Source organism: Mesorhizobium sp. Arg314, from assembly GCF_053714275.1.
The window spans coordinates 1-222,765 of record NZ_JBSKBP010000002.1 but is presented as its reverse complement, the minus strand read 5'-3'; the positions used below and the strand labels follow the sequence as shown (position 1 = coordinate 222,765).

Genomic DNA, 222,765 nt, shown 5'->3' with positions numbered 1-222,765 from the left:
ACCGCGCCCTCGTCCCTGGCATAGATGGTTTGGTAGTCGCTGCGGTCGCGCTCGTCATCATCGCGCTTCGAGGCGATATAGGGCGGCAACGGAATGTGGCCGACGGCGTGCAGCGCCTCGTCGAGGAACGGTCCGGAAACGTCGAAGCCGAGGAGCGCCTCGCCCGCCTCGCCCTTTTCGATCACCGTGGCGTCGAGCTGGCCGAGAAAGCACGAATTGGCGTCATGGCCGAAATGGATGCGGTCACCGGCGGCGATGCGCTTGCCCGGCCGCATGAAGGCCTGCCAGCGGTCCGGCGCCACGCGCATATGAAGCGTCGCCTCGACCTGCGCCATTGCCTCGCCACGCCTGCGGATGCCTTTCAGCTGAGCCGGAATGACCTTGGTGTCGTTGAACACCAGCACGTCGCCTTCGCGCAGCAGCGACGGCAGATCGCTGACGGTGCGGTCCTGTGGCGTTTCGCCCGGTTTGACAACCAGCAGCCTGGCACTGTCGCGCGGCTCCGCCGGGCGAAGCGCGATGCGCTCCTCCGGCAGGTCGAAGTCGAACAGGTCGACGCGCATCAGTAGAGCCGGATGAGCAGCGCCCCGGCTAGCAGCAGCACGGCGCCGGCGACGCGGCCAAGCGATATTTCGCGCACCGCGACGCCAAGGAAACCGGCGCGGTCGATCAGCATGCCGGCGAGCAGTTGCCAGGCGACCAGGAAGGCCATGAGCGCAGCCGCGCCGATGCGCGGCGTGAGGATCGTCGACAGCGTCACGTAAAAACCGCCGAGCATGCCACCGGCGATGAACAGCCAGGGCGCCGGCGCCTTCCAGTCGAGCGCGATGCCTTGCAGCTTCACCACCGCGAAGGCAATGATGCCAAGGACGATGGCGCCCGACAGGAAGGAGAACGCCGCGGCCGCGACCGGAAGGCCGAGGCCGCGCGCCAATTGCGAGTTGATCGGCGCCTGTATGGCGATGAAGGCGCCGGACAGGATGCCAAGCAGGGACCAGACTGCGCCCATCATCCTTTGCCTTTACTTGACGTCGGCCGCGACTTTCAGCGACACGATCTTGTCGGGATCCTGAACCGGCTCGCCGCGCTTGATCTTGTCGACATTCTCCATGCCTTCGATGACCTGGCCCCACACCGTGTACTGACGGTTGAGGAAGGCAGCATCGTCGAAGCAGATGAAGAACTGCGAGTTCGCCGAATTCGGGTTCTGGGCGCGTGCCATCGAGCAGGCGCCGCGGCCGTGATTGGCGTTGGAGAACTCTGCCTTTAGGTCCGGCTTGTCCGAGCCGCCCATGCCCGCGCGGGACGGGGCGAATGTGGGCTTCGAGGAATTGCCGAACTTGACGTCGCCGGTCTGTGCCATGAAGCCGTCGATGACGCGGTGGAACACCACGCCGTCATAAGCGCCTTCACGCGCCAGCTCCTTGATGCGGGCGACGTGGCCGGGCGCCAGCTCGGGATACATTTCGATGACGACCTGGCCCTTGGTCGTTTCCATGATGAGCGCGTTCTCGCGGTCCTTGATGTCAGCCATGTCAGAAATCCTTTTTGAAAACTGAGGAAGTTACTTGCCGTCGGCGGCGATGCGAACCTTGATCATGCGGTCGGGGTCGGTGACCGTGCCGTTGTCGGCCTCGTCGCCCTTCTTGATCTTGTCGACGAGGTCCATGCCGCCGACCACCTTGCCGACGATGGTGTACTGGCCATCGAGGTTCGGCGCCGGCGCGAACATGATGAAGAACTGCGAGTTGGCCGAATTCGGATCCTGCGAACGAGCCATGCCGAGAACGCCGCGGGTGAACTGCTCGCTCTGCGAGAATTCGGCCGGCAGGTCGGGCAGGTCGGAACCGCCGGTGCCGACGGCTTCGGGGTTGAAACCCTTCTTCATGTTGCCGAATTTGACGTCGCCGGTCTGGGCCATGAAGCCGTCGATGACGCGGTGGAAGGCGACATTGTCATAGGCGCCGTCACGCACCAGCTTCTTGATCTGCGCGACATGCTTGGGTGCCAGATCGGGACGCAGCGCGATGGTCACGTCGCCATCCTTCAGCGTGATGATCATGGTGTTTTCCTTGTCGGCGGCAACGGCCGGCATGGATGCCGCGAAAAGGCCGGCAAGCACGACAAGGAACGAAGCGAGCTTCTTCAGCTGCATGGGGATCTCCGGGAAAGGCTATTTGGTGAACTTGGCGGTGAGAGCGCCGGCAACGGCCGCCGGCACGAATGGGCGAATGTCGCCGCCCATTGACGCTATCTGGCGCACAAGTGTGGCGGTAATGGTGCGCACCGAAGGGCTCGCAGGCAGAAATACCGTCTGCAATTCCGGCGCCATCGTCTCATTCATGCCGGCCATCTGCATCTCGTAATCGAGGTCGGTGCCGTCGCGCAGCCCCCGGATCATGATCGAAGCGCCGTGCTTGCGGGCCGCGTCGATGACCAGCCCGTCGAAGGAAACGACCTTGATGCGATCGCCGTCGCGGCCGAACTCGGCCTTGGTCGCCGCGTCGATCAGCTTCACGCGTTCCTCGAAGGAAAACAACGGGTTCTTGCCCGGATGAATGCCGATCGCCGCATAGACGGTGTCGGCCACCGCCAGCGACGCCTTGAGCACGTCGAGATGGCCATTGGTCAGCGGGTCGAAGGAGCCTGCGTAAAGGGCGGTGCGTTCGGTCATGGCAGGCTTCTAGCGAGCCTCTCAAACAAAGGCAAATCCCATCGATTGCCTAGAGCAATTCCAGGAAAAGTGTGAGCGGTTTTCCGTTCGGAATTGCGGCAAAACAAAGAGATAGAGCGGCTCGCCGTTTCCATGAAACGGTGAGCCGCTCTAGCCGTGAACCTTTTCGCGCCGATGAACGACAGATGAATGCGACGATCACGAACGCTTCACGCAGCGTTCACTAGTTTGCCGCTTCAAGGGGTGAAACCAAATCCCCATCTCATCGTTGTAAGATGCAGGAGAACACGCAAATGCTGATCTACATGCTTGCCACCGCAATGACCATCGTGATGCTGATCGCGACTGCATTCGGGTTGCATCAGGAAGCAGCGCGAGTGCGCGTCAAGGCCAACACCAAGCGGCTCGATGGTTTCGCCCGACGCAACGTCTATCGTCGTTACTGACCATGATCGCACCGGCCCAGAGGGCCGGTGAAGCTTAGACTAAATCCTATTCCCCCTCGCCCGCATCGTCGGTGCCAGTCTCGCTCGAAGCGACGTCTTCGGCCTCCTCGTCCGACTGCGGCTCCGAAATCCGCTCCACCGAGACAACCTTCTCGCCTTCTGCCGTGTTGAAGATCGTCACGCCTTTGGTGGCGCGGCTGGCGAAGCGTATGCCGTTGACCGGCACGCGGATGACCGTGCCCCCGTCCGAAACCAGCATGATCTGATCGTCATTGCCGACCGGGAAGGTCGCGACCAGACGGCCGATTTCGGTCACTTTCGACACGTCGGTGGCACGAATGCCCTTGCCGCCGCGCCCCGTCAGGCGGAAATCGTAGGACGACGAGCGCTTGCCGTAGCCATACTCGGTCACCGTCAGCACAAGCTGCTCATGCGCCTTGAGGAATTCATAGCGCTCCTCGGAGAGCTCGGCTTCCTCGCCGACCTCTTCATTGGTCAGCGCGATCTCCTCTTCGTCGCCCGTGGCACCAGCGGCAAGCCGGCGCTCCGCCGCCGCGCGTTTAAGATAAGCAGCGCGCTCGGCGGGTGACGCATCGACATTTTCGATCACCGACATCGAGATGATGCGGTCCGTCTCGGCCATGGTTATGCCGCGCACGCCGACGGAATTGCGGCTCTGGAAGACGCGCACATCACCGACCGAGAAGCGGATGCACTGGCCCGAATTCGCCGTCAGAAGCACGTCGTCATTGTCGGTGCAGGTCTCTACGCCGAGGATCTCGTCGCCCTCTTCCTCCAGCTTCATGGCGATCTTGCCGTTGCGGTTGACCTGGACGAAGTCGGACAGCTTGTTGCGGCGCACCGTGCCGCGCGTAGTGGCGAACATCACGTCGAGCTCGCCCCAGCTTGTCTCGTCCTCGGGCAGCGGCATGATCGTGGTGATGCGCTCGCCCTGCTCGAGCGGGAGCATGTTGATCAGCGCCTTGCCGCGCGACTGCGGGTTGCCGATCGGCAGCCGCCAGACCTTTTCCTTGTAGACGATGCCGCGCGAGGAGAAGAACAGCACCGGCGTATGCGTGTTGGCCACGAACAGCCGGGTGACGAAATCCTCTTCCTTGGTCGACATGCCGGAGCGGCCCTTGCCGCCGCGGCGCTGCGCCCGGTAGAGCGAAAGCGGCACGCGCTTGATGTAGCCGGAGTGACTGACGGTAACGACCATGTCCTCGCGCTGGATCAGGTCCTCGTCTTCCATATCCGAACCGCCGTCGGTCAGCTCCGTGCGGCGCGGTGTGCCGAACTCGTCACGGACCGCGACCAGCTCGTCCTTGACGATCTTCTGGATGCGTGCGCGAGACGATAAAATATCAAGGAAATCAACGATCTCAACGCCGATCTTGTTCAACTCGTCGGCGATCTCGTCGCGGCCGAGCGCGGTCAGGCGCTGCAGGCGCAGTTCAAGGATGGCGCGCGCCTGCTCCTCGGAGAGATTGTAGGTGCCGTCCTCGTTGATGCGGTGGCGCGGATCGTCGATCAACTGGATCAGCGGCGCGACGTCGTGAGACGGCCAGCGCCGTTCCATCAACTGCTCGCGCGCCGTCTGCGGATCGGGCGCGGTGCGGATGAGCTTGATCACTTCGTCGATATTGGCGACGGCAATCGCCAGACCGACCAACACATGCGCCCGCTCGCGCGCCTTGCGCAGCAGATACTTCGTACGACGGCTGACGACCTCCTCGCGAAAGCCGACAAAGGCCCTCAGCATGTCGATCAGCGTCATCACTTCCGGCTTGCCGCCGTTGAGCGCCACCATGTTGGCACCGAACGAGGTCTGCAGCGGCGTGAATCGGTAGAGCTGGTTGAGGACGACATCGGCGACCGCGTCGCGCTTCAGCTCGACGACGACGCGGTAGCCCTGGCGGTCGCTCTCGTCGCGGATGTCGGAAATGCCCTCGATGCGCTTGTCGCGCACAAGTTCGGCCATCTTCTCGATCATCGAGGCCTTGTTCACCTGATAGGGAATCTCGGTGACGATGATCGATTCACGATCGTTGCCGCGCTGTTCGATATTGACGCGGCCGCGCATGACGATCGAGCCGCGGCCGGTCGAATAGGCGTTGTAGATGCCGGAACGGCCAAGCACGATGCCGCCGGTCGGGAAATCCGGGCCGGGCACGATCTCCATCAGCGCCGTCAGGTCGATCGCCGGATTGTCGATGATGGCGATGGCGCCGTTGCAGACTTCGGTGAGATTGTGCGGCGGGATGTTGGTGGCCATGCCGACCGCGATGCCGCCGGAGCCGTTGACCAGAAGGTTCGGGAAGCGGGCCGGCAACACCTTGGGCTCGCTGCCGGACGCGTCGTAAGTATCCTGGAAATCGACGGTTTCCTTGTCGATGTCCTCCAGCAGCTCATGCGCGACCTTGGTGAGCCTGGACTCGGTGTAGCGCATCGCCGCCGGCGGATCGCCGTCGATCGAGCCGAAATTGCCCTGACCGTCGATCAGCGGCACGCGCAGCGACCAGTCCTGCGCCATGCGCACCAGGGCGTCATAGATCGAGGCGTCGCCATGCGGATGGTATTTACCCATCACGTCGGCGACCGGGCGCGCCGACTTCACATATTTGCGGTTCCAATGGTAGCCGCTCTCATGCGAGGCGTAGAGGATGCGACGATGCACGGGCTTCAGGCCATCGCGCACGTCGGGCAGCGCGCGGCTGACGATCACGCTCATGGCGTAATCGAGATAGGAGCGCTGCATCTCCTCGATGATCGAAATCGGCTCGATGCCGGTGGGGCCGCCGTCCGGCCCGCGCGGTGTCTTCTGGTCGGTCAAATCAGGTCACAATCCTGTCGGGAATCACTGCATTCTTATATAGGAAGCCTCGCCGAAACTCCAATGTCGACCGGACTTTTCCAGAGACAATTTTGATGGTAATTTCAAATGGATACCGCTGATTGCGACGATATGGCCACGGTCGTTTTCGCCGTCATGCGGCAAGGTCGGCGATGGATCGGGCAAAAACCGCAAGCGCACTGAAACTGGCCTCATGGCTGCCTTTGCGGGCGCTGAGCGGCTGGGGCGTCAAGGACCTCAACGGCGATCTGGCGGCCGGCATCACGCTCGCGGCGATCGCCATTCCCGAACAGATGGCGACGGCGCGCCTCGGCGGCTTCGCGCCGGAGATCGGTTTCTTCGCCTTTGTCGCCGGATCGGTGGGCTTCGCGCTGTTCGGCGCCAACCGCCACCTGTCGGCCGGCGCGGATTCGACGATCACGCCATTGTTCGCCGGCGGCCTGGCGCTGATCGCCACCTCCAGTTCGCCGCATTATCTGGCGCTGGCGGCAATGCTGGCGCTCATGGTGGGGTTGCTGGTGGCGATCAGCGGCATTTTCCGTCTCGGCTGGATTGCCGATCTTCTCTCGGTCCCGGTCACGACCGGTTTCCTCGCCGGCATTTCCGTCCATATCATCGTCTCGCAATTGCCGGGTCTGCTCGGCCTGCCGCCGGAAGGTGGCGAGACGGTGCGGCGCGTCGGTGAAATCGCCGCGAGTCTCCACCTCACCAATCCGTGGTGCCTGGCGCTCGGGCTTGGCGTGTTCGCCATCGTCTTCGTCTCGGAGCGTATCAGCCCTCGCATCCCGGCGGCGTTGATCGGCATGGTGCTGGCAACGCTTGCGGTCATCGCCTTCGACCTGAAGAACCGGGGCGTCGAGGTGCTCGGCGCCTTGCCGAACGGGTTGCCGGCTCCCGGCATGCCGACCGCCGACTTTCAGGATGCGCAAGCCCTTGTCCCGCTCGCCCTGCTGATCGCCATTGTCGTCATGGTGCAGACGGCGGCTACCAGCCGCTCCTTCGCGCCGCAGGATGGCGAGGCGCCCGATGTCAACCGCGATTTCGTCGGCGTCGGCGCGGGCAGCATCTTAGCCGGACTGTTCGGCGCCTTTGCCGTGAACGCCAGCCCGCCGCGCACGGCCATCGTCGCCCAGACAGGCGGTCGTTCGCAGCTGTCGGGCCTGATCGCCGCGGCCATCGTGCTGGTGCTCGGCACTTTTGGAGGAAGCCTGCTTGCCAACGTGCCGCAGGCCGCCCTTGCCGGTGTGCTGATGTTCGTGGCCCAGCATATCCTGCGCTGGCAGGTATTCGCCAAGGTCTATCGGCAGGCGGCGGTCGAGTTCGCGCTGATCCTGATCACCATGATCGCGATCGTCGTCCTGCCGATCGAAACCGGCGTCGCGATCGGTATCGGCCTGTCGCTGCTCTACGGCATCTGGGGCTCGACGCGCACGGAGACGATCGAGCTGGCGCAGGTGCCGGGCACGTCGGTCTGGTGGCCGCCGAGCAATTCCATCGCAGGCGAGCAGCACCCAGGCGTGCTGGTGGCGGCCTTCCAGGCGCCGCTTTCCTTCGTCAACGCCGACCGTTTCAAGCGCGGCCTCACCGACCTGATCGATGCCAGAAGCGAGGACGTCAAGCTGGTGGTGCTGGAGGCCAGCAACATCGTCGAGATCGACTACACCGCCGCCCAGGCGCTGATCGACACCATCCGCCATTGTCACGACCACGGCGCGGTCTTCGCTATCGCACGCATGGAATCGCTCCGCGCCCAGGCGGCGCTGAAGCGGTTCGGCATCGCTGAAATCGTCGGCACGCAGCGGATATTCCACAGCGTCGACGCGGCGATCAAAACACTTGGCCCGGGGAAACCGCAGCAGCAAGAACAGGATGGCGTGCCATGATCGACCCACGAGAACCCACAGTGACCCCCGTCCGCGTCGAGGAATTGAGGCCGACCCAGATAACGGTCGGCATGCGGGAGGTTGAGCTGAAGCGCCAGATGATCCGGGAGCAGGACGCCAAGAAGAAGACCGGCGCCTTTCTCGGCAGACACATGGTGCCGGTGGTGCTCGGCCCCAAAAACCGCAACTACGTCACCGATCATCATCATCTCGCCCGCGCTCTGCTCGAGGAAGGCGTCAAGGACGTGCTCGTGACGGTGATCAGCGACCTATCCGCGCTCGACAAGGATGCGTTTCTCTTCGTGCTCGACAATCGCGGCTGGATGCACCCGTTCGACGAGAACGGCCGGCGCCGCGATTACTCGGCGATCCCGAAGACAATCGGCGAGCTGGTCGATGACCCCTACCGGAGCGTGGCGGGCGAGCTGCGCCGGCTGGGCGGATACGCCAAGGACACGACGCCGTTCAGCGAATTCATCTGGGCGGATTTCCTGCGCCGGCGCATCGACCGGAACGCGGTTGCGAAGAACTTCGACAAGGCGATGAAGGACGCCTTGGCGCTCGCCAAGAGCAAGGACGCGGACTATCTGCCTGGATGGTGCGGCCCGACATCGGATTGACGGCGTATTCGACTGACAGCGGCGCGTTAGCCAACGCGGCGGGCGCGATAGGCGCCGGGGGCTGCCCCCATCTCGCGCCGGAACCGGCGGTTGAAGGTCGACAGATCGTTGAAGCCGGCATCGAAGGCGATCGTCGAGATCGGGGCATTCGACGCGCGCAGCCGCACCGCGGCGCGGTGCAGCCTCGTCCTCAGCAGGAACTGATAGGGCGTCATGCCGGCAACCTGCCGGAAGGTGCGCAGGAAATGATACGGGCTGGTCGCCGTGCCGTCCGCGAGTTCGGTCAGCGACACTGGCCGTTCGGCATTGAGCTCGATCAGGCGCACCGCCTCGGCGACGCGTTTCTGGTCGCGGCGGCTGGGTGTCAGGGCGGCTCCGAAAGCGCCGGCCGCGGCCGCGACCACCGCGCCGGCAAGGCGCAGGCCGAGTTCCTCAAACGCGTCCCCGTCGCCTGTTTCCCGTGCCGCCTCCGCCTCTGCCAGCAAGGGTGCCAGCGCCGGCAAGGGCGGCAGGCGCGGATCGGCGAAGCCGAGCCGCTTCGCGCCCGGCAATCCAGCCACCACGCGCTCCAGATAGGCCGGGGAAAAATGGAAGGAAAGGCAGCGGTCGCCGGCGCCATGCTCATGCCCGCATTCGTAGCAGGCGCCGGGATTGCCAAGCAGGATGGCGCCCGGCGCCAGCATCGCCGTGCCCTGGCGGGTGCGATAGCGAAACGTGCCGCTGGTCACCGCCGCAACGCAAAAGCCGCGATGCTCCTCCTCGAATGGCTTGTCGCCGGCGGCTGCCGTGCAAACCACATCGGATACCTGCCAGCCATGCCCGGAAGCCAGAGTTTTCTGCGCGGTCGTCATGGCTGAAAGATAGCAATTTTTCCCAAGCGAAGAACCCTACCACGCCCCTATTGCTCGCCCTCTCCTGACAAGCGAGGCAGCAACCATGACCGATCCCTTTACCGAGGCCCTGCACAGCGACGGCCCCAATCCTGGTCTTGCCGAAAAACTGAAGCTCTATGGCCGCTTCATCGGCGCCTGGACATTCGACGCCACACGCATTCTCAAAGATGGAACCAGGCTCACGGGGCGCGGCGAGGTGCATTTCGGCTGGGTTCTCGAAGGCAGGGCCGTGCAGGATGTCTGGATCCTGCCCGCGCGGAACACTGGTGCCCAGACTTCGCTCGGGCCGTGGACCTTCTACGGCACGACATTGCGCGTCTACGATCCCGCCGCGGACGCCTGGCACATTTTCTGGAGCGACCCGCGCAAGCAGTATTACAGCCGGCAGCTCGGCCGCGCCGAGGACGATACGATCGTCCAGATCGGCGCCGACGGCACCGGCTCGTCGGTGCGCTGGAGCTTTTCGCGCATCACCGGGAACTCTTTCCGCTGGCTTGGCGAGCGTTCGCATGACGGCGGCGAGACCTGGCGCATGGAGGTCGAGTTCCTGGCTCGGCGGATGGATGAAAGTTGAACGCATCGCAGAACGCCGCAGCAAAAATGGGAGCGGCCGCGATCCTTCCCACCCCCCTCTGGCCTGCCGGCCATCTCCCCCGCAAGGGGGGAGATCGGATGTTGCCTCGGCTTTCGCCAATCTCCAACGTCGATAAGCCAATCTCCAATCTCGAATGAACAAGATGGCACGGCTGGCGGAACCGCCGATCTCCCCCCTTGCGGGGGAGATGGCCGGCAGGCCAGAGGGGGGTGCTGTCCCGCAAGCATCAAAGGATTCCTGGTGCACGACAAGATCGGCTCACCAGTTTCCACCGCTCCCGCTTTGCTCTACCAATTGCAGAGCCTGGGCTTTGCCCAGCGGAGGGGACCAGCGATGCCGAGTTTCGACAGCCTGTTCAACGCCTTCGTCACCATCCTGGTGACCATCGACCCGCCGGGGCTGGCGCCGCTTTTCCTCGCCGTGACGCGCGGCATGAACCGCGAGGAGCGCCAGCAGGTCTCGGTGCGCGCTTCGGTGATCGGCTTCCTGGTCATGGCGCTGTTTGCGGTTGCCGGCGCCTCGATCCTGTCGGTGTTTGGCATCACGCTGCCGGCCTTCCGCGTCGCCGGCGGCTTCCTGCTGTTCTTCATCGCCTTCGAAATGGTGTTCGAGCGCCGCCAGGACCGCAAGGAAAAGATCGGCGACGTCGCTATCACCAAGGACATGATCCACAACATCGCCGCCTTCCCGCTGGCGATCCCGCTGATCGCCGGCCCCGGCGCGATTTCGGCAACCGTGCTGCTATCGGGCCACTTCGAAGGCTTTGCCGCTCAGGCAGCGCTCGTCGGCATCATCTTCGTCTGCCTGATCATCACCTATCTGGTGTTCGTGCTGTCGGAACGCATCGACCGCATCCTCGGCCAGACGGGGCGCTCGATCCTGACGCGATTGCTCGGCGTGATCCTCGCGGCACTCGCGGTGCAGTTCGTGGCGGACGGCGTCCGGGCGTTGATGGCCGCCTAGTTCATCGGCGGCGAGCAACTCACCCCTACTGCCTACTGCCTACTGCCTACTGCCTACTGCCTACTGCCTACTGCCTACTTCGCCGCCGTATCGACCACTTCGAAGTCGTGCGTGACCGTTGCCGTCTTGGCCATCATCGCGGTGGCCGAGCAGTATTTCTCGATCGACAGGTCGATCGCCCGTTTCACCTTGTCGCGTGACAGCCCACGGCCCTTGACGATGAAATGCATATGGATGCGGGTGAAGACCCGCGGCTCGGTCTCCGCCCGGTCGGCGTCGAGCTCGACCACGCAATCCTCGACCGCCTCGCGGCCTTTCTCGAGGATGTGCACGACGTCATAGGCCGAGCAGCCGCCAGTGCCGATCAACACCAGCTCCATCGGGCTCGGTCCGGGCGTGTGGCCATCCGGCCCATGCGCCGTGCCCAGCACGACCTTGTGGCCGCTGCCGGATTCGCCGACAAAGGTGCGTTCCTCAACCCATTTGACGCGTGCTTTCACGTTGACCTTCCTTACGAGGTTTCCGTCGCCCTATTGGCCGAACACGACGGCGTGCATGATCCGACCGGGCAGCAGCGTGAAGATGCCGGCGCCGACCAGCGCGAACAGATAGAGCTTGATCATGGCACCACGATGCGCGGCCACCTTATGCGTGTGCGCATACCACGCCGCCAGCGGCACGGTGAACAGCACCAGGATCGACAGGAGATGGATCGGGCTGAACGGACCGACGAGCCGGATCTGCTGGATCCAGAAGCTCGATATGGCGATGACCAGCATCAGCGCCACCCAGGTGTAACCCAGCACGCGGTGACGCGTGGTGCCTTTCGGCAGCGCCAGTTGGGCGCCGCCGACGGCGAGCGCGGCGAAGGCCGCGAATGCATGCCATGGAATGGGTGGAGGCGCCGACAGAAGCGGTCCGAGCGACATCGCGCCTTCCCCTCAAACGATCATTGCGAGACGCTTAGAGAGCAATTCCAGGAAAAGTGCGTAGCGGTTAGGCTCGGCGACTTCGCCGTAGCCTTCCGTCCGGAATTGCGCAAAAACTACACTTAGAACGGGATCTCGTCGTCCAGCTCGCGCGACGAGCCGCCGCCACCGCCGCCCTTGGAACCACCGCCGCCGCCGCCACGGCTAAAACCTTCGTTCGGGCCGGACTGGCCGAAATCCGAGCCGCGACTGCTGCCGCCGGAATAATTTCCGACCTGGCCGCCGCCGCCCTCGCCGCGCGCGTCGAGCATCTGCAACTCGCCGCGGAATTTCTGCAGCACAACCTCCGTCGTGTATTTGTCGGCACCGGTCTGGTCCTGCCATTTGCGGGTCTGCAGCTGGCCCTCCACATAGACCTTCATGCCTTTCTTCAAATACTGCTCTGCCACCTTGGCCAGTTGGTCGTTGAAGATGACGACGTTATGCCACTCGGTCTTTTCCTTGCGCTCGCCCGAGTTCTTGTCGCGCCAGCTTTCCGACGTGGCGATGCGAATGTTGACGACCGGATCACCGGAATTCAGGCGGCGGATTTCAGGGTCCGCCCCGAGATTGCCGACCAGAATGACCTTGTTGACGCTACCCGCCATCTTACTTCTCCGCGCTCATCCGAAACAAATTTTAAGTCGCTCACCTTACAGCCTGCGGGTCGCTCATGCCCGCAAAGGCTGGCTTTTCCCACAAGGTTTTTGTTCTCTTTTCGTTCTAATCATAACCGCCCTTCCTGTCAAGGAATGTCAGCAAAGGCAGCGCCTGAACGCCTGTTTCGATATGGCGATCAAATAGCTGCTTGCCAAATCAATAAGTATCGACTTATGCTTTACTCATGATCGAAGCAGAGATTTTCCGCGCCCTGGCCGACCCGACGCGACGCGCCGTTTACGAGCGGCTGACCGCCAGCGAGATGACCGTGACCGAGCTGCGCGCCGGCATGAGCGTTTCCCAGCCGGCAATCTCGCAACACCTTGCCGTGCTGCGCGGCGCCGGCCTTGTGGTCGAGCGGCGTGCCGGCCGCAACGCCTATTATCGCGCCGATCCGCAAGGGCTCGACCCGCTGCTCGGCTGGGTCGAACGCTACCGCGCCTTCTGGCCAGAGCGCATCGAGAAGTTGAAGACGGTTCTGAAGGGAATGGATCAATGACCAAAGCAGAAAACCCGGCAGCGGCCGAGGCGCGGCTCAGCTTCGAATGCGAGCTTGCCGATCCGCCCGAAAAAGTCTGGCGGGCACTGACAGAGCCGGAACTGCTCGCCGCCTGGATGATGCCGAACGACATGAAGGCGCAAGCCGGCGCCCGCTTTACCTTTGCCGGACCGGATACGCCGATCGAATGCGAGGTGATCGAGACCGAGCCCGGCAAGCTGCTGCGCTATTCCTGGCGCGAGCGGCGTGGCGCGAAAGATGCTGGCCGGCTTCCCGCCCCCGACAGCCCCACGTCCGACAGCCCCGCCTTCGACAGCGTCGTCACCTTCACGCTGGCGCGCACCGCCTCCGGCGGCACACATCTGCGAATCGTCCATGGCGGCTTCGTGCCGGTTGCCGAGCCAGTCCTCGCCATTGCCGGCGCCGGCTGCGGTCTGTCGCTTTATTCGCGCAAGAACCCGACCGCCGCCAATGCGCCCATGATGCTGCGCGCGGCCTGATCAATGGAAAACCGAGGAGACCTGCCATGAGCGCCCTGGCCAATCTGGTGCCGATGGTCATCGAACAATCGAGCCGCGGCGAACGCGCCTTCGACATTTTTTCGCGGCTGCTGCGCGAGCGCATCGTCTTCATCAACGGCGAAATCAACGACAGCGTGTCGGCGCTGGTCTGCGCACAGCTTCTGTCGCTGGAATCGGACCATCCCGACAAGGAGATCTCGCTCTACATCAACTCGCCGGGCGGCATGGTGACCAGCGGCTTCGCCATCTACGACACCATGCAGTACATCTCCTGCCCGGTCTCGACGGTGTGCATGGGCTTCGCCGCCTCGATGGCCTCCTTCCTTTTGATGGCCGGCGCGCCGGGGCGGCGGATCGCGCTGCCCAACACAAGGATCGTGCTGCATCAGCCGCTTGGCGGCTTCCAGGGCCAGGCCTCCGACATCCAGCGCCACGCCGAAGACATCGTGCGCACCAAGCAGCATATGACCGAGCTTTACGCCAAACACTGCGGCCGCAGCTACGAGGAGGTCGAGCGCACGCTCGACCGCGACTATTTCATGAGCGCCGCGGAAGCGAAGGAATGGGGCCTCGTCGACCACGTCTACGACACGCGCAAGAAGGCGGCCTGACCTCTTAGGGCCGGACGCGCGGCAATTTGATTGCCGCGCGTATGGCATCGCTGAAGCCGCGCTTCTATAGTTCGCGCATGACCAAGCTGTTGCAGTCCAGACATCTATGCGTTGCCCTCGTCGCGCTGGGCGGGGCGCTGATGGCCGGCACCGCATCTGCCGATGACAGCTCGGTCCAAAAACTGCCCGGCGTCAGCGGCGACTACCGCATCGCCAAGCCGGCGCCGCAGCCGGAACCGGACGACGCGCAGCCGGCCGGCAGCGACGGCACCTTCAAGATCGGCAACACCGATGTCAGGATCGGCGGCAGCATCACCGTCGACATGGGGACGGGTGGCACCCGGATCCCGAACCACTGATTTAGTGGCGATCGACTGAAAGCGCGTATTCGTCATTCCTGGCGAAGCAAGGAGCGAAGCGACGCGCGCAGACCCTGGAATCCATGCCGTGACTTCAACGCGCCGCCACGGTGCAGAATTCTGCTCCGCTGCATTCCTCGGCTGAGGTAACGGCATGGATCCTTGGGTCTTCGCTCCGCTTCGCGTCGCTACGCCCGCCCAAGGATGACGACCTTCGGAGGCTTCTCGCCAATTCCCCACGTTTGTGAACAAAGCAGGATCGCAAAAAATGTAAGCCCCGCCACTGCTTCCGCAGGTGGACGGGGCTTTCATGGATCTGAAATCCAATTTTAGCCGGGAGTGGACTGCCGGCGTTCTGTTTCGGATGCACCGCGGCATTCAGCCGACGATCCGACTACGGTCTCTGATTGTTGGGAATCGGCAAGTCACGGTTTGTCGGGCCGGCGTTTCAAGTCTGCCCTGGCACTTATGCCCGCCGCGGCTCCATCTCGGTGTGGAGCCTCAAGGGACTGTCCGGTGGCGTCATGCTCCGCTCCTGGGTCCGTTGCGACAATGTCGTTCGAAGCGCAAATCGCTATCGCCTGCGGCGTCTCGCAGGCCGCCGGTTGGGCGGCGAGGCCATCGAAAGACGGCCGGCTTCGTTGACGCCTTTGAGACTGCCCCTCTGGGTCCGCGACGTCAACCGTTGAATAGCCGGTTACCGAAAAATGTGATCGCTGCAGGTTACGTGCAGGTAAGTCCAGCGCTTCTGTGGATCAAAGAGGCGGGCATCGATGGCATCTGTCTCACAACGCTTATGGCGATTGCTTCACAACGCCCATAGCGATTGTTTCCACAACGCTTTGTCAGGAGCGTGTTCGGTCTTTGTTCTTTCCGCTTGCCCGCTCGCGCGAAAGACGGTTAAAGGCTTTTGTCGGGAATTGTGGCGTCTCTCGACGTGGCAATGAAAATACCTACATAGGGGATGGCCGGGACAAACCCGCCCAATCCAGCAAATTCCAGATCTGAGGCGGCGACCGGCGATGGCCGACCATAAATACCTTTCCATTCGCGGGGCGCGCGAACACAATCTCAAGAACGTCGATCTCGACCTGCCGCGCGACAGCCTGATCGTGATGACCGGCCTGTCGGGATCCGGCAAGTCGTCGCTCGCCTTCGACACCATCTATGCCGAGGGCCAGCGCCGCTATGTCGAAAGCCTCTCGGCTTATGCCCGCCAGTTTCTCGAGATGATGCAGAAGCCGGACGTCGACCAGATCGACGGCCTGTCGCCCGCTATCTCCATCGAGCAGAAAACCACCTCGAAGAACCCGCGCTCGACGGTCGGCACGGTCACCGAAATCTACGATTACATGCGCCTGCTGTTCGCGCGTGTCGGCATTCCCTATTCGCCGGCCACCGGCCTGCCGATCGAGAGCCAGACAGTCAGCCAGATGGTCGACCGCGTGCTGGCGCTGGAGGAAGGCACGCGTCTCTATCTGCTGGCGCCGATCGTGCGCGGCCGCAAGGGCGAATACCGCAAGGAATTGCTGGAGCTGCAGAAGAAGGGTTTTCAGCGCGTCAAGGTCGACGGCGTCTTCTACGAGATCGCCGACGTGCCGGCGCTCGACAAGAAGTACAAGCACGACATCGACGTGGTCGTCGACCGCATCATCGTGCGCGGCGATCTGGCGACCCGGCTCGCGGACTCGATGGAGACCGCGCTGAAGCTCGCCGAAGGCCTTGCCGTGGCGGAGTTCGCCGACCGGCCGCTCGACGCCAGCCTCACCGGCGAGGATTCCGTCAACAAGTCGAAGAACGAGACGCATGAGCGCATCCTGTTCTCGGAGAAATTCGCCTGCCCGGTGTCCGGCTTCACCATTCCCGAGATCGAACCCAGGCTGTTCTCCTTCAACAACCCGTTCGGCGCCTGCCCGACCTGCGATGGCCTCGGCAGCCAGCGCGCCATCGATCCCAACCTCGTCGTGCCGGACGAGAACGTCTCGCTGCGCGACGGCGCCATCAGCCCGTGGGCGAAGTCGACCTCGCCTTATTACGCGCAGACGCTGGAAGCGCTCGGCAAGGCCTATGGCTTCAAGCTCGGCGACAAGTTCAAGGACCTGGGCGTCGAGGCGCAGAAAGCCGTGCTGCATGGCACCGGCGAGCGCGAGATCACGTTCCAGTATGATGACGGCCTGCGCTCCTACAAGACCACCAAGACGTTTGAGGGCGTCATCCCCAATCTCGACCGGCGCTGGAAGGAAACGGAATCGGCCTGGATGCGCGAGGAGATCGAGCGCTTCATGTCGGCCACCCCCTGCCCCGCCTGCAACGGCTACCGGCTGAAGCCGGAGGCGCTGGCGGTGAAGATCGCCGGAAAACATATCGGCGAAGTCACCGAGCTGTCGATCCGCAAGGCCGACCAGTGGTTCACCGACCTGCCGGCGCAGCTCAACGACAAGCAGAACGAGATCGCGGTTCGCGTGCTCAAGGAAATCCGCGAGCGGCTGCGCTTCCTGAACGATGTCGGCCTCGACTATCTGACACTGTCGCGCAATTCCGGCACGCTGTCCGGCGGCGAAAGCCAGCGCATCCGGCTCGCCTCGCAGATCGGCTCCGGCCTCACCGGCGTGCTCTATGTGCTCGACGAACCATCGATCGGCCTGCACCAGCGGGACAATACGCGCCTGCTCGACACGCTGAAGCACCTGCGCGATATCGGCAACACGGTGATTGTCGTCGAGCACGACGAGGACGCCATCCTGCATGCCGACTATGTCGTCGACATGGGTCCGGCCGCCGGCATCCATGGCGGCGAGATCATCGCCCAAGGCACGCCGCAGCAGGTGATGGCCAATCCCAATTCGATCACCGGCAAATACCTGTCGGGCGAGCTCGAAGTGATGACGCCCGCGGAGCGTCGCGAAGCGAAGAAGAACCGGCGCATCAAGGTCGTCGGCGCGCGCGGCAACAATCTGAAGAACGTGACGGCGGAGATCCCGCTCGGCACCTTCACCGCGGTCACCGGCGTGTCCGGCGGCGGCAAGTCGACCTTCCTGATCGAGACGCTGTTCAAGGCGGCCTCGCGCCGCATCATGGGCTCGCGCGAGCATCCGGCCGAACATGATCGCATCGAGGGACTGGAATTCCTCGACAAGGTCATCGATATCGACCAGTCGCCGATTGGTCGAACCCCGCGCAGCAACCCGGCCACCTATACCGGAGCCTTCACGCCGATCCGCGACTGGTTTGCGGGCCTTCCCGAAGCCAAGGCGCGCGGCTACCAGCCGGGCCGCTTCTCCTTCAACGTCAAGGGTGGCCGCTGCGAGGCGTGCCAGGGCGACGGCGTCATCAAGATCGAGATGCACTTCCTGCCCGACGTCTACGTCACTTGCGACGTCTGCCACGGCAAGCGCTACAACCGCGAGACGCTCGACGTGCTGTTCAAGGGCAAGTCGATCGCCGACGTGCTGGACATGACGGTCGAGGAAGGCGTCGACTTCTTCGCCGCCGTGCCCGGCGTGCGCGACAAGCTGGAGACGCTGAAACAGGTCGGCCTCGGCTACATCCATATCGGCCAGCAGGCGACGACGCTCTCGGGCGGCGAGGCGCAGCGCATCAAGCTTGCCAAGGAACTGTCGCGCAAGGCGACCGGCAAGACGCTCTACATCCTCGACGAGCCGACGACAGGCCTGCACTTCCACGACGTCGCCAAACTCCTGGAAGTGCTGCATGAGCTGGTCGACCAGGGCAACACGGTGGTGGTCATCGAGCACAATCTCGAGGTGATAAAAACCGCCGACTGGGTGCTCGACCTCGGCCCCGAGGGCGGCGATGGCGGCGGCGAGCTGGTCGCCTCCGGCACGCCGGAAGCGATCGTGCGCGAGAAGCGCAGCTATACCGGCCGGTTCCTGAAGGAGCTTCTGGATCGGCGCCCCGGAGGCAAACGCGAAGCGGCCGAGTGATGACGGAAAACGGCCTCGTCTCCGTCGAAAGCCGTTTTGGCGTCGCCGAAACCATTGACCGGCTAGCTCAGACGGTCGTGCGTGCCGGGCTTTGCGTCTTCGCGCGCATCGACCACGCCGCCGGCGCACGCGAGGTCGGTGCTGCGCTAAGGCCAACGGAATTGCTGATCTTCGGTCACCCTAAGGGCGGCACACCGTTGATGCAGGATCGCCAGTTGGCCGGCATCGACCTGCCGATCAAGGCGCTGGCCTGGGAGGATGAGCAAGGCAAGGTCTGGCTGTCCTACAACGACGCGCATTGGCTTGCTCAACGGCATGGGCTTGGCGATGCCAGCCGCGATGCCGTCGCGGCGATTGCGGCAGGCATGAAAAAGGTTGTAGCGGCCGCCGCTGGAGTGGAGCATCCCGCATGAAGTTGGCTTCCACTGAAGACCTCAGCGCCATCATCGCACTCACCACCGAAGCCTACGCGCCCTACACCGCCTTGCTCGACGCACCGCCGATCCCGGTCACCGAGGATTATGCGCCACGCATCGAGCAAGGCGAGGTCTGGCTGCTGGAAGAAGGCGCGGAACTCGCCGGGCTGATCGTTCTCGAACGGCACCCCGGCCACGCCTTGATCTTCAGCGTCGCCGTCGCACCGGCTTTCCAGGGCAGGAAGCTCGGCATCAAGCTGCTCGATTTCGCCAACGAACAGGCGCGGACATGGGGCTTGGCCGAAGTGCGGCTCTACACCAATTCGCTTATGGAGCGGAACATCGCGCTCTATTCGGCTTACGGCTATCGGGAAACGGGTCGCCGTGCCAACCCATACCGGCCAGGGTGGATATTGGTCGATATGGTGAAGCCGGTCGACAAAGCGGCCTGATCGAATTTGAAACGCGGAGGAGGAAGATAATGAGCCAAGGAAAAATCCGCTCCGGCATGGGCGGCTGGACTTTTGAGCCTTGGGATACCTCCTTCTATCCGGACAAGCTCGCCAAGGCCAAGCAGCTGCATTACGCCAGCCGCCAGGTGCCGAGCATCGAGGTCAACGGCACCTACTATTCCAGCTTCAAGGAACCGACCTTCGTGAAGTGGGCCAACGACGCGCCGGATGGCTTCGTCTTCTCGCTCAAGGGCAACCGCTTCGTCACCAACCGCCGCGTGCTCGGCGAGGCAGGCGAATCCCTGGTGCGCTTCCTCGGCTCAGGCGTTGCCGCGCTCGGCGACAAGCTCGGCCCGATTCTTTGGCAGTTCGCGCCGACCAAGAAATTCGATGCCGACGATTTCGAAGCTTTTCTCAAACTTCTGCCAGAGAAGCAGGACGGCGTGCCCTTGCGCCACGCGCTGGAGGTGCGTCACGACAGCTTCATCGTGCCGGAATTCCCCGCTTTGGCGCGCAAGTACAACGCCGCTATCGTCTGTGCCGACCACGCAAAATATCCGGCGATCGCCGACGTCACCGGCGACTTCGTCTATGCGCGGCTGCAGACCGGCAGCGACGACAATCCCGACTGCTACACGCCGAAGGGCCTCGACGAATGGGCGGGACGGGTGAAGACCTGGGCGCAAGGCAAGCAACCAGCCGACCTGCCGCGCGCCAATCCCAAGACCGACGCGCCGGTCAAGCCGCGCGACGTGTTTGCCTACTTCATCACCGAGGGCAAGGTGCGCGCGCCGTTCGGCGCCATGGCGCTGATGAAGCGGGTGACAGCTTAAAGTCCTTGTTTTGATGCATGTCGTTGTCCCAGAACCGCGTACACTTCTGGGCGACATGCATTAGAGCTGCGGACCTCCACAGCGGCCCTTGTTCAAACGCCAGAGCTCTGTTCGGCGCGTCACGCGACGCTAATCGGCCGTCGGCTTGTCGGAACCTGCCGGCCATCTTGACCGTTCTGTCTCAGCCGCCGATCGCGGGAGGCCGCTGCCAAGTCGCACCGGTTGCCGAAGGTCGGAACGGCAAGGCAGCCGCCTCGCGAAACGCTTGCCAAATCCCGCGGCGTTGGAAAGGAGCGAGGAAAGATGACCGTCATCCTCGGTGCGTTGCTTACCGTCGCCGGCGTCGTGTACATGGCAGGCGCCACTCTGAGGCGCGGACGACTGAGTGATCCAGCACCTACAGCGCCGGATCGCCCGGCGCCGAACCTGGCAACACCGGGCCCGACACTGGAGCCGCGGCGGCGCGGACTCGGTTTCCTCGGCCTGTCGCAGAATTGGCCGGGTCTATTGATGATGGGGGTCGGCGTCATACTGCTGTTGTCGATAGCGGTCCTCTGACGCCGCGGAATTATGGTGTCTTCACCGCTATCGTAACGCAACGGCCGCATGCGAATTTTCAATGGTGCGAGATCACGTCATTGAAGGCGTCGAGATCGACGTAGAAAACCTTGGTGATTTCGCCCAGCAGATCATCCTCGTCATAGCCTTGCGACATCAGGATGTTGATCGCGGTCATGATGTCGACGCGCTCCGTGAGGCGCCGCTTCTGATAGTCCTCGACAAAACGTTCCATGGCCGTCCCCTGGCAAGCTTCTTTTGGACGCGTTGACCGACAATCACTGCGGGGAAAGCTAGCCAGACTTGCTTGCGTGGAACTTGCGGCCGAGCCCGCGCCTTCCCCTTCATTCGCGACTGATACGGAAAGCGGCCGACTCACCAAGGCCAAGAAAAGACTAGCACGCGGTATTGAGCGCACCAGAGCGCTCAATAGCTTCGTCATCCTTGGGCGCAGCGACGTGAAGCGGAGCGAAGACCCACGGATCCATGCCAATACTTCGAAGCGTTACTAACGGTGCAGAATCAGGGATATTCGGGCGCGGGCAGAACGGATATATTCTGCACCGCTGCATCATTCGGCAGACGTGACGGCATGGATCCTTGGGTCTGCGCCGCGTCGCTACGCTCCTTGCTTCGCCCAAGGATGACGACGTGAGAGATGTTTGAGAGAGATGTTTGAGCTAATCCCCGGAGTCTACCATTGCCGCCCCAGGAGAGCTACCGTTCACCTGGGTTATACGGTCAGGAATTTCCTCACATCCGCCCGATCGAGATCCCCGGCCGGACCGGTATGCACGATCCGGCCGCGGTCCATGATGTTGACCTCGTCGGCAAGCTCGCGGCAGAAGTCGAGATATTGCTCGACCAGAAGCACGGCGATCCCCGCCTGGTCGCGCAGATAGCGGATGGCGCGGCCGATATCCTTGATGATCGAGGGCTGGATGCCTTCGGTCGGCTCGTCGAGCACCAGGAGCTTCGGCCGCATCACCAGCGCCCGGCCTATGGCGAGCTGCTGCTGCTGGCCGCCGGACAAGTCGCCGCCGCGGCGGCCGAGCATCTGCTTCAAGACCGGAAACAGCTCGAAGACATGGGCTGGAATATTGCGGTCGGCGCGCCGCAGCGGCGCAAAGCCGGATTCCAGGTTTTCGCGCACCGTCAGCAGCGGGAAGACCTCCCTGCCCTGCGGCACGAATGCGATGCCCGACCGGGCGCGGTCATACGCCGCGCTCCGGTCGAGCGCCTTCCCCTCGAAGGCAACGCTTCCGCTCGTCAGCCGGTGATGGCCGACGATCGATCTCATCAAACTGGTTTTGCCGACGCCGTTTCGGCCGAGCACGCAGGTGATCTTGCCAGCACCTGCCTTCAGCGAGACGCCGCGCAATGCCTCGGCGGCGCCGTAGTGAAGCGTGGCATTTGAGACTTCGAGCATGGTCAGCCCCTTCTCCAGCGCTTCAGAAAAGCGAAATCGAAACGGTAAAACGGAACCCGCCAGACCATGCTCACCGCCCCAGATAGACTTCGACGACCCGCTCGTCCGCCGAAACGAAATCCAGCGTGCCCTCCGACAGCACCGAGCCCTCGTGCAGGCAGGTGACCTTGACGCCAAGCTCGCGCACGAAATGCATGTCGTGCTCGACGACCACCACCGAATGGTCACGGGCGATGTCCTTGAGCAGGCGCGCGGTCTCCTCGGTCTCGGCATCGGTCATGCCGGCGACCGGCTCGTCGACGAGCAAAAGCTTCGGGTCCTGGGCGAGCAGCATGCCGATCTCCAGCCACTGCTTCTGGCCATGGCTGAGATTTGCAGCGAGTTCGTCGCGCTTGTCGCCGAGGCGGATGATGCCGAGAATGTCGTCGATGCGCCGCGTCTCGCCGGCGGAGCAGCGGTGAAACAGTGCAGGCCAGATCGAGCGCGGCCCTTTCAGCGCCAGCATGAGATTGTCCTCGACGCTGTGGCTCTCGAACACGGTCGGCTTCTGGAACTTGCGGCCGATGCCCATCATGGCGATCTCGGCCTCGTCGTGGCGGGTGAGGTCCACCTGGCCGTCGAAGAACACTTCGCCCTCGTCCGGCCGGGTCTTGCCGGTGACGATGTCCATCATCGTCGTCTTGCCGGCGCCGTTGGGTCCGATGATGGCGCGCATCTCGCCTTTGTCGAGCACCAGCGACAGGTTGTTGATGGCGCGAAAGCCGTCGAAGGAAACCGACACGCCGTCGAGATAGAGGATGGTGTTCGACTTGCTCATGGTCGCTCACTCCGCCGGCTGCGGCTCGGGGCCGGCGGCCGACCAGGCGCCCGGCGTCCTTGCCGCCGAGCGCACGATCTTCGGCTGCCGCACCTCGGGATCGGCGCCGGCTTCGGCGGCAAGCGAGGCCGCGCGCAGCGCCTTTGCCTTGCCACGCCAGTTGTCCCACATGCCAACGATCCCCTTCGGCAGCAACAGCGTGACGGCGACGAACAGCCCACCCAGCGCGAACAGCCAGAATTCCGGGAGCACGCCGGTGAACCAGGATTTGCCGGCATTGACGAGAAGCGCGCCGAGGATCGGGCCGACGATGGTGCCGCGCCCGCCGACGGCGGTCCAGATCACCACCTCGATCGAATTGGATGGCTCGAACTCGCCGGGATTGATGATGCCGACTTGCGGCACGTAGAGCGCGCCGGCGATGCCGGCCATGATCGCCGAGACGGTGAAGGCGAAGAGTTTGACGTTCTCGGCCCGCCAGCCGAGGAAACGGGTTCGGCTCTCGGCGTCGCGGACAGCCATCAAGAGCTTGCCGTATTTGGAGCGGACGATCGCCGCGGTGAGGTAGACGGCCAGAGCCAACATCACCGCGCTTGCCGAAAACAGCGCCGAGCGCGTCGCATCGGCCTGCACGTTGAAGCCCAGAATATCCTTGAAATCGGTCAGGCCGTTGTTACCGCCGAACCCCATGTCGTTGCGGAAAAAGGCGAGCAGCAGCGCATAGGTCATCGCCTGGGTGATGATCGACAAATAGACACCGGTGACGCGGCTGCGGAAGGCGAACCAGCCGAAGACGAAGGCGAGCAGGCCGGGCACGGCCAGCGCCATCAGCGCCGCGAACCAGAAATGGTCGATGCCGTGCCAGAACCAGGGCAGTTCCTTGTAGTTCAGGAACACCATGAAGTCCGGCAGGATGGGATTGCCGTAGACGCCGCGCGAACCGATCTGGCGCATCAGATACATGCCCATCGCATACCCGCCGAGCGCGAAGAAGGCGCCGTGGCCGAGCGAAAGGATGCCGCAATACCCCCAGACCAAGTCGAGCGCGAGCGCCAGCAGCGCATAGCAGAGATACTTGCCGACCAGCGCCACGATATAGGGCGGGATATAGACGGCGCTCTGCGGCGAGACCGCGAGGTTGAGCATCGGCACGATGATGGCCGCCGCCAGCAGGACGAGAATGGTGATGGCAATGCGCCGATCGGCGCCGAAGAAGCGCTGTGCGATCATGCCTCCACCGCCCTGCCCTTCAGCGCGAACAGGCCGCGCGGGCGCTTCTGGATGAACAGGATGATCAGCACCAGCACGACGATCTTGCCCAGCACGGCGCCCGCATAAGGCTCAAGGAACTTGTTGACGATACCGAGCGAGAAGGCGCCGACCAGCGTGCCCCAGAGGTTGCCGACGCCGCCGAAGACCACGACCATGAAACTGTCGATGATGTAGCCGCGGCCGAGATTGGGCGACACGTTGTCGATCTGGCTGAGCGCAACACCTGCAATCCCGGCAATGCCGGAGCCCAACGCGAAGGTCAGCGCATCCACCCATGGCGTCTTGATGCCCATCGAGGCGGCCATGCGGCGGTTGGCGGTGACGGCGCGCATCTGCAGCCCCCAGGGCGTGCGCTTCATGACGTAGAGCAGCACCGCGAACACGAGGAGTGCGAACACAAGGATCCACAGCCGGTTCCAGGTAACCGCCAACTGGCCGATATCGAAGGAGCCGGACATCCAGGACGGGTTTCCCACCTCCTGGTTGGTCGGTCCGAAGATGCTGCGCACCGCCTGCTGAAGGACCAGCGAGACGCCCCAGGTGGCCAGGAGGGTCTCGAGCGGGCGTCCATAGAGGAAGCGGATGATGCCGCGCTCGATCGCGAGGCCGACCAGCGCCGCGACAAGAAAGGCGAGCGGCAGCGCGATCACCAGCGACCAGTCGAACAAGCCGGGGAAAGAAGTACGGATCACCTGCTGCACGACGAAGGTGGTGTAGGCCCCCAGCATCACCATCTCGCCATGCGCCATGTTGATGACGCCCATGACGCCGAAGGTGATGGCAAGGCCGATCGCAGCCAGCAGCAGCACCGACCCCAGCGAAATACCGTACCAGATGTTCTGGCCGGCATCCCACAAGGCAAGCGTCGAATTGATCTTGCCGATCGCGGCGCTTGCCGCGTCCTTGACCGCGCCCTGCGCATTTGCCTCGACGGATGTCAGCAGCGACAGCGCATCCCGGTCGCCGCGCGCCGCGATGACAGAGACCGCCGCGAGCTTGTCGGCTTCCGGCTTGTCTGAAACGAGGATGGACGCGGCGCGCGCCTGTTCAAACATCGCCTTCACGGACGGCTCGGTCTCGGCGCCGATCGCGGCGCCGAGCGGCTCGATATTCGCCGCGTCGGGCGTCTTGAACATCGTCATCGCCGCGGCGAGGCGCACGTTTGCGTCCTTGGCGCGCAAGGTCAGCGTGCCCAGCGCATCGCGGATGACACGGCGCAGGCCGTTGTTGACCTTGATCTTGGTGAGGTCGGCTTTGTCCGCATCGGCAGCCTTCCCGCCGCTCAACGGATCAAGGAGCTCGATGCGGTCGCCGGCATCCTTGCCGACGAAAACTTGGGAGTCGCTCTTGCGAATGTAGAGATTGCCGTCGGCGAGCGCCGCAAGCGGACGCTCGACCGCCGGATCGCCGCTCGCGGCCAACTCGCGTACGACGGCTTCGGTAGCCGAGAAATTGGTGGCAGTCGCAAACTTGGCAATCGTCGCGCGAAGGTCGGCTTCGGCGGCCTCCGACGGCAACAGGTTTGCCATCGTCAGCAAAAGCATCAGACCAATTGCGCGCAGCAGCAGCATTGTCGTCTTCAAGCAGCTTTCTTGGTTTCGGGGATCTCGCCCGGGCGGATTTAAACCCGCCCGGGCAGCGGTCTCGAATCGTGGGGCCACTCCGCGATCCGACAGACCTGGGAGATCCCGGACCGAGGTCCGGACCGGATCAGTTGGTGCCCTTGCCGCCGCACTTGCCGGTTGCGACGTTAAAGTTGCCGCAGCTGAGCGGAGCTCGCCAGTCGGAGATCAGGTCCTTGGAATCCGGCAGGTAGTCGGACCATTCATCGCCCATCACGAGGCCGGGCGTTTGCGAGACGGTCTCGAACTGGCCATCCGCCTGGATTTCGCCGATCAGCACCGGCTTCGTGATGTGGTGGTTGGGCATCATCGTCGAATAGCCGCCGGTCAGGTTCGGCACCGAAACGCCGACCATGGCATCGATGACCTTGTCCGGGTCGGTGGTGCCGGCTTTCTCGACCGCCTTCACCCACATGTTGAAGCCGATGTAATGGGCCTCCATCGGGTCGTTGGTGGTGCGCTTGTCGTTCTTGATGAACTTGTGCCAGTGGTCGATGAACTTCTTGTTCGCCGGCGTGTCGATGCTTTCAAAGTAGTTCCAGGCGGCGAGGTGGCCGACCAGCGGCGCGGTGTCGAGGCCCGCCAGTTCTTCCTCGCCGACCGAGAAGGCCATGACCGGAATGTCCTCGGCCTTGATGCCCTGGTTGCCGAGTTCCTTATAGAACGGCACGTTGGCGTCGCCGTTGACGGTCGAGACGACCGCCGTCTTCTTGCCGGCGGAGCCGAACTTCTTGATCGCCGAGACCTCGGTCTGCCAGTCGGAGAAGCCGAACGGCGTGTAGTTGACCATGATGTCCTCGGCCGGCACCCCCTTCGCCTTCAGATAGGCTTCGAGGATCTTGTTGGTGGTGCGCGGATAGACGTAATCGGTGCCTTCGAGCACCCAGCGCTTCACCGAGCCGCCGTCAGCACTCATCAGATAGTCGACGGCCGGGATGGCCTGCTGGTTCGGCGCCGCACCCGTGTAGAACACGTTGCGCTCGCTCTCCTCGCCCTCATACTGGACGGGATAGAACAGGATGTTGTCGAGCTCGCTGAAAACCGGCAGCACCGATTTGCGCGACACCGAAGTCCAGCAGCCGAACACCGCCGCCACCTTGTCCTTCGAGATCAGCTCACGCGCCTTTTCAGCGAAAAGCGGCCAGTTGGACGCCGGGTCGACGACCACCGCCTCCAGTTTCTTGCCGAGCAGGCCGCCCTTGGCGTTCTGCTCGTCGATCAGCATCAGCATGACGTCTTTCAGCGTCGTCTCCGAAATCGCCATGGTCCCCGACAGCGAATGGAGGATGCCGACCTTGATCGTGTCGTCGGCCGCCTTGGCGGGAGCCGACATCGACAGCCCGGCAGCGATTACGCCGGCCGAAAACATTTTTGTTATTGTCGAGAAATTACCCCTCATTTTGCACACTCCCAAGCTGGTGTTTTGCATCGCAACATAACGGTGCAAGTGACGTGCCAAACGAGTAGGAGCGGAAGCGGATCGTTAGATAGCGTAGGATTTAGAGATACTTATCCTGTAGCGGTCAAACGGTTCGGATTGCTGCAATGCGCAAAAGTTGAGAAAAGTTTACGCAACGCTGCCTAGATTTTGCCCAAATGGTAAAAATGCCTATGTTTTCACCAACTTCGGATAATGCCTGATCTGCACCGGTTGCGGGCGCGCAGCAAAATGGGGCAAGGTCGCCGCGCAAACGAGAGACATCATGGCCTCACGCATTATCCTGAGTTTCCTGTGGTTCCTGCTTCTCCTGTCCGCCGCCGGCGGCGCGCGAGCCGACTTCACCGACGGCAAGCTGCCCGACGGCACGTATCACTGCGAGGTCTATCTGCTCGGCCTGTTCCTCAATCTGGGCGACATCACCATCAAGGGCAGCCTCTATAGCGGCCCGGTGACCTTCGGCGCCGCGCCGCAGGCCTACGACTACCAGATGAACCCGAACGGCGAGATCAGCTGGCTAGGCCCGCTCGGCGGCTACACCAGCGGCGGTAATTCTATTTCAATGACCCAGGCGACGTTGGATGACCCAAGCGGCCCCTCCTTCGACATCATCATGAAGCAGCAGGACGGCGCCTTCACGGCCTCGACCTGCACCAAAAGATAGCCGTCACGCGGCCCATCGCTCAGCCGCGGGGCCGCCGCCCGAAACAATAGCGCTCTCCATGTCATCGGGATGTTGTCGAAGCGCCTTAGGCAGCGCATGTCGTCAACATCCACCGAGAGGCAGACACGATGGCCAACTCCCCGTCTTCATCCTCCCCTGTTATCCGCGACATCATTGCCGCGCGCGTCTCACGCCGCGAACTCCTCAAGAGCGGCCTCGCTTCCGGCACGTTGATTGCCGGCGGCAGCTTTGTCGGCTCCTTGTTTGCCGGCGAAACACATGCCGCGGCCGCTCAATCCACCCTCGGTTTTCCCGAGCTGAACCGGGTCTACGACAAGACCCATGCCGCCGCCGAGGGTTATGAAACCACCGTCGTCGCGCGTTGGGGCGATCCGCTCGCGGCCGGCCTGGCCGAATTCGACGGCAACAAGGTCGCGGCGGAAGAGCAAGAAAAGCGCTTCGGCTACAATTGCGACTACATCGCCTTCATGCCGCTGCCCAAGGGTTCGGTGAACTCCGACCACGGCCTGCTCTGCGTCAACAACGAATACATCTCGCCGAACGTGATGTTTCCCGGCACGACCGAGACCGACGCCGGCAAGACGATGACCAGGGAACAGGTCGATCTCGGCCTCGCCGCCATGGGCCATTCGATCGTCGAGGTGATGCTGAAGGACGGCAAGTGGCAGACCGTCGAGGACAGCCCGCTCAACCGCCGCATCACCGCCAACACCGAGATGGTTGTCTCCGGCCCAGTCGCCGGCCATGCGCTGATGCAGACCTCGGCCGACGCCAGCGGCCGCAAGATCCTCGGCACCAGCTACAATTGCAGCGGCGGCGTCACGCCCTGGGGCACGGTGCTGACCTGCGAGGAAGGCGTGTCCGACCTTTTCGGCGGCGATCCGAAGAAGGCGCCGACCGCCGATATTCTCGGCCGCTACGGCTTCGACGGCTCCGACATTTATGGCCGCGGCCGCTTCCACGACCGCTTCAACATCGACAAGGAGCCGAACGAGCCGAACCGCTTCGACTGGGTGGTCGAGATCGACCCCTATGATCCGCAGTCGAAGCCGGTCAAGCGCACCGCGCTCGGCCGCATGTCGCACGAAGCCTCCACCGTCGTACGCATCAAGGACGGCCGCATCGTCGTCTATATGGGCGACGACGACTATTTCGAATACATGTACCGCTTCGTCTCGACCAAGCCTTACGACCCGGCCAACCCCGCTTCGGCCAAGGACCTGCTGGACGACGGCGTGCTCTCGGTGGCGCGCTTCGATGCCGACGGCTCGATGAGCTGGCTGCCGCTGGTCCACGGCCAGGGCAAGCTTACCGGCGAGAACGCCTTCGCCGACCAGGCCGAGGTGCTTTTGAAGACCCGCCTTGCCGCCGACGCGGTCGGCGCCACGCCGATGGACCGGCCGGAGGACATCGAGACCAACCCGGTCACCGGTCGCGTCTATGCCGTCATGACCAAGAACAAGAAGCGCGACGAATCCAAGGTCAACCCCGCTAATACGCGGCCGGAAAACCTCTGGGGTCACATCGTCGAGCTGATCCCGCCGGGCGGCCGTGGCGCTGACGCCGACCACACCGCCGACAAATATGCCTGGGACCTGTTCGTGCTCTGCGGCAATCCCAAGGATGCCAAGATCGGCGCCACCTTCCACCCGGACACGTCCGACAATGGCTGGTTCGTCTGCCCCGACAACATCACCTTCGATCCAGCCGGTCGCCTCTGGGTGGCGACCGACGGCGCCAACGACTTCGACCTTCCGGACGGTGTCTATGGCGTCGACACAGAAGGCGCGGCGCGTGGCCTGCCAAAACTGCTCTTCACCTGCCCGCACGGCGCCGAGGCGACCGGCCCCTGCTTTACGCCTGACGGCACGACGCTGTTCCTCTCGGTCCAGCATCCGTCGGAGGATGCCGAGACGCTCGACAAGGCGAAGTCGCTTTGGCCCGATTTCAAGGACGGCCAGCCGCCGCGCCCATCGGTCGTCGCCATCCGCCGCAAGGACGGCCAGCCGGTCGGCGCCTGAGGCGAGCGCGACCGACAAAAAAGGCGCGGAACCCTCTCGGGTCCCGCGCCAGCAGGCAGTCGGGAGGTCAAATGGTTTTTGCCGACATCTGGGCGGCGATGTAGTCGGCCTGGCGGATCGCCAGCGTCACGATGGTCAGTGTCGGGTTCTCTGCGCCGCCGCTGGTGAACTGGCTGCCGTCGGACACGAACAGGTTCTTGATGTCGTGTGACTGGCCATGCTTGTTGACGACGCCGTCCTGCGGTTTCTCGCTCATCCGGTTGGTGCCGAGATTGTGGGTGGACGGATAAGGCGGTGTCGGGAAGGTCCGCGTCGCGCCAACCGCGGCGTAGAGGGCCTGGCCTCGGCTGTAGGCATGGTCGCGCATTGCCTCGTCGTTGGGATGGTCGTCGAAATGGACTTCGGCGATCGGCATGCCGTGCTCGTCCTTTTCGTCCTTGTGCAGCGTGATGCGGTTCTCCTCGCGCGGCATGTCCTCGCCGACGATCCACAGACCCGCCATATGGTCATAATGGTCGAGCGCCGTAGTGAAGGAACGGCCCCAGCCGCCGGGGTTGAGGAAGGCCGCCATGAACGGCAGGCCGAGCGACAGCGTCTCCATCTCGTAGCCGCCGACGAAGCCGCGTGAGGGATCATGGCGCGCCTCGTCGCGGATGATGCCGGCCATCGTGGTGCCGCGATACATGTGCACCGGCTTGTCGAAGATGGCGTAGACCGAGCCGGTGGTGTGTCGCATGTAGTTCTTGCCCACCTGGCCGGACGAGTTGGCAAGCCCGTGCGGGAATTTGGACGACTCCGAATTGAGCAGCAGGCGCGGGCTCTCGATCGAATTGCCGGCCACCGCGACGATGCGGGCCTTCTGCTCCTGCAGCTTGCCGTCCTTGTCGGCATAGACGACGCCGGTCACCTTGCCTGAAGCGTCATGGTTGATCTTGATCGCCATCGAATTCGGCCGGACTTCCAGATGCCCGGTCGCCTCGCCCTTCGGGATCTCGGTGTAGAGCGTCGACCATTTGGCGCCCCATTTGCAGCCCTGGAAGCAGAAGCCGGTCTGCTGGCAGGAATTGCGGTCGTCGCGCTCCACCGAATTGATGGCCATGTTGCCGGTGTGGCATTCCTTGTAGCCGAGCTTGTCGGCGCCGGCCTTGAGCACCTTGAAGTTGTTGTTGCCCGGCAGCCGCGGCCAGTCGTTGGTGCCCGTGACGCCCATCTTGGCTTCGGCCTTGGCGTAATAGGGTTCCATCTCGGCGAGTGTCACCGGCCAGTCGAGAAGGTTCGCGCCCTTGACCTTGCCGTAGGTCGAGGCGGTTTTGAATTCATGCTCCTGGAAGCGCAGCGAGGCGCCCGCCCAGTGTGTCGTCGAGCCGCCGACCGACTTGACGATCCAGGCCGGCAGGTTCGGGAAATCCTTGGCCACACGCCAGTCGCCCGAGGTGGTACGCTTGTCCTTCCAGGCGAGCTGGGCAAAGGAATCCCATTCGTCGTTGATGAAATCCTCATATTCGTGGCGGGCGCCCGCCTCGAGGATGACGACGTCGATGCCTTTCTGCGCCAGTTCATTGCCGAGCGTGCCGCCGCCGGCGCCGGAGCCGATGATGACGACCACGCCGTCGTTCTTGAGATCAAATGATGCTGCCATGGTTTCCTCCCATGAAATCTATCGAAAAGCGGTTCGGGACAGAGCGGCCTACAGCCACTCGATGTCATTGAAGCCGCGCGCGATGTAGCCGCCCTTGGAGTAGGACTCGCCTTCGTAACCGAAGACCGGCCATATCTCCTTCTGGTTGTAGATGCTGACGACGAGCCCGCCGCGCACCGCCTGGAAGAAAGGCGTCTTCTCGATGCCGGTGAGCAGCGCGACCCGCTCCTCTTCCCAGCCAAGCCCGCGATAGCCGCCCTTGCCGGCCTTCTTGTCGAGTTCGGCAATACCCTTCTCGATCAGTTCCTTATGGGCCGGGTCCTTGGCGGCCGTCTCGTCATGGCCCTTGACGGCGATGGCGTAATATTTGTCCGGCACCTGATCGTGCGGATAGATGTCGCGCGCCACCTGGATAAGCGTCGCCATCGTCTCGGGCTTCAGCGCCGAGGTTTCCAGACCCCAGGCATGCTCCGGGCTGATGACGGCGCTGCCTGAGATGATAAGCAGCGCGCCCGCGCCGCCGCGCTTGAGAAGCTCGCGCCGCGAAAGGCCGGGCTTCGTCTCGTAGTCGGGTTTCTTCTCGTAGAGTGTAACCATGATTTCCTCCCTGCTTGCTGTTCGCACCCCGAAGAGTGCCGTTGCTGGCGCCGCGCCGGTCCGCGCGGCCGATATGTTCCCTATTGGAAGCGCCCTGCGCGCTGCAGGACCTCGATCTTGTAGCCGTCGGGATCCTCGATGAAGAAGAAGCGGGCAAGCAGCCGCCCATCGCGGTTGAACTCGACGATCTTCTTCGGATTGAAACCGAGCGCGCCGATCCGGTCGTGCTCGCTGTCGAGATCGGCAACCGAGACAGCGAGATGGCCGTAGCCGTCGCCCAGCGCATAAGGCTCGGTGCGCCCCTTGTTCACGGTCAGCTCCACCTCGAACGGCGAGTCCGCGTTGCTGAGATAGATGAGCGTGAAGCTCTCGAAATCGAGCCGCTGCGCCACGTCGAGGCCGAAGGCCTTGTTGTAGAAATCGACGGACCGTGCCTCGTCGAGAACCCGGATCATGGAATGGATCGCCTTCGCCAAATCGGACTCCGCAGCTTTTGGTGCTTATGGAATCGATTATGCGCGCCGGCGAAAAAAGGTGGTGGCAGCCGATTACCACGCATGCGGCATGAAAATGGATAGTGTCCCGGCGCGTACAGCGATGGGCGCGCCTAGAGCATGATGCCGAAAAGTGTGCAGCGGTTTTCGGGCGACATCATGCTCTATCTCTTTGATTTGGAGCCGGATTCAGATTTCAGGTCGATTCGACCTGAAATCATCCGGCTCTAAGGACGAAAGTCCGATTGCCGCAGCCGGCCACCGGATCGAAGATGACGAGTGCAGGCAGTGTTCAAAAAGGCGCCAGCCGACTTTAATCAGCGCCCAAGATAAACAAGAACGGGAGGTAGCGATGTGCAGAGTCTTTGCCGGGCAGGACCCGGAAGGCTATCGGCAGATCAACCGGTCGATCCGCATCGACGGCCATTCGACCAGCATCCAGCTTGAGGCGACATTCTGGGGTCTCCTTGACGAGATCGCCGACAGCCAGGGACTGACGACGCCGAAATTCATCTCGAAACTCTATGATGAAGCGATCGAGATCAACGGCCAGATCCCGAACTTCGCTTCCATGCTGCGCACGACCTGCGCGCTCTATCTGCTGGGCCATCGCCCCAACGCCGAGGAGCAAGCTGCATTGAAGCGGGAAGCCGCCTAGCTTTCGGCAGCGACTTCGAGCGCCAGCCGGGTCATGTCGGTGAAAAGCGCCTGGCGTTCCGAATAGTCGGTCTGCTCGTCGGTGACGACATGGTCGACGACGGTCAGCAACGACAAGGCGCGCGCGCCGAAATGCGCCGAGATGCGGTAGAGGGCGCTGGTCTCCATATCGACCGCCAGCGCTCCGAGCGCCCTCGGTTCATCGAACCGCGCGCGGCCGTCCGGATGATGGAACACGTCGCTGCAGACCGTTAGTCCCGCGCTGCAGGCGATGCCGAGATCGGCCGCGCATTGCAGCGCCAGCGCATGGAGCGCTGGGTGCGGTCCCGCCGGCTGGTAAAGTCCGAACACCTGTCCGCTGATTGCCCCTTCGGCGCGCACCGAGCTGGAAACAACGACGCTGCGCAGCGCCACATCCTCGGTCAACGCGCCGCATGTGCCGGTACGGATCAGCGTCTTCACGCCATGATAGTCGAGCAGTTCGTGGCAATAGATCAGGAACGACGAAACGCCGATGCCTGTCGCCTGGATACTGACCGGCTTGCCGCGGAACCGGCCGGTGAAACCCAGCGCGCCCCTTCGGCGGTTGACGCAGCGCGACGCCTCGAGAAAGGTTTGCGCCATCCACCGGGCGCGCTCGGGATCGCCCGGCAGCAGCACCGTTTCGGCATAGTCTCCCCTGCCCGCCTCGATATGCGGCGTCACGCGCTACCACCCCGATGACAAACCCATCCGATGATTATCATGGCAGGGTCGCGCCAATGCGCAAGCGGTAGCTGTTTTAGAAGCAATTCCAGGAACAAGTGTAAGTGGTTTCACCGTTTCCGTGAAACGGTGAAACCGCTCTAGGATTCCAGCACATCCTTGACGATCGTCGCCAACTGCTTGAGCGAGAACGGTTTCGGCAGGAAGCCGAAATGGGCGTCGGCCGGCAGGTTCTTCGCAAAAGCGTCCTCGGCGTAGCCCGAAACGAACACGAACTTGATGTCCGGCTGGCGTTTGCGCAGCTCGCCGAGCAAAGTCGGCCCGTCCATCTCCGGCATCACCACGTCGGACACGACGATATCGACCTTGCCGCCGAGCGCCTCGAACACTTCCAGCGCCTCGACGCCGGACGACGCCTCGTGGACGGTATAGCCGCGCGAGATCAGCGCCCTGACGCCGCCCATGCGCACGGCGTCTTCGTCCTCGACGAGAAGCACAGTGGCCGAACCGGACAGGTCTTTGGCGGTGTCGGCGGTCTTTGCCGGAACCGTCGCCGCGGTCGACGGCGCCTCGCCGGGCTCCGCCTGCTTCTTTGCCTCGGCGATGTGGCGCGGCAGGAAGATACGGAACACCGTCCCCTTGCCGACTTCGGAATCGCAGAAGATGAAACCGCCGGTCTGCTTGATGATGCCGTAGACCATCGACAGGCCGAGGCCGGTGCCCTTACCCACTTCCTTGGTCGTGAAGAACGGCTCGAAGATCTTCTTCAAGACGTCGGGCGCGATGCCGCTGCCGGTGTCCTCGACGTCGACGAGCACATAGTCGGCCGGCGTCAGTTCGCGATAGGCGAAGGACTTGCACTCGTCGGCGGTGACGTTGCGGGTGCGCACGGTGAGATCTCCGCCGCTTGGCATGGCGTCGCGCGCATTGACGGCAAGATTGACCACCACCTGCTCGAACTGGCCGATATCGACCTTGACCGGCCAGAGATCACGGCCGTGGTCGATCTTCAGCTTGATGTCGTTGCCGACCAGGCGGGCGAGCAGCATCCTGAGGTCGGCCAGAACATCGGTCAGGTTGAGCACTTCCGGCCGCAGCGTCTGCTTGCGCGAGAAGGCCAGCAATTGCCGCACGAGCGAGGCCGCCCGGTTGGCGTTCTGCTTGATGTTCATGATGTCGGGGAAAGACGGGTCCGACGGCCGGTGGTTGGTCAAGAGAAGGTCGGACGCCATGATTATAGCGGTGAGCACGTTGTTGAAGTCATGCGCGATACCGCCGGCGAGCTGGCCGACCGCCTGCATTTTCTGGCTCTGCGCCATCTGGCCCTCGAGCGCCTTCTGCTCGGTGGTCTCGACCGCGTAGACGATCGCCGATTCCTCGGCGCCTTCGCCACCGGCGCTGTCGGCGACGGCGTTGACGTAGAAGCGGATATGGCGCTCTTCATTGCCGGGCAGCACGGAGTCGATCGGCGCGATATTGGCCTGCCGCTGCCTGGCTTTCTCGAAGGCAGCGCCGAAGGCCGGCCGGTCGCGCTCGTGGACGATCGTTTCGAAGCGCACGCGCCGGTCGACGGCGTCGCGGTCGACCACCGACGAAAACAGCTGCAGGAACGGCGCGTTGGTGCGCAGGATACGCCCGTTCGCATCGACGCCGGCAATCGCCATCGGCGTCGAGTTGAAGAAGCGGGTGAAGCGAACCTCGGAGGCCCGCAATTCCGCGGAAGCGTCCTCGCCCTGGGTGCGGTTGAGCACGATCGTGCGGGTCGGGCCGTTCACGCCTTCGCGGCTTGCCGAAACCCGGTGCATGAAGCGCACCGGCAGCGCCTGGCCGCTCATGGTGGTGAGGTCGAGGTCGATGACCGCGTTGCGGGTGGTGCCCGGGTCGGCCTTGACCGAACGGACCAGCGCCATGCCGTCGCCGGCGATGATTTCCGGCAGCGTGATGGCGCCCGGCGTGAAGGAGGCAAGGTCGATGCCGAGCCACTCGGCGAGCGTGGCGTTGATATAGGTGACGCGGCCTTCCTGATCGGCCGAGAAGAATCCGGCCGGCGCATGGTCGAGATGGTCGATGGCTTTCTGCAGGTCGAGGAAGAAACGCTCCTGCTCCGCCCGTTCCTGCGAGATGTCGGCGAGCTGCCAGGCAAGCATCGGCAGCCGTTGGCCCGGCATGCTGAAGGCGCGGGCACGGGCGCGATACCAACGCGCGCCGGGTTCGGCGCCCGGCTTGATCGACTGGGCCAGCCGGAACTCGCCGTCGCCGGCCTGGCCGTCCCGCAGGCCCGACGCCAGCCGGTAGATCGTCATCGAGGCCTCGGGAACATCCGACAGCAGCCCTTCGACCGTCTTGAGATCGGCGGCGGAGGCAGCTCCCGTCATGTCGGCATAGGCTCGGTTGGCATAGACGACGCGGCCCTTGGTGTCGGTGACCAGCAGGCCCTGCGACATCGAATCGACAAAGGCTTTCGACAATTCGTCGCCGGTCGAACGCGGCGCGATTTGAACGAAGCCTATCGCGGTCGCGAACAGGAAGCCGACGCCGATCATGGCGAGCACGCCGAGCATGCCGAGCAGGAAAGGGTCGCCGAGACGCTCGCGGAAAAGTCCGAAGACGATCGCGGCCCCGGTCAGCACGACGATGAAGACGATGAGCCTGGTAACGGCGCCCGGACGCGTGTTCTGGTCGACGATCGGTACCGGATAGAAATCGCCGCGCGCTTCCTTGGCCATGTTCCCCCTGCTCGTGATTCCGGTGTCCGACGGGCGCGGACGGTCGGTTGAATCACATTCTCCTGTAGCGGAAAAGGCCCCGGCGGCAAATGTCCGATAAAATCAACGATTCATGTTTCAAACTGTTCACGATGGGTGATGTGAACTTGCGGCGGGCCGCCACCGCGGTCTAGTGTCGCTTCACCTCAAAAAAGCGGGTGCACCGATGCTGCAGTGGCTGGATAGCGTGGCGGGTCCGGGTTATGTCGCTGCAATCCTGTGGACGTTCGCGGCGCTCATTTTGCTTGTCGTCGTCCTGCTCGTCATCAAGGTTGTGCGCAACCTGACCTTCGGCACCTTCGTGGCTGGCGGCAGGAACCGCAAGACGCGCCTTGCGGTGATGGACGCCACCGCCGTCGACAGCCATCGCCGGCTGGTGCTGGTGCGTCGCGACGACATCGAGCACCTGATCCTGATCGGCGGACCGACCGACGTCGTGGTCGAGCGCGATATCAGGCTGGCCGCGCCGCGCCGGCCCGCGCTGACCGGCGACAGCGGCCAGCAGCAGGCAGCCGCCGCGGCACGCCCGCGCGCGCCACAACCGGCACCGGCACCCGCGCCCGCCAGGCAGCCACCGCCGCCTGCCGCCCAGCCAGCTGCCGCAACGCGCCCGCCGGCGCCCGCGCCCGCGCCCAAGCCGGTGGCGCCGAGCCAGCCGACGGCAAAGGTCATGCCGCTGCCGAGCTACGGAACGACGAATGGCAGCACCAGATACACACCGCCGCCCTCAAACGATTCCATCGACGACACGCTGATGCACGAACTCGAGACCTCTCTCGACGAAACGCATTCCCAGTCGGCAATCGCCAAGCCGGCAGCCAAGCCTTCGCTCGATGACGAGATGACCAAGCTTCTTGGCGAACTGGGCAGCCACAAGCGCTGACTGGCCTCCACGGACCAGGCTCTCCACCCTTGATTGGCGCTGAAAAACAAAAATGGCCGGAAATCCGGCCATTTTTGATTGCTTATCCAGTTTGCGTCAGTCGTCGCGATAGACCTTCTCGCGGCGCTCGTGGCGCTCCTGCGCCTCGATCGACAGCGTCGCGATCGGGCGCGCGTCAAGCCGCTTCAACGCGATCGGCTCGCCGGTCTCCTCGCAATAGCCGTAGGTGCCTTCGTCGATGCGCTGGAGCGCGGAGTCGATTTTCGAGATGAGCTTGCGTTGGCGATCACGGGCGCGCAATTCAATGGCGCGGTCGGTTTCGGAGGAGGCGCGATCGGCTAGGTCGGGGTGGTTGGCGTTTTCCTGCTGCAGGATTTCGAGGGTTTCGCGCGCTTCGCGGAGAATGTCGCTCTTCCAGGTTATAAGCTTTTGGCGGAAGTACGATTTTTGCCGTTCGTTCATGAACGGCTCGTCTTCGGAGGGTACGTAATCGGCGGTAACGATGTCGTTCATTCGACTCACCCAACAACCCCAAATTTGGCGCCTATATATTCGGGGACACGAGGCTGCACAAGCGCTATCGGTGACAGCCTCACGCAATTGTTAGTCTCGTATCGGCGGCCAGGGCGACGACGTTGTTTCAACGGCACAAAAACGAATTCGCACATGATTCGTTGCAGTTGCTGGCGCCGGCCATTGTGCGCGACATGGTTCTGGTGACTAATCGCGCTTTGCCCGAAAGGCAGCACTATGGGGGACCGGTTGAGCAGACTTTATCTGTTGCGGCATGCCAAAGCCGGCTGGGCGATGCCCGGCGTTCGCGATTTCGACCGCCCGCTCGACGAATCGGGCATGGCCGATGCCGAAGCCATCGGAGAGGCCATGCGGGCCCGCAACTACGTGCCCGACGTCACCCTCTGCTCCAACGCCAAACGTGCCCGGCAGACGCTGGAAGGCCTGGCGGGACGCACCGACACCGGCCGGGTCCTGTTCTTCGACACGCTCTACAGCGAGGATGCTGCCGGCTATCTCGACATTATCCGCAGGAATGGCGGTGCCGACCAGCTTCTGGTGATCGGCCACAACCCCATGACAGAGGATCTGGCCATGGCGGTCTCGGGCGATGGCGAGGAGGCGGCGCGCGGCATGATGAACTACGGCTTTCCAACCTCCGGCCTCGCCGTCGTACGCTTTCCAGGCAACCTTGCCGAAGCGGCGCAGGGCAATGGCTATCTCGAAGCCTTTCTCACGCCCGCCGACCTCTGAGGCCATTTCAAACGCGCGGCCCAAGGCCTATATCGGGCGCTGACGCGCAACCAGAGGCCCGATTTGGCATCATCGCTGACCAGCTTTACCGACGAGGCAAGGATTGCGCTCGACACGTTGTCGGGCCGCGCCGCCGGGCTCTTCTCCCCGTCATTGCGGCTTGGCGTCACCGGCCTTTCCCGCGCCGGCAAGACGGTGTTCATCTCCGCCCTCGTCCACAATCTCATCCATGGCGGCCGCCTGCCGCTGTTCGAGGCGCAGAAATCCGGCCGCATCGCCCGCGCCTTCCTCGAGGAACAGCCGGACGACGCCGTTCCGCGCTTCCAGTATGAGGACCACGTCGCGGCTTTGGTGAACGACCGCGTCTGGCCGGACTCCACGCGCGCGATCTCCGAACTCAGGCTCACCATCGAATATGAGTCGGCTTCCGGCTGGAGCCGGTTGTTTTCAGCCGGAAAACTATCTGTCGATATCGTCGACTATCCCGGCGAATGGCTGCTCGACCTGCCGCTGCTCGGCAAGTCCTTCGCCGATTTTTCGCGTGAGGCGGTTGAACTGGCCGCCCTGCCCGTCCGCTCCGACCTGTCGCGGGGCTGGTGCGAGCTGGCCTCCGCCGTCGATCCCGACGCCGACGCCGACGAGATGACGGCGCGGCGATTGGCCGAAAGCTTTGCTGCCTATCTCGGGGCCTGCAAGCTCGACGAGCGGGCGCTGTCGACGCTGCCGCCCGGCCGGTTCCTGATGCCGGGCGACCTCGAAGGCTCGCCGGCGCTGACCTTCGCACCGCTGATGAGGCTGTCGCCGGGCCGGCCGCGCCCCGGATCGCTGCAGGCGATGATGGAGCGCCGCTACGAGGCCTATAAGACGCATGTCGTAAAACCGTTCTTTCGCGAACACATCGCCCGCCTCGATCGGCAGATCGTGCTGATCGACGCCATGCAGGCGCTCAATGCCGGCCCGGCCGCCATGGCCGATCTGGAGCGTGCCGTCACCGAGATCCTGTCGTGCTTCCGGCCCGGACGCGGCAATTTCCTGACCGACTTCTTCTCGCGCCGCATCGACCGTATTCTTGTGGCCGCGACCAAGGCGGACCATTTGCACCATGAAAGCCATGACCGGCTGCAGGCGATCGTACGCCGGCTCACCGACCGTGCGGTTGCGCGGGCGAATTTCAGCGGCGCCGCCGTTGACGTCGTCGCCATGGCCGCGGTTCGCTCGACGCGCGAGGGCACGGTGAAGCAAAGCCGCGAGACGCTGCCGGTGATCATCGGTACCCCGCTGAAGGGCGAGAAGATCAACGGCGAGACATTCGACGGAAAGACCGAAACCGCCATATTCCCGGGCGATTTGCCGGAAAAGGTCGATGCGGTGTTCGACGTTTCCGGATCGCCGCCAGATCGCAACGAACCGGCAATCCGCTTCGTGCGATTCCGCCCGCCGAAGCTCGAACGCACCGCCGAAGGCGTCACGCTGTCCTTGCCGCATATCCGGCTCGACCGCGCGTTGCAGTTCCTGATCGGAGATCATCTGGCATGACCGCGCCCCGCAAACCGGCGGCCTTCCGCATCGAACCCGACGTGGAGACGAGGCCGCAAGCAACACAGAGTCGCGTCGCCGAGGAACAGCCGGTGCGCCGGCCGCGTGCCGCAAGGGCCGATGTGGCGGTCGTGATCCCCTCGGAAGTCGACATCTTCGACGAGCCGGATATCGAGGCCGCGGTTCCGCCGCCGGCAACGGCGCCGAGAAAGCGTTCGCTGCTCGCCCGGCTGTTCCTGGGCGCTCTCAGCGTGCTCGTCTCGCTGGCGGTCGGCCTGTGGGCGGACCAGCTGATCCGCGACCTGTTTGCGCGCGCCGAGTGGCTTGGCTGGCTGGCGGCCGGCATGGCGGCGATCGCGCTGCTCTCGCTGCTTGTCATCCTCATTCGCGAATTCCTCGCCATTGCCCGCCTTGCCGAAGTCGAAAAGATGCAGAAGCGGGCCCTGGATGCGGTGGCGCGCGACGATCCCAAGGCAGCGCGCGCTTTGGTCGACGAACTCTCGGCCTTTGTCGCCGCAAAACCCGAGACCGCCGCTGGCCGCCGTTCGCTTGCCGGATTGCGCGGCGAGATCATCGACGGCGCCAATCTGGTGCGGCTCGCCGAGACCGAGATCCTGTCGCCTCTTGATGCGCGCGCCAAAATCATGATCCTCGAGGCCGCGAAGCGCGTGTCCCTCATAACGGCTGTCAGCCCCCGTGCGCTGGTCGACATCGCCTATGTCGTGTTCGAGGCCGGGCGGCTGATCCGGCGCCTGTCCGAGCTTTACGGTGGCCGTCCAGGCACGCTCGGCTTCTTCCGGCTGGCGCGTGGCGTGCTTGCGCATCTGGCGGTGACGGGCTCGATCGCCGTGGGCGACAGTTTCGTGCAGCAGATCGTCGGCCACGGCCTTGCCGCGAAACTCTCCGCGAAACTCGGCGAAGGCGTGGTCAACGGCATGATGACGGCGCGCATCGGCATCGCGGCGATGGAAACCGCCCGTCCGTTGCCGTTCATCGCCGTGAAGCGCCCCGGCCTTGGCGATTTCCTCTCGGCGCTGACGTCGTTCGCGGCGCGAAAGAACGGTCAGGCGGAAGAATAGGGTAAACGCCAAAGCCGCCGCCAGAGCCGGATGATTTCAGGTCTGTTCGACCTGAAATCTGACCCCGTCTCTAAGTCAAAGAGACGGAGCATGATGTCGTCCGAAAACCGCTTCACACTTTTCGGCATCATGCTCCAGTGACGAAGCATTAACCAATCTTCTCCATGGTCAGACAGGTCCCAACATCAGACTCTGTCGTGCCGGGTGTCGTCCATGAGAAGCATAATCTTGTCCTGCGTGCTGCCTGCGACGGTCGCGATTGCCGCGCCGCTCGGCCTAGTCGAAAAGGCCTTTGGCGCGGAGCCGGACAAGCAGTTCTTCCATTCGGTCGAAGGCAGATGGGTTGGCCCTGGCGAGATCATCGCCGGCAAGTACAAGGGCACCAAATTCACCTGCGATTTCAACGGCTCGACGCCAGACAGCAAGATCGGCATGACGCTTGACGGCAACTGCCGGGTCGGCGTGTTCACGCAGAAGATGTCGGCGACAGTCGAGCGCAAGGGCCGCGACGGCTACAAGGGCAGCTTCATGGGCGGCTCGACCGGCAACGGGATGGATATTGTCGGCGGCAATGTCGTCGACGCCCAGAAGGTCGTCTTCACCATCAACCGCAAGCAGCTGAACGGCGTCATGCAGGCTCGGGTACCTGACGACAATTCAATGACCGTCACGGTGGCCGTGCGTGTCGACAAACAGCTGGTGCCGGTGATCGGCATGAGCCTGAAGCGGGTCGACTCGGTCGAAGTCGGCGCCATCGCCAAGAACTGAAATCAAATCAGCAAACAAAAGGCGGCGGCTGCCTGGCCACCGCCTTTGCATTTCTCGACTGGTTGAGCTCAACCCTTGATGGTGGCGGTCAGCTCGTCATAGGCCTTGCAGGCTTCGTCAAGCGTCGTCGCGCCCTGATACTTCGTCGTCACGGCCTGCACCTTGGCGGTCAGATCGGCCGCCTTGCTCGGATCCTTGGTAATCGCTGCCTGGAGCGCGGCAGCCATGTCCTGCGCCTTCTTGGCGGCTATCTCCTGCGTGCATTCCGGTCCCTTGGAGCAAGCCGAACCGGCCAGCGCCGCAACACCGACGGCAACAAGCAAAAACTTCTTCATGTCAGTCATCTCCTCAAAAAAGGCAGCCGCCCATCGCCGCTGCCTCCAACGGCCGAAGCCGAACGTGCCATAACCGTTGATTGTGGCGGCACGCAACAACCCGGCCGCGTAAACTTGTGTAACGCAGCTGCAACAGGCGCTTGCCGCTTGGGCCACCGCTTCGCATCCGGCAGCGTGCCGCCTGCTCTTCCAGTCAGTCCTCCCGCCCTTGCCTCCCGCTCCCGGTGCATGCAAGGAGTGCTTCGAGCAAAGGGATGATGACAGGCATGGCAGCTGAAGCGTCGAGCAGCGATCTGGTGCAGGTGGTGGCGCTGCTCGCCGCGGGCGTCGTTGCCGTCCCGATCTTCAAGCGCATGGGGCTGGGCTCGATCCTCGGCTACCTCGCCGCCGGGGTGGTCATCGGCCCGTTCGGCCTGCGCATCTTTTCCGAATCGGAATCGATCCTCCACGTCGCCGAGCTCGGCGTCGTCATGTTCCTGTTCATCATCGGGCTGGAAATGCAGCCGTCGCGGCTCTGGGGTCTGCGTCGCGAGATTTTCGGCCTGGGCGCGATGCAGGTCGGTGTCTGCGCGGTGCTTTTGACCCTGGTCGGACTGGCCGGAAGCTTCCCCATCGCGCAATCCTTCGTCGCCGGCGCCGGCTTCGTGCTGACCTCGACTGCGATCGTCATGCAGCTGCTGGAAGAACGCGGCGAGATCGCCACGCCAAAAGGCCAGCGCATCGTCTCCATCCTGCTGCTCGAAGACCTGATGATCGTGCCGCTCCTGGCGCTGATTGCATTCCTGGCGCCCGGCGGCGCCGAGACCAGCCTTTCGGAGCGCCTGACCGAAGTCGGCATCGGCATCGCCGCGATCGTCGGACTGGTCGTGGCCGGTCGTTACCTGCTCAATCCGCTTTTCCGCATCCTGGCCGACGCCCGTGCGCGGGAAGTCATGACCGCAGCGGCGCTGCTGGTGGTGCTGGGATCGGCCTTGGCCATGCAGCTCTCCGGCCTGTCGATGGCGATGGGTGCCTTCCTTGCCGGCGTGCTTTTGTCGGAATCGACCTTCCGCCACCAGCTCGAAGCCGATATCGAGCCGTTCCGCGGCATCCTGCTCGGCCTGTTCTTCCTCGCCGTCGGCATGTCGCTCGACCTTGGCGTCGTTGCCCATAACTGGCGGCTCGTCGCCATCTACGTCGTCGCCTACATGGTCATGAAAGCGGTCGGCATCTATGTCGTCGCGCGCATTCTGAAGAGCGGCCACCGCGAGGCGCTCGAACGCGCCGTCTTCATGGCGCAGGGCGGCGAGTTCGCCTTCGTGCTTTATTCGTCCGCCGCCGCGGTCGGCATCATCGACGGGCAGGCCAACGCGACGCTCACCGCCATCGTCATCATCTCCATGGTGCTGACGCCCTTGGCGATCTTGGCGCTGCGTTACCTGACCCCGCGCGACGAGCAGTCCCTTGACGGCGTCGACATCGCCGACGGCCTCACCGGCAGCGTGCTGATCATCGGCTTCGGCCGCTTCGGCCAGATCGCCAGCCAGCCGCTTTTGCTGCGCGGGATGGACGTCTCGATCATCGACAATGAGGTGGAGATGATCCAGGCTGCGGCCGATTTCGGCTTCAAGGTCTATTACGGCGACGGCACCCGGCTGGACATCCTGCATGCGGCCGGCGCCGGGCGGGCCCGCGCGGTTCTGATCTGCGTCGACAAGCCGGACGCCGCCGTGCGCATCGCGCAGCTGATCAAGGCCGAATTCCCTCTGGTCACCATCCTGGCGCGCGCCTTTGACCGCGGCACGGCGCTGCAGCTTGTGCGCGCCGGTGTCGACTATCAGCTGCGCGAGACCTTCGAATCGGCGCTGGTCTTCGGCGGATCCGCGCTGGAGGCGCTTGGCGTCGATCCGGAAGAAGTCGCCGAGGTCATGGAGGATGTCCGCCGCCGCGACGAAGCGCGCTTCGAGACGCAATTGGCCGAGGGCGTGCGCGCAGGCCAGCGTTTCCTAAAGGGCAATATCGGCACGCCTATCCCGACGCCGCTCACGCAGCCGCGCCGCGCCGGCCGCGCGCTGAACGAGGAAACCGCCGTCGTGCTGAACAAGGCAGAGACCAAGAACTGAGAGGCAAAGCATGGCAGAGCTCGATCCGCGAGCGCTTTCCGTCACCAAATTCTGGCGCGATGCCGGCGAGGACGCATGGTTCGAGAAGAACGACGCCTTCGACACGGATTTCCGCAGCCGCTTTCTGGAGCTGCATTACGCTGCCGCGCGGCGCGAATGCGATGACTGGAATGCACACGCCGAAGGATCGCTGGCGCTGATGATCCTGCTCGATCAGTTCCCGCGCAACTGCTTCCGCGGCACTGGCCATATGTGCGCGACCGATCCTCTGGCCAGATACTTCGCCGACAAGGCAATCGCCGCCGGCCAGGATCTGGAACTGGACGAGGTCGTTCGGGCCTTTCTCTATTTGCCCTTCGAGCATTCCGAATTGCTCGCAGATCAGGAACGCTCGGTGGAACTCACAACCGCCAAGGCACCCGAATACCTGAAATACGCCGAGGAGCACCTGGAGATCATCCGGCGCTTCGGACGCTTTCCGCATCGCAACCGGATGCTCGGCCGCGCGACCACGACCGAGGAGCTGGCCTTCCTGGACGGCGGCGGCTTTTCCGGCTGATTACGCAATTCCAGGAAATCTCAGCCGAGCCACCATTCCCGACCGGATGGCAGCCGCTCGATGCCCGAAATATCGACGGCGCCAAGGCGTTCCGAGACGCTCCGGCCGCCGACCGAAAGCCCGGGCGCGATCTCGGCCAGGGGTGCCAGCACGAAAGCGCGCTCCAGCATGCGCGGATGCGGCACTTCGAGCCCGGTCTCGTGGATCACCCGGTCGCCGAACACCAGAATGTCTATGTCGATCAGGCGCGGCCCCCAGCGTTCCTCGCGCACGCGTTTCAATCGCCTCTCGACGTCGAGGCAAAGGTCGAGCAGCGCGCGTGGCGAAAGCGCCGTCTCGATCGCGGCGGCGGCATTGAGGAAATCGGGTTGGTCGAGCTTGCCCCAGGGCGGCGTGCGGTAGAGCGACGAGACGGCGGTGACGCGCGTTTGATCGTCGCCATCCAATATGCGCAATGCCGCGCCCATGGAGTTCGCCGGGTCGCCGAGATTGCCGCCGAGACTGAGATAGACGGCGCTATTCTGGCCAGACAACGGTCACCTCGACATAATCGAGCACGCCAGGCACCGGCGCGTTCGGTTTGCGCACGGTGATCTCGGCCTTCCTGATCTGCGAGAACCGTGCCGTGAGCGCCTTCGCAACCTCCAGCGCCAGTGCCTCGATCAGGAAGCGGCGATGTCCCGTCACGATCTTCTCGATGACCGCGAAGGCAACGCCATAATTGACGGTATCCTCGATGGAATCCTCCGTCAGCGGCCGGCTGGGTTCGACGGTCAGCTCGGCATCGACATAGAAACGCTGGCCAAGCGTCTCCTCCTCGTCCAGCACGCCGTGGCGGGCGAAGAAGGCGCAGTTCTTCATGCGGATGACGTACATGATCAGTGTCCGGGAGGAAGCTCGGTTTCGCGCGCCAGCATAGCATCGGTCACCGCCAGCGCGTCCACGTTGATTGCGACATCGTGGACGCGAAACAGGTCGGCTCCTTTCAAGCGCAGGATGACGCTGGTGGCCGCCGTACCGGCTGCCCTTTGGCCAGGCTCGCGCCCGGTGGCGGAGCCGATGAAGCGCTTGCGCGAGGTCCCCGCCATCAACGGATAGCCGAGCGCCTGAAGCTCGGAAAACCGCGCCATCAGGTCGAGGTTTTCCTCCGCCGTTTCCTTGGCGAAGCCGAAGCCGGCATCGAGCACGATCTGGCTGTCGGCGACATTGCCGGCGCGCGCGATCTGCAGGGATTTGCGCAGGAAAAGGAATTGATCCTCGATCACGTCCGGCAGTTTCTGCCGTTCGCGCCCGGTATGCATGATGACGAGCCCGGCGCCTGTCTCGGCCGCGACGCGAGCGATGCCTGGCTCACGCTGCAGCCCCCAGACGTCGTTGACGATATGGGCGCCGGCGTCGACCGCCCGCCGTGCCGTGTCCTCACGATAGGTGTCGACCGAGATCAGCGCCTCGCCGGAAGCGGCGAGCGCCGCGATGACCGGCAGCACGCGCGCCTGCTCTTCTTGCGCCGTGATCGGGGCAAAACCGGGCCGCGTCGATTCTCCGCCGACATCGATGACTGCTGCGCCCTCTTCCGCCATGCGGCGCGCCTGTTCCAGGGCCTTCTCAGGCGCGATGAACAAACCGCCGTCTGAAAAACTGTCGGGCGTCACGTTGAGGATGCCGACGACGACCGCCTTCGGCCCGAGATCGAGATAGCGCCCATGCGCCAACTGCCATCGCCTTGTCGTCATTATCCATCAACCATGCGTGATCCGCCGGAAATCAATTCCGTTGCGCTGGCGACGGCCCTAAAGCAAGGTGCGTGAAGAGGCAATATCATGAACCGATCCCTGCTCTGCGCCCTGACGCTCGTCCTGACCCCCATGCCGGCGGGTGCCGCGAATCTGGTGAAGACCTACAGCTATTTCAGCGTCGGCGGCCGCACGCTCGACGATATCCAAAACCAGCTGTCGAAAAACGGCCCCGAGGTGAAGAGCACCGGGTCGCGACATCCGGGCGCCACGCAGATGGCCTTTACCACCCGCATCAGCTATGCGCAGCGCGCCGGGTCTTGCCGGATCGCCGACGCGGCCGTCACCGTGAAGGTCAAGGTGATCCTCCCCGAATGGCGGCGCCCGCGCAAATCCGATCCCGACGTCAGATTTTTCTGGGACACACTATCGGCGGATATCAAGCGGCATGAGGAGCGCCACGTCGAGATCGCCAAGAACCATGCGCGTTTGCTCGAGGATGCGCTGAAGGCGGTCCCCCCGCAAAAGACTTGCGAGCAGGCAAAGGCCAAGGCCACGGCAATCCAGGCGGCCGAGCTCACCAGGCACGATCAGGACCAGGTGCGCTTCGACCGCGTCGAGAGCGTCAATTTCGAAAGCCGCATCCTCCGGCTTTTGCGCTACCGGATGGAGCGCGTTGAAGCCGGCCAGCTGCCGCCGCCTTGACCTGAGGCGAGCCGCATCCGAGGCCAATTTCGCCCAAGCATGGTGCCAGACCAGGAAAAACTTTCGAACGGCGGTCGAAATCGGCCTATATCGAACGACATAGAGCAGGTTCGAAACACTCGAGCCGCTATCCACGATGAGAAATGACAGGCGCGACTGGCCAGAGCCGTTTTGCCGCCCCAAGCATCAGCTCTTGAAAGAATGACGCATGGACCAGACCGTCGAGAAACAGGCGATGGCGCCGAAAGCCGCGCCGACGATGAGCGAGAGCGAGAAGAATGCCATCATCGGCGGCGTGCTCTTGTCGATGCTGCTGGCGGCTCTTGATCAGACCATCGTCGCCCCCGCCCTGCCGACGATCGCACACGCGCTCGGCCATGCCGAGTATCTGCCGTGGATCGTCACCGGCTATCTTTTGACCGCGACGGCGATGGCGCCGCTCTACGGCAAGATTTCCGATGTCTATGGCCGCCGTCCCGTCATCTACGCCGCCATCCTCGTCTTTCTGCTCGGGTCGCTGGTCAGCGCGCTCGCTCCCAACATGCTGGTGCTGGTCATCGGCCGCGCCATCCAGGGCGCCGGTGGCGGCGGTCTGTTCGCGCTGGCCCAGACCGTCATCGGCGATCTCGTGCCGCCGCGCGAGCGTGCCCGCTACGCGGCCTGGATCTCCGGCACATGGGCGGTCGCCAGCGTCGCCGGCCCGCTGCTCGGCGGCGTATTTGCCGAGCACCTGCACTGGTCGCTGATCTTCTGGATCAACCTGCCGATCGGCTTCCTGGCCATGGCCATCATCAACAACCCGCTGAAGAAGCTGCCGATCGCGGCCAAGAACCATAGCATCGACGGGCTGGGCGCCGTGCTGCTGGTTATCGCCACGTCGCTGCTGCTCCTGGCGCTCAACTGGGGCGGCAGCGCCTATCCGTGGCTGTCACGCGAAATCCTCGGCCTGCTGGCCTGCTCGGCTGTGTTCTGGGCCTTCTTCGCGCTAAGGCTGCTCAAAGCGGCCGAGCCTTTGATATCTCTCGACGTGTTGAGCAACCCGATCGTGCTCGCCGGCACGCTGTCGATGTTCCTGCTGCAGGCAGCAAACATCGGCGCTTCGGTTTACCTGCCGGTCTACCTGCAGTCGGTCGTCGGGCTTTCGGTCAGCGAATCCGGCACCGCCATGCTCGGTCTCCTGCTCGGCACGGTCGCCGGCGCCACCTTCAGCGGTCGCATGATCCCGCGCTTTGTCCATTACAAGCGCATCGCCATGATCGGCGTCAGCCTGGCCATTGTCTGCATTGGCGTGCTCAGTGCCATTGCGGGACAGGCTTCGCTGCCCGAGGTCTTGATCCTGACCACGCTCACGGGCCTGGGCAGCGGAACGACCTTCCCGGTCTCCACGGTCTCAGTCCAGAACGCCGTCGACCGCGCTCACCTGGGCGTAGCGACGGGCGTGCTGACCTTCCTGCGGACGCTGGGCGGCGCGCTCGGCGTGGCAATCCTTGGCGCCGTGGCGCTTGGCTACGGCTTGCCGCTGTCGTCCGAGGGCTCCGCAACGCATATCGAACTGTCGTCGGCGCTACCGTTCGTGATGATTTTCCTCACCACCGGTATCACGCTTGTCCTTGCACTGATCGTGCTGGCACTCATGCCGGAAAAAGCCCTGCGCGGCCGGGACGAGCACGCTGCGCCGGTGCTTGCCGAATGATCCGTCAGTCGTGGACGCCGAGCTTCCTCTGCAGGCTAGTCGACGAAGTCGTGTACTGGAAGACGATGCGCTCGCCGGGGCTGACGATGCGCTTGGCCGCCTGCGCCATCAGCGCCACCTCGTGAAAACCCGACAGGATCAGCTTGAGCTTGCCGGGATACCAGTTGATGTCGCCGACGGCAAATATGCCCGGGACCGACGTCTGAAACTTCTCGGTATCCACCGGGATCAGGTTCTCGTGCAGGTTCAGCCCCCATTCGGCGATCGGCCCGAGCTTCATGGTCAGGCCGAAGAAAGGCAGCATGCGGGTGCACGGTACCTCCACGTCGCCGCCCGGGCCGCCCTTGATGGTCGCCGATGACAGCTGGCCGTCGGCGCCGGCAAGGCCGCCGACCTGACCGACCAGGAATTCCAGCTCCTTCATCTCCTGCATGGCATACATCTTGTTGACGCTGTCGGGCGCGGCCCGGAATTCCGGGCGGCGATGGACCAGCGTCACGCTCTTGGCGATCGGCTGCAGGTTGAGCGTCCAGTCGAGCGCCGAGTCGCCGCCGCCGACGATGACGAGATCGTGGCCGCGGAATTCCTCCATGCGCCGGACGGAATAAAACACGCTCTTGCCTTCATAGGCCTCGATGCCCGGAATGGGCGGGCGCTTCGGCTGGAACGAGCCGCCGCCGGCGGCGATCACCACCACCTTGGCCTCGAACGCCTCGCCTTCGTCGGTGATGACCCGGAAGCTGTCGTCGTCCAATCTTTCAAGGCTCGCGACCATGCGGTTGAAGGTGAACTCCGGCTTGAACGGATGGATCTGCTCCATCAGCTTGTCGACTAGGCCCTGAGCTGAGATCATGGGCCAACCGGGGATGTCGTAGATCGGTTTTTCGGGATAAAGCTCGGCGCACTGGCCGCCGGGGCGGTCGAGAATGTCGATGAGATGGCACTTCATGTCGAGCAGGCCGAGCTCGAACACGGCAAACAGGCCAACCGGCCCTGCCCCGACGATGAGAACGTCCGTCTTGATGGTCTCGGTCATGCGCTGCGCCCCATTGGCAATGGTGCGACACTGCATGAGCTATCGGCTGCTGCCAAGCAACCACGAACAAAGAAATTGGAAAGTCGGCCTTTAGCCCTGGCGTTCAGGCACGCTCACGACGAGGCCGTCCAGCGCGTCGCGCACCTTGATCTGGCAAGAGAGGCGCGAATTCGGCCGGACGTCATAGGCGAAGTCCAGCATGTCCTCTTCCATCGCCTCCGGCTCGCCGACCTCGGCCGTCCATGCCTCGTCGACATAGACATGGCAGGTCGCGCACGCACAGGCACCACCGCATTCGGCTTCGATACCGGGTACCGCGTTGCGGATCGCGTTTTCCATGACCGTCGAGCCGTTTTCGGCTTCCACGTCAAATCGGGTCCCGTCGTGGGCGATGTAAGTCAGCTTGGTCATTAAGTCACCTGAGGAGTCGCAGCCGAGATAATCACTCCACCGGACAAGTCAACTGCGGCGCGAAAGCGCCACGAAATGACGTTTTCAAAAAGGGCGGCGCTGGAGCATGATGCCGAAAAGTGTGAAGCGGTTCTAGGACGACGGATTTCAGGTCGATTCGACCTGAAATCATCCGGTTCTAGCGGCTGATGCCGGCGATGAAATCGCGCACTTCCTCGATCAGCGTGCTGAGCCTCTTGAGCGCCCGGATGTCTTCCGGTTGCTTTTCGATGATCGCAGCGCATTCGGCGACCGCAAAGGCGCCGATGCCGCGCGCCGAGCCCTTCAAGCCATGTGCCAGAAGCACTCTTTGCCTGGCGTCGGCATCCGCGATCTGGTCGCGAACGGACAGCGACTGGTGCACGAACAGCGCCAGCACCTCCCGTTCAAGGTCGCGGTCACCCATTGTCTGACGTGCCAGATGGCCGAGATCCACCGGTCGGGATCCAGCCGTTCCGGAGGCGTCACCCCCCGGCATGGAAAACGCAATACCACTTTCGCCACGCATACGCACTGCAACTCCAACCAAGCGGGCAGACGACCCCAGGAAAATAGGCGATTCCGGTCGCCAACGGGTTAACGATTGCGGGGGAAAAATGTTGTCGCAGAGGCGGCCGGATCACGCTTGCGTTAACCTTATATTTAAAGTTTTACGTATCGCCCGGAATGCATGTTTTCTTTACCCCTGTGTGTCATTACGATACGAAGGTCCATTTTTCAGCCTCCTGCGCGGGATAGACAAGCCAGAATCGGGCCAGAATCAGGCCAAAATCATAAGTCCCGCGGCAGCTAGTACAGGGTAGCGAAGGCATGGCTAAGAAACCTACGACGACGAAGTCTCTCGACAGCGACGTGGCCGCGGAACTGGAAAAGGCGCTCGACCTTGACCTTAACGGCGACGACGGCGGTCTCGACATGGCGGCGTCGATGGAAGATCTCGAAGCGCAGATCTCGGCGGCAGCCGACGAGCTGGCGCGCGAAGGCCGCAGCCAGAGGACCGAGCCGGCAAACACCCCTCAGCTCCCTAAGGCGCCCGCGGCCAAGCCGGCCGAATTGCGCCCTGTAGAATCGCGCAATGCGCAGCAACCGGCCGGCTTTGCGCCCCCCGCCGGCTTCACGCCCGCCAATGACGACCGCCAGAAAGATTACAAAACGCTGCTGCACAGCCTCAACCGCCGTGCGTCGAGCACCGTCTATTGGGTGATCGCCTTTATCTCGCTGGCCTGGATCGCCGGCGCCGGCGGCCTGGCCAACCTGTTGTTTGGCCCGGGCATCTGGAAGATCCGCACCTTCGACCAGTTCTTCGCCCGTCCCGAACTGATCGGCCTGGCGGTTGCCGCGATCGTTCCGGTCATCCTGTTCTGGGCGTTCGCCGCCATGATCCGGCGCGCGCAGGAAATGCGCATCGCCGCGCAATCGATGACCGAGGTCGCCTTCCGCCTGGCGGAGCCCGAAAACCTCGCCCAGGATCGCGTCATGATGATCGGCCAGGCCGTTCGCCGCGAGGTGGCGGCCATGGGCGAAGGCATCGAGCGCACCTTGGCCCGCGCGGTCGAGCTCGAAACGCTCGTCCACGGCGAAGTCAGCCAGATCGAACGCTCCTATTCCGAAAACGAGGCCCGCATCCGTTCGCTGGTCGACGGTCTCGGCAGCGAGCGCGAGGCGGTCGTCACGCATGCCGAGCGCGTGCGCGCCTCCATTGCCAGCGCTCACGAGACGCTGCGCGACGAGATCGGCTCGGCCAGCGACATCATCCGCGACTCCATCCTAAACGCGTCGACCAAGCTGTCGATGACGATCAACAATTCCGGCGACACGCTGATCGATCGCATCAATGAAAGCTCGACGTCTATCTTCGATTCCGTCGAATCGCGCCTGGACAACATCACCGACCGGCTTTCGACCTCCGGCGAGGCCTTTGCCAGCCTGCTCGACACCCGTATCGCCAAGCTGACCGACACCACCGACGGCCTCACCCGCTCGCTGACCGACCTGCTCGACGACCGCACAAATGGCATGGTCTCGCTGCTCGGCGGCGCTGCCCGCACGCTGAACTCCGAATTCGAGGCGAGCCTCAGCGGCATCGAGCGCACGCTGGCCGAACGCGGCCAGGCGCTGATCAGCGAATTCCAGACCCGGGCCGAGGCGCTCGACACCGGCACGCAAAAGCTCAACGCCGCTCTTGAAGCGCGCGCGCGTCAAATCAACGAGACGATGGTGGAGCGCGCGAAGGAAATCGCTCACGCCTTCGCGGAGAGCAAGGACACGCTTTCGTCGATGATCGATCAGGGCAAGACCCAGATCGGCGCCGATATGGCCGACATCATCTCGTCGACCTCCTCCATGCTCGAGGCCCGGGCCACCGACTTCGCCGGTCGCATGGAAGCGGCTCGGCATGTGGTGTCGCGCTCCTTCGACTCCGACATCCAGCGGCTGGCCGATGCCCGCGTCGGCATCGAGGAAGCCGTCGAGAACCATAGCCGCAAGCTTTCGGAAAGCAGCGATCGTATGGCCACCGCCATGCAGGCGGACCTGGCGAAATTCGCCGAGGGCCGCGTCGCAATCGATGCCGCCGTCACCAACCAGGTGCAGAAGCTGGCGGAAGGCCGCGGCCTGATCTCGCGCGCGCTGGAAGAAGATCTGCGCAAGGTCAACGAGTCGCGCGCCGCCATCGATGCTTCGCTGGGCAGCCATCTGGAGCAGCTCGAACAAGGCCGCAACCGCCTGTCCCAGGCCTTGAATGAAGACTCCGGCAGGCTCGTCCAAGCCCGTACAATGATTGATGAAATGGTCGCCGGCCACGTCGGAAAGCTGGCCGAGGGCCGCAACATTCTGGCGCGCGCCCTGGAAGCTGATCTCGGCAAGCTGCAGGACAGCCGCGCCTCGGTCGACGGCCTCGTCGCCGGTCAGGTCGAGAAGATCGCCGAAGGTCGCGCCGTGCTCGCCAAGGCACTCGAGACCGACATCATCGGCATCAGGAACCTGATCGAAACCCACTCGGCCAAGCTCGCCGAGGACCGCGGCGAACTCAGCCGCGCGCTTGAGAGCGATTTGAGCGGCATCCGCGGCCTGATCGACGGCCACGCCGGCAAGCTCGCCGACGACCGCAGCCTGCTGTCGCAGACGTTGGAAGCCGACCTCGCCAAGCTCGCCGAAAGCCGCGCCTCGATCGACGGTCTGGTTGCCGGTCAGGTCGAGAAGCTGGCGGAAGGCCGCGACATCCTCAAGCGCGCGCTTGAAGCCGACCTCAACACCATCAAGGGTGCCATTGCGGGACACTCCAACAAGGTGCTGGAGGATCGCTCGCAGCTTTCGAAAGCGCTCGACGCCGACCTGCAGACGGTCAGCGGCGTCGTCGCCGACCATCAGAACAGGCTCGCGCAGGATCGCTCGGCCTTGTCGAGAGCCCTGCAGGATGACCTCCAAAATGTAAGCGGCGCGATTGCCGACCATCAGAACAGGCTCGTTCAGGACCGTTCGGTGCTGTCGAAGTCGCTGGAAGACGATCTCGCCAAGCTGGCGGAGAGCCGCTCCAGCATCGACGGGCTGGTCGCCGGCCAGGTCGAAAAGCTCGCCGAGGGCCGCGACATCCTCAAGCGCGCGCTGGAAGCTGACCTCAACACGATCCAGGGCGCGATCGTCGATCATTCGCACAAGATCACCGGCCACCGCGCCGAGCTTTCGCGTGCACTTGATGCCGATATGGCCAATGCCAGCGGCCTGATGCAGAGCCATGCCGACCAGCTGTCGCAGAACCGTTTGACGCTGGCCAAGGCGCTCGAGGACGATCTCGCCAAGCTCGCCGAGAGCCGCGCCGGCATCGACGGCATGGTGTCCGGTCAGGTCGAGAAGCTGGCGGAAGGCCGAGACATCCTCAAGCGCGCGCTTGAAGCGGACCTTGCAAAGCTCGCCGAGAGCCGTGCCTCGATCGACGGCCTTGTCGCCGGCCAGGTCGAGAAGCTCGCGGAAGGCCGCGACATCCTCACGCGCGCTCTTGAAGCCGACCTTGCCAAGCTCGCCGAAAGCCGTTCCGGCATCGACGGCCTTGTCTCGGGCCAGGTTGAGAAGCTCGCGGAAGGCCGCGACATCCTCACGCGCGCCCTTGAGGCCGACCTTGCCAAGCTCGCCGAAAGCCGTTCCGGCATCGACGGCCTTGTCTCGGGCCAGGTCGAGAAGCTCGCCGAAGGCCGCGACATCCTCAAGCGCGCCCTCGAAGCGGACCTTCAGAAGCTGACTGAAAGCCGCTCGGAGATCGACGACATCATCGCCGGCCATGTCGGCAAGCTGTCCGAAGGCCGCAACATGCTTGCCAGAGCTCTGGAGGACGATCTCGTCAAGCTCGCCGATGCGCGCAAGGACGTCGATCGTTCGGTTTCCGGGCATATCGACCAGATCGCCGCCAGGAGCACCGACATCTCGGCGGCGATCGCCGCCGACGTCGAGAAGATCGAGCAGGCCTTCAGCCGCCAGACCGGCGTCATCGAGGAGCGCGCCGGCACCATGGAGCGCGCGCTATCGACCGGCGTCGACAATGTGCGCGGCGTGTTGGAGAAGACCGCGGTCTTCGTGGCGGGCGCGCTGCGCGACAAGGTCATGGAAGTCACCAGCACCCTGCATGAGCAGGCCGGCGCTGCTTTCAGCGACGCCGATCGCAAGATCGCCGAACGCGCCGAACAGACATCCGCGGCGCTGCTTTCCAGAGCCGAGGATATCGCGCAGGCCTTCGAGGCGGCGGACCGCCGCCTGCACGAGCGCGCTCAGGATACGTCCAACATGCTGATGGCGCGTGCCGACGATGCGTCGAACTCGCTGATGGCCCGCGCCGAGGAAACCGCCGACAAGCTGGCCACGCGCGCCGGCGAGATCGCCAACACCTTCGACGCAGCCGACCAGAAGCTGGTTGCCCGCGCCGTCGAAACGGCCCAGTCGCTTGCCGCGCGTGCCGGCGACATCCTGCGCAATTTCGAGGGCGCGGACGAGCGGCTCTCGATGCGCATCGGCGAATCGGCCGAGGCGCTGGCCGCCCGCGCCTCGGATCTCGGTCGCATCTTCGACAGCGCCGACCAGCAGCTTGTGGCGCGGATTGCCGAGGGTTCGGAAGCGCTTTCCGCCCGCGCCGGCGAAATCGGCCGCATCTTCGACGACGCCGACAACCGCCTGGTGTCGCGCATCGCCTCGAGCAGCTCGACCATCGGCGAGCATGCCGACACGATCGTCGGCGCCTTCGCCGCCACCGAGCAGCGCGTCGCTGACCGCGCCCGCCAGACCGGCCAGGAGCTCGCCGTGCATGCCCGCGAGATCGAGCAGGCGCTGGCCGGCGCCGACGAGCGGCTTGCCGCGAGCGCCGCCGCCGCCGCCGCCCGCGTCGAGGACCAGGTCGCGAGTGTGGAAAACCGTCTCGCCTACACCGCCGAAACGATGGGCCAGAAGCTCAACGAGCAGGTCTCCAGCGCCGAGGCCCAACTGATCTCGCGTGCCAATGTCATCGCCGAGACCTTCACGGCGGTCGGCCAGCATATCGGCCAGAGCACCAACGAGGCGGCGCGGACCATCGGTTCGAACACCCGCGAGCTCAACACCATGCTGGCCGCGCGTTCGGCCGAAATGGCGAAGATCCTCGACGAGACGGCCAAGCCGCTGGTCGAGCGCTTTGCCCAGGGCGGCTCCGAGCTGCAACGCAGCATGGAAGAGGTTACCGAGCGGGCAACCGAAAAGCTGCGCAGCGAAAACGCGGCCCTCGTCAACGCTCTCGCCGGCCGCACCGCCGAGACGCTTTCCGCCGTCGAAGGCGCACGTTCCTCGCTTGCCGACAGCGTGGCCGATCTCATCGGCCGCATGACGACCTCCAGCGCGCAGCTCGGCCAGCTCATCGAGCAGGCCGCCGTCAACCTCGGCCAGGTCGAGGAGCGGCTTTCCGGCAGCACGCAGAGCTTCGCCACGACCACGGAGAAGGCCGCCCAGACCTTTGCCAGCTCAGCGCGCCTGGTCGATTCCAACACGACGCGGCTCACCGAACTGTCCTCGGCGACGCTGCGCGAGGTGGCCTCGATCGCGACCAAGTTCGACGAGCACAGCCGGCTGCTCTCCAGCGCCTCGAATCTGCTCAGCTCCGCGCAGAGCAATCTCGAGCACACGCTGGAGCGCCAGTCCTCGCTGGAGGACCTCGCCGTCGGCCTGGTCAAGAAGTCGGAAGACCTCGAGAAGGTGATGCGCTCCTTCGAGAACCTCGTCGGCCAGACGATGCAGACCGCGGAGGGCCGGACGATGGAATCGGCGGAAAAGATCCGCACCGCAATCGCCGAGGTCGTCGATTCGGCGACGCGCCGCTTCGCCGACGCGACCGAGGAGATGCGCCGGACCGCGGGCTCCATCAAGAGCGAGCTCGACCTGACCCGCGCCGAGCTGAAGAAGGGCGTCATCGAGATGCCGGAAGAGGCCAAGGAATCGACGTCGGCCATTCGCCGCGCCGTCTCCGAGCAGATCAATGCGCTCAAGGAACTGTCGGATATCGTTGCGAAATCCGGCCGCAGCGGCTCGAGCGAACAAGGCGAGCCCCGTGGTCTGCGCCCTGCTCCGCAGGCGCCGGTCCGCGCCGCCGAACCGCCGCTGCGCCGTCCGCCGGCCCCGCAGCCTCAGCCACAGCCGCAACCGGTGCCTCGCGCTCCGCAGGCGCCGCTTGCCGAGACCACGCTGCGCGGCACGCTCGATCTGGAACGTCCCGCCGAGACGCCGCGCCGCGACCCGAACGGCAAGACCCCGCAGGGCGGCTGGGTGCGCGATCTCCTGACCAACGCCTCGCGCGAGGAAGAGCTGCGGCCGGCGGCACCGGTGGAAGCACTGCGCGCGACACCTGACCAGCGCTCGCCGCTGCATGTCATGGAGTCGCTCAACTCGCTCTCCGTCGACATCGCACGCGCCATCGACCATGACGCCTCGATCGAGCTCTGGAACCGTTATCGCCGCGGCGAGCGCGATGTGTTCACGCGTCGCCTCTACACGCTGAAAGGCCAGCAGACCTTCGACGATATCCGTCGCAAATATCAGGCCGAGGCGGAATTCCGCGCCGCGGTCGACCGCTACTGCGAGGATTTCGAGAAGCTGCTCAAGGATGTCTCGCGCAACGACCGCGACAACATCATGGCGCAGACCTATCTGACGTCCGATACCGGCAAGGTCTACACCATGCTGGCCCACGCCAGCGGCCGGTTGCACTAGGCGGCTGTTAGCGATTGACAAAAAAGGCGGGACAAGCTCCCGCCTTTTTTGTTTGCCCGAACAGCATGCTTGTGACGTGAGCAGCGATAGATATCGCCCGTCAGCGCCGCCCCTCATCCGCCTGCCGGCACCTTCTCCCCGTATAGTGACGGGGAGAAGGGGAATGACCGCAGAGGCAGCGGCTTTCCGTCAACGTTGGCGATTGGCGAAACCGTCGATGGCAGCGTCTTTCTCCCCGTCACTATACGGGGAGAAATGCCCGGCAGGGCAATGAGGGGCAGCGCCGACTCTTAATAGCTTGTCGCCCGGGAGTCGACGGCCTCAGCGACCCGGATGGAGTCGCCTCAGATCACCGAATCCGTCCAGCGCACGATATCCTTGGCGGCCTGGCCGAAGGCGCTGTCCAGCGCGCCGACATAAGCGGCATTGCCGCTGCCGGAGACCGGTGCGTTCGCCGTAAAGTTCTTCGAGGCGCGCACCTCGCCGTTGCGGTCGTTCAGGATGCGCACGAACAGGTCGACATCGGCATGCTCGCCGCCATTGATGCGCACCTCGAAGGAGCGCACCTCGACGATAACCTGGTAGTCGATCGCCAACCCCTCTCCTGGCTTGCCGACGCCGGCAAAGCTGCCGGAGCGCTGGAACGTCTCGGCCAGTCTCGCCTGCACGATCAGCGGCAGCCGGTCCGCCCATTGCGCGCCCTTCAGGAACTGGATCGACTGGTCCGAGGGCCTGATGACGATGTTCTGGCTGTCCAGCGCCTTCAGCGCCGAGGGCTGGGCGATCAGGATCTGGCGGCGGCTGTGTGCACTCACGTCGACCGACGGTGCGGACAATTCGAACGTGTCGAGTGGCGCCGGCTTGCCGGCCAAGACCGCGCAGCCGCCAAGCGTCACCACAAACAGCGCCGCAACCGTCGACCTCACGCCTCGCACCCTACCCGACGTCACGCGCGATCCCCGTTGTCCCCGGACCCTAGAGCAATTCCAGGAAAAGTGTGTAGCGGTTTTCCGTCCGGAATTGCGAAAAAACAAAGAGATGGAGAGGTTCGCCGTTTCGGTGAAACGGTGAACCGCTCTAAGATCGATCCGACCTCGTAGTTCATTTTTCTGGCGGTCGCGGCGGCCGAAGTCAACGCCGCGCCCTTCCATCGAACTGTCGGACCTCGCCTTCGCCGCCAGACAGAATGCGCTGCGGATTGCGGCTGAGGTCCGTCACGGCTTCCTCGATGCGGTTGATCGAGCGGCGGCTGTCCTGCACAAGTGCCTCGACATTCTGCAGGCCCTGGCCGGAGAAGCGCGCCAGATTGTCGGTGATGGTGCCGAGCCGCGCATTCAGCGTGTCGGCCACCTGCTTGAAGGATTTCAGCGTCGCCCTGGCGTCGGCCATCACGCCGTCGGCCTCGCCGGAGCCCAGGATCTTGTCCACCTTGGCCAGGATGCCGTCGACGCGCACCGAGGCATCGTTCAGCCGCTGCGCGAGTTGGCGGGCGTCCTTGATGGTCTCGTTGATGTCGTCGGAACGATTGGCGATCTTGTCGGTGACCTTGGCGATGTCCGAGGCCGCCTTGTCGGCGCTGGCGCTGGCCTTCTGGATGTTGGCCAGAGCGGCCTTGACGTCGGCCGGATCGATGCCGTCGAGCACGCCGTTGACCTTGGCCAATGTCCCTTGCGTCTGCTTGGCGAAATCGTTGATCGAGCCGACCGCCGTGTTGACGTTGTTGATGACGGTATCGAACTGCTTGCTGGTCTCTTTCAGGTTCGACGTCACCGTGTCGACATTGGCCACGATGCTCTTGATCTGGTCCTTGTCGACGGAATTGAGCAGGCCTTCGGCGGCCTTCAGCGTGCTGTCGAGCCTGCCCGATACATTCTTCAGCTGATCCGAAAGCGAGCTCACCGCCGACAGGAACTTGTCGATACCGTCGGAATTCTTGGCGAGCGCGTCCGAGAAGGTCTCTACATTCTTGACCGTCTGCGTCAGCGGACCGCGAACGTCCTTGGTGAAGCCTTCGAGTTCGCCAAGCACCTTGTCGGCGCGGGTAAAGATGTTCTGCGCCGTCTGCAGAAGGTTGGTGACCGCGGACGGATTGGCGACGATCTCGGCGACCTTGCCTTCCTTCTCGGCCTCGTCGAGAAGCCTGGTTTCCTTCGGGTCGGCGCCCTTGAGCTCGATATTGGCCTGGCCGCTGAGGCCAGTAAGTCCGATGTCGGCCTGCGTCGATTTGGTGATCGGCGTCCAGCGCGCGATTTCGGTGTCGGCGATGGCGACGGTCGGATCGTCGCCGTCGATATAGACGTTTTTCACGTCACCCACCCTGACGCCGTTGAACAGCACCAGGCTGCCGCGACTGAGGCCGGAAGCCGAGCCTGGAATGCGCACGCGCAGCATCGCCGTTTCGCCCCTGTTGCCGATGGCGGCCGTCCAATAGACGAAGGCGAAGGCCGCCAGGATCGCGCCCAGCGTGAAGATGCCGACAATTACGTAGTTGGCTCTTGTTTCCATCGCCCCACTTATGGCTATGCGCGCGCCGCAAGATCAAGTTGCCGGGCGCGTTTTCCGCGGAAATAGGATTTCACCCACGGCTCATCGCTCTTCAGCATGTCGTCGATCGTGCCTTCGACCAGCACCTTCTTCTTGCCGAGCACCGCCACGTGGTCGCAAGCGGTGAACAGCGTGTCGAGATCGTGCGTGACCATGTAAACGGTCAGGTCCATCGTATCGCGCAACTTGACGACAAGTTCGTCGAACTCGGCGGCACTGATCGGATCGAGTCCGGAAGTCGGCTCATCGAGAAAGACGATGTCGGGATCGAGCGCCAAAGCGCGCGCCAGCGCCGCGCGCTTGATCATGCCGCCGGAAAGCTCGGAGGGAAATTTCTGCGCGGCGTCGGGCGGGAGCCCGACCAGCTCGATCTTGAGCATGGCGAGTTCGTCCATCAGCGCCTTGGGCAGGTCGAGATATTCGCGCATCGGCACCTGTACGTTCTCCAGCACCGTCAGCGCCGAAAACAGCGCGCCATGCTGGAAAAGGACGCCAAGCCGCATATCGATGCGCAGGCGGTCCGCGTCGCTTGCCTTGTCGACATCGACGCCGAACAGGCTGATCGTCCCCGACTGCTTCGGCATCAGCCCCAGTATGGTGCGCAACAGCACCGATTTGCCGGCGCCCGAGGCGCCGACGAAGCCAAGGATTTCGCCGCGCTTGATGTCAAGCGAAAGCTTGTCGAGGATCAGCTTGTCATCGATGGCGACGGTGACGTCGCGCACCGAAAGCACGATATCGTCGTCGTCCGTGTCCTGCGTAGCCGTCGCGCCGTTGCCGTTCGCCATCTCAGAACCCGATCGCTGCGTAGAACATTGCGAAAAGCCCGTCGAGAATGATGACGACGAAGATCGACTTCACCACCGACGCGGTGACGTGCAGGCCGAGCGATTCGGCGCTGCCGCCGACCTTCATGCCCTCGACCGACGCGATAATACCGATGATCAAGGCCATGAACGGCGCCTTGATCAGGCCGGCAAAAATGGTGCTGAGATCGATGGCGACGCGCAGCCTGTCGATGAACGCAGCCGGCGGAATGTCGGAATAGAGCCAGGCGGCGACGATGCCGCCGCCAAGTGCGGCAAAATTGGCGATGATGGTGAGGCAAGGCAGCCCGATCACCAGCGCGACGAGCCGCGGAAAGACCAGCACGCCGATCGGGTTGAGGCCGATCACCTTCAGCGCGTCGACCTCCTCGCGCATTTTCATCGAGCCTATCTCGGCCGTGATCGCGCTGCCGGAGCGTCCGGCGAGCATGATGGCCGTCATCAGCACGCCGAGCTCGCGCAGGATCAGCACCCCGACGAGGTCGACGACGAAGATGTTGGCCCCGAAATAGCTAAGCTGATAGGCGCCCTGCTGGGCAACGATGGCGCCGACAATGGCCGACATCAGCACCACCACCGGTATCGCGCCGACGCCCATGCGGTCGATCTGGTTGAAGATCGCGGCCGGGTTGACCGCGTGACCGCGGCCGAGCTTCATCTGCGCGCCGCGGATCGTGGCGCCGAGAATGTTCATCGAAGCGACGAAATCGTCGCGCATTTCATAGACCCGCCGGCCCACCAGCTCCAGCGCGCGCATGATGATGTTGGGCGGCCCGGACGGGCCCGGTTCGGGCTCGCGACGGACTGCATCGCCGACCGCGTCGAGCAGGATCGAGGCGATCTCGCTCTGCCCCTGCAAATGAACCTCGACGCCTTTCTTCTCGAAGGCGCTGGCCAGCCGGTCGATCAGCCAGGCGCCGGCAGTGTCCATCTTTTCGATGTGGGAAAGGTCGAGCATCAGCTGTTTCGCGCCGCTTCTCTGCTCGATCTTGCGCATGTCGGCATCGACCGATGCCACGGTGCGCGTCGTCCACACGCCCGAAAACGCGCAGCCCAGCACGCCGCCTTCCTCGCCCACGGCAACGCGTGGCCGGTGCTCGGCGTCCTTGGCGGCCTCGCCGCTTGCGTCGCGTTTGCGGATGGTCAACATGGCGTCCTGTTTAGCGTGACGGGACTGGCGTGTCGATTTGCCGGCAGACTGGTGTCGCACAGCCGGAGAAGAAAATTATGGCGCGTGTCATTTCGGTCGAAATGGAGCGATTCCCGATCGCCGGCACCTTCACCATCTCACGCGGATCCAAAACCGAGGCCGAAGTCATCACCGTAACGATCGCTGAAGCGGGACGTTCCGGGCGCGGCGAGTGTGTGCCTTACAAGCGCTATGGCGAGACGATGGGCGGCGTATTCGCCGCTATCGAGGCGATGCGTGACCAGATCGCCGGCGGCATAAGCAGGATCGCGCTGCTTGACGCCATGCCGGCAGGGGCGGCACGCAATGCCATAGATTGCGCGCTGTGGGACCTGGAAGCAAAGATGACAGGGGTCCCGGTCGCCGACGCGATACTTGCGGTTCCGTTGTGGGGGCTGGAAACGGCCTACACGCTCTCCCTGGGTGAGCCGGAGGCCATGGCGGCGCAGGCGCGCGCCAATGCCGCGCGGCCCTTGCTCAAGGTCAAGATCGGCGGCGACAACGACATGGCGAGAATTCGCGCCGTGACGGAAGCCGCCCCTGAAAGCCGCATCATCCTCGATGCCAATGAGGGCTGGACCGACGAAAATGTCGAGGCGAACCTTGCCTTTGCCGCGCAGCACGGCATCACGCTCGTCGAACAGCCGCTGCCGGCAGGCAAGGACGACATCCTGCGCCGGATCGTGCATCCGGTGCCGATTTGCGCCGACGAAAGCGTGCACGCGGCGAAGGATCTCGATGCGCTGGTCGGTCTCTACGACGCCGTCAACATCAAGCTCGACAAATCCGGCGGCCTGACCGAGGCGTTGAAACTGCGCGACCGCGCGCGCGACCTGGGCTTCGGCATCATGGTGGGCTGCATGGTCGGCACCTCGCTCGCCATGGCCCCGGCGGTGCTGCTTGCCCAGGGCGCCGACTTCGTCGACCTCGATGGACCGCTCCTGCTTGCGCGCGATCGCGAACCCGGCCTTGTCTACCAGGGATCGCTGGTTTCACCCCCTGACAGAGAGCTTTGGGGCTGAGCGGGAAGCGAGCCCGATCAGCGCCATGCCGATGATCGCGATCGGGATCATCGCCCAGAAACCGTCGACGCCCAAACGCTCATAGAGCGGACCGGAAGCAAGCGTGACGGCAGCCATGAAGAAGCCGTTGAAGAAATAGGCAATGCCTTGCGCGGCACCCGTGCGCTCTTCGGAAACCGTCTCGCCGATCATCTTCTGCAGGCCGATCAACACCATCGGGACCGAAACCGAGTGCAGCGACTGGACAAGGAAGAAGCCGGCGACGCCAAGCCCGAGCGGCCAGACCAGCGGAAAGGCGATCCAGCGCACGATCGAGCCGATGCCGGCGATCACCATCACCCTGACCACCGAGACCGAAGAAAAAATGCGATTGAAAAACAGGAACATGCAGACTTCGGACACCACGCCCCAGGCCCATAGCACGCCGACGACGGAATCGCCGATTCCGATCGACTTCCAGTAGATCGACACGAACCCGTAGAGGAAAGCGTGGCTGGCGGTGATGATGCCGACACCGAGCGTGAAATAGAGGAAATAGGCATTGAACAGACTGGGTGCCTTATGCTGGATCTCAGTCGCCGAAAGCGGCGAGGCCTTGCGCGGCCGTCCCAAGCGCGGCGCCGCCAATGCAGCGACCAGGGCCGCGCCGAGCGCAATGAAGATGATGACCGGAACAGCCTGCGGACCCGTCACCGCCAGGATGAATCCGCCCGCGACATTGGCGCACAGATACGAGATCGAGCCCCATTTGCGCATCGCCGTATAGTTCGAGCCGAAGCGCCGCACGCCCGACAGCGCCAGCGAATCGGCCAACGGCGAGTGCGGCGTCCAGACGATGGTGAGCAGCAGCGACACGGCAAGCACGATTGCGTAGGTGGCCGGCAGGAAATAGCCGGCCGAGATGATCATCGAGCCAGCGACCAGCGCGATGTAGACATTGGCACGGTCCTTCGCGCGGTCGGCAAGCGCGGTCAGCATCGGTGTCGTCACCACGCGCAGGAACATCGGCGCCGCCAGGATGACGGCGATCTGCTCGGCATGAAAACCTTTCGCCTGCAGCCAAAGCGGAAAGTAAGGCAGATGCGTGCCTAGCGACACGAACAAGGTCGCGAAGATCAGGCTCATGCGCAATTCGAAATGGCTAGGCTTGACGAGTTGCTCGGGCGACAGGGGCGGCAGCGACATGAATCGATCCAATTACGCTGCATTCGACGGCCTGCAACGCGTCTCGATCCCTAACATGCGGCAAAGCGCGGCGGAACTGTCTGGACTAATCGATCGGCGGCAAAGCTGTTGAAGACAGCGGCCGAGCTTGGGACATCTTGCCTTGATCCCAGGATTTCGGTGAAAATTTCGGACCAGGGAGGTCGAACTGGGTTGGCCAGTCTCTGACGGGCAGGCGCGTTCAGGCCGCCTGCGCCGCCCTGCCCTTGAGGTCTATGATGTCGACCGGCACCAGCACATCCTTGTCGGCCGAGGATTCGGGCAGCACATGTGCCCAGGTCAGGATTTCCATGCGGCCGTCGAAATGCTCGACCACCGCCGTGCAGCTTTCCACCCAGTCGCCGGTGTTGATGTACTGGACCTCGCCATAGTTCTCGATGGCGGCATGATGGATGTGGCCGCAGATCACGCCGTCGACATGCGAACGCCGCGCTTCCTCGGAAAGCACGGTCTGGAACGAGCCGATGAAGTTCACCGCCTTCTTCACCTTGACCTTGGCCCAGGACGAAAACGACCAGTAGGGCAGGCCAAGCAGATGGCGCAGCTTTGTCACCACCCTGTTGACCAGCATCGCCGCGTCATAGGCATAGTCGCCGAGATAGGCGAGCCAGCGCTGGTTGTGCACCACCGTGTCGAACTGGTCGCCATGGATGACCAGCAGGCGCCGTCCGTCGGCGGTCTCGTGGATAGCGCGGTCGGCAACGACGATGCCGCCGAAATGCACACCCTGGAACTGGCGGGCGAATTCGTCGTGATTGCCGGCGATATAGGTGATCGAGGCGCCCTTGCGCGCCTTGCGCAGCAGCTTCTGCACGACGTCGTTGTGGCTCTGCGGCCAGTGCCAGCTGCGCCGCAGCCGCCAGCCGTCGATGATATCGCCGACCAGATAGATGATTTCGGCGTCATGATAGCGCAGGAAGTCGATCAGGAAATCGGCCTTGGCCGCTTTCGAGCCGAGATGTACGTCGGAAATGAACAATGCGCGGAAAGTGCGGGGCTCTGGGTCTGACATCACGAATTTACCCTTTGCTTTCGCGTGCCTATGCCCCGATTCATGCAACAACCGTATGACGGTTGCGGTTGGTCCAGCTCAAGCGCTAGCTTGCGCCGCAATTTACCAGGAGAAATCACCATGGATCTCGGCATTCGCGGCAAGAAGGCGATCGTCTGCGCTTCGAGCAAGGGGTTGGGGCGCGGCTGCGCGATGGCGCTGGCCGAAGCCGGCGTCGATCTCGTCGTCAACGGTCGTAACGCCGAACTCGTGGCCAAGACCGCCAGGGAAATCCGTGACCGGTTCGGGGTCAAGGTGACCGAAATCGTCGGCGACGTGTCGAAGCCCGACGTGCAGAAGGCGATCCTTGCCGCCTGCCCCGATCCGGACATCCTCGTCAACAACAATGGCGGGCCGCCGCTGCGCGATTTCCGCGAGCTCGACCGCGCAAAAATCCTCGAGGGGGTGACGCAGAACATGGTCACGCCGATCGAGCTGATCCAGGCGGTGATCGACGGCATGGCCAAGCGCGGCTTCGGCCGCATCGTCAACATCACCTCGCTGTCGGTCTATGTGCCGATCCCCGGGCTCGACCTGTCGTCCGGCGCGCGAGCCGGCTTGACCTCGTTCCTCGCCGGGGTGGCGCGTACCGTGATGGACCGCAACGTCACCATCAACAGCCTGCTGCCCGGCAAGCTCGACACCGACCGGCTGCGCGGCCCGCATGAGGCCGGCACCCAGGAAGACCCGGCCGCGGCCGCCGCGCGCAAGGCCCGCATCAGCGCCGACGTGCCGGCAAAACGTCTCGGCACGCCAGAGGAATTCGGCCAGATCTGCGCCTTCCTCTGTTCGGTCCATGCCGGCTACCTCACGGGCCAGAATATCCCGGTCGACGGCGGTCTCTATGTCAGCGCCTTCTGACCGCCGCCAATCCAAAGGCTTGAGGCTCACAGGCCAACAGGCTGGAATCGATTGATTATTTTCGCTCCGGCATTGTGAGGGCCAGACCCGGCTATTTGCCGTCGCGAAAACGCTCCGACGCATGCTAAAAGGCTCCAAAGCAGTATCGCAGGGAGGGCCGCAATGGACGGCGAGAGCAAGAAAACGGCCCGGTCGGACCTCGACGAGGCCGCCCTCTTCTTCCATAAGCACCCGACACCGGGAAAGCTCGAAATCCAGGCGACGAAGCCGCTCGGCAATCAGCGCGACCTGGCGCTTGCCTATTCGCCGGGCGTGGCGGCGCCCTGCCTCGAGATCCGTGACGATCCGGCAACCGCCGCCGATTACACCGCGCGCGCCAATCTGGTCGGCGTCGTCTCCAACGGCTCGGCCGTGCTTGGGCTGGGCAATATCGGTCCGCTCGCTTCCAAGCCGGTCATGGAAGGCAAGGCGGTGCTGTTCAAGAAATTCGCCGGCATCGACGTCTTCGACATCGAGATCGACGCACCCGAAATCGAGCGGATGGTCGAAACCGTTGCCGCATTGGAGCCGACCTTCGGCGGTATCAACCTGGAAGACATCAAGGCGCCGGAATGTTTCGAGGTCGAGGAGCGGCTGAAGGCCCGCATGGGCATCCCGGTTTTCCATGACGACCAGCACGGCACGGCCATCATCGTCGCCGCAGCGGTGCTCAACGGACTGGAACTGGCCGGCAAGGCGATTTCCGACATCAAGATCGTCACCTCCGGCGCGGGTGCCGCGGCACTTGCCTGTCTCAACCTTCTGGTCTCGCTCGGCGCCAGGGTCGAAAACATCTGGGTCACCGACCGTTTCGGCGTCGCCCACAAGGGCCGCGTCGAGGAAATGGATCGCTGGAAAGACCCTTATGTGAAGGATACCGAGGCGCGCACGCTGGCCGACGTCATTCCCGGTGCCGACGTCTTCCTCGGCCTTTCCGCCGCCGGCGTGCTGAAGCCGGAACTCCTGCAGCACATGGCGCCGAAACCGCTGATCCTGGCTTTGGCCAACCCCAATCCCGAGATCATGCCGGAAGTGGCAAGGGCGGCGCGTCCGGACGCCATGATCTGCACCGGACGCTCGGATTTTCCCAATCAAGTCAACAACGTACTGTGCTTTCCTTACATCTTCCGCGGCGCGCTCGATTGCGGCGCCAGCGCCATCAACGAGGAGATGAAGATGGCAGCGGTGCGGGCGATCGCCGCCCTTGCCCGCGAGGAGCCGTCAGACGTCGCGGCGCGCGCCTATTCCGGCGAGACGCCGATGTTCGGTCCCGATTTCCTGATCCCCTCGCCCTTCGATCCGCGCCTCATCCTGCGCATCGCGCCGGCGGTCGCGAAGGCTGCTTGCGATTCCGGCGTCGCGACGCGGCCGATTGCCGACTTCGCTGCCTATATCGACAAGCTCAACCGCTTTGTCTTCCGCTCCGGCCTGGTGATGAAGCCGGTGTTCTCCTCTGCCAAGGCCTCCAATGCCAAGCGCGTCATCTATGCCGACGGCGAGGACGAGCGCGTGCTGCGCGCCGCGCAGGTGGTGCTGGAGGAAGGCATCGCCGAACCGACCCTGATCGGCCGCCCGCATGTCATCGAAGTCAGGCTGAAGCGTTACGGGCTGCGCATTCGGCCAGGTGTCGATTTCGCCTTGATCAATCCGGAAGACGATCCGCGCTACCGCCACTATGTCGACCTCCTGATCGAACTTGCCGGCCGGCGCGGCATCACGACGGAAGCCGCCCGCACCATGGTGCGCACCGACAACACGGTGATCGCGGCGCTTGCGCTGAAGCGCGGCGACGCCGACGCCATGGTCTGCGGCCTCGAAGGCCGCTTCGAGCGGCATCTGCGCAACGTGACGCTGATCATCGGCCCCCGCGCCGGCATCCAGGACCGGGACTTGTCGACGCTGTCGATGCTGATCTCGCAGCGCGGCATCATCTTCCTCACCGACACGCACGTCTCGGTCGACCCAACGGCGGAGGAGATCGCCGAGATGACGGTGCTGGCGGCGGAAGAGATCCAGCGCTTCGGCATCGAGCCGAAGGCTGCACTCCTGTCGCATTCGGATTTCGGCTCGCGCGATTCTCCGAGCGCGCTGAAGATGCGCCGCGCGGCCGAAATCCTCGGCCGCATCGCGCCTCAATTGCAGTGCGACGGCGAGATGCATGCCGATACCGCGCTGTCGGAGCATCTGCGCCAGCGCGTCTATCCGCATTCGCGGCTGAAGGGCGAGGCCAATCTGCTGGTCTTTCCGAATCTCGATTCGGCCAACATCACGCTGACGGCGCTGCGCGCCATGATGGATGCGCTGCATGTCGGGCCGATCCTGCTCGGCACCGACAAGCCGGCGCACATATTGACGCCGTCGGTGACCTCGCGCGGCGTCGTCAACATGACCGCGCTTGCCGTCGTCGAGGCGGCGCACAAGGCGCAGGCGCTGGTCGATCTGGGCTGAGGACGACTCTGGCCGAAAACACCGATGGTGCTTCATTGCAAGTTGGTGGCGGCGATCGAATGGGCAGGTACGAGGGTTGAATGAGCTTCGAACTAGCCATGCTCGCGGCAAGTTGCGTGCTCTGTTTCATTCACATAGTTCTCGCTTCGCATTCGGCGAGCTTGCAGCGAGGTTACCGCTGGACGGCCAGCGCCCGAGACGCCGAGGTCCCTCCACTCACAGGGATGGCGGGGCGCCTGGAAAGGGCACTGCGAAACTTCGTCGAGACATTTCCTGTGTTCGTGGCGGCGGTTTTTCTTGTCCACGCGGCTGGGCACGAGACCGCACTCAGCAAGTGGGGAGCCGGACTCTATTTTTCGGCCAGGCTGGTCTATCTTCCGCTCTATGCATTCGGCGTTCCCTTGGTTCGCTCACTCGTTTGGAACGTTGCGTTTGTTGGAATCGCCATGCTTTTGCTGGCATCGGTGTGGCCTTTACTAGGGAACAGTTAACCACGAACGCGGTAGCCTTCCGGCCACGGGCAATCGGGGATTCCAGGCGGATGAAAGGGTTGAAGCTGACGCATCTCACGGCGCTGCTTGCAGCGTTGGCGGCGTCGGCTGGCGCGTTGACCGAATCCCAGGCGGCCTCCCGCATCTGCCGGCAGCTCGAAGCCGAACTCGCCGCAACGCGCGGTGGTGGTGGAGGCCCCGGCCTCGTCCGCAAATATGACGACGCCATCGCTCGCCAGCGCGAGCAGCTTGCCAAGGCCCGCGGCCGGGCGAGCGATGCCAGCTGTGGCTTCACGCTGTTTTCGCGCAATGTCAGCCAATGCGCGGCGATCAATGCCTCGATCCAGCGCATGAACGCCAATCTCGACACCTTGCAGGCCAAACGCGAGCGGCTGGCCGGCGGCGGCACGCGGCGCGACCGCAGCCGCATCCTGGCGGCGCTCGATGCCAATGACTGCCGCGACGACGAGATCGCGCCGCGCCGCGCCCCGCTTCAGGAGGCGGCGCGCGACAATGGCGGCGGCAGTCTTTTCGAGCAGCTTTTCGGCCGCCAGGATCAGCAGCTCGAAACGCCCGACGCCCCCGATATGGCGGACTCGGCGGACGTGCCGCTCGATGATCCTAGCGTGCGCAACTTCCGCCGCATCATCAACCAGCCCGACGGCACGGACCTGCCCCGGTTGGGCGGCGAGTTCCACACGATGTGCGTGCGTACCTGCGACGGTTACTTCTTCCCGATGTCCAACGCCGCTTCCGTCGGCGACTTCGAGCGCGACCAGAAGAATTGCGAATCGAGCTGCCCCGGCACCGAGATGCAGGTCTTCTACACGCGCGGCATGGATGACGACGCCGGCAACATGACGTCCTCCGCCGACGGCCGTCCCTACAGCGAGCTGCCCACCGCCTATCTCTATAAGCAGGCCAATTATTCTCGGCCGCCGAGTTGCGGCTGCAATACGCAGGCCGGCAACTTCACGATCATCGGCGGCAACCCGCCCAATCCCGAACAGTCGCAGCCGGAGAGCGAGGCAGCGCCCTTCATTCCGGTGCCGGCGACCAAGCCCGATCCCGGCGCCGATCCGGAAACACTCGCCAATGCCGAAGGCGGGCTCGACCAGGACGCGATCAAGCGGCTCACCACGAAGGTGCCGGTGTCGCCGGTCTCGGCGCTGCCGCCGGATCAGCGCAAGGTCAGGGTCGTCGGGCCAGCGTTCCTTCCCGACCCATCAGCGGCAATAGATCTGAAAGCTCCGGCCCCGAAGTCCGCCCAGTAAGCGCTAACCGCAGCGGCATGAAAAGCGGCTTGCCCTTGCGTCCGGTGGCTTCCCTGATCTTGCCGGTCCAGTCCTTCCACACCGTGCCGTTCCACGGTTCCTCCGGCAGCAGCTCGAATGCCTGATGGAGGAAGTCGCGGTCCTCGCCGGAAAACTCGGCCGGTTCCTGCGGGCCGTCGCTCAGGATTCGCCACCAGGCGAGCGCGTCCGACAGGCGGTCGAGATTGCCGCGGACGGCAAGCCAGAACGGCTCGGCCTTGTCGCCGGAAATGCCGAGCACCATAAGCCGGTCGCGCGCTTCCTCGAACGACATGTGATGCATCAGCGTGCGGTTGAGCACGAAGAGCTCGTCCGGATCGAACTTGGAGGCGGACTTGGAGGTTGCCGCCGGGTCGAAATGGCCGGCGAGCTCAGTGAGGTCGTGCGCGGCGGTGACATTCTCCGACGTGCCGACGAGCACGGCCAGCGAAGCGACCGCCATCGGCTCGATGCCGTCCTCGCGCAGGCTTTCGATCGACAGCGCGCCGGTGCGCTTCGACAACCCCTCGCCCGAGACGGTGGTGAGCAGATTGTGGTGGCCGAACACCGGCGGCTCGGCCCCGAGCGCCTTGAAGATAGCGATCTGCACGCCGGTATTGGTGACGTGGTCGTCACCGCGAATGACATGGCTGACGCCCATCTCGATGTCGTCGACCACCGAAGGCAGCGTGTAGAGATAGGTGCCGTCCTCGCGCACCAGCACAGGATCCGACAGCGAGGCGAGATCGACCGTCTCCTCGCCGCGCACCAGGTCGTTCCAATGCACTTCGGTGCGCTCCGGCTGCAGCGGATCGCTGGTGAAGTTGGGCAGCAGGAAACGCCAGTGCGGCTTGCGTCCGTCCGACTGGTATTCGGCCACCTGCTCCGGCGTCAGCGTCAGCGCCTCGCGGCCATAGACAGGCGGCAGGCCGCGCGTGCGACGCACCTTGCGGCGCAGATCGAGCTCTTCCGGCGTTTCGTAGCAGGCATAGAGCACCCGCGCCGCCTTAAGCCGCTCGACCGCCGCGTCGTAGATCTCGAAGCGGCGCGACTGGTACTCGGTGACATCCGGGAAGATGCCAAGCCAATGCAGGTCATAAAGAATGGAATCGGCGAATTCCTGCCTCGAGCGGGCAATGTCGGTGTCGTCGAAGCGCTGTATGAAGCGGCCCTTGTTGTTCATGGCGAAAAGCCAGTTGAACAGCGCGGTGCGCGCATTGCCGATGTGGATGCGGCCGGTCGGCGATGGGGCAAAACGTACGGTAACTGTCATGAGCGGGGCGTAACGGATGCTTTTGGTGTTGACAAGGCGCGCCCCCGCGAACGCAACAGATAGTGCAAGCCAGCTAAAATGAAAAGCCGCCGCCCGCCTTGGCTTCGCGGCAGGGCTGACAAACCGCGTCAAGTGCCTGCAGAGCCGGGCTTCGCATGTCCCCGTTATCCACATATGTGACACACAAGATGTTGGGTCACAAAAGCTACGCAAACGAATCCTTGACGGGTCGGAACGAGTCGCTTTTTATAGGCCATGCGCTCCTGTTGCGGGCGCGACCGGAGAGTTCTGAGGCCGGTCTTTTTCCCCGGATTTTGTGCGTTTTGCCCGGATTTCCGCCTGTTCACGAGGCTGGCGGAAGCGTTGGGATCGTTAGGGCTTGGGTGGGCGAAAGGGAGAATTGTCAGCCTGGAAAAAATGATCTGTTAACACTATATTTAGTGTTTGCAGGCAGGCTCGACGCTAGATAGTGTGAACCTCCCTCTACGGAGGGAATCGACAAAAGTTTCAGTTTCGAGGGACCCGCGGGTCGGCCTGCAACCTGGGTAAGCGCCTGGAAAGGCGTTTGCTTGTCTGCATGGCTGCGCCCGCGACGAGGAGAGTGTCGGCGTCGCCTGCGATGCCGGCAAACGGCGGACTGCGCTTTTGGCTCAGCGGGGCAGAAATCCCTGGGTAAAGGCGCTATATATAGACAAAAGGGACCGGACCAATGCGCATCGAGCGTCGCTTCACCAAGCCAGAACAGTCTGCCTATGCGGAGATCGAATTCCGCAAGGCCCTGTCGGAGATCAAGAATCCCGACGGCTCAGTGGTGTTCCGCCTGGACAACATCGATGTGCCGGCGCAGTTCAGCCAGGTCGCGGCCGACATCCTGGCGCAGAAATATTTCCGCAAGGCCGGCGTGCCGGCGCGCCTGAAGAAGGTCGAGGAGAACGACGTCCCCTCCTTCCTGTGGCGCTCCGTCGCCGACGAGGCCGAACTCGCCAAGCTGCCCGAGGCCGAGCGCTACGGTTCGGAAACCGACGCCCGCCAGGTCTTTGACCGGCTTGCCGGCACCTGGACCTATTGGGGATACAAGGGCGGTTACTTCAAGTCCGAGGACGACGCGCGCGCCTTCCGCGACGAGCTCGCCTATATGCTGGCCACCCAGCGCGTCGCGCCGAACTCGCCGCAATGGTTCAACACCGGCCTGCACTGGGCTTATGGCATCGACGGTCCGAGCCAGGGCCATTTCTACGTCGACCCCTTCACCGGCAAGCTTACCAAGTCGAAGTCGTCCTACGAGCACCCGCAGCCGCATGCCTGCTTCATCCAGGGCGTGCAGGACGACCTCGTCAACGAGGGCGGCATCATGGATCTGTGGGTGCGTGAGGCGCGCCTGTTCAAATACGGCTCGGGCACCGGCTCGAACTTCTCGATGCTGCGCGGCGAAGGCGAGAAGCTGTCCGGCGGCGGCCGCTCCTCCGGCCTGATGAGCTTCCTCAAGATCGGCGACCGCGCTGCCGGCGCCATCAAGTCGGGCGGCACGACGCGCCGCGCGGCAAAAATGGTCATCGTCGACGCCGACCACCCGGATATCGAGGACTTCATCGACTGGAAGGTCAATGAAGAGCAGAAGGTCGCCTCGCTGGTGACCGGCTCCAAGATCGTCAAGAAGCACCTCGAGGCGATCATGAAGGCCTGCGTCAATTGCGAAGGCCACGACGACGACTGCTTCGACCCGGCGCTGAACACCGCGCTGAAGCGCGAGATAAAGGCGGCTAAGAAGGACGCCGTGCCGGAGAACTACATCTACCGCGTCATCCAGTTCGCCCGCCAGGGCTACACCTCGATGTCGTTCAAGACCTACGACACCGACTGGGATTCGGACGCCTACCTCACCGTCTCCGGCCAGAACTCCAACAACTCGGTGTCGCTGAAGGACAATTTCCTGCGCGCCGTCGAAACCGATGGCGACTGGCAGCTCACCGCCCGCAAGGACGGCAAGGTGCTGAAGACGTTGAAGGCGCGCGATCTGTGGGAAAAGATCGGCTACGCCGCCTGGGCGTCGGCCGATCCGGGTCTGCACTTCAACACGACGATGAACGACTGGCACACCTGCGCCTCCGCCGGTGCGATCCGGGCCTCCAACCCGTGCTCGGAATACATGTTCCTCGACGACACGGCCTGCAACCTCGCCTCGATCAACCTTCTGCCCTACCGCAACGAAGACGGCACGATCGACATCGCCGCTTACGAGCACACCGTTCGCCTGTGGACCGTCGTGCTCGAAATCTCGGTGATGATGGCGCAGTTCCCGTCGAAGGAGATCGCCAAGCTCTCCTACGACTACCGCACGCTCGGCCTCGGCTACGCCAATATCGGCGGCCTGCTGATGACCTCGGGCATTCCCTACGACTCCGACGAGGGCCGAGCCATCTGCGCCGCGCTCACGGCGATTATGACCGGCATGGCCTACGCCACTTCGGCCGAGATGGCCTCCGAGCTCGGCGCCTTCCCCGACTACGATCGCAATGCGCAGAACATGCTGCGCGTCATGCGCAACCACCGCCGCGCCGCCTATGGCGACAAGGACGGCTACGAAAAACTCGCCGTCAACCCGGTGCCTCTCGTTGCGTCAGACCTCAAGCAGCAGGATTTGGCCACCCACGCCAAGGCCGCCTGGGACCGCGCCATCGAGCTCGGCGAGGAGCATGGCTACCGCAACGCGCAGGCGACCGTGATCGCGCCGACCGGCACGATCGGCCTGGTCATGGATTGCGACACCACCGGCATCGAGCCCGACTTCGCGCTGGTGAAGTTCAAGAAGCTCGCCGGCGGCGGTTACTTCAAGATCATCAACCGCGCCGTGCCGGAAGCGCTCAGGACACTCGGCTACTCCGAAAGCCAGATCGCCGAGATCGAGGCTTACGCGGTCGGCCACGGCAACCTCAACCAGGCGCCCGGCATCAACCCTGGCTCGCTCAAGGCCAAGGGCTTCACCGACGAGAAGATCGCTGCGCTCAATGCGGCGCTGAAGTCGGCCTTCGACATCAAGTTCGTGTTCAACCAGTGGACGCTGGGCGCCGACTGGGTGAAGGAAACGCTCGGCTTCACCGACGAGCAGCTCGGGGACATCTCCTTCGAGATGCTGCCGGCGCTCGGCTTCTCCAAGAAGGACATCGACGCCGCCAACATCCATGTCTGCGGTGCGATGACTTTGGAAGGCGCGCCCTTCCTCAAGGCCGAGCACCTGCCGGTGTTCGACTGCGCCAGCCCGTGCGGCAAGATCGGCAAACGCTCGCTCTCGATCAACAGCCACATCCTGATGATGGCGGCGGCTCAGCCCTTCATCTCGGGCGCCATCTCCAAGACCATCAACATGCCGAACGAGGCGACGGTCGAGGATGCCAAGAACGCCTACATGCTGTCGTGGAAGCTGGCGCTGAAGGCCAACGCGCTCTATCGCGACGGCTCGAAGCTGTCGCAGCCGCTCAATGCCTCGCTGCTCGCCGATGGCGAGGAGGACGAGGACGAGGCGGTCGAGCAGCTGATCGCCGCACCCGTCGCGCAGCGCGCCGTGCAGGTGACCGAAAAGATCGTCGAGCGCGTCATCGAGCGGCTCTACCGCGATCGCGAAAAACTGCCGAACCGCCGCAAGGGCTACACCCAGAAAGCGGTCGTCGGCGGCCACAAGGTGTATCTGCGCACCGGCGAATTCGACGACGGCCGTCTCGGCGAGATCTTCATCGACATGCACAAGGAAGGTGCCGCCTTCCGCGCCATGATGAACAATTTCGCCATCGCCATCTCGCTCGGCCTGCAATACGGCGTGCCGCTCGACGAATATGTCGAGGCCTTCACCTTCACCAAGTTCGAGCCGGCCGGCATGGTGCAGGGCAATGACGCGATCAAGAACGCGACGTCGATCCTCGACTACGTGTTCCGCGAGCTGGCGGTCTCCTATCTCGGCCGCCACGACCTCGCCCATGTCGACCAGTCGGACTTCGACAAGACCGCACTTGGCCGCGGCATCACCGAGGGCAAGGCGACACCCTTTTCCAAGGGTCTCTATCGCGGCGCCTCGCCGGTGAAGCTGGTGTCGGGCGTCGGCAGCGAGCCCAAGGGCTTCGGCGGCCCAGCCCCGACCACGACCCCTGTCCGCGCGGCCCCGACCGCCTTCGCCGGCTCCAACGTGCTGGCGCTGAAGCCGGCAAGCGACGAGGCGCTTGCCTACAAGCGCGACTACGAGGAGCGCGCCAGGGAACTGGCCGAGGATATGGTGGAACAGGAAGCTGAAGCCGCTGGCGGCGCGGAAGCGCTCTTCACCGACGCTGCGGCCAACGAAGCCGCCGAGGCCAAGAAACTCGCCGCGACAAGACGCCAGCAGTCGCTGCTGCAAGGCTATACCGGCAACGAATGCTCGGAATGCCACAACTTCACCATGGTGCGGAACGGCACCTGCGAGAAGTGCGATACGTGTGGTTCGACCAGCGGGTGCAGCTGAGACCCAATGCCTGCGCCTCGCCTCGGCTGACAGTCCGCGAAGCCTGCTTCGTGCTCGATCCCGACGGCTACAATATCGAGGCGATGATCAACGAGGCGGCGAAGGCCTGAGCCTCGACTGGATCAGGCAAGGATATAGCGCAATGCTTTATGCTGTGGTCATCGAAAAAGCCGGAGACAACTTTTCTGCATATGTGCCGGACCTGCCGGGCTGCATTGCAACCGGCGCCAAGACGGCCGATGTGAAGATCGCAATCCGTGAAGCAATACGCTTTCACATCGAAGGCTTGCGCACTGACGGGTTAGAGATACCCGAGCCCGTTGCCGTGGCGAAATATGTTGAGGCGTACGGGTGACGCGCGCCCTCTCCTTCTCCCCTTGTGGGAGAAGGTGGATCGGCGCGCAGCGCCGAGACGGATGAGGGGTGCTCCAGCGAAGTGAGACGCCGGCGATCTTGCGGCGTCCAACGCTGGCAAAGGTCTGCGTCAAGCTGGAGCACCCCTCATCCGGCCGCTTCGCGGCCACCTTCTCCCACAAGGGGCGAAGGGAAAAAAGCACTCAGTCCGCGTCGGCCACCATCTTCCCGCCGCCGAGCCAGGTACGCCATTGCCGCTCATCGCCATGGAACACGTTGAGGTCGATGCGGCCGCTCACGCCATGCGACAGGCCGGAGCCGGAATATTGCCAGAACAGCCACTTGCGGCCCGGATAGACCTTTGACGGGTGCGCGGCCACGGCGCGCAGCCAGAACGGATAGTCGAGGAAGGCGCCGCGCAGGTTGTCGCGATAGAAATCGGGGCTGGTGTAGATGATGGGCCGCTGGCCGTAATGGCGCTCGAGCTTGTCCATGAACACCTGCATCTTCTCCAGCACCTTTTCGCGCGAGGGCCGTCGCTTGCAGGAGGAATCGCCGTTCCACTCGACATCGATGACCGGCGGCAGCGCGCCGTCGACCTTCGGCACGTTGCGGATGAACCAATCTGCCTGCTCGCTGGCGACCCGGCACCAATAGAAGAAATGATAGGCGCCGCGCTTCAGCCCGGCGGCGTCGGCGTTGCGCCAGTTCTTCATGAACATCGGATCGAGATGGTCGCCACCGTCGGTCGCCTTGATATAGGCGAAATTGGCGCCCTGGGCGCGCAGCTTCCGCCAATTGATGTCGCCCTGCCAGCGCGAGACGTCGACGCCGTGCACGGCCAGATGGCGGGGCGAAGAGCGGCCGAAATTGATCGGCTTGGCGTCGCGGAACGCATAGCGGGTGACCGGACCGGCGAGCATGGCGGGTGCCGCGCGCGACAGGCGCTTCGGCGACGAGACGAGCGCTGCCTCCTGCACCGGCGGCTCGGCGCCGTCCGGGAGACCCTGCGCCGGGAAGTTCACCGTCTCCTCCTCGGCCAAGCCGAAAGGGCGCGAGTTCTCGTCGTCAGAGCTCGCGTTACTCTCGTCAAGCAGCGACGCCGGCGGCTTGAAGCGCGAAGCGCCCGACATCGACGCGGTGTCGACGGTTTTTTCCGTCACGGCGGTCCTCACGCCCTTCGACACCGGCGCGCTCGGCCGCACGACCGAGCTCGTCGTCTCGTTGGACGGCATTTGCAAGGCATCGACGCCCGACGTGGACGAGCAGCCGGCAAGGCTAAGCGATGCGAGCACGAAACTGACGACGCCAAAAATCCGCATCTTGACCTGTACGCAAAACAAAACGGACCGAAGGCAGGAACAGCGCCGCCGGAACCCCCATTCCTAATGAGAAATTACCAACAAAGTTTGAATCAAAATTTACTTTTGGCGCGACCGGATGATTCGCGGCCACGCAGAAAGACGCCTCTCGGTCAGCGCCTGAACACGCCGATCATCGGCCCGAGATTCCAGAAATCGTCGTTGCGGCCGATGCCAGGCGCATAGAGGCTCGAAATGGAGCCGTCGAGGAAGAGCGCGTTCGGGCAGCCTAGCTGGTCGCGGAACAGCCGCGCGAATTCATGGAAGGTCACGACGTCGTCCGAGATCGCGAAGACCGCGACGCCGTCGGCGCGCACGCCCACGCCATCGCGAATCTTTCGCGAGGTGCCGTCGTAACGGAATTTCGGATGCAGCTTGCCGTCGATGACCAGCATCGGCCCGGACTGGGTGGCGTAATCCACGCGCGGCGGACGCTTCAGGTAATCCTTGGTCGCGCGAACCCCGGCCCTGCCGGCGCTGAGATAAAAGATGCCGTTCGGCTGCATGGAGAAATTGCCGGTCCCAGATCCGCTCTTCGCCGGCGTGATCTGTTCGCCGCGCTCGACATAGAGGCCGACCGGCGCGAGGTCCGGATGGTACATGCCGGCATTGATGCCGAAGAGCATGGTGCGTCCCGTCGCTTGCTGCGCGCTGCGCAGATTGTGCAGCGATCGGTAGAGGTCGCCATTCTTGTTCTTCCAGAACAGCTCGATGGAAAAATGCTTCGGATCGGTCTCACAGACCAGATAGGCCGCGCTCTCGAACACCTGGTTGCGGCACGGCGGCAGCGCGGCCAGCCATTGACCAAGGCCCATGCCGGCGCCAACGGCGGCAGGCACCGCCGACTTCACCAGCGTGGCCAGCAAGGGCACCGAATTCAGCAATGTCGAAAGATCCATGAGCGTACCAATAGCTGAACGGGGCTATGAGACGAACCGTCATCTCATGCGGCGATTTCCCCCATTCCGGGCAAGATCGTCAGGAGGCCGGAATACCCGGGTCCTGCAGCAGATAGAAGATGCTTTTGGGATTGAAGTCGGTGACGAGGAAATCGAAGGTCGCCTGATGGCGTGTATCCACATGGCCATCGAGAAACCGAAGGCGATCGAAAGGCTCCAACTGGCGGTCATATCGCGCGAAACTGTCGGACGAGATAAAGTCGGACGGGGTATGGGACTGATCGAAAGACAGGCCGTCGCCGAACACACTCGGCTGGTCCAGTATCGACTGGAGCTCAAACAGGAAATCCACCCAGGGGTGTGCGCTGTCGTTGAGCGCACCGACCCGCAGATAGAGAATCCCCTCCGTGAAATTGGCTGTCGGCTGCCGGGCGCGGATCGTCAGAATGACGGGGTCGGCCGACTCCAATTCCTCGCTAAGAACAACCGGATCGGATCTTGTTCCGGTTCCCGAGACGGATCGGATCAGAAAGCCGCCAAGTTCGTCCGAGAAAGAATACTGGCCGGCCTGCCATTGGCGGCCGGGGCTATTGGCGTTGGCCACCGGCATCACAAAGACCAGACAGGAGAAAAACGCTGCGAAGCGGCGCACGCCTCTTGCGCGGGCCGCCGACAGTGCCGGATCTGCTAGGATAGCCATCCTAATGCCAGGCCTAGCAGCAGCACCACGCCAAGCAACCCGCGATAGATCACGAACGGCCAGGCGGAGAAGCGTTCCAGCACGCGCATCAGCCCCCATATGGCGAAGAAGGCCGATATCGATGCAACGATGAGGCCGACCGCCAGGATCGACCAGCCATGCGCGTCGAGATGCACCTTGTGCAGTTCCCAAAGCTCCTTGAGGCCGGCCAGCGCAATGGCGGGCAAGCCAAGCAGGAATGACAGGCGCGCTGCCTCGGGCCGGGCGAAGCCCAGCCCCATCGCCGCCGTCAGCGTCGAGCCCGAGCGCGAGACGCCGGGAATGAGCGCGCCGACCTGGGCGATGCCGACCAGCACCGCGTCGAGGATCGATGCCTGGCGCAGCATGAGCTTATGGCTGGCGAAGATTTCGGCGAGCGCCAAAAGGATCGCCATGGCGATACAGGCCCAGCCGATGACCGCCAGGCTGCGCAATGGCGAATTGCAGGCGTTGAGCACGCCGGAAAGCGCCAGGCCGGCAATGACGATCGGGACGGTGGCAAGCACGATGCTGATCGCAAGACGCAAATGGCGGTCGCTGAAATCGCGGCGCGAGATCGCCGAAAGCGATCCGAACAGCACGTCCCTGACATCGCTCCAGAAATAGCTGACCACCGCCGCCAGCGCCGCCAGTTGCATTGCTGCGGAGAAGGCCGAACCCGGGTCCTGCCAGCCGAGCACGGCCGGCACGATACGCATATGCGCGGTGGACGAGATCGGCAGCAATTCGGTGATGCCTTGCACGATGCCTAGAAATGCCACCTTGGCATAACCCAGGCCGACAAAGCCGGTATCCAACCCTTGAGTGCAGACGTCGGTCATCTCAACCCTTTCCCAGCGCCCCGGTGGCCAGAGGCAAACGGGAATCGTCATTCGAAAAGCCTTCGAGGACAGGCTTAGCCTCACGATAGCGTGATTCCAACTCACGGATTTGTAAGGTGCCACCAATCCCGCTTGACAACCGGCGTCTTCATATTATTCTTCGCTAATCTTACACTGTAAGGCACACTGAGGAGCATCGCCATGTCGACCGCCGCCCTCTCGGAACTGCAGCCAGTCATGCCGCCGGAAACGCATGTTGCGGAAATCGCGATCGAGGACGTCGAGCGTGATGTCGGCCGCGCCATCGAGCGCGCCGAAGTCGCCGCCTGGCTCGACCTTTATGAGGCGGCGCCCGCGGACTTCGCGGCGCAGCAAGGGCTGTCGATCGCCAGGGACGGCGACCTTGTCTGGACCACCTGCACGACGATCCCGTTCATCCATTTCAACTGCGTGAAGAATATCGGCGTCGACAGCCCGGCCTCGGAGGCTCAGCTCGACGCGCTGCTCGCGCATTATCGTGACGCCGGCATCAGGCGGCCGTGGTTCCATACCAATCCACACACCGAGCCGTCGCGGCTGAGATGCTGGCTGGAAGCCCGCGGCCTGCAACACCAGGGCGGCTGGGAGCGCATCCATCGCGACGCGACGCCGCTGCCGGACGAACCGCTTTTCCAGGGTGACCCGCTGATCCCGGTCGACGATCTGGTGGTCGAGGAGGTCACGCCCAGGACAGCTTCGGAGTGGGCTTCCTTTATCGATGCCAAATACAGGCTTCCCACCTCGCCCTGGCTCATGGCGCTTGTCGGCCGCAAGGGCTGGCGTCATTACATGCTGAAACGCAGGGGCGCGGTCGCCGCGGTGCGCTCGCTCTTTATCGGCCCTGACGGCGCCGCCTGGAGCGGCATCGACGCGCCGGTGCCAGGCATCATGGCGCCGAGCTTCGATCTTGATGCCATGCTTGGAGAGAGGCTGGTTCGCGACGGCATCGCCGCCGGCGCGAAACTGTTTGTCGCCGATATCGAGGCGCCGCTCCCCGATCGCGACGGGCCGGCGTATCGCAATTACGACCGGCTCGGCTTCGGGCTCGCCTATTTACGCAATCACTACAGTTACCTGCCCGCGCATTCGAGTTGACCAATTTTCCCTGGAGCTGCCTCAGCGGTACAACCACTGCTTCAAGCAGCTTCTCGCCACCACATGCGCGGGTGGCACCGAAGCCTGGTCGATGCGAGAATCGTCGCCAGTCCTGTCGCGAGCCTTTTCCAGAAGCAGGCGAAGTTCGGCTGGACGCACGCGGTCGCGCGCCATCACGAGCTGGATCATCGGGTCGTTCAAAAGCTCGTCCAGGGTGTTGATGCTCTCGCTCATCCGCGCCTCCTCGGTGCCTGCCCGCATGGCGCTTAGATAGGCAGCCAAAGATGGCCCGCCAATGACGCTTTGCCGGCTATCTCGTGAATCGAAGATGAAATTTTTGTGCAGGCACTCTTCCTTCTCCCACAAGGGGAGAAGGTAGACCTCTACGCCGGCGGCGCGCCTTCATATTGCGGCAGGCCATCGTCAAGCATCACCCAGGGCTGCTTCGAGGCAGTCCAGAAATGCATGTCGGGCTTGAACTGCGATGGGTCGTCGAGCGAGCCCGAGGTGACGCCGAGAATGCCCCTGGAGTCTCGCCGCGAGAACATCGTCGTGCCGCAGACCGGGCAGAAGACGCGCTTGAGGTCCGGCGTGGAATTGATTGTCGCCACCGGCCCTTCGATGGTCACGTCGTCGATGCGGAAGAGCAGGCGGGCGTTGAAGGCCGCGCCGATTGCTCGCTGGCAGATCCGGCAATGGCAGACGCGTTCGTTGATCGGCTCGGCCTCGGCCCTGTAACGCACCGTACCGCACAGGCACCCGCCCTCATATTTCGTCATCGCCGACACCTGTTTCGAGGAAATGCCGGCACGTTAGTGGCCGGCATGACAGGGTCAATCAAAAAACATTGATGGGATGCGATCGCTTGGGGTGATGCCGCGGCCCGGGCGAAGAGATCAGTGGCGCTTGGCCTGAACGAGATAGGCGTCGATCTCGGTCTCGCCGAGCCATTTGGCGGCTTCGAGCCGGTGCAGCCCTTCAACCAGGATGTGGCGCTTGCCGTCATGGCGCACCTGGATCGGCGTCTTCATGCCGTTCTCGAGAATGTCCTCGGCGAGATGGCGCACGGTTTCGGGATGCAGCGTCTTGCGCCGCGCCGTCGGCACGTAGATGTCGTCGACCTTGACCTTTTGTACCCGCAGCATGTCGGCTCCCCCAGTGCGAAAATCTTGCTCTGTGTCTGTTGAGATCCAGGTCAGGCCGAGCCGAGAAGGGCGGTTTCCGAGAACCGGCCTACGCCGACCGTAGCCTTCATAGAGCGAAGACATTTATGAGAGCTTCGGCCGGCGAAGGCCGGAAGCGCAGGGAACTGCCGTTCGCAGGCCTGCCTCACCTGAATATCAATAGACCCTGGCATGAGATAGTCCGTTTGCCGGATACCGCCAAGCGCATGTGCCTGCTGGCCCGATGCTTTCCATTTGACGCTCGGCCGGCCAATGGTCTCAATGACGGCCTCGTGACCTCAGGTGTTCCTTGACGCAACTGCCCACCGAATTCCCCGATTTCGGGCTGACGCCCGAACAGCGCCGCGAGGCAGTGCGCGGCCACTACTACGAACGGCCGGGCATGGACGGCTCGAGCGGCGAGATCTGGTGCTACAGCGACCGGTTTTCCTATCGTCGGGGTGAGACGGTGACGCTCTATGTGAGCTCGACGGCGCCGCAATTCAGCATCGTCATCGCCCGTGACGGAGCGGTTGAAACCAAAGTCCTCGAGAAAGGCGGCCTGTCGGCGCGCTGGCAGGACACACCCGACCAATGCTCGGTCGAAGGCTGCGGTTGGGAAGCCTCGTTCGAATTCAGCATTGGCGACGACTGGCCATCCGGCGCCTATCGCGTCACGCTCTTGGCCGATGGTCGAGACGGCAAGCCGATCCAGAGCCATCACCTCTTCATCGTCTCGCCCCAGCCCGGCCGCAAGCCCGGCCGGCTGCTGCAGGTCGCCGCGACCGGCACCTGGCTCGCCTACAACACCTGGGGCGGTTCCAACCATTATCAGGGCATCACCGGCCCGAACCGCGACCAATATGCGACCATGGTGTCGACGCAGCGCCCCTGGTGCCGCGGCTTCGTCCTGCTGCCCAAGGATGCGCCGCGCGTGCCGCTCGAGGTCGCGGTGCCCCAGAAAACCGTGCCGCGCTATCCGCATATGGAATGGGCCTTCGCCACTGGACATTCGAAGAAATACGCCTCTTCCGGCTGGGCGAGCTATGACAGTCATTTCTTCCGCTTCGCCGAGCGAGACGGTTACGCAGTCGATCTCGCCAGCCAGCACGAACTGCATTTCTCGCCGGAAATCCTCGACGGCTACGACTGCGTCGTCTTCGTCGGTCATGACGAGTACTGGACATGGGAGATGCGCGACGCGGTCGACGCCTATGTGACCGGCGGCGGCCATGCGGCGCGCTTCGCCGGCAATTTCATGTGGCAGACCAGGCTCGAGGACGAAGGCCGCCGCCAGGTCTGCTACAAATACCGCGCCCGCGCCGAGGACCCCGCCTATCGCGGCGGCGACGTCACCCGCGCCACCAATTCCTGGGAAGCGCCGGAGATCGGCCGTCCGGGCAGCGCAACCTTCGGCCTCAACGCGACCAGGGGCGTCTATGCCGGCTGGGGCGGATGCGCGCCGCGCGGCGTGCGCGGCTTTCCGGTCTATCGGCCCGAGCACTGGGCCTTCGCCGGCACCGGCATCTATTATGGCGACCTGCTCGGCGCCGACAGCCATGTCTATGGCTATGAGGTCGATGGGCTGGATTTCGAGATTCGCGGCGGCCTGCCCTACCCGAGCGCGGCCAGCGGCGCGCCGAACGGCCTGCAGGTGCTGGCCGTCGGCATGGCGAGCCAGGTCGAGGAGAGCGCCGATATCCCGATCGAGGACCAGTTCCTCACCGACGAGGATGGCCGCTTCACCGCCGAGACTTTGTTCGGCGTGGCCAGCGATGCCAATCTCGACAAGGTCAGGCGCGGCAGCGGGATGATCGTCAATTTTCCGCGCGGCAAGGGCGAAGTCTTCCATGCCGGAAGCTGCGAATGGGTCGCCGGCCTGCTAAGGCGGGACGCGATGGTCGAACGCGTGACCAAAAATGTTCTCGACCGTTATCTCGGAAAGTCATGACATGCCGAAGTCCCAAGCCAAGCCCTCGCCCGAAATCGAAGCACGACCGCCGTCGCATCTGTTCTATCTCTCCAACCTGCGCCGGCCCCTCGTCGACCGCGCCGAAGGCATCTATTTCTGGACCAAGGACGGCCGCCGCTTCATCGACGGCTCGAGCGGACCGATGGTCGCCAATATCGGCCATTCCAACCGCAATGTGCTCGACGCCATGAAGCGGCAGATGGACAAGACCACTTTTGCCTACCGGCTGCATTTTGAGAACGAACCCGCCGAAGAACTGGCGCGCGAGCTGGCCGGAAAACTTCCCGAGGGCATGGACCGCATCTTCTTCGTTTCCGGTGGTTCGGAAGCAACCGAGTCCTGTATCAAGCTCGCCCGGCAATGGGCGGTTGCCACCGGCCAGCCCAAGCGCTGGAGGGTGATCACCCGCTTCCCCTCCTATCATGGCGGCACGCTGGGCTCGCTATCCGTCACCGGCGACGATGCGCTGGCCGAGACCTTCACCCCGATGATGCGGGTGATGCCATCGGTGCCGGCACCGACGGCATGGCGCGACCGCGACAACCTTTCGATGGAACAGCGCGGCATCCGCTACGCCGACATGTTGGAGGAGAAGATTCTCGCCGAAGGCCCGGAAAGCGTGCTCGCCTTCATCATGGAGCCGATCGGGGGTGCGGCGACGGCGGCCCTCGTCGCGCCCGACAGCTACTATCCGCGCATCCGCGAGATCTGCGACCGCTACGGCATCCTTCTGATCCACGACGAGGTGATGAGCGGCGCCGGCCGCACCGGCAAATTCCTCGGCGGCGACCACTGGAACTGCAGGCCTGACATCGTCGCGCTGTCGAAGGGCCTGGGTTCGGGCTACGCGCCGCTCGGCGCCCTTGCCGCGCCGATGCGCCTGGTCGAGCCGCTGCTTGCGTCAGGCGGCTTCCAGCATGGCCACACCTATGCCGGCAATCCGCTGGCCTGCGCCGCCGGCCTTGCCGTCCTTGGTGAAATGGACCGGCTCGACCTGATCGCCAAAGCAGCCGCGATGGGCGGTGTGCTGATCGCAGAGTTGAGGGCGTTGCAAAAACGCTTCCCCTTCATCGCCGACGTGCGCGGCAAGGGCTTGCTGCTCGGTGCCGAAATGGTTGCCGATCCGGAAACCCTGAAGCCCATCGACCCGGCCAGCAAGGCGACGCAGCGCCTGCTCGATCACGCTTATGCGCGCGGCCTGATCATCTATGGCCGCAAAGTCAAGGGCGGCGTCGATGGCGACAATTTCATGGTGGCGCCACCGATGATCATCACAGCTGAGCAGATCGGCGAGATGATCGCCATCATCGGCGACTCGCTGGAGGCGCTGGCGGAGGAACTCGATCTGCCGGTGGTGGGGTGAGCGGATGGCGTTTGAGACATCCTGAGATGTTTGCGATCCTTCGCACCCCCCTCTGGCCTGCCGGCCATCTCCCCCGCAAGGGGGGAGATCAGCTGTGTTTTTCGCTTTCGCCAATTTTCAGCGTTGCAGAATTGGCGGCAAGGCCAAAACTGCCAATCTCCCCCCTTGCGGGGGAGATGGCCGGCAGGCCAGAGGGGGGTGCCTGGGCGCCGTACTTGTCGTGAGCGTGATTACCCTCCGCTCCGGCACCGTCGACGACGTCGAGACCATCCACGCAGCCCTGCTGCGCCTCGGCACCCATATCGGCGCGCATCAGGAAATCACCTCGACGCCCGATGACCTCCGTCGCTACGGCTTCGGCACAAACCCCGCCTTCTCGACACTGATCGCCGAGATCGGCGGCGAATTCGCCGGGCTTTGCCTGCATTTCCCGATCTTCTCGACCTGGATGGGCCGTCCCGGCGTCTATGTGCAGGATCTTTATGTCGAGGACCGCTTCCGCGGCCGCCGGATCGGCGAAAAACTGCTGCGTCGCGTGGCCAGGGAGTGCCGCGCTGCGGGTGGCGTTTATCTGAGGCTGTCCGTCGATTCCGACAATGAAACGGCCAAAACCTTCTATGAAAAACTGGGCATCGCCTGGTCGAGTTACGAGCAGGTGCAGAAGATCGTCGGCGACGCTTTCTTCGCCTTTGCCGAGACGCCGGAGGAATGACGATGAAAGCCTTCTATGCCGAGGAGCAGAAACGCCACGATCCGAGGGCCTTCCTCTCCAGCGGCGCGCCGCAGCCCAACCCGGAAAAACCTGAGCGGGTCGAAAGATTGTTAGCCGGCGCAAGATCGGCCGGGTTGGCGGTCGAGCGACCCGGAAATCACGGCCTTGGCCCCATCGCGGCGGTGCACACGCCTGAATATCTGGACTTCCTCGAGCACATCTTCGAACGCTGGCAGCGCATCGAAGGCGCCTCGGCGGAAGTCATCCCGAACATCCACCCGATCGCCCGCAACGGCTCATATCCGGCCTCGGCGGTCGGCCAGGCCGGCTACCACATGGCCGACACCGCCTGCCCGATCTCGGCCGAGACCTGGAACAGCGCGCTGTGGAGCGCCTGGAGCGCGGTGGAAGCCGCGGAGGCGGTAGTGGCCGGCGCGCCATCGGCCTATGCGCTCTGCCGCCCACCGGGCCACCATGCCTTCGCCGACGTGGCCGGCGGCTTCTGCTTCATCAACAATTCGGCGGTCGCCGCGCAGGTGCTGCGCAAGGACGCCGCGCGCGTCGCCATCCTCGACGTCGACCTGCATCACGGTAACGGCACGCAAGGCATCTTCTACGCCCGGCCCGACGTGCTCACCGTCTCGCTGCACGCCGATCCGGTGCGTTTCTATCCGTTCTTCTGGGGCCATGCCGACGAGCGCGGCCAAGGCCCCGGCCTCGGCTACAATCTCAATCTGCCGCTGCCGCGCAAATCCGGCGACGCAGCGTTTCTCGAAGCGCTGGCCACGGCCTTCCAGCGCATCCGCGCCTTCGCGCCGGAAGCTCTGGTCGTGGCGCTCGGCCTCGACGCTTTCGAAGGCGATCCCTTCGGTGGCCTGTCGGTGACGACACCGGGCTTCTCGCGCATCGGCGAGACGATTGCCGGGCTCGGCCTGCCGACGGTCATCGTCCAGGAAGGCGGCTATCTCTGCGATGCGCTCGGCGACAACCTCACCGCTTTCCTGACCGGTTTCGGCGGCGGGGAGGCCTAGACAGCTTAAGAACGTTCCTGCCTCAGCATCGCGATCACGCGGTGCACGCTTTCCAGCGTCTCCCTGATCTCGGCCGCCGTATTATAATGGGCAATGCCGATGCGCACGACGCCTTGCTCGGCCGGTATGCCGAGTTGGTGGACGATCTCCCACGCATAATTGTGGCCTGACCACAGGAAGATGTTTTCGGCATTCATCTGCCGCACGATCGTTTCCGGCGCAATGCCTTCGACGGTGAAGGAAACGGTCGGCACCCGGTCGACGAGGCGCTCCGGATCGGTGATGCCGCGGATGATCAGGCCTTCGATATCGGACAGGCCTTCGATCAGTTGCCGGGCCAGCGCGTTCTCGTAGGCGATCGAGACCTCGAACGCCCTGGCGATCCGCCGCCGCCGCGATCCGGCCTCGCCAGCGGCAGCGCCGAGATCGGCAAAATAGTCGACGGCGGCCGTCAGTCCAGCCATCAGCTCGATCTGCGGCGTGCCAAGTTCGAAACGCTCCGGCAGGCCGTTCGACGAGCAGCGGCATTTGTAGGGCTTGAGACCATCGATGACGTCGCGGCGCCCCCACAATATGCCCATATGCGGCCCGAAGAATTTATAGGCCGAGCAGATCAGGAAATCGCAGCCGAGCGCCTTAACGTCGATCAGCCCGTGCGGCGCGAATTGCACGGCATCGACATAGACCAGCGCTCCGGCCTGCCTGGCAATCGCCGTCAGCGCCTGCACCCGGTTGATCGAGCCGGTGAGGTTCGAGGCGTAGTTCAACGCCACGAGCCGCGTCTTTTCCGAAAGCAGCGACTGCAGAGTTTCTTCCTCGACTTGCCAGCTCTGCTCGTCGAACGGCAGGAAGCGCACGACGAGGCCGAGATCCTCGCCAAGCTGCAGCCAGGGCGAAACATTGCCTTCATGGTCCATGCGCGTGACGATGATCTCGTCGCCGGTCTTCATCGTCCGGCCAAGCGTGCGCGACATGTGATAGGTCAGTGTCGTCATATTGGCGCCGATCACGATCTCCTCGACGCTCGCGGCGTTGAGGAAATCGGCGATCGCGGCATGTGCGCCGTCGACCACGTGCTGCGCTGCAACGGTGGTCTCGAAGAATCCGCCGAGGTTGGCGTTGGTGTTGAGCAGGCAGCGCGATACCGCGTCCGCCACCGTCTTCGGCACCTGCGTGCCGGCGGGATTGTCGAGATAGATGCGCCGGCGCCCTTTGTCGGTCAGCGAAAGTGCCGGAAATCTGCCGCGCACGGCCTCGATCGGAAAATCTGCCATTGCCTCCATCCCCCTGTTCTCTCTATGATTTTCTTGTCTTTTCTCAACGATTCCCGATCACGGGCAAGGATTGCCGACGCGCTGATGGATGGCGTCGACCGCCTTCTGCATCTCTTCCGTCCAGGTGACGCCCGCCGAGGACAGCGCCGTGTCGAGCTGCGCGATGGTGGTCGCGCCGACGATGTTCGCCGTCACGAAGGGCCGGCTCGCCACATAGGCGTTGGCGAAGAGCGCCGGCTCCATGCCGAAGGAGCGCGCCAGCTCGTTGTATTCGACCTGCACCTCCGCCGCATTTGGCGTCTCATATCGCTGGCCGCGGTTGAAGAGCTGTGAGCGCGAACCCAGCGGTCGCGCGCCATGATCGTATTTGCCGGTGAGATAGCCCTGGGCCAGTGGCGAATAGGGAAGAAACGCGATCTCTTCGCGTTCGCAGACCTCGGCAAGATTCACCTCGAAGGTGCGGTTGACGAGGTTGTAGGCGTTCTGCAGCGAGGCGACTCGCGGACCGCTGCCCTTCTCGGCCTCGAACAGAAACCGCATGACGCCCCAGGAGCTTTCGTTCGAGAGCCCGAGATGGCGGATTTTTCCCGCTTTCACCAATTCCTCGAAGACAGCGAGCGTTTCGGCAATCGGCGTTTCGCCTATGGGCGCAGCCGCGGCGTCGGCCCGGCGCGCCACCGCCCCGACGCGCGTCGGGTTCGAGCCCCACGGAATGTCCCGGTCCGGCCAGTGGATCTGATAGAGGTCGATATAATCGGTGCCGAGCTTGGTCAGCGATTTCTCGACCGCGTCGAAAATGTCGGCGCGCACCAGCTTCGACGGACCATCGCCGCGGAACCATGTGTTGGCCGTGCGGCCGACCACTTTCGAGGCAAGGATGACCTTGTCGCGGTTGGCGTTGGCCTTCATCCAGCTGCCGATGATCTTCTCGGTTCGCCCTTGCGTCTCGGCCTTGGGCGGGATCGGGTAAAGCTCGGCCGTGTCGATGAAATTGACGCCGCGCGAAAATGCCAGATCCATCTGCGCATGGCCTTCGGCCTCGGTGTTCTGCTGGCCCCAGGTCATCGACCCCAGGCAGATTTGCGAAACAAGGAGATCGGTCCGACCGAGGCGGCGTTTGTGCATGGAATGTCTCCGGCGGGGAGGTCTTGCGCGGCTGCGCGGGGAGGAAATTGAACATAGGGCAAAACGCTTGCGTTTTGCAAAGTTGCACAGGTGGAGATTGGCCGAAGCGCCAGTCAGTTCGTCATCCTGGGGCGGAGCAAGGAGCGAAGCGACGCCGCGCAGCCCCCCGGGATCCATGCCATGACATCAGAGCGTTGCTACGCTGCAGAATTCTGCTCCGCTGCACTTCTCGGCTGAGGTAACGGCATGGATCCTCGGGTCTTCGCTCCGCCTCGCGTCGCTACGCCCAAGGATGACGAATTTTGTGGAGGCTCCAGCCAATTTCAAACGCTTACGATGGTTCACCGAAGCGAACCGCTGAAATCTTTGACGGAGGGAACTACCGCCTGGCCCCGGCCAGGGCCCGCCGCTTTGCCTCGTCGATCAGCATGTTGGCCACCTGCATGCGGATCATGGCCCTCTGACGCAGATGCGGCGCGACCCGATCCGGATGATTGGCGAAAGCGAAATTGCGGCGGATGCGGCCGAAATCGGCATTCTTGGCCGGACGGTCGAGGCCGAGCTCACCGGCAATCGCTTCGGGATCGATCGGCGGCAGCCTTTCCTCAGGCCGGCGCTCTTCGCCGGCAAGCGCCAGTTTTGCCTGGTCGAGAAGTGCTGCGAACTCGGCCGCTAGATCGGTGCCTTGTTCGCGATATTCGGCGGCGACGCTCTCGCCCGCGACCTTGATGCGGCCGGAATGCAGTTCATCGGCCACGGACAGATAGTCGAACGGAATGGATGGCCGGGCGCCCTCGTCCTCGCCTTTCTCCGAGGCGACGATCAGGTCGTCGAGCAACGATGCGAAATCGAGCTTGTTCCCGGTGCCGATCTCAGCCTCCCTGTCGTCACGGCATGCGTTGATGCCGCTGAACATAGGGCGCCCTCGTTAAAAATGACTTCTGGCGATATTAACAATTGCAGGCGTTTATGCCGACCGGAGGCATCAAATAAAAAGCCGGACCGCATTTTCGTGCAGTCCGGCAAGGTCGCCAGGAGTGGCGAGGAAAAAAGCCAGCCATGTGCCGGCACTGGTGCCTACGGTTGAGCCTGCCGAAAAGTTTCACGAAAAATCGATTGTGGCGGAAAAAATTTCGTGCGGCATGGCAGCCATGCAATTGCTGCACTGCACAATTTTAACAAATCGCCTATATTCTGTTGTCGGGAGGACCAACGGGGCAACTGAGTCATGGGGTTCTTCACTGAAATGTTCGCTCGGCCGCGGCCGCAGGAACACCAGCGTTACCGCGCGGCGCTCGCGCTTCTGAATGCGATGAGCAACACGGACCGCGCCGATATCGGCATCAAGCCGGCGGATTTTCCGCGCATCGCGCGCGAAATGTCGATCCGCTGAGGCTGCGCTAATGCATGTCGTCCGAAAGTGTGCCGCAGTTTCGGGACATGCATCAATATAAAGCTCGGCCGACAAGAGGTTTCCCGGCGCTGCCGGGAAACCCTTAAATCACTGCTCCGTCAACGATTTCCCAAAAACGTCTGCTTGCCGAGCGGCACGCCATTGTGGCGCAGGATGTCGTAGGCCGTTGTGACATGGAAATAGAAGTTCGGCATCGCCAGGTGCAGCAGGTATTGCAGGCCGGGCAGCGTGGTTTCGCGTCCACCGACCCTCACCTCGACTGTCCTGTCCGCCGATCCCTCCAGATCGGCCGCCGCAAACGATGCCAGATGATCAAGCGTCTTGGCGATTCGGGCCTGTAGCTCGGCAAAGCTCGTTTCATTGTCCTCGTATTTCGGCACCTCGCGGCCGGCGAGCCGCGACGGCGCGCCCTTGGCATGGTCGGTGGCGATCTGGACCTGCCTCGTCAGCGCAAACATGTCCGGCGCCAGCCGCGCGGTGAGGAACACTTGCGGATCGATCTTGCGCTCGCCGGCATTCTGCTCCGCCGCCGTCAGGACGCTGGCCAGCGCCTTCAGCCGGGCGGAAAAGACGCCCACCGATATATCGTACATGGAAATGGTCACGGGTAATCTCCCTGGCGGCCCCAGCGCCGCGGGCCGTGAGCTAGCGCCTCCGGCTACGATTCTTCAAGCAGTCATGCCCCGGGGTCACCGCGTCGCCGCAATCGCCGTGGTAGTATTTTCGTTATCGAGCGGAGATTCCCGATGAGACGTGTCCTTCTCGCTGCGGCTGCCTTGTTCTCCCTTGCCAGTATCGGCCAGTCGGCGCTTGCAGCCGACGCGCCCTATCTCGACGACAGGTCCAGCGCCGATGCGGTCATCCGCTCGCTTTACAGCGCCATCAACCGCCACGAATTCGCCCGCGCCTGGGGTTATTTCGGCGATACAAAGCCGGCAAAAGACTTCAACGCCTTCGTCAAGGGTTACGACGGCACCGATAGCGTTGAAGTGAAGACCGGCGGCGTATCGGACGAAGGTGCGGCCGGCAGCATCTATTACAGTGTCCCTGTCGCCATCAAGGCCACCGACAAGAAGGGCGAGGCCAAGGTTTTCGCCGGCTGCTACACACTCCGGCAGGTCAATGCGCAGATCCAGGAGCCGCCCTTCCAGCCGATCTTCATCGACAAAGGCGCTCTGAAGCCGTCGACCGAGGATTTCGACAGCGCCTTACCGGCAAGCTGCGGCGACGGCCCGCCACCGCCGAAGAAGGACGAGGCGCTGGAACAGGCCAAGAAGGCGTTCCTCGCCACCTACGGCGACCAGTGCGACAAGCAAGATCCGGACGGCAAGCCGACCGGCGAACCGGCCGCTCATTCCATCCACTACAAGGACAAGGACGCCCAACCCAGCGACCCGGAGCGCGTGACGCGGCTGTTCCGCTTCTTCTGCTCGATGGCCGCCTACAACGAGACCGCGGTCTACTACATCTCTGACGACGTCAACGGCGTGACCCAGCTGCAGTTCACCGAGCCGGATCTCGATATCCGCTACGAGCACAACAACAGCGAAGGCAAGGTCGAGTCGATCCACATCATTGGTTTCAAGACGAGCGGCTGGGCGACCAACTCCGACTATGACGACAACACCAAAACCATCACCACATCCGACAAGTGGCGTGGTGTGGGGGACGCCTCCTCATCGGGAACCTATCTGTTTCGCAATGGCGACTTCTCGCTCGTCCAGTATGACGTCGATGCATCCTATGACGGCGAGATCAATCCGCAGACGATCATCGACTACAACACCGCCCCTTGAACACGGAACGCGCTTGTCAGGGCGCGTTCGTCAGCATCCAGTTCAGCGTGCCGCGCCAGTCGACCATGCGGATCGGCGTGCCATGCGTGCCGGTCTCGAAGCGGACAAATCGGGTCGGATAGGACTTCCTGGCGAGGATCGAGCGGAAGAAAGCTTCCTGCTTCTCCACCGGGAAAACCACGTCATGGCTGCCCTGACCGAAGAATACCGGCACGCGGCGATTGAAGGCGGGGCTGGTCAGAAAGCTGTCATCCCATAGTGAGCCGAGCAGCAGCAGACCGTTGATGCGGCTGCCCGTATCCTTGCGCGCGGCAAGCTTCCAGCAGATCATCCCGCCCATCGAGCCGCAGGCCACGAAGATCTTCGCGCCTGGCGACGTCTCTGCATAATGATCGATGAGCGCCGCAACCTGCGCCGCGCCCTTGTCGCCGAAATCGGGGAAATCCGGCGAAAGATAAAGGCCGTTATTGGCCGCCATCAGGTTCTTGATCCGGTTGAAATTGCCGCCGAAGGTGAAGTCGTCGACGCCCTGCTTGCGGCTGCCACCCTGGCCGTGCAGGTAGAGCACGATGATCGAAGCGCCTTCCGTTTTGCCGACCGCGACATGCCTGACGTCGCCGGCATCGGTCTTCAGCATCAGATCCTGCTGCACCTTGCGCACGCCGGGATCGGTATATTGCGCATGCACGCGCTTTTCCGGCACCTCGTCGCGCTGATTGATGTCGCGCATCTCGCGATAGTCGAGGACGGTGTAGGCGCCGTTGTCGCCGGTCGACAGCGTCGCCGGATAAGCAAAGAGGTCGTCCTTGAACGATTTCAGGGACAGCGTCTGCCCCTCGGCGGCCGAAAGGGAAAGCGCGGTCGCGGCAGTCAGGGCGAAGAAAAGTCGGAAACGGAAAGACATGCCAAGAGCCATGCGAAATTCGGATCCGCTTTGTCAATCCTGCAGAACGCCGCCCGCCCCTTCCAGCGCCTCTCGCGTATCGACATCGATCGAGGCGGCCTGCCCGATCTCGACATCGATGACGTCAAGCCCCTCGGCTTCGACCAGATGGCGCGCGCCGGTATCGCCCTCGAGTTGCGCGACGGCCGCGAAAAGCGATCGCGGCAGGAGCACCGGATTGCCGCGCTTGCCCTGATGCGAGGCGCGCACCACGGCGTGACCGCCGGAGCGGCGGAACGCGTCGATCAGGCTGTCGAGGTCCGTCGACGAAATGCCCGGCATGTCGCCGAGCACGATCATGGCGCCGGCCGCATCGGGTGCGACCTTTGCGATGCCAGCCTTCAACGACGAGGCAAGGCCGTCGGCGAAATCGGGATTGTCCGCGACTGTCACGCGAAGACCGGCAAGCGCTGAGCGCACGCGCTCGCGCTGATGTCCGGTGACGACGACGGTGCCGGCGGCCTTCGAGCCCAGCGCACGCCCTGCGGTGCGGCGCACAAGGGGCTCGCCGTCGAACAGCGCCAGAAGCTTGTTCGGCCCGCCCATGCGGCTCGAACGGCCGGCGGCCAAAAGCACGACATCGACTTTCAGCGCCGATCTTGCCGGCTGCGGTGTCGGCTCGCGCGGCTGCGGCCTGGTCGGGATTTCCATCAAAAGCCCGCCGACGCCCATGCCGGCAATATCGCCCGCCGTCACCTCGAGCCCGGCAATCAGGCGATCCAGCACCCAGTCGAAGCCATTCTCCTTCGGGCTGCGGGCACATCCAGGCGCGCCGACGACGCGCTTGCCGTCGAGCGTTCCCAGCACGAGCAGATTGCCGGGATCGACCGGCATGCCCGCGCGGATGACCGTACCACCGGCCCGTTCGATCGCGGCCGGCACGACATCGGCGAAATCGCTCATCGCCGAGGCGCCGAAGATCACCACCATGTCATTGTCGCGCGCCAGCGCGGTCGCGGCCGCCGCGACCGGCGCCACCTCATGCGGCGTGCGCCGTTCGGCCGTCAGCCGGCCACCGGAGCGCGCCAGCCGCGCCTCGGTGACGCGCACCGTCTTGTCGAGCACGCTCGGCTTGACGCCGGGAAGCACCGTCTGGATGACGCCGACATTGATGGGGCGATAGGCGTTGACGGCAAATATCTCGCGGCCGGCGCAGGCCTTCACCACCGCATCGACCAGGCTTGCGGCGACGGCAAAGGGGATGATCTTCACCGTCGCCACCATCTGGCCCTTCTCGACCGGCGCGTGCTGCGCCAGCGTCGCGATGGTGATGGCCGGATCGACGGCATTGATGGCGTCGATCATCCCGGCGTCGACGGTAAAGACGCCCGCTGCCCCTGCATGCAGGTTCACCCGCCCGGTCGCGGCCGGCTTGACCTCGATGTTGCGGTGGCTCATGCCGGCTGCGATCCTGGCGGCAGCGGCATCCTCGCCGAGATCGTCCACGGCAAGAACCGCTGCCACGACTTCACTGATGCCCGCCGCCTTGAGCGCCGCGACATCCCCGCTGCTCAGCCGATGCGCCTTGCGGAAGCGTTTTTCACCGGCGGTGGTCGCATGCGCCAGCACCGCGCCTTCCGCCTGATCGATTGGAACCGGCCCGAATTTCACGCCACGGCGCCTTTTGCTTCGAGACCGCGCGAGCGGAAAGCGTAGATGGTCTGCGCAAGGACGGCGACAGCGATCTCAGCCGGACTTGCAGCGCCGATATCGAGACCGATCGGCGCATGGATGCGGGCGATCTGGTCGGCGCCGGCGCCGAGCGCCAGCAGGCGTTCGACACGCTTGGCGTGGGTCTTGCGGCTGCCGAGCGCCCCGACATAGAAGCATCGGGCGTCGAGCGCCGCCTTCAGCGCGAAATCGTCGATCTTGGGATCGTGCGTGACGGCCGCAAGCGCGGTGTAGCTGTCGAGCGGCGCGCGCTTCAGCACATCCTCCGGCCATTCGGCATGCAGCGCGACGTCGGGAAAGCGTTCCGGGGTGGCGAAGGCGGTGCGCGGATCGATGATCTCGACGGGATAGCCGGCGATCCTGGCCATCGGCGCCAGCGCCTGGCTGATATGCACGGCGCCGATTACCACGAGGCGCGGGCGCGGCAGATGCGCGTTGAGAAAGAACGTCCGCCCTTCCGCCTCCACCGACCTCGAATTGCCGGTGCGGAACGCGCTGGCGATTGCCGCCCCGAGATCGCCCGCAACATGGTCGCCCTCGCGCACGATGCGGTCGCGGCCGTCGCCAAGGTCAGTGACCAGCACCGCGGCGCGGCGGGCGCGGCGTTCTTCGTTGAGTGTCTTTAGAACATACGGATCCACGATGGTCAGCCCAGCCGCTCGACATAGACCTTGATGCGGCCGCCGCAGGACAGCCCCACCTGCCAGGCGGTCTCGTCGGCGACGCCGAACTCCAGCATCCTGGCCTTGCCCGAGCCAATGACGTCGATCGCCTCCGTCACCACGGCGCCCTCGACGCAGCCTCCGGAGACCGAACCATGGAAATTCCCCTCGGCGTCGATGACCAGATGGCTGCCGACCGGGCGCGGCGCCGAACCCCATGTCTCGACCACGGTCGCGATGGCGACATCCTTGCCGTCCTTCATCCAGCCTTCCGCGATGATCAGGGGATCGCGGGCTTCATCGAGATAAATGCTCTCTTCCATCGTCGGTTCTCACAAAGTCTGTTTTTCAAGGGAAACTTTAGTTTTCCCTTTGGGAAACGAATGTTTTCCCCCGGACATATGGCTACGCGGCGCGCCTCCCGCCAGTTTGCAGCCAGCGGCGCGGATCGACCGCAACCGCCGGCCGCTGGTCGAGAGAGGCGCAGAGATCGGCCAGCGCGTCGAGATTGTGCACTGCCCGGAACTCGTCGACATGCGGCAGCATCGCCTTCACGCCGCGGGCCCTCGCCTCGAACCCGTCGAAGCGCAAAAGCGGATTGAGCCAGATCAGCCGCCGGCAGGATTTATGCAGCCGCTCCATCTCCTCCGACAGGCCGGTGACGTCGTCGCGCTCCAGCCCGTCAGTGATGAGAAGCACCACGGCGCCCTGCCCCAGCACGCGCCGCGACCACAGCCGGTTGAACTCGGCGAGCGTGTCGCCGATACGGGTACCGCCCGACCAGTCCTTCACCGCCGCCGAGCATTCGGCCAGCGCCTCGTCCGGATCGCGATGGCGCATCTGCCGGGTCAGGTTGGTCAGCCGCGTGCCGAAGACGAAGGCATGCACGCGGCGACGTTTCTCCGTCAGGGCGTGCAGGAAGTGCAGGAAGATGCGGGTATACTGGCTCATCGAGCCCGAAATGTCGGCCAGCACGACCAGCGGCGGATGCACTTCGCGCGGAGAACGGAATTTCGGCAGGATAAGCTGGCCGCCGGTGCGCGCCGCCGAGCGCATCATGGCGCGCGGATCGATGCGGCGTCCCTGTGCGTCGGCCTTGAAGCGCCGCGTGCGGATCAGGTCGAAGGGTAGGCGCAAGGCCGCGATCGCCTTTTTGGCCTCGGCCATTTCGCCGGCGTCCATCTGGGCGAAATCCTTGCCGCGCAGCACCTCGTTGCCGGAAAAGGTGAGGCGCGCGTCGACCTCGATCTCCGGCACTTCCCGAACCGGCTGGCTTTTCTGGTGGCCTTCGAACATCGCCTGGCTGACGCGGTTCTCGGCCGCGCGCGGCTTCTGCTTTTCGCGATCGTCCGGCGCGACCGGCGAAAACATCGCCAGCAGCTTCTCGATAAGCTCGCGCGATTTCCAGAACAGGCGGAAAGCCTCGTCGAAGACCGGATGATCCTCGTGCCGCGAGACCAGCACCGCATGCAGCGTCCAGTAGAAATCGTCGCGCGAGCCGATGCCTGCGGCAAGCACCGCCTCGATGGCGTCCTTCACCGAGGCCGGGCCGACGCGCATGCCGGCCTTGCGCAGCGCCCGCGCGAAATAGACGATATTGTCAGCGATGCGCCCATCCGCGGTCGCTTCCCTGGGCTCCGGGCGCGCTACAGGCATCGCGCCTACTCCGCCGCCGAAAGCTCGGCCTTCACCTCATTGAGGATACGCCGGCCCTCGCCCTCGCCGATGCGGGCAATGTCGTCCTGGTATTTCAAAAGCACGCCGATCGTATCGGACACGGTTTCCGGATCGAGCGCCACCTTGTCGAGCTCGGTCAGCGCACCGGCCCAGTCGATGGTTTCGGCGACGCCGGGCGCCTTGAACAACTCGATCTGGCGCAGCTTCTGGATGAAGGACACGACCTCCGCCGACAACCGGCGGTTCGCCTGCGGCACCTTGCGCCGAACGATCTCCAGCTCGCGCTCCGCATTCGGATAGTCGACCCAGTGATAAAGGCAGCGCCGCTTCAGCGCGTCATGGATCTCGCGCGTGCGGTTGGTGGTGATGATGACGATCGGCGGCTCTTCCGCCTTGATCGTGCCAAGCTCCGGAACCGTGACCTGGAAGTCCGACAATATCTCGAGCAGGAACGCCTCGAACGCTTCGTCCGTGCGGTCAAGCTCGTCGATCAGGAAGACCGGCGCGGCGCCCGCCTTGCCGGTCAGCGCGTCGAGCACCGGGCGGCGGATCAGGTATTTTTCGGAAAAGACGTTACGCTCCATATCGGAGCGCACGACCTTGCCAGCCGCCTCTTCCATGCGGATCTCGATCATCTGGGCGGCATAATTCCACTCATAGACGGCTGAGGAGACGTCGAGCCCCTCATAGCATTGCAAGCGGATCAGCCGGCGGCCGAGCGCGTCGGCCAGCACCTTGGCGATCTCGGTCTTGCCGACGCCCGCCTCGCCCTCGAGGAACAAGGGCCGCTTCATGCGCAGCGAAAGAAACAGCACTGTCGCCAGCGAACGGTCCGCGACATAGTCCGCGCCGGTCAAAAGATCGAGCGTTTCGTCGATCGATTTCGGCGCGGGGCGCGGCGCGGTCATCTTGTCTCCGTGGATCCCGCTTGCACGTTTCAAAGAAAATGGTAGCCGCGGTTGTGGTAGATCAGCGGCCGCAAATTATCGCCGATGCGCAGGCCTGTCACCTTGCCAAAAAGCACACGATGGGTGGCCAAATCCTTGCTGTCGATAATCTCGCAGTCGAACACGGCCAGCGCGCCTTTCAACGTCGGCGCCCCGCTGGAGATCACATCCCACTCCCCAAGCGCGAAGCGCTCGTCCGCCGGCAGGCCGGTGATGCCGGAAAAGCCGACCGAGACGGCTTCCTGGTCCGAGGCCAGGGTGTTCAGCGCGAACTTGCCGTTTTTGATGAAGGCTTCGTTCTTGGCGTTCTCGCGGTTGAGGCAGACCAGAACCATCGGCGGCGTGTCCGAAACCGAACAGGCGGCGATCACCGTCGCGCCTCGCTTGCCGCCCGGACCGTCCGTCGTCACAACATGCACATGCCCGGCAAAATGCGCCATCGCATCGCGATAGTGCTGCGGCCCGATGTCATTGATCTTAAGCACCCGATAATCCACCTGTCGAAACCAGTTCGTTATATATGGCGGCATATTGCACGCCACAAGTTTCCTAGCACGGGCGAAGTGCTTGACTGCAATCCGCAAATTCGCGTGTTGCGCGGCGCTTAGCCAGCCTTTAGGTCTTTGCTGCAATAGTGTCGGGACTGTATTCCCGGCATGGAGGATCTCTTAGCCCGAATGCGTCTTCTCACGACGACATCAGCTGTGCTGCTCTGGCTGTCACTGGCCGCGAGCGCTGACGCCGAGAAGCTGGTCGGCGTTGCGGCGCCGCTTTCCGGTCCATCGGCGATCCTGGGCAAAGAGGTCGAGGCCGGCGCCGGGCTGGCGGCGGAGGCAAACGGCATCGCGATCAAGTCCGTTGACGATGCCTGCACCGCCGATGGCGGCGCCGCGGCGGCAAAGGAATTCGTCGACGCCAAGGTTAATGTCGTGGTGGGCTTTCTCTGCACCGAGGCGATAGAGGCCGCGATGCCGTTCCTGAAGGACGCCAACATTCCGGTCATCACGGTCGGCGTGCGCACTGAAAGCCTGACCGACCGACGCGCCAAGACCGGCTGGCTGGTCTACCGGCTCGGCCCGCGCGGCGACGATGAGCGCAATGCGGTTGCCGCAAACCTTACGCAGCTCTGGCGCGACGACCTGTTCGCCATCGTTGACGACGGCACCATCTATGGCCGAGAGATGGCTGAGACTTTCCGCGCCGCGGCCGAGCAGGCGGCGCTGAAGCCGGTCTTCGTCGACACGTTCCGACCTCAGCTCGACAACCAGATCGGATTGATCGGCCGGCTGAAAAAGGCCGGCGCGACCAAGGTGTTCGCCGGCGGCGACGGCGACGATATCGCGATCATGGGCCGCGATGCCGCCCAGCTCGATGCCGGCATCACCTTTGCCGGCGGCGAGAACCTGCGCGCGCCGCCAGGCGCTGTCCCCTACGCCGTCGGCACGCTGATGATAGCGCCGCCCGAATGGTCGGAGATCGCCGACCCCAGAATTGTGCAGGCCTTCGGCGCAAAGAACATCGCGCCGGATGGCTATGCCCTTCCGGCCTATGCCGCGGTCGAGGTCGCCAGGGCCGCGCTGGCTGGCGCGGAAAGCTCCGGCCACCTGCTCGGCGAAGCACTGACCGGCCATGATTTCACGACCGCGATCGGCGCCATCCGCTTCGACGACAAGGGTGATCTCAGCCGGAACCCGTTCCGCGTCTACCGCTTCGACGGCACGCATTTCGTGCCGCTGGAGGGCAACTGATGTTCCGCACCGGTCCGCGCAACCTGATCACTGACGTTGCGGGCTTGAGCGTCGGCAACGCGGCCGATGCCATGCTGAAATCCGGCGTCACGGTGGTGCTGTGCGATGAGCCTGCCGTTGCCGGCGTCCAGGTGCTGGGCGGCGCGCCGGGCACGCGCGAGACCGACCTGCTCGAGCCGCAGAATTCGATCGCCACGATCCATGCCGTCGTTCTGTCAGGCGGCTCCGCCTTCGGCCTCGACGCCGCCTCCGGCGTGCAAGCGGCGCTGCGCGAGAAAAACATTGGCGTCGAGGTGGGTGGCTTCCGCGTGCCGATCGTGCCGGCCGCGATCCTGTTCGACCTGCGCAATGGCGGCGACAAGGACTGGGGCCGTTATCCGCCCTATCGCGAACTCGGCTATGAGGCCGTGCAGGCGGCAGCAGTGGATTTTGCCATCGGCACGGCCGGTGCCGGCACCGGCGCGCTGACCTCCGGGCTGAAAGGCGGGCTGGGCTCCGCCTCGACCGTTCTTGACGGCGGCGTCACTGTCGGCGCGCTCGCCGCCGTTAACCCGACCGGCTCGGTCACGGTCGGCCGCAGCCGCCATTTCTGGGCGGCACCCTTCGAGATCGGCGACGAGTTCGGCGGCCTGGGCTATCCCGCTCCGCTGCCCGAAGACGCCAGGAAGATACGTTTGAAATATCGCGACAGGCGCGTCGGCGGCGAGGCCGAAGGCTCCAACACCACCATCGCCGTGATTGCCACCGACGCCGTTCTGACCAAGGCCGCGGCCAAGCGACTGGCGATTTCGGCGCATGACGGATTCGCCCGCGCCATCTGGCCGACGCATACGCCGGCGGACGGCGATCTCGTCTTTGCGCTGGCGACAGGCAGGAGCGGCATCGAGCTCAGCGCCGATGCCGCGATCGATCTGTTCGCGACAGCCGGCGCGACCATGGCGCGCGCCATCAGCCGCGGCGTCCATGCCGCGACGCCCGCCGCCGGCGATCTGTTTCCGGTCTGGTCGTCGCGCTGACCGACGCATTTCCAGAAAAAGTGTGTAGCGGTTAGGCTCGGCGACTTCGCCGAGCCTTCGTCCGGAATTGCGTAAAAACAAAGATCAGGTTGGATCGGATTTTTCTTCCTCGAAGGTGACGGCGACATCGGAATTCGCCGACAGCCAGACCTTCGGCCCGTCGATCTCCGCAACCAGGGCGAGCGAAATGTAATGGTGATGGCCCTTGTGCGAGCCCATGCCGCTGTCGGCCTTGGTCAGCTTGATCCGGTCACCCTCGACCTTGTCGACGGTGCCGATATGGACGCCGTCGGCGCCGATCACTTCCATATGTCCGCGTATCTTGCCGATGTCGGTGCTCATGCTGGTCCTCCGCTGGATGGCGATTTGCCCTTTCGGATGCGAGACGGCCGACAATAACAAATGAACGCCGGATTGGATGCATTGCTCGGCACATCTCGTTCACCATGGCGCGATAGGCATGACGTCCATGAGACAGATGCCAAACCGATCACGCCCGGACACGTGGCGCGCGATATGGCTTGCCGCCGATGACGCCGCTGCAGCAGGTTCCCTTGCGCCGCGGCATCACGGCTCGGTTGCGTGCTGCTATTCCATCGGCAAGCGAGGCTACTGTGGGAACCTTGCTTTGGGGCATGGCCATGGGTGCCAGCGCGCTGACAAATCTTCTGCTGGCCGCCTGGGAAACGCCCGACCGGGTCCGTTTCGTTGCGCTGCCTTATGTGCTTGGCAGCGTGCTTGCCTTTCCGGTTGGGCTGACGCTGGCCAGGCTGGTTTCTCGCGACCGCCATTGGGAAACAGCCTTCGCCGCGGCATTCGTGTCGCTTCTGGCAATGACACTCGCCTTCACCGGCGGCCTGTTCGCGCTGCAATATCGTTCCTGTTATGCCGAGTGGCATGCGCCGGCGTTTACGCCGACCTGGGCATTCGAATTCGCCTTCACCATGCTGACCGCGCTCTACCAGTTCGCCGTGCTTGGCGTGCGGCTCTATTTTCCGCTGGGTTTTGCGGCACTTGTCGCGGCAAGCATCTGGTTTGCGCGGCAGCGGCGTTGAGCATCGGGCCTGCCTCTGTTAGGACGCGGCCAGCGCTTATCTAGGCAGGATTGAAAAACGGATGATCCCTCGCTATTCCCGGCCGGAAATGGTCGCCATCTGGTCGCCCGAAACCCGCTTCCGCATCTGGTTCGAGATCGAGGCGCATGCCTGCGATGCGCTGGCGGAACTGGGCGTCATCCCGAAAGAAGCGGCAAGGACGATCTGGGAAAAAGGCGGCGCGGCCAAATTCGACGTCGCAAAGATCGACGAGATCGAACGCGTCACCAAGCATGACGTCATCGCTTTCCTGACCCACCTTGCCGAATTCGTCGGGCCGGATGCCCGCTTCATCCACCAGGGCATGACCTCGTCGGATGTGCTCGACACCTGCCTTGCCGTGCAGCTGACGCGCGCCAGCGACATCCTGCTTGCCGACATCGATGCCCTGCTTGCGGCGCTGAAGCGCCGCGCCTTCGAGCACAAGGACACCGTCACCATCGGCCGCAGTCATGGCATCCACGCCGAGCCAACCACCTTCGGGGTCAAGCTGGCGCAGGCCTATGCCGAATTCTCGCGCTGCCGCGAGCGGCTGGTGCATGCGCGGGAAGACATCGCGACCTGCGCCATTTCCGGTGCCGTCGGCACCTTCGCCAACATCGAGCCTTATGTCGAAGAGCATGTGGCGGCAAAACTTGGGCTGAAGCCGGAGCCGGTGTCCACCCAGGTGATCCCGCGCGACCGGCACGCCATGTTCTTTGCCACGCTGGGCGTGATCGCCTCGTCGGTCGAACGCCTCGCCATCGAAATCCGCCATCTGCAGCGCACCGAAGTGCTGGAAGCGGAAGAGTATTTCTCGCCGGGCCAGAAGGGCTCGTCGGCGATGCCGCACAAGCGCAACCCGGTGCTGACCGAAAACCTCACCGGCCTTGCCCGCATGGTGCGCGCCTACGCCATGCCGGCGATGGAAGATGTGGCGCTCTGGCATGAACGCGACATTTCGCATTCCTCGGTCGAGCGTATGATCGGGCCGGATGCGACGGTGACGCTGGATTTCGCATTGGCACGCCTTACCGGCGTCGTCGACAAGCTGCTCGTCTATCCCGAGAACATGGAGAAGAACCTCAACACGTTCCGCGGGCTGGTGCATTCGCAGCGCGTGCTGCTGGCACTGACCCAGGCCGGCCTGTCACGTGAGGACGCCTACCGGCTGGTGCAGCGCAACGCCATGAAAGTGTGGGAACACGGCGCCGATTTCCTCGAGGAACTGCTTGCCGACAAGGACGTCACGGCCGCCCTGCCCGAAGCAGAGATCCGCGAGAAATTCGACCTCGGCTACCACACCAAGCATGTCGACACGATCTTCAAGCGGGTGTTCGGAGAAGCTTGAGGTCGTGCAAAGCGTGCGTTCGCGTCAAGCTGGAGCACCCCTCATCCGTCTTGTCGCTTCGCGACAAGCCACCTTCTCCCACAAGGGGAGAAGGAAGAATCCGGTGCCTGCATCTCGGCTAATCGCCAGCCTCTACGATTGACGGTAACGCTGGCGCAGCTTGCCTTCTCCCCTTGTGGGAGAAGGTGGATCGGCGCTTTGGCGCCGAGACGGATGAGGCGTGCTCCAGCCTGACGCAGCCCTGGCTCAAGCCTTGCCTGGCACGGTCCTAATCATCGTGCCCCACGGATCCTCGCTGCCCGTCTCGGCCTTCACATTGTTCGAGCGCATCTCGACCCAGGCGAGTCCTGAGCGGGACGGATCGCGACGGCCGGCGCCGGCGCTCTGCCAGGCATTGGCGCCGATATGGTGATGGTAATGGCCGGACGACAGGAACACCGCCTGGCCGCCATATTTGGCGACGGTGTCGAAGCCGAACTGGTCATGCCACCAGGCTTCCGCATCCTCCGGCCGGCCGACGCGCAGATGCACATGGCCGACAATGGTGTTTTCCGGCGCGCCCTGCCAGCCGGCATCGCCCGCCGGCACGCTGCCGACCACCGCCTGAAGGTTCAGCCGCTCGGTCGCCATGGCGATACGGTCGCCGTTCCATTTCCAGTCCTGAGGGCTGCGGTCGGCATAGATCTCGATGCCATTGCCCTCCGGGTCGGTCAGATACAGCGCTTCGCTGACCAGATGGTCCGAGGCGCCCTCGATGCCGATGCGGTTGGCGGCGGCGTGGCTGATCCAGCGGCCGAGATCGGCGCGTGACGGCAAAAGGAAAGCGGTGTGGAAAAGACCGGCGCTGCGCGGATCGTCCGGCTTGGCCGAAGAATCCGCTTCGAGCACCAGCAATGGTCGGTTGGCGGCGCCAAGCGTGATTGCCCCGTCGGCGCGGCTCAGTTCCTGCAGACCGACAACGGCGCGGTAATAGGCAGCCAGGCTCTCGGCGTCGCGCGCCTTCAACCCCACGCGCGACACGCTGACCGGGGTGGTCGCGGCAAAAGGCAATTCGCTCATCAAACTCTCCGTTCGGGCGGCGCTCGTTCCCAAGATGGGTTTTTCGGCCACCAGCCATTGTGTTCCCCCTCAAATCGTCGATTACGATCGTTCACACAAGACAGCAAGAATCGAACAAGTTGTTCACAATTGTGATCGCGCCGATATTTGCGACAGGGTTGCAGGCGAGAAGGGCGCTCGCTACATCGGCGCCATGAAAGTCAAAGACACAGATATTTTGATCGTTCCAGGCTACACCAATTCCGGCCCCGAGCACTGGCAGACCCGCTGGCAGTCGAAACTGTCGACAGCCCGCCGGGTCGAGCAGGCGGAATGGACGAAGCCGGTGCGCGAGGACTGGACGGCGAGCGTGGCGAATGCCGTCAATGAAGCCGAACGGCCGGTGGTGCTCGTCGCGCACTCGCTCGGCGTGGCGGCGGCAGTGCAGGCTATCCCGCAATTCAAGAAGCCGGTCGCCGGCGCCTTCTTCGTGGCGCCGCCGGATGTCTCCAATCCGGACATCAGGCCGAGACATCTGATGACCTTTGGCCCCTATTCGCGCGATCCCCTGCCCTTTCCATCCATCGTGATTGCCAGCCGCAACGATCCGTTCTGCGCCTTCGAGATCGCCGAGGACATCGCCGCCGCCTGGGGATCGCTCTTCATCGACGCCGGCGAGGCCGGCCATCTCAACCAGGACGCCGGCTTCGGCCCATGGCCGGAGGGTTCGATGACTTTCGCCAAGTTCCTGACGGAGTTGAAGCAGCCGTAAGGCTCCCTCAGCCGCCGATCGAATCCCGCATGCTTTTCAAAAGGGTTTTTGCGCCGAGCGAGATCAGCGTGTGGTCCGAGCCCATGGCGAGCAGCCGGTAGCCCATCGACACGACGCGGCCGGCAATCGCCGGCTCGATGACGTAGATCGCCGCATGCTTTCCGGCCTTGCGCGTCCGCTCGGCGATCGAAGCGACCGTCTCCATCATGCTTTCCAGCGTCGAATTGATGGTGGTGCCGTTCGACCAGGCGATCGAGAAGTCGGAAGGACCGACGAAGATGCCGTCGATGCCGGGCGTGTCCAAAATGCCGTCCAGCGCCTCGAATGCCGCCCGCGTCTCGACCATCGCGAAGGCCATTGTGCGCTGGTTCGAATCGCGCAGCCATTCGGCATGGTCGCCCTTGCCGTGGCGCGGAAAGGCGTAGGTCGGCCCCCAGGAGCGCTCGCCCAGCGGCGGATACTTCATCGCGGCGGCGAACTGCCGGGCATCGGCCACGGAGTTCACCATAGGCGCGATCACCGCCTCGGCGCCGAAATCAAGCGCGCGGCTCGCCATGTCGAAGCGCCCGACCGGGATGCGCACCAACGCCGGCTTGTTGGCGGCCAGCACAGGCACAAGGCCGCGCAGCACGCTGTCCTCGTGGTGGCCGCCATGCTGCATGTCGAGGGTGACGGCGTCAAAACCCTGCTTGGCAATGATTTCGACCGTCAGCGCGTCCGGCACGCCCGACCAGGCGGTGAACAGCGTTTCGTCGGCGGCCAGGCGGGACTTGAGCGACATCGGAACTTTCCTTGTTAACAATCCGCAGTTTCAGCCGGAAACGACGGGAAGGCAAAGAAAAACCGCCCGGTTATGCCGGGCGGTCGATTGGTCCAGCTAGAGCAATTCCAGGAAAAGTGTGTAACGGTTTTCCGTCCGGAATTGCGTAAAAACAAAGAGATAGAGCATGATGCCGAAAAGTGTGACGCGGTTTTCGGGCGACATCATGCTCATCCAGCCTCAGGCATTCTTGATCTGCTCGATCGCCTGCGCCATCAGCTCGTCCATGGTGCGGCGGATCTGATGGTCGGACTGGTTGACGCCTGCGGCATCGAAATCCTTGCGTATCTTGCGGAAGACATCGTGGTCGCCCGCTTCCTCTATATCGGAGATCACCACTTCCTTGGCATAGGCTTCGGCATCGGCGCCGGATTTGCCCAGCTTCTCGGCGGCCCAGAGGCCGAGCACCTTGTTTCGCCGCGCCTCGGCCTTGAAGCGAAGTTCCTCGTCGAAGGCGAATTTGCGCTCAAAGCCCTCTTCACGGTCTTTCATGCTGCTCATGACGTCCCTCCGATCAATCCGATTCGCCTTCGCTGTGAATATGTGATGGGCAAGCACAAATCAAAAGGCCGCGAGCCGGTCAATATGCTTCGTCGCATGCTGCGCTGCGGCATTTCAGTCCCGAAAGCGGTTGATTCGCGGGATTTGGCGATTGAGCAAACAAGGCGATTGCGATAACACCGGCATTGAACGCTACCGTCGCCATACTAATTTAGGCAGACGGACAGGAAGTGGTCACTTGCCGCCTGCCCGCAGATCCAGAGAAAAAATCAGATGAAAAATCGCCGCCGCATTTACGAAGGCAAGGCCAAGATCCTCTATGAGGGGCCTGAGCCCGGGACGCTGATCCAGTTCTTCAAGGACGACGCCACCGCCTTCAACAAGAAGAAACATGAAGTGGTCGATGGCAAGGGCGTGCTCAACAACCGCATTTCGGAGCACATCTTCAACCACCTGAACCGCATGGGCATCCCGACCCACTTCATCCGCCGGCTCAACATGCGTGAGCAGCTGATCAAGGAAGTCGAGATCATCCCGCTAGAGGTCGTCGTGCGCAATGTCGCCGCCGGCTCGCTGTCCAAGCGCCTCGGTATCGAGGAAGGCACGGTGCTGCCGCGCTCGATCATCGAATTCTATTACAAGGCCGACGCACTCGACGACCCGATGGTGTCGGAAGAGCACATCACTGCCTTCGGCTGGGCAAGCCCGCAGGAAATTGACGACATCATGGCGTTGGCCATTCGCGTCAACGACTTCCTTTCCGGCCTGTTCCTCGGCGTCGGCATCCAGCTCGTCGACTTCAAGATCGAATGCGGCCGCCTGTTCGAGGGCGATATGATGCGTATCGTCGTCGCCGACGAGATTTCGCCGGATTCCTGCCGGCTGTGGGACGTCGCGACCCAGGACAAGCTGGACAAGGACCGCTTCCGCCGTGACATGGGCGGCCTGGTCGAAGCCTATCAGGAAGTTGCCCGCCGTCTCGGCATCATCAACGAGAACGAGCCGCCGCGGCCGACCGGCCCGGTCCTCGTCGCCTCCACCGAGTCGCCCAAGGGCCTGAAGCACTAAATACTGACGGGCCTGCCGGGCAATGGCAGGCCCCTTTCCCAAAAGACCGTACGCCTAGGAGCATTGATGAAAGCCCGTATCACCGTGACCCTCAAGAACGGCGTTCTGGACCCGCAGGGCAAGGCGATCGAGCACGCGCTCTCCGGTCTCGGCTTCGACGGCGTCGGCCAGGTGCGCCAGGGCAAGGTGTTCGACATCGAGCTGGCCAGCACCGACAAGGCCAAGGCCGAGGCCGATCTCAAGGCCATGTGCGACAAGCTTCTGGCGAACACGGTGATTGAGAACTATAGTGTGGCCATAACCTGAGGTTGTGCCGGAGGCACTATGCCGGAAGCCACGAACGAATTGATGTTCGAACTATTGAAGCGTGTGCACCACGAAATTGGTGAGCTTCGCCAAGATGTGTCCGAAACGAAGCGCGAATTGAATGTCATGCGAGGCCACATGGTGGCCACGCAGAGCGACATTCACAACATCTATGGAATTCTGGCCCGTCAGGACGAGCGACTCGAACGCATAGACCGCCGTCTCGACTTGCGGGAACTTGCCGAAAATCAGAGGCCTTTCGAACCAAAATGAAATCAGCCGTTGTCCTCCTGCCTGGCCTCAACCGCGACCGCGACATGATCGCGGCGCTGACCAAGATTTCCGGTCAGGCGCCGGCGACCGTCTGGCAGACCGACACGGAAATCCCTGATGTCGACCTGATCGCCATCCCCGGCGGCTTCTCCTTCGGCGACTATCTGCGCTGCGGCGCGATCGCGGCGCGCATGCCGGTGATGCGGGCGGTCGCCGAAAAGGCCGCCAAGGGCGTCACCGTGATCGGCGTCTGCAACGGCTTCCAGATCCTGGTCGAGGCCGGGCTGCTGCCCGGCGCGCTGATGCGCAATTCCTCGCTGAAATTCGTCTGCCGTCAGGTGAAGCTCCAGATCGCCAACGCCAACACCATGTTCACGCGCGGCTACCAGCCCGGACAGGTCATTCGCTCACCGGTGGCGCATCATGACGGCAACTATTTCGCCGATGCCGAGACGCTTGCCCGGCTCGAAGGCGAAGGCCAGGTGGTGTTCCGCTATGCGGAAGGCACCAATCCCAACGGCTCGATCAACGACATCGCCGGCATCGTCAACGACAAGGGCAATGTGCTGGGCCTGATGCCGCATCCGGAGAACCTGATCGAAGCGGCGCATGGCGGCAATGACGGACGGGCGCTGTTTGAAAGCGCGCTCGGCATCGCGGCCTGATCCTTTGACATCCCTATCGGAACGCGGGGGCGGACTGACCATGAGACCGACGATTGCCCGCCTTGCTCTCCTGGCCGTCGCCGGGCTTGCTTTGGCTTCGTGCCAGTCCAGCCCCAAGACCACGCCGGTTCCGTCGGGCAAAAGCGCCTCGCTGCTTGCCATGGAGCAGGTTGCCATCTCGGCGCACAAATGCTGGATCGCCAGCAAGGATCCCGCCTTCAAGGCCTACCAGATGGCCAATGAGCTCAATTCCTACAGCGGCACGCCGCGCTTCCTGCTGGTGCCCGCCAAGCATTATGGCGGCAAGCCGCTGCTGGTCGTGCAGGCGCAAGGCAATTCCAGCCGCGTCGACGTCTTTGGTCCGCTGATGAACGAGCCGCTCGGCGCGCGCATAGGCTCCGACATCGCTCGCTGGCAGGCCGGCAATCCGTCCTGCGCGGCCGCAGCGTGAGATTGCCATGAGCCGGTTCCTGCAGATGGCGGGACTGGTTATCGGGCTTACCGGGCTCGTCCTGCAATTCGCCATCACCATACCGGCATCGATGGCGGCGGGACGCAGCTTGCTCGGCTCGATCGTCTTCTATTTCAGCTTTTTCACCATCCTGACCAACATCGCGGCGGTGATGGTGCATGCCGCGCTGGTCTCACCGGCCGGCTATGCCTGGTTCCCGGCCTTCGCCGGACAGCGCATGCGGGCCGGCGTCGCGGTCGCCATCACGCTGGTCTTCATCGTCTATACGACCGTGCTGGCAGGCCTATGGCAACCGCAGGGCCTGTTCCTGCTTTGCGACATCCTGCTCCACTACATCACGCCGTTTATCTTCGTCGTGTGGTGGCTCACCACAGGCGCCGACGGGAGCACGCGCTGGCGCGACATCTCCTGGTGGATGATCTATCCGATCGCCTACCTCGCCTATGCGCTGATACGCGCGCCATTCGCCGGCGAAGTACCCTACCCGTTCCTTGACGTAGCCAAGAACGGCGCGGCCAGCGTCGCCGTCTCGGCACTGGCTATCACCGCGTTGTTCGTCGCATTGAGTGTGCTCGCCGTGCTTGTCGATCACGGCATCGGCCGGTTGCGGGGAAAGCCCGCAACCCGGATCGCATCGCGGCGAGGATAGATCGTCAATTGAGGATAGATCGTCACTCGACGATAAACCGTCACTCCCAGAATGCTCTGACGCCTTCGCGATACGCATCGCAACGTGAGATGCCGATATCCTTGAGCTGATCGTCCGTCATCTCCAAGAGTGCAAGACGCCCGCGCCGGCGCTCCAGCATGCGGTGGACTTGCCTCGCGATGGAGCGGAGCACGAGCACGAGGCGACCGATGAAGCCGCGGCGGCTCGGAGCATCGGTCTGCGCGCGAGACGCCTGGCCGGCGTAGCGAATTGTCTCAATTGTATCCATTGTCATTGTGCCTTGTCTCGATTGCACCTTTCCAATCGCGGGTTTGATATGGATTGACTCATCGCGCGGTGCAATATAGAAAATTGTCACCATGACAAATTGGCTCCCTGATCTCTCTTCCGGCTCCGGTCCACTCTATCAGCGCCTTGCTGACAGCATTGAGTCAGATATCGACAAGGGCATCATCGATGCCGGTGCAAAACTGCCGCCGCAGCGCGACCTCGCCTATGATATCGGCACGACCGTCGGCACCATCGGCAGGGCCTATCAGCTGCTGCGCGAACGCGGCCTGGTGAGCGGCGAAGTCGGGCGCGGCACCTATGTGCTCGGCCAGCGCGCCGAGACCCCGAAACCCGAAGTCGAACCGGGCTTGCACGGCACGCGCCTGATCGACGCGCCGAGCGGCAAGCTGCGTTTCGACAGCACCGCCGCGCCCGATGTCGGCCAGGGCGCCGTGATTGCCGACATGCTGGCACGCACGGCGCAGGAACATCCGCACGACATTTCAAGCTACACGCGTGATTTTCCCGAACGCTGGTACGAGGCAGGCAGCCGCTGGCTGGCGCGCAACGCCTTCCGCCCCTCGCCCGATTCAATCGTCCCGACGCTGGGCACCCATGCCGCGGTGATGGCGGCGATCGCGGCGCTGACCATGCCCGGTGACTACGTGGTCTTCGAGCACCTGACCTATTCGCAGATCGCACGCAGCGCCGGGCTGATCGGGCGCCGCATCGCACTGGTCTTGACGGACGAGGATGGCATCGACCCGGACGATTTCGAACGTGTCTGCGCGCAGAAACATCCGAAGGTGATGTTCCTGATGCCGACGGCGAAGAACCCGACACTGGTGACGCTCTCGGCGGAGCGGCGGCAGGCGATCGCGCGGATCGCGCGCGAGTACAATGTCGTGCTGATCGAGGACGATCTTTACGGCGAACTCACCGACGACCCGACACCGCTGCTGGCCGAGTATGCGCCGGAGCGCACGATCGTCGCCGGCGGCCTGTCGAAGTCGGTCGCGGCCGGCGTGCGCGGCGGCTGGCTCTCCTGTCCGCCGACCTATCGCCATCGCATCCGCGTCGCCCACAAGATGATGACCGGCGGCCTGCCCTTCCTGCTGGCCGAGGTCAGCACAAGGCTGGTGATGTCGGGCCAGGCGGGCGAAATCCGCAAGCGCTGCATCGCCGAGATCGAGACACGTCTCGCCATCGTGCGCGACGTGCTGGCGGGGTTCGACATCAAGACAAGGGACAACGTGCCCTTCATCTGGCTGACCTTGCCGGATCCGTGGCTGTCCGGCACCTTCAAGAATGCCTGCCTGGCGCAAGGCTTGCTCATCGACGACGAGGACGAGTTCAAGGCCGGCCGTTCCGAGCAGGTCTTTCACGGCGTACGCTTTGGCGTATCGCAACCCCGGCAAAGCAAGGATGTCGCAGGCGGCGTCGCCGTCATCCGCCGCCTGCTCGACGAAGGCCGCGCCGGCTACGACAGTTTTTCCTGAGCCCGGTCTCGATCAAGCCGGCAAGCCCGATCAAGCCGGCAAGTGTTGGCTACAGAGGCAGTTTTCGGGCGTTTTTCGTCATGCGATGGGGTGTATCGCGCTAAAGCTTGCGATAAGAGGGGACTCGAAAACTCCCCTCTCCACGGACAAAAATCGCCGCTCATGACCATTTCCAATTCCGTGCCGATCACCCCTGAGCTCGTCGCCGCGCATGGGCTGAAGCCCGACGAATACCAGCGCATCCTCGATCTGGTCGGCCGCGAGCCAAGCTTCACCGAGCTCGGCATCTTCTCGGCGATGTGGAACGAGCACTGCTCCTACAAATCTTCCAAGAAATGGCTGCGCACGCTGCCGACGAGCGGTCCGCAAGTGATCCAGGGTCCGGGCGAGAATGCCGGCGTGGTCGACATCGGCGATGGCGACTGCGTGGTCTTCAAGATGGAGAGCCACAACCACCCTTCCTATATCGAGCCCTATCAGGGCGCGGCCACCGGCGTCGGCGGCATCCTGCGCGACGTCTTCACCATGGGCGCACGGCCGGTTGCGGCGATGAACGCGCTGCGCTTCGGTGCGCCGGACCATCCCAAGACCCGCCACCTGGTTGCCGGCGTGGTTTCCGGCGTCGGCGGCTACGGCAATTCCTTCGGCGTCCCGACCGTCGGCGGCGAGGTCAATTTCGACGCGCGCTACAACGGCAACATCCTGGTCAACGCCTTTGCGGCGGGCCTCGCCAAGACCAATGCCATCTTCCTGTCGCAGGCCAAGGGCGTCGGCCTGCCGGTCGTCTATCTCGGCGCCAAGACCGGACGCGACGGCGTCGGCGGCGCCACCATGGCCTCGGCCGAATTCGACGACAAGATCGAGGAAAAGCGGCCGACCGTGCAGGTGGGCGACCCCTTCACCGAAAAATGCCTGCTGGAAGCCTGCCTCGAACTGATGGCGTCGGGCGCCGTCATCGCCATCCAGGACATGGGTGCCGCCGGCCTCACCTGCTCGGCGGTCGAGATGGGCGCCAAGGGCGATCTCGGCATCGAGCTCGATCTCGACAAGGTGCCGGTGCGCGAGGAGCGCATGAGCGCCTATGAGATGATGCTGTCGGAAAGCCAGGAGCGCATGCTGATGGTGCTGCGCCCCGAGAAGGAGCAGGAAGCCGAGGCGATCTTCCGCAAATGGGGGCTCGACTTCGCCATTGTCGGCAAGACCACCGACGACCTGCGCTTCCGCATTATCCATCAGGGCGACGAGGTCGCCAATCTGCCGATCAAGGAACTGGGCGACCAGGCGCCGGAATACGACCGCCCCTGGGTCGAGGCGAAGAAACCCGCGCCGCTTGCCGCAAACGATGCGCCAAAGGCCGATGTCGCCGACGCGCTGCTCAAACTGCTCGGCGGACCGGACCTCTCCTCGCGCCGCTGGGTGTGGGAGCAGTATGACACGCTGATCCAGGGCAATTCGCTGCAGCTTCCCGGCGGCGACGCCGGCGTGGTGCGCGTCGAGGGTCACCCGACCAAGGCGCTGGCCTTCTCCTCCGACGTCACGCCGCGCTACTGCGAGGCCGATCCTTACGAAGGCGGCAAGCAGGCGGTGGCCGAATGCTGGCGCAACCTGACCGCCACCGGCGCCTTGCCGCTCGCCGCCACCGACAACCTCAATTTCGGCAATCCGGAACGGCCCGAGATCATGGGCCAGTTCGTCGGCGCCATTAAGGGCATCGGCGATGCCTGCCGCGCGCTCGGCTTCCCGATCGTCTCCGGCAATGTCTCGCTCTACAACGAAACCAATGGCCGCGGCATCCTGCCCACGCCGACCATCGGCGGCGTCGGCCTCATCGCCGACTGGTCGAAAATGGCGCGCATCGGCTTTGCCGCCGAGGGCCAGATGATCGTGCTGGTCGGCGCGCCGGCGAGCTGGGGCAGCCATCTCGGCCAGTCCGTCTATATGCGCGACATCCATGGCCGTGCCGACGGTCCGCCGCCGCCGGTCGACCTCGAACATGAGAAGCGGGTCGGCGACCATGTGCGCTCGCTGATCGCTTCCGGCATCGTGACATCAGCCCACGACGTCTCCGACGGCGGCCTCGCGGTGGCGCTCGCCGAAATGGCGATGGCGTCAGGCATCGGCGCCACCATTCCCGGCCTCACCGGCACCGACCCGGTCCCGGTCTGGTTCGGCGAGGATCAGGGCCGTTATCTGCTGACGCTGTCGATCGACCCGCAAAGCGGCGAATGGGACAGGATCCGCGAAGAGCAGGGCATGCTCGGCATCTTCGCGCCCTGGATCGGCACCACCGGCGGGCGTGAATTGAAGCTCGGCGAGGCGCGGCCAATCCCGGTCAGCGAGTTGACCGCCGCCCATGAAGGCTGGTTCCCGCGCTTCATGGATCAGGCCAGTTGACGAGGCCAGAAGCATGTCTCCCGAAAGTGTGCAGCGGTTTCGGGAAAAAGACATGCTTAAAACAAAAGACCTAAAGCATGTCGCATAAATCCTTTTTTATGCGACATGCTTTAACCGCCAAGGCGCTGGTTGCAGTCGTCTTCTGGCCGTCGCTGTTCTTCTTCTGGTTTCTCGGACCGTTCGTCTTGTTCCTGCTGTCGACGACCTCGAGCGAGGTCTGTCCACGGCTGGAAACCCGCGCGGAATTCCTTGCCGCGGCCAACGGCACGCTGCCGATGCTCATCGTGCAGAACCTGATTTACGCGGTTCCAGTCGTCTGCCTGGTGCTGTGGAACAGGCTTTCTCCGGATCCCGCACGAGCAACGCACATCGCGACTTGCATCAAGCTCTTCGCAGTCGCCGCGGTGATAGGGGCGGTTTGGGAATATGGCTCGTCCTTGAACTGCGACGGCTACGGCCGGGCCTTCTTCTCAACCGCATGGCAGATGACGAGCTACCTTCCTATCGTCGGCCTGTTGATCAACATCCCGCTCTACGTGCTGGTCTTCAGCCTCGGCCGCGCCTATTCAACGCGCGATGACATCACCGAAGACGGCGTGGTTCATTCCGAGCAGGATAACCCTTAGGCTTCAATCCGGGCTGGAAAGGCTTTAGGCTCATCCGAGTCACACCATACATGCCCGCTTGAAACAGGATTTTGCCATGGCAATGGATGCCCACGACATCGAAAAACTGATCAAGGAAGGCATTCCGGACGCCAGGGTGACGATCCGCGATCTGGCCGGCGACGGCGACCATTATGCCGCCGAAGTGGTGGCGGAAAGCTTTCGGGGCAAGAGCCGCGTGCAGCAGCACCAGATGGTCTATGACGCGCTGAAGGGCAATATGGGCGGCTTGCTGCATGCACTGGCGCTTCAGACCAGCGTCCCGGACTGAGGCCTGCCGCCCCGGGCTTGGCCCAACTCGGCCCATTGCTTGCGCCATTCCAAAGCCGGCGCGGCTAACGTCTTGTTTCAGCCAATCTATGGGTTTATTTGAAGGACATGCTTCGAGCCTGACTCCCACAGGCGTGAAAGGATCGTCCATGACCGGCATCAACGACTACATCGACAATGAAGTGAAGGGCAACGACGTCGTGCTCTTCATGAAGGGCACGCCCGGCTTCCCGCAATGCGGGTTCTCCGGCCAGGTGGTGCAGATCCTCGATTACATCGGGGCCGACTACAAAGGCGTGAACGTGCTCGACTCGGCCGAACTGCGCCAGGGCATCAAGGACTATTCCAACTGGCCGACCATCCCGCAGCTCTATGTGAAGGGCGAATTCGTCGGCGGTTGCGACATCGTGCGCGAAATGTTCCAGGCCGGCGAGTTGCAGGACTTCCTGGTCGAAAAGGGCGTCAGCGTCAAAGGCGCCGCCTGATTCAATTTTTGCTCGCCGGCGCGGAGGCCAACCCTCCGGCCGGCAAGCATAGCCCGGGGCTGCCCCCACCTCGGCAATTTATAGACCCGCATCTCGGGGATGAGACGAACCAGCGCGCCGGCCAGCCGGCGCTTGTTCGTTTGAAAGATCGGACTTTGCCGTGGACAAGCAGGTAGAAGCGTCGCAACGGGCAAGCAGCTTGCCTATTCCGCGCTGGGAATTCATCGCGCTTTGCGCAGCGCTCATGGCACTCAATTCTTTAGCCATCGATATCATGCTGCCGGCGCTGCAGCAGATCGGCGCCTCGCTCGGCGTCGAAAGCGAAAACCACCGCCAATACGTCATCACCGCCTATATTCTCGGCTTCGGCACCGGGCAGCTTTTCTTCGGGCCGATCTCGGATCGTTTCGGCCGCCGCGCGCCGCTGGTCGCCGGTCTGATCATCTATGTCGCGGCGGTTGCCGCCGCCGCTGTCGCACCCACCTTTGCCATCCTGCTCGCCTGCCGTGTCGTGCAAGGCATCGGCGCCGCCGCCACGCGCGTCATCGCCGTCTCGATCGTGCGCGACACGTTCGAAGGTCGCCGCATGGCCGAGGTGATGTCGCTGATCTTCATGGTGTTCATGGCGATCCCGGTCGTCGCGCCCGGCATCGGCCAGTTCATCATGCTGTTCGCCACCTGGCACTGGATCTTCGTCACCATGGCCATCGGGGCGCTGATCGTCTCGGCATGGTCGCTGCTGCGCCTGCCGGAAACGCTGCATCCGGAATACCGCCGGCCATTGACCGCCAACGCGATCGTCGGCGGCTTCCGCATCGTTCTCACCAACCGCGTCGCGGTCTGCTATGCGTTCGCCAGCACCTTCATCTTCGGCGCCATGTTCGGCTTCATCAATTCGGCCCAGCAGATCTATCTGGACGTCTTCCATGTCGGCGAACTGTTCCCGCTGATCTTCGCCGGCGTCGCCGGCGTGCTCGCCTTTTCGAACTTCCTCAACGCTAGGCTTGTCGGGCGGGTCGGCATGCGCCGCCTGTCGCAAAGCGCGCTGCTGCTGTTCCTCGCCATCAGCCTGATATGGCTCGTCGTCTCGCTGAAGATGCAGATGCCGCTCTGGCTGTTCATCGCCTTCTTTGCCGGCGCGATGGTGCCATTCGGCTGCCTCGGCGCGAATTTCAATGCCCTTGCCATGGAACCGCTGGGGTCGCTTGCGGGCACCGCGTCGTCAATCCTCGGCTTCATGCAGACCTTTCTCGGCGGCATCCTCGGCACGCTGATCGGCCAGGCCTACAACGGCACGGTGACGCCGCTTGCCGCCGGCTTCTGCAGCGTCTCGGTCGCTGCTTTGCTGATGATCCTGGTCGCCGAGGGCGGACGGTTGTTCCAGCCACACAACCCGCCGGTGTAAGACCCAAGCAGCACTGTCCAGTTAGGACTTGCCTTCCTCTGCTGCCGCAAAGAGCGGGGAAAGCATGCGGCCCGCGATCGCGCCACCCATGCTGTCGGTGAAAGGCACCGGCAGGGCCTTTTCAAGCGCCTCAAGGACGGAAGCGACGAAAGCTCTGTTCAAACTGTCGTCCGGCCCGAGTTTTGAGAAAGTGGCGCGTGGCTTGCCGATAAGCGTCCCGTCCCGGCGAAGCGAGAACCGCAACGTCAGCGACAGGCCGCCGGTCCCGGGTGGCGGCTGCCAGCAAGCGTAAATAGCGGCCGATATCTCCGCTATGCTGTTGACGGGATCGCGACTGCCGCAGGCGCGTTCCTGCGCCCGGGCTTGCCCGCAACCCGCGTTCACCAAGACGGCGCATGCAAGAGCGGCCATGGCGGACCGGAAGCTCATGGCCATCTCCGGATTGCTTGAAGCGATATCATGTCGGCCCAGCCGATGGGTTGGGAGCGCGGCTGGCAGGACCGATCCTAGTCGGCCCAGAGCTCACGACGCAACTCGTTCCAGCTTTGCTTGTCCGGCGCGACAAGCAGCCCGCCATCGAGATGCGACGGCAGATAGGCGCTGCCGTCGACGCGCGCCGCATGCCCGCCTGCTTCGTGATGGATCAGCGCGCCGGCCAGATGATCCCAGGGCATCAGCTTGTTGTAGAGGACGAAATGCGCGTGGCCGCTGGCCAGCAGCCGGTATTCATGCGCCGCGCAGCGATAGGCAAATTGCGACAGCGTTTTGGTCTGGTTGCGGGCAAGCCGCGAGCGCTCAGGCTCATTGAGAAACTGCCAGGAAACGGAGCCGGTCATCTGCGACATAGGCACCGGTGCGGCAACCCCAACCTTCTCCAGCGCGCCATGCGCATGGCGGATATGGCTGCCGGCGCCTTTGGCGCCAATCAGCCAGTCCTTGCCGACCGGATCGTGGATGATCCCGGCGACGGTCTCGCCGTTGACGACGACGGCAGCCATGACGCCGAACAGCGGCACGCCGGAGGCGAAGTTGAAGGTGCCGTCGACCGGATCGATGACGAAGGCAAGCGCGGCATCGCCCAGGCCTGCAAGCAGCGCCGGATTGTCGGAGCAGGCCTCCTCTCCGACAACCATGGCATCGGGATAGCGCTCGCGCAGCCGGGCGGTGATCAGCTTCTCGGCATTCACATCCGCCTCGGTCACGAGGTCTGCGGCGGACGTCTTCTGGCGGACGTCGCCCTCGCCCAGCCGGCGGAAGCGCGGCATGATTTCGGCCCTGGCCGCTTCGGCGAGAAGCTCGGCCAGCCAGTCGATCGCCTGATCGTCAAATCTCATCGGAAATGTCTTGTCCTGGGTTTGCGTCGAGCCCGGCGAAGTCGAACAGCTTCCTGTCCAACAGATGCGATGGCCGGACATTGGTCATGGCGCGGATCATCGTGTCCTTGCGGCCCGGCATGCGCTTCTCGATGTCGTCGAGCATCGCCTTCATGGCGTTGCGCTGCAGCCCTTCCTGGCTGCCGCAGAGATCGCACGGGATGATCGGGAATTTCATCGCGTTGGCGAATTTTTCCAGATCCGTCTCGGCGTTATAGGCGAGCGGCCGCAACACCATGACGTCGCCCTCGTCGTTGAGAAGCTTGGGCGGCATGGCGGCGAGACGACCGCCGTGGAACAGGTTCATGAAGAAGGTCTCGAGGATATCCTCGCGGTGGTGGCCAAGCACCAGCGCGGAACACCCCTCCTCTCGCGCGATGCGGTAAAGATGGCCGCGCCGCAGCCGCGAGCACAGCGAGCAATAGGTGCTGCCCTGGGGTAATTTGTCGGTCACCACCGAATAGGTGTCCTGATATTCGATGCGGTGCGCGATGCCGTTGGCGTTGAGATAGTCGGGCAGGATGTGTTTCGGGAAATTCGGCTGGCCCTGGTCGAGGTTGCAGGCAAGCAGCTCGACCGGCAGCAGGCCGCGCCATTTGAGATCGAGCAGCAGCGCGAGCAGGCCGTAGGAATCCTTGCCGCCGGAAAGCGCCACCAGCCAGCGCTCGCCGGGCTTCACCATGGCGAAATCCTCGATCGCCTGGCGCGTCAATCTGAGCAGCCGCTTGCGCAGCTTGTTGAATTCGACCGAGGACGGCACGTGGCGGAACAGCGGATGGAAGCCGCCTTCGGCATCATCGTCGATCGGCTCGAGGGTTTTGAGGTCTGGCAGCATATTCATGGCGCCGGCTCCACATTGTCAGCGCTCGGCTTAACGGACCTGGCCAACAAAGAAAAGGCCGCCTCGAGAGGCGGCCCTGGATGTTGCAGCTGATTGATATCGATCAGCGCGAGTAGAATTCGACGACCAGGTTCGGTTCCATCTGCACGGCGAACGGAACGTCCGATAGGCCGGGAACGCGAGCGAAAGTCGCGGTCATCTTGTTGTGGTCGGCTTCGATGTAGTCCGGCACGTCGCGCTCGGCGAGACCGACCGATTCCAGCACGATAACGAGCTGCTTCGACTTCTCGCGCACCTCGATCACGTCGCCCGGCTTGCAGCGATACGAGCCGATGTTGACGCGCTTGCCGTTGACGTTGACATGGCCGTGGTTGACGAACTGGCGGGCGGCGAAAATGGTCGGCACGAACTTGGCGCGATAGACGACCGCGTCGAGACGCGACTCGAGCAGGCCGATCAGGTTCTCGGAGGTGTCGCCCTTGCGGCGGTCGGCCTCCTCATAGACCTTGCGGAACTGCTTTTCCGAAACGTCGCCATAGTGACCCTTCAGCTTCTGCTTGGCGCGCAGCTGCAGGCCGAAGTCGGAAAGCTTGCCCTTGCGGCGCTGGCCGTGCTGGCCGGGGCCGTATTCACGCTTGTTGACCGGGGACTTCGGGCGGCCCCAGATGTTTTCGCCGAGACGGCGGTCGATCTTATATTTCGCGGATTCGCGCTTGCTCATCGCATTCCCTTTCAAAACAACATACCCGAAACCCCATGGCTCCGGGCGAAGGAAACGCGCCCTCCTCTGGCCTCCGTTTTCGAGACCTGACAGGGCTTTCCACGCAAAGCGACGGAAAACCCACGGGACACGTCAAAAGAAACCACCGGGCGTCGCCACCCGGTGTTGGTGGGCCTGTTAAACACAGATTTAACCGCTGTCAAGCTTGTGGCTGGCGGCGCCAAGGGCAACCCTATACCATTCCTGCGTTGCATGCGGTGCTGGATGTGGCGGAAAGTTGTACGCCGGCGGCATCAGGGCGGATGCGGCCACCTTGGCCGCAAGCCCGCCTGATACTTGATCAAGGGACTGGAGCAGAGGAGTCCGAATTCCCATGAAGAAGTTCTTCCTTACCTTGACGGGAGCCGCCGTGTTGGCGGGATCCATGGCGGTCATGACGCCGGAGCCCGCAATGGCCAGGCATTGGCACGGGCACAAGCAGGTGTGCCGCGTCGTGGTGACGAAAAGGGTCGTATGGCGGCATGGCTACCGTCACGTCGTGCGCTACAAGACACGGCACTGCTGGTGGCGCTGACAACTGGCCGCTCGAGCCAATCGAGATAAAGCCCGCGGCCAACCGCGGGCCTTTTTTCGTTCGATCTTGCGATCTATGACTTCTTGCCGGGCAGATCCTTGCGCTTGGTCTCGGCAAATTCCTCGAGCTGCTTTTCGCTCATCGAGTCATACATTTCGCGCGAAGCGCCTTTGAGTTTGCTCTTCTTGGTCTCGCCGCGTTTAGCGGAAAGTGCCGCGCCGGCGGCTTTTTGCTGGGCTTGCGATGTGGCGGGCATGGTGGTTTCTCCTTTGCTGTCAGGAGAAACGCCGCGCTTCAGCGGCAGTTCCAGCGTGAGCGGCTCTGTCCCTCGGAGCTTGCGGCATTGGCGATTTTCGTTGGCGGCCTTCCCGTGTCCGGGAGGCCAGTGTAGGACGGCTGCATGAAATCGCTGACCGATCCCTCACAAGCACTCTCCACCGGCCTCGCGAAAATCCGCACCGAATTCCACGTGCCGGATGGATTTCCGGCGGACATACTGGCGGCCGCGGAGGCGGCGGCCAGACGTGTGCCTGGCCAGCACGCCGATCGCACGGCGATACCCTTCGTCACGCTCGATCCTGCGAGCTCGACCGATCTTGACCAGGCATTCTCGATCGAGGCGAGCGGCGGCGATCTTCTCTTGCATTATGCCATTGCCGACGTGGCCTGGTTCGTCGAGGACGGCGACGCGGTCGATCTCGAAGCCTGGAACCGGGGTGAAACGCTTTACCTGCCGGACGGCAAGGCCGGGCTCTATCCGCCGGTGCTTGCCGAGGCTGCGGCGAGCCTCTTGCCCGATGGACCGAGACCCGCGGTCATCTTCACGGTTCGGGTCGCCGAGGACGGCGCCGTAAAGCTGGATGGCGCGGAACGGGCGATCATCCAAAGCCGTGCGAAGCTCGCCTATGACAGCGTGCAGACCTCGGATGTTCCCACCGGCTTCACCGAGTTGGCGCAGCGCATAGCGGCAAACGAAGATCGTCGTGGCGCTTCGCGCGTCGACCCGCCCGAGCAGGAGGTGGAACGGATCGCCGACGGCTCATTCCGGCTTTCGTTCAGGCCGCTGCTGCAATCCGAGCAGGACAATGCAGCGCTTTCGCTGGCGGCCAACATGGCGATTGCCGACGCCATGCTGGCGCACAAGACCGGGCTGTTCCGGGTTATGTCCGGGCCGGACGCTTCCAAGGTGCAAACACTGCGCAACGCTGCACAGGCGCTCGGCCTGTCCTGGCCGGCCTCCACCGGCTTGCGCGACTATCAGCGCACGCTCGATCCGGCCGATCCCAAACAGGCCGCATTGATGCTGGAAATCCGTCGCGCAGGCAACGGCGCGTCCTACCAACCCTATGTGGAAGGCGTAGTTCCCTGGCATGAAGCGATGGCCGCCACCTATGCCCACGCAACCGCGCCGCTCAGGCGGCTCGCCGACCGTTACGTCGTGCGCTGCACGCTGGCAATTGCCAACGGCCAGCCCGTGCCACAGGCCGTCAACGACGCGTTCGCCAGGTTGCCGAAGGTGATGGGACGCGCGGATGCCCGCGCTTCGCAGATCAACCACGCGGCCATCGACCTCGCCGAGGCGGTCATGCTGAAGGGACACGAGGGTGAGACGTTCAAAGCCGTCGTCACCGATTTCGTCGATCATGGAGTGCGTGTGCAGCTTGCCGACATGCCTGTGGTCGCCACCCTAAAGGCCTCCGGGCTCAGGCAGGGCGACGGCCTGAGCCTAAGGCTGGTCTCGGCAGATCCTGATCAACGCAGCATCGTCTTCGAACCCGCCGTCTAGCGCGCAGCCAGTCCAAAACCCTGGATCAGCCGCCGCGTGGCGAAATCCACCTTGCCCGAGGTGAAGACGGCAAGATCGGGCTCGCTTTCGCCCGATGTCTCTCCGACAGGTTCGAGCAGCGACATGGCGCGCCGCGCGATCGCTTCGGCCGGATCGATCCAGTCGACCGGCCATGGCGCGGTCTTGCGCATGCGGTTGGCGAGAAACGGATAATGCGTGCAGGCAAGCACGACGATGTCGGTGCGATTGCCGTCGCGCTCGAGGAAGCAGGGGGCGATTTCGGCGCGCACCGCTTCCTCGTCGACGAAACCCTGGCGCATGTATATCTCGGCGAGCCCCGCCAGCCGGTCGCTGCCGACCAGGCGCACATGGCATTTCTGCGCCCATTTGCTGATCAGGTCGCGCGTGTACTGGCGCTTCACGGTGCCCGGCGTCGCCAGCACGGAGACGAGGCCGGATCGCGTGCGCTCGGCGGCCGGCTTGATCGCCGGCACGGTGCCGACAAAGGGATGGCCGGGAAATTTGTCACGCAGCGCATCGATCACCAGGGTCGACGCAGTGTTGCAGGCGATGACCGAAATCGCCGGCTGCAGCCGGTCGAGCAATTTGGCGAACAGCGCAAGAATGTGTTCCTTGAGCGCCGGTTCTTCCCATGCGCCGTAAGGAAATGCCGCGTCGTCGGCGACATAGACGAAGCGGCGATCGGGCATCAGCACGCGCGCTTCGCGCAGCACGGTCAGCCCGCCGACGCCGGAATCGAACATCAGGATCGGGCGTTGGCTTGATCGATCGCTCATTTTCATCCGGTCATCAAAGGCGGCAGGGTCCGTGATTGGACCGAGGGCGCTTCTATCGCGAATGATCGTGGTCTTGAAGAGGCGAATGCGAGCAGCTTTTGCGCAGCCGCTAGAGCATGATGCCGAAAAGTGGGAAGCGGTTTTCGGACGACATCATGCTCCATCTCCTGGATTTGGAGTCGGATTCAGATTTCAGGTCGAACAGACCTGAAATCATCCGGCCTAAGGGGCACTCATATGCCGCGCTTGCCGAAGCCGGCCGGGCGCGGCCTGCCGAAGGGCTGCGGCGTGGGCGGAACGCGAGCCGCTGAAGCGGCAGGAGCGGCGGCGCGCGCCGCAGCCGGCGCTGCAGTGCGTCCGGTACGCGTCGATGCCGGCAGCGGACCGTCGAACTCGAAAACATCCGTCAATTCATCGATGTTGCTGCCCGCGACAGGTTTTGCCCACAGGATCGTGCACCAGAGGCCGAATATCGAAAGTCCGAGCAGGTTCAGCCCACCGGGAATGCTCTCGGGATCGCCGAATTTGACGACCAGCAGCACGCCCGCCTGCAGAAGGGCGTAGACGGCGGAAAGGGCGATGTAGGCCCAAAGGATCCAGCGGCGCCCATTGGCGTCGCGGGTGCGGCGCGAGGCAATGTTGCAGCGAAGCGCGACAAAGATGAGGGAAGCGATGAGGACCGCGCCAGCCATGCCCTGACGCGACGGACCAGGCCCCGAATTGATCAGTCCCTCGAAGCCGATCGTGCTGACAATGCAGATAACGATCACCACGGTTTCGGCCAGGGTGAGGCCGACAGAGTAAAGGAAAAAACGCAGTCGACCAATATTGGACGTAAACATGTGCCACCCCCACTATTGCAGCAAGGATGACACACAACCGAATAAAATTCGGTTACTTCAAATGTTCACAGCTTACCGATTTTAACTTTCGTCATCTTTGGCGCGACTGCGCGCGGCGGCCGGCAACCGTCTCGGATCGTCCCCAGGCGAGCCATCGCCGCGCGGCATGGCCGGCGAAAACCTGTCGAGCGACGAGATGATGCCGCGCAGCACCTTGAGCTCCGGCTCGGCGAAGCCCGCGCGCGTCAGCACGGCGCGCAGATTGTCGACCATCTTCGGTTTCTTTTCTTCCGGGCGGAAGTAGCCGCGCATTTCCAGCGCGTTTTCCAGATAGGCGAACAGGCTGTGCAGTTGCTCCTTGGTCGCCGGCGCCAGCTCCGGCCCGGAGAAGTTGGTCCGGGTCTCGTCGGCGAGGCCGGACTTCATCCATTCATAGGACATGAGCAGCACCGCCTGGGCGATGTTGAGCGAGGAAAAGCCGGGATCGACCGGAAAGGTGACGATCTCGTCGGCGAGCCCGACCTCGTCATTGTAGAGGCCGAAGCGTTCGCGGCCGAACAGGATACCGGTGCGTAGCCCGGTCTCAGTGCGCGCCCTGAGCGCCCTGCCCGCTTCGACCGGCCCGCGCACCGGCTTGAAGCCGTCGCGCTCGCGCGCGGTTGTTGCAAAGACGAAGTTGAGGTCGGCGACGGCCGAGGCCAGATCGTCGAAGACCGTGGTGGCGTCGATGACATGGTCGGCGCGGCTGGCTGCCGCCCGCGCCTTCTCGCTCGGCCAGCCGTCGCGCGGGTTCACGAGCCTGAGTTCGGATAGACCGAAATTCGCCATCGCCCGCGCGACCATGCCGATGTTCTCGCCGAGCTGCGGCTCGACCAGGATGATCGCCGGTCCGGCGGAGACGGTTTTGGTTGTATTTTCGGTGGCTGGCATGGCTGTGGGTAACCGGGGTTTGCGGCGTTTCGGCGTCCCCTGCCACATCCGGCCCGGAAAATGAAGCATTCACGACAGCGGCACCTCGTCCGCCAAGGCGCGGATCGCGGTTTGCGCGCTGAAAAGGCCTTTGATATACGCTCCGCATCCCCGGCCGAAACCATGCGGGCAAGGCCGTTCAGATCCCCAAGCAACGAGGCATTCTTTCCATGGCGAAGATCAAGGTGGCGAACCCGGTCGTCGAGCTCGACGGCGACGAGATGACCCGCATCATCTGGCAGTTCATCAAGGACAAGCTGATCCACCCCTATCTCGACCTGAAGCTTGAATATTACGACCTCGGCATCGAGCACCGCGACGCCACCAACGACCAGGTGACCATCGACTCGGCCAACGCCATCAAGAAGTGGGGCGTCGGCGTGAAATGCGCGACGATCACCCCCGACGAGGCGCGCGTCGAGGAATTCAAGCTGAAGAAGATGTGGAAGTCGCCGAACGGCACCATCCGCAACATCCTCGGCGGCACCATCTTCCGCGAGCCGATCATCATGAAGAACGTGCCGCGCCTGGTGCCGGGCTGGACCAAGCCGATCATCGTCGGCCGTCATGCCTTTGGCGACCAGTACCGCGCCACCGACTTCCGCTTCCCCGGCAAGGGCAAGCTGACGATCAAGTTCGTCGGCGAGGACGGCCAGATGATCGAGCACGACGTCTATGACGCGCCCGGCGCCGGTGTCGCCATGGCCATGTACAATCTCGACGAGTCGATCCGCGAGTTCGCCCGCGCCTCGCTGAATTACGGCCTGCTGCGCAACTACCCGGTCTACCTGTCGACCAAGAACACCATCCTCAAGGCCTATGACGGCCGCTTCAAGGATATTTTCCAGGAGGTCTACGAGGCTGAATTCGAGGCCGAGTTCAAGGCGAGGAAACTCTGGTACGAGCACCGCCTGATCGACGACATGGTCGCTTCCAGCCTGAAATGGTCGGGCGGCTATGTCTGGGCCTGCAAGAATTATGACGGCGACGTGCAGTCCGACACGGTGGCGCAAGGTTTTGGCTCGCTCGGCCTGATGACCTCGGTGCTGATGACGCCGGACGGCAAGACGGTGGAAGCCGAAGCCGCGCACGGAACCGTGACCCGCCACTATCGCCAGCACCAGAAGGGCGAGGAAACCTCGACCAATTCGATCGCCTCGATCTTCGCCTGGACGCGCGGCCTCGCCCACCGTGCCAAGCTCGACGACAATGCCGAGCTGAAGCGCTTCGCCGAGACGCTGGAAAAGGTCTGCATCCAGACCGTCGAGTCTGGCTTCATGACCAAGGACCTGTCGCTGCTGATCGGCCCCGACCAGCCCTGGCTCTCGACCACCGGCTTCCTCGACAAGATCGACGAGAATTTGCAGAAGGCGATGGGGTGAAGCCAAAATCCCGGTAATGTCGAAGGCTCCGAAAGGAGCCTTCTTTTTTGGGCGCGAGCAATGAGAGCGAAAAGGTGATCGATGACCAAGCCTATCCTCTACGGCGCCGACTACAGCGTCTATGTGCGCATCGCGCGGATGGCGCTGGAAGAAAAGGGCACCGACTACGAGCTCGTCCCGCTGGACGTCTTTGCCGCCGAGGGCATTCCGGGCTGGTATTTGGAGCTTCACCCGTTCGGTCGCATCCCGGCCTTCGAGCATGACGGGTTTCGTCTGTTCGAGACCGGCGCCATCACACGCTACGTCGACGAGGCTTTCGCCGGTCCGGCTCTGCAGCCGGCCGACCCGCGCGGACGCGCCAGGATGGGCCAAATCATCGGCATGCTCGACGCCTATGCCTATCGCGCCATGGTCTGGGACGTTGCCGTCGAGCGGCTTGAGAAGGCGCAACCGGATGAGCTGCTGATCGCTAGCGGGCTCAGCCAGGCGGAAACGGTGCTGTCGGTTCTGAGTTCGCTGAAGGCAAAAGGACCCTGGCTGCTTGGCGACCGGCTGACGCTGGCCGACCTGCACGCGGCGCCGATCATTGCTTATTTTCTCAAGGTCGCCGAAGGGCGCGATCTGCTGGCGGGGTTTGCGGAAATCCAGGAATGGTATGCGCGCATTTCCGATCGCTCGAGCTTTGCGCGGACCGAGAAGGCCGCCTGATTCGAGTGAACTTCCTCGACGCTGGCGCTGCCCCTCATTGCCCTGCCGGGCATTTCTCCCCGTAAACGGGGAGAAAGAAGCGGTCGCAACGCCGGCGATTGGCGAAAGCCGCGATGAGAGTGCCCTTCTCCCCGTTCAACGGGGAGAAGATGCCGGCAGGCAGATGAGGGGCAGCGCCGCCTTTGGGAAACTTGGAGCCGACTCGAACTAAGCCGACGGCCACGGCTTACGCCGCTTCCAGCGCTGCCTTCACCGCCGCGATTGCGTCGTTGGCCTTGGAGGCATCCGGGCCGCCAGCCTGCGCCATGTCGGGCCGACCGCCGCCGCCCTGCCCGCCAAGCGCGGCGGACGCGACGCGCACCAGATCGACGGCGCTGAAGCGGCCGGTCAGATCGTCGGTGACGCCGACAACCACGCTTGCCTTGTTGTCCTCGCCAGCGCCGACAAAGATGACCACGCCGGAGCCGAGCGTCTTCTTGCCGGCATCCGCCAGCGGCTTCAGGTCCTTCGGCGCCACGCCGGTGACCGCTTTGCCGAGGAAACCGACGCCTGCAACGGTCTCGTTGGCGGCCGGGGCATCGGCAACGGCCGAGCCGCCACCCAGCGCCAGTTTCTTGCGCGCTTCCGTAAGTTCCTTTTCGAGCTTCTTGCGCTCCTCGAGCAGTGTTTCGACACGAGCCGGCACATCGGCCGGCGCAATTTTCAGGGTCGCCGCCGCGGCCTTCAGCCGCCTGTCCTGCTCGTCGAGATGCTTGCGCGCCGCCTCGCCCGTCAGCGCCTCGATGCGGCGCACACCGGCCGCCACCGCGCTGTCCGAGAGGATGCGCACCAGGCCGATGTCGCCGGTCGACCTCACATGCGTGCCGCCGCACAGCTCTACCGAATAGGGCCGGTTGGCCTTGGCACCGTGCAGGCCGGTGCCCATCGACACGACGCGCACCTCGTCGCCATATTTTTCGCCGAACAGCGCCATCGCACCCTCGGCGATCGCATCGTCGACCGACATCAGGCGCGTCGTCACCGGGCTATTCTGCACGACGATCTCGTTCGCCATGCGCTCGACCTCTTCAAGGTCCTCCGACGAGATCGGCTTGTTGTGCGAGATGTCGAAGCGCAAGCGTTCGGGCGCGACCAGCGAGCCCTTCTGCGCGACATGGGTGCCCAGCACCTCGCGCAGCGCCTCGTGGATGAGATGCGTCGCGGAATGGTTGGCGCGCAGCCTGGAGCGGCGGGCATGATCGACCTTGAGCTCGACGGCTGCGCCGGTCTTGACCGTGCCGCTCGCCACCTTGCCGAGATGCACGAACAATCCGTCGGCCTTCTTCTGCGTGTCGGAAACCTCGATCGAGAACCCGTCGCCGGAGATGACCCCTGTATCACCCATCTGGCCGCCGGATTCGCCATAGAACGGCGTCTGGTTGACAACCACGGCGACCGCGTCGCCCTGGCCGGCGCTGTCGATGGTCTTGCCGTCCTTGACCAGTGCCTGGACGATGCCTTCCGCCTGCTCGGTCTCGTAGCCGAGGAACTCGGTCGCGCCGGTCTTTTCGCGCACCGAGAACCACACCGTCTCGGTCGCGGCGTCGCCAGAGCCCGCCCAATGCGCCCGCGCCTCGGCCTTCTGCCGTTCCATCGCGTCGGTGAAGCCGGCGATATCGACCGAGATGCTGCGCTGGCGCAGCGCATCCTGCGTCAGATCGAGCGGGAAGCCATAGGTGTCGTAGAGCTTGAACGCCGTCTCGCCATCCAGCATGTCGCCGGCATGCAGCGTCTCCGTGGCGTCCGAAAGCAGGCCAAGGCCGCGCACCAGCGTCTTGCGGAAGCGTGTCTCCTCGAGCTTCAGCGTTTCGGTGATCAGCGCCTCGCCCCGCACGAGCTCGGGATAGGCCTGGCCCATCTCGCGCACCAGCGCCGGCACCAGCTGCCACATCAGCGGCTCCTTGGCGCCAAGCAGCTGCGCGTGGCGCATGGCACGGCGCATGATGCGGCGCAGCACATAGCCGCGGCCCTCGTTGGAGGGCAGCACGCCGTCGGCCACCAGGAAGGAGGTCGAGCGCAGGTGATCCGCGATGACCCGGTATGAAGCAACGTTCTCCTGGCTCGGCCCCTGCCCGAGTGCCGAGGACGCCGCATCGATCAGATGCCTGAACAGGTCGGTCTCGAAGACGCTTTCGACGCCTTGCAGGATGGAGGCCATGCGCTCCAGGCCCAGGCCGGTGTCGATCGAGGGGCGCGGCAGGTCGATGCGCTCCTCTTTCGTCACCTGCTCATACTGCATGAACACAAGGTTCCAGAATTCCAGGAACCGGTCGCCGTCTTCCTCCGGGCTGCCGGGCGGGCCGCCCCAGATATGCTCGCCGCGGTCGATGAAGATTTCCGAGCACGGGCCGCACGGGCCGGTATCGCCCATCGCCCAGAAATTGTCCGAGGTCGGGATGCGGATGATGCGATCGTCGGAGAAACCGGCGATCTTCTTCCAGTAACCCGCCGCCTCGTCGTCGGTGTGATAGACGGTGACGAGCAGCTTGTCCTTCTTGAGGCCAAAACCCTTGGTGATCAGGTTCCATGCAAGCTCGATCGCGCGCTCCTTGAAATAGTCGCCGAACGAGAAATTGCCGAGCATCTCGAAGAAGGTCAGATGGCGCGCGGTGTAGCCGACATTGTCGAGGTCGTTGTGCTTGCCGCCGGCGCGCACGCTTTTCTGCGCGGTCGAGGCCCGCGAATAGGGACGCTTCTCCAAACCGGTGAAGACGTTCTTGAACTGCACCATGCCGGCGTTGGTGAACATCAGCGTCGGATCGTTGCGCGGCACCAGCGGGCTGGAGCCGACGATCTCGTGGCCCTCCTTGCGGAAGTAGTCGAGGAATGTCGACCGGATGTCGTTCACGCCACTCATTGCATACTGCCTTTTTCGCAAGAACCGCCGGCCCGGCCGGCGGCAAATGGGCTTTGGTGTTTCAGAAGATAGATTGGCCTTTTAGCGATAGCTCTTGAGCCTGTCCAGAAACACGGAGTTGGGCCAATTAAACGATCCGCCGGCCGCTCGACGCTACCCCGAAACGCAAAACCGCCGGCACGAAGGCCGGCGGTTCGGGTACGCAGTACTCAAGAACTCGATTACATAAGCATATACCGATAAACCAGGATTGTGGCCGAACTCCGGCTAAGCCGACTAATTGCTTTGGCTCGATTCCGGACAGGAACCATGGCGCAACCCTCTTGGAACCAACCAGCCCTACACAGCGCCGGCTTCGTCCTCAAAACCCTCATCGCCACCCTCGGAGCCGCCGTTCTCGAGGAATTTCTCGGCGATCAGCCCGGCATTCTGACGCAGCGCCAACTCGACTTCGCGCGCCATGTCGGGATTGTCGCGCAGGAACAGCTTGGCGTTCTCGCGGCCCTGGCCGAGGCGCTGCGAGTTATAGGAGAACCAGGCGCCCGACTTCTCGATGACACCGGCCTTGACGCCGAGATCGATCAGCTCGCCGGTCTTCGACACGCCCTCGCCATACATGATGTCGAATTCAACCACCTTGAAGGGCGGGGCGAGCTTGTTCTTCACCACCTTGACGCGGGTCTGGTTACCGACGACCTCGTCGCGGTCCTTGACCGAGCCGATGCGGCGGATGTCAAGGCGCACCGAGGCATAGAATTTCAGCGCATTGCCGCCAGTGGTGGTTTCGGGCGAACCGAACATGACGCCGATCTTCATGCGGATCTGGTTGATGAAGATGACCATGGTGTTGGAGCGTGAGATCGAGGCGGTCAGCTTGCGCAGCGCCTGGCTCATCAGGCGAGCCTGCAGGCCAGGCAGCGAATCGCCCATCTCGCCTTCGATTTCGGCGCGCGGCGTAAGTGCTGCCACCGAATCGACCACCAGCACGTCTATGGCACCGGAGCGCACCAGCGTGTCGCAGATCTCCAGTGCCTGCTCGCCGGTGTCGGGCTGCGAGATCAACAGGTTCTCGAGATCGACGCCAAGCTTGCGGGCATAGACCGGATCGAGCGCGTGCTCGGCATCGACGAAGGCGCAGATGCCGCCCTTTTTCTGCGCTTCCGCAACCGTGTGCAGCGCCAGCGTCGTCTTGCCCGAGCTTTCCGGCCCGTAGATTTCGATGATGCGGCCGCGCGGCAGGCCGCCGACGCCGAGCGCGATGTCGAGGCCGAGCGAGCCTGTCGGCACGGTTTCGATCTCGACCACCTGCTCATTGGCGCCGAGCCGCATAATCGAGCCCTTGCCGAAAGCGCGCTCGATCTGCGACAGCGCCGCATCCAGAGCCTTTGATTTGTCCACTGCCTTATCCTCTACAAGCCGCAAAGAATTCTGAGCCATGATACATCACCCCTTGGTCGTCAATGAAGGCCGGACAATCCGTGATCCCTGCCTGTTTTGTACCTTTTTTGTTCTCATTTGGCAAGGGGCAATAAATGCCTGAAAAACAATCAATATCTCGGTCTGTTCTATTTTTGTCTCACCAGGACTAGTATCCACCAGAAGCACTGGTTCAAAAGAGACTTCGCCGTCCGACCGTCCGAATCGCGACCCGATTGCGAGGCGACCAGAGGAAACCTAGTGTGCGCAGCCGCACGATCAACCAAGGTCACCACATCCACATGCCGACATCCCCAACAATCCTGGCGCTGGGCGGCGCGCATATCGACCGGCGCGGCCAGGTCTCGGGCACCTATGTGCCCGCCGCCTCCAATCCAGGCATCATGCGCGAGGATGTCGGCGGCGTCGTTTTCAATGCGTTGCGCAGCGTGGTGAAGCGCGGCGTGTCGGCCTCGCTGATTTCGGTGCGCGGCGGCGACGCGGCCGCCGACACGGTCGCCTCGGCGATCGACGGCGCAGGAATAACGGACCTCTCGGTCGTGTTCCTCGACCGCACGACGCCCAGCTACACGGCGCTGATCGACGCCGACGGCGAATTGATCGTCGGGCTGGCCGACATGGCGCTCTATGACCTTGCTTTCACCAAACAGATCCGCCGCGCCAAGGTGCGCGAGGCGATCGCCGCCGCCGACGCCGTCCTGTGCGACGCCAACCTGCCGACGGCGGCGATGGAACGGCTGCTGGCGCTTGCCGGCGGCAGGCCGGTCTTCGCCATTGCCGTCTCTCCGGCCAAGGTCGTTCGCCTGGCGCCGCTGCTCGCCGATCTGTCGCTGCTTTTCATGAACCGCCGCGAAGCTGCCGCGCTGGTCGGCGCCGAGCCTTCCGGAGAAACCCTTGTCCGCCAACTCAGGCAGGCCGGCCTGAACGCCGGCGTCGTGACGGCCGGCAGCGCTCCGGTGCTGGGCTTCGACGACACCGGCACCTTTCAAATCGACCCGCCCGCGCCGCGCAAGGTCGCCGACGTGACCGGCGCCGGCGATGCCTTGACCGGCGCAACGGTCGCCGCCTTGCTGCGCGGACTGCCGCTGCGTACCGCACTGCGTGAGGGCCTTGCCGCGGCGATGCTTGCCATCGAGAGCGCCGAGGCCGTGCCGTCCTTCACGGGCGCCAACTTCACGCAGGCGCTTGCCCTTGTGCCGGAGCCGCGGGAGGTGGCATAGGGCCACCGACCATCTACTTCCTCCTTGTCGGAGACAGCCATGACGCCGCAAACCGCCCGCCCCTTCGTCGACATCCACCAGCCTGTAGCGGAGGCGCTCGCCGCTGGTCGACCGGTGGTGGCGCTGGAAAGCACCATCATCACCCACGGCATGCCCTATCCCGAAAATGGCGCGATGGCGGCCAAGGTCGAGCAGATCATCGTCGACGGCGGCGCGGTTCCGGCGACGATCGCCGTGGTCAACGGCCGCATCAAGATCGGGCTCTCCGACGGCGAGCGCGAATCGCTGGCCATGACCGGCGACGCCATGAAACTGTCGCGCGCCGATATCGGCTTTGCGGTAGCGCAGGCGCGCACCGGCGGCACCACTGTTGCGGCGACCATGATCGCCGCGCATATGGCCGGCATCAAGGTCTTCGCCACTGGCGGCATCGGCGGCGTCCACAAGGGCGCCGAGAAGAGCTTCGACATCTCGGCCGATCTCGACGAGCTGGCGCGCACGCCGGTCATCGTCGTCTCGGCCGGCGCCAAGGCGATCCTCGACATCGAAAAGACGCTGGAAGTGCTGGAGACGCGCGGCGTGCCGGTCATCGGCCATGGCTGCGAGACCATGCCGGCCTTCTGGTCGCGGCAATCGCCCTTCCGCGCGCCGCTGACGCTCAATGCGCCGGAGGACATCGCGCATTTCTACCGGACGCGGCAGGCGCTGGGTCTCGGTGGCGGCATCCTGATCGCCAATCCGGTGCCGGCGAATGACGAGATCCCGGCTGTCGAAATGGATGGCTACATCCAGGCCGCGCAGAAGGCTGCAGAGGCGCACAATGTCACCGGCAAGGCGGTGACGCCCTTCCTGCTGTCGAAGATTTTGGAGCTGACCGGTGGCCGCAGCTTGAAGACCAATATCGCGCTGGTAGAGAACAACGCGCGGCTTGCGGCGGAGATCGCCAAGGCGTTGTAGGCGCGGAACACTCAGCTGCTGGCTGCGACAGCCAAAAGCGAACGCCGAGTTCCTTCGCACCCCCCTCTGGCCTGCCGGCCATCTCCCCCGCAAGGGGGGAGATCAGCAGCTCGGCTGACGGCGCTCTTCCTGCAACGTTGGCGATTGGCGAAAGCGATGGCGACATCCAATCTCCCCCCTTGCGGGGGAGATGTCCGGCAGGACAGAGGGGGGTGCTGTCCCGCCAGCATTTCGACAATTCGGCGCTACTTCCCCGCCCGCCTTCCTGCTTCATAAGCGCGGCGCGCCCACACCGCCATTTCGTCGGGATCGTCGAAAGCCTCATCGGGAATGCTCCAATAGGGCATCGCGATCAGCTTGCCGTGCCGCGAGCCTGTATAAGCCCACTGGCTGCACCCAGCGGCCTCGAAATCAGGCACGCTCGCCTCGTCCGCCTTCAGCATCAATTCGCCGCGCACGACGACCGCGACGATGACGCCGTCGCAATAGATGCCCTTGCCGCCGAACAGTTTCCGAATACTGATCGGCCCCAGGCTTTCGAACAGTTCTTCGAGGCGGGCATTGTCCATGTCGCATCATCTCATCCGGCATGGGCCTTGTCATCGCCGCAACCAAAAGCATGCTGACAGGTTGAGACGTGGAAACGGAGTTCCCGCCATGCCTGTCCTGCTCAAAGGCTCCTGCCGCTGCGGCGCCGTCCGCTTCGATGTGGAAAGCCACACGCCGGTGCCGTTCATGCTCTGCTACTGCTCGATCTGCCGCAAGCAGCAGGGCGGCGGCGGTTTCGCCATCAACCTCGGCGCCGACTACGAGACGATGAATGTCAGGGGCAAGCGCAGCCTCGGCGTCTACCGCGCCGAGATAGAGGACGACGAGCATCCGCATTGCGATGTCTCGACCGGCGAGCGCAATTTCTGCAGGAAATGCGGCTCAGCGCTCTGGCTCTATGACCCGACCTGGCCGGATCTCGTGCACCCCTTCGCCTCGGCGATCGACAGCGACCTGCCGAAACCGCCGGAAAGGGTCCATCTGATGCTGAAATACAAGGCGAGCTGGGTCGAGCCGGTCATCGGCAGACAAGACAAGGTGTTCGAAATCTATCCCGAGGAATCGATCGCCGACTGGCACAAGCGTACCGGCATGTGGGTGGAGTGATTGTCTTCTCCCCGTTCTACGGGGAGAAGATGCCGGCAGGCAGATGAGGGGCGGCGCCAGCCTCTCAGAACTTCGCACTTACCCCTCATCCGGCCCTTCGGGCCACCTTCTCCCCGTAAACGGGGCGAAGGAAAGGGTCAGGCCGAAGTGCGCGCCTCGGCAAGCGCCTTGAGATCGGCCGGCTTCAGCTCGACCGATTCGCCGCAGCCGCAGGCCGAGCTCTGGTTCGGGTTCTTGAAGGTGAAGCCGGTGCGCAGCTTCGTCTGCTCGAAATCCATCTCGGTGCCGAACAGGAAGAGCGCGGCTTCCGGCGCGACATAGACATGCGCGCCGTCGCGCTCGATATGGTCGTCCTTGGGGTTCGGTTCCGTCACCAGGTCGACCGTGTATTCCATGCCGGCGCAGCCGCCCTTCTTGATGCCCAGACGGATGCCATGCGCGCTCTCGCGCGTGGCGACGATCTCGCGCACCCGGTCGGCGGCCTTGTCGGTCATCGTGATGACGGCGAAGCGTCCCATGTCATTCTCCACGTTCGCGCGAGTTCAAGGCCCACGGAATGAGTCTGCTCTTAAGATGGTGAAGTTTTCCGCCCAGTGCAACCCGATCGAGGCTCCATTTCAAAGACGGAAATCGTAATTAAACGTTCACTAGGTATATTCGACGCAACGACGACGATGAGATGGCGGGAAAGCTGGATGCCATTTGACACCAATCGAACGGTTGAATTTCGCTCATCTCCTGCTCGGCTCGGCTTGGGTGCTATCTTATTGGCGGTGATGGGAACCCTGTGCCTTGCATTAGGCTGGCCGCTATTGCCGGACATCGCTCCCACTAGTTTCGAACAAATTCTCGGTTGGACAGGCGCAATATTGTCCGCCGCCACTTTTGTGATTGTCGTGGTACGTCTCTTCGACTTGAACCGGCCAACGCTAATTCTATCGCCTACGGGCTTTTGGGACGTCCGCCTATCGGCCGAATTCATCCCATGGAGCGCTGTGAAGCGCATTTCGGAGCGGAGTTATCGGCGACAAACGTTCCTTTTGGTAGAAGTCCTGGAGAGCGTCTGGCAGAGTTCGTCTTTGACCAAACTGGCGCGCTGGAGTCGAGGACCAAATAGGATGATGGGTCTCGATGCAATGTGTATTGGCACGGGTGATCTCGACGTCAAATATGACGAGCTGTCCTCAATGATCACAGCTTACGCCAGAGCATACGGCGTCAAAGTCGACTAAGCTCAATACCACCCGACCGCCACCTGCGCCTCCTCCGACATGCGGTCGGGCGTCCACGGCGGATCGAAGGTCATGCTGACCTCGACACCGGAAACGCCTTCGACGGCGCCGACGGCGTTCTCGACCCAGCCCGGCATCTCGCCGGCCACCGGACAACCCGGCGCGGTCAGCGTCATGTCGATCTTGACCGAGCGGTCGTCCTCGATGTCGATCTTGTAGACCAGGCCGAGTTCATAAATATCAGCCGGGATTTCGGGGTCGTAGACCGTCTTCAGCGCCGAAACGATGTCGTCGGTCAGCCGCGCCAGCTCGTCGGCGGGGATCGCCGAGGCCGAAACGATGCCGTTCGCGGCCGTCTCCGGCGCGGTCTCTGCGGTTGTGCTTACATCGTCCATCATCGTCACCCGAAGAACTTTCGCGCCTTTTCCAGCGCTTCGGCCAAAGCGTCGACTTCGGCCCTGGTATTATACATGCCGAACGATGCCCTGCATGTGGAGGTGACGCCGAAGCGTTTCAACAGCGGCTGGGCGCAGTGCGTGCCGGCGCGAACTGCCACGCCTTGCCTGTCGATCACCATCGACACGTCATGGGCATGGATACCCTGCAATTCGAACGAGATGATGGCGCCCTTGCCGGGCGCGTCGCCGAAGATGCGCAGCGAGTTGATCGCGCGCAGCCGCTCATGCGCGTAAGTCTTGAGGTCCGCCTCGTGTGCTGCGATGCGCTCGCGGCCGACCTTCTCCATGTAGTCGAGCGCCGCGCCCAGCCCGATCGCCTGCACGATCGGCGGCGTGCCGGCTTCGAAGCGGTGCGGCGGCTCGTTATAGGTGACGATGTCCTCCGTCACCTCCTCGATCATCTCGCCGCCGCCCATGAAGGGCCGCATCTCTTCCAGCCTATCCTTCTTGCCGTAGAGCACGCCGATGCCGGACGGACCGTAGACCTTGTGGCCGGTGAAGACGAAGAAATCGCAGTCCAGATCCTGCACGTCGATCGGCATGTGCACCGCGCTCTGGCTGCCGTCGACCAGCACCGGAATTCCGCGCCCATGCGCGATGCGCACGATCTCCTTGATCGGCGTCACCGTGCCCAGCGCGTTGGACATCTGCGTGATGGCGACGAGCTTGGTGCGGTCGGTCAGGCGCTTTTCGAATTCCTCGATATGGAAGGCGCCGAGATCGTCGACCGGCACCCAGACCAGCTTCGCCCCCTGGCGCTCGCGGATGAAATGCCACGGCACGATGTTGGAGTGGTGCTCCATGATCGAGAGCACGATCTCGTCGCCCTCGCCGATCCGTGGCATGCCCCAGCCATAGGCGACCGTGTTGATTGCCGACGTGGTGTTGGAGGTGAAGACGATATTGTCGGTGCTTGGTGCGTTGAGAAACCGCTGCACCGACTTCCGCGCATTCTCATAGGCATCGGTCGCGGCATTGGACAGGAAATGCAGGCCACGATGGACGTTGGCGTATTCCTGGGAATAGGCGTGCTGGATCGTGTCGAGCACCACCTGCGGCTTCTGCGCCGAGGCGCCATTGTCGAGATAGACCAGCGGCTTGCCATAGACCTGGCGCGACAGGATCGGAAAGTCGCGGCGGATCGCCTCGACATCATAGGGGGTGGTTTCGATCTTCTGGTCCATTTCCAAGTCCTTGCCGGCCAAGGCCGCGATCCTTCCAACACCCCTCATCCGTCTCGGCGCTTCGCGCCGATCCACCTTCTCCCACAGGGGGAGAAGGTTAGGCGCTAGCCGTGCGTCGAAAACCAGTCGTCGAGCCGCGCTTCGAGCGCTTCTACCAGCGCCTCATCGTCCAGTTCCTCGATCACTTCGGCCACGAAAGCCTTTACCAGAAGACCCCGCGCCGTCTTCTCGTCGATGCCGCGCGCCATCAGGTAGAACAGATGGTTGTGGTCGATCTCGGTGACTGTCGCGCCATGGCCGCAGACGACGTCGTCTGCGAAGATTTCCAGCTCCGGCTTGGTCGAGAACTCGCCGTCGTCCGACAGAAGCAGCGTGTTGCACGCCATCTTGGCGTTGGTCTTCTGCGCGTATTGATGGACGTTGATGCGCCCCTGGAAGACGCCGCGCGCCTTGCCGGTCACCACATTGCGGATCACTTCCGTCGAGGTCGTGTGCGGCACGGTATGGTCGAGCACCATGGTTGTGTCGGTATGCGTATCGCCGGCCAGAAGGTTGATGCCGCGCAATTTGAAATCGGCTCCTTCGCCCGTCGTCCTGACGACGACCTCCTGGCGAACGAGCTTGCCGCCGGCATTCATCACGAACAGCGTCAGCTTGGCATCCTTGCCGATATGGGCCTTGAACTGGGCGAGATGCGTCGCCGTGTCCGGCTGCTCCTGCACGATCAGCCAGGTCACCTCGGCGCCGTCGCCTACCACGAGCTGGCTGACCGAGCTGACGAGCGCCTCGTCGCCCTCGCCCGTCTGGCGTTCAAGGATGATCGCCTTGGCGCCGGCTCCGACGCGCGCCAGCAGCCTCACATGCGACTGGCCGCCGGCCTGCAGGTTCTGCAATTCGATCGGCTTTTCCAGCTCGGCGCCGTCGGCGATGTCGACGAAATAGCCGTCGGCGACAAAAGCGGTGTTCAGCGCGCCGATCGCGTCGTCCTCGCCATAGGGGTCGAGCCCTGGTGCAACGCTGCCATCGGTCAACTTCTCCGACAGGCGCTGCACGGTGACGTCTTCGATTTCCGGCAGCTTGGCGTTGGAGACGCCGTTCAGCACCGACAGAACCGCCGACCCTTCAAGAACCGGGGCAAGCGCCTTGGCGACGGCGCCGGCTTCGAAAGCCGGCACCTTGGTCAGCAACCGTCGCAGGTCGGTATAATGCCAGGATTCGACGCGGCGCGTCGGCAGGCCGTGCTTGATCGCTTCGATCGCGTCGTCGCGCTTGACCATCACCGCGCCGTCGCCGGGCAGCAGCGACAGTCGCTCGCCGAAGGCATCGATCAGCGCCGTCTCGGCCAATGTCCGCTGGGGCTGTGCGTGCATGTTCATGACTTTCGCCTCGACTGCTCCCATCTCACGCGGCTTCGCCGATCACACCGGCATAGCCGTTGGCCTCGAGATCGAGCGCCAGCGACTTGTCGCCAGACTTGATGACCTGGCCCTTGTAGAGCACGTGCACGCTGTCGGGCACGATGTGCTCGAGCAGGCGCTGATAGTGGGTGATGACGACGATGGCGCGGTCGGGCGAGCGCAGCGCGTTGACGCCGTCCGAGACGATCTTCAGCGCATCGATGTCGAGGCCGGAATCGGTTTCGTCGAGCACGCAGAGCTTCGGCTCGAGCAGCTTCATCTGCAGGATCTCGGCGCGCTTCTTCTCGCCGCCGGAGAAGCCGACATTGAGCGGCCGCTTCAGCATCGCCATGTCCATGCTGAGCGAGGCGGCGGCTTCCTTCACGCGCTTCAGGAACTCCGGCACCTTCAGGGGCTCCTCGCCGCGCGCCTTGCGCTGCTCGTTCATCGCCACTTTCAGGAATTCCATGGTCGCCACGCCCGGTATCTCCATCGGATACTGGAAGGCCAGGAAGACGCCGGCCGTGGCGCGCTCGGCCGGATCCATCTCGAGGATCGACTGGCCATTGTAGAGGATGTCGCCCTCCGTCACCTCATAGTCCTCGCGGCCGGCGAGGATATAGGACAGCGTCGACTTGCCCGAGCCGTTCGGCCCCATGATAGCGGCGACCTCGCCGGCTTTCACGGTGAGGTTCAGGCCGCGGATGATCTCGGTGCCGTCATCGACGATGCGGGCGTGCAGGTTCTTGATCTCAAGCATCATTCTCTACTTTCACATTCTTGTTGTTCTCGACGCCCGATCCTTCACTGGGTTTCCCCAGAAGCGCGCTAGCAAGATTGCCAGTGACGATCATCCAGCCAAAAAACCCAACCGCGCCTAGGGTCGCAATCGAACCACCGATATTTTTTACCGAAATCAAGCCAAATACGGCGCCTACCAAAGCGACCACGGCGCCTCCAACCGCCAGCGTCAAGAAGAGCATCAGAACGATGAAGATCGAGCTCTCTACCCACTGGAGAAATCTTTCGGATCGCCGTCCCATCTAGTCAGCCCACACTCCCCTCGAGGCTGATACCGATCAGCTTCTGCGCTTCGACGGCGAACTCCATCGGCAGCTGCTGGATGACGTCCTTGACGAAGCCGTTGACGATCAGCGCGATCGCCTCTTCCTCGGGGATGCCGCGCTGCATGACGTAGAACTTCTGGTCCTCGGAAATCTTCGACGTCGTCGCCTCGTGTTCGAACTTCGCCGTCGCGTTCTTGGCTTCCATGTAGGGCACGGTGTGCGCGCCGCACTGGTCGCCGATCAAAAGCGAGTCGCAATTGGTGAAGTTGCGCGCGTTGGCCGCCTTGCGATGCGCCGAGACCTGGCCGCGATAGGTGTTCTGCGAGAAGCCGGCGGCGATGCCCTTGGAGATGATGCGGCTCGACGTGTTCTTGCCGAGATGGATCATCTTGGTGCCGCTATCGACCTGCTGGTAGCCGTTCGACACCGCGATCGAATAGAACTCGCCCGAGGAATCGTCGCCGCGCAGGATGCAGCTCGGATATTTCCAGGTGATCGCCGAACCGGTCTCGACCTGCGTCCACGAGATCTTCGAGCGGTCGCCGCGGCAGTCGCCGCGCTTGGTGACGAAATTGTAGATGCCACCCTTGCCCTGCGCGTCGCCGGGATACCAGTTCTGCACCGTCGAATATTTGATCTCGGCATCGTCGAGCGCGATCAGCTCGACCACCGCCGCATGCAACTGGTTCTCGTCGCGCTGCGGCGCCGTGCAGCCTTCGAGATAGGAGACATAAGCCCCCTCCTCGGCGATGATCAGCGTGCGCTCGAATTGGCCGGTGTTCTTCTCATTGATGCGGAAATAGGTCGACAGCTCCATCGGGCAGCGCACGCCCTTTGGCACGAAGACGAACGAGCCGTCGGTGAACACGGCCGAGTTGAGCGTGGCGTAGAAATTGTCCGAAGTCGGCACGACCGAACCCAGATACTTCTTGACCAGCTCGGGATGCTCGCGGATCGCTTCCGAGATCGAGCAGAAGATGACGCCCGCCTGCGCAAGTTCCTTCTTGAAGGTGGTGACCACCGAGACGGAATCGAACACCGCGTCGACCGCGACGCGGCCGGACTTGTAGACGTTATCGCCGACCTCTTCTTCTTCCGCGTCAGCCGTCCCGGTCTTCTGGACGCCGGCCAGGATCTCCTGCTCCTTGAGCGGGATGCCGAGCTTCTCATAGACCTTGAGCAGTTCAGGGTCGACTTCGCTCAGCGACTTCGGACCCGGCGTGCTCTTCGGCGCGGCGTAGTAGTGGATGTCCTGGAAATTGATCTTCGGATAGTGGACGCGCGCCCAGGTCGGCTCTTCCAGCGTCAGCCAACGGCGATAGGCCTCCAGACGCCATTCCAGCATCCAGTCCGGCTCGTCCTTCTTGGCCGAGATGAAGCGAATGATGTCCTCGCTCAGGCCCTTGGGGGCCTTGTCCATCTCGATCTCTGTCTGGAATCCGTATTTATACTGGTCGACGTCGATCTTTCGAACTCGATCGATCGTCTCCTGCACAGCAGGCATAAGCGTTCTCCATCCACGCCGGGGTCAAGGCCCGACAGTTTTCAAACTATGGCACCACCCGAACCGGGAGCGGCTCGCGGCGGAGTAAGTTCCATATAGTGCGTTTCCGCCGGAAATTCACCCGGCCAGGACAAAACGCACGGCTCTACCAGGCCGCTAGGCCTGAATTCATCTTTGCCGCCCTCAGGCGGCTTCTTCCTTGCCCGCGCGGCGGGCGACGATGCCGGCCAGCGCCGCACGGAAAGCCTCGATATCCTCGGCGCGGGTCGCGCGGCCGATCGAAACGCGCAAGGCACCCAGGCTATCGCCATGCCCCATTGCCTTGAGCACATGGCTTGGCCCGACTTTTCCCGACGAGCAGGCCGAGCCCGCCGACAGCGCGACGCCGGCAAGATCGAAGGCGATCTGCGCCGTCTCGGCCTTGATGCCGGGAATAGCGAAGAATGTCGTGTTGGCAAGCCTTGGTGACGCCGCTCCAAAGATTTCCGCGTCCGGCGCGAGGTCGCGCACGATCGCCTCGACCTCGTCGCGCCGGCGCGCCATGGTGCCCATGTCGTCGAGACCGGTCAGCGCGGCACGCGCAGCGGCGCCGAAACCGGCGATCCCGGCGACGTTTTCCGTGCCGGCGCGGTGGCCTTTCTCCTGGCCGCCGCCATTGATCAGCGGCCGCGGCATCATCAGGTCGGACGCGGCGATGATCGCGCCGACACCCTTCGGCCCGCCGATCTTGTGCGAGGACAGGATCAGATAATCGGCATAAGGAGCTGACATGTCGAGCGAAATCCGCCCGGCGGCCTGCACTGCGTCGACGACCAGCACCCCGCCGGCGGCCTTGACGATTTCGGCGATGCGCGCGACCGGCTGGACGACGCCGGTCTCGTTGTTGGCGGCGTGGATCGCCACCAGCGGCAGGCCGGCGGCCTTGTCATGCGCGGCAAGCGCGGCAGAAAGCGCATCGAGATCGGCAATGCCGTTCCGGTCGACGCCGACCCTCGTCACCTGCGCCGCCGCAAACCGCCCGCCATTCAGGATGCAGGGATGGTCGGCCGCCGAGACATAGAGATGGCTCATACGGATAGCGCCGCGCCCCATCTGCCAGTCGGGCCCGAGCAGCGTCGAGGCGGCTTCGGTGGCGCCGGAGGTGAAGACGACATGCTCAGGCCTGGCATTGACCAGCCGCGCCACGTCGCGGCGCGCATCCTCGACCAACCGGCGCGAGGCCCGCCCTTCCGTGTGGACCGATGACGGGTTGGCGGCATCGAGCGCAGCGACCATCGCCGCCCGCGCTTCCGCAATGAGCGGCGCGCTGGCGTTGTAGTCGAGATAGGCGCGGGTTGCGGCCATTTTCGCTCGTTTCGTCCTTCCGCCAACTATCCCGCGAGGATAGCGCGTTATTTCCTTGAAATTGCAAGGCAAGCCGTCCTATTTACCCGGCTTGCGGCGCAGGCGGCCGGACCATCGGGTTTCGGCCACCCAGTTTTGAACAATTCTAAACTAGCTTCTAGGAAGACGCTCGCCCGGCGTCAAGGCTACAGAAGCCTTGGGGCCGACGAGACTCGGGGCCAGAGGAAGAATTCCGGGCTTGCGCCTTTGTATGCCACGTGGAGTATTTTATGCCTGAGGTCATTTTCGCCGGTCCGGCCGGTCGCCTGGAGGGACGTTATCAGCCCTCGAAGGAAAAGAGCGCCCCGATCGCCATCGTGCTGCATCCGCATCCGCAATTCGGCGGCACGATGAACAACAAGATCGTCTATGACCTCTTCTACATGTTCCAGAAGCGCGATTTCACCACGCTTCGCTTCAATTTCCGCGGCATCGGCCGCAGCCAGGGAGAGTTCGACCACGGCACCGGCGAATTGTCGGACGCGGCCGCGGCGCTCGACTGGGTGCAGTCGCTGCACCCGGATTCCAAGAGCTGCTGGGTCGCCGGCTATTCGTTCGGCTCGTGGATCGGCATGCAGCTCCTGATGCGCCGGCCGGAGATCGAGGGCTTCATCTCGGTCGCGCCACAGCCCAACACCTATGACTTCTCCTTCCTGGCGCCCTGCCCGTCGTCCGGCTTGATCATCCATGGCGATGCCGACAAGGTGGCGCCGCCCAAGGACGTGCAAGGATTGGTCGACAAGCTGCACACGCAGAAGGGCATCACCATCACCCAGAAGACGATCCCCGGCGCCAACCATTTCTTCGCCAACGATTCCGAGCTGCTTATCCAGGAATGCGCCGACTATCTCGACCGCCGGCTGGCCGGCGAGCTCGCCGATCCGAGGCCGAAGCGCCTGCGCTAGAGCAATTCCAGGAAAAGTGCGTAGCGTTTAGGCTCGGCGGCTTCGCCGTAGCTTTCGTCCGGAATTGCGCAAAAACTAAGACTTAGAGCGGTTCGGCGATTCCGTGAAACACTGAACCGCTCTAAGCGCAAAGGCTGCTCAATCCGGGCTCTTCAATGGGTCTGGGATTGGTCTGCGCCGATTTCGCTGCCCATCGGAATTCTGCCTCTTGGCGCGTTGGACGGTTTTAGCCGGAATGTCCGCTTGCGCACCGGCAGTTTCGACGCTGCTTGGCCGAAGATGAAGCCGAGCCGGGCGAACACCAGGCCCGAGACAACCGCAAACGCCAGCCCAAGGCCAAAGCCTGCAACCGTGTCGCTCGGATAATGCGCGCCGACGAAGACGCGTGTCGAAGCGATGCAGGCCGTGACCACCAGCGCGATGGTCCAGCGCCGCGGGAACAGCAGCAGCAGGATTCCGAACACCGCGCCCATCGTCGTGGCATGGCCCGATGGAAAACCGGCAAAGCGCGCATCCATGGCGAAGGGATGCAGCGACAAGACGCCGAAACTGTCGAAATAGAGCGGCCGGGCCCGGCCGATGCCGTATTTCAGCAGGTTGACTGCCAAGCCGGACAGGCCGACCGCGCAGAGCACCAGGAAGGCGAAGCACGTCCAGTTGTAGACGATCATCCGCCCTTGCCGGGACAGGCCGCGCCAATCCGTCAGATTGGCGGCGACGAGGCAGAGCGCCGCCGGAATGAGGTACCAGCCTCCCAGGCCGAACTGGGTGAAGAAATCGGTGAAGCGCACGAAGCCGGGCGACCATTCGCCGCGCATCTCGCCGGCGCCGGCGTCGAGGCGCAGGAAGGTCGCTACCGTGAGCAGCATCCAGGCCAGCAGCCAGACGCTCCATAAGATTTTCGGATAGCGCGCCGGGCGAACGGCAAAGCGTCGCCTCACGATCGTCATCGTGTCGCGGAAATTGCCGAGCGAGCGGCGATAAAGGGCAAGGGGCGCGGCGGTCATGGCTTTAGTGCAAAGTCTATAGGGGCATTCGATGCCCGACGCTATTGTTCATGGAGCCACCCGGTACAGGCCGAGCGAAAGCTTGTCTCCTGACGAGTAGTTGATGCCGTCGATCTCGGTCAGCCGCTTCGCCGACTTGCCCTGGGCGGCCAGCACATCGGTGAGCTTCTGCTCGTCCTTGATCGGCGCGAGGCCAAGCGCGCAGGACGGGTCGGCCAGCAGATGCCGCGCCACGCCATCGACGTCTGTGAGCACGGTCTTGGTGCCGACCAGGAAGACGAGGCTCGGCTCCTGGAATTTCGCCGAGGCAAGCACCGTGGTGTCACAAAGGCGGTTGGCGTCGACGGCGGTCTTGACCGCGGGGCTGAGCCAGATCGGTTTCAGCGACGGCGCAATGACGCCGAACAGCAGGCTGAAGGTGATGCCCGCGCCGACGGCGATCGCGGCGATACGCCCAAGCGGCACCTGGAGTTGTCGTGGGAAGGCAAGGTAGAAGGTGACCAAAGCGGCGATCGCCGCCGGTATGCTCCACCAGGAGAAGGTCTTGTTGAGATAAAGCGGCGCGCCGACGCAGACCACGGCAAGGCCGATCGCCACCACGCCAAGGCCGAAGGCCGTCGCCCACCACAGCCATGTCTGCCATCGTCTGAGCGGCGCGTTGGCCTGGTCCGCCGGCAAGGTCAGCAGCCAGCCGATCAGCAGCGCCATGCCCGGATAGGCCGGCATGACATAGTGCGGCAGCTTGGTCGGGATCGCCTCGAAAACCAGCCAGAACGGGATGTACCAGGCGAGGCAGAAGCGCAGGCGCGGATCGTCCCAAAAACGGTTCATGGCCTGCAATCCGGCGCCGACCGCGATCAGCCCGAATGGCCACATGAACAGCGAATAGGTCAGCATGTAGAAGCCGGGCGGCAGGCCGTGCGATTCCTCGCCTTGCGCCACCTTGTTCAGCATATCCTTGCCGACCGCTTCCTGGAAAAAAGCGCCGCCGCTCTTCCAGGTGATGAGGAAGAGCCATGGCAGCACGATCGCGAGCACGACGCCGACGCCGCGCGCCAGCTTCATCTTGAGCAGCCAGCGCCAGTCGCGGTCGAAGGCAAAGAGTGCTCCGGACGTCAGCATCGACAGCAGCGGTGCAACGGGCCCCTTGATGAGGATGCCCAACCCTTGCGCCGTCCAGAAGATCCAGGGCAGATGCCCGGGAACCGGTTCGTTGCGTTTTGCCGCCATATAGACCTGCGCCAGCGCGCCTTGCGCCGCCACGCAGCACGCCAGAAGGATGGCGTCGGTCTTGGCGTCGCGCCCCTCGAAGGCGGTGGCGAAGATCGCCGCCATAATCAGGCCGGCGGCCAGCCCGGCATTGGCGCCGAAGAGTTTCGTGCCTGTCCAGCCGACGCCGACGACGGCGAGGGCAATGCCCAGCATGGAAACCAGGCGATAGACCCAGATCGGCGCCCCGGCTCCCTCGCCGCTCAGCGCCACGGCCGCCGACTGCAGCCAGTAGATGCCGATCGGCTTCTTGTAGCGCGTGACGTCCTGCAGGCGGATATCGACATAGTCGCCTGTCTCGACCATCTGCTTGGTCGCCTGGACGAAACGGGATTCATCGCGGTCCACCGGCGGCAGGCTGGCCAGCCCGCTCACGGTCATGACAATGCTGAACAGAAAGAGGAAAAGATAGTTTCTGTTCATCGCGGGAGCTTGTCCGATCTGAAACTGCGGGATGGCCCCGTCGCGGCGCGCCTGTCTTTGCGCGGCGCTTCATTACGCCAGCAAAAAGGGTGAAGCAAGAAGTGGCCCTGTCTTCAGGCCTATCGCTTCAGCCCAATGACAGTTCCAACTTTAGTTTAGAGCACCAACTTCGAAGTCGGCGCCGCCCCTCATCGCCCTGCCGGGCACTTCTCCCCGTATAGTGACGGGGAGAAGTAGCTGACCGCAGCCTAGGCGCTTTTCTTGCAACGCCGGTGATTGGCGAAATCGCCAATGAGAGCGCCCCTCTCCCCGTCACTATACGGGGAGAGGATGCCGGCAGGCAGGTGAGGGGCAGCGCCGACGATTGAAAAAGGAGATGAAAGCGAATTCGAGCTGAGGCGATACCCTGCTACTCTCTCGGACACGGCGCGCGAATAGCAGGCGATCGAACGCAAAACCGGATTCCACTTTTGCTGATCGCGCAATTTGAGTGGCGGGCGATCGGACGCAAAACCGGATTCCACTTTTGCTGATCGCCCGCTGATGCTAAACGCGCGCCTTCACGTCACGCTTGGCTCAACGGCCGGCGATCTCCGGGAAAAAAAATGTCCGCCTTCAAATCCGATTTCCTGCGCATCATGAGCGAGCGCGGCTTCATCCACCAGATTTCGGATGAATCCGCCCTCGACCAGCTTTTCGCCACGGAAACGGTAAGCGCCTATATCGGCTTCGACGCCACCGCCAAGAGCCTGCATGCCGGTTCGCTGATCCAGATCATGATGCTGCACTGGCTGCAGCAGGCCGGCCACCGGCCGATCGCGCTGATGGGTGGCGGCACCTCGATGATCGGCGACCCTTCCTTCAAGGACGAGGCGCGCAAGCTGCTGACCCCGCAGGACATCGAGGACAATCTCGCCGGCATTCGCCGCAATTTCGCGCCCTACCTGAAGTTCGGCAGCGGCCCGGGCGACGCGGTCATGGTCAACAATGCCGACTGGCTGATGGGGATCAACTACGTCAACTTCCTGCGCGATGTCGGCCGGCATTTCTCGGTCAACCGCATGCTCGCCTTCGATTCCGTAAAACTCAGGCTCGACCGCGAGCAGTCGTTGTCCTTCCTCGAATTCAACTACATGATCCTGCAGGCCTACGACTTCGTCGAGCTCTACAAGCGCGTCGGCTGCCGGCTGCAGATGGGCGGCTCGGACCAGTGGGGCAACATCGTCAACGGCATCGACCTCGGCCATCGCATGGAGGGCGTGCAGCTCTTCGCCATGACCACGCCGCTGCTCACCACCTCGTCGGGCGCCAAGATGGGCAAATCCGCCTCGGGCGCGGTGTGGCTCGATGGCGACATGCTGTCGCCTTACGCGTTCTGGCAATATTGGCGCAACACCGAGGACGCCGATGTCGGCCGCTTCCTGAAGCTGTACACGACCCTGCCCTTGGACGACGTCGCGCGGCTCGCAAAGCTCGGCGGCTCGGAGATCAATGAGGCGAAGAAAATCCTCGCCACCGAGATCACCGCCATGCTGCACGGCCGCGAAGCGGCCGGGACGGCAAGCGAGACGGCGCGCAAGACCTTCGAGGAAGGCGCGCTCGCCGAAACGCTGCCCAGCGTCGAAGTGGCCAGGTCTGACCTCGAGGCCGGCATCGGCATCCTGGCGCTGTTCGTGAGCGCCGGGCTGGCTGGCTCGAACGGCGAAGCACGCCGGCATATCCAGGGCGGCGCCGTGCGCATCAACGACCAGCCCCTGACCGACGACCGGCGCATTGTCACGCTCCAGGACCTCGGCCCGGAAGGCGTCGTGAAGCTCTCGCTTGGCAAGAAGAAGCACGTGCTGGTGCGGCCGAGCTGATCGGCCGCTTCTTACCTGTACTCGAAGATCGAGCGGAATATTCCGGGTGCGACGACGGACAAGGGGTTGACGTTAAGCGTCGGCTTGTTGGCGTTGCCGCGCAGCCGGTAGGTGACGCCGATCAGGCCGCGGTCGCGCCCGTTGCCGAGCAGCGGACCGAGCAGCGGCAGTTCGCCGAAAATGCGGTTGAGACCATAGACCGGCATGAAGGTCCCGGTCATGTCCATGTTGTTGTTCGGATCGTAGAGCGTGCCCTGGAAGGTCGTGCCGATGCGCGGGCCCCGCAGCAGGCCGTTCGCCAGCTTCAGGTAGCCGGAGCCCTTGTCGATCTCGGCGAAGCCGCGCTCGAACTTCACCCTGGACGTATCGATATTGCCTTTGACGGCCTCGTTCAGGCTGCGCGTATCGCCGGCCGGCGTGGTCGACACGATCGAGGCCAGCCTGGGCTCGTTGACCACATAGAAATTGCGTGCGTCCACCTGCCCCTTCATCGGCCCATCGGCGGCGCCGGAAAGCGACAGCGTGATCGCGCCGCCTTCCATATGCTCGTAGACGTTGAGGAAACGCAGGATCGCGCCGGCATCGGCCGACTTCACACTGAGCACGCGGCCGCCTTCGCTGGTGGTGTTGTTGATCGCAATCGCGGCGCCCGAGCTTGCCGCGGCGGTGACGTTGAGCCCGTTCACGCGCGATCCGGCGGCGCTGTACTCGAGCTTGAGATTGGAGAGCACCTCGTCATGGAAACCGGTCAGCGATGCCACATCGGCGCTCACCGAGATCGCGTCGCTGCCGGCGCCCTTGGTGGCGGTGTCGACATCCGAGGTGAACTGCTTGATCAGCGAGCGGGCGTCGAGCGACGCGCCGCTGACGTCGACAGCATAGCTCTTGCCGGCGCGCTTGACCGAAACGGCAACGTCGTCGCCTCGGTTCAACGCAACTTTGCTGAAGCGGGCCGTGGACAATGCGCCGTTGAGCAGCGTCACGCTGCCGCCGATCGAAAAGCTTTTTCCGCCGAGATCAAAATTCGTCAATGTGGTGGTGCTGCCGGACTTCGCCATGTCGAAGGTGACCTTGGCGGGAATGCCGGCGCCCTTGCTCCAGCCCGCCCAAGGAATGTCGAGCCTGGCATTGGTCAGGTCCGCCGAGACCTGCTGGGCGCCCTCGCCGCTCTTGTCGATCGCCACCTTTATGGTTCCCGAAAGCAGGTCCGACAGGCCGGGCATGCTGGCATTACGCGTCTTGTCGTCGAGAACCAGCGCAACCTTGCGGCTGCGCGCGGGCCCGTCGTCGGCGAGCGGTTCGACCAGATCGAGCTCGGCCGGAATGCCGTTGAGCTTGGCGGCGGCGGAAATCACCGCCTGCTTCGGCCCGACGGTGATCGAGCCAGTGGCGTCGGTGACCGTCTGGTCCTCGAAAGGCTTCGCCAGCGACAGGTCCTGATAATCGAGCGAAACCAGCCAATCGAGCGTCGAGGTGTCCATGCCCCTTGTCAGCGGAATGTCCGCCCTGACGTGGCCACTGACGGTGCCGGACAGGTCTTCGGGTGCCAGGCCGACATGGCGCATGGCATTGATCGGCTCGTAGGAGGCAAGCTCGGCGATCGCCGGCCCTTCACCCGCGACGTCGATGTCGAGCCCGCCGATCACAATCGGTCGGTTCGCGTTCTTGATCGTCAGCGTGCCGCCGCTTGCCGCCACGGTGCGGCCGCTCGGCATATAGACGCTGCCCGAGGAAAGCGTGATGTCGACATCGTTGCCGTGGAACGTAACGACTCCGACGGCGTCGCGGACGGGCGGGATGCGCCCGGCGGTATCGAAGCGCGATCCCTTGATCTGGAAACGGCCGAACACTTCGTCGCCGGTAAGCGGCACACCGTTGCCCAGGCGCCCCGGCACGACCTGGAACTGCAGGTTGGCATCGGTCACCGTGCCGCCGAACAGATTGCCCAGCACCCAAAGCCGCGCATTGCGTGCCGAGAACCATGGCCACAATTGCTTCACATGCGAGACCGGCATGTCGTGAACATTGAGCGACAGTGATACTCCCGGAGGGCCGTTGTCGATGAAGGCGACCGTGGCCGCGCCCAGCACTTCGCCCGATCCGCCGGACCGGACGCCGATCTGCTCGGCGACGAGCTTTCGGCTCTTCGGCTGGTAGACGCCGGCGATACGGGCCAGGAAGGCAAGCGCCGGTTCCGGTGATTCCGAAGGCGCCAGCGTCGAGCCGTCGCTGGTGAGATCGTAGCGGTAGGCGGGCTCCTCCCCCGCGGCTGTCGGCCTCGGTCCGATCGATCCGGCAAAATCGAGGCTGGAACGACCGCTCTTGATCAGCAGCCGGTCGACCGAGATCTTGTTCGAGCCGGCCACCAGCGAGCCATCGGCATCGACATCGACCGGCAACAGGCCGCGTTCGTCCAGGTCGAGCACTGAACCGGCGAGCGACAGCGAGACCGCCAGGCGTGATGGATTGTCGCCGGACGCTTCCGAAGCCGAAAGCTTCAATGCGATCGAGCCCAGTTTGGCACCCTCGGCCGCCGGGGCAGCCTCGGTCGAACTGCCCTGGCCGGAGCTGCCGGCGCCGGCGATCTCGAGGTTGGCGTCCAGTGACGCGATCCGCCTTGCCGTCGCATCGCGGGTCGCCGAGGCGGTTAAAGTCGCGTGCCGGCCGTCGACATCGGCTTCGTAGGAGAACTGCAAGCGTCCTGTGCCGGTCTGCGCGACGGTTGCCGAGGTGACGGTTACGCGCTTGACCAGCCCGGTGTCCGGCAGTTCGAATTCGACGTTGCGCAAATCGATCTGGCGCATCGAGTCCTCACGCACGGCATCCAGCACGTCGTTGACGCTCCCGAACACCGCCGCCGACACTTTCTCCGGGTCGACAAGGCCGTCCTCGTTGCGCAGCCCCACCGTCAAGTCGCCGCCGCCGGAGGGCATCGCGGCGACCATGATGTGGGCGTCGGAAAATCTGGCGCTGGTCAGCCGGACATCGCCCGAAAGCAGCGGCAGCAGGCGCATGCCGAAACGCACGCGCCCGATATCGGCCATCGGCTTGCCGTCGGCCGTCTTGAGGCTGACATCGCTCACCTGCAGGGCGACGAAGCTCGATCCGTCGAGCGTCAGCCGCGCCGAGCCGACAGTGACGTTGACATCGACGCCGGCCAGTTTCTCGATGGCTGTCTCTGCCTCGGCCCTGAGCCGTTCCGTGCCGATGCCCGAGGCGCCGAGGACATAGACGCCCGCCGCCGCCAGAAGTACCAGTGCGCAAAGCCCGGCAAACACGCGACCGAGGAAGCGGAAGCGGCGGCGCACCGCTGCCCGGCCGAGCGGCGGCACGCTGCACGCGGACGGAAGCCTTGCCAGGTCGGTGATCTCGTCACGCCTGAACCTGATCTTCTCGTGCTGCGGTTCTTCCTGATCCAAGCAATATTCCGTTGTGACGAACTCGTCGTGGACGAATCCCCGCTTCACGTTATATCGATGATTTCCCGCGCGTAACCGCAAACAAGGGCATCGATATGGCTGATCTCGAGGTGGGCGACGCAGCACCCCAATTCGATCTTCCGCGTGACGGCGGCGGCTCCCTCAGCCTCGCCGCATTCCCGGGCAAGCCAATTGTACTCTACTTCTATCCGCAGGACGACACCACAGGTTGCACCAACGAGGCGATCGGCTTCTCGCAGTTGAAACCGGAATTCGAGAAGGCCGGCGCCGTGGTGATCGGGCTCTCGCCCGATAGCGTGAAGAAACACGACAAATTCAAGGCGAAGCACGATCTCACCGTCGATCTCGTCGCCGACGAGGAGCGCAAGGTGATCGAGGCCTATCATTTGTGGGTCGAGAAGACGATGTACGGGCGCAAATATATGGGTGTCGAGCGCGCCACCTTCCTGATCGGGAAGGACGGGCGCATCGCGCGCGTCTGGCGCCAGGTTCGAGTCAAAGGCCACGCCGAAGCGGTGCTTGAGGCCGTGCGCGCGCTCTGAGGCGCCGAAGCATCTCGCACAACTCGCTACCCGCGATACGGGCACCGGTTGCGCCGGGATTGCGGCCGGCAAACCTTTGTTAACCCTAATAATGTGTAATCAGGCTAGTCGTTGGTCCCGTAACGAAAGCCTGGTCCCCGTGAAACCAACCGGTCAGTCAGCTGTCTTCGGCAGGCGCAAGGAACCGCACACGGTCATCATCGCCCGGGGCAACGAGATAAGGCATTTCACCATCCGCCCCTGGCTCGCCGCCTTCATCGGCTCGGCCTTGGCGGCGATCGCCATCGGCTACCTGCTCGCCACTTCCTATCTGGTGCTGCGCGACGACCTGATCGGCGCCACGACGGCAAGACAGGCGCGCATGCAGCAGGCCTATGAGGACCGCATCTCGGCCCTTCGGGCTCAAGTCGACCGGATCACCAGCCGCCAGCTTCTCGACCAGCAACTGATGGAAACCAAGGTCAGCGAGTTGCTGGCGAGGCAGACCCAGCTCAGCGAGCGCCACGGACGGCTCGGCCCGATCCTCGAGCGCGCCGAGAACGAGGTCGGCGACGCGCCCGCGACAAACGCGGCGACGCCTAAGCCTGACGAGCATGCCGATACCACCGGCAGCCTTTCGCAAGCGCCGACCTATTCCGTCGCCAGCCTGAGTGCCGGTGACACAAGGCCCTTCTCACTCTGGTCCACGAGGTCCGATCCGCTCGGCGGCGAAACGGCCGCCGATCGCGCCGACAAGCTGTTCGTCTCGATCAACGCGTCGCTGAAGGCCATTGAGAACCAGCAGCTCTCGCGCATCGCCACGCTTGCCGGCAACGCCTACAAGAATGCCGATGCCATCGCGCAGGCTCTGGAAGCGGCAGGCCTTCCGGTCGACAGCGAACTCAACAAGAGCGATGTCGGCGGCCCGCTGGTTCCGCTTGATCCCTCGATGGTTTTCGACAGCAAGGTCAAGGAGCTGGACGAAGCGCTCGACGCGCTTGACGGGGTCAAGAAGGAGGCTCGCAAGCTGCCGCTCGCCAACCCGGCCCCTGGCCATGCGGTGACCAGCCCGTTTGGTGTGCGCACCGATCCGATCCTGGGCAGCGCCGCCCTGCACACGGGCATGGATTTCAGGGCGCCGATCGGCATGCCGGCAAAGGTCACGGCCGCCGGAATCGTCACCAGGGCCGGCTGGGCCGGCGGCTACGGCCGCATGGTCGAGGTCGACCATGGCAACGGCTTTGCCACACGCTATGGACATTTGAGCGAGATCGATGTGAGCGTCGGCCAGAAGCTTGCCGCCGGTGACGTCATCGGCAAGACCGGCAGCAGCGGCCGGTCGACCGGTCCGCACCTTCACTACGAAGTGCGCCACGATGGCGAGGCGGTCGACCCGCTTCGCTTCCTGACCGTTGGCAAGAAGGTCGCGCGGTACCTTTAACCAGTTGCCGATCCGAGACCGGCGTTTGCGACCTCACGACGCGCCGGGATTCTCCTGCCCCGCCAGGAACATCGTTGCCGCCGAAATCAAGGTGAGCGCGCCGTTTTTCAAAGCCGCCTCGTCGACGCGAAACTTGGCGTGGTGCAGCGGATAGACCGACCCGACCTCTTCATTGCGAATGCCGAGCCTGAAATAGACTGAGGGGCGTTTCTCGCTGTAATAGCCGAAGTCGTCGGCAATGCTCCATCCAGGCATGTTCAGGGCATTGTCCGCGCCGATGCTGGCCTTGGCGCCGGCAATGATCAGCGCCGCCATCTCGGCATCGTTGACAACGCCAGGTTCGCCGCGGTGGATGTCGACCTCCACGCTCGCGCCGTGGCTTGCCGCTATTCCCTCCAGCACCTCGCGAAGCCGGCGCCAGGCGCGCTCCCTGGTCGTGTCGCTGCCGCTGCGGATGGTGTCTTTGAACACGATCTTGCCGGCGGTCACGTTATAGGCATTGCCGCCGTTGATGGCAGTCACCGAAATGACCAGCGGGTCGTAGGGATCGGTCTCGCGCGAAACGATCTTCTGCAGTTCGCCCACCATGGAGCAGCCCACGGCCAGCGCATCGACGCCTTCGTAGGGTTTTGCCGCATGCGCCGCCGAGCCGGTGACCAGCACATCGAACGTGTCGCAAGCCAAGGTGTAGGGACCGGAACCGACGGCGACCTTGCCGGACGGCGTATACGGATCGACATGGACGCAGATCGCGGCATCGACGTCGTCGAGAAGCCCCTCCTCCACCACCCGCCTGCCGCCCGACGGTTCGTCCTCTTCGGCCGGCTGAAAGATGAGGCGGACGGTTCCGCCGAAACTGTCGCGCAAGCGATGCAGATGCGCGGCCACCGCAAAACCCATCGCGGCATGCGCGTCATGGCCGCAGGCATGCATCACGCCGGGGTTTTCCGACGCATAATCGACACCGGCTTCCTCTTCGATCGGCAAGGCATCTATATCGGCGCGAATGGCGAGCTTGCGGTTCGACTGCCTGCCGGTACCGACAATATCGACGGCAAGCCCGTAGCCGGCGACATCACGAATATCGGCGAACCTTCCCTCACGAGCATTTCCCGCAAATAACGCTGCGTGCCCGCCTCGCGGTTTGAAAGCTCCGGGTGGCGATGCAGATGGCGCCTGATCTCGATCATCCGATCGAGAATTCCGGCATCGATGTCGGGCGCGGTATCGCTTGCCGAAGAAGACCGGTCAGGATTTGACACGGATATCCCGCGGGAACTTCGTCAGCGTCTCGTTGCCGGCGTCGAGCCCGGCAACATCCTGACCGAGGGCATGAAGCTGCACCGCGATGCCGCTTTCATCAAGAGCATGGAGGACGCCGTGCCGCTCGGACGCCTCGGCACGCCGCGCGACGTCGCCAATGCCTTCCTGTTCCTGGCCTCGGACGACGCCAGCTATATCACCGGCACGACGATCGTCGTCGATGGCGGCCAGCTCCTGCCGGAAGGCCAGGATTTCCGCCTGACGCCGCCGTGATTCGCCGCGGTTTCGACGACGGCCCTTCCCTCTCGGGATGGGCCGGCGACGGCCGCTCTTGCAACGGCCGGCTCATTCATCGCCTATTCAACCGGGTTGCGGTAGGATGCCCTCGCTTGAATCGCATGGAGGACAAATCGTGTCAAAAACCCCAACTGCCTTGATCCGAATGGTGTTTGCAGCCATTTGCTTCGTCGGCCTGGCTGCCGCCGCCACCGCCCTTTTCCCCGCCACCGCCTCGGCGCAGCAGCTGCGTCGATGCGCGAATGAAGGCGGCATATGCCGCTTGCCCTACCCTGGGGAAGTGGTCTACGGCGCGCGTGGCCGAACGACCTCCCGGTTTTTCGACCGCCGAGCCGTGCCTTGCTCGAATCGCGTTTTTGGCGACCCGGCCCCCGGCCGTGAAAAGGCTTGCTATTTCGCGGCGCGCGGTCGCGGCGACTATGGCGGTGACAATAACTACGGCGATAACAATTACGGCGACGACCAATATGGCTCTCGCCCCGACCGCGGCGAATGGGTCGCCTGCGCGCGAGAGGGTGAGTTCTGCGATTTCCGCGGCCGTGCGGTGGTCCGATACGGCGCACGCGGCCGGTACGCACAGGACGTCTTCAGAAACGGCGTCGACTGCAGCAACGACACCTTTGGCGATGACCCTGCCCCGGGCGCGCACAAGAATTGCTACATCAGGCAGTAGCCGGCGCTCGACGAGGTGGCGGCCCTGGTAAGGGCCGCTGCCACATTCTGTTTCCAGCTTTTCCGGCAGGATGGTGGGCGATGACGGGCTCGAACCGCCGACATCTTCGGTGTAAACGAAGCGCTCTACCAACTGAGCTAATCGCCCGCTTGAGCGCGGACCTTTAAGCAGTTAGGGCCGCATTCGCAAGGCCAAATGAACAGACGGCGCGCCCGTCGCGGTGCGGATTTCCCCAGCCTCGGCGCCGCTGTCAAAAAACCTTCTCCTGATTGCTGTAATGCTTCAATGCCGCGCTTGACACCCGCAGACGAACCCCTTATCCACCGCCCCAACGACGAACACGCCTGACACGTGCTCGTCAGTGCGCGGGTGTAGCTCAGTCGGTTAGAGTGCCGGCCTGTCACGCCGGAGGTCGCGGGTTCGAGCCCCGTCACTCGCGCCATTTTCCTTCACGGATCAGCCGAAAATCAGGCTTGTGCAGGGCGCTTTGACGTGGATTCCGGTGTATTGCCGGAAGCGACGCGCGGCCCATCGTCAATAAATACGAACTTGCTCGCACTTTGCCGCTTGGGCGCGCGCTATCTCGGAACCATTCCAACCTTGTCCCGTTCAGCCCAGGAGCGAAAAAAACGGGAGATCAAGATGGCTGTGAGATGCCGCATTTCGATTGATGACGCCAGGGATGTCGACGAGCTCGCCTTCCAGGAATTGCCGCGGGTAGGCGAAAGCGTGTCGATGCCGGTCGAAGGATCGAGCAGGGACCTTCGGGTTCTGCGCGTCGTGCATATGCCCGGCAGCGAGCAAGGCGCAACGACGATGCTGGAGCTGACCAGCAGGATACTTTAGCGCCACCGGGGCCGATCTTGGAAATCACTCGCCCAGTACGACGCCGGAAGCGATAATCTGGGCCGCCCGTTCGGTGAGCTTCTGGCGCTTCACGAGCGTGGGCTTTTCGTAGTGCTTTTTCATCCTACCGTTCCAAATCGGCGTCGCCGACAGGACGATGAACGCGCTCGTCTCAATTGCGTTCCGAATAAGGAGGCGCTAACGAAGCCGCGCGCGAAAGACAGCTAGGCGGGAGGTTTCAGGCCTCGGCGAGCAGCGCCTCGACCTCTTGTAATGTCGGCATCGACGGCGCGGTGCCGGGACGGGTCACCGAAATGCCGGCGACCGCGCAGGCAAAGCGCACGGCCTCCAGTGGCTCGACGCCTTTTGCCAGAGCCGCGGCGAGACCGCCATTGAACGCATCGCCCGCCCCTGTGGTCTCGACCACCGGGCCGGCATTGACCGCGCCGACATGGTCGGAGCGATCCTTCGCATGCAGCAGCGCTCCCTTTTCACCGAGCGTCACGATGACGGCGCCAACGCCCTTGGCCAGGAGGCTGTCGGCGGCGCGGCGGGCGTCGTCGATCGACGACACCTTGATGCCGGTCAGCCCTTCGGCTTCAGTCTCGTTGGGCGTGACATAGTCGCACAGCGTGTAGATGCGGTCGGGCAGGCTGGCCGCCGGCGCCGGGTTCAGGATGGTCGTCACCCCTGCCCCGCGCGCGATCTCCAAGGCTTTCAGGGCCGCGTCGATCGGCTGCTCGAGCTGGGTGACGAACACGCCGGCGGACCGGATCAGGCCGGCATGCTCCTCGATGTCTTCGGGCGAGATCAGCATCGCGGCGCCCGGGCTGACGATGATGGCGTTGTTACCGGTCCCCTCCTCGACGAAGATGTAAGCAGCGCCCGTATAACTGTCGGGCGTATCGATGACGGCGCTCTTCACGCCAGCATCCTTCCAGGTCTGTTTGGCCATGTCGGCGAAGGCATCGACACCGAGACGGGTCAGGAAGGTGATGTCGGCGCCGAGCTTGCCGGCTGCGACCGCCTGGTTCGAGCCTTTGCCGCCCGGGCCGAGCTTGAAGGAATTGCCGAGAATCGTCTCGCCCATGCGGGGCTGGCGATCGGCGCGATAGGCGGTATCGGCGACGAAGACACCCAGGATGACGACAGGTTTCATGACAACGGGCTTGCCGGAGGCCATCGTCTCACTCCGCATCCGGCGGCACGACGCCCTTGCGGAAAGCAAAGCAGCCATAGAAGCGGCGCTCGCCGGTCTGGATCACGCAATAGGCCTTCTTGGAGCGCTCGTAGAAGGCGTAGCGCTCGATCGAGATCATCGGCCAGGGCTTGCCCTCGGCGGCGTCGACCTCCCTCTGAACCTCCTTCTGCACCGGCGGGATTTCGTCCGGCTTGCCGACGATCTCCATGCGCGCCGCCGCATCGTCGACGAAACTATCCAGCGGATAGAGGGACAGCACCGCCTTCACCACGTCCGCCGCCGTCGCGTCGATGCGTAAAAGCTTGCCGAGCACCGTCTGTCTCGCCACGGAGTCGGACGGGAAATTGGTGTCGGCGATGATCAGATCGTCGCCATGGCCCATCGCCCGCAGCGCCTGGAGCACATCGGCATTGAGCAGCGGATTGATCCCTTTGAGCATGGTTTCCTCTTGAAGACTTGTGTGCGGTCAGAGACGCTTGCCGGTCCCGGCGTCGAAGAGGTGGACCTGGTCGAGACGGGGCTTGAGCTTCAGTGTGTCGCCCGGCTTGAAGTCGTGCCGCTCGCGAAACAGCGCCACCATCTCGCCCTCGCCGAAGCGCACGAAGGCCAGGGTCTCGGAGCCTGTCGGCTCGACCACCGAGACCTTGGCCTCGACGCCTTCCGGATGGATCTCCAGATGTTCCGGACGCACACCATAGACAACGGCCTGGCCGTCCTCGGCGGCGGCCCCTGACGGCATCGGAAACGCCGTGCTGGCGATCTCGACCGCCGGTTTGTCAGCCTTCTTTACAGTGCCCTTGAGCAGGTTCATCGAAGGCGAGCCGATGAAACCGGCGACGAAAAGGTTCGCCGGCCGGTCGAACAGTTCCAGCGGCGCGCCGACCTGCTCGATACGGCCGTCGCGCATCACGACGATCTTGTCGGCCATGGTCATGGCCTCGATCTGATCGTGGGTGACGTAGATGGTCGTGGTCTTCAGCCGCTGGTGCAATTCCTTGATCTCGGTGCGCATCTGCACGCGCAGCTTGGCGTCGAGGTTGGAAAGCGGCTCGTCGAACAGGAACACCTGCGGATTGCGCACGATGGCGCGGCCCATGGCGACGCGCTGACGCTGGCCGCCCGAAAGCTGGCGCGGATAGCGCTTGAGATAGGGAGCGAGGTCGAGGATGTCGGCGGCGCGCTTGACCCGCTCGGCGACCACGGCCGGATCGGTGCCGCGCAGCTTCAGCGCGAAGGCCATGTTCTGCTCCACCGTCTTGTGCGGATAGAGCGCGTAATTCTGGAACACCATGGCGATGTCGCGCTTCGCCGGCGGCAGATTGTTGACGACGCGGTCGCCGATCGAGATCGTGCCGCCGGAAACGGTCTCCAGTCCGGCCACCATCCTCAGAAGTGTGGACTTGCCGCACCCCGACGGGCCGACCAGCACGACGAACTGTCCGTCGGCGATGTCGACGCTGACTTCATGCAGGACCTTGACGGTTCCGAACGCCTTGGCCACACTGCTGATCGCGACTTGAGCCATCGTCTCCCCTTTATCGTTTGCGGTGAAGCTAGCCATTGCGAACGGCAACGGCAAGTCGGTATCTTATAGTTAAAAAGCCAACCTTGTTGACAAGGTAATCGATTACGCGAATAGTGGCGAGTGCCAATCCGAGAGCCGGTATTTTACCGGGAAATCGGAGCTCCGGCGACGCAGGGTGGGGTCCCACGTCCCCGTATGATCGAGGAGAACCGCTGGCGTTTCGACGTCGAGAGATTGGCACTTCAATTCAATCGCTGTTGTTCTGGGAGGAACCTGTAGATGAGAGTCGACCTGTATGAGAAACTGATGCGCGCCGGCGCGAGCCGCCGCGATCTGTTGAAGGGCGCGGCCAGCATGGCCGCAATCGCCGCCGCGTCCGGCGCCGGGCTCGGCGCGTTGACAAGGCCGGCCTCTGCCGCCGACAGCTTACGCGCGCAAATCGTGCAGATACCCGGCGTCGGCAAAGGCCAGCCGACGGACGCCGACTTCCAGAAGGTCGGCGAGCTTTGCCTAGGAGCAACCAAGGCCAGTATCAAGCAAGGTGAATTCGCCGGCGTCGAGCTCACCTTCATGGGCCTCAACAACCAGAACCTGCACAATGTACTGTTCCGTGGCTTCCTGAAGCCCTGGGAGGCCTATACCGGCGCCAAGATCAGCTGGATCGACCTCGCCCAGGCCGACTACAACGCCCGCCTGCAGCAGTCCATCGCTACCAAGACCGTCGACTTCGATATCATCGAGATGGGCGCGCCCTTCGAAGGCGACGTCTGCGGCAAGGGCCTTACCTCGGAGATGCCTGACTGGGTCAAGAAGCAGATCGACTTCGACGACCTCGTCAACTACCTGAAGCCCCCGGTCGGCACTTGGGACGGCAAGCAATATCGCTGCACCATCGACGGCGACACGCACAACTTCAACTACCGCACCGACGTGTTCGCCGATGCCGACCTCGCCAAGCAATGGAAGGCAAGCGGCGCGACGACCGAGTGGGGCGTTCCGAAGACCTGGCAGGAAGTGCAGGCCGTCACCAAGTTCCTCAAGGGCAAGAAGTTCAAGGGCCAGGATGTCTACGGCTATCTCGACGCGCCCAAGCCCTGGGGCGGCTTCGGCTTCTACTTCCTCGGCAGCCGCGCTACCGCCTATGCCAAGCACCCGGATGACAAGGCCTGGCTGTTCGATCTCGATACGATGAAGCCGCGCATCAACAACCCGGCCTGGGTGCGCGCCATCCAGGATGTGATCGACGCCCTGCCGTCCGAACCTGCAGATCAGATCAACGCCGATCCAAACACCACGGGCTTCCAGCAGTTCCTGGCCGGAACCGGCTCGATGATCCCGTGGTGGGGCGATATCGGCTCCAACGTCAAGACCAACGACTCGTCGGTGATCGGCGACGTCACCGGCTTCTCGATCCTGCCGGGTTCGGACGACGTCTACAACTCCAAGACCGGCAAGTGGGAGAAGCTCGCAAGCGGCCCGAACTATTCGCCGAATTGCGCCTATCTCGGCTGGGGCGTCTATGTCATGGCCCGCGTCGACAGCGACGAGAAAAAGAAAAAGGCGGCATGGTCGGCCGCCGCCCATCTCGGCGGCAAGGACCTGTCGCTCTGGACGGCGATGTATCCGTCGGGCTTCCAGCCCTACCGCAACTCCCATTTCAACATTCCGGAATGGGTGGCGGCGGGCTATGCCGAGGCCTTCATCACCTCCTATCTCAAGTCGGAGGGCGACTCTTACAACCACCCAAACGCGGCGATCGAACCGCGCATCCCCGGCATCTTCCAGTACTACTCGGCCGCCGAGGACATTCTGGCCAACACCTTCGCCGGCAAGATGAAGGCACAGGAAGGCGCCGACGCCATCGCCGCCGCCTGGGAAAAGCTGACCGACCAGATCGGCCGTGAAAAGCAAGTCAAGCTCTACAAAGCCTCGCTCGGCATGTAGGCTGTCACATCGAAAAGTCGCGGCCCGGCGACCTCGTCGCCGGGCCGCATGTTTAGGTTGACGCAAGGGGCAAGAGCGTGGCTGAGCAGACTTCGACCGCGAATGCGTGGTCGGCACATCCTGCCGACCTGATCCCGGCCGGCCGCAAGCGCCTCGGCTGGGGCGTGCTGGCCATCGCAACACTTGGCCTTCTGGCGATCATCGTCGTGCAGATCCTCTACAAGACCGAGATGTCCGCCGTCGGTTTCGACACCTGGCGTCCGGTGATCTACGCCTATATCCTATGGGGCGCAGCGCTCGGCGCATGGCAGGTTCTGACGCGTGGCGAGGACGGCCAGCGCGCGCTGTTCCTATTGCCGGCGCTGCTTTTTACCATCGCCATGGTGATCTTCCCGACGCTGTTCGGTTTCTACATCGCGCTCACCGACTGGAACCTCAGTTCCTTCAGTGGCCGCAGGTTTAACGGGCTCGACAATTTCTGGCAGATGCTGAGCGATCCCTATTACCGCAATGCGCTGTTCAACATGGTGCTCTACGTGCTGGCGGTGCTGGTCGAATATGTCATCGCCTTCGGCCTGGCGCTGTTGCTGAACGCGCAGATCCGGGCGCGAAAATTCTTCCGCGTCGTCTTCCTGATGCCGCTGATGCTGTCGCCGGTCGCGGTGTCCTGGATGATCGGCAAATCGCTGATGGAGTACCGGTTCGGACCGGCTGCGACGTTGGCGCGCCATCTCGGCTGGGACAACCCCGCCTTCTTCTCCGATCCGATCACCGCGCGCATCGCGATCATGATCCTCGATGCCTGGACCTTCATTCCGTTCATGATGATCATGCTGCTGGCCGGCCTGCAGGCAATGTCGCGCGAGGTGCTGGAGGCGGCGCGCGTCGACGGCGCGACCGCATGGCAGACCTTCTGGCAGGTCACCTTCCCGCTGATGCTGCCGGTCTCAGTGACCGCCGTCATCCTGCGCATCATCTTCAAGTTGAAGCTTGCCGACATCATCATCACGGTGACCTCGGGCGGCCCGGGCGGTGCGACCGATTCCGTGTCGAGCTTTATCTACCGCGAATACCGCGACCGCTCGAATGTCGGCTATGGCACCATGCTGGCGATGGCCTATCTGGTCATCATCGTGGTGTTCGTGACCTGGCTCCTGAAGCTCGCCAACCGCTTTGTGCGCAACGTCAACTGAGTGGCCGGATCATGAGCGTTCAGACCACCGACTATACCGTCTCCGAAATCCGTTCTCCGGCGAGCTTCATCACCAGCCGCGTCTTCATCTATGGCGCGCTCGTCTTCTGGGCCTTCGTCTGCCTGTTCCCGATCTACTGGACGATCACCACCTCGTTCAAATCGGCGGTCGACGTCACTCAAGGGCATCTGGTCCCCTTCGTCGACTTCCAACCGGATTGGAAGGGCTGGCGGTCGCTCGGCCTGTCACCGGATTCGATCTTCCAGACATCGACCGTGCGCGACGAATTCCTGAAACGCTTCATGAATTCGGTCATCACCTCCGTGGGGGCATCGGGCCTCGCCATCATCATCGGCAGCCTCGCCGCCTACGGCCTCACCCGCTACCGCTACAAGTTCGCCTGGTTCAAGAACGAGGACATCTCCTTCTTCTTCCTGTCGCAGTTGATCCTGCCACCGGTCGTGTTGGCGCTCCCCTTCCTGGTGCTCTACCGCGAAGTGGCACTCCTCGATACGCGGATCGGGCTCGTGCTCCTCTACACGCTGATGGTGCTGCCGATCGTCATCTGGGTCATGCGCGACCAGTTCAACTCTATTCCCATCGAGCTGGAGGAAGCTGCTTTGGTCGACGGCCTGTCGATCTGGGGCGCTTTTTTTCGCATCGTCATGCCGATTGCCCTGCCGGGTATGGTCGCCGCCTTCATCCTGGCAATGGTGCTGTGCTGGAACGAATATTTTTTCGCGGCCCTTCTGACGTCGACGGACGCCAAGACGATTCCCGTCATGGTGGCGAGCCAGACCGGCTCGCAAGGCATCAACTGGTGGTCGATGGCCGCCCTTGCCACGGCCGCCATCGCGCCGCTGGCGATCATCGGCATCGCGCTCGAGCGCTATCTGATCATGGGCATGACGGCCGGCTCGGTGAAATAGCTGGACTTCTCCTTCTCCCCTTGCGGGAGAAGGTGTCGCCGAAGGCGACGGATGAGGGGTGCTCCAGGGAGCGCCGATGTGTCACTCCGCTGGAACACCCCTCATCCGTCTCGGCGCTAACGCGCCGATCCACCTTCTCCCACAAGGGGAGAAGGAAGAACCGCGCCTATCGCACCAAGATCGCCCTGAGATGGTCGAGGATCATCGCGACGCCTATCTTGCCGAGACCCGCCGAGGCTTCCGCGGCGGTTTTCGTGTACCAGCTGGTGTTGTCGGCGAAATGCTTCTCGTCCACCGCCTCAGGGCACAGCGCCAGCATAAGCGACGTTTCACCTTTGCCGGCATGGTCGAACGGGTACTTGCCGTTCATCGTGGCCGGCATCAGCGGATGCACCTGCACCCAGTTGAAGACATTCTCGCCCTGGGCATGGCCGGCATAGTAGTCGACCATCTTGTCGGAACCCCACCAGCCCTCCCCGCGCTCATTTTCGAGGAAGCGAAAGATCGCCTGCCGGCCGGCGGTCTTGAAGGCGAGATCGGTCGGCATGCCCGCCGCGAAATTCTCGGTCTGATGGTGGATGATGGCGTGGATGTTGCGGAAGCCGATGCGCAGCAGGCCGTGGAACAGCTCCTCCGCGAAAGGTGAAAGCACCTTACCGCCGACCTGCACCGAGCCGCTGCCTTCCGGCGCCGCCACCGCATAGCTCGCCGCGCCGTAGTAGAAGGGCGGCAGGATGACGAGGTCTTTTTCCTTTTCGATCAGCTCCACCGTCTTGATGACGGCCAGCGTGTCCATGCCGACCGCCATGTGCTCGCCATGGTATTCGAGCACGCCGAGCGGCAACACGACCGGCCAGTTCTCGTCGATCGCCGTGCGGATCTGGTGCGGTAGCATCAGTTCGTAACGCATCCCCTACTCCATGTTGGTGTGCCTGGCGCGCATCGCTTCCGGCGTGGCATTGGTCAGGCGTTTAAGCTTCAGCACCATGATTTCGAACAAAAGGAAAAGCGCGCCTTCGAACAGCGAGCCCATCGGCAGCACCGAGGTTCTTGCCGCGCCCTGGTCGCTGGCCATGGTCTGCGCCGGAATGAGCAGGGTGAAGTCGGCGCGCTTCGCGGCGCTGCCGCCGGCCTCCGCCGTCAAAAGCAGCACTTTGGCGCCGGCCTCGTGGGCAACCCGCATCAAGGTCAGCACCGTGGTGGTTTCGCCTGGCCCTGAACTCACCAGGAAGACATCACCCTGCCCGAGCGGCGGCGTGGTCATGTCGCCGACGACGGAGACCGGCAGGCCGAGATGGTAGAGCCGCATGGCAAAGCCCTTGACCTGCAGCGCCTCGCGGCCGCAGCCATAGACGGCGATCTTGCCGGCGCCGGCAAGCATTTCGCAGGCGGCGTCGATCCGGGTTTCATCCGTGCGCGCCAGCACCGCGCCAAGCTCGTCCAGCGCGGTCGCGAACATCCCGGATCCGGCTTTGGTCATGACGGCTCGCCCTGTCTGCCGAGGTATCGCAAGGCTCTGTGATTGGCGGTTCACCGCCCGCGAAAGGCCTGCTTTTTGCTCATGCTACCACCGCGAAAATCGCTGTCCAACGAGCCTCGGCACTTTTGCTGGGCCACGAGCGTGATAGTGTCATGTCAGACAAATCACTCCGGGACATCGTCAGACATGAAGACACGGCATTTCGACCGCATCGGCAATGGCGGCATCACCTTCACCGAGCTCGGTTTCGGCACCGCGCCGCTCGGCAATCTCTACCGCGCCGTCTCCAACGAGGACGCCAATGCCACCTTGGAAGCTGCATGGGCGACGGGCTGCCGCTACTACGATACGGCGCCGCTCTACGGCCTCGGCCTCTCGGAAACCCGCCTCAACCCTTTCCTGCGCGGCAGAAAGCGCGACGACTATGTGCTGTCGAGCAAGGTCGGCCGCATCATGCGCGTTGCCCCGCCGGATCAGCGCACCGGCATCGGCAAGTTCTTCGAGACGCCGTCGCGCCGGGAAGTCTACGACTACAGCTATGACGGCGTCATGCGCTCCTTCGAGGCCTCGCTGGAGCGCCTCGGCGTCGATCGCATCGACATCCTCTTCGTCCACGACGTCGACATCTTCACCCATGGCAGCAAGGAAGCCTCGGATGCCCGCATCGAGGAGTTCATGTCGTCCGGTTATTACGGGCTGATGGCGCTGCGCGACCAGGGCGTGATCAAGGCCTTCGGCGGCGGCATCAACGAGTGGCAGGTCGCCCAGACGCTCGCCGAGCGCGGCGATTTCGACCTGTTCCTGCTCGCCGGACGCTACACGCTGCTCGAGCAGGAGGCGCTTGCCAGCTTCCTGCCGCTTTGCCAAGAGCGCGGCATCGGCATCGTGCTGGGCGGCCCGTACAATTCCGGGGTGCTTGCGACCGGACCGAAGCCCGGCGCCTTCTACAATTACAGCGAGGCGCCGAAGGAGATCCTTGATCGCGTGGCGCGCATCGAGGCCGTCTGCGGCCGCCACAATGTGCGCCTGATCGAGGCGGCGCTGCAATTCCCGTTGCAGCATCCTTCGGTGATGTCGGTGATCCCCGGCGGCCAGCGGCCGGCCGAAGTCGAAAGCAACCGGGCGCTGCTCGATACCAAGATACCGGCGGCGCTGTGGGCGGATTTGAAACAGGAAGGCCTGATGCGCGCCGACGCGCCGACAGCCTGACGCTGCAAAAAGAAAAGCCGGGCAAGCCCGGCTTTTCTGCTCTTAAAGAAAAAGGTCTTAGTTGACCGCGTCCTTGAGGCCCTTGCCGGCCGAGAACTTCGGCACGGTGCGCGCCGGAATCTTCACCTCCGCGCCGGTCTGCGGGTTGCGGCCGGTCGAAGCAGCGCGTTTTGACACGGTGAAATTTCCGAAGCCGACAAGCCGGACATCGCCGCCCTTCTTCAGTTCGCCAGTGATCACAGAGAACACCGCATCGACGGCGGACTGCGCGTCAGCCTTCGAAATGCTTGCGGAGTCGGCGACGGCGGACACCAGTTCGTTCTTGTTCATAAAAATTCCCTTCCATGAGAAAACCGGAACTTACGACTCATCCGGCAGGAAACGGACTTTAGAAAGAAGCGTTCCGGAACCCAAGCCGAAAACCGCGGAATTCCGGGCTTTTTTCCATTTTTTCGTCGCTTTTTCACATGAAAAAGCCGGGCTGAAGACCCGGCTCTCTCTTTGTGCGCTGCAATGTTAGCAACAGCTAATGTGCAAGTGACTTTCCAGCATCGTCGCCGCTGTCGACCGGAGCCGGCGCATTAACCGGCTCGACCCACTCGATCGGCTCCGGCATCCTGGTGAGCGCGTGCGCGAGCACCTCGCCGACCCGCGAGACGGGGACAATCTCCATGCCGTTCTTCACATTGTCCGGAATCTCCGCCAGATCCTTGACGTTCTCTTCCGGGATCAGGACCTTCTTGATGCCGCCGCGCAGAGCCGCGAGCAGCTTCTCCTTCAGGCCGCCGATCGGCAAGATGCGGCCGCGCAGCGTTATCTCGCCGGTCATCGCCACATCGGCCCTGACCGGGATACCCGTCAGCACCGACACGATGGCAGTGGCCATGGCAGCACCTGCAGACGGGCCGTCCTTCGGGGTCGCGCCTTCCGGCAAGTGCACGTGGATGTCGCGCTTGTCGAACAGCGGCGGCTCGATGCCGAAATCGATCGCTCTTGAGCGGACATAGGACGCCGCCGCCGAGATCGATTCCTTCATCACGTCGCGCAGATTGCCGGTCACCGTCATGCGGCCCTTGCCGGGCATCATGACGCCTTCGACCGTCAGCAGCTCGCCGCCGACTTCCGTCCAGGCAAGACCAGTGACCACGCCGACCTGATCGTCGGCCTCGACCTGGCCGAAGCGGAAGCGCGGCACACCGAGATAATCGGCGAGGTTATCCGCCGTGATCTTCACCGTCTTCTTCTTCGTCCGCAGGATCTCGGTCACCGCCTTGCGGCCGAGCTTCATAAGCTCGCGCTCAAGGCTGCGCACGCCGGCTTCCCTGGTGTAGGTCTGGATGATGCCGCGGATCGCGTCCTCGCCGACCGAGAACTCGTTCGGCTGCAAGGCGTGATCGCGGATCACCTTGGGCATCAGGTGACGCTTGGCGATCTCGATCTTCTCGTCCTCGGTGTAGCCGGCGATACGGATGATCTCCATGCGGTCCATCAAGGGCGCAGGGATGTTCAGCGTGTTCGCCGTCGTCACGAACATCACGCTCGACAGGTCGTATTCGACCTCGAGGTAATGGTCCATGAACGTCGAGTTCTGTTCCGGATCAAGCACTTCCAGCAGGGCCGACGACGGATCGCCGCGGAAGTCCTGGCCCATCTTGTCGATCTCGTCGAGCAGGAAGAGCGGGTTGGACTTCTTGGCCTTCTTCATCGACTGGATGACCTTGCCGGGCATCGAGCCGATATAGGTCCGCCTGTGGCCGCGGATCTCGGCCTCGTCGCGCACGCCGCCGAGCGCCATGCGAATGAACTCGCGGCCGGTCGCCTTGGCGATCGACTTGCCGAGCGAGGTCTTGCCGACGCCGGGCGGTCCAACGAGGCACAGGATCGGCCCCTTGAGCTTCTTCTGCCGGCTCTGCACGGCCAGGTACTCGACGATGCGCTCCTTGACCTTGTCGAGGCCGAAATGATCGGTGTCGAGCACGTTCTGGGCGAAGGCGAGATCCTGCTTGACCTTGGAGTTCTTGCCCCACGGGATCGACAGCAGCCAGTCGAGATAGTTGCGCACGACCGTCGATTCAGCCGACATCGGCGACATCGAACGCAGCTTCTTCAGTTCGGCTTCCGCCTTCTCGCGGGCCTCCTTGGAAAGCTTGGTCTTCTTGATGCGCGCCTCGATCTCGGCGGCCTCGTCGCGGCCGTCCTCGCCTTCGCCGAGCTCCTTCTGTATCGCCTTCATCTGCTCGTTGAGGTAGTACTCGCGCTGCGTCTTCTCCATCTGGCGCTTGACACGCGAGCGGATACGCTTCTCCACTTGGAGCACCGAGATTTCGGCTTCCATAAAGCCCATTGCCTTCTCCAGACGCTCCTTGACGGAAAGCGTGGCGAGCATCTCCTGCTTCTCGGGGATCTTGATGGCGAGATGCGAGGCAACCGTGTCGGCGAGCTTGGAATAGTCGTCGATCTGGCTGGCGGCCCCCACCACTTCGGGCGAGATCTTCTTGTTCAGCTTGACGTAATTCTCGAAGTCGGTGACGACCGAGCGGGCCAGCGCCTCGATTTCGACCTCTTCCTCTTCCGGCTCGGCCAGCGCGGTGGCGCGTGCCTCGTGGAAATCGGCGCGGTCCGTGAACGAGACGATCTTGGCGCGCGAGGCGCCCTCGACCAGCACCTTTACGGTGCCGTCGGGAAGCTTCAAAAGCTGCAGCACATTGGCGAGCGTGCCGATGTCGAAAATCGCATCGGGCTCAGGATCGTCGTCGGCTGCATTCATCTGGGTAGCAAGCAGGATCTGCTTTTCCTGACCCATAACCTCTTCCAGCGCCTTGATCGACTTTTCACGGCCCACGAAGAGCGGAACGATCATATGCGGGAACACGACGATATCGCGCAGTGGGAGGACTGCGAAAACGCCGTCGCCGGAAGCCTTGGATATCTTGGCCATTGTCCAACCTTTCATGTCGCGGCCGCTTATTTTAGCCAACCGCGAATCTCATATTAACGACCGAGTGTCGTTCCGCCTACCACCGTTTGTGACGGGAGTTTTACAGCACAGAATGCGGCGCCTCGGCCTTCTGGTGTTAGGTGGATGCAGCCGGGGCAAAGATCAAGGGTTAACACGGTTGCTCGATCCCTTCCATTGCACAGCCCCACGCCTCTCACAGCAAAACGGCGCCACGCGGGCGCCGTTCCATGAAAATTGTGGGTCCAGATGCCATTTCAGGCGCTGACATTGCCCTTCTTTTCCTTCTGCTCGGAATAGATATAGAGCGGCCGGGCGCTGCCGGTTACCACCTCTTCCGAAATCACCACTTCGCGCACGCCTTCCAGCGCCGGAAGCTCGAACATTGTGTCGAGCAGGATCGCTTCCATGATGGAGCGAAGGCCGCGCGCGCCGGTCTTGCGCTCGATGGCGCGCTTGGCGATCGCCGACAGCGCGTTTTCATGGAAGGTCAGGTCGACATTCTCCATCTCGAACAGCCGCTGATACTGCTTGACGAGCGCGTTCTTCGGCTCGGTCAGGATCTGGATCAGCGCCGGCTCGTCGAGGTCTTCCAGCGTCGCCAGAACCGGCAGACGGCCGACGAATTCCGGGATCAGGCCGAATTTCAAGAGATCCTCCGGCTCGACCTGGCGGAACAGGTCGCCGGTGCGCCGGTCCTCGGGCGAAGCCACGGTGGCGCCGAAGCCGATCGAGGTCTTGCGGCCGCGATCCGAGATGATCTTGTCGAGCCCCGCGAAGGCGCCGCCGCAGATGAACAGGATGTTGGCGGTGTCGACCTGCAGGAATTCCTGCTGCGGGTGCTTGCGCCCCCCCTGCGGCGGCACGGAAGCGACCGTGCCTTCCATGATCTTGAGCAGCGCCTGCTGCACGCCCTCGCCCGACACGTCGCGGGTGATTGACGGGTTGTCCGACTTGCGCGAGATCTTGTCGATTTCGTCGATATAGACGATGCCGCGCTGGGCGCGCTCGACATTGTAGTCGGCCGACTGCAGCAGCTTCAGGATGATGTTCTCCACGTCCTCGCCGACGTAACCGGCCTCGGTCAGCGTCGTCGCATCGGCCATGGTGAAGGGCACGTCGATGATGCGGGCGAGCGTCTGCGCCAGCAGCGTCTTGCCGCAGCCGGTCGGGCCGATCAGCAGGATGTTCGACTTGGCCAGCTCGACATCGTTGTTCTTGCCGGCATGCGCGAGGCGCTTGTAATGGTTGTGGACCGCCACCGACAGCACGCGCTTCGCGTAAGGCTGGCCGATGACGTAATCGTCGAGGACCTTGAGGATTTCCTGCGGTGTCGGCACGCCCTCGCGCGACTTCACCATTGAGGTCTTGTTCTCCTCGCGGATGATGTCCATGCAGAGCTCGACGCATTCGTCGCAGATGAAGACCGTCGGCCCGGCGATCAGCTTGCGGACTTCGTGCTGGCTCTTGCCGCAAAACGAGCAGTAAAGCGTGTTCTTTGAATCACCGCCGCCGTTGCTGACCTTGCTCATTTTTCTGTCCTTTCACCAACGCCCGCCGGTGGTCTGGCTTGAGTGACGTCTCACCAATCTATCGCGGGAATCCGCCACCGCCAGTGTCCCGGCTCACACAGCGCATTCCGTACGAAACACAATTCAGAAAACGCGGCAATGATTCGCAGCAACCCCATGCAAAGCTAAGCCGTCGAAAATCAACATAGCCTTAACGTAGGCAATCCCAACGCCTGAGGGAACAGCCAAATGTGGCCGAAATGCCGCAAGCGGCGCCAAAAGCGCGTTATGCTGCCATCTGGCTGTCGACCGCCAGGCTCAGGCGGTGGCTGCCTCGGCGGGCTCGCGGCTTGAGATGACCTTGTCGATCAGGCCGAAATCCTTGGCCTCGTCCGCGCTCATGAAATGGTCGCGGTCGAGCGTCCTCTCGATCTCGTCATAGCTCTTGCCGGTGTGCTTGACATAGACCTCGTTCAGGCGGCGCTTCAGCTTGATGATGTCCTGCGCATGACGTTCGATGTCCGAAGCCTGGCCCTGGAAGCCGCCCGACGGCTGGTGGACCATGATCCGGGCGTTCGGCGTGGCAAAGCGCATGTCCTTGTGGCCGGCGGTCAAAAGCAGCGAACCCATCGAGGCGGCCTGACCGATGCAGAGCGTCGACACGGCCGGCTTGATGAACTGCATGGTGTCGTAGATCGCCATGCCCGAGGTGACGACGCCGCCCGGCGAATTGATGTAGAGGTTGATTTCCTTCTTGGGATTCTCCGCCTCGAGGAACAAAAGCTGTGCACAAACCAGCGTCGCCATACCATCCTCGACCGGGCCGGTGATGAAGATGATGCGTTCCTTCAAGAGACGCGAGAAGATGTCATAGGCACGCTCGCCGCGATTGGTCTGCTCGACCACCATCGGAACGAGGTTCATGTAGGTTTCAACGGGGTTCTTCATGGACTACCCTTGTTGGAGATGGATTCCGGCACCTTGATATATGAGCAATCGCGCGGAATCGTTCTGAATCGGTTAGGACCTAAATAGGATGCCGGCTCACCCTAGCGCAAGGCCGCCTCTCCTAGCCATCTGGTTAAGTCGAATCAAGCGCTGCGGCCGGCGAAGCACGGGGCCGCTTGGCCCCACGAGACGGGCTCGCTCCCGGTTGGCCGGCCGAAGCCATCCGCAAGGTAGCAATTCCTTAACCGCGCCGCTTAACGAAAAGCCTTGAAATCGCTGTCCGCCCCCGGACCTTCCGCTACAGTCCTGCGTTGTGAAGGCGTCCTTTTTCAACGGGGGAATGTCATGATCCGCAAAAGCTCCGCATCGCTGGCGGCAGTCGCGATGCTTGCCAGCGTCTCTGAAACCGCCGCCGGCGGCCGCGCGCTCGAATGCTATGAGCCGATCCACAGGCCAGCGCTATACGACACCGTCTATGAGGATGTGATGGTGAGCCCTGGCGGACAGGTGGTCGATTACGACGCGCCGATTTACGGCACCTACCAGGGCGTGGAGCAGATTGGGCCGCCGCGCGTCACCTATGAGACCGTCCCGGCGGTGACACGTACGGTCTACCACACGGTCAAGGTCGACGACGGCGGCTATGCCTGGGAATGGCGCGTCATCCATGGCCGCAAGGTGATGTGCAAAATATGGCGCAAGGCCCGCTACGCGCGCGTCGCCGAAACGATCGTGGTCCAACCGGAGCGCGTCCGACGCGTGGTTCTGCCGGCGGAATACGAAGGCGTCGCCCACGAAGTGCTGGTGCGGCCGGAACAGGTACGCGTGCGGGAAATTCCGCCTTCATATGGGACGGTGGCGCGCCGCGTGGTGGTGCGGGAAGGTTCGACCAGCTGGCGGCGGGTGCATATCCCGCGGCACTGCCGGGATTAGAGCAATTCCAGGAAAAGTGCGTCGCGGTTTTCCGTCCGGAATTGCGTCAAAACAAACCTTCGGCGGTATCTCGCCTGGAAATTGCGGCCGGGCGGGCGGCTATGTCGCACACCCCCTGCCGAAACGGTGTCGTTCAGGCCAGATCGATGTCGAGAATGGCCATCGAGAAATTATAGTCGCCGTCGTCCTCGTCCTTGAAGACGATGCCGAGGAACTCGTCGCCGACATAGACCTCGGCGGAGTCTTCCTTGCGCGGACGCGCCTTGACCTGCAGCTTGGGATTCTGGAAGACGCGTTTGAAATAAGCGTCGAGCTTTCTGATTTCGTCAGGCTTCAAAAGTCTTCTCCGAAATGTCGGCCATGTTCGTTGGAACGCGCTTCTGACACGCCAACAATGGCCATGTAAAGGCAAGCCGGCACAATTGCATAGGACAAAGCGGACCGAACCGGGCGGCCGGAATTCGGCAGGCGCCGCGACGGCAAAGTCAGATGTCGAAGCTGACCACGTGGTCCATGCTCTGCGATGGCAGGAGCTGGTCCATCTGCCGCGAAGGCTGGTCGCAGCCGGTCTCGCCCACGACCCGCGCGGGCACGCCGGCAACCGTCTTGTTGTGCGGCACGGGCGACAGCACGACCGAACCGGCGGCGATCTTCGAGCAGTGGCCGACCTCGATATTGCCGAGGATCTTGGCGCCGGCGCCGATCAGCACGCCGCGGCGGATCTTCGGATGACGGTCGCCATTGGCCTTGCCGGTGCCGCCAAGCGTCACGCCGTGCAAGATCGACACGTCATCCTCGATGACCGCCGTCTCACCGACGACCAGCCCGGTAGCGTGATCGATGAAGATACCCTTGCCGATCCGCGCGGCCGGGTTGATGTCGGTCTGGAACACCGACGACGAGCGGCTCTGCAAATAGAGCGCGAAGTCCCGGCGGCCCTGGTTCCACAGCCAGTGCGCCAGACGGTGCGTCTGGATGGCGTGAAAACCCTTGAAATAGAGCACCGGCATGATGAAGCGGTCGCAGGCCGGGTCGCGATCGTAATAGGCCTGGATGTCGACGCGAACCGTGGTGCTCCAGTCCGGATCGTCGGCCAGCATGGCCTTGAAGGTCTGGCGGATGAGGTCGGAGCCGATGTCCTGATGGTCAAGGCGCTCGGCCAGGCGGTGAATAACAGTTTCCTCCAGGCTCTCCTGGTTGAGGACGGTCGAATAGAGGAAGGCCGCGAGCAGCGGATCGCGGTTGACCGCATCCATCGCCTCATCGCGGATCGATCGCCAGATCGGATCGACCGGCTGCACCATGCTGGGGCGGGCAATCGTAACGCTGTTCATCGACGCTCTCCGGCCTTGCTCATTCTCCGGCGGCACATATAGGCCAGATCATAGCACGGTTGAACTCAATTTTCCTTAGTGCTTTGTCAAATGGACGTGGTTCACGCAAATTCAAGCGGCGATGGAAAACGAACCCTTGATCGGGGGATCGCGTTCGAAATCGCCCATTTTCGCATTCTCAGCGCGGCAATTTGGCGTCAGAGCCTACACCGGCAGCGTCGTTCCGGCCTGCTCCGCCACCATGTAAGCGGCATACCAGTCGGGCCAGTTCGTGTCATACTGCCCGCCGGTGCGCTTCTCGTGCTCGCCATGCGCCGCGGCCGCTCGCCGCAGCGCGGCGGCAAGGCCGGCCACCGAGGTGAAGATCGTGTCCTTGGCATCGACACGGCCAGGCAGACGCTGGGTGATCTCCTGCAACAGCCAGCCATTGCCGTCCGGGTCGCTGAAGGTGACGAAGGAGGAATAGCTGAGCCCCTGCGGATGCCGGCCCTTGATCGGCGGCTGGCCGGGGCCGTTTCGATGAAACACTTCGCTTGCCCCGACGCCGCGCGCCACCAGTTCCGCGCGCGCCGCTTCAATGTCGGTCACGATCAGATAAAGCACGTTTGCCGAACCGGGCGCGGCGGATGTGAGGCCCGTGCCGAAGTGGATCGAACAAGGCGAACCCGGCGGGGTGAACTGCACGACCCGGAACGCATCGCCGACCACGAAGTCGGCGTCGAGCCTCCAACCCAAGCCGACATAGAAGCTCTTGGCTCGATCGACGTCGGCAACGGGGATGACCACAGCCTCCAGCTTCATGTCGATCGTGCCCGGTTTTGGTGCGTTCGCGCTCATGCCAAGCTCCTTTGCGTCAGTGCCTGGGCGGCAGCTTCTCGCCGCCGCGCATTTTGGTCAATCGGTTGACGATTATGCTGTTGAAGTTGACGGCGACTTGCGCTGTCTTGCCGCCAGCCCGGGAAAATTCGCCATGGAAAACGAAACGCTGATCGACGACGCGCTGAAAAACGAGCTTTTCGCGCTCTATCAGGCCAAAGATCGCCACTATCACGGCATGGCCCACATCGAGGCCATGCTGGCGCTGGCTTATGAATACCGAGCCCTGCTCGATGACCCGGGCGCCGTCGAGGCCGCGATCTGGTTCCACGACGCCGTCTATGACAGCCGCGCCAAGGACAATGAGGCAAAGAGCGCGGCGTTGGCCGAGAAAAGGCTCGCCGGCCGCGCCAATCCTCATCGCCTCGCCCGCATCGCAGCAATGATCAACGCCACTGCCACGCACCAACTGCCGCCTCTCCGCGGCGAGCGCGCGGTCAACGATGCGGCCCATATGCTCGACATGGACCTGGCGATCCTCGGCGCCGAACCTGCGGTGTTCGACGCTTATGAGAGCGCGGTCCGGCTGGAATATGGCTGGGTGGAGGAGCCGATGTGGCGCGCTGGCCGCGCGGCGGTGCTGAAAAGCTTCCTCGCCCGTCCGCATATTTTCTATACGCAATCCTTCCGCGATCGCTTCGAGGCGCCCGCCAGGAAAAACCTGGACCGATCGCTGCAAGCATTGCAAGGCTAGGTTTGATAGGCCCACCGCCCGTTGGGCCTTGCCCCTATGCCTGAGCTCCTGATCCTGCGATCACTATCGATCGTGAACCGCTCCGAGACGGCCGTCATCATGGAAAACAGCTTCTTCCAACCCGTCGATGCCGCGCAGGTGCCGCGATTTGCCGGGCTTTCCACCTTCATGCGGCTCCCGGCCGTGCCGACCGCGCAGGGGCTCGACATCGCCCTTGTCGGGATATTCCGTGGGATGGCGGTACAACCAACCGGGCCGGCGCCCGGCACGGCCCGCGCGAAATCAGGAACCAGTCGAGCCTGATGCGCCGCGTCCACCACGTCTCGGGAACCGAACCGTTCAGCATCGCCAATGTCGCCGACGTAGGCGACCTCTCTGTCAATCCCATCAACTTGCTCGATGGGTTGAAGCGCATCGAGGACGGCATTGCCGCGATCGTTGCCGACGGAGCCCTGCCTCTGGCCGCTGGCGGCGACCATCTGACGACGCTGCCGGTGCTGCGCGCCGTGGCCCGCAGCGGGCCGGTCGGCATGGTTCATTTCGACGCGCATTCCGACACCAACGACGGCTATTTCGGCGACAATCCCTATACGCACGGAACGCCTTTCCGCCGCGCGATCGAGGAAGGGCTGCTCGACCCGAAGCGGATTGTCCAGATCGGGATTCGAGGCTCGATCTATGAGCCGGGCGAACACGACTGGGCGACCGCCCAGGGCGTGCGCATCATCTATATGGAGGAGTTCGTCAAACGCGGCGCCGCTTCCGTCATGCAGGAAGCGCGCGATCTGGTCGGCGACAGTCCCACCTATGTGACGTTCGACATCGACTGCATCGATCCCTCCATGGCGCCCGGCACCGGCACGCCGGAGCTCGGCGGCTTCACGACACGCGAGGCGCAGGAGATGGTCAGGCTGCTCGACGGATTGAATTTCGCCGGCGCCGATGTCGTCGAGGTCGCGCCTCCTTTTGACCTTGGCGGCATGACGGCGCTCGCCGGCGCCACGATAATGTTCGAGCTGCTGTGCGTCATGGCGAGATCGCTCGCCGACACGAGAGCGCGCGGCTAATGCATGTCGCCCAGAAGTGTGCAGCGGTTCTGGGACAACGACATGCATCAAAACAAAGACTTAAAGCGCGTCGCCTGAATCCGGTTCAGCGCGACGCGCTTTAGTTCCGCCTAATCAGGAAAGGTTTCGGTCCTCTGGGCGCAGACGCCAAATCCCGCGCGTCCGTAAACCGATTGCGCCGCCGGATGGTCATAGGTGTCGGTGTGAAGCCAAAGCCTTTCCGGCCGATGCGACCACGCCGCGCGCAATGCCCGGTCGAGCAGGAACGGCCCCAATCGCTTCCCTTGGAAAGCCGGAACCAGTCCGAAATGAACGAGCTCGATGGCCGCTTCCCCGACATTGTTGAACTCGCAGAAGCCCGCGGCCTCGCCGTCGACGCGCAGCACATGGATATGCGTCGAGGTGGCGGCAAGCACCGTTTCGAGTTCCACTTCCGCCATGCGCAGACGCTGATCCCATTGCACCGGTCCGCCGACCGCTCGGTAGAGATCGAGATAACTGCAAGGGCCGAGCCTTTCGCGCGCCATCATGGCGCCGGGCAAAGGCGACGCGCGCGGCGCGCCCCGCGGCGGCGCGGGCATCTCCATGTAGGTGACGAGAAGATCGACCATGGTCAGCCGGGGAGCCCCGCGCGCTCAGAGCGGGTTTTCGGCATAGAACTCGAGCACGCGCTGCTTGAAGCTCTTGTCGCCGACGGCGAGCATGTGGTCGCGGCCCTCGATGTGGAAAGCCCTGGCATTGGGCATTAGGGCCGCAAGCTCGTCCGGCGAGCCGCCGATGTCGTCCTTCGTGCCGACGGCGATCAGCGTCGGCTGGGCGATGCGCGCCATGTCCTCCTCGCCGAGCAGTTCGCGCGAGGTTGCGATGCAGGCCGCGAGCGCGCGCCGGTCGCTGCGCGTCTGGTCGGCGAAGGCGCGAAAGGAACGGCCGCGCGGATGCGTGGTTTGAGAGGGATCCTCCGCCAACAGGGCCGCCGCGATCGGATCCCAGTCGCCGACGCCGTCGACCATGCCGATGCCGAGCCCGCCGAACACCAACGTCGCCACCTTCTCCGGATCGGAAAGCGCCAGGAAAGCCGAGACGCGTGCCCCCATCGAGTAACCCATGACATGCGCGCGCCCGATGCCGAGATGTTCGAGCAGAGCGGCCGCGTCGGAAGCCATCTTTTCCGGCGTGTAATCGGCCTCGTCATAACTCTTCGATGACGAGCCATGGCCGCGGTGGTCGAAGGCAATCGCCCGGTAGCCGGCGTCGTTCAGCGTCTTGAACCAGCCCGGCGAGACCCAGTTGACATAGTGGCTGGAGGCAAAGCCATGGATCATCAGCACGGGGTCGCCCTGCCCCGAGGCCGGCTGGCGATCGAGAAAGGCAAGATCGAAACCGTCATGCGAAAAGAATTGCATCGGCAGAACGTGCTTTTCAGTTGGAACTGGCGCCCGCGCCGATGGCCGGATGGCGCAAAAGATCGCCTTCCTTGATGCCGTCCTTGGCGGCCGTGCCTGCCTTCAGTTCAAGCACGAAGCGCACGGGCTGTCCTGGTGAGATGATGGCTTCGGATTCCGGCTCGCCACGCTTGATGGCCTTGATCCGGCCGTCCTCACCGACGAAGACGAGGTCGAGCGCCATCGGCGTGTTCTTCATCCAGAAATCCACCTCGTCGGATCTTTCGAAGACGAACAACATGCCGTGATCGTCGGCCATCGTCCGGCGAAACATCAGTCCCGCCTCGCGTTCGGCGGAGGTATCGGCGATCTCGATGGAGAAAGAACGCTCGCCCGAGCCGGTCGACACCACAAGCGGTGTCCGATCGATGGGCAGCAGCATCGCATCCGCCAGGCCTGGTTTCAGGCCGGTGAAATAGGCAGCGAAAACGATCGCGGCGCAGAGCGCGCCTGCGGTCAGCCAATTGCGATGAGCCATCAGGTACCTCGTCCAGACCCACGTCCTAGAGACGGAGCATGATGTCGCATCATCTAGACCATGATCCGGACAAGTGGAACCGGTTTTCGGACAATAGGGTCGCGCCGCGGCAAAGGGACGGCTCGACTGCGTCGAGCGGCCCTTAGTGCGAGACCGACAAGGTGCCCATATCGGGGTGGATTTCGGCGGCCATAAGGCCTTTGTCGCCGCGTCCGAAGCGCACGAGCACGACCTGGCCCGGCCTGAGCTCCGTTATGCCGTAGCGCCGCAGCGTCTCCATGTGGACGAAGATATCTTCCGTCCCCTCGCCCCTCGTCAGGAAGCCAAAACCCTTGGTGCGATTGAACCACTTGACCAGGGCCCGCTCGAGGCCGCTCTCCGGGGTCACGGTGACGTGAGTGCGCTGTTCCTGTTCTGCCGGGTGGACAGCCGTCGAGGCATCCATGGAAAGAACCCGGAAAGCTTGCAGTCCGCGCTCGCCCTGCTTCACCAGGCAGACGACCCGGGCGCCTTCGAGCGCCGTCTGGAAGCCGTCCCTTCGAAGACAAGTCACATGGAGGAGGATGTCGCCCGAGACGCCGTCGTCCGGAAGAATGAAGCCGTAGCCCTTGGCCACGTCGAACCATTTGATAGCGCCGGCGATTTCGACAAGCTCGGCGGAATCGCCGCCATTGTCCCGCTGCAAGGCGTCGTCAAGGCTTCCGTCCCGCCTCGTGAAAGAGGCTTTTTCCCCCATAAGAATGCCCCCTTTTTCAACTGAACCGCAACTGATTCTTGCCAAGAGATTAACACTGCGGCTTCCGGGGTGTGCAAGGGCTGACGTGCCTTTTTTCACCGTTCAGCGCCGGAAAGGCTGAAATGTTGTTTGCCGGCGCTTCCGGAAGGCGAAATGGCAAGGTCCGAAATCGACCGCGCAGCCCCTATTGTCGGACGATTGCCCTTTCGCCGGGTGGCCCCTATGGTGCCCGCAACCCCAACACCCCGAGGAAACCGCCATGCGCTATCTGCACACAATGATCCGCGTCGCCGATGTCGACCAGTCGCTCGATTTCTATTGCAACAAGCTCGGTCTGAAGGAAGTGCGCCGTTACGAAAACGAGCAGGGCCGCTACACGCTGATCTTCCTCGCCGCGCCGGAAGACGAGCAGAACGGCATCAATGAGAAAGCGCCGCTGCTCGAGCTAACCTACAATTGGGACCCGGAAGACTATAAGGGCGGTCGCAATTTCGGGCACCTCGCCTATGAGGTCGACGACATCTACGCCACCTGCCGGAAGCTGATGGACAGTGGCGTAACCATCAATCGTCCGCCGCGCGACGGCAACATGGCCTTCATCCGCTCGCCCGACGGCATCTCGATCGAGCTTCTGCAGAAAGGCCCGGCCCAGGCCAAGGCCGAGCCGTGGGCCTCGATGCCCAACACGGGTGTTTGGTAGGGCCGGCGATCCCGCGCCGATTTGACCGGCGGCCGCTGGCGTTTCGCCAGGCCTCGCCTATCTATCAGCAATTGGCGCCAGCCTCATCCAGGCTGGCGTTTTCTTCATCCGCCAGGAGAATTTCATGCTGACCAGCCGCGCCGATGTCGCCACCGAACATGCCAGCCGCTACCTGCAGCAGCTCTGCAAGCATTGGTCGCACAAGTTCCCGGTCGAGTTCGACCCGCAGCACGGCGCCATCCAGCTCTCGATCGGCCGCACCGTGATGGAAGCCGACGACAGGGCGCTGCATATCGCTTTAGCCGCCGACGATGAAGCTTCGCTGGAGCGGCTGGAGACGGTGGTCGCCGACCATATCAAGCGCTTTGCCTTCCGCGAGGAATTGAGCTTCGACCGGCAAAAGGCCGCTTGAGTCCCGAAGCAATTCCAGGAAAAGTGCTTGGCGGTTAGGCTCGGCGGCTTCGCCGTGGCCTTCCGTCCGGAATTGCGTGATTGGTCAGCCGCCGGCCTTGCCGGCCATTTCGAGCAACGCCAGCACGCTGCGCCAGTTGCGCGCCGTGCCCGGTACCTTCAACGTACGCGGGATGAGATTGGCGAATACCGACTTGCCGAGCCCTTCCGGTGCGTGCAGGTAAAGCACGTCGCCCTTGATCTCGAAGCTCTCGGGGCCGGTGCATTTGTCGGCGAGCCGCTTCGTCTCCTCGGCGGTCGGCTCGCGCTCCAGCACATAGGCGTGCAGCTTGGTCGGTTCGCCGGCGATCTCGGGATAGGGATTTTGCCCAACCAACCGCTCGAACCAGCCGGCATCGCGCACCATGATGCGCGAATTGAAACCCCATTTCTTTTCGAAGGCCGTTTCCAGTTGCTTGGTCAGCGTCACCGCGTCGCCCTTGTTCGCCCGGAACACGACATTGCCGCTTTGCACATAGGTCGCGACATCTGTGAAGCCGAGGCTCTCGAAGAAGGCTTTGAGCTCCGCCATTTTGACGATGCGGTTGCCGCCGACATTGATCCCGGAAAACAGCGCGACGAAGACCATGCCCTTTGCGCTCATATGATGAACCCCGCCAGCGTCTCGTTGTCGGTAATGTCCTGATATTGCACGCCCTCGGCGTCGAAATTGGCTTTCAGCAGATCGAAATTGCGCCGGTCCTTGGTTTCGATGCCGATCAGCACCGAGCCGAAATTGCGCGCCGACTTTTTCAGATATTCGAAGCGGGCGATGTCGTCGTCGGGACCGAGCATCTCGAGGAAATCGCGCAACGCGCCCGGCCGCTGGGGGAAACGGATGATGAAATACTTTTTCAACCCCTCGAAGCGCAGCGCCCTCTCCTTCACGTCCGGCAGCCGCTCGAAGTCGAAATTGCCGCCGGAGACGACCGCAACGATGGTCTTGCCCCTGATCTCCTTGCGCGAAAAATCCTTGAGCGCGTCGATTGCCAATGCGCCGGCCGGCTCCAGCACCACGCCCTCGACATTGAGCATCTCGATCATGGTGGCGCAGAGCCGGTTTTCCGGAACCAGCCGGACGGCATCGGCGGTGAAGTCCTTGAGATGGCGCAGCGGCTCCCGGCCGATCTCGGCCACCGCGGCACCGTCGACGAAATTGTCGACCTTGGCAAGCTTGACGCGCTTGCCGCTGGCAAGGCTCTCGCGGAGGCTCGGCGCGCCCGCCGGTTCGCAGAACACGAAGCGCGTGTCGCGATGCTGGTCGGCGAGATAATGGGTCACACCGGCGGCAAGGCCCCCGCCTCCCACGGGCAGCATGACGATGTCCGGCACGCGCCCGCCCGGCATCTGGGCCGCGATCTCATAGGCAACCGTCGCCTGGCCTTCGATGATGTCCTTGTGGTCGAAGGGCGGCACCATGTGTGCGCCGGCGCTTTCGGTAAACTCGAAGGCGGCGCGGTAGCAATCGTCGAAGAAGTCGCCGACCAGCCTGATCTCGACGAAATCGCCGCCGAACAGCCGCGTCTTGTCGATCTTCTGCTGCGGTGTCGTCACCGGCATGAACACGACGCCCTTTTTGCCGAAATGGCGGCAGACGAAGGCAAAACCCTGCGCATGATTGCCGGCCGAGGCGCAGACGAAAAGCTCGGCATTGTTGCCGGCGGCCAGCGCCTTGCGGAAAAAGTTGAAGGCGCCCCTGATCTTGTAGGAGCGCACCGGCGTCAGGTCCTCACGCTTCAAAAGGATGCGGGCGCCGGTCTTCTTCGACAGATAGTCGTTCTCCTGCAGCGACGTTTCGGGAAAGATTCCGCGGATCGCTTCGGCAGCCACGGCAACGCGGGCGGAAAAGCTGTTCACCACAAGTCCCTCATTTTTGATCTCGCCGGCAAGCCAGAATTGCCTGGCCCGTGCCGGCAAACCTTCCTGCCGCCGTTTTGGCTTTCGCGCAACAGTGCGATGGCCGTCGCCCGGCGCTGAACGCATTTCCGTTGGACACGACTTACTTCCGCCTCACTTCCCCTGTCGGGGAGATTTCCGCGGAGGTGGATGGCCGATCATGGCCAGAGTGGAAATGCCAGTGGAAGTGTCGACGTGCGGTTGAAGACAATTCTGATCATTGCCCTTGCCCTGCTGATGGCGGGGTGCGCGGGCCACCAGGCTCAGGAAATCCTGGGCAGCGTCGTCGTGCCGACGCAGGCGACCGAGATCGCCGGCAACCATTCGATCTTCATCGCCACCACGCGCAAGCCTTCCGACGACCCGAACAAGGTCTTCGACGGTGAACGCTCCGCGACGCTCAACTACGCCCGCGTCAACGTCACCGTGCCGCCGGTTCACCAGACCGGCCAGATCGAGCGGCGTTCGCGCGGCAAGTCGAACGACCCGACAAAGTATTTCATGGCCTCCGAAGTGGTCGGCTACGACACGCAGCCGAAATTCGCCAGCACCCTCAACGCCGACATCGACGCCCGTGGTGGCCGCGTCATGGTCTTCGTCCATGGCTACAACACCGGCTTCGACGATGCCGTCTACCGCCTGACCCAGATCGTCCACGATTCCGGCTATCCGGGCACTCCGGTGCTGTTCTCCTGGGCTTCCGGCGCCAAGACCACCGACTATGTCTATGATAAGGAAAGTGCCGCCGCCGCGCGCGATCAGCTGGAAGTGACGCTGAGGATGCTGGCGCAGACCGGCGCGCGGCGCATCGACATCGTCGCTCATTCGATGGGAACCTGGGTGACGATGGAGACGCTGCGCCAGCTCGCCATCACCGGCGACCGCGACCTGAGCGGCAAGCTCGGCGACGTGGTGCTCGCCTCGCCCGACATCGATGTCGACGTCTTCAAGAGCCAGATGCGCCGCTACGGCAAGCCGGACAAGCCATTCATCCTGCTCCTGTCGGACGACGACCGGGCGTTGCGGCTCTCCGGCCTGATCGCCGGCTCACGGCCGCGCGTCGGCGACTACAGGGATGCCGCCGACCTCGCCTCATACGGCGTCACGGTGGTCGACCTTTCCAAGGTCAAGGGTAGTGACAGCTTCAACCACACCAAGTTCGCCGACAATCCTGAGCTGGTGAAGATGATCGGCCAGCGTCTGCGCGAGGACGATGGCTTTGCCAGCGATCGCGACGTGACCGACCGCATCGGCCAACTGGCCACGCAGTAACCGCATCCGCGCGGTTTCTGCATCACATCGACTTTGAACTGAACCCGGCAGCTCTCTTGCCTTTATCGAAATAACAAGAGAGGTTTGCCGCCTTGGGGGATCCCGGGTGATCGTTCGTGTTAAGATCGTGCTTGGCCTTGCATTTGCGCTCGCCGTCAGCGGCTGCGCCGGGCAAGGCGCGCATGACCTTCTCAACCGCAAGGCGGTTGCGGCGCCGGCCTCCGACATCGCCGCCAGCCACGAGATCTTCGTCGCCACGACCCGCCGGCAGGCAACCAAGGATCCGCGCCAGGTGTTCGACGGCGACCGTTCGCTGACCACCGGTTATGCCCGCGTCGACGTCACCGTGCCGAAGATCCATCAGCTCGGCGCAATCGAGCGCGCCAAGGGCTCGGCCGACTCTAACCCGGCCAAGCAGTTCACGGCCACCGATGTCGTCCACTATGGCGATGCGCAGCAATTCGCCAAGGCGGTCGGCGCCGACATTTCCATGCGCGGCGACCGCGCTTTGGTGTTCGTGCACGGCTTCAACAACGGTTTTGACGACGGCATCTACCGGCTGACGCAGATCGCTCACGACACCAAATATCCGGGCACGCCGGTGCTGTTCTCATGGGCATCGAGCGCCAAGGCGACCGGCTATATCTACGACAAGGACAGCTCGACCGCCGCGCGCGACGACCTCGAAGCGACGCTGAGGATGCTTGCCAAGACACGCGTCAAGAGCATCGACATCATCGCCCATTCGATGGGCACCTGGCTGACCATGGAGGCGCTGCGCCAGCTCGCCATCACCGGCGACCGCGATCTCCATGGCAAGCTCGGTTATGTCATCCTCGCCTCGCCCGACATCGACGTCGATGTCTTCAAGAAGCAGATGATCCGCTACGGCAAGCCGGACAAGCCGTTCGCCATCCTGCTTTCGGGCGACGACCGGGCGCTGAAACTGTCGAGCTTCATTTCCGGCGACAAGCCGCGCGTCGGCGACTACGGCAACGCGGCCGACCTTGTCAATTATGGCGTCACGGTTGTCGACCTGACCAAGGCCAAGGGCGGCGACGGCGGCCTGAACCACGCCAAATTCGCGGACAACCCGATCCTGGTGCAATTGCTCGGCAACCGGCTGCGCACGCCGGCCGGCCTTGCTTCGGACGAGTCCGACCCGACGCAGCTCAACAATATCGGCCAGGGCCTCGGCAAGGCGGTCGGCTCGGTCGCCGAAGTCGTCATCACCACGCCGTTCAGAGTGCTGACCATCGCCGCCGGCGGATAGCCGGCGCTCAGATAAAAAGATCGACCTTCTGGAACGTTGTCACGTCGACCAAGCCGACGTCCGAGATTCTGAGCTCCGGAATGACCACCAGCGCCAGAAGCGAGTGCTGCATATAGGCGTTGTTGAGCGAGCAGCCGACCTTGCGCATCGCCCCGGTCAGTTGCTCGGCCTTGGCGGCGACGATCTCGGCGCGTTCGTCCGACATCAAGCCGGCGATCGGCATCTCGACCAGCGCCAGTTCCTTGCCCTTGGAATAGAGCACGACGCCGCCGCCGACCTCGCCCAGCCGGTTGACGGCCAAGGCCATGTCTTCCTTGTTGGTGCCGACGACGATGATGTGGTGCGCGTCATGCGCCACGCTCGACGCCATCGCGCAGTCTTCCACATAGCCGAAGCCGGAGACGAAGGCGTTGGTGACGCCGCCCGTGCCGCGATGCCGCTCGACCAGGGCGATCTGGCAGATGTCGTTGCGGCGATCCATGGCGACAAGGCCGTCTTCGACCGGCAGGTCGGCCTCCAGCGCCCGCGTCGGCGCCTGGTTCTCGATCACGCCAATCACCCGCGCCCGCACCTCGTTGGCGCCCTGCGGCGCCAAAATGTCGAAATCCCCGGCTGCAAGCTTCTTGCCGAGCTTGACGGTGTTCTTCGCGGATTGCGGATAGTCATAGGCCGCAATGTCGATCTCGAGCTTGCCCGCCTTCGCCAGCCTGATGCCGCGGCCATAGACCTCGTCTATGGCCATCCGGGCGAGATCGGAAACGATCAGCAGATCGGCCAGCCGTCCGGGCGCGATGGAGCCGATCTCGCGCTCCAGCCTGAAATGCTGCGCGGTGTTGAGCGTCGCCATCTGGATCGCCGTCACCGGCTTCAGGCCCTGGCTGATGGCGTGCCGCACCACCCGGTCCATATGGCCTTCATGCACCAGCGTGCCGGAATGGCTGTCATCGGTGCACAGGATGAAGTTGCGCGGGTCGATGCCGCCTTCCGTCACCGCCTTGATCTGTGCCGCGACGTCATACCAGGCAGACCCCAGCCTCAGCATCGCCTTCATGCCCTGGCGCACGCGCGCTATCGCGTCCTCGGCGCGCGTGCCTTCGTGGTCGTCTTCCGCCCCGCCCGCGACATAGCCATGGAACGGCAGGCCAAGATCGGGCGATGCATAGTGCCCGCCGACCGTCTTGCCGGCCTTGACCGTCTCGGCGATCTCGCCCGACATCACCGGATTGTTGGCAGCGACGCCGGGGAAATTCATCACTTCGCCAAGCCCGATGATGTTTTCCCAGGTCATCGCCTCGGCGACGTCGGCGACCGTCAATTCGGCGCCGGCATGCTCCAGTCCCGGCGCCGACGGCACGCAGGACGGCATCTGCACATGCACGTTGATCGGCATCGCGACCGCCTCGTCGTGCATCAGCCGCACGCCCGGCAGACCGAGCACATTGGCGATCTCGTGCGGGTCGATGAACATCGAGGTGGTGCCATGCGGGATCACGGCGCGGCAGAACTCCGTCACCGTCACCATGCCGCTCTCGACATGCATGTGCGCGTCGCAAAGGCCGGGCACCAGATAGCGCCCGCCGGCATCGACGACCTTCGTCCCCTGCCCGATGGCATGGCTGGCGTTCGGCCCGCAATAGGCGAAACGGCCGGCCGCGATCGCGATATCGGTGCCGGGGATGATCTCGCCCGAATGGACATTCACCCAGCGCCCATTGCGGATGACCAGGTCCGCCGGCTTTCGGCCCATCGCGACATCGACCAGATGCGTCGCCACCTCCGTCCAGGGCTTGGGTTTCGTCGGATTGGTGCGGCTTGCCATGAGAAACTCCTGTTTGCCCGACTGTGCCAAGCGGGCGTGGTTTTGACCAGTTGGCAACACCGATTTGTTTTAAGACGGAACCGGCGCCGACAGATCTCTCTCCTGCGACGGGGCGAAATCGCCTAGACTGAAACCCGGACGCCATTCAGGTGCGGAAGAGATGGCACGAACGATCCGGTTTGCAATTTTCGTGCTGTCGGCATGTTGCGCCGGCCTAGCCTTCTTCACCTTGCATTCGTTCTGGGCCTGGGCCGCGCCGATCGCCCTGTTCATCGCCGGCTCGGTGCTTGCCGAATACGCCTTCGGCCGGCTGGCCTCACCCGAGGAGAAACGGCGCGACCTGGAAGATCGTGTGCGCAACCCACCGACGTAAACCACTGTTGCAGGAATACAATTCCGTTTCTCGGCGAATAACGCTAGGTTGCGTCAAGGAGTCTTTCGGAACCGCCATTTCGGAGTGCTCGATGCGTCGGTTGACGCTCGCCAGTGCCGGCTTTCTCGCCACGCTATCCGGGTCTGCCTGGGCAGCGGACGTGGCTGCCGATCTGCCAATGACCGCGCCTGGCTTCGACTGGACCGGCTATTATGCCGGCATGCAGGCTGGCTATGGCTGGGGCCGGTCCGACATCACCGTCGACGGCGGTTCGGTGAAGCCCGACATCGACGGCGGTTTCGTCGGCGGCCATGTCGCAGGGCTCTGGCAGTTCGATCAGGCTGTGCTCGGCGCCGAGGCCGATCTCAACTACGCCTCGATCGACGGCGCCGCCGAAGCGGCCCCGGCAAACACATTCGGCACCGACGTCAAGTGGTTCGGATCGATCAACGCCAAGGCCGGCTACGCCATGGATCGCGTGCTGCTTTATGGCATTGGCGGCATCGCCTTCGCCGGCATCGAGACCTCGCAGGCGGCAGGCACGGCCTTTGCCCGAACCCGCACCAGCACCGGCTGGACCCTCGGCGCCGGCGTCGACTATGCGTTGAGCAACAATGTCGTCGTCGGCGCGCAATACCGCTACTATGATTTCGGCAAGGAGCATTTCGATGCTCAAGACACCTTCACCGAACGCGACCAGGACGTGAAGCTGCAGACGCTCGGGGTCAATTTCAGCTACAAATTCTGAGGTTTGCCATCGTCGCGGCGGCGGAAGCTCTTCCCGTAATATCTCTTGGAAATCAGGTGGCCGGCGCCCGCAGGGGCGGGGGAATGGGTGGGGGCCTGATAGACGCCGGCCTCGGCGGATCGATCCGCCGTGTGGAAAACACTAGCGTTCCCGCGGCAGACCGTAATTCCGCGATCACGCCATTTTCCAACTGCCCTCCCGCCGCTGGGGCCGGACATGACGGATACGCTTGGCCGAAAGGCTGCAACAGGCCGGTCAGGATCGGCCCGAAACTGTCTTCCCGACCGGCATTGCGGTGAGGCACTCCTCCAACCGCCGAAGCCGCGCCTTCTGCCAGCGCAGCGTGTGCGCGACCTCGTGCAGGTTCCATTTAGCCTTCGAGTTGGCGGCCTCGATCAGACCCCGCTCGAGCCGATCGATCTCGCTGCGCAACTGCCGCGCCTCCGCCTCCCGCAGCCCCCTGATCCAGCCTGGCCCACGCATGGTTCACCATCAAACCCGGCCCGATGCTGGCAGACAAACGCTAAAGAGATCGGTTCGGAGAACCTAGCATTTTAAGCATCGCTAATATTAGATCGGCGCGCACGACAATGGATCTGGGCAGCCGCCAGCCGCCCTCTGGCGGATGAATTTAAAGCGGAACCCCGCCCACGCACGCCCCGGCTGATGCGCAATGCAACGATATGGGCGCTAATCGTCATTCCGATAGCGATCTCGACGACGCAGCTCGCGCTCAAAGCCGGGCCGGCACATACATTAGCGATTGCTTGTATTCGAGGCGTGAGAGGATCATAATAACATGGCGAATACGGGGAATTTTGAGGGAGGTTCCGATGCGACCGATCCTTCTGATCGTTGCCGCGGTTGTTACGTTTTTTGTCTGGGACGGCTTGGCCAACAAGAGCGCATATAGAATTGCGCTGATGAAAACAGCCGACCAGGTGGAGAACTTCCAGGGCCTTGTCAGGGTCTCCTGGAATTAGCCGGCCGAAGGGTCATTGGCTGTCTTCTATCACGAGAGTCGACCTCGAAAGTCCTCTCTGTGCGAGGCGCGCGGGCAACGATCGTGACGACAGCGCAGCGGTTCCGGCGCACCATGCTTCAGCACCGATGATCGCGCCGTACCGACGGTTGCAATCGGCCGTCGTCTGGGGCATGCCTCAATCGCGGCGCGCGGACGTGGCGGAATTGGTAGACGCAAGGGACTTAAAATATCCCTTGCGTCCATAGCAATGTTTTCAATGGCTTAGCCGGTCAGCCTAGCTTGCCTCCGCGCATCCCTGGGTTGCGAGATTTTTCAACCCCTGACTTCATCGCGCCAACTCATTGAAATCGCTTCACTATGTTTCCTCCAGTCAAGCGATCTTCCCACTGCCGGTACCGATGCCCACAAAAAAGAGAAAATGGGGGAAATCCTTTGGGAAAAGCCGGGCGGACCGACGTACAAAATGGACAGCATCGACGCACACGCGACTTTGTCAGCGAACCGAGGGTCGACACGAACCTCTAAGGTCTAGTGGTGAAAACCTAACGCTTGATACCCACAGGGAATGGCGGGAAACGGCCCCAAGCGCGTCGCCGGCGCTTCTACAATTCGCACTAGACTGGGGTTCCTGGAAGCTTTTCGAGCTGGAACGGTTTGTCATAGACGCGGGTATTGCCAAGCCAGCGGCGCCGGCCGATAGTGCCGCTCCCGACGCGGGCAGCAACGGTGCCGTTGGCTGATAAGGTCGTCGAAGCGGGTGTGTGAAGGCAGTCGCGCGTATGTTTAGGCTACCTCCGTATCTCCTAAATTACGGATTTTTTGCCTGCTTGGCCGTTAATTTGATTGCGCCAACGGTCGCATCGGCAATGAAATACAAGTCAAAGCGGCACAAGTATTTAGCTCATGCGGCCGCGTTATTGATCGTAGTCTTTTCGGTATTCTCCCTTACGTTCATTTGGATCCACACTAATCCAATTGAAGATTTTGAGGAGCCGGGTCCTCTAGACGGTTTGATACTGTTCCCGATCTTTTTGGAAGTCGCGCTAATCGTAGCTGTGTACGCCACAGTTGTTTCTGTGAGGATGGCATCGCGAGCTAGGTCCCGGCTAGTAAGCGGGCAGGCAGAGTTGCCATTCTGGAGGAAGCAGCAGATAGTCCCGCATCCGACACAGACACGACCGTCACCGCTTGATCACGCTCAACCTCTGGGAACTTCTCAAAACCCGGACGCTTGACGATCGCGAGATCGCCGAGACGCTGAGGGATCGTGATGTCGAGCCTGCAAAGTCGCCGGCTGGCGAAGAGCAACGAAAAGGTGCTTCGTCACCGCCGAGCTACACCACTCAGCGGGACACGACCGTTCCCCACGTCCTGAACGGCAGCTTTGCGCCCATCGCGGTCGTTGTCGTCGGGTATCAAGCGTTAGATTTTCACCACTAGTACCATCGGAGTTTCATAGCCAGGCAGCAGGAAGCGAAGGCAGGCAAACAGCCATGTTTCGAAACGGCCCAATCCTGTTTGACATAGAAGAGACGAAGACTGGCAAGATGGTCATGTTGTGGCCATTGTTTCGAAATCACCCAATCCTGCTTGATATACTGGGGCTTGTCGTTAATTCACTCGTTGGGTTTATGGCTGCGTTGATGTTTGGGATGTTTGGGCATCTAATTGGCCATGTGCCGCCCAATCATGGAATACCAGCTGCAATTGGTATCGGTCTGGGTTGTGCCATTTTAAGTGGGTTTCGTAGTTATCGCAGAGCACACCAGAGACGTGTTGCAGCTGCCTTAAAGGCGAATGACGAAGCTTAAGGCCCACGGGCGGCTCGCTACGAACGGGCGGTGTACTGCACGGCGCAGATAAGCTTGATGCAGGTGACAAACGGCACCGGCATCCGGTCCGTCCAGACTTCCTTGAAAGTGGCGCGACCCCCAAGCTCGTGGTAGTCAACGGCAAATCCTAAGCCTCGACCGCGTGTGAAACCATGTGGGAGAGTAGTGGGATTTTCCCACAATGTGGGAGTGGGCGTGGCGGAACTGGTATACGCAGCAGACTTAAAATCTGCCGGTGTTTCAAGCACTTACGGGTTCAAATCCCGTCGCCCACACCAACTCATCAAAGAGACTTAAAATCCCTCGATCCTTGATCGTACGGGTTCGATTCCCGTCGTCCGCACCACCCTTCGCTCTTCGAGCTTCGGGCGGCAGGCCAACCGAGGCTCGTCGTTAGACGAAGGAGTGTCCTCCGAAGCCTCGGTGGTGGAGGAGCATCGCGACCGAAGACAGGCTCAGGCTCCGATCGGATTGAGCTTCAGGTGCTGGATCAGGATGATCGTCTTGGCATCGACGATGCGGCCGTCGGCGATGGCGGCCAGCGCCTCGTCCAATGATATTTCCAGAACCTCGATGTCCTCACCCTCCTCCGGCGCGCCGCCGCCGTCGGAAATCCGGTCGGCCGGCGAATAGCGCGCGGTGAAGAACCAGAGCCGCTCCGTCACACTGCCCGGGCTCATGAATGGCGCGAACAGCCTCTCCACGTCCTTCAAGCGGTAGCCCAATTCCTCTTCCGCTTCCTTGCGGATGGCGGTTTCGGGGTCGTTTTCGTCGAGCAGCCCGGCGCAGGCCTCGATCAGCGGCTCGCGATGGCCCACGACATAAGCCGGGAAGCGGAACTGCCGCACCAGGAGCACGGTCGAGCGCCGCGGATCGAACGGCAGGATCACCGCGCCGTCGCCGCGATCGTAAGTCTGGCGGGTCTGCGTCTCCCACCGCCCGTCACGGCGGCGATAGTCGAGCACCGTTTTCTTCAGCACCGCCCAGTCGTCCGAAAGGACCTCCTCCGAACGGATGCGAACGCGATCTTCCATGACGACCTCCGTATTGGCCGCAAAGGGATAGAGCAATTTCAGGAAAAGTGTGAAACGGTTTTCCGTCCGGAATTGCGTCAAAACAAAAAAATGGTGCGGTTCGGCGTCCTTCGAACCGCGGGAACCGCACCATCGGCGAAAGGCCACCTGCGCAATCCTGGAAACCGACTGGTCCAGCGGGAGTTTCACCGGCTCGTGTCTGGCGCGGAGCGCCTCGGCTGCCTAGATAGCGATATCCCTCCAGGAGCCCGTTCATGACGTCATCGCTTTTCCAGCCGATCACCCTCGGCGGCCTCACCTTCCCCAACCGCATCGCGGTAGCCCCCATGTGCCAGTATTCAGCCGAGGACGGTTCAGCCAGCGACTGGCACCTCTATCACTGGATGAACCTGGCAATGTCCGGCGCCGGCATGGTTACCGTCGAGATGACCGACGTCGAGCGGCGCGGACGCATCTCGCATGGCTGCCTCGGCCTTTATTCGGACGATAACGAGGCGGCCGCCAAGCGCACGCTCGACGCCGCCAGGCACGTCGCCGCGCCCGGCACGAAGTTCGGCGTCCAGCTTGCCCATGCCGGCCGCAAGGCCTCCAACAGGAAACCCTGGGAAGGCGGCGGCCCGCTGCAGCCTGGCGAAGATCCCTGGCAGACGGTTTCGGCCTCGGCCATCGCCTATGACACCGGCTGGAATGTTCCGCATGCGTTGGAGGATGACGAAATCCTTGAGCTCATTGCGCGTTTTGCGCAGTCGGCCGTGCGCGCCGAACGCGCCGGCTTCGACTTTGCCGAGCTGCACGCCGCGCATGGCTATCTGATCTTCCAGTTCCTTTCGCCGCTCTCCAACCAGCGCACCGATCGCTGGGGCGGGTCGCTGGAAAACCGCATGCGTTTCGCGCTCGAAATCGCAAAGGCGGTGAGGAAGGCCGCCCCGTCCGTGATGCTGGGCGCGCGCCTTTCGGTGAAGGAATGGGTCGACGGCGGTTTCGACGTCGAGGAGGCGATCGAGGTGGCCAAGGCGCTGAAGGGCGAGGGCGTCGCCTATCTGTGCTGCTCCAGCGGCGGCAATTCGCCCCTGCAGCAGGTGCCGCCCGGCCCCGGCTACCAGGTGCATCTGGCGGAGGCCGTGCGCAAGGGCGCCGACATTCCGACGCGCGCCGTGGGACTGATCGACGACCCAGGCCAGGCCGAGGCGATCGTCGCCGATGGCCGTGCCGACATGGTGGCGCTGGCGCGCGCATTCCTCGCCGACCCGCGCTGGGGCTGGCGCGCGGCGGCGACCTTCGGCGAGGAAATCCATCCGGCGCCGCAGCTGGCGCGTTCGGTGACGACGATGCGGCATTGGATGAAGGCCGCCGGCTGAGCCGCAAAAGATCAGCGGGGTCCTGAGACGTTTGGGCGCAGGATCCTCGCCACAACTGCAACCAATTTGGCCGCTTTACGTTGGCGGCCATGATAGACAGCAAACCTTTTGAGAAGCCGGTGGTGGTCGAGCTCGGCCATGTCGGCAAGTATCGACAGATAAGCAGCACCCGCGAGGCCGCCGAGTGCCTGATGACCGTTTGGCCGCTCAATCGCGGCGAGCGCCATCGCGATGCTCTGGACACTTGCCTCAAAGCGCTGGAAGGGTATCGTTCGACAGCGGACGCACGTCGCGCCCTTATCGAGGCGGCCAGGGAATCGGAAGTGCTGGTTCCCGAAGACAGGCTGCCCGACGGAAAGCTGCACTGAGCAGGCTTCTTAACCGGAGGATTTCATGGCGAAGCTGACTTATAAGATCGTCGAGCATGATGGCGGCTGGGCCTACAAGGTCGGCTCGACGTTTTCCGAGACTTTCCACACCCACCAGGAGGCGCTGCGCGCAGCCGAGATCGCCTCGTCCGAGCAGCAGGTTGCCGGCACCACCGACGGTATCCAGTATGAGGACGCCGAAGGAAAGTGGCATGATGAGCTCGCCGATGGCCGCGACCGGCCGCAGACCGAAGTCTCCGACTAATGCATGTCGCCCAGAAGTGTGCAGCGATTCTGGGACAACGACATGTATCAAACAAAGCCTCAAAGCGCGTCGCCTGAATCCGGTTCAGTGCGACGCGCTTTAAGAATTGGAACCGCCCCCGCGACCGGCAAAGCCCCAGAGGCTTCATGCCGGCCGCCGGTGGCTATGCGGCGCAACCTTCCGCATGTCCGGCACTTTCGTGTGACGCAGCGTGAAGAGCCGCGAGGCCCGGCGCGAACGCTGGCCGAAATCAATTCACGTCGGCGAAAGCGCGCGTGGCGATACGCCGGATAAAAGCGACGACCCGTTCGGGTTCAACAAATTGCGGCATGTGGCCCAGACCTTCGACCCGCTCAAAGTCGAGGCCGTTGATCTTGTCCAGCATCGGTTCGCCATGCACGGCCTCGCCGATCACCCGGTCGCCGGTGCCGAACAGAATGCCTGCCGGCATCGCTATTTCGCGGTAACGCCTTTCGATCTGGCCAAGGTCCTGTTCCACGGCCACGGCATCGGTGGACGTGGCGAAGTAGTGAGACGGTCGCAAACCGAGCCATCCGCCGCCGCCGGTCATGTACCCTTCGGAGACGGCCTGCGGAGCGAAAATGAACTTCATTGTCGGCTGCGCGTAACGAAGGCTTGCCGGTATCGCCACCGTATAGGCCAGAACGCGGCGTAGCGGCCGCGATGGAACATAAAGCAGGTCAAACCGCTGACGTGCCCTCACTTCCAGATGCGTCAGCGGTGAGAGCAGCGCGATGCCGGAAATCGCTGTCGGATACTTTGTAGCCAATGCAAGCGCGATGGCGCCGCCGAGCGAATGGCCGACGATGAGTGGCCGCTCCAGGCGCAGTTCCTCGATGAAGCGCCGCACGATTTCCGCCTGTTCGGGCAGCCGGCCGGTCGCGCCGCTCGCCCGAACCGAATAGCCCGAGCCCGGCCGGTCAAGCGCGATCAGCCGATAGCCGGCACCGAAGCGTCCGAACAGCGTTTGGCGAAAATGATGGAGCTGGGCGCCTAGCCCGTGCAGAAAGACGATCGGCCTGCCATCGCCTTCTTCCACATAGTGGATGCGGTTGCCGTCGATCTCGACGAACTTTCCGCAAGCCGGCACCAGCCTTTCGGCCTTTGCCGCGATCCGCCAGGTCGCGAGCATCAGGGTGAGCAGGACGAGGAGCGCCGCGACAAGCAAGCCGGCGAGCAGCCACGAGCCAATCGAAATCAGCATGTTTTCATCCGCTCGCTCCCGACCGACCGCACCATATCCGCAACGACCGCCGCCACAAGCGCGCATCCGGCTTTCGCATTGCGGCCGGCCTCAGGCCGCGTTATCTCAGGCGACCTTTTCCGCCGGAGCCCGCCATGCCTGAAATCGTCACCGCCGCCATGCTTGTCATCGGCGACGAAATCCTCTCCGGCCGCACCAAGGACAAGAACATAGGCCACCTCGCCGACATCATGACGGCGATCGGCATCGACCTGAAGGAGGTGCGCATCGTCCCCGACGAGGAGGACGAGATCGTAGCGGCGGTGAATGCCGTGCGCGCGCGCTATACCTACGTCTTTACGACCGGCGGCATTGGCCCCACGCATGACGACATCACCGCCGACTCCGTCGCCAAGGCTTTCGGCGTGCCCTGCGAATACGACGCCAAGGCCTACGCGCTGCTCGAAGCAAGCTATGCCGGGCGCGGCATCGAATTCACCGAAGCGCGCAAGCGCATGGCGCGCATGCCGCGCGGCGCCGACCTTATCGACAACCCCGTCTCGGTCGCACCGGGCTTCCGCATCGGCAATGTCCATGTCATGGCCGGCGTGCCGGCGATCTTCCAGGCCATGCTCGACAATGTCGTGCCGACGCTCAGGGCCGGCACCAGGATGCTGTCGGCCACCGTGCACTGCCCCTTCGGCGAGGGCCTGATCGGCGGGCCGCTGGCTGACATCCAGAAGGCGCATCCCGACACCATCATCGGCTCCTATCCCAAATATGGCGACGGCAAGTTCTGGACCGAGCTCGTCGTCCGCGCCCGCAGCGAGGAAGCCCTTGATGCCGCGCGCAAGGACGTAGAGGCGATGGTGGCGGGCTTCGCCAACGCGGGCTGACCTCCGGAACCAGATAGGCTTTACTGACGTTTCTGGCAGGCCACTTTCGAGCCGGCCATTTGAGGGCCGGAGGCGCATTTGCGCCGGCAGATTTGAGGGACGTCATGCGCTTCAAGACAATCGTCGCCATTTTGCAGAACGAACAGGATGCCGAGCGCGTTCTCGATTGCGCCCTCCCGCTTGCCGACAGGTTCGAGAGCCACCTCGTCGGCATCCATGCCGAGGCGCTTCCCGTCCCCTACACATCGGCCACCGGCTTCCCGGATACCGAATTCCTGCAGGTCTCGGCCGAGATGAACAAGGAGCGCGCCGAAAAGCTGCGGGCGCATTTTCTCAAGCGGATCGAGGAGTCCGGCCTGTCCTTCGAATGGCGAAGCCTGGAAAGCTTCTCCGGCGACAGCGCGCTGACCGGCATATCAAGCGTGCGCGCCGCCGATCTGATCATAGCCGCGCAACGCGACGCCGGTGGCGATCCGAGCGCGGATGTCGACACGCTGGTTTACGATGCCGGCCGGCCGGTGCTGGTCGTGCCTCATGCCGGGCCGCTGGTTACAACTTTCAGACGTGTGCTGCTTGCCTGGAACGGCAGCAAGGAGGCGGCTCGCGCCGCCTTCGATGCGCTACCCTTCATCGCCGAAGCCGACAAGACGGACATTCTCGTCATCGACCCGCCGGAGACGCTCGATGACTCTCCGGAAGCGGCCGGCGCCGAAATCGCCGCGGCCTTGTCGCGCCATGGCGCCAATGTCAGCGTCTGCGTGCAGAAGTCGGACGGATCCTCGGTCGACGATATCATCCAGGCCCGGATAACGGAGTCCGGCGCCGATCTTCTGGTGCTCGGCGCCTACAGCCATTCCTGGCTGCGCCAGCTTCTGTTCGGCGGCGTCACCCGCACGGTGCTGCGCACGACGAACGTGGCGGCTTTCCTGTCGCGTTGAGCTGTCTTCTGAAAGCGGACCGGTTCAGGGCAACGCATACGCAAATCAAGTCCAAAGGGCGTCGCCTGAATTCCTTTGAGCTCGACTTGCCCAAGTTCACAGTGATCGCCGGCCCCAGCCCTTGCCAAGCCTGGCGCTTTCCGGCTAATTCCGCCTGCATTCCACCGATTTTGCGCGCCGCGGCGCGCGCTTTGCGGAGTGCACGAACCATGTCCCTTCCCGAAAAAGCCTTTCCCGTCTCCTGGGACCAGTTCCACCGCGACGCCCGCGCGCTTTCCTGGCGCCTTTCCGGCGCCAACAAGGGACAATGGAAAGCCATCGTCTGCATCACCCGCGGCGGCCTGGTGCCCGCGGCCATCATCGCGCGCGAGCTCGGCATCCGGGTCATCGAGACGGTGTGCGTCGCTTCCTATCATGACTATACCAGCCAGGGTCAGCTGCAGGTTCTGAAGGAGATTTCGCCGCCGCTGCTCGCCGATGACGGGGCCGGCGTGCTCATCATCGACGACCTGACCGATACCGGCAAGACGGCCGGCATCGTGCGCGCCATGATGCCGAAGGCGCATTTCGCGACCGTCTACGCCAAGCCGAAGGGCCGACCGCTGGTCGATACATTCGTCACCGAAGTAAGCCAGGACACCTGGATCTACTTTCCGTGGGACATGGGCTTCACTTACCAGAAGCCGATCGCGGACGATCACGCGGGCTGAGCGGCCGCCATATTTACCGGAGAATCTGCCTCAAAGGTGCATCGTGTAATCGCGCCGATGAACGCAACTACTTGCGAGCCGACTTTTTCTGGTGGGTTTTTCCGACGGAGTGAAGTTTTTTACTTTTAAAGCTCAGAATTCGCCGTAAGATTCGTAAGGTGGCAAATGATTCTGGAGGCTGGGGCAGCTTTCTTCAATGTTGACGAGGCCTACAACGCATAGCGCTATGACCGAAAGAGTCAGAAGACTTTTCGGCACGGCACCATGCCGCCTGCAAGTTGCCGCCTTGCCTTGGCGTGAGGGCAAGAACGGCGTCGAGATCATGCTGATCACCAGCCGCGATACCGGGCGCTGGGTTCTGCCCAAGGGTTGGCCGGAGGCCAGGGAACCGCTTTGCGAGGCGGCCGCCCGCGAAGCAGGCGAGGAAGCCGGCTTGCGCGGCATCGTCTCGCATCTTGAGGCCGGCCGCTATTTCTATGCCAAAGTCCTCGCCACAGGCGAGGAAGTGCCTTGCGAGGTACTGGTCTTTCCGCTGCATGTCGACCGCGTCGCGGATCGCTGGAAAGAGAAGCGCGCAAGAACGCGCAAATGGGTTGGCGCCATCGAAGCGGTCCAAATGATCAATGAGCCGGACCTTTGCCAGATCATTGCCGGCTTTTGCGGCGCGCCGCATAAGTTCGCCTGATTCAAAGCAATTCCAGGAAAATGTTAAACGGTTGGATTCGGCAATTCGCCGTAGCTCTCCGTCCGGAATTGCGTCCTGTCAAAAGATAGATCGGCTCGGCGATCGTCAGGCGCGGCCGAAATCATCGGAACTGAGCCGGGTCCAGCGATCGCCCATCAACCCGCCGATGAAGATGTCGCCGGAGCGGACCGCTTCCGCGACCTCGGCGTTGCGCGAGCGGACCATTGTGCCCCCGGCGTAGCGGAAGAACACACGATGGTAGCCGAAGAGCTGGGGCATGAACCTTTTCTGCGTCTGCCCGGTGATGCCCACGCAGCCCATCTCCCGCGCCGCCGCGACAAGGCCATCCAGTGTCGCGCCCCAGTGGGATCCGGACGCCTGGATTTGCAACAGGTTCGCGATGCCGCCGGCCTGACCGTAAAAGGCGTGGCAGCCGAGCATATTGCCCGCTTCGTCATAAGTCCCGCCGAAATGAAGCGGACCGTCGGCCCGCTTCTCGGCCGCCAGTGCAAGCAGCCGAGGCAGTTCGCCATCTTTCCAACTCGGCCGAAGCGAGTAATCGGACATGAGGATGGGCAGCCGCTCCGCAAATTGCGCGGCATCGATCGGGTGATGATGGATCCGTCGCGACGATGAAGGCAGGACCGGGGGCTCGAACCTCCTTCCTGCGAGAGCGTCGAATGCTCGCGCGCAAGGGTCGAGCGCCAGGCGAGGCAGCCCGGGCCATTTGCGGCGCAGCACGGCGGCGGCCATGGCGCCCGGTCGGAAAACACAGGTCCATTCCAGACAATGCACCGGCAAGAGCTGATACTTCATCGGACGCGCGAAGGCCAAGGACGTCCGGTTGGCTGAATCGGTCAGGTATAGATCGAATTCGCTTTGATGCAGGGCACGTAGCAATTGCGGCCCGGCCCAACCATGATCGGTGCTGGAGTCGGTCATGAAGGGGCCGATGATGGCGGCGTTCAATGCCGTTCCGTTAAGCTCATAACGGGCTTTCAGAACGCCCATGAACCCACCCAAACCACCCTGCGGGTTGATCTGGACAAGAGCCTTGCTCTCACCGCCGTCAAGATAAAGCTCTCTCATATAGTCCGCCGTCAGCGCGATCGCGCGATCGCGCAGGCGGCGGCGATGGCGAAACTTCGTCAGGAAGAGTGCGGCGACATGCTCGAGATCTTCGGTGGCGAGCGGCCGTACCGAGCCGTGTTGAGATTCCAGCGCCGACAGCGCAGCCACCTTTTCCAGACCGGCATTTGCGGAAACAAGATCCATTGTGAATGCCTATGCAAGGTCCTCTGCCGGTCGTCGAAATCCTATGGTTCCCAAAGAAGATCTCCTTCCGATCGGCACGCCCGTAAGACAAAACTTCAGCATGCCCGCGATTACCATATCCGATTTGCTTTTCCGTAAATATGAAACAACAATCGCTTCAAGAAATGTATCCGCGCCGATTTAAAAATAAAATATCCAGAAAACTCAAAATATAAATGAATTTGAATATAGCGCTACGTGACTCTAACCGCATGGCGAGTGCGCGGTTGCAACCGCAGACTTTACAGGCGGAGTTGCTCGACCATCATACTTCGAGTAGCGAGGACCACAGGCGTCACGCCCCGCCGACGCGCCCGCGACAGGTCCGACCCGGCCCCGCGATTGCGTGCTTCGTTAGCCCGAACTGAGCCCAAGCCGAACTACGGCTGACGGCGCCCGGCCAAAGCCGGGTGCCGTCCTTTCCTCAGCCGACAAGTCCCTTGGTCAATTCGAGCGCCTGGCGTTCGAACAGCCGCCGGTAGATACCGCCGTTGAGCCGGATCAACTCGTCATGCGAACCTTCCTCGACGATGCGGCCGCGGTCAAAGACCAGCAGCCGGTCGAGCGCCCGAACCGTCGAGAGCCGGTGTGCGATGACAAGGGTCGTGCGCCCCACCATCAGCCGCTCCATCGCCTTCTGGATTAGCACTTCCGATTCCGAATCGAGGCTCGATGTCGCCTCGTCCAGGATCAGGATGCGCGCATCGGCCAGGAAGGCGCGCGCGATCGCCACGCGCTGACGCTCGCCGCCCGAGAGCTTCACGCCGCGTTCGCCCACCAGGGTTCCATCTGGCCCAAGCACTGCGACGAATTTGCAACAACGGCGGGTTGCACACCGCGCCGCCGCAATCGACGACTACACGCGGTCCCGGAACCGGTTGGTGATCGGATAGCGGCGGTCGCGGCCGAAATTTTTCCGCGTAATCTTCACGCCGGGCGCCGCCTGGCGGCGCTTGTATTCGGCGATGTAGAGCAGGTGCTCGACGCGCGTCACCGTCGCCCGGTCGTGGCCGCGCGCGACGATGTCGTCGACGCTCATCTCGTTCTCGACCAGGCATTCCAGGATATCGTCCAGCACCGGATAGGGCGGCAGCGAATCCTGGTCGGTCTGGTTTTCGCGCAGCTCCGCCGACGGCGCCTTGTCGATGATGTTCTTCGGGATCACCTCGCCGGACGGCCCGAGCGCACCCGGCGGCACGTGGCTGTTGCGCCAGCGCGACAGCCCATAGACCTGCATCTTGTAGAGATCCTTGATCGGATTGAAACCGCCATTCATGTCGCCGTAAAGCGTGGCGTAGCCGACCGACATCTCGCTCTTGTTGCCGGTGGTGACCACCATCGAGCCGAACTTGTTCGAGATCGCCATCAGGATGGTGCCGCGCGCGCGGCTTTGCAGGTTTTCCTCGGTGATGCCCTCCTGGGTGCCCTCGAAGAGCTGCGTCAGCGCATGCTTGAAGCCTTCGACCGGCTCGGAGATCGGCACGATGTCGTAGCGACAGCCAAGAGCGCGGGCGCAGTCCTCGGCATCCTTCAGCGAGTCCTTCGACGTGTAGCGGTAAGGCATCATCACGGTGCGCAGCCGCTCCTCGCCGAGCGCATCGACAGCCAGGGCCGCGCAGATCGCCGAATCGATGCCGCCGGAAAGGCCAAGCACCACGTTCTTGAAACCGTTCTTGTTGACGTAGTCGCGCAGGCCCAGCATGCAGGCGCGATAGTCCGCCTCTTCCGGCTCCGGGATCTTCGACATCGGGCCTTCCGAGCAGACCCAGGTCTCTCCCTTTCTCTTCCAGGTGGTGACGTCGACCGCGTCCTCGAACTGGCTCATCTGGAAGGCAAGCGTCTTGTCAGAACCTATCGCAAACGAGGCGCCGTCGAAGATCAGCTCGTCCTGGCCGCCGAGCTGGTTGGCATAGATCATCGGCAGGCCGGTTTCGATAACCTGCTTGATGACGACCTGATGGCGAACGTCGATCTTGGCGCGGTAGTAGGGCGAGCCGTTCGGCACCAAAAGAATCTCGGCCCCGCTTTCGGCCAGGGTCTCGCACACGGCGACCTCGCCCCAGATGTCCTCGCAGATCGGAATGCCGATGCGCACACCGCGGAAATTGACCGGACCCTGCAGTTCCGGCCCAGCCTGGAAGACGCGCTTCTCGTCAAACTCGCCATAGTTCGGCAGATCGAGCTTGTAGCGTTCTGCGATGATCTTGCCGCCGTCGGCGACGACGATGGAGTTATGCGTGCCACTCTTGCGCTTCAGCGGGATGCCGATAATGACGCCAGGCCCGCCATCGGCCGTGTCCTTGGCGAAATCCTCGGCCGCTTTCTCGCAAGCCTTCAGGAAGGAAGGCTTCAGCACCAGGTCTTCCGGCGGATAACCGGCGAGGAAGAGCTCGGTATAGAGCACCAGATCGGCGCCCTGGCGCGCCGCGTCCGCTCTCGCCTCGCGCGCTTTTGCCAGGTTGCCGGCGACGTCGCCGACAGTCGGGTTGAGCTGGGCGACGGCGATGCGCAGGATATCGGGAGCGGTCTTGGTCATGGAACGGATTTAGCGTGGCTGAAATCGCCGGGCAATGGCGATTGCTTATACCAATCAGGATCGATCGAAGATCGTATCCTGATCGATCGAAGATCGTATTCCGATCGATCGACGGATGGCGATCCTGTCCCAATCGATCGATTTCGATTGTTGGATCTCATCGCTCAGGCCTAGTCGCCCATATATTCGCGCAACGCCTCTACCGACCGGTTCTCGCCGATCGACATCGCCAGGATGCGCGAGATGTGGCGTCGCGGCAGCCCGGTCTGAGCCGACCACTGGTTGATCTGCACCTGGATCTTGTCGAGATCCCGTTTCGAGGTCGGGTTCTCGGCGATGTCGAGGCCTGCATCGCGCAAGGCTGCCGCCATGTCGGTGGAGACGACGAACGTGTCCCATTCCAGCCAGCGCAGGAAATACTGCCCGGTGTTGCCGCCCAGCCGGCTGCCATGCTTGGCCAGATAGGCGGTCAGGCCGACCTGATCGTTCGCGGGCCACCCGGCAATGAATTTGCCGAAGCTGCCATGTTCCTTCGAGACGCGATCGACGAAAGCGGCATTGTCGCGCACCGACTTGATCTTCTGCGGGTTGCGCACGATGCGGCTGTCGGACGCCAGTTCGTGCCAGAAATCGTCCGGCTGGAACAAAAGCCGCTTCGGCTCGAAGCCGAGGAACGCTTCCTCGAAACCCGGCCATTTCTGTTCGATGACCCGCCACACGAAGCCGGCGGCGAAAATCCGCTCGGCCATGGTGGAGAGAATGCGGTCGTCGGGGATTTTCGCCACCGCCATATTGTCGGGCGCAGGGCCAAGCAGCGGCGCCAGCACGGCCTCCCCACCCTTCCGCTTTGCCGCCCTTGCATGGATTTTCTGGAAATCGAGCATCGCTGTCCTCACTGGTCCCCGCAATCTATCACTTCACCTTCGCCCCGGCAGCCTCTACCTCTATCGGGACCCAGGCGATGGAGAAGGCGATGAACAAGACTGTCGAGGATTTGGCGAACCGCTGGTTGAGGCGAAAATCGGATGGTCTGAGCCCACTCGAGAGCCGAGTGCTGCAGTCGACGCTCGAGCGCACGACCGTCACCAGGGACACCAACAAGGCCGTCGCTTTTCACTCGACCTATGGCGACCGCGTCGCTGACACCATTGCCCGGATCGGCGGCTCCTGGTCCTTCATCCTCGCCTTCCTCGCCTTTCTCGTCCTTTGGACCGCCGGCAATGCCTGGCTGCTGACGCGCGAGGCGTTCGACCCCTACCCCTTCATATTCCTCAACTTGGTGCTCTCGATGGTCGCCGCCCTGCAAGCGCCGGTGATCATGATGTCGCAGAACCGCCAGACCGAGCGCGACCGCATCGACGCGGCCCACGATTACGAGGTCAATCTGAAGGCCGAGATCGAGATCATGGCCCTGCATGAAAAGCTCGACGAGTTGCGCCACAGCGAGATCATCGGCATGCGTGACGAGATCCTGCGCATGGCCGAGCAGATCAGGCGCATCGACGAAAAACTGTCGGCGCGGCCCGCAATAGAATGAGCGGGACCATCCACCATCTCATCGAGCAATACGGCCTGATCGCGGTCTTCCTGGGCTGCGTCGCCGAAGGCGAAAGCGCCGCGATCCTTGGCGGCTTCTTCGCTCATCAACATGTTTTCGTGCTGTGGCAGGCTTTCCTCGCCGCCCTCCTCGGCGCCTTCGCCGGCGACACGCTCTTCTTCACCCTCGGCCGTAGCTTCGCCGATCATCCTTACGTGAAAAGACTGCGCATGCGGCCCGGCTTCAGCCGCGCCTACCACCTGCTCAACACCCATCCCAACATTTTCGTGCTGACCAACCGCTACATCTACGGCATGCGGCTGGTCGGCGGTATCGCCGCCGGCCTGTCGACCGTGCCCGTGCCGCGCTTCGTCATCCTGAACGCTATCTCTTCCGCGGTCTGGGCGGCCCTGTTCAGCGGCATCGGCTATGTCTTCGGCCTGGGCGCAGAGCACATGGTGGGCCAGGCGTTTGAGCGGCATGAGCGCCTGCTCATTGCCCTCGGCGTCGGTGTCGGCGTCGCAATCGTTGCCTGGCTGGTAGGCCATCACTTTGCCCGACGCGAACGCGCCAGGGAAGATCGAGCGGGATCCTGATCGCCGCGAGGATCAGATCGGCGCGCCGGCAAGACGCTCGATGACGGCGATGGCCCAGACACCGCCGGCGATCACGATCGAAATCAACACCGCCAGCGACCCGCAGTCCTTGGCGAGCTGGATGTCGATGTGGAATTCGCGCGAGATCGCGTCGCAGGCTGCCTCGATGCCGGTGTTGAGCACTTCGACCATGATCAGGAGCAGCACCGCGCCGATCAAAAGGGCGTAGCCACGCCAGGAGACCGAGATGAACCAGCCAGCCGGCAGGGCAAGCGCGAGCAAAAGCAGTTCCTGCTGGAATGCCTTTTCGTGAGCGGCCAACTTGCGGAAGGCCCGAACTGAATTGACGAAAGCATCGATCAGCCGCTGCATGCCTCTGCCCCTTTGCGAGTCACCGGCAGGGGATATCGCAATGGCGGGATCAAGGGAATAAGGCGGCCGCTCCAAAATTCATCCGTCCGCGAGCTTTATCGACGGTGTCGATTTTTCGAACTGCGGCAGCCCGTACTCGATCGAATAGTAATCGCCCTTGTCTGGCTACGGGGCACAGGCAAATGCGACATCGAAGGGGCGTCTGCAAAAGTCGCGTCCGCACGGCATTGCAGCCTGTGGTAGTATCCGCAATGAGGAAATGCACGTCATTAAGGAAACTTTAGCGCAACTGCATCTATGATTCCTGCAAGCGAAGGTCGTGTTGGGGACGCGTCGTCGCATTCGTAATTCCGATCCAATCCCCGCGTGAGCGACTCCCGGCGATGGCAGGTCTCCGGTCGCACTGAAGGGGCAGTGAACACAATATGCAGCCGGCAGCCGTTCCAACCGACCGGAATACCGACATCGCCAGCACCGTCGTGGCGACGATGCGCCAGCTCGGCGTGCTTGGCCTGCCGCGCAACTACGAGATCTTCTACGAGGCGCTCAGCGGCAGCAATCACGAGCTCAGCCTTGCCGTAGTCTCGTTGAGCAACCGCCCGACCCAGGAGGACCTCGATCGCATCGGGCGCACCTTCTTCCCGCAGCATCACGGCCCCGCCATTGTCGAGCACGCCCGCGAGATGATCGCCAAGGAGCTCGAGGACATCGCCACGCTGTTGCGCAGTGAACACACGCATATCGAGAAATACGGCCGTATTCTCGACGAGACCTCGAGCGGCCTTAGCAATCGCAGCCTGCTTTCGCAGGAGCTTCTGCAGAAGATCGCCGGCGCAATGTCGGCCGCCACCAGTTCGACGATCGACCATGGCCGCCAGATCGCCAGCACGCTTAGCGAAAAGACAGCCGAGCTTGAAAGCGTCAAGTCGAAGCTCGAGGAGTATAAGCGGCTTGCCGACACGGACCCGCTTACGCAGCTGTGGAACCGCCGCGCCTTCGACAAGGAGATCACCCGGATCTACAACAGCAGTCGCGGCATCCTGTTCAACGCCTTGATCCTTGCCGATATCGATCATTTCAAGGATATAAACGATCGCTACGGTCACCCGGTCGGCGACAGGATCCTGCAGATTATCGCCGATATCTTCCAGTCGAGCGTGCGTTCCGACATTTTCGTCGCCCGCACCGGAGGCGAGGAATTTGCGCTTATCGTTGAAGGCGCCAGCGAGGAAGCCACGTGCGAGATTGCCGAGCGCATCCGGGCGCTGATCGAGCAGACCCCGTTCACCAGCAGCCAGACCGGCATGAACTACGGCACCGTTACCATATCGCTGGGCATCTGCATGGCCTCGGAAGCGGATGGCCCCGAAGATCTCTACACCAAGGCGGACCGGGCGCTTTATCGATCCAAGGTCGGCGGCCGCAACCGGGCCACCAAGCATTCGACGATGGCTGGCCGTCCCGCCAAGGGCTGGCTGCTTTACAAGAAAGACTGACAATCGTCGAATTTCGACCACGACCCTTTCCAGACGAATTTTTGTGGACTATATTTTCCATAGAAATGAAAGGGTGCGCTCATGCAACGTCCAGTCGCGGCCGCGGCGGCGGCCGAAAATGCCGTCATCACCAAGGCTACGCTGCGCGCGGCCGACCTGCTCGACATCACCGCCAGGACGCTCGCCCTGGTCATCGGCGTGTCGGAAGCAACGGTCTCGCGCATGCGCCGGCAGGAATTCCTGCTTGAACGCGGCACCAAGCCGTTCGAGCTGGCGGTGCTGTTCGTTCGCCTGTTCCGCTCGCTCGACGCCATCGTCGGCGGCGACGAGACCGTCGCCCGGGCGTGGCTGAAGAATCCCAACACCACGCTCGACGGCACGCCGCTCGAAAAAATCCTGACGATTGCCGGACTTGTCGATGTCATTGCCTACCTGGACTCCCGGCGCGCTCTCGTCTGAGGCCGTCCGGCTCGAAGGCAAGTACTGGCGCATGGTCGAGGCGCAACATCGCGTTTCGACCCTCAAGCTCGTCGACACGCTCGACGAGCAGGAGCTGCTGGAGGACCTCATCGAGGACACCAAGCCGCATATCCCGCTGGAATGCCGCCACCTCCACTATCTGCTGGCGACGCCCTTTCGCTACGGCTCTGTCTACCCGTACGGCTCGCGCTTCCGCCGCGCGGGCAAGACGAAAGGCGTCTACTATGCCGCCGAGACGGTGCTGACGGCGGTGGCGGAGATGTCCTTCTATCGCCTGCTGTTCTTCGCGGAATCGCCGGCGACGCAATGGCCGAACGACGCGGCGGAATACACCGCCTTTGCCGCGGCGATCAAATGCGACAGCGTGGTCGACCTGACACGGCCGCCGCTCGATCGCGACGAGAAGGCCTGGACGCACGCCACCGACTACGCCGCCTGCCAGGCGATCGCCGATGTGGCGCGCGAGGCCGAGCTGCAGGCGATCCGCTATCGCTCGGTGCGCGATCCCAAGGGCGCCAACATCGCGCTGTTGACGTGCAAGGGCTTTGCTAAGGCAAGGCCGCTGGAGCCGCAGACCTGGCGCATCCGGATCGGCTCGTTCGGCATCCAGGCGATCTGCGAATTTCCCGAAAAGCGGCTCGAATTCTCACGCGCTGCCTTTACCGATCCAAGGTTGGCCGGAATGCGCTGGGAGCGCGGCCACTGAACGCGGAAGCTGTGGTGAGATTCAGGTCAGGCCGAGCCGAGAACGGTGGCTGTCGAGAACCGGCCTACGCCGGCCGTAGCTTAGCTGCGCGGCGTCTCACGAGTGCTTCGGCCGGCGAAGGCCGGAAGCGCGGGAAGCCGCCTTTCGTATTCCGGCATCACCTGAATATCGACACAGCTTAGGCCAGGATGTTCACGGCACGCGCAGCCACCAGCGCGATGGTCAAGAGCGAGATCATCGCTTCGGCCATCATCAGAAGCTTGGCGCGCTGCGTGAGCGGCAAGGTGTCGGTCGGCGAGAACGCCGTGGCGTTGGTGAAGGCCAGGAAGAAATAGTCGACGAAGCCCGGCAGCCAGCCCTGTATCTCGCGATCTGGCAGCGTCATTTGCGGAAACAGGAAGTCGGCTTGCGCGCGCTTGACCAGGCCACAGGTCGGCGGACCGCCCCGGTCGGTGCTCCAGAACCAAAGCGCGAACACGATCACATTGGTGACCCAGATGTTGAGTGCGTCGACGAGCAGCGTCGTGCCGGCGCCGGCATGCCCTTCAAGCAGCGCCCGCACCAGGAAAACCAGCGAGCCGCAATTCATGATGCTGATGAGGCCGGTCATCACCAATGCCGCGCGGCGGATGTAGAGGCGCAATTGGCCGATCGTGTACCAATGCTCGTGGTCGACTGCCTTGCGCGTCTGCATTTGCGTCCAGGCCGTCGCGATCGATAGGGGCACCAGCAGCGCCACCTCGGCCGTCGGAGCCAGCCAGCGCGGACCGAAGGACAGGTTGTTGATGACCAGAAGCTGCAGGCAGATGATGACGAGAACCGCCGCGCGCGCCGACCAGAAGTCGAGTGCGCGATGGTGAATGATAGCATGCTCGTGGCGCATGGCGGACCCTGAATTGCGAGATGGCACAGACGAGTGTGACCCCGGCCGGTCAGACATAAGCGAAACCCGCCGCGATCATGCCGAGAGCGCCCAAGGCCAACGACGCCATCCAGGGCCAGCGTTTGCCACGGGTGATGATCGACAGCGTCGCGACGGCGATGGAGATGTGCAGCAGCGTGACGCCGAATGTCAGCACGTGATGCCGGTGCTCGCGAATGTCGCTGTCGCGCAGCTTTTCATCGACCTGCTTTTCGAACTCGGTCGCCTTGGCCTGTATCTCCTCGCCATCGGCTTCATTGCGTTTCGCGCTGGCTTGGAATTGGTCGGCGGCAGGCCCGCCCATGGCTGCCGCGATCTCATAGCTGTTCTTCTTTATGCTCTTGGCCTGGAAGAAGCTCCACTGGTCGCTCGCCTTGTTCTGCAGATAGGAGGCCTCGCTTTTGTCATTGATCGCCTCGGCGGTCTCCAGCGACTCGAAGCTGCCCACCGTTGCCGCCAGGACTGCCAGCACAGCTATTGTCACCGAGACCGTTGTCAGGAAGGGATTGCCCTCATGAGCAGCGTGTTCGGCATGCTCTGCATGTTCCAGATGTTCTTGTGTTTCGTCTTCCATTGCCGTCACCGCCGGAATCGCGCCGGACTATTTGGTTTCAGCAGCGACACCTCCGCCGCAATCTTGGTTTTGCAATGGTCGCGAAAGCATACATTTTCGTAAGGTTTGCTATCGGGACTATTGGAAAATCCCGCCGATGTGATTTAAGCGCGCACAATTCGGGCCGGGGCAATCAAGATACGCATGTCAGGAACCAGCGAACCCACGAATGTTTGGCCGGCGGGCGATCTGGCATCCGCTGCCGGCGCACGCCCCACGCCGCGTTGGGACGATCTGCTGCGCCAGCCCTCGCATTTCCTTGCGCTTCTGTGCCTTGCTCAGCTTCTGTGCTGGACCGTCATGCCGGCGCTCGTCAACGTTGGGCCACCATATGACGTCGTCGAGGGGTTCATGTGGGGCCGCGAATGGGTGCTGCTGACCTATAAGCACCCGCAGTTGCCCTGCTGGCTGCTCGAGATCAGCCATCTCCTGACCGGCTCGTTCCGCTGGCCGCAATATATGCTGTCGCAACTCATGATCTCGACGACCTTTGTCCTGGTCTATCTTCTGGCGCGCGACATCATGGGCTCGACCCGCGCTCTCGCCGCCGTGCTCTTGATGCCCGCGATCTACTTTTTCGGCTGGCCCACCCCGCAATTCAACCACGACTACGCGCAGATGCCTTTCTGGGCCGGCATCTCGTGGCTGCTGTGGCGCGCGGCGCGCGACGGACGGCCTGGCTGGTGGCTCGCCCTCGGCCTCGTCTCCGGCATGGGGCTCTATGCCAAGTTCTCGACGGCTTTGCTGCTGGCGTTCGGCGGCGTCTGGATTTTATACGACACCCGTGCCCGAAGCCGGCTAGCCACCCCATGGCCATGGCTTGGCCTGGCGATTTTTCTCGGCACCGTGGCGCCGCTGGCGATTGAGCTTTTCCGCCTCGACTTCCTGCCGCTGACCTATGCCGAGCATCGCAACGCGTGGGTCGTCGCCCACCGCGCCCGGCTTTACTATATCGGCGTTCAGCTTGCCGGACTTGCCGCTGTTCCCGTCGTTCTTGCGCTTTCCGGCCTGCTGCGACGGCAACCGAACCCCGCGCAGGAACCCTTGTCGACCCACCCCGCTCCCGAGCGGCGCGCGGTTGTCTACCTGGCATGGATGGGCCTGGGGCCTGCGCTCCTGATCATGGTCGCCTCGCTGTTTACAGGCACCGGCGAATCCTGGGGCGCGACGATGTACAATCTCGTAGGTGCCCTGGCGATCGCGCTCTTGGGCCAGCGGCTGGGACCAGCGGAGTTGCGCCGGTTGGCGGTGCTGGCGCTGCTATGCGTGGTCGGCGTGTCGAGCGCCTACGCGGTCACCCGCTGGACCAGTTGCAACGTCATCGGCCGCCTGCAGCCCGTCTGCTGGCCGGCGCGATCGATTTCGCAGACGGCCGAGGCGATCTGGCATGAGGCGGTACCCGGGCCACTGGGCATTGTCGGCGGCGAAGACGGCGTGGCCAGGCTTGCCGGACTCGAGGCTGCGGACCAACCCTCTATCTTCACGACTTTCGACAGGCGCCTCGCCCCCTGGATCACGGACCAGCGCCTTCGGGATCAGGGCATGCTGCTGGTATGGCCGAAAGGCTGGAAACTCACTCGACAGCAGATGGCCTGGACCGACGGCCTGCCGGTCAAGACGGTGTCTTTCGACTGGTCGCACAAGGCGCCGCCCCTCGAGATCAACTTTGCCGTCATTCCACCCGGTAGAACCAGTTTCCCAGGCGACCCGACCGGACCACCCGACGCGGAATGACCGGCAATTGAAATCTATCTGACCAAATTGAAAAGGCGCCGGCTAGTTGCCGGCGCGTTTAATAGTCAAGCGTCCCAGCCTTGCTCAGGCGTTGGCAGCCTGCTTATGCTGGATCGGATGGCTCTTCTTGAGCAGGTCCGAGACCAGGAAGGCGAGCTCGATCGCCTGATCGGCGTTGAGGCGCGGATCGCAATGGGTGTGATAGCGGTCCTGCAGGTCTTCCGCCGTGATCGCACGGGCGCCGCCCGTGCATTCGGTGACGTTCTTGCCGGTCATCTCGACATGGATGCCGCCCGGATGCGTGCCTTCGGCACGATGCACCTCGAAGAAGGTCTGCACTTCCTTGAGGATGCGATCGAAGGGCCGCGTCTTGTAGCCGGCCGCCTCGATCGTGTTGCCATGCATCGGGTCGGACGACCATACGACATTGCGCGCTTCCTTCTTCACCGCGCGCACCAGCTTCGGCAGGTGCTCGGCGACCTTGTCGGAGCCGAAACGCGCGATCAGCGTCAGGCGACCCGGCTCGTTCTCGGGATTGAGCAGATCGATCAGTTCCATGAGGCCGTCCGGCGTGAGCGAAGGTCCGCACTTCAAGCCGAGCGGATTCTTGATGCCGCGGCAATATTCGATATGCGCGTGGTCGGGCTGGCGGGTGCGGTCGCCGATCCAGATCATGTGGCCCGAGGTCGCGTACCAGTCGCCCGAGGTCGAGTCGACGCGCGTCAGCGCCTCCTCATAGCCCAGCAGCAGCGCCTCGTGGCTGGTGTAGAAATCCGTCTCGCGCAGCGCGAAATTGGTTTCCGACGTGATGCCCACCGCGCGCATGAAATCCATCGTCTCGGTGATGCGGTTGGCGAGCGATTCGTACTTCTCGCCCTGCGGGCTGTCGGCAACGAAGCCCAGCATCCAGCGGTGCACATTCTCCAGGCTGGCATAGCCGCCCTGCGCGAAGGCGCGCAGAAGGTTGAGCGTCGCGGCAGACTGGCGGTAGGCCATTTCCTGCCGGGCAGGATCGGGTATGCGCGACTTGGCGTCGAACTCGATGCCATTGATGATGTCGCCACGGTAGCTCGGCAGCGTCACGCCGGCTTTCGTCTCGTTGTCGGACGAGCGCGGCTTGGCGAACTGGCCGGCGACGCGGCCGACCTTCACCACTGGCTGCGCGCCGGCGAAGGTAAGCACCACCGACATCTGCAGGAAGACGCGGAAGAAATCGCGGATGTTGTCGGCGCCATGTTCGGCAAAGCTTTCGGCGCAGTCGCCGCCCTGGAGCAGGAAGGCTTCGCCGGCGGCGACCGCCGCCAGCTGCTTCTTCAGCTTGCGCGCCTCGCCGGCAAAAACCAGCGGCGGGAAGGTGGCAAGTTGGGCTTCCGTGGCCTTGAGCGCCGCAGGATCCGGATAGGCCGGGACCTGCTTGATCGGCTTTTCTCTCCACGAATTCGGCGACCATTTCGTCATCGCTGCACCCAAACGCCCTTTCGGAGCAACTCCAGGAAAGTGCGAAATTTCCATCGGAATTGCGTCAAACAAACCGGCGAACGTCCTCGTCCGCCATTCCAGCCTCGATACGAGGTCGCGGCTCCTTACACGAAGCCGATTACCTATTCTAGCCGGGTTTTTCAGTGGTGGCGAATGGTCCTGGTGGCAAGGTATGTCGAGATTCAGGTCAGGCCGAGCCGAGAACGGTGGTTTCCGAGAACCGGCCTATGCCGGCCGTAGCCTTCATAGGGCGGAAACACTTATGAGGGCTTCGGCCGGCGAAGGCCGGAGCGGAGCGTACTTGAAGTACGTGAGCACCGGCCTACGCCGGCCATAGCCTTAATTTTGCTGCCCCGCCACTCATATGTGCTTCGGCCGGCGAAGGCCGGAAGCGCAGGAAGCCGGCGTTCGCAGGCCGGCCTCACCTGAATATCGGCATACCTTACGCGGCCTTGTCGACCAGCCGGGCCAGTTGCGTCATCACCACGGCCGAACCGGCCAACCGCTTCTCCGCATTCGGCCAGTCGCGGATGAAGACGACGCTATGATCGGCCCTGATCTTGGCCAACGAGCCCTGCTCGCCGATGAACTTGACCAGCCCGACCGGATCGGGGAACTCGCGCTTGCGGAAATGGACGACGACGCCTTTGGGGCCGGCATCGAGCTTCTCGACATTGGCCTTGCGGCAGAGCGCCTTGATGAAGACGATCTTGAGAAGATGCGTCACCTCTTCCGGCAGCGGCCCAAAACGGTCGATCAGTTCGGCGCCGAAGCCGTCGATCTCCTCGGTGCTCTGGAGGTCGCCAAGGCGGCGGTAGAGCGCCATCCTGAGCTGCAGGTCGGGCACATAGCTTTCCGGGATCATCACCGCGGTGCCGACCGCGATCTGCGGCGACCAGCCGCCATCCTGCACCTCGCCCGTATCCTTCACCTCGGCCACCGCCTCCTCCAGCATCTGCTGATAAAGCTCGAAGCCCACCTCCTTGATGTGGCCCGATTGCTCTTCGCCCAGAAGATTGCCAGCGCCGCGGATGTCCAGGTCATGGCTGGCGAGCTGGAAGCCAGCGCCCAGCGTGTCGAGCGACTGCAGCACCTTGAGCCGCCGCTCGGCCGTGTCGGTGAGCTTGCGGTTCGCCGGCAGCGTGAACAGCGCATAGGCACGCACTTTCGAACGGCCGACACGGCCGCGCAACTGGTAGAGCTGCGCCAGCCCGAACATGTCGGCGCGATGGATGATCAGCGTGTTGGCGGTCGGGATGTCGAGACCGGATTCGACGATGGTCGTCGACAGGAGCACGTCGTACTGGCCGTCGTAGAAGGCGTTCATGATATCGTCGAGCTCACCCGGAGGCATCTGGCCATGCGCCACCGCCACCTTCAGCTCCGGCACGGATTCCCGAAGGAAATCATGGATTTCGGCCAGGTCGCTGATACGCGGCACGACATAGAAGGAATGGCCGCCGCGATAGCGTTCGCGCAGCAGCGTCTCGCGGATGACCAGCGGATCGAAGGGCGAGATGAAGGTGCGCACCGCCATCCGGTCGACCGGCGGCGTTGCGATCAGCGACAGCTCGCGCACGCCGGTCAGCGCCAGTTGCAGCGTGCGCGGGATCGGCGTCGCCGACAGCGTCAGCACATGCACGTCGGACTTAAGGTCCTTCAGGCGCTCCTTGTGCTTGACCCCGAAATGCTGCTCCTCGTCGATGATCAGCAGACCGAGGCTCTTGAACGAGATCGAGCTGCCGAGCAGCGCATGCGTGCCGACGACGATATCGACCGTGCCCTCCGCAATCCCTTTCTTGGTCTCTGCCAGTTCCTTCGAACCGACCAGGCGCGAAGCCTGCGCGATGCGGATCGGCAGGCCTGAGAAGCGCTGCGAGAAGGTCTTGAAATGCTGGCGCGACAGCAAGGTCGTCGGCACGACGACCGCGACCTGGAAGCCTTCCATGGCCGCGATGAAGGCGGCGCGCAGAGCCACTTCCGTCTTGCCGAAGCCGACATCGCCGCAGACCAGCCGGTCCATCGGCTTGCCGGCGCCGAGATCGTCCATGACGGAATCGATCGCCGTCTGCTGGTCGTCGGTCTCCTCATAGGGGAAGCGCGCGGCGAACTCGCCGTAGAGCCCTTCGGCCGGGATCATTGCGGGCGCCGCGCGCATCTGCCGCTCGGCGGCGATGCGGATCAGCTGCCCGGCCATGTCGAGCAGGCGCCGCTTGAGCCGCGCCTTGCGTGCCTGCCAGGCGCCGCCGCCCAGCTTGTCGAGCGTCGCCTCCGCGGAATCCGAGCCGTAACGCGACAGAAGCTCGATGTTTTCGACCGGCAGGAACAGCCGGTCGTCGCCGGCATAGTGGATTTCGAGACAGTCATGCGGCGCGCCCACGGCCTCGATGGTGCGCAGGCCGATGAAGCGCCCGATGCCATGGTCGGTATGGACGACGATGTCGCCCGACGACAGCGACGAGGCTTCGGCGATGAAATCGGACGCCTTCTTCTTGCGCTTCGAACGCCGGATCAGCCGGTCGCCGAGGATATCCTGCTCGGCGACGACCACCATGTCGTCGGTCTCGAAACCGGATTCGAGCGGCAGCACGGCTAGACCCGCCTGCCCCGGCTCGAGCTTTTCGACCTCAGCGAGCGTCGCAACGGGCTTCAGATTGCCAAGATGATGTTCGGCCAGAATCTGGCCGAGGCGATCGAGCGAGCCTTCCGTCCAGCCGGCGACGATGACGCGGCGACGCGCGGCGCGCTCGTCGGCAATGTGTTTCACGACCACATCGAAGACGTTGATGTTGGGGTCGGCGCGCTCCTCGGCGAAGCTGCGGCCGTGCCGCGAGCCGGCATGGAAGACTTTTTTGCCGCCGACATCGGGCGCATCGAAGACGGTGAAGTCGATATCTTCGCGCGGTCCGAGCGAGGATTTGAGATTGTCCGGCGACAGATAAAGCAGGTCCGGCGCCACCGGCTTGTAGGGCACAGCGTCCTTCAGCGCGCTGTCCGCCTGCTTCCGCCGCGCCTCGTAGTGGTCGAGGATCAGCGTGTGGCGCTCGGCCAGCGCCTCATGCGCCAGATGGTCGAAGACGACAGGTGCGTCCGGCAGATAGTCGAACACAGTCTCAAGCCGTTCATAGAAGAACGGCAGCCAATGCTCCATGCCGGCGAAGCGCCGGCCTTCGCTGACCGCCGCATAGAGCGCGTCGTCGCGCGACGGCGCGCCGAAAGCCTCGATGTAGGAGCGGCGGAAGCGGCTGATCGTCTCCGGCGTCAGCGCCACCTCGCTCATCGCCTGCAGCGACATCGATTTGCGCTGCCCGGTGGTGCGCTGCGTTGCGACGTCGAAGACGCGGATCGATTCCAGCGTGTCGCCGAAAAAGTCGAGCCTGAGCGCCTCGCTCCATCCCGGCGCGAACAGATCGAGGATGCCGCCGCGCACCGCGAACTCGCCGAGGCCCCGCACCGTCGGCACGCGCTCGAAGCCGGAAATCTCCAGCCGCGCAGTCAGCGCGTTCATATCGATCTGGTTGCCTGGTCTGGCGTGAAAAGTCTGCGCCTCGATCAGATCCGCCGGCGGAATGCGCTGCAACAGCGCATTGGCGGTGGTGAGGACCACGGCGCGATGTGGCTTCCTCGCCAGCGCGATCATGGCGGAAAGCGCGTCGAGCCGCCGCGCGGCGGCATCGGCGCCAGGCGAAACGCGGTCATAAGGCAGGCAGTCCCATGCCGGCAGTTCCAGGACCGGCAGCCCAGGCGCTGCAAAGGCCAGCGCTTCGATGATCGCCGGCAAGCGCTGGCCGTCGCGCGCGACGAACAGGACCGGCTTGTCGGGCGCGATCTCCTGCGCCGTCTGCACCAGCGCGAAGGCTTCGTAGCCGTCGGCAACTCCGTCGACGATGAACTGGCCGGCGCGGCCCTTGGGCAGGCCAATGGAAGGAATGAGGCTCATGGATATGCTTGCTTCAAAATGTCATGGTTCGGCGCGAGGCCAGGATCTTCCGCAGCACCGCGCAATCGACATCGGGCGGAACCGGGCGCTCGCCCGTAACCATCGAGAAAAAATCAGTGTCGGGGATTTCCAGAAGTCTCTCATATTGGTCGATTTCATCGCCGGTCAAGACGCCTATCTCCGCGTCGGCGAAGGAACCAAGGATCAGGTCCATCTCGCGCATGCCACGGTGCCACGAGCGGAACAGGAGCTTGCGGCGGCGGGCGTCCAGCCCCTCGCTTGATCGCTGTGTTCCGGTCATGGCGCCGCATCCCTGTTCAAAGCGGCGCATATAGCGTGGATAGAGACCGGTGTCAGCCTTGCGCTGCCGTCGTCGCGACATAAGCTGACACCATGCGTCCCACCATTCTCGATCCCCTGTTCGTTCCGATAACCTCGCTTGCCGGCGTCGGCCCGAAAGTAGGCTTGCTGATCGAGCGCGTGGTGCCAGCCGACCTTGGCGATCGCGCCGCGCGCGCGGCCGACCTTCTGTTCGTGCTGCCCAACACCGTGATCGACCGCCGCAACCGGCCCGGCATCGCGCTGTCGGCCGAAGGCCAGATCGTCACCCTCGAGGTGCGGGTCGACCGCCATCAGCCGCCGCCGCGCAGCAACAGGTCGGTGCCATACCGGGTTTACGCCCATGACGACACCGGCGAGGTCGCGCTGACCTTCTTCCATGCCCACGCCGCCTATCTGCAGAAGATGCTCCCCGAGGGTGAGCGTGTCGTTATCTCCGGCCGCATGGAGTGGTTCAACGGCCGCCCGACCATGGTCCATCCCGACCACATCGCACCGATCGACGAGGCCGATGGGTTGCCGCTGGTCGAGCCGGTCTATCCACTAACCGCCGGTCTGTCGGCGAAGGTGCTGCGCCGCGCCATCGGACAAGCGCTGGGCCGCCTGCCGGAACTGCGCGAGTGGCAAGACGACGCTTTCATGCGCCGCCATACATTCCCATCCTTCGGCGAAGCGCTTGCCCGCATCCATTATCCGAAGGACCCGATCGACGTCGCCGTCGAGGGCTCGGCGTGGCGGCGTCTTGCCTATGACGAATTGCTGGCCGGCCAGGTGTCGCTGGCGCTGGTGCGGGCCAGAATTCGCCGCCTTTCGGGCCGGCCGCTGGTCGGTGACGGCAGCATCGTCGAAAAGCTGCGCGCTGCCCTGCCCTACAAGCTCACCCCCAGCCAGGAATTCGCGCTCGGTGAAATCAATGCAGACCTTGCCGATCCCGAACGCATGCTGCGCCTGCTGCAGGGTGATGTCGGCTCCGGCAAGACGGTGGTGGCGCTGCTTGCCATGGCGCGCGCGGTCGAGGCCGGCGGCCAGGCGGCGCTGATGGCGCCGACCGAAATCCTGGCGCGCCAGCATCTGGCGACCATCGCGCCGCTGGCGGAGAAAATCGGCCTGCGCCTTGCCATCCTGACAGGGCGTGAAAAGGGGCGCGAGCGCGCCGAGACGCTGGAAGGTCTCGCCGGCGGCGTGATCGACATCGTCGTCGGCACGCATGCGCTGTTCCAGGAAACGGTGACGTTCCACGATCTCGTACTGGCCGTCGTCGACGAGCAGCACCGTTTCGGCGTTCACCAGCGCCTCGCCATCACCGCCAAGGGCGATGCGCCGGACATGCTGGTGATGACGGCGACGCCGATCCCGCGCACGCTGGTGCTGACCGCCTTCGGCGACATGGATGTCTCCAAACTGACCGAGAAACCGGCCGGCCGGCAGCCGATCCGCACCGTCACGCTACCGATGGAACGGCTGGACGAGCTGGTCGGGCGCATGCGCGATGCGGTTGCCGAAGGCCAGAAGATCTACTGGATCTGCCCGCTGGTCGAGGAATCCGAAGAGATCAAGCTGATGTCGGCGGAGGACCGCTTCGCCTCGCTCAAACCGCTGTTCGGCGACCGGATCGGCCTGGTGCATGGGCGCATGAAGGGCGCGGAGAAAGACGAGGCGATGCGTGCCTTCAAGCAGGGCGAAACGCGCATCCTGATCGCCACCACCGTCATCGAGGTCGGCGTCGACGTTCCGGATGCGACAATCATGGTCATCGAGCATGCCGAACGCTTCGGCCTTGCGCAACTGCACCAGTTGCGCGGCCGCGTCGGTCGCGGCGACAAGCCCTCGTCATGCGTGCTGCTCTACAAGGAGCCGCTCGGCGAGACGGCAAAACGGCGGCTTTCAGTGATGCGCGAGACCGAGGACGGCTTCCGCATCGCCGAGGAAGACCTGAAACTGCGCGGCGAAGGCGAGTTGCTGGGCACCCGGCAGTCCGGTACACCCGGCTTCCAGGTCGCGCGGATCGAATTCCATGCCGACCTGCTCGAAGCCGCGCGTGACGACGCGCGGCTGATCCTGTCGCGCGATCCGGAACTGCAATCCGAACGCGGCGAAGCGCTGCGGCTGTTGCTTTACCTGTTCGGCCGCGACGAGGCGGTGCGCTTGCTGCGCGCCGGCTGAGGCCCGGCGCCGAGTGGCGGATTGGCAAGCGCCCCTTCGATGGTTTCGCCGTTCAGCGTCACCAGCTTGGCCTTGACCTCCGGCGCCACCATGCCGGCCGAAACGATCAGCTTGGCGCCGTCCTCGATCGACATGTCGAGCGGCACGATCTCGGATTTGTGCACATACATCAGGAAACCGGTGGTCGGATTGGGCGTGCAGGGCATGAACACCGCGATCAACGGATCGCCTTCCTGGTCGAGCTTCTGGTTGATCTCGGTTTCCTTCTCGCTGGCGACGAAGACCAGCGACCACACACCCTTGCGCGGATATTCGACCAGCCCGACCTGCCGGAACATGTCGCCCTTGTTCGACAGCACCGTCTCGAAAATCTGCTTGAGCGAGCCGTAGATGCCGCGCACCAGCGGCATGCGGCCAAGCAGCCGCTCGCCGAAATTGACGATGGCGCGGCCGACGATGTTGGCGGTCAGGAAACCGATCAGCGTGATCAGCACCAGCGCCACGATCAACCCGAAGCCGGGAACCGGAAACGGCAGGTAGCTGTCGGGATTGTAGCGGGCGGGGATGTAAGGCTTCACCCAGGAATCGACCCAGCCGATGAGCGACCAGGCGATATAGACCGTGATAGCCAGCGGCGCGCAGACGATGAAGCCCGTCAAAAAATAATTCCTCAGCCGGGTCATGCCAGAGGTCTTCGGGGCGTCGGACATGTGTTCACCGCGGCGCAGGGTTGCGGCGCCAAGATTAGTGAACCGCGAGCCGGTTTGGAACTGCGAAGTTTTTAAAGAGCGATCGTCATGCCGATGTATCCACCGGCACGATCTTCTCGAGTTCCGACGCTATTTTGCTCGCTTCAGTCTCCAACTCGTAGGCCTTCTGGAAGTTCATCCAGAACCCGGGCGTGGTGTTGAAGAACCTGGCGAGGCGAAGCGCCGTATCTGGAGTAAGTCCGACCTCCTCCTTGACGATGCGCTCAATCCGAGTGCGCGGAAGATTAAGCTTCTTCGCAAGCACACCGGCACTCATGCCGAGCGGCACCAGATACTCCTCGCGCAGGAATTCTCCGGGGTGCATGGGGCGTGCAAACTTGAGCATAACTCCGTATCCTCAAAGGGTTAGGGCGAGTGCCCGTTTAATGGTAGTCGACAATTTCTACATCTTCGGCTCCGGCGGCTGTCCATCTGAAACAGATGCGCCATTGGTCGTTGATGCGTATGGAATGTTGCCCGGCACGATCCCGCTTCAGAGCCTCCAGGTGGTTTCCGGGCGGCGACCGAAGGTCATTCAACTGGACGGCATTATCAATTGCCCGGAGCCGCCTTTCGGCACGGGCGACCAGATCCGGCGGAAATCCCTTAGGTGCCCTGCCAGCCGCTACCTCTTCGACCGCCTTGCCTCTGAATGAAACGATCAACAGCCTTCCCCACGGGTTGTATCATACTCTGATACGCAGCTAGCTGCAAGATCATGTATCATAGATTGATACAGATCGCTCATACGGGGATGTGGTACTACTCTACCGTCACCGATTTCGCCAGATTGCGCGGCTGGTCGACGTCGGTGCCCATGAACACCGCGGTGAAATAGGCCAGCATCTGGATCGGCAGCGCGTAGATGATCGGCGAGATGATCTCCGGCACCTCGGGCAGGATGATCGTTTCCATCGTCTTGATGCCGGCCTGCGCGGCACCCTTTTTATCGGTGATCAGGATGATCTTGCCGCCCCGCGCCGCCACTTCCTGCATGTTCGAGACGGTCTTTTCGAAGACCCGGTCGTGCGGCGCGATCACGATCACCGGCATGTTCTCGTCTATCAGCGCGATCGGCCCGTGTTTCAGTTCGCCAGCCGCATAGCCCTCGGCGTGGATGTAGGAAATCTCCTTCAGCTTCAGCGCGCCTTCCATGGCCAAAGGGAAATTGGTGTCGCGGCCGAGATAGAGCACGTCCTTGTAGCGCGAGAGCTCGCGCGAGATGCGTTCGATCTGCTCGTCGAGCTTCAGCACCTGGGTGGCAAAGCGGGGCGCTTCCGAAAGCTCGCGCACCAGTCGCTTCTCCTCATCGCGCGAGATCGCCCCGCGCGCCACGCCGGCACGCACGGCAAGCGAAGCGAGCACCGAAAGCTGGCCGGTGAAAGCCTTGGTCGAGGCGACGCCGATCTCCGGCCCGGCAAGCGTCGGCAGCACCACGTCGGACTCGCGCGCCATGGTCGATTCCCGCACATTGACGACCGCGCCGATCTTCATGCCGGCCTTGCGGCAATAGCGCAGCGAGGCCAGCGTGTCGGCGGTCTCGCCCGACTGCGAGATGAAGACGGCCGCGTCATTGGCCGACAGCGGCATCTCGCGGTAGCGGAACTCGGAGGCTACATCGATATCGACCGGCAGCCGCGCATAGCGCTCGAACCAGTATTTGCTGATCAGCCCGGCGAGATAGGCGGTGCCGCAGGCCGAGAGCGCCAGCCTGCCGATCCTGGCGAAGTCGAAAGGCAGGTCGAGCGGCTTCGAAACGCCCGATACGAAATCCACGTAATGCGCCAGCGTGTGCGAGATCACCTCGGGCTGCTCATGGATTTCCTTTTCCATGAAATGCCGGCGGTTGCCCTTGTCGACCATGAAGCTGGTCGACAGCGACTG

The 222,765-nt window shown here is 63.4% G+C and carries 220 protein-coding genes, 3 tRNA genes and 6 pseudogenes (1 of these 229 only partly in view); 107 read left to right on the top strand and 122 right to left on the bottom strand.

Annotation, left to right across the window (positions count from 1 at the left end; translation table 11 throughout):
* From queA to coaD, 5 genes are all read right to left on the bottom strand, one after another.
* A protein-coding gene (gene queA / locus ACWGS9_RS03130) for a tRNA preQ1(34) S-adenosylmethionine ribosyltransferase-isomerase QueA (protein ID WP_454503838.1) crosses the window boundary here: on the bottom strand, positions 1-563 show its 5' portion. 526 nt of this gene lie to the left of the window's left edge; the window shows 563 of its 1,089 coding nt (coding positions 1-563); it begins with the start codon at positions 561-563; the stop codon falls past the left edge of the window.
* Positions 563-1,012 carry a DMT family transporter gene (locus tag ACWGS9_RS03125; RefSeq protein WP_454503837.1) on the bottom strand — a complete coding sequence of 150 codons (450 nt, stop codon included), beginning with the start codon at positions 1,010-1,012 and terminating at the stop codon, positions 563-565. Before ACWGS9_RS03125 ends, queA begins: the two co-directional genes overlap by 1 nt.
* A gap of 9 nt (positions 1,013-1,021) precedes the next feature.
* Positions 1,022-1,534 (bottom strand): peptidylprolyl isomerase, encoded by a 513-nt coding sequence (locus ACWGS9_RS03120; protein ID WP_454503836.1) that lies wholly within the window; start codon positions 1,532-1,534, stop codon positions 1,022-1,024.
* A 30-nt stretch (positions 1,535-1,564) separates the two neighbouring features.
* Entirely contained in the window at positions 1,565-2,095 is a 531-nt protein-coding gene (locus ACWGS9_RS03115) for a peptidylprolyl isomerase (protein ID WP_454503969.1), read from the bottom strand.
* A 78-nt stretch (positions 2,096-2,173) separates the two neighbouring features.
* A complete protein-coding gene (coaD, locus tag ACWGS9_RS03110; protein ID WP_320213473.1) occupies positions 2,174-2,674 on the bottom strand; it encodes a pantetheine-phosphate adenylyltransferase in 501 nt (166 codons plus the stop codon).
* A 293-nt stretch (positions 2,675-2,967) separates the two neighbouring features.
* On the opposite strand from coaD, the gene ACWGS9_RS03105 reads away from it, so the two are divergent.
* Positions 2,968-3,120 (top strand): hypothetical protein, encoded by a 153-nt coding sequence (locus tag ACWGS9_RS03105; RefSeq protein WP_454503835.1) that lies wholly within the window; start codon positions 2,968-2,970, stop codon positions 3,118-3,120.
* A gap of 46 nt (positions 3,121-3,166) precedes the next feature.
* Here the strand turns inward: ACWGS9_RS03105 and gyrA are convergent, their stop codons facing one another.
* The gene (gyrA, locus tag ACWGS9_RS03100; RefSeq protein WP_454503834.1) at positions 3,167-5,953 is read right to left on the bottom strand and encodes a DNA gyrase subunit A; all 2,787 of its coding nucleotides are present in this window, start codon (positions 5,951-5,953) and stop codon (positions 3,167-3,169) included.
* Positions 5,954-6,126: 173 nt separating this feature from the next.
* On the opposite strand from gyrA, the gene ACWGS9_RS03095 reads away from it, so the two are divergent.
* Positions 6,127-7,857 (top strand): SulP family inorganic anion transporter, encoded by a 1,731-nt coding sequence (locus ACWGS9_RS03095; RefSeq protein WP_454503833.1) that lies wholly within the window; start codon positions 6,127-6,129, stop codon positions 7,855-7,857.
* The gene (locus ACWGS9_RS03090; protein WP_454503832.1) at positions 7,854-8,477 is read left to right on the top strand and encodes a ParB-like protein; all 624 of its coding nucleotides are present in this window, start codon (positions 7,854-7,856) and stop codon (positions 8,475-8,477) included. Before ACWGS9_RS03095 ends, ACWGS9_RS03090 begins: the two co-directional genes overlap by 4 nt.
* 26 nt (positions 8,478-8,503) lie before the next feature.
* Here ACWGS9_RS03090 and ACWGS9_RS03085 read toward each other — a convergent pair whose 3' ends face one another.
* A complete protein-coding gene (locus tag ACWGS9_RS03085; protein ID WP_454503831.1) occupies positions 8,504-9,328 on the bottom strand; it encodes a helix-turn-helix transcriptional regulator in 825 nt (274 codons plus the stop codon).
* An 85-nt stretch (positions 9,329-9,413) separates the two neighbouring features.
* Here ACWGS9_RS03085 and ACWGS9_RS03080 point away from each other — a divergent pair, with 85 nt between their 5' ends.
* On the top strand, positions 9,414-9,944 hold the full coding sequence (locus tag ACWGS9_RS03080) for a hypothetical protein (RefSeq protein ID WP_454503830.1): 531 nt from the start codon (positions 9,414-9,416) through the stop codon (positions 9,942-9,944).
* A gap of 354 nt (positions 9,945-10,298) precedes the next feature.
* The gene (locus ACWGS9_RS03075) at positions 10,299-10,928 is read left to right on the top strand and encodes a MarC family protein (protein WP_454503968.1); all 630 of its coding nucleotides are present in this window, start codon (positions 10,299-10,301) and stop codon (positions 10,926-10,928) included.
* 74 nt (positions 10,929-11,002) lie between these two features.
* On the opposite strand, the gene ACWGS9_RS03070 is transcribed toward ACWGS9_RS03075, so the two are convergent.
* The 3 genes from ACWGS9_RS03070 to ACWGS9_RS03060 form a co-directional block, all read right to left on the bottom strand.
* Entirely contained in the window at positions 11,003-11,428 is a 426-nt protein-coding gene (locus tag ACWGS9_RS03070) for an OsmC family protein (RefSeq protein ID WP_454503829.1), read from the bottom strand.
* A 30-nt stretch (positions 11,429-11,458) separates the two neighbouring features.
* Positions 11,459-11,857, bottom strand: a complete 399-nt coding sequence (locus tag ACWGS9_RS03065) for a DUF2306 domain-containing protein (protein ID WP_454503828.1) — start codon at positions 11,855-11,857, stop codon at positions 11,459-11,461.
* Positions 11,858-11,979: 122 nt separating this feature from the next.
* Complete coding sequence (locus ACWGS9_RS03060) at positions 11,980-12,504, bottom strand: single-stranded DNA-binding protein (protein ID WP_454503827.1); 525 nt, start codon at positions 12,502-12,504, stop codon at positions 11,980-11,982.
* A gap of 236 nt (positions 12,505-12,740) precedes the next feature.
* On the opposite strand from ACWGS9_RS03060, the gene ACWGS9_RS03055 reads away from it, so the two are divergent.
* The 9 genes from ACWGS9_RS03055 (at position 12,741) to ACWGS9_RS03015 (ending at position 20,749) form a co-directional block, all read left to right on the top strand.
* Entirely contained in the window at positions 12,741-13,055 is a 315-nt protein-coding gene (locus tag ACWGS9_RS03055; RefSeq protein ID WP_454503826.1) for an ArsR/SmtB family transcription factor, read from the top strand.
* The gene (locus ACWGS9_RS03050) at positions 13,052-13,555 is read left to right on the top strand and encodes an SRPBCC family protein (RefSeq protein WP_454503825.1); all 504 of its coding nucleotides are present in this window, start codon (positions 13,052-13,054) and stop codon (positions 13,553-13,555) included. The genes ACWGS9_RS03055 and ACWGS9_RS03050 overlap by 4 nt, the downstream gene beginning before the upstream one ends.
* A 26-nt stretch (positions 13,556-13,581) precedes the next feature.
* Positions 13,582-14,187, top strand: a complete 606-nt coding sequence (locus ACWGS9_RS03045) for an ATP-dependent Clp protease proteolytic subunit (RefSeq protein ID WP_454503824.1) — start codon at positions 13,582-13,584, stop codon at positions 14,185-14,187.
* A gap of 41 nt (positions 14,188-14,228) precedes the next feature.
* Entirely contained in the window at positions 14,229-14,546 is a 318-nt protein-coding gene (locus tag ACWGS9_RS03040) for a hypothetical protein (RefSeq protein ID WP_454503823.1), read from the top strand.
* A gap of 1,022 nt (positions 14,547-15,568) precedes the next feature.
* Positions 15,569-18,490 (top strand): excinuclease ABC subunit UvrA, encoded by a 2,922-nt coding sequence (gene uvrA, locus ACWGS9_RS03035; protein WP_454503822.1) that lies wholly within the window; start codon positions 15,569-15,571, stop codon positions 18,488-18,490.
* The gene (locus ACWGS9_RS03030; protein WP_454503967.1) at positions 18,490-18,903 is read left to right on the top strand and encodes a DUF302 domain-containing protein; all 414 of its coding nucleotides are present in this window, start codon (positions 18,490-18,492) and stop codon (positions 18,901-18,903) included. Before uvrA ends, ACWGS9_RS03030 begins: the two co-directional genes overlap by 1 nt.
* Positions 18,900-19,358, top strand: coding sequence for a GNAT family N-acetyltransferase (locus tag ACWGS9_RS03025; RefSeq protein WP_454503821.1), 459 nt, complete (start codon positions 18,900-18,902; stop codon positions 19,356-19,358). The genes ACWGS9_RS03030 and ACWGS9_RS03025 overlap by 4 nt, the downstream gene beginning before the upstream one ends.
* A gap of 29 nt (positions 19,359-19,387) precedes the next feature.
* Positions 19,388-20,191, top strand: a complete 804-nt coding sequence (locus tag ACWGS9_RS03020; protein WP_454503820.1) for a DUF72 domain-containing protein — start codon at positions 19,388-19,390, stop codon at positions 20,189-20,191.
* A gap of 303 nt (positions 20,192-20,494) precedes the next feature.
* Positions 20,495-20,749, top strand: a complete 255-nt coding sequence (locus tag ACWGS9_RS03015) for a PH domain-containing protein (protein ID WP_454503819.1) — start codon at positions 20,495-20,497, stop codon at positions 20,747-20,749.
* Between the two features lie 58 nt (positions 20,750-20,807).
* Here the strand turns inward: ACWGS9_RS03015 and ACWGS9_RS03010 are convergent, their stop codons facing one another.
* The 6 genes from ACWGS9_RS03010 to urtA form a co-directional block, all read right to left on the bottom strand.
* Positions 20,808-20,984, bottom strand: a complete 177-nt coding sequence (locus tag ACWGS9_RS03010; RefSeq protein ID WP_320213490.1) for a hypothetical protein — start codon at positions 20,982-20,984, stop codon at positions 20,808-20,810.
* Between the two features lie 498 nt (positions 20,985-21,482).
* Positions 21,483-22,178, bottom strand: coding sequence for an urea ABC transporter ATP-binding subunit UrtE (urtE, locus tag ACWGS9_RS03005; protein ID WP_454503818.1), 696 nt, complete (start codon positions 22,176-22,178; stop codon positions 21,483-21,485).
* Between the two features lie 70 nt (positions 22,179-22,248).
* A complete protein-coding gene (gene urtD, locus ACWGS9_RS03000; protein WP_454503817.1) occupies positions 22,249-22,995 on the bottom strand; it encodes an urea ABC transporter ATP-binding protein UrtD in 747 nt (248 codons plus the stop codon).
* 6 nt (positions 22,996-23,001) lie between these two features.
* Positions 23,002-24,225, bottom strand: a complete 1,224-nt coding sequence (gene urtC / locus ACWGS9_RS02995; RefSeq protein WP_454503816.1) for an urea ABC transporter permease subunit UrtC — start codon at positions 24,223-24,225, stop codon at positions 23,002-23,004.
* Positions 24,222-25,838, bottom strand: coding sequence for an urea ABC transporter permease subunit UrtB (gene urtB / locus ACWGS9_RS02990; RefSeq protein WP_454503815.1), 1,617 nt, complete (start codon positions 25,836-25,838; stop codon positions 24,222-24,224). The genes urtC and urtB overlap by 4 nt, the downstream gene beginning before the upstream one ends.
* Positions 25,839-25,977: 139 nt before the next feature.
* On the bottom strand, positions 25,978-27,288 hold the full coding sequence (gene urtA, locus ACWGS9_RS02985) for an urea ABC transporter substrate-binding protein (RefSeq protein ID WP_454503814.1): 1,311 nt from the start codon (positions 27,286-27,288) through the stop codon (positions 25,978-25,980).
* 304 nt (positions 27,289-27,592) lie between these two features.
* Between urtA and ACWGS9_RS02980 the strand changes: the two genes are divergently transcribed.
* Both ACWGS9_RS02980 and ACWGS9_RS02975 read left to right on the top strand, forming a co-directional pair.
* The gene (locus tag ACWGS9_RS02980) at positions 27,593-27,991 is read left to right on the top strand and encodes a hypothetical protein (protein ID WP_454503813.1); all 399 of its coding nucleotides are present in this window, start codon (positions 27,593-27,595) and stop codon (positions 27,989-27,991) included.
* Between the two features lie 128 nt (positions 27,992-28,119).
* Entirely contained in the window at positions 28,120-30,033 is a 1,914-nt protein-coding gene (locus ACWGS9_RS02975; RefSeq protein WP_454503812.1) for a PhoX family protein, read from the top strand.
* 67 nt (positions 30,034-30,100) lie between these two features.
* Here ACWGS9_RS02975 and ACWGS9_RS02970 read toward each other — a convergent pair whose 3' ends face one another.
* From ACWGS9_RS02970 to ACWGS9_RS02960, 3 genes are all read right to left on the bottom strand, one after another.
* Complete coding sequence (locus ACWGS9_RS02970) at positions 30,101-31,672, bottom strand: GMC family oxidoreductase (RefSeq protein ID WP_454503811.1); 1,572 nt, start codon at positions 31,670-31,672, stop codon at positions 30,101-30,103.
* Positions 31,673-31,720: 48 nt separating this feature from the next.
* Positions 31,721-32,269 (bottom strand): gluconate 2-dehydrogenase subunit 3 family protein, encoded by a 549-nt coding sequence (locus ACWGS9_RS02965; RefSeq protein ID WP_454503810.1) that lies wholly within the window; start codon positions 32,267-32,269, stop codon positions 31,721-31,723.
* Positions 32,270-32,349: 80 nt separating this feature from the next.
* Complete coding sequence (locus ACWGS9_RS02960) at positions 32,350-32,745, bottom strand: VOC family protein (RefSeq protein WP_454503809.1); 396 nt, start codon at positions 32,743-32,745, stop codon at positions 32,350-32,352.
* On the opposite strand from ACWGS9_RS02960, the gene ACWGS9_RS02955 reads away from it, so the two are divergent.
* Positions 32,723-32,887, top strand: a complete 165-nt coding sequence (locus ACWGS9_RS02955) for a hypothetical protein (RefSeq protein ID WP_454503974.1) — start codon at positions 32,723-32,725, stop codon at positions 32,885-32,887. The genes ACWGS9_RS02960 and ACWGS9_RS02955 overlap by 23 nt on opposite strands.
* Before the next feature lie 228 nt (positions 32,888-33,115).
* Positions 33,116-33,421: a ribbon-helix-helix domain-containing protein gene (locus ACWGS9_RS02950; protein ID WP_454503808.1), complete on the top strand. Its 306-nt coding sequence runs from the start codon at positions 33,116-33,118 to the stop codon at positions 33,419-33,421.
* On the opposite strand, the gene ACWGS9_RS02945 is transcribed toward ACWGS9_RS02950, so the two are convergent.
* The gene (locus tag ACWGS9_RS02945; RefSeq protein WP_454503807.1) at positions 33,418-34,125 is read right to left on the bottom strand and encodes a purine-nucleoside phosphorylase; all 708 of its coding nucleotides are present in this window, start codon (positions 34,123-34,125) and stop codon (positions 33,418-33,420) included. The two genes, ACWGS9_RS02950 and ACWGS9_RS02945, sit on opposite strands and share 4 nt — an antisense overlap.
* Before the next feature lie 140 nt (positions 34,126-34,265).
* The gene (cckA, locus tag ACWGS9_RS02940; protein WP_454503806.1) at positions 34,266-36,851 is read right to left on the bottom strand and encodes a cell cycle histidine kinase CckA; all 2,586 of its coding nucleotides are present in this window, start codon (positions 36,849-36,851) and stop codon (positions 34,266-34,268) included.
* Positions 36,852-37,056: 205 nt separating this feature from the next.
* Between cckA and ACWGS9_RS02935 the strand changes: the two genes are divergently transcribed.
* Positions 37,057-37,773: a hypothetical protein gene (locus tag ACWGS9_RS02935; RefSeq protein WP_454503805.1), complete on the top strand. Its 717-nt coding sequence runs from the start codon at positions 37,057-37,059 to the stop codon at positions 37,771-37,773.
* Between the two features lie 96 nt (positions 37,774-37,869).
* On the opposite strand, the gene dksA is transcribed toward ACWGS9_RS02935, so the two are convergent.
* Positions 37,870-38,286, bottom strand: coding sequence for an RNA polymerase-binding protein DksA (gene dksA / locus ACWGS9_RS02930; RefSeq protein WP_027166326.1), 417 nt, complete (start codon positions 38,284-38,286; stop codon positions 37,870-37,872).
* 249 nt (positions 38,287-38,535) lie between these two features.
* Here dksA and ACWGS9_RS02925 point away from each other — a divergent pair, with 249 nt between their 5' ends.
* From ACWGS9_RS02925 to ACWGS9_RS02910, 4 genes are all read left to right on the top strand, one after another.
* Complete coding sequence (locus ACWGS9_RS02925; RefSeq protein WP_454503804.1) at positions 38,536-39,039, top strand: SixA phosphatase family protein; 504 nt, start codon at positions 38,536-38,538, stop codon at positions 39,037-39,039.
* A gap of 63 nt (positions 39,040-39,102) precedes the next feature.
* Positions 39,103-40,575 (top strand): YcjX family GTP-binding protein, encoded by a 1,473-nt coding sequence (locus tag ACWGS9_RS02920; RefSeq protein ID WP_454503803.1) that lies wholly within the window; start codon positions 39,103-39,105, stop codon positions 40,573-40,575.
* On the top strand, positions 40,572-41,654 hold the full coding sequence (locus tag ACWGS9_RS02915) for a YcjF family protein (RefSeq protein ID WP_454503802.1): 1,083 nt from the start codon (positions 40,572-40,574) through the stop codon (positions 41,652-41,654). The genes ACWGS9_RS02920 and ACWGS9_RS02915 overlap by 4 nt, the downstream gene beginning before the upstream one ends.
* A gap of 213 nt (positions 41,655-41,867) precedes the next feature.
* Positions 41,868-42,422, top strand: coding sequence for a hypothetical protein (locus tag ACWGS9_RS02910; protein ID WP_454503801.1), 555 nt, complete (start codon positions 41,868-41,870; stop codon positions 42,420-42,422).
* A gap of 68 nt (positions 42,423-42,490) precedes the next feature.
* On the opposite strand, the gene ACWGS9_RS02905 is transcribed toward ACWGS9_RS02910, so the two are convergent.
* Positions 42,491-42,757 (bottom strand): hypothetical protein, encoded by a 267-nt coding sequence (locus ACWGS9_RS02905; RefSeq protein WP_140672770.1) that lies wholly within the window; start codon positions 42,755-42,757, stop codon positions 42,491-42,493.
* Positions 42,758-43,023: 266 nt separating this feature from the next.
* Here ACWGS9_RS02905 and ACWGS9_RS02900 point away from each other — a divergent pair, with 266 nt between their 5' ends.
* On the top strand, positions 43,024-44,859 hold the full coding sequence (locus tag ACWGS9_RS02900; protein WP_454503800.1) for a monovalent cation:proton antiporter-2 (CPA2) family protein: 1,836 nt from the start codon (positions 43,024-43,026) through the stop codon (positions 44,857-44,859).
* 10 nt (positions 44,860-44,869) lie between these two features.
* Positions 44,870-45,418, top strand: a complete 549-nt coding sequence (locus ACWGS9_RS02895; RefSeq protein ID WP_454503799.1) for a DUF924 family protein — start codon at positions 44,870-44,872, stop codon at positions 45,416-45,418.
* A 20-nt stretch (positions 45,419-45,438) separates the two neighbouring features.
* Here the strand turns inward: ACWGS9_RS02895 and folK are convergent, their stop codons facing one another.
* The 3 genes from folK to folP are packed head-to-tail and all read right to left on the bottom strand — an operon-like array spanning position 45,439 to position 47,151.
* A complete protein-coding gene (gene folK, locus ACWGS9_RS02890; RefSeq protein ID WP_454503798.1) occupies positions 45,439-45,951 on the bottom strand; it encodes a 2-amino-4-hydroxy-6-hydroxymethyldihydropteridine diphosphokinase in 513 nt (170 codons plus the stop codon).
* Entirely contained in the window at positions 45,935-46,294 is a 360-nt protein-coding gene (folB, locus tag ACWGS9_RS02885; RefSeq protein ID WP_140642958.1) for a dihydroneopterin aldolase, read from the bottom strand. The genes folK and folB overlap by 17 nt, the downstream gene beginning before the upstream one ends.
* A gap of 2 nt (positions 46,295-46,296) precedes the next feature.
* Positions 46,297-47,151 carry a dihydropteroate synthase gene (gene folP / locus ACWGS9_RS02880; RefSeq protein ID WP_454503797.1) on the bottom strand — a complete coding sequence of 285 codons (855 nt, stop codon included), beginning with the start codon at positions 47,149-47,151 and terminating at the stop codon, positions 46,297-46,299.
* 87 nt (positions 47,152-47,238) lie between these two features.
* Here folP and ACWGS9_RS02875 point away from each other — a divergent pair, with 87 nt between their 5' ends.
* The gene (locus ACWGS9_RS02875) at positions 47,239-47,856 is read left to right on the top strand and encodes a DUF922 domain-containing Zn-dependent protease (RefSeq protein ID WP_454503796.1); all 618 of its coding nucleotides are present in this window, start codon (positions 47,239-47,241) and stop codon (positions 47,854-47,856) included.
* Between the two features lie 208 nt (positions 47,857-48,064).
* A complete protein-coding gene (locus tag ACWGS9_RS02870) occupies positions 48,065-49,549 on the top strand; it encodes an MDR family MFS transporter (protein ID WP_454503795.1) in 1,485 nt (494 codons plus the stop codon).
* Positions 49,550-49,553: 4 nt separating this feature from the next.
* Here ACWGS9_RS02870 and ACWGS9_RS02865 read toward each other — a convergent pair whose 3' ends face one another.
* The 3 genes from ACWGS9_RS02865 to ACWGS9_RS02855 form a co-directional block, all read right to left on the bottom strand.
* On the bottom strand, positions 49,554-50,585 hold the full coding sequence (locus ACWGS9_RS02865) for an NAD(P)/FAD-dependent oxidoreductase (RefSeq protein ID WP_454503794.1): 1,032 nt from the start codon (positions 50,583-50,585) through the stop codon (positions 49,554-49,556).
* Between the two features lie 90 nt (positions 50,586-50,675).
* Complete coding sequence (locus ACWGS9_RS02860; protein ID WP_320213516.1) at positions 50,676-50,996, bottom strand: 2Fe-2S iron-sulfur cluster-binding protein; 321 nt, start codon at positions 50,994-50,996, stop codon at positions 50,676-50,678.
* Between the two features lie 178 nt (positions 50,997-51,174).
* A complete protein-coding gene (locus tag ACWGS9_RS02855; protein ID WP_454503793.1) occupies positions 51,175-51,543 on the bottom strand; it encodes an Hpt domain-containing protein in 369 nt (122 codons plus the stop codon).
* Positions 51,544-51,845: 302 nt separating this feature from the next.
* Here ACWGS9_RS02855 and ACWGS9_RS02850 point away from each other — a divergent pair, with 302 nt between their 5' ends.
* Complete coding sequence (locus tag ACWGS9_RS02850) at positions 51,846-58,250, top strand: kinesin (RefSeq protein ID WP_454503792.1); 6,405 nt, start codon at positions 51,846-51,848, stop codon at positions 58,248-58,250.
* Positions 58,251-58,594: 344 nt separating this feature from the next.
* Here the strand turns inward: ACWGS9_RS02850 and ACWGS9_RS02845 are convergent, their stop codons facing one another.
* From ACWGS9_RS02845 to ACWGS9_RS02830, 4 genes are all read right to left on the bottom strand, one after another.
* Positions 58,595-59,176 carry an ABC-type transport auxiliary lipoprotein family protein gene (locus ACWGS9_RS02845; RefSeq protein ID WP_454503791.1) on the bottom strand — a complete coding sequence of 194 codons (582 nt, stop codon included), beginning with the start codon at positions 59,174-59,176 and terminating at the stop codon, positions 58,595-58,597.
* A gap of 205 nt (positions 59,177-59,381) precedes the next feature.
* On the bottom strand, positions 59,382-60,755 hold the full coding sequence (locus tag ACWGS9_RS02840; RefSeq protein ID WP_454503790.1) for an MlaD family protein: 1,374 nt from the start codon (positions 60,753-60,755) through the stop codon (positions 59,382-59,384).
* A gap of 14 nt (positions 60,756-60,769) precedes the next feature.
* Positions 60,770-61,582 (bottom strand): ABC transporter ATP-binding protein, encoded by an 813-nt coding sequence (locus ACWGS9_RS02835; protein WP_454503789.1) that lies wholly within the window; start codon positions 61,580-61,582, stop codon positions 60,770-60,772.
* Position 61,583: 1 nt separating this feature from the next.
* Positions 61,584-62,771 carry an ABC transporter permease gene (locus ACWGS9_RS02830; protein WP_454503788.1) on the bottom strand — a complete coding sequence of 396 codons (1,188 nt, stop codon included), beginning with the start codon at positions 62,769-62,771 and terminating at the stop codon, positions 61,584-61,586.
* Positions 62,772-62,848: 77 nt separating this feature from the next.
* On the opposite strand from ACWGS9_RS02830, the gene dgcA reads away from it, so the two are divergent.
* Entirely contained in the window at positions 62,849-63,832 is a 984-nt protein-coding gene (gene dgcA, locus ACWGS9_RS02825; protein WP_454503787.1) for an N-acetyl-D-Glu racemase DgcA, read from the top strand.
* Here the strand turns inward: dgcA and ACWGS9_RS02820 are convergent.
* Together ACWGS9_RS02820 and ACWGS9_RS02815 are read right to left on the bottom strand one after the other, a co-directional pair.
* A complete protein-coding gene (locus ACWGS9_RS02820; protein WP_454503786.1) occupies positions 63,803-65,017 on the bottom strand; it encodes an MFS transporter in 1,215 nt (404 codons plus the stop codon). The two genes, dgcA and ACWGS9_RS02820, sit on opposite strands and share 30 nt — an antisense overlap.
* 220 nt (positions 65,018-65,237) lie before the next feature.
* Positions 65,238-66,068, bottom strand: a complete 831-nt coding sequence (locus ACWGS9_RS02815) for a UDP-2,3-diacylglucosamine diphosphatase (RefSeq protein ID WP_454503785.1) — start codon at positions 66,066-66,068, stop codon at positions 65,238-65,240.
* A 120-nt stretch (positions 66,069-66,188) separates the two neighbouring features.
* Here ACWGS9_RS02815 and ACWGS9_RS02810 point away from each other — a divergent pair, with 120 nt between their 5' ends.
* From ACWGS9_RS02810 to ACWGS9_RS02795, 4 genes are all read left to right on the top strand, one after another.
* A complete protein-coding gene (locus ACWGS9_RS02810) occupies positions 66,189-66,968 on the top strand; it encodes an SDR family oxidoreductase (protein ID WP_454503784.1) in 780 nt (259 codons plus the stop codon).
* Between the two features lie 162 nt (positions 66,969-67,130).
* Positions 67,131-69,455 carry an NADP-dependent malic enzyme gene (locus ACWGS9_RS02805; RefSeq protein ID WP_454503783.1) on the top strand — a complete coding sequence of 775 codons (2,325 nt, stop codon included), beginning with the start codon at positions 67,131-67,133 and terminating at the stop codon, positions 69,453-69,455.
* Positions 69,456-69,535: 80 nt separating this feature from the next.
* Entirely contained in the window at positions 69,536-69,946 is a 411-nt protein-coding gene (locus ACWGS9_RS02800) for an MAPEG family protein (RefSeq protein WP_320213528.1), read from the top strand.
* Between the two features lie 50 nt (positions 69,947-69,996).
* Positions 69,997-71,220 carry a DUF2865 domain-containing protein gene (locus ACWGS9_RS02795; protein ID WP_454503782.1) on the top strand — a complete coding sequence of 408 codons (1,224 nt, stop codon included), beginning with the start codon at positions 69,997-69,999 and terminating at the stop codon, positions 71,218-71,220.
* Here the strand turns inward: ACWGS9_RS02795 and ACWGS9_RS02790 are convergent.
* The gene (locus tag ACWGS9_RS02790) at positions 71,138-72,511 is read right to left on the bottom strand and encodes a glutamate--tRNA ligase (protein ID WP_454503781.1); all 1,374 of its coding nucleotides are present in this window, start codon (positions 72,509-72,511) and stop codon (positions 71,138-71,140) included. The genes ACWGS9_RS02795 and ACWGS9_RS02790 overlap by 83 nt on opposite strands.
* Before the next feature lie 709 nt (positions 72,512-73,220).
* Here ACWGS9_RS02790 and ACWGS9_RS02785 point away from each other — a divergent pair.
* The 3 genes and pseudogenes from ACWGS9_RS02785 (at position 73,221) to ACWGS9_RS02775 (ending at position 77,352) form a co-directional block, all read left to right on the top strand.
* Entirely contained in the window at positions 73,221-76,997 is a 3,777-nt protein-coding gene (locus tag ACWGS9_RS02785; RefSeq protein ID WP_454503780.1) for a vitamin B12-dependent ribonucleotide reductase, read from the top strand.
* Positions 76,997-77,107: pseudogene (locus ACWGS9_RS02780) on the top strand (VOC family protein); the annotation flags it as partial. The gene ACWGS9_RS02785 and the pseudogene ACWGS9_RS02780, both read left to right, overlap by 1 nt.
* 32 nt (positions 77,108-77,139) lie before the next feature.
* Entirely contained in the window at positions 77,140-77,352 is a 213-nt protein-coding gene (locus ACWGS9_RS02775) for a type II toxin-antitoxin system HicB family antitoxin (RefSeq protein ID WP_454503779.1), read from the top strand.
* Between the two features lie 202 nt (positions 77,353-77,554).
* Here the strand turns inward: ACWGS9_RS02775 and ACWGS9_RS02770 are convergent.
* From ACWGS9_RS02770 to ACWGS9_RS02745, 6 genes and pseudogenes are all read right to left on the bottom strand, one after another.
* Positions 77,555-78,412, bottom strand: a pseudogene (locus ACWGS9_RS02770) (glycoside hydrolase family 25 protein); the annotation flags it as partial.
* A gap of 122 nt (positions 78,413-78,534) precedes the next feature.
* Positions 78,535-78,673, bottom strand: a pseudogene (locus ACWGS9_RS02765) (GH25 family lysozyme); the annotation flags it as partial.
* Positions 78,630-78,806, bottom strand: coding sequence for a hypothetical protein (locus ACWGS9_RS02760; protein WP_454503973.1), 177 nt, complete (start codon positions 78,804-78,806; stop codon positions 78,630-78,632). The pseudogene ACWGS9_RS02765 and the gene ACWGS9_RS02760, both read right to left, overlap by 44 nt.
* A gap of 19 nt (positions 78,807-78,825) precedes the next feature.
* A complete protein-coding gene (locus ACWGS9_RS02755) occupies positions 78,826-79,611 on the bottom strand; it encodes a phosphodiester glycosidase family protein (protein WP_454503778.1) in 786 nt (261 codons plus the stop codon).
* Between the two features lie 79 nt (positions 79,612-79,690).
* The gene (locus tag ACWGS9_RS02750) at positions 79,691-80,263 is read right to left on the bottom strand and encodes a hypothetical protein (RefSeq protein ID WP_454503777.1); all 573 of its coding nucleotides are present in this window, start codon (positions 80,261-80,263) and stop codon (positions 79,691-79,693) included.
* Between the two features lie 35 nt (positions 80,264-80,298).
* Complete coding sequence (locus tag ACWGS9_RS02745) at positions 80,299-81,171, bottom strand: undecaprenyl-diphosphate phosphatase (protein WP_454503776.1); 873 nt, start codon at positions 81,169-81,171, stop codon at positions 80,299-80,301.
* Between the two features lie 201 nt (positions 81,172-81,372).
* Between ACWGS9_RS02745 and ACWGS9_RS02740 the strand changes: the two genes are divergently transcribed.
* Entirely contained in the window at positions 81,373-82,305 is a 933-nt protein-coding gene (locus ACWGS9_RS02740; protein WP_454503775.1) for a hypothetical protein, read from the top strand.
* Positions 82,306-82,326: 21 nt separating this feature from the next.
* Here the strand turns inward: ACWGS9_RS02740 and ACWGS9_RS02735 are convergent, their stop codons facing one another.
* The 3 genes from ACWGS9_RS02735 to ACWGS9_RS02725 all read right to left on the bottom strand — a co-directional run bounded on the left by ACWGS9_RS02735 (position 82,327) and on the right by ACWGS9_RS02725 (position 83,450).
* Positions 82,327-82,539: a hypothetical protein gene (locus tag ACWGS9_RS02735; protein WP_454503774.1), complete on the bottom strand. Its 213-nt coding sequence runs from the start codon at positions 82,537-82,539 to the stop codon at positions 82,327-82,329.
* 149 nt (positions 82,540-82,688) lie between these two features.
* On the bottom strand, positions 82,689-83,084 hold the full coding sequence (locus ACWGS9_RS02730; protein WP_454503773.1) for a GFA family protein: 396 nt from the start codon (positions 83,082-83,084) through the stop codon (positions 82,689-82,691).
* A gap of 117 nt (positions 83,085-83,201) precedes the next feature.
* The gene (locus ACWGS9_RS02725) at positions 83,202-83,450 is read right to left on the bottom strand and encodes a ParB N-terminal domain-containing protein (protein ID WP_095490758.1); all 249 of its coding nucleotides are present in this window, start codon (positions 83,448-83,450) and stop codon (positions 83,202-83,204) included.
* A 328-nt stretch (positions 83,451-83,778) separates the two neighbouring features.
* On the opposite strand from ACWGS9_RS02725, the gene ACWGS9_RS02720 reads away from it, so the two are divergent.
* The 4 genes from ACWGS9_RS02720 (at position 83,779) to ACWGS9_RS02705 (ending at position 88,546) form a co-directional block, all read left to right on the top strand.
* Complete coding sequence (locus ACWGS9_RS02720; RefSeq protein WP_454503772.1) at positions 83,779-85,419, top strand: N,N-dimethylformamidase beta subunit family domain-containing protein; 1,641 nt, start codon at positions 83,779-83,781, stop codon at positions 85,417-85,419.
* A 1-nt stretch (position 85,420) separates the two neighbouring features.
* The gene (locus ACWGS9_RS02715; RefSeq protein WP_454503771.1) at positions 85,421-86,803 is read left to right on the top strand and encodes an aminotransferase family protein; all 1,383 of its coding nucleotides are present in this window, start codon (positions 85,421-85,423) and stop codon (positions 86,801-86,803) included.
* A gap of 220 nt (positions 86,804-87,023) precedes the next feature.
* On the top strand, positions 87,024-87,515 hold the full coding sequence (locus ACWGS9_RS02710; RefSeq protein ID WP_454503770.1) for a GNAT family N-acetyltransferase: 492 nt from the start codon (positions 87,024-87,026) through the stop codon (positions 87,513-87,515).
* A gap of 2 nt (positions 87,516-87,517) precedes the next feature.
* Complete coding sequence (locus tag ACWGS9_RS02705; RefSeq protein ID WP_454503769.1) at positions 87,518-88,546, top strand: histone deacetylase family protein; 1,029 nt, start codon at positions 87,518-87,520, stop codon at positions 88,544-88,546.
* Positions 88,547-88,551: 5 nt separating this feature from the next.
* Here ACWGS9_RS02705 and ACWGS9_RS02700 read toward each other — a convergent pair whose 3' ends face one another.
* From ACWGS9_RS02700 to ACWGS9_RS02690, 3 genes are all read right to left on the bottom strand, one after another.
* On the bottom strand, positions 88,552-89,820 hold the full coding sequence (locus tag ACWGS9_RS02700) for a cysteine desulfurase-like protein (RefSeq protein ID WP_454503768.1): 1,269 nt from the start codon (positions 89,818-89,820) through the stop codon (positions 88,552-88,554).
* A 57-nt stretch (positions 89,821-89,877) separates the two neighbouring features.
* Positions 89,878-90,945: an aldo/keto reductase gene (locus ACWGS9_RS02695; RefSeq protein ID WP_454503767.1), complete on the bottom strand. Its 1,068-nt coding sequence runs from the start codon at positions 90,943-90,945 to the stop codon at positions 89,878-89,880.
* Between the two features lie 379 nt (positions 90,946-91,324).
* Positions 91,325-91,861: a hypothetical protein gene (locus ACWGS9_RS02690; protein ID WP_454503766.1), complete on the bottom strand. Its 537-nt coding sequence runs from the start codon at positions 91,859-91,861 to the stop codon at positions 91,325-91,327.
* Positions 91,862-92,173: 312 nt separating this feature from the next.
* On the opposite strand from ACWGS9_RS02690, the gene ACWGS9_RS02685 reads away from it, so the two are divergent.
* Positions 92,174-92,338, top strand: a complete 165-nt coding sequence (locus ACWGS9_RS02685; protein WP_112098519.1) for a DUF1127 domain-containing protein — start codon at positions 92,174-92,176, stop codon at positions 92,336-92,338.
* Positions 92,339-92,457: 119 nt separating this feature from the next.
* Here the strand turns inward: ACWGS9_RS02685 and ACWGS9_RS02680 are convergent, their stop codons facing one another.
* Positions 92,458-92,964 carry a DUF1993 domain-containing protein gene (locus ACWGS9_RS02680; protein WP_454503765.1) on the bottom strand — a complete coding sequence of 169 codons (507 nt, stop codon included), beginning with the start codon at positions 92,962-92,964 and terminating at the stop codon, positions 92,458-92,460.
* Between the two features lie 141 nt (positions 92,965-93,105).
* Between ACWGS9_RS02680 and ACWGS9_RS02675 the strand changes: the two genes are divergently transcribed.
* Entirely contained in the window at positions 93,106-94,155 is a 1,050-nt protein-coding gene (locus ACWGS9_RS02675; protein WP_454503764.1) for a DUF1176 domain-containing protein, read from the top strand.
* A gap of 16 nt (positions 94,156-94,171) precedes the next feature.
* Here the strand turns inward: ACWGS9_RS02675 and ACWGS9_RS02670 are convergent, their stop codons facing one another.
* The 7 genes from ACWGS9_RS02670 to ACWGS9_RS02640 all read right to left on the bottom strand — a co-directional run bounded on the left by ACWGS9_RS02670 (position 94,172) and on the right by ACWGS9_RS02640 (position 100,540).
* Complete coding sequence (locus ACWGS9_RS02670) at positions 94,172-95,059, bottom strand: alpha/beta hydrolase (RefSeq protein WP_454503763.1); 888 nt, start codon at positions 95,057-95,059, stop codon at positions 94,172-94,174.
* 33 nt (positions 95,060-95,092) lie between these two features.
* Positions 95,093-96,709, bottom strand: a complete 1,617-nt coding sequence (locus tag ACWGS9_RS02665) for an NTP transferase domain-containing protein (protein ID WP_454503762.1) — start codon at positions 96,707-96,709, stop codon at positions 95,093-95,095.
* On the bottom strand, positions 96,706-97,410 hold the full coding sequence (locus ACWGS9_RS02660; RefSeq protein ID WP_454503761.1) for an XdhC family protein: 705 nt from the start codon (positions 97,408-97,410) through the stop codon (positions 96,706-96,708). The genes ACWGS9_RS02665 and ACWGS9_RS02660 overlap by 4 nt, the downstream gene beginning before the upstream one ends.
* 5 nt (positions 97,411-97,415) lie before the next feature.
* Positions 97,416-97,754: an XdhC family protein gene (locus ACWGS9_RS02655; protein ID WP_454503760.1), complete on the bottom strand. Its 339-nt coding sequence runs from the start codon at positions 97,752-97,754 to the stop codon at positions 97,416-97,418.
* Between the two features lie 82 nt (positions 97,755-97,836).
* Positions 97,837-99,087, bottom strand: coding sequence for a vWA domain-containing protein (locus ACWGS9_RS02650; RefSeq protein ID WP_454503759.1), 1,251 nt, complete (start codon positions 99,085-99,087; stop codon positions 97,837-97,839).
* A gap of 5 nt (positions 99,088-99,092) precedes the next feature.
* Positions 99,093-100,016, bottom strand: a complete 924-nt coding sequence (locus ACWGS9_RS02645) for an AAA family ATPase (protein ID WP_040981224.1) — start codon at positions 100,014-100,016, stop codon at positions 99,093-99,095.
* Positions 100,017-100,045: 29 nt separating this feature from the next.
* Entirely contained in the window at positions 100,046-100,540 is a 495-nt protein-coding gene (locus ACWGS9_RS02640) for a flavin reductase (RefSeq protein ID WP_454503758.1), read from the bottom strand.
* Positions 100,541-100,732: 192 nt separating this feature from the next.
* Here ACWGS9_RS02640 and ACWGS9_RS02635 point away from each other — a divergent pair, with 192 nt between their 5' ends.
* Both ACWGS9_RS02635 and ACWGS9_RS02630 read left to right on the top strand, forming a co-directional pair.
* Positions 100,733-101,803: a branched-chain amino acid ABC transporter substrate-binding protein gene (locus ACWGS9_RS02635; RefSeq protein WP_454503757.1), complete on the top strand. Its 1,071-nt coding sequence runs from the start codon at positions 100,733-100,735 to the stop codon at positions 101,801-101,803.
* A complete protein-coding gene (locus ACWGS9_RS02630; protein ID WP_454503756.1) occupies positions 101,803-102,819 on the top strand; it encodes a P1 family peptidase in 1,017 nt (338 codons plus the stop codon). Before ACWGS9_RS02635 ends, ACWGS9_RS02630 begins: the two co-directional genes overlap by 1 nt.
* An 84-nt stretch (positions 102,820-102,903) precedes the next feature.
* On the opposite strand, the gene ACWGS9_RS02625 is transcribed toward ACWGS9_RS02630, so the two are convergent.
* Positions 102,904-103,161 (bottom strand): DUF2171 domain-containing protein, encoded by a 258-nt coding sequence (locus ACWGS9_RS02625; protein WP_454503755.1) that lies wholly within the window; start codon positions 103,159-103,161, stop codon positions 102,904-102,906.
* Between the two features lie 188 nt (positions 103,162-103,349).
* Here ACWGS9_RS02625 and ACWGS9_RS02620 point away from each other — a divergent pair, with 188 nt between their 5' ends.
* Both ACWGS9_RS02620 and purB read left to right on the top strand, forming a co-directional pair.
* A complete protein-coding gene (locus ACWGS9_RS02620) occupies positions 103,350-103,874 on the top strand; it encodes a hypothetical protein (protein ID WP_454503754.1) in 525 nt (174 codons plus the stop codon).
* 61 nt (positions 103,875-103,935) lie between these two features.
* On the top strand, positions 103,936-105,243 hold the full coding sequence (gene purB, locus ACWGS9_RS02615) for an adenylosuccinate lyase (protein WP_454503753.1): 1,308 nt from the start codon (positions 103,936-103,938) through the stop codon (positions 105,241-105,243).
* 246 nt (positions 105,244-105,489) lie between these two features.
* Here the strand turns inward: purB and ACWGS9_RS02610 are convergent, their stop codons facing one another.
* On the bottom strand, positions 105,490-106,302 hold the full coding sequence (locus ACWGS9_RS02610) for a VOC family protein (RefSeq protein ID WP_454503752.1): 813 nt from the start codon (positions 106,300-106,302) through the stop codon (positions 105,490-105,492).
* 193 nt (positions 106,303-106,495) lie between these two features.
* On the opposite strand from ACWGS9_RS02610, the gene ACWGS9_RS02605 reads away from it, so the two are divergent.
* Complete coding sequence (locus ACWGS9_RS02605; RefSeq protein WP_454503751.1) at positions 106,496-107,053, top strand: RBBP9/YdeN family alpha/beta hydrolase; 558 nt, start codon at positions 106,496-106,498, stop codon at positions 107,051-107,053.
* A gap of 7 nt (positions 107,054-107,060) precedes the next feature.
* Here the strand turns inward: ACWGS9_RS02605 and ACWGS9_RS02600 are convergent, their stop codons facing one another.
* Positions 107,061-107,834, bottom strand: coding sequence for an HpcH/HpaI aldolase family protein (locus ACWGS9_RS02600; protein WP_320213563.1), 774 nt, complete (start codon positions 107,832-107,834; stop codon positions 107,061-107,063).
* Positions 107,835-108,053: 219 nt separating this feature from the next.
* A complete protein-coding gene (locus ACWGS9_RS02595; RefSeq protein ID WP_454503750.1) occupies positions 108,054-108,374 on the bottom strand; it encodes a DUF1476 domain-containing protein in 321 nt (106 codons plus the stop codon).
* Between the two features lie 273 nt (positions 108,375-108,647).
* Between ACWGS9_RS02595 and purC the strand changes: the two genes are divergently transcribed.
* The 6 genes from purC to ACWGS9_RS02565 all read left to right on the top strand — a co-directional run bounded on the left by purC (position 108,648) and on the right by ACWGS9_RS02565 (position 111,807).
* Complete coding sequence (gene purC / locus ACWGS9_RS02590; protein WP_320213565.1) at positions 108,648-109,442, top strand: phosphoribosylaminoimidazolesuccinocarboxamide synthase; 795 nt, start codon at positions 108,648-108,650, stop codon at positions 109,440-109,442.
* Positions 109,443-109,505: 63 nt separating this feature from the next.
* The gene (gene purS / locus ACWGS9_RS02585; protein WP_454503749.1) at positions 109,506-109,748 is read left to right on the top strand and encodes a phosphoribosylformylglycinamidine synthase subunit PurS; all 243 of its coding nucleotides are present in this window, start codon (positions 109,506-109,508) and stop codon (positions 109,746-109,748) included.
* An 18-nt stretch (positions 109,749-109,766) separates the two neighbouring features.
* Positions 109,767-110,021: a hypothetical protein gene (locus tag ACWGS9_RS02580; RefSeq protein WP_320213567.1), complete on the top strand. Its 255-nt coding sequence runs from the start codon at positions 109,767-109,769 to the stop codon at positions 110,019-110,021.
* Positions 110,018-110,686 carry a phosphoribosylformylglycinamidine synthase subunit PurQ gene (purQ, locus tag ACWGS9_RS02575; protein ID WP_454503748.1) on the top strand — a complete coding sequence of 223 codons (669 nt, stop codon included), beginning with the start codon at positions 110,018-110,020 and terminating at the stop codon, positions 110,684-110,686. The genes ACWGS9_RS02580 and purQ overlap by 4 nt, the downstream gene beginning before the upstream one ends.
* Before the next feature lie 40 nt (positions 110,687-110,726).
* A complete protein-coding gene (locus ACWGS9_RS02570) occupies positions 110,727-111,137 on the top strand; it encodes a hypothetical protein (RefSeq protein ID WP_454503747.1) in 411 nt (136 codons plus the stop codon).
* 7 nt (positions 111,138-111,144) lie between these two features.
* Positions 111,145-111,807 carry a Pr6Pr family membrane protein gene (locus ACWGS9_RS02565; RefSeq protein WP_454503746.1) on the top strand — a complete coding sequence of 221 codons (663 nt, stop codon included), beginning with the start codon at positions 111,145-111,147 and terminating at the stop codon, positions 111,805-111,807.
* Positions 111,808-111,847: 40 nt separating this feature from the next.
* Here ACWGS9_RS02565 and ACWGS9_RS02560 read toward each other — a convergent pair whose 3' ends face one another.
* Entirely contained in the window at positions 111,848-112,189 is a 342-nt protein-coding gene (locus ACWGS9_RS02560) for a DUF1127 domain-containing protein (protein WP_454503745.1), read from the bottom strand.
* On the opposite strand from ACWGS9_RS02560, the gene ACWGS9_RS02555 reads away from it, so the two are divergent.
* The 6 genes from ACWGS9_RS02555 (at position 112,188) to ACWGS9_RS02530 (ending at position 118,816) form a co-directional block, all read left to right on the top strand.
* The gene (locus ACWGS9_RS02555; RefSeq protein ID WP_454503744.1) at positions 112,188-113,597 is read left to right on the top strand and encodes an aminotransferase-like domain-containing protein; all 1,410 of its coding nucleotides are present in this window, start codon (positions 112,188-112,190) and stop codon (positions 113,595-113,597) included. The genes ACWGS9_RS02560 and ACWGS9_RS02555 overlap by 2 nt on opposite strands.
* A gap of 162 nt (positions 113,598-113,759) precedes the next feature.
* The gene (purL, locus tag ACWGS9_RS02550) at positions 113,760-115,991 is read left to right on the top strand and encodes a phosphoribosylformylglycinamidine synthase subunit PurL (protein ID WP_454503743.1); all 2,232 of its coding nucleotides are present in this window, start codon (positions 113,760-113,762) and stop codon (positions 115,989-115,991) included.
* A gap of 98 nt (positions 115,992-116,089) precedes the next feature.
* Entirely contained in the window at positions 116,090-116,617 is a 528-nt protein-coding gene (locus ACWGS9_RS02545) for a hypothetical protein (protein ID WP_454503742.1), read from the top strand.
* Between the two features lie 76 nt (positions 116,618-116,693).
* Positions 116,694-116,927 (top strand): BolA/IbaG family iron-sulfur metabolism protein, encoded by a 234-nt coding sequence (locus ACWGS9_RS02540; RefSeq protein WP_454503741.1) that lies wholly within the window; start codon positions 116,694-116,696, stop codon positions 116,925-116,927.
* 148 nt (positions 116,928-117,075) lie between these two features.
* Positions 117,076-117,411: a Grx4 family monothiol glutaredoxin gene (gene grxD, locus ACWGS9_RS02535; RefSeq protein WP_454503740.1), complete on the top strand. Its 336-nt coding sequence runs from the start codon at positions 117,076-117,078 to the stop codon at positions 117,409-117,411.
* 244 nt (positions 117,412-117,655) lie between these two features.
* The gene (locus ACWGS9_RS02530; RefSeq protein ID WP_454503966.1) at positions 117,656-118,816 is read left to right on the top strand and encodes a multidrug effflux MFS transporter; all 1,161 of its coding nucleotides are present in this window, start codon (positions 117,656-117,658) and stop codon (positions 118,814-118,816) included.
* A gap of 21 nt (positions 118,817-118,837) precedes the next feature.
* Here ACWGS9_RS02530 and ACWGS9_RS02525 read toward each other — a convergent pair whose 3' ends face one another.
* The 4 genes from ACWGS9_RS02525 to rpsD all read right to left on the bottom strand — a co-directional run bounded on the left by ACWGS9_RS02525 (position 118,838) and on the right by rpsD (position 121,751).
* Positions 118,838-119,245 carry a hypothetical protein gene (locus ACWGS9_RS02525; protein WP_454503739.1) on the bottom strand — a complete coding sequence of 136 codons (408 nt, stop codon included), beginning with the start codon at positions 119,243-119,245 and terminating at the stop codon, positions 118,838-118,840.
* Positions 119,246-119,322: 77 nt separating this feature from the next.
* Positions 119,323-120,150 (bottom strand): inositol monophosphatase family protein, encoded by an 828-nt coding sequence (locus ACWGS9_RS02520; protein WP_454503738.1) that lies wholly within the window; start codon positions 120,148-120,150, stop codon positions 119,323-119,325.
* On the bottom strand, positions 120,140-121,030 hold the full coding sequence (gene ttcA, locus ACWGS9_RS02515) for a tRNA 2-thiocytidine(32) synthetase TtcA (protein WP_454503737.1): 891 nt from the start codon (positions 121,028-121,030) through the stop codon (positions 120,140-120,142). Before ttcA ends, ACWGS9_RS02520 begins: the two co-directional genes overlap by 11 nt.
* Positions 121,031-121,133: 103 nt before the next feature.
* Entirely contained in the window at positions 121,134-121,751 is a 618-nt protein-coding gene (gene rpsD, locus ACWGS9_RS02510; RefSeq protein WP_320213576.1) for a 30S ribosomal protein S4, read from the bottom strand.
* A gap of 373 nt (positions 121,752-122,124) precedes the next feature.
* On the opposite strand from rpsD, the gene ACWGS9_RS02505 reads away from it, so the two are divergent.
* Positions 122,125-122,325, top strand: a complete 201-nt coding sequence (locus ACWGS9_RS02505) for a hypothetical protein (RefSeq protein WP_454503736.1) — start codon at positions 122,125-122,127, stop codon at positions 122,323-122,325.
* Between the two features lie 73 nt (positions 122,326-122,398).
* On the opposite strand, the gene ACWGS9_RS02500 is transcribed toward ACWGS9_RS02505, so the two are convergent.
* Positions 122,399-122,581: a DUF3008 family protein gene (locus ACWGS9_RS02500; RefSeq protein WP_454503735.1), complete on the bottom strand. Its 183-nt coding sequence runs from the start codon at positions 122,579-122,581 to the stop codon at positions 122,399-122,401.
* Between the two features lie 144 nt (positions 122,582-122,725).
* Between ACWGS9_RS02500 and ACWGS9_RS02495 the strand changes: the two genes are divergently transcribed.
* On the top strand, positions 122,726-124,111 hold the full coding sequence (locus ACWGS9_RS02495) for an RNB domain-containing ribonuclease (RefSeq protein WP_454503734.1): 1,386 nt from the start codon (positions 122,726-122,728) through the stop codon (positions 124,109-124,111).
* Here ACWGS9_RS02495 and murI read toward each other — a convergent pair.
* The 3 genes from murI to ACWGS9_RS02480 all read right to left on the bottom strand — a co-directional run bounded on the left by murI (position 124,108) and on the right by ACWGS9_RS02480 (position 126,680).
* Complete coding sequence (murI, locus tag ACWGS9_RS02490) at positions 124,108-124,908, bottom strand: glutamate racemase (protein ID WP_454503733.1); 801 nt, start codon at positions 124,906-124,908, stop codon at positions 124,108-124,110. The genes ACWGS9_RS02495 and murI overlap by 4 nt on opposite strands.
* Positions 124,909-125,141: 233 nt before the next feature.
* Positions 125,142-125,750: a hypothetical protein gene (locus ACWGS9_RS02485; RefSeq protein ID WP_454503732.1), complete on the bottom strand. Its 609-nt coding sequence runs from the start codon at positions 125,748-125,750 to the stop codon at positions 125,142-125,144.
* A gap of 81 nt (positions 125,751-125,831) precedes the next feature.
* Positions 125,832-126,680: an RNA methyltransferase gene (locus tag ACWGS9_RS02480; protein ID WP_454503731.1), complete on the bottom strand. Its 849-nt coding sequence runs from the start codon at positions 126,678-126,680 to the stop codon at positions 125,832-125,834.
* Positions 126,681-126,889: 209 nt separating this feature from the next.
* Between ACWGS9_RS02480 and ACWGS9_RS02475 the strand changes: the two genes are divergently transcribed.
* Both ACWGS9_RS02475 and ACWGS9_RS02470 read left to right on the top strand, forming a co-directional pair.
* Complete coding sequence (locus tag ACWGS9_RS02475; protein ID WP_454503730.1) at positions 126,890-128,101, top strand: NADP-dependent isocitrate dehydrogenase; 1,212 nt, start codon at positions 126,890-126,892, stop codon at positions 128,099-128,101.
* A gap of 81 nt (positions 128,102-128,182) precedes the next feature.
* Entirely contained in the window at positions 128,183-128,809 is a 627-nt protein-coding gene (locus ACWGS9_RS02470; RefSeq protein ID WP_454503729.1) for a glutathione S-transferase family protein, read from the top strand.
* 226 nt (positions 128,810-129,035) lie between these two features.
* On the opposite strand, the gene alaS is transcribed toward ACWGS9_RS02470, so the two are convergent.
* Positions 129,036-131,705 carry an alanine--tRNA ligase gene (gene alaS / locus ACWGS9_RS02465; protein ID WP_454503728.1) on the bottom strand — a complete coding sequence of 890 codons (2,670 nt, stop codon included), beginning with the start codon at positions 131,703-131,705 and terminating at the stop codon, positions 129,036-129,038.
* Between the two features lie 339 nt (positions 131,706-132,044).
* Positions 132,045-133,142, bottom strand: coding sequence for a recombinase RecA (gene recA / locus ACWGS9_RS02460; RefSeq protein ID WP_454503727.1), 1,098 nt, complete (start codon positions 133,140-133,142; stop codon positions 132,045-132,047).
* 281 nt (positions 133,143-133,423) lie between these two features.
* Here recA and ACWGS9_RS02455 point away from each other — a divergent pair, with 281 nt between their 5' ends.
* Entirely contained in the window at positions 133,424-134,362 is a 939-nt protein-coding gene (locus tag ACWGS9_RS02455) for a carbohydrate kinase family protein (protein ID WP_454503965.1), read from the top strand.
* A gap of 39 nt (positions 134,363-134,401) precedes the next feature.
* Positions 134,402-135,319 carry a pseudouridine-5'-phosphate glycosidase gene (locus tag ACWGS9_RS02450; RefSeq protein ID WP_454503726.1) on the top strand — a complete coding sequence of 306 codons (918 nt, stop codon included), beginning with the start codon at positions 134,402-134,404 and terminating at the stop codon, positions 135,317-135,319.
* Between the two features lie 245 nt (positions 135,320-135,564).
* On the opposite strand, the gene ACWGS9_RS02445 is transcribed toward ACWGS9_RS02450, so the two are convergent.
* Entirely contained in the window at positions 135,565-135,888 is a 324-nt protein-coding gene (locus ACWGS9_RS02445) for a TfoX/Sxy family protein (RefSeq protein WP_454503725.1), read from the bottom strand.
* An 88-nt stretch (positions 135,889-135,976) separates the two neighbouring features.
* On the opposite strand from ACWGS9_RS02445, the gene ACWGS9_RS02440 reads away from it, so the two are divergent.
* Complete coding sequence (locus tag ACWGS9_RS02440; RefSeq protein WP_454503724.1) at positions 135,977-136,474, top strand: GFA family protein; 498 nt, start codon at positions 135,977-135,979, stop codon at positions 136,472-136,474.
* Positions 136,475-136,611: 137 nt separating this feature from the next.
* Here the strand turns inward: ACWGS9_RS02440 and sufA are convergent, their stop codons facing one another.
* Positions 136,612-136,992, bottom strand: a complete 381-nt coding sequence (gene sufA / locus ACWGS9_RS02435; protein ID WP_454503723.1) for a Fe-S cluster assembly scaffold SufA — start codon at positions 136,990-136,992, stop codon at positions 136,612-136,614.
* A gap of 177 nt (positions 136,993-137,169) precedes the next feature.
* Here sufA and ACWGS9_RS02430 point away from each other — a divergent pair, with 177 nt between their 5' ends.
* Positions 137,170-137,706 (top strand): STM3941 family protein, encoded by a 537-nt coding sequence (locus ACWGS9_RS02430; protein WP_454503722.1) that lies wholly within the window; start codon positions 137,170-137,172, stop codon positions 137,704-137,706.
* A gap of 2 nt (positions 137,707-137,708) precedes the next feature.
* Here the strand turns inward: ACWGS9_RS02430 and ACWGS9_RS02425 are convergent, their stop codons facing one another.
* The 7 genes from ACWGS9_RS02425 to ACWGS9_RS02395 form a co-directional block, all read right to left on the bottom strand.
* A complete protein-coding gene (locus tag ACWGS9_RS02425; RefSeq protein WP_454503721.1) occupies positions 137,709-138,101 on the bottom strand; it encodes an SUF system Fe-S cluster assembly protein in 393 nt (130 codons plus the stop codon).
* A gap of 5 nt (positions 138,102-138,106) precedes the next feature.
* Positions 138,107-139,348 (bottom strand): cysteine desulfurase, encoded by a 1,242-nt coding sequence (locus tag ACWGS9_RS02420; protein WP_454503720.1) that lies wholly within the window; start codon positions 139,346-139,348, stop codon positions 138,107-138,109.
* A gap of 104 nt (positions 139,349-139,452) precedes the next feature.
* Positions 139,453-140,724: a Fe-S cluster assembly protein SufD gene (gene sufD, locus ACWGS9_RS02415; RefSeq protein ID WP_454503719.1), complete on the bottom strand. Its 1,272-nt coding sequence runs from the start codon at positions 140,722-140,724 to the stop codon at positions 139,453-139,455.
* A 25-nt stretch (positions 140,725-140,749) separates the two neighbouring features.
* Complete coding sequence (gene sufC, locus ACWGS9_RS02410) at positions 140,750-141,505, bottom strand: Fe-S cluster assembly ATPase SufC (protein ID WP_454503964.1); 756 nt, start codon at positions 141,503-141,505, stop codon at positions 140,750-140,752.
* Entirely contained in the window at positions 141,498-141,719 is a 222-nt protein-coding gene (locus ACWGS9_RS02405) for a hypothetical protein (RefSeq protein WP_454503718.1), read from the bottom strand. The genes sufC and ACWGS9_RS02405 overlap by 8 nt, the downstream gene beginning before the upstream one ends.
* A 73-nt stretch (positions 141,720-141,792) precedes the next feature.
* On the bottom strand, positions 141,793-143,316 hold the full coding sequence (sufB, locus tag ACWGS9_RS02400; protein ID WP_454503717.1) for a Fe-S cluster assembly protein SufB: 1,524 nt from the start codon (positions 143,314-143,316) through the stop codon (positions 141,793-141,795).
* Between the two features lie 183 nt (positions 143,317-143,499).
* On the bottom strand, positions 143,500-144,660 hold the full coding sequence (locus ACWGS9_RS02395) for a cysteine desulfurase family protein (protein ID WP_454503716.1): 1,161 nt from the start codon (positions 144,658-144,660) through the stop codon (positions 143,500-143,502).
* A gap of 269 nt (positions 144,661-144,929) precedes the next feature.
* Between ACWGS9_RS02395 and ACWGS9_RS02390 the strand changes: the two genes are divergently transcribed.
* The gene (locus ACWGS9_RS02390) at positions 144,930-145,604 is read left to right on the top strand and encodes an alpha/beta hydrolase (RefSeq protein ID WP_140815574.1); all 675 of its coding nucleotides are present in this window, start codon (positions 144,930-144,932) and stop codon (positions 145,602-145,604) included.
* A 152-nt stretch (positions 145,605-145,756) separates the two neighbouring features.
* Here ACWGS9_RS02390 and ACWGS9_RS02385 read toward each other — a convergent pair whose 3' ends face one another.
* Together ACWGS9_RS02385 and ACWGS9_RS02380 are read right to left on the bottom strand one after the other, a co-directional pair.
* Positions 145,757-146,611: a phosphatase PAP2 family protein gene (locus tag ACWGS9_RS02385; protein ID WP_454503715.1), complete on the bottom strand. Its 855-nt coding sequence runs from the start codon at positions 146,609-146,611 to the stop codon at positions 145,757-145,759.
* 48 nt (positions 146,612-146,659) lie between these two features.
* Positions 146,660-148,303: an ArnT family glycosyltransferase gene (locus ACWGS9_RS02380; RefSeq protein ID WP_454503714.1), complete on the bottom strand. Its 1,644-nt coding sequence runs from the start codon at positions 148,301-148,303 to the stop codon at positions 146,660-146,662.
* Between the two features lie 605 nt (positions 148,304-148,908).
* Between ACWGS9_RS02380 and tyrS the strand changes: the two genes are divergently transcribed.
* A complete protein-coding gene (gene tyrS / locus ACWGS9_RS02375) occupies positions 148,909-150,162 on the top strand; it encodes a tyrosine--tRNA ligase (protein ID WP_454503713.1) in 1,254 nt (417 codons plus the stop codon).
* Between the two features lie 11 nt (positions 150,163-150,173).
* Here tyrS and ACWGS9_RS02370 read toward each other — a convergent pair whose 3' ends face one another.
* Positions 150,174-153,581 (bottom strand): hypothetical protein, encoded by a 3,408-nt coding sequence (locus tag ACWGS9_RS02370; protein ID WP_454503712.1) that lies wholly within the window; start codon positions 153,579-153,581, stop codon positions 150,174-150,176.
* 95 nt (positions 153,582-153,676) lie between these two features.
* Between ACWGS9_RS02370 and ACWGS9_RS02365 the strand changes: the two genes are divergently transcribed.
* Together ACWGS9_RS02365 and ACWGS9_RS02360 are read left to right on the top strand one after the other, a co-directional pair.
* Positions 153,677-154,144: a peroxiredoxin gene (locus ACWGS9_RS02365; RefSeq protein ID WP_454503711.1), complete on the top strand. Its 468-nt coding sequence runs from the start codon at positions 153,677-153,679 to the stop codon at positions 154,142-154,144.
* A 139-nt stretch (positions 154,145-154,283) separates the two neighbouring features.
* Entirely contained in the window at positions 154,284-155,564 is a 1,281-nt protein-coding gene (locus ACWGS9_RS02360) for a M23 family metallopeptidase (protein ID WP_454503710.1), read from the top strand.
* Between the two features lie 33 nt (positions 155,565-155,597).
* Here ACWGS9_RS02360 and ACWGS9_RS02355 read toward each other — a convergent pair whose 3' ends face one another.
* Entirely contained in the window at positions 155,598-156,551 is a 954-nt protein-coding gene (locus tag ACWGS9_RS02355) for a M20 metallopeptidase family protein (RefSeq protein ID WP_454503709.1), read from the bottom strand.
* On the opposite strand from ACWGS9_RS02355, the gene ACWGS9_RS02350 reads away from it, so the two are divergent.
* The 3 genes and pseudogenes from ACWGS9_RS02350 to ACWGS9_RS02340 all read left to right on the top strand — a co-directional run bounded on the left by ACWGS9_RS02350 (position 156,480) and on the right by ACWGS9_RS02340 (position 157,797).
* Positions 156,480-156,686, top strand: coding sequence for a hypothetical protein (locus tag ACWGS9_RS02350; protein WP_454503972.1), 207 nt, complete (start codon positions 156,480-156,482; stop codon positions 156,684-156,686). The two genes, ACWGS9_RS02355 and ACWGS9_RS02350, sit on opposite strands and share 72 nt — an antisense overlap.
* Before the next feature lie 171 nt (positions 156,687-156,857).
* Positions 156,858-157,100: pseudogene (locus ACWGS9_RS02345) on the top strand (SDR family oxidoreductase); the annotation flags it as partial.
* Between the two features lie 139 nt (positions 157,101-157,239).
* Entirely contained in the window at positions 157,240-157,797 is a 558-nt protein-coding gene (locus ACWGS9_RS02340; protein WP_454503708.1) for a hypothetical protein, read from the top strand.
* Positions 157,798-157,868: 71 nt separating this feature from the next.
* Here ACWGS9_RS02340 and ACWGS9_RS02335 read toward each other — a convergent pair.
* Positions 157,869-157,944: transfer RNA gene (locus ACWGS9_RS02335), tRNA-Val, on the bottom strand.
* Positions 157,945-158,162: 218 nt separating this feature from the next.
* Here ACWGS9_RS02335 and ACWGS9_RS02330 point away from each other — a divergent pair.
* A tRNA-Asp gene (locus ACWGS9_RS02330) sits at positions 158,163-158,239 on the top strand.
* A 200-nt stretch (positions 158,240-158,439) separates the two neighbouring features.
* Positions 158,440-158,643 (top strand): hypothetical protein, encoded by a 204-nt coding sequence (locus ACWGS9_RS02325; RefSeq protein WP_027166441.1) that lies wholly within the window; start codon positions 158,440-158,442, stop codon positions 158,641-158,643.
* 24 nt (positions 158,644-158,667) lie between these two features.
* Here ACWGS9_RS02325 and ACWGS9_RS02320 read toward each other — a convergent pair whose 3' ends face one another.
* The 4 genes from ACWGS9_RS02320 to ACWGS9_RS02305 form a co-directional block, all read right to left on the bottom strand.
* A complete protein-coding gene (locus ACWGS9_RS02320; protein ID WP_454503707.1) occupies positions 158,668-158,766 on the bottom strand; it encodes a putative RiPP precursor in 99 nt (32 codons plus the stop codon).
* Positions 158,767-158,881: 115 nt separating this feature from the next.
* Positions 158,882-159,826: a ribokinase gene (gene rbsK / locus ACWGS9_RS02315; RefSeq protein ID WP_454503706.1), complete on the bottom strand. Its 945-nt coding sequence runs from the start codon at positions 159,824-159,826 to the stop codon at positions 158,882-158,884.
* Positions 159,827-159,830: 4 nt separating this feature from the next.
* The gene (locus ACWGS9_RS02310; protein ID WP_454503705.1) at positions 159,831-160,283 is read right to left on the bottom strand and encodes an RbsD/FucU family protein; all 453 of its coding nucleotides are present in this window, start codon (positions 160,281-160,283) and stop codon (positions 159,831-159,833) included.
* 27 nt (positions 160,284-160,310) lie between these two features.
* Positions 160,311-161,369: an ABC transporter ATP-binding protein gene (locus tag ACWGS9_RS02305; protein WP_454503704.1), complete on the bottom strand. Its 1,059-nt coding sequence runs from the start codon at positions 161,367-161,369 to the stop codon at positions 160,311-160,313.
* Between the two features lie 279 nt (positions 161,370-161,648).
* Between ACWGS9_RS02305 and ACWGS9_RS02300 the strand changes: the two genes are divergently transcribed.
* The 3 genes from ACWGS9_RS02300 (at position 161,649) to ACWGS9_RS02290 (ending at position 165,435) form a co-directional block, all read left to right on the top strand.
* Positions 161,649-163,313: a sugar ABC transporter substrate-binding protein gene (locus ACWGS9_RS02300; protein WP_454503703.1), complete on the top strand. Its 1,665-nt coding sequence runs from the start codon at positions 161,649-161,651 to the stop codon at positions 163,311-163,313.
* A 77-nt stretch (positions 163,314-163,390) separates the two neighbouring features.
* Entirely contained in the window at positions 163,391-164,506 is a 1,116-nt protein-coding gene (locus tag ACWGS9_RS02295; protein ID WP_454503702.1) for a carbohydrate ABC transporter permease, read from the top strand.
* Positions 164,507-164,517: 11 nt separating this feature from the next.
* The gene (locus ACWGS9_RS02290) at positions 164,518-165,435 is read left to right on the top strand and encodes a carbohydrate ABC transporter permease (protein WP_454503701.1); all 918 of its coding nucleotides are present in this window, start codon (positions 164,518-164,520) and stop codon (positions 165,433-165,435) included.
* A gap of 166 nt (positions 165,436-165,601) precedes the next feature.
* Here the strand turns inward: ACWGS9_RS02290 and ACWGS9_RS02285 are convergent, their stop codons facing one another.
* Together ACWGS9_RS02285 and ACWGS9_RS02280 are read right to left on the bottom strand one after the other, a co-directional pair.
* Entirely contained in the window at positions 165,602-166,345 is a 744-nt protein-coding gene (locus ACWGS9_RS02285; RefSeq protein ID WP_454503700.1) for a creatininase family protein, read from the bottom strand.
* Between the two features lie 3 nt (positions 166,346-166,348).
* Positions 166,349-166,915 carry an SIS domain-containing protein gene (locus ACWGS9_RS02280; protein WP_454503699.1) on the bottom strand — a complete coding sequence of 189 codons (567 nt, stop codon included), beginning with the start codon at positions 166,913-166,915 and terminating at the stop codon, positions 166,349-166,351.
* Positions 166,916-167,101: 186 nt separating this feature from the next.
* On the opposite strand from ACWGS9_RS02280, the gene ACWGS9_RS02275 reads away from it, so the two are divergent.
* Positions 167,102-168,124, top strand: coding sequence for an aldo/keto reductase (locus ACWGS9_RS02275; protein ID WP_454503698.1), 1,023 nt, complete (start codon positions 167,102-167,104; stop codon positions 168,122-168,124).
* A gap of 57 nt (positions 168,125-168,181) precedes the next feature.
* Here ACWGS9_RS02275 and hupB read toward each other — a convergent pair whose 3' ends face one another.
* From hupB to clpP, 4 genes are all read right to left on the bottom strand, one after another.
* Entirely contained in the window at positions 168,182-168,454 is a 273-nt protein-coding gene (gene hupB, locus ACWGS9_RS02270) for a DNA-binding protein HupB (protein ID WP_027166452.1), read from the bottom strand.
* A gap of 196 nt (positions 168,455-168,650) precedes the next feature.
* The gene (gene lon / locus ACWGS9_RS02265) at positions 168,651-171,062 is read right to left on the bottom strand and encodes an endopeptidase La (RefSeq protein ID WP_320307332.1); all 2,412 of its coding nucleotides are present in this window, start codon (positions 171,060-171,062) and stop codon (positions 168,651-168,653) included.
* Between the two features lie 275 nt (positions 171,063-171,337).
* Complete coding sequence (gene clpX, locus ACWGS9_RS02260) at positions 171,338-172,612, bottom strand: ATP-dependent Clp protease ATP-binding subunit ClpX (protein ID WP_320215944.1); 1,275 nt, start codon at positions 172,610-172,612, stop codon at positions 171,338-171,340.
* Between the two features lie 297 nt (positions 172,613-172,909).
* A complete protein-coding gene (gene clpP, locus ACWGS9_RS02255; protein WP_320215943.1) occupies positions 172,910-173,539 on the bottom strand; it encodes an ATP-dependent Clp endopeptidase proteolytic subunit ClpP in 630 nt (209 codons plus the stop codon).
* 345 nt (positions 173,540-173,884) lie between these two features.
* Here clpP and ACWGS9_RS02250 point away from each other — a divergent pair, with 345 nt between their 5' ends.
* The gene (locus ACWGS9_RS02250; protein WP_454503697.1) at positions 173,885-174,472 is read left to right on the top strand and encodes a hypothetical protein; all 588 of its coding nucleotides are present in this window, start codon (positions 173,885-173,887) and stop codon (positions 174,470-174,472) included.
* A 133-nt stretch (positions 174,473-174,605) separates the two neighbouring features.
* On the opposite strand, the gene ACWGS9_RS02245 is transcribed toward ACWGS9_RS02250, so the two are convergent.
* From ACWGS9_RS02245 to ACWGS9_RS02235, 3 genes are all read right to left on the bottom strand, one after another.
* A complete protein-coding gene (locus ACWGS9_RS02245) occupies positions 174,606-174,809 on the bottom strand; it encodes a DUF3126 family protein (protein ID WP_027166457.1) in 204 nt (67 codons plus the stop codon).
* A 148-nt stretch (positions 174,810-174,957) separates the two neighbouring features.
* Positions 174,958-175,806: a serine O-acetyltransferase gene (gene cysE, locus ACWGS9_RS02240; RefSeq protein ID WP_454503696.1), complete on the bottom strand. Its 849-nt coding sequence runs from the start codon at positions 175,804-175,806 to the stop codon at positions 174,958-174,960.
* 204 nt (positions 175,807-176,010) lie between these two features.
* On the bottom strand, positions 176,011-176,643 hold the full coding sequence (locus ACWGS9_RS02235; protein WP_454503695.1) for a VOC family protein: 633 nt from the start codon (positions 176,641-176,643) through the stop codon (positions 176,011-176,013).
* A 133-nt stretch (positions 176,644-176,776) separates the two neighbouring features.
* On the opposite strand from ACWGS9_RS02235, the gene ACWGS9_RS02230 reads away from it, so the two are divergent.
* Positions 176,777-177,376, top strand: a complete 600-nt coding sequence (locus ACWGS9_RS02230) for an HD domain-containing protein (RefSeq protein WP_454503694.1) — start codon at positions 176,777-176,779, stop codon at positions 177,374-177,376.
* 99 nt (positions 177,377-177,475) lie between these two features.
* A pseudogene (gene speB / locus ACWGS9_RS02225) lies at positions 177,476-178,443 on the top strand (agmatinase).
* 110 nt (positions 178,444-178,553) lie between these two features.
* Here the strand turns inward: speB and ACWGS9_RS02220 are convergent.
* From ACWGS9_RS02220 to ACWGS9_RS02205, 4 genes are all read right to left on the bottom strand, one after another.
* Entirely contained in the window at positions 178,554-179,054 is a 501-nt protein-coding gene (locus tag ACWGS9_RS02220; protein WP_454503693.1) for a GNAT family N-acetyltransferase, read from the bottom strand.
* Between the two features lie 24 nt (positions 179,055-179,078).
* Complete coding sequence (locus ACWGS9_RS02215; protein ID WP_454503692.1) at positions 179,079-179,846, bottom strand: alpha/beta fold hydrolase; 768 nt, start codon at positions 179,844-179,846, stop codon at positions 179,079-179,081.
* 16 nt (positions 179,847-179,862) lie between these two features.
* On the bottom strand, positions 179,863-180,363 hold the full coding sequence (locus tag ACWGS9_RS02210) for a DUF192 domain-containing protein (protein WP_454503691.1): 501 nt from the start codon (positions 180,361-180,363) through the stop codon (positions 179,863-179,865).
* A gap of 142 nt (positions 180,364-180,505) precedes the next feature.
* Complete coding sequence (locus tag ACWGS9_RS02205; RefSeq protein WP_454503690.1) at positions 180,506-181,099, bottom strand: cold-shock protein; 594 nt, start codon at positions 181,097-181,099, stop codon at positions 180,506-180,508.
* A gap of 259 nt (positions 181,100-181,358) precedes the next feature.
* On the opposite strand from ACWGS9_RS02205, the gene gloA reads away from it, so the two are divergent.
* Together gloA and ACWGS9_RS02195 are read left to right on the top strand one after the other, a co-directional pair.
* Positions 181,359-181,799 (top strand): lactoylglutathione lyase, encoded by a 441-nt coding sequence (gene gloA / locus ACWGS9_RS02200; protein WP_454503689.1) that lies wholly within the window; start codon positions 181,359-181,361, stop codon positions 181,797-181,799.
* A gap of 124 nt (positions 181,800-181,923) precedes the next feature.
* Complete coding sequence (locus ACWGS9_RS02195) at positions 181,924-182,211, top strand: DUF2218 domain-containing protein (RefSeq protein WP_454503688.1); 288 nt, start codon at positions 181,924-181,926, stop codon at positions 182,209-182,211.
* Between the two features lie 84 nt (positions 182,212-182,295).
* On the opposite strand, the gene ACWGS9_RS02190 is transcribed toward ACWGS9_RS02195, so the two are convergent.
* Together ACWGS9_RS02190 and ilvA are read right to left on the bottom strand one after the other, a co-directional pair.
* Positions 182,296-182,853, bottom strand: coding sequence for a DUF1697 domain-containing protein (locus tag ACWGS9_RS02190; RefSeq protein WP_454503687.1), 558 nt, complete (start codon positions 182,851-182,853; stop codon positions 182,296-182,298).
* Positions 182,850-184,106 (bottom strand): threonine ammonia-lyase IlvA, encoded by a 1,257-nt coding sequence (gene ilvA / locus ACWGS9_RS02185; RefSeq protein WP_454503686.1) that lies wholly within the window; start codon positions 184,104-184,106, stop codon positions 182,850-182,852. Before ilvA ends, ACWGS9_RS02190 begins: the two co-directional genes overlap by 4 nt.
* Positions 184,107-184,382: 276 nt before the next feature.
* On the opposite strand from ilvA, the gene ACWGS9_RS02180 reads away from it, so the two are divergent.
* Together ACWGS9_RS02180 and ACWGS9_RS02175 are read left to right on the top strand one after the other, a co-directional pair.
* Positions 184,383-185,417 carry an alpha/beta hydrolase gene (locus ACWGS9_RS02180; RefSeq protein ID WP_454503963.1) on the top strand — a complete coding sequence of 345 codons (1,035 nt, stop codon included), beginning with the start codon at positions 184,383-184,385 and terminating at the stop codon, positions 185,415-185,417.
* Positions 185,418-185,523: 106 nt separating this feature from the next.
* Positions 185,524-186,690: an alpha/beta hydrolase gene (locus ACWGS9_RS02175; RefSeq protein ID WP_454503685.1), complete on the top strand. Its 1,167-nt coding sequence runs from the start codon at positions 185,524-185,526 to the stop codon at positions 186,688-186,690.
* A 7-nt stretch (positions 186,691-186,697) separates the two neighbouring features.
* Here the strand turns inward: ACWGS9_RS02175 and ade are convergent, their stop codons facing one another.
* On the bottom strand, positions 186,698-188,509 hold the full coding sequence (ade, locus tag ACWGS9_RS02170; RefSeq protein WP_454503684.1) for an adenine deaminase: 1,812 nt from the start codon (positions 188,507-188,509) through the stop codon (positions 186,698-186,700).
* 160 nt (positions 188,510-188,669) lie between these two features.
* Between ade and ACWGS9_RS02165 the strand changes: the two genes are divergently transcribed.
* Positions 188,670-188,882, top strand: a complete 213-nt coding sequence (locus ACWGS9_RS02165; RefSeq protein WP_454503683.1) for a hypothetical protein — start codon at positions 188,670-188,672, stop codon at positions 188,880-188,882.
* Positions 188,883-188,973: 91 nt separating this feature from the next.
* On the top strand, positions 188,974-189,630 hold the full coding sequence (locus ACWGS9_RS02160; RefSeq protein ID WP_454503682.1) for an outer membrane protein: 657 nt from the start codon (positions 188,974-188,976) through the stop codon (positions 189,628-189,630).
* A 255-nt stretch (positions 189,631-189,885) separates the two neighbouring features.
* On the opposite strand, the gene ACWGS9_RS02155 is transcribed toward ACWGS9_RS02160, so the two are convergent.
* Positions 189,886-190,062 carry a hypothetical protein gene (locus ACWGS9_RS02155; protein ID WP_454503681.1) on the bottom strand — a complete coding sequence of 59 codons (177 nt, stop codon included), beginning with the start codon at positions 190,060-190,062 and terminating at the stop codon, positions 189,886-189,888.
* Positions 190,063-190,463: 401 nt separating this feature from the next.
* Between ACWGS9_RS02155 and ACWGS9_RS02150 the strand changes: the two genes are divergently transcribed.
* The 3 genes from ACWGS9_RS02150 to ACWGS9_RS02140 all read left to right on the top strand — a co-directional run bounded on the left by ACWGS9_RS02150 (position 190,464) and on the right by ACWGS9_RS02140 (position 192,725).
* Positions 190,464-190,613, top strand: coding sequence for a hypothetical protein (locus ACWGS9_RS02150; RefSeq protein WP_454503680.1), 150 nt, complete (start codon positions 190,464-190,466; stop codon positions 190,611-190,613).
* Between the two features lie 1,190 nt (positions 190,614-191,803).
* Positions 191,804-192,055 carry a hypothetical protein gene (locus tag ACWGS9_RS02145; RefSeq protein WP_454503679.1) on the top strand — a complete coding sequence of 84 codons (252 nt, stop codon included), beginning with the start codon at positions 191,804-191,806 and terminating at the stop codon, positions 192,053-192,055.
* A 581-nt stretch (positions 192,056-192,636) separates the two neighbouring features.
* Positions 192,637-192,725: transfer RNA gene (locus ACWGS9_RS02140), tRNA-Leu, on the top strand.
* A gap of 177 nt (positions 192,726-192,902) precedes the next feature.
* Here ACWGS9_RS02140 and ACWGS9_RS02135 read toward each other — a convergent pair.
* Positions 192,903-193,481, bottom strand: coding sequence for an NUDIX domain-containing protein (locus ACWGS9_RS02135; RefSeq protein WP_454503678.1), 579 nt, complete (start codon positions 193,479-193,481; stop codon positions 192,903-192,905).
* Between the two features lie 254 nt (positions 193,482-193,735).
* Between ACWGS9_RS02135 and ACWGS9_RS02130 the strand changes: the two genes are divergently transcribed.
* The 3 genes from ACWGS9_RS02130 to ACWGS9_RS02120 all read left to right on the top strand — a co-directional run bounded on the left by ACWGS9_RS02130 (position 193,736) and on the right by ACWGS9_RS02120 (position 195,472).
* On the top strand, positions 193,736-194,839 hold the full coding sequence (locus ACWGS9_RS02130; RefSeq protein WP_454503677.1) for an NADH:flavin oxidoreductase/NADH oxidase: 1,104 nt from the start codon (positions 193,736-193,738) through the stop codon (positions 194,837-194,839).
* Between the two features lie 89 nt (positions 194,840-194,928).
* Positions 194,929-195,207 carry a DUF982 domain-containing protein gene (locus ACWGS9_RS02125; RefSeq protein ID WP_454503676.1) on the top strand — a complete coding sequence of 93 codons (279 nt, stop codon included), beginning with the start codon at positions 194,929-194,931 and terminating at the stop codon, positions 195,205-195,207.
* A gap of 25 nt (positions 195,208-195,232) precedes the next feature.
* The gene (locus tag ACWGS9_RS02120) at positions 195,233-195,472 is read left to right on the top strand and encodes a DUF2188 domain-containing protein (RefSeq protein ID WP_320216473.1); all 240 of its coding nucleotides are present in this window, start codon (positions 195,233-195,235) and stop codon (positions 195,470-195,472) included.
* A gap of 250 nt (positions 195,473-195,722) precedes the next feature.
* Here the strand turns inward: ACWGS9_RS02120 and ACWGS9_RS02115 are convergent, their stop codons facing one another.
* The gene (locus ACWGS9_RS02115) at positions 195,723-196,697 is read right to left on the bottom strand and encodes an alpha/beta fold hydrolase (protein ID WP_454503675.1); all 975 of its coding nucleotides are present in this window, start codon (positions 196,695-196,697) and stop codon (positions 195,723-195,725) included.
* Positions 196,698-196,831: 134 nt separating this feature from the next.
* Here ACWGS9_RS02115 and ACWGS9_RS02110 point away from each other — a divergent pair, with 134 nt between their 5' ends.
* From ACWGS9_RS02110 to ACWGS9_RS02095, 4 genes are all read left to right on the top strand, one after another.
* A complete protein-coding gene (locus tag ACWGS9_RS02110) occupies positions 196,832-197,572 on the top strand; it encodes a competence/damage-inducible protein A (protein WP_454503674.1) in 741 nt (246 codons plus the stop codon).
* Positions 197,573-197,676: 104 nt separating this feature from the next.
* Positions 197,677-198,510, top strand: a complete 834-nt coding sequence (locus ACWGS9_RS02105; RefSeq protein WP_454503673.1) for a universal stress protein — start codon at positions 197,677-197,679, stop codon at positions 198,508-198,510.
* Between the two features lie 209 nt (positions 198,511-198,719).
* Complete coding sequence (gene gpt, locus ACWGS9_RS02100) at positions 198,720-199,220, top strand: xanthine phosphoribosyltransferase (protein WP_095765134.1); 501 nt, start codon at positions 198,720-198,722, stop codon at positions 199,218-199,220.
* Positions 199,221-199,416: 196 nt separating this feature from the next.
* A complete protein-coding gene (locus ACWGS9_RS02095; RefSeq protein WP_454503672.1) occupies positions 199,417-199,905 on the top strand; it encodes an NUDIX hydrolase in 489 nt (162 codons plus the stop codon).
* 105 nt (positions 199,906-200,010) lie between these two features.
* On the opposite strand, the gene ACWGS9_RS02090 is transcribed toward ACWGS9_RS02095, so the two are convergent.
* The 4 genes and pseudogenes from ACWGS9_RS02090 to ACWGS9_RS02075 all read right to left on the bottom strand — a co-directional run bounded on the left by ACWGS9_RS02090 (position 200,011) and on the right by ACWGS9_RS02075 (position 204,639).
* Positions 200,011-201,180 carry a hypothetical protein gene (locus ACWGS9_RS02090; protein WP_454503671.1) on the bottom strand — a complete coding sequence of 390 codons (1,170 nt, stop codon included), beginning with the start codon at positions 201,178-201,180 and terminating at the stop codon, positions 200,011-200,013.
* Between the two features lie 463 nt (positions 201,181-201,643).
* A pseudogene (locus ACWGS9_RS02085) lies at positions 201,644-202,006 on the bottom strand (ATP-binding cassette domain-containing protein); the annotation flags it as partial.
* Between the two features lie 69 nt (positions 202,007-202,075).
* Positions 202,076-203,755 (bottom strand): NAD+ synthase, encoded by a 1,680-nt coding sequence (locus tag ACWGS9_RS02080; protein ID WP_454503670.1) that lies wholly within the window; start codon positions 203,753-203,755, stop codon positions 202,076-202,078.
* Between the two features lie 170 nt (positions 203,756-203,925).
* Complete coding sequence (locus ACWGS9_RS02075; protein ID WP_454503669.1) at positions 203,926-204,639, bottom strand: DNA-3-methyladenine glycosylase I; 714 nt, start codon at positions 204,637-204,639, stop codon at positions 203,926-203,928.
* A gap of 89 nt (positions 204,640-204,728) precedes the next feature.
* On the opposite strand from ACWGS9_RS02075, the gene ACWGS9_RS02070 reads away from it, so the two are divergent.
* Together ACWGS9_RS02070 and ACWGS9_RS02065 are read left to right on the top strand one after the other, a co-directional pair.
* Positions 204,729-205,292: a DUF1003 domain-containing protein gene (locus ACWGS9_RS02070; protein WP_454503668.1), complete on the top strand. Its 564-nt coding sequence runs from the start codon at positions 204,729-204,731 to the stop codon at positions 205,290-205,292.
* Entirely contained in the window at positions 205,289-205,888 is a 600-nt protein-coding gene (locus tag ACWGS9_RS02065) for a DedA family protein (protein ID WP_454503667.1), read from the top strand. The genes ACWGS9_RS02070 and ACWGS9_RS02065 overlap by 4 nt, the downstream gene beginning before the upstream one ends.
* Before the next feature lie 12 nt (positions 205,889-205,900).
* Here ACWGS9_RS02065 and ACWGS9_RS02060 read toward each other — a convergent pair whose 3' ends face one another.
* Positions 205,901-206,260: a diacylglycerol kinase gene (locus ACWGS9_RS02060; RefSeq protein WP_454503666.1), complete on the bottom strand. Its 360-nt coding sequence runs from the start codon at positions 206,258-206,260 to the stop codon at positions 205,901-205,903.
* Between the two features lie 425 nt (positions 206,261-206,685).
* On the opposite strand from ACWGS9_RS02060, the gene ACWGS9_RS02055 reads away from it, so the two are divergent.
* The 3 genes from ACWGS9_RS02055 to ACWGS9_RS02045 all read left to right on the top strand — a co-directional run bounded on the left by ACWGS9_RS02055 (position 206,686) and on the right by ACWGS9_RS02045 (position 208,942).
* A complete protein-coding gene (locus ACWGS9_RS02055) occupies positions 206,686-207,756 on the top strand; it encodes a GGDEF domain-containing protein (protein ID WP_454503665.1) in 1,071 nt (356 codons plus the stop codon).
* A gap of 81 nt (positions 207,757-207,837) precedes the next feature.
* Complete coding sequence (locus tag ACWGS9_RS02050) at positions 207,838-208,215, top strand: MbcA/ParS/Xre antitoxin family protein (protein ID WP_454503664.1); 378 nt, start codon at positions 207,838-207,840, stop codon at positions 208,213-208,215.
* Positions 208,175-208,942 (top strand): RES family NAD+ phosphorylase, encoded by a 768-nt coding sequence (locus ACWGS9_RS02045; protein ID WP_454503663.1) that lies wholly within the window; start codon positions 208,175-208,177, stop codon positions 208,940-208,942. The genes ACWGS9_RS02050 and ACWGS9_RS02045 overlap by 41 nt, the downstream gene beginning before the upstream one ends.
* 178 nt (positions 208,943-209,120) lie before the next feature.
* On the opposite strand, the gene ACWGS9_RS02040 is transcribed toward ACWGS9_RS02045, so the two are convergent.
* Complete coding sequence (locus ACWGS9_RS02040) at positions 209,121-209,825, bottom strand: hypothetical protein (protein WP_454503662.1); 705 nt, start codon at positions 209,823-209,825, stop codon at positions 209,121-209,123.
* Between the two features lie 49 nt (positions 209,826-209,874).
* A complete protein-coding gene (locus tag ACWGS9_RS02035) occupies positions 209,875-210,438 on the bottom strand; it encodes a DUF4337 domain-containing protein (protein ID WP_454503661.1) in 564 nt (187 codons plus the stop codon).
* Between the two features lie 183 nt (positions 210,439-210,621).
* On the opposite strand from ACWGS9_RS02035, the gene ACWGS9_RS02030 reads away from it, so the two are divergent.
* The gene (locus tag ACWGS9_RS02030; protein ID WP_454503660.1) at positions 210,622-212,211 is read left to right on the top strand and encodes a glycosyltransferase family 39 protein; all 1,590 of its coding nucleotides are present in this window, start codon (positions 210,622-210,624) and stop codon (positions 212,209-212,211) included.
* An 84-nt stretch (positions 212,212-212,295) separates the two neighbouring features.
* On the opposite strand, the gene ACWGS9_RS02025 is transcribed toward ACWGS9_RS02030, so the two are convergent.
* The 3 genes from ACWGS9_RS02025 to ACWGS9_RS02015 form a co-directional block, all read right to left on the bottom strand.
* Entirely contained in the window at positions 212,296-213,669 is a 1,374-nt protein-coding gene (locus ACWGS9_RS02025; RefSeq protein WP_454503659.1) for a class II 3-deoxy-7-phosphoheptulonate synthase, read from the bottom strand.
* 463 nt (positions 213,670-214,132) lie between these two features.
* Positions 214,133-217,630: a transcription-repair coupling factor gene (mfd, locus tag ACWGS9_RS02020; protein ID WP_454503658.1), complete on the bottom strand. Its 3,498-nt coding sequence runs from the start codon at positions 217,628-217,630 to the stop codon at positions 214,133-214,135.
* A 13-nt stretch (positions 217,631-217,643) separates the two neighbouring features.
* Positions 217,644-217,931 (bottom strand): succinate dehydrogenase assembly factor 2, encoded by a 288-nt coding sequence (locus ACWGS9_RS02015; protein ID WP_320216456.1) that lies wholly within the window; start codon positions 217,929-217,931, stop codon positions 217,644-217,646.
* Positions 217,932-218,023: 92 nt separating this feature from the next.
* Here ACWGS9_RS02015 and recG point away from each other — a divergent pair, with 92 nt between their 5' ends.
* Positions 218,024-220,132 carry an ATP-dependent DNA helicase RecG gene (gene recG, locus ACWGS9_RS02010; protein WP_454503657.1) on the top strand — a complete coding sequence of 703 codons (2,109 nt, stop codon included), beginning with the start codon at positions 218,024-218,026 and terminating at the stop codon, positions 220,130-220,132.
* Here the strand turns inward: recG and ACWGS9_RS02005 are convergent.
* The 4 genes from ACWGS9_RS02005 to glmS all read right to left on the bottom strand — a co-directional run.
* Positions 220,084-220,842, bottom strand: coding sequence for a DUF502 domain-containing protein (locus ACWGS9_RS02005; RefSeq protein WP_454503656.1), 759 nt, complete (start codon positions 220,840-220,842; stop codon positions 220,084-220,086). The two genes, recG and ACWGS9_RS02005, sit on opposite strands and share 49 nt — an antisense overlap.
* An 85-nt stretch (positions 220,843-220,927) precedes the next feature.
* Complete coding sequence (locus ACWGS9_RS02000; protein ID WP_454503655.1) at positions 220,928-221,227, bottom strand: HigA family addiction module antitoxin; 300 nt, start codon at positions 221,225-221,227, stop codon at positions 220,928-220,930.
* Between the two features lie 37 nt (positions 221,228-221,264).
* Entirely contained in the window at positions 221,265-221,546 is a 282-nt protein-coding gene (locus tag ACWGS9_RS01995; protein WP_454503654.1) for a type II toxin-antitoxin system RelE/ParE family toxin, read from the bottom strand.
* Positions 221,547-221,643: 97 nt separating this feature from the next.
* A partial coding sequence (gene glmS, locus ACWGS9_RS01990; protein WP_454503653.1) for a glutamine--fructose-6-phosphate transaminase (isomerizing) occupies positions 221,644-222,765 on the bottom strand: 1,122 nt, incomplete at its 5' end.

Excerpts from the sequence above, each read along its gene's own strand:
- ACWGS9_RS02830 (WP_454503788.1), bottom strand. The coding sequence starts at position 62,771 with ATGTTGACCATCCGCAAACGCGACGCAAGCGGCGAGGCCGCCAAGGAC.
- ACWGS9_RS02900 (WP_454503800.1), top strand. The coding sequence starts at position 43,024 with ATGGCAGCTGAAGCGTCGAGCAGCGATCTGGTGCAGGTGGTGGCGCTG.
- ACWGS9_RS02740 (WP_454503775.1), top strand. The coding sequence starts at position 81,373 with ATGTCGACCGCCGCCCTCTCGGAACTGCAGCCAGTCATGCCGCCGGAA.
- ACWGS9_RS02655 (WP_454503760.1), bottom strand. The coding sequence starts at position 97,754 with ATGGAAGAGAGCATTTATCTCGATGAAGCCCGCGATCCCCTGATCATC.
- ACWGS9_RS02675 (WP_454503764.1), top strand. The coding sequence starts at position 93,106 with ATGAGACGTGTCCTTCTCGCTGCGGCTGCCTTGTTCTCCCTTGCCAGT.
- ACWGS9_RS02635 (WP_454503757.1), top strand. The coding sequence starts at position 100,733 with ATGCGTCTTCTCACGACGACATCAGCTGTGCTGCTCTGGCTGTCACTG.
- ACWGS9_RS03075 (WP_454503968.1), top strand. The coding sequence starts at position 10,299 with ATGCCGAGTTTCGACAGCCTGTTCAACGCCTTCGTCACCATCCTGGTG.
- ACWGS9_RS02690 (WP_454503766.1), bottom strand. The coding sequence starts at position 91,861 with ATGTTCAGCGGCATCAACGCATGCCGTGACGACAGGGAGGCTGAGATC.
- ACWGS9_RS03030 (WP_454503967.1), top strand. The coding sequence starts at position 18,490 with ATGACGGAAAACGGCCTCGTCTCCGTCGAAAGCCGTTTTGGCGTCGCC.
- uvrA (WP_454503822.1), top strand. The coding sequence starts at position 15,569 with ATGGCCGACCATAAATACCTTTCCATTCGCGGGGCGCGCGAACACAAT.
- ACWGS9_RS02870 (WP_454503795.1), top strand. The coding sequence starts at position 48,065 with ATGGACCAGACCGTCGAGAAACAGGCGATGGCGCCGAAAGCCGCGCCG.
- ACWGS9_RS02950 (WP_454503808.1), top strand. The coding sequence starts at position 33,116 with ATGTGCAGAGTCTTTGCCGGGCAGGACCCGGAAGGCTATCGGCAGATC.
- ACWGS9_RS02910 (WP_454503801.1), top strand. The coding sequence starts at position 41,868 with ATGAGAAGCATAATCTTGTCCTGCGTGCTGCCTGCGACGGTCGCGATT.
- ACWGS9_RS02040 (WP_454503662.1), bottom strand. The coding sequence starts at position 209,825 with ATGCGCCACGAGCATGCTATCATTCACCATCGCGCACTCGACTTCTGG.
- cysE (WP_454503696.1), bottom strand. The coding sequence starts at position 175,806 with ATGAACAGCGTTACGATTGCCCGCCCCAGCATGGTGCAGCCGGTCGAT.
- ACWGS9_RS03060 (WP_454503827.1), bottom strand. The coding sequence starts at position 12,504 with ATGGCGGGTAGCGTCAACAAGGTCATTCTGGTCGGCAATCTCGGGGCG.
- ACWGS9_RS03125 (WP_454503837.1), bottom strand. The coding sequence starts at position 1,012 with ATGATGGGCGCAGTCTGGTCCCTGCTTGGCATCCTGTCCGGCGCCTTC.
- ACWGS9_RS02645 (WP_040981224.1), bottom strand. The coding sequence starts at position 100,016 with ATGACCGCGCCGCGCCCCGCGCCGAAATCGATCGACGAAACGCTCGAT.
- ACWGS9_RS02905 (WP_140672770.1), bottom strand. The coding sequence starts at position 42,757 with ATGAAGAAGTTTTTGCTTGTTGCCGTCGGTGTTGCGGCGCTGGCCGGT.
- grxD (WP_454503740.1), top strand. The coding sequence starts at position 117,076 with ATGACCGGCATCAACGACTACATCGACAATGAAGTGAAGGGCAACGAC.
- ACWGS9_RS03010 (WP_320213490.1), bottom strand. The coding sequence starts at position 20,984 with ATGGAACGTTTTGTCGAGGACTATCAGAAGCGGCGCCTCACGGAGCGC.
- ACWGS9_RS02755 (WP_454503778.1), bottom strand. The coding sequence starts at position 79,611 with ATGGATCTTTCGACATTGCTGAATTCGGTGCCCTTGCTGGCCACGCTG.
- mfd (WP_454503658.1), bottom strand. The coding sequence starts at position 217,630 with ATGAGCCTCATTCCTTCCATTGGCCTGCCCAAGGGCCGCGCCGGCCAG.
- ACWGS9_RS02725 (WP_095490758.1), bottom strand. The coding sequence starts at position 83,450 with ATGCTGCGGGTACAAAAGGTCAAGGTCGACGACATCTACGTGCCGACG.
- ACWGS9_RS02970 (WP_454503811.1), bottom strand. The coding sequence starts at position 31,672 with ATGGCAGCATCATTTGATCTCAAGAACGACGGCGTGGTCGTCATCATC.
- ACWGS9_RS02430 (WP_454503722.1), top strand. The coding sequence starts at position 137,170 with ATGCCATTTGACACCAATCGAACGGTTGAATTTCGCTCATCTCCTGCT.
- ACWGS9_RS02745 (WP_454503776.1), bottom strand. The coding sequence starts at position 81,171 with ATGACCGACGTCTGCACTCAAGGGTTGGATACCGGCTTTGTCGGCCTG.
- ACWGS9_RS02350 (WP_454503972.1), top strand. The coding sequence starts at position 156,480 with ATGGCCGCAGGCATGCATCACGCCGGGGTTTTCCGACGCATAATCGAC.
- ACWGS9_RS02975 (WP_454503812.1), top strand. The coding sequence starts at position 28,120 with ATGGCCAACTCCCCGTCTTCATCCTCCCCTGTTATCCGCGACATCATT.
- recG (WP_454503657.1), top strand. The coding sequence starts at position 218,024 with ATGCGTCCCACCATTCTCGATCCCCTGTTCGTTCCGATAACCTCGCTT.
- purQ (WP_454503748.1), top strand. The coding sequence starts at position 110,018 with ATGAAATCAGCCGTTGTCCTCCTGCCTGGCCTCAACCGCGACCGCGAC.
- ACWGS9_RS02180 (WP_454503963.1), top strand. The coding sequence starts at position 184,383 with ATGGCGGGGTGCGCGGGCCACCAGGCTCAGGAAATCCTGGGCAGCGTC.
- ttcA (WP_454503737.1), bottom strand. The coding sequence starts at position 121,030 with ATGAATATGCTGCCAGACCTCAAAACCCTCGAGCCGATCGACGATGAT.
- ACWGS9_RS02070 (WP_454503668.1), top strand. The coding sequence starts at position 204,729 with ATGAACAAGACTGTCGAGGATTTGGCGAACCGCTGGTTGAGGCGAAAA.
- ACWGS9_RS02365 (WP_454503711.1), top strand. The coding sequence starts at position 153,677 with ATGGCTGATCTCGAGGTGGGCGACGCAGCACCCCAATTCGATCTTCCG.
- ACWGS9_RS02525 (WP_454503739.1), bottom strand. The coding sequence starts at position 119,245 with ATGAGCTTCCGGTCCGCCATGGCCGCTCTTGCATGCGCCGTCTTGGTG.
- purC (WP_320213565.1), top strand. The coding sequence starts at position 108,648 with ATGAAAAATCGCCGCCGCATTTACGAAGGCAAGGCCAAGATCCTCTAT.
- ACWGS9_RS03115 (WP_454503969.1), bottom strand. The coding sequence starts at position 2,095 with ATGCCGGCCGTTGCCGCCGACAAGGAAAACACCATGATCATCACGCTG.
- ACWGS9_RS02275 (WP_454503698.1), top strand. The coding sequence starts at position 167,102 with ATGAAGACACGGCATTTCGACCGCATCGGCAATGGCGGCATCACCTTC.
- ACWGS9_RS02705 (WP_454503769.1), top strand. The coding sequence starts at position 87,518 with ATGAAAGCCTTCTATGCCGAGGAGCAGAAACGCCACGATCCGAGGGCC.
- ACWGS9_RS02650 (WP_454503759.1), bottom strand. The coding sequence starts at position 99,087 with ATGCCTGTAGCGCGCCCGGAGCCCAGGGAAGCGACCGCGGATGGGCGC.
- sufD (WP_454503719.1), bottom strand. The coding sequence starts at position 140,724 with ATGAACATGCACGCACAGCCCCAGCGGACATTGGCCGAGACGGCGCTG.
- purL (WP_454503743.1), top strand. The coding sequence starts at position 113,760 with ATGACCATTTCCAATTCCGTGCCGATCACCCCTGAGCTCGTCGCCGCG.
- ACWGS9_RS03040 (WP_454503823.1), top strand. The coding sequence starts at position 14,229 with ATGGCATCGCTGAAGCCGCGCTTCTATAGTTCGCGCATGACCAAGCTG.
- ACWGS9_RS02560 (WP_454503745.1), bottom strand. The coding sequence starts at position 112,189 with ATGGTGACAATTTTCTATATTGCACCGCGCGATGAGTCAATCCATATC.
- ACWGS9_RS02380 (WP_454503714.1), bottom strand. The coding sequence starts at position 148,303 with ATGAACAGAAACTATCTTTTCCTCTTTCTGTTCAGCATTGTCATGACC.
- ACWGS9_RS02580 (WP_320213567.1), top strand. The coding sequence starts at position 109,767 with ATGCCGGAAGCCACGAACGAATTGATGTTCGAACTATTGAAGCGTGTG.
- ACWGS9_RS02050 (WP_454503664.1), top strand. The coding sequence starts at position 207,838 with ATGCAACGTCCAGTCGCGGCCGCGGCGGCGGCCGAAAATGCCGTCATC.
- ACWGS9_RS02015 (WP_320216456.1), bottom strand. The coding sequence starts at position 217,931 with ATGACCGGAACACAGCGATCAAGCGAGGGGCTGGACGCCCGCCGCCGC.
- ACWGS9_RS02955 (WP_454503974.1), top strand. The coding sequence starts at position 32,723 with ATGGAATGGATCGCCTTCGCCAAATCGGACTCCGCAGCTTTTGGTGCT.
- lon (WP_320307332.1), bottom strand. The coding sequence starts at position 171,062 with ATGGCCAAGATATCCAAGGCTTCCGGCGACGGCGTTTTCGCAGTCCTC.
- sufB (WP_454503717.1), bottom strand. The coding sequence starts at position 143,316 with ATGCCTGCTGTGCAGGAGACGATCGATCGAGTTCGAAAGATCGACGTC.
- ACWGS9_RS02735 (WP_454503774.1), bottom strand. The coding sequence starts at position 82,539 with ATGAGCGAGAGCATCAACACCCTGGACGAGCTTTTGAACGACCCGATG.
- ACWGS9_RS02165 (WP_454503683.1), top strand. The coding sequence starts at position 188,670 with ATGGCACGAACGATCCGGTTTGCAATTTTCGTGCTGTCGGCATGTTGC.
- ACWGS9_RS02005 (WP_454503656.1), bottom strand. The coding sequence starts at position 220,842 with ATGTCCGACGCCCCGAAGACCTCTGGCATGACCCGGCTGAGGAATTAT.
- ACWGS9_RS03020 (WP_454503820.1), top strand. The coding sequence starts at position 19,388 with ATGAGCCAAGGAAAAATCCGCTCCGGCATGGGCGGCTGGACTTTTGAG.
- ACWGS9_RS02480 (WP_454503731.1), bottom strand. The coding sequence starts at position 126,680 with ATGCCAGCCACCGAAAATACAACCAAAACCGTCTCCGCCGGACCGGCG.
- ACWGS9_RS02630 (WP_454503756.1), top strand. The coding sequence starts at position 101,803 with ATGTTCCGCACCGGTCCGCGCAACCTGATCACTGACGTTGCGGGCTTG.
- ACWGS9_RS02160 (WP_454503682.1), top strand. The coding sequence starts at position 188,974 with ATGCGTCGGTTGACGCTCGCCAGTGCCGGCTTTCTCGCCACGCTATCC.
- ACWGS9_RS02695 (WP_454503767.1), bottom strand. The coding sequence starts at position 90,945 with ATGCACAAACGCCGCCTCGGTCGGACCGATCTCCTTGTTTCGCAAATC.
- ACWGS9_RS02545 (WP_454503742.1), top strand. The coding sequence starts at position 116,090 with ATGCGACATGCTTTAACCGCCAAGGCGCTGGTTGCAGTCGTCTTCTGG.
- ACWGS9_RS02685 (WP_112098519.1), top strand. The coding sequence starts at position 92,174 with ATGGGGTTCTTCACTGAAATGTTCGCTCGGCCGCGGCCGCAGGAACAC.
- ACWGS9_RS03050 (WP_454503825.1), top strand. The coding sequence starts at position 13,052 with ATGACCAAAGCAGAAAACCCGGCAGCGGCCGAGGCGCGGCTCAGCTTC.
- ACWGS9_RS02895 (WP_454503799.1), top strand. The coding sequence starts at position 44,870 with ATGGCAGAGCTCGATCCGCGAGCGCTTTCCGTCACCAAATTCTGGCGC.
- ACWGS9_RS02500 (WP_454503735.1), bottom strand. The coding sequence starts at position 122,581 with ATGCCCGCCACATCGCAAGCCCAGCAAAAAGCCGCCGGCGCGGCACTT.
- ACWGS9_RS02495 (WP_454503734.1), top strand. The coding sequence starts at position 122,726 with ATGAAATCGCTGACCGATCCCTCACAAGCACTCTCCACCGGCCTCGCG.
- ACWGS9_RS02570 (WP_454503747.1), top strand. The coding sequence starts at position 110,727 with ATGAGACCGACGATTGCCCGCCTTGCTCTCCTGGCCGTCGCCGGGCTT.
- ACWGS9_RS02520 (WP_454503738.1), bottom strand. The coding sequence starts at position 120,150 with ATGAGATTTGACGATCAGGCGATCGACTGGCTGGCCGAGCTTCTCGCC.
- ACWGS9_RS02045 (WP_454503663.1), top strand. The coding sequence starts at position 208,175 with ATGTCATTGCCTACCTGGACTCCCGGCGCGCTCTCGTCTGAGGCCGTC.
- ACWGS9_RS02060 (WP_454503666.1), bottom strand. The coding sequence starts at position 206,260 with ATGCAGCGGCTGATCGATGCTTTCGTCAATTCAGTTCGGGCCTTCCGC.
- ACWGS9_RS03045 (WP_454503824.1), top strand. The coding sequence starts at position 13,582 with ATGAGCGCCCTGGCCAATCTGGTGCCGATGGTCATCGAACAATCGAGC.
- ACWGS9_RS02035 (WP_454503661.1), bottom strand. The coding sequence starts at position 210,438 with ATGGAAGACGAAACACAAGAACATCTGGAACATGCAGAGCATGCCGAA.
- urtA (WP_454503814.1), bottom strand. The coding sequence starts at position 27,288 with ATGAGGGGTAATTTCTCGACAATAACAAAAATGTTTTCGGCCGGCGTA.
- ACWGS9_RS02095 (WP_454503672.1), top strand. The coding sequence starts at position 199,417 with ATGTTGACGAGGCCTACAACGCATAGCGCTATGACCGAAAGAGTCAGA.
- ACWGS9_RS02000 (WP_454503655.1), bottom strand. The coding sequence starts at position 221,227 with ATGCTCAAGTTTGCACGCCCCATGCACCCCGGAGAATTCCTGCGCGAG.
- ACWGS9_RS02065 (WP_454503667.1), top strand. The coding sequence starts at position 205,289 with ATGAGCGGGACCATCCACCATCTCATCGAGCAATACGGCCTGATCGCG.
- ACWGS9_RS02625 (WP_454503755.1), bottom strand. The coding sequence starts at position 103,161 with ATGAGCACCGACATCGGCAAGATACGCGGACATATGGAAGTGATCGGC.
- ACWGS9_RS02285 (WP_454503700.1), bottom strand. The coding sequence starts at position 166,345 with ATGCGTTACGAACTGATGCTACCGCACCAGATCCGCACGGCGATCGAC.
- ACWGS9_RS02195 (WP_454503688.1), top strand. The coding sequence starts at position 181,924 with ATGCTGACCAGCCGCGCCGATGTCGCCACCGAACATGCCAGCCGCTAC.
- ACWGS9_RS02250 (WP_454503697.1), top strand. The coding sequence starts at position 173,885 with ATGATCCGCAAAAGCTCCGCATCGCTGGCGGCAGTCGCGATGCTTGCC.
- ACWGS9_RS02215 (WP_454503692.1), bottom strand. The coding sequence starts at position 179,846 with ATGCAATTCTTTTCGCATGACGGTTTCGATCTTGCCTTTCTCGATCGC.
- ACWGS9_RS02785 (WP_454503780.1), top strand. The coding sequence starts at position 73,221 with ATGCGCATCGAGCGTCGCTTCACCAAGCCAGAACAGTCTGCCTATGCG.
- rpsD (WP_320213576.1), bottom strand. The coding sequence starts at position 121,751 with ATGAGCAAGCGCGAATCCGCGAAATATAAGATCGACCGCCGTCTCGGC.
- ACWGS9_RS02135 (WP_454503678.1), bottom strand. The coding sequence starts at position 193,481 with ATGGAAGATCGCGTTCGCATCCGTTCGGAGGAGGTCCTTTCGGACGAC.
- ACWGS9_RS02915 (WP_454503802.1), top strand. The coding sequence starts at position 40,572 with ATGACCGCGCCCCGCAAACCGGCGGCCTTCCGCATCGAACCCGACGTG.
- urtE (WP_454503818.1), bottom strand. The coding sequence starts at position 22,178 with ATGCTCGAAGTCTCAAATGCCACGCTTCACTACGGCGCCGCCGAGGCA.
- ACWGS9_RS02865 (WP_454503794.1), bottom strand. The coding sequence starts at position 50,585 with ATGACCGAGACCATCAAGACGGACGTTCTCATCGTCGGGGCAGGGCCG.
- ACWGS9_RS02810 (WP_454503784.1), top strand. The coding sequence starts at position 66,189 with ATGGATCTCGGCATTCGCGGCAAGAAGGCGATCGTCTGCGCTTCGAGC.
- ACWGS9_RS02800 (WP_320213528.1), top strand. The coding sequence starts at position 69,536 with ATGAGCTTCGAACTAGCCATGCTCGCGGCAAGTTGCGTGCTCTGTTTC.
- ACWGS9_RS02110 (WP_454503674.1), top strand. The coding sequence starts at position 196,832 with ATGCCTGAAATCGTCACCGCCGCCATGCTTGTCATCGGCGACGAAATC.
- ACWGS9_RS03015 (WP_454503819.1), top strand. The coding sequence starts at position 20,495 with ATGACCGTCATCCTCGGTGCGTTGCTTACCGTCGCCGGCGTCGTGTAC.
- ACWGS9_RS03080 (WP_454503830.1), top strand. The coding sequence starts at position 9,414 with ATGACCGATCCCTTTACCGAGGCCCTGCACAGCGACGGCCCCAATCCT.
- ACWGS9_RS02530 (WP_454503966.1), top strand. The coding sequence starts at position 117,656 with ATGGCACTCAATTCTTTAGCCATCGATATCATGCTGCCGGCGCTGCAG.
- ACWGS9_RS02425 (WP_454503721.1), bottom strand. The coding sequence starts at position 138,101 with ATGGACGATGTAAGCACAACCGCAGAGACCGCGCCGGAGACGGCCGCG.
- ACWGS9_RS02505 (WP_454503736.1), top strand. The coding sequence starts at position 122,125 with ATGAAGAAGTTCTTCCTTACCTTGACGGGAGCCGCCGTGTTGGCGGGA.
- clpX (WP_320215944.1), bottom strand. The coding sequence starts at position 172,612 with ATGAGCAAGGTCAGCAACGGCGGCGGTGATTCAAAGAACACGCTTTAC.
- ACWGS9_RS02390 (WP_140815574.1), top strand. The coding sequence starts at position 144,930 with ATGCCTGAGGTCATTTTCGCCGGTCCGGCCGGTCGCCTGGAGGGACGT.
- ACWGS9_RS02850 (WP_454503792.1), top strand. The coding sequence starts at position 51,846 with ATGGCTAAGAAACCTACGACGACGAAGTCTCTCGACAGCGACGTGGCC.
- ACWGS9_RS02565 (WP_454503746.1), top strand. The coding sequence starts at position 111,145 with ATGAGCCGGTTCCTGCAGATGGCGGGACTGGTTATCGGGCTTACCGGG.
- gloA (WP_454503689.1), top strand. The coding sequence starts at position 181,359 with ATGCGCTATCTGCACACAATGATCCGCGTCGCCGATGTCGACCAGTCG.
- ACWGS9_RS02775 (WP_454503779.1), top strand. The coding sequence starts at position 77,140 with ATGCTTTATGCTGTGGTCATCGAAAAAGCCGGAGACAACTTTTCTGCA.
- ACWGS9_RS02385 (WP_454503715.1), bottom strand. The coding sequence starts at position 146,611 with ATGACCGCCGCGCCCCTTGCCCTTTATCGCCGCTCGCTCGGCAATTTC.
- ACWGS9_RS02220 (WP_454503693.1), bottom strand. The coding sequence starts at position 179,054 with ATGGTCGATCTTCTCGTCACCTACATGGAGATGCCCGCGCCGCCGCGG.
- coaD (WP_320213473.1), bottom strand. The coding sequence starts at position 2,674 with ATGACCGAACGCACCGCCCTTTACGCAGGCTCCTTCGACCCGCTGACC.
- ACWGS9_RS02555 (WP_454503744.1), top strand. The coding sequence starts at position 112,188 with ATGACAAATTGGCTCCCTGATCTCTCTTCCGGCTCCGGTCCACTCTAT.
- ACWGS9_RS03120 (WP_454503836.1), bottom strand. The coding sequence starts at position 1,534 with ATGGCTGACATCAAGGACCGCGAGAACGCGCTCATCATGGAAACGACC.
- ACWGS9_RS02420 (WP_454503720.1), bottom strand. The coding sequence starts at position 139,348 with ATGGACCAGAAGATCGAAACCACCCCCTATGATGTCGAGGCGATCCGC.
- ACWGS9_RS02055 (WP_454503665.1), top strand. The coding sequence starts at position 206,686 with ATGCAGCCGGCAGCCGTTCCAACCGACCGGAATACCGACATCGCCAGC.
- ACWGS9_RS02980 (WP_454503813.1), top strand. The coding sequence starts at position 27,593 with ATGGCCTCACGCATTATCCTGAGTTTCCTGTGGTTCCTGCTTCTCCTG.
- recA (WP_454503727.1), bottom strand. The coding sequence starts at position 133,142 with ATGGCTCAGAATTCTTTGCGGCTTGTAGAGGATAAGGCAGTGGACAAA.
- sufC (WP_454503964.1), bottom strand. The coding sequence starts at position 141,505 with ATGCTTGAGATCAAGAACCTGCACGCCCGCATCGTCGATGACGGCACC.
- ACWGS9_RS02445 (WP_454503725.1), bottom strand. The coding sequence starts at position 135,888 with ATGGACAATGCCCGCCTCGAAGAACTGTTCGAAAGCCTGGGGCCGATC.
- ACWGS9_RS02115 (WP_454503675.1), bottom strand. The coding sequence starts at position 196,697 with ATGCTGATTTCGATTGGCTCGTGGCTGCTCGCCGGCTTGCTTGTCGCG.
- ACWGS9_RS02820 (WP_454503786.1), bottom strand. The coding sequence starts at position 65,017 with ATGTCGCTGCCGCCCCTGTCGCCCGAGCAACTCGTCAAGCCTAGCCAT.
- ACWGS9_RS02025 (WP_454503659.1), bottom strand. The coding sequence starts at position 213,669 with ATGACGAAATGGTCGCCGAATTCGTGGAGAGAAAAGCCGATCAAGCAG.
- ACWGS9_RS02075 (WP_454503669.1), bottom strand. The coding sequence starts at position 204,639 with ATGCTCGATTTCCAGAAAATCCATGCAAGGGCGGCAAAGCGGAAGGGT.
- folB (WP_140642958.1), bottom strand. The coding sequence starts at position 46,294 with ATGTACGTCATCCGCATGAAGAACTGCGCCTTCTTCGCCCGCCACGGC.
- ACWGS9_RS02120 (WP_320216473.1), top strand. The coding sequence starts at position 195,233 with ATGGCGAAGCTGACTTATAAGATCGTCGAGCATGATGGCGGCTGGGCC.
- ACWGS9_RS02815 (WP_454503785.1), bottom strand. The coding sequence starts at position 66,068 with ATGTCAGACCCAGAGCCCCGCACTTTCCGCGCATTGTTCATTTCCGAC.
- ade (WP_454503684.1), bottom strand. The coding sequence starts at position 188,509 with ATGGCAAGCCGCACCAATCCGACGAAACCCAAGCCCTGGACGGAGGTG.
- ACWGS9_RS02455 (WP_454503965.1), top strand. The coding sequence starts at position 133,424 with ATGCCGACATCCCCAACAATCCTGGCGCTGGGCGGCGCGCATATCGAC.
- folP (WP_454503797.1), bottom strand. The coding sequence starts at position 47,151 with ATGACGACAAGGCGATGGCAGTTGGCGCATGGGCGCTATCTCGATCTC.
- alaS (WP_454503728.1), bottom strand. The coding sequence starts at position 131,705 with ATGAGTGGCGTGAACGACATCCGGTCGACATTCCTCGACTACTTCCGC.
- ACWGS9_RS02450 (WP_454503726.1), top strand. The coding sequence starts at position 134,402 with ATGACGCCGCAAACCGCCCGCCCCTTCGTCGACATCCACCAGCCTGTA.
- ACWGS9_RS03090 (WP_454503832.1), top strand. The coding sequence starts at position 7,854 with ATGATCGACCCACGAGAACCCACAGTGACCCCCGTCCGCGTCGAGGAA.
- purB (WP_454503753.1), top strand. The coding sequence starts at position 103,936 with ATGATCCCTCGCTATTCCCGGCCGGAAATGGTCGCCATCTGGTCGCCC.
- ACWGS9_RS02875 (WP_454503796.1), top strand. The coding sequence starts at position 47,239 with ATGAACCGATCCCTGCTCTGCGCCCTGACGCTCGTCCTGACCCCCATG.
- ACWGS9_RS02605 (WP_454503751.1), top strand. The coding sequence starts at position 106,496 with ATGAAAGTCAAAGACACAGATATTTTGATCGTTCCAGGCTACACCAAT.
- ACWGS9_RS02440 (WP_454503724.1), top strand. The coding sequence starts at position 135,977 with ATGCCTGTCCTGCTCAAAGGCTCCTGCCGCTGCGGCGCCGTCCGCTTC.
- ACWGS9_RS02715 (WP_454503771.1), top strand. The coding sequence starts at position 85,421 with ATGCCGAAGTCCCAAGCCAAGCCCTCGCCCGAAATCGAAGCACGACCG.
- ACWGS9_RS02210 (WP_454503691.1), bottom strand. The coding sequence starts at position 180,363 with ATGGCTCATCGCAATTGGCTGACCGCAGGCGCGCTCTGCGCCGCGATC.
- ACWGS9_RS02305 (WP_454503704.1), bottom strand. The coding sequence starts at position 161,369 with ATGGCTCAAGTCGCGATCAGCAGTGTGGCCAAGGCGTTCGGAACCGTC.
- urtC (WP_454503816.1), bottom strand. The coding sequence starts at position 24,225 with ATGATCGCACAGCGCTTCTTCGGCGCCGATCGGCGCATTGCCATCACC.
- ACWGS9_RS03065 (WP_454503828.1), bottom strand. The coding sequence starts at position 11,857 with ATGTCGCTCGGACCGCTTCTGTCGGCGCCTCCACCCATTCCATGGCAT.
- ACWGS9_RS02130 (WP_454503677.1), top strand. The coding sequence starts at position 193,736 with ATGACGTCATCGCTTTTCCAGCCGATCACCCTCGGCGGCCTCACCTTC.
- ACWGS9_RS03085 (WP_454503831.1), bottom strand. The coding sequence starts at position 9,328 with ATGACGACCGCGCAGAAAACTCTGGCTTCCGGGCATGGCTGGCAGGTA.
- ACWGS9_RS02600 (WP_320213563.1), bottom strand. The coding sequence starts at position 107,834 with ATGTCGCTCAAGTCCCGCCTGGCCGCCGACGAAACGCTGTTCACCGCC.
- ACWGS9_RS02965 (WP_454503810.1), bottom strand. The coding sequence starts at position 32,269 with ATGGTTACACTCTACGAGAAGAAACCCGACTACGAGACGAAGCCCGGC.
- rbsK (WP_454503706.1), bottom strand. The coding sequence starts at position 159,826 with ATGGCCTCCGGCAAGCCCGTTGTCATGAAACCTGTCGTCATCCTGGGT.
- gpt (WP_095765134.1), top strand. The coding sequence starts at position 198,720 with ATGTCCCTTCCCGAAAAAGCCTTTCCCGTCTCCTGGGACCAGTTCCAC.
- ACWGS9_RS02795 (WP_454503782.1), top strand. The coding sequence starts at position 69,997 with ATGAAAGGGTTGAAGCTGACGCATCTCACGGCGCTGCTTGCAGCGTTG.
- ACWGS9_RS02835 (WP_454503789.1), bottom strand. The coding sequence starts at position 61,582 with ATGGCGAACGGCAACGGCGCGACGGCTACGCAGGACACGGACGACGAC.
- ACWGS9_RS02395 (WP_454503716.1), bottom strand. The coding sequence starts at position 144,660 with ATGGCCGCAACCCGCGCCTATCTCGACTACAACGCCAGCGCGCCGCTC.
- ACWGS9_RS02620 (WP_454503754.1), top strand. The coding sequence starts at position 103,350 with ATGACGCCGCTGCAGCAGGTTCCCTTGCGCCGCGGCATCACGGCTCGG.
- ACWGS9_RS02205 (WP_454503690.1), bottom strand. The coding sequence starts at position 181,099 with ATGGGGGAAAAAGCCTCTTTCACGAGGCGGGACGGAAGCCTTGACGAC.
- ACWGS9_RS02320 (WP_454503707.1), bottom strand. The coding sequence starts at position 158,766 with ATGAAAAAGCACTACGAAAAGCCCACGCTCGTGAAGCGCCAGAAGCTC.
- ACWGS9_RS02855 (WP_454503793.1), bottom strand. The coding sequence starts at position 51,543 with ATGCGTGGCGAAAGTGGTATTGCGTTTTCCATGCCGGGGGGTGACGCC.
- ACWGS9_RS02325 (WP_027166441.1), top strand. The coding sequence starts at position 158,440 with ATGGCTGTGAGATGCCGCATTTCGATTGATGACGCCAGGGATGTCGAC.
- dksA (WP_027166326.1), bottom strand. The coding sequence starts at position 38,286 with ATGAACGACATCGTTACCGCCGATTACGTACCCTCCGAAGACGAGCCG.
- ACWGS9_RS02790 (WP_454503781.1), bottom strand. The coding sequence starts at position 72,511 with ATGACAGTTACCGTACGTTTTGCCCCATCGCCGACCGGCCGCATCCAC.
- ACWGS9_RS03105 (WP_454503835.1), top strand. The coding sequence starts at position 2,968 with ATGCTGATCTACATGCTTGCCACCGCAATGACCATCGTGATGCTGATC.
- ACWGS9_RS03055 (WP_454503826.1), top strand. The coding sequence starts at position 12,741 with ATGATCGAAGCAGAGATTTTCCGCGCCCTGGCCGACCCGACGCGACGC.
- ACWGS9_RS03025 (WP_454503821.1), top strand. The coding sequence starts at position 18,900 with ATGAAGTTGGCTTCCACTGAAGACCTCAGCGCCATCATCGCACTCACC.
- ACWGS9_RS02030 (WP_454503660.1), top strand. The coding sequence starts at position 210,622 with ATGTCAGGAACCAGCGAACCCACGAATGTTTGGCCGGCGGGCGATCTG.
- ACWGS9_RS02840 (WP_454503790.1), bottom strand. The coding sequence starts at position 60,755 with ATGGAAACAAGAGCCAACTACGTAATTGTCGGCATCTTCACGCTGGGC.
- ACWGS9_RS02235 (WP_454503695.1), bottom strand. The coding sequence starts at position 176,643 with ATGAGCGCGAACGCACCAAAACCGGGCACGATCGACATGAAGCTGGAG.
- ACWGS9_RS02935 (WP_454503805.1), top strand. The coding sequence starts at position 37,057 with ATGCTGCAGTGGCTGGATAGCGTGGCGGGTCCGGGTTATGTCGCTGCA.
- ACWGS9_RS02280 (WP_454503699.1), bottom strand. The coding sequence starts at position 166,915 with ATGACCAAAGCCGGATCCGGGATGTTCGCGACCGCGCTGGACGAGCTT.
- ACWGS9_RS02700 (WP_454503768.1), bottom strand. The coding sequence starts at position 89,820 with ATGGCAGATTTTCCGATCGAGGCCGTGCGCGGCAGATTTCCGGCACTT.
- clpP (WP_320215943.1), bottom strand. The coding sequence starts at position 173,539 with ATGAAGAACCCCGTTGAAACCTACATGAACCTCGTTCCGATGGTGGTC.
- ACWGS9_RS02470 (WP_454503729.1), top strand. The coding sequence starts at position 128,183 with ATGACCAAGCCTATCCTCTACGGCGCCGACTACAGCGTCTATGTGCGC.
- ACWGS9_RS02485 (WP_454503732.1), bottom strand. The coding sequence starts at position 125,750 with ATGTTTACGTCCAATATTGGTCGACTGCGTTTTTTCCTTTACTCTGTC.
- urtD (WP_454503817.1), bottom strand. The coding sequence starts at position 22,995 with ATGAGCAAGTCGAACACCATCCTCTATCTCGACGGCGTGTCGGTTTCC.
- ACWGS9_RS02670 (WP_454503763.1), bottom strand. The coding sequence starts at position 95,059 with ATGTCTTTCCGTTTCCGACTTTTCTTCGCCCTGACTGCCGCGACCGCG.
- ACWGS9_RS02805 (WP_454503783.1), top strand. The coding sequence starts at position 67,131 with ATGGACGGCGAGAGCAAGAAAACGGCCCGGTCGGACCTCGACGAGGCC.
- ACWGS9_RS02125 (WP_454503676.1), top strand. The coding sequence starts at position 194,929 with ATGATAGACAGCAAACCTTTTGAGAAGCCGGTGGTGGTCGAGCTCGGC.
- ACWGS9_RS02105 (WP_454503673.1), top strand. The coding sequence starts at position 197,677 with ATGCGCTTCAAGACAATCGTCGCCATTTTGCAGAACGAACAGGATGCC.
- tyrS (WP_454503713.1), top strand. The coding sequence starts at position 148,909 with ATGTCCGCCTTCAAATCCGATTTCCTGCGCATCATGAGCGAGCGCGGC.
- ACWGS9_RS02150 (WP_454503680.1), top strand. The coding sequence starts at position 190,464 with ATGCGACCGATCCTTCTGATCGTTGCCGCGGTTGTTACGTTTTTTGTC.
- ACWGS9_RS02540 (WP_454503741.1), top strand. The coding sequence starts at position 116,694 with ATGGCAATGGATGCCCACGACATCGAAAAACTGATCAAGGAAGGCATT.
- ACWGS9_RS02230 (WP_454503694.1), top strand. The coding sequence starts at position 176,777 with ATGGAAAACGAAACGCTGATCGACGACGCGCTGAAAAACGAGCTTTTC.
- ACWGS9_RS02730 (WP_454503773.1), bottom strand. The coding sequence starts at position 83,084 with ATGACGAAATATGAGGGCGGGTGCCTGTGCGGTACGGTGCGTTACAGG.
- dgcA (WP_454503787.1), top strand. The coding sequence starts at position 62,849 with ATGGCGCGTGTCATTTCGGTCGAAATGGAGCGATTCCCGATCGCCGGC.
- hupB (WP_027166452.1), bottom strand. The coding sequence starts at position 168,454 with ATGAACAAGAACGAACTGGTGTCCGCCGTCGCCGACTCCGCAAGCATT.
- ACWGS9_RS02080 (WP_454503670.1), bottom strand. The coding sequence starts at position 203,755 with ATGACCAAGACCGCTCCCGATATCCTGCGCATCGCCGTCGCCCAGCTC.
- ACWGS9_RS02300 (WP_454503703.1), top strand. The coding sequence starts at position 161,649 with ATGAGAGTCGACCTGTATGAGAAACTGATGCGCGCCGGCGCGAGCCGC.
- cckA (WP_454503806.1), bottom strand. The coding sequence starts at position 36,851 with ATGGCCAAGGAAGCGCGCGGCGATTTCTATCCGGTACCGATCGTCGAC.
- murI (WP_454503733.1), bottom strand. The coding sequence starts at position 124,908 with ATGAGCGATCGATCAAGCCAACGCCCGATCCTGATGTTCGATTCCGGC.
- ACWGS9_RS02475 (WP_454503730.1), top strand. The coding sequence starts at position 126,890 with ATGGCGAAGATCAAGGTGGCGAACCCGGTCGTCGAGCTCGACGGCGAC.
- ACWGS9_RS02090 (WP_454503671.1), bottom strand. The coding sequence starts at position 201,180 with ATGGATCTTGTTTCCGCAAATGCCGGTCTGGAAAAGGTGGCTGCGCTG.
- ACWGS9_RS02310 (WP_454503705.1), bottom strand. The coding sequence starts at position 160,283 with ATGCTCAAAGGGATCAATCCGCTGCTCAATGCCGATGTGCTCCAGGCG.
- ACWGS9_RS02595 (WP_454503750.1), bottom strand. The coding sequence starts at position 108,374 with ATGAGCAGCATGAAAGACCGTGAAGAGGGCTTTGAGCGCAAATTCGCC.
- ACWGS9_RS03095 (WP_454503833.1), top strand. The coding sequence starts at position 6,127 with ATGGATCGGGCAAAAACCGCAAGCGCACTGAAACTGGCCTCATGGCTG.
- urtB (WP_454503815.1), bottom strand. The coding sequence starts at position 25,838 with ATGCTGCTGCTGCGCGCAATTGGTCTGATGCTTTTGCTGACGATGGCA.
- ACWGS9_RS02290 (WP_454503701.1), top strand. The coding sequence starts at position 164,518 with ATGAGCGTTCAGACCACCGACTATACCGTCTCCGAAATCCGTTCTCCG.
- ACWGS9_RS02190 (WP_454503687.1), bottom strand. The coding sequence starts at position 182,853 with ATGAGCGCAAAGGGCATGGTCTTCGTCGCGCTGTTTTCCGGGATCAAT.
- ACWGS9_RS02860 (WP_320213516.1), bottom strand. The coding sequence starts at position 50,996 with ATGACCAAGCTGACTTACATCGCCCACGACGGGACCCGATTTGACGTG.
- ACWGS9_RS02610 (WP_454503752.1), bottom strand. The coding sequence starts at position 106,302 with ATGAGCGAATTGCCTTTTGCCGCGACCACCCCGGTCAGCGTGTCGCGC.
- sufA (WP_454503723.1), bottom strand. The coding sequence starts at position 136,992 with ATGGGACGCTTCGCCGTCATCACGATGACCGACAAGGCCGCCGACCGG.